206 protein-coding genes, 6 tRNA genes, 3 rRNA genes, 2 pseudogenes and 3 riboswitches (2 of these 220 running past the window's edge) are annotated in these 222,368 nt (G+C 67.5%); of the genes and pseudogenes, 100 read left to right on the forward strand and 117 right to left on the reverse strand.

The genetic code is table 11. The annotated features are described in order from the left end of the window. A protein-coding gene (locus tag ACNQFN_RS20795) for an enoyl-CoA hydratase/isomerase family protein (RefSeq protein WP_083953447.1) crosses the window boundary here: on the forward strand, positions 1-337 show its final stretch. Its footprint begins 848 nt before the window's first position; only the last 337 of its 1,185 coding nucleotides appear in the window; its start codon lies beyond the left edge, outside the window; the stop codon is at positions 335-337. A 171-nt stretch (positions 338-508) separates the two neighbouring features. Further along, positions 509-760 (forward strand): GlsB/YeaQ/YmgE family stress response membrane protein, encoded by a 252-nt coding sequence (locus ACNQFN_RS20800; protein ID WP_068635250.1) that lies wholly within the window; start codon positions 509-511, stop codon positions 758-760. Positions 761-844: 84 nt separating this feature from the next. Here the strand turns inward: ACNQFN_RS20800 and ACNQFN_RS20805 are convergent, their stop codons facing one another. The 4 genes from ACNQFN_RS20805 to ACNQFN_RS20820 all read right to left on the reverse strand — a co-directional run bounded on the left by ACNQFN_RS20805 (position 845) and on the right by ACNQFN_RS20820 (position 3,117). After that, positions 845-1,267 (reverse strand): type II toxin-antitoxin system VapC family toxin, encoded by a 423-nt coding sequence (locus tag ACNQFN_RS20805; RefSeq protein ID WP_068635249.1) that lies wholly within the window; start codon positions 1,265-1,267, stop codon positions 845-847. Beyond that, a complete protein-coding gene (locus ACNQFN_RS20810) occupies positions 1,242-1,508 on the reverse strand; it encodes a ribbon-helix-helix protein, CopG family (protein ID WP_068635248.1) in 267 nt (88 codons plus the stop codon). The genes ACNQFN_RS20805 and ACNQFN_RS20810 overlap by 26 nt, the downstream gene beginning before the upstream one ends. A 97-nt stretch (positions 1,509-1,605) precedes the next feature. After that, positions 1,606-2,595 carry a hypothetical protein gene (locus ACNQFN_RS20815; protein WP_418647436.1) on the reverse strand — a complete coding sequence of 330 codons (990 nt, stop codon included), beginning with the start codon at positions 2,593-2,595 and terminating at the stop codon, positions 1,606-1,608. 75 nt (positions 2,596-2,670) lie between these two features. Beyond that, on the reverse strand, positions 2,671-3,117 hold the full coding sequence (locus tag ACNQFN_RS20820; RefSeq protein WP_068635247.1) for a YaiI/YqxD family protein: 447 nt from the start codon (positions 3,115-3,117) through the stop codon (positions 2,671-2,673). Positions 3,118-3,333: 216 nt separating this feature from the next. Here ACNQFN_RS20820 and ACNQFN_RS20825 point away from each other — a divergent pair, with 216 nt between their 5' ends. From ACNQFN_RS20825 to ACNQFN_RS20840, 4 genes are all read left to right on the forward strand, one after another. Beyond that, positions 3,334-3,630: a formate dehydrogenase accessory sulfurtransferase FdhD gene (locus tag ACNQFN_RS20825; RefSeq protein WP_418647437.1), complete on the forward strand. Its 297-nt coding sequence runs from the start codon at positions 3,334-3,336 to the stop codon at positions 3,628-3,630. 97 nt (positions 3,631-3,727) lie between these two features. After that, positions 3,728-4,882, forward strand: coding sequence for an AI-2E family transporter (locus ACNQFN_RS20830; RefSeq protein ID WP_068635245.1), 1,155 nt, complete (start codon positions 3,728-3,730; stop codon positions 4,880-4,882). 62 nt (positions 4,883-4,944) lie between these two features. Then, complete coding sequence (locus tag ACNQFN_RS20835; RefSeq protein WP_418647438.1) at positions 4,945-6,243, forward strand: acetyl-CoA hydrolase/transferase family protein; 1,299 nt, start codon at positions 4,945-4,947, stop codon at positions 6,241-6,243. Between the two features lie 127 nt (positions 6,244-6,370). Beyond that, entirely contained in the window at positions 6,371-7,477 is a 1,107-nt protein-coding gene (locus ACNQFN_RS20840) for an HPP family protein (RefSeq protein ID WP_068635243.1), read from the forward strand. 23 nt (positions 7,478-7,500) lie between these two features. Here ACNQFN_RS20840 and ACNQFN_RS20845 read toward each other — a convergent pair whose 3' ends face one another. The 8 genes from ACNQFN_RS20845 to ACNQFN_RS20880 form a co-directional block, all read right to left on the reverse strand. Further along, complete coding sequence (locus ACNQFN_RS20845) at positions 7,501-7,935, reverse strand: CBS domain-containing protein (protein WP_068635242.1); 435 nt, start codon at positions 7,933-7,935, stop codon at positions 7,501-7,503. A gap of 247 nt (positions 7,936-8,182) precedes the next feature. Next, the gene (gene asd, locus ACNQFN_RS20850; RefSeq protein ID WP_068635241.1) at positions 8,183-9,037 is read right to left on the reverse strand and encodes an archaetidylserine decarboxylase; all 855 of its coding nucleotides are present in this window, start codon (positions 9,035-9,037) and stop codon (positions 8,183-8,185) included. 188 nt (positions 9,038-9,225) lie between these two features. Next, complete coding sequence (locus ACNQFN_RS20855) at positions 9,226-10,518, reverse strand: cobyrinate a,c-diamide synthase (RefSeq protein WP_418647439.1); 1,293 nt, start codon at positions 10,516-10,518, stop codon at positions 9,226-9,228. Continuing rightward, the gene (gene cobA, locus ACNQFN_RS20860; protein ID WP_068635239.1) at positions 10,518-11,369 is read right to left on the reverse strand and encodes a uroporphyrinogen-III C-methyltransferase; all 852 of its coding nucleotides are present in this window, start codon (positions 11,367-11,369) and stop codon (positions 10,518-10,520) included. The genes ACNQFN_RS20855 and cobA overlap by 1 nt, the downstream gene beginning before the upstream one ends. A gap of 23 nt (positions 11,370-11,392) precedes the next feature. Beyond that, a complete protein-coding gene (locus tag ACNQFN_RS20865; RefSeq protein ID WP_068635238.1) occupies positions 11,393-12,262 on the reverse strand; it encodes an ABC transporter ATP-binding protein in 870 nt (289 codons plus the stop codon). Then, positions 12,259-13,236, reverse strand: a complete 978-nt coding sequence (locus ACNQFN_RS20870; protein WP_068635237.1) for a FecCD family ABC transporter permease — start codon at positions 13,234-13,236, stop codon at positions 12,259-12,261. The genes ACNQFN_RS20865 and ACNQFN_RS20870 overlap by 4 nt, the downstream gene beginning before the upstream one ends. Positions 13,237-13,260: 24 nt before the next feature. Continuing rightward, on the reverse strand, positions 13,261-15,135 hold the full coding sequence (locus ACNQFN_RS20875; protein WP_068635265.1) for a TonB-dependent receptor domain-containing protein: 1,875 nt from the start codon (positions 15,133-15,135) through the stop codon (positions 13,261-13,263). A 13-nt stretch (positions 15,136-15,148) separates the two neighbouring features. Further along, positions 15,149-16,972 (reverse strand): TonB-dependent receptor domain-containing protein, encoded by a 1,824-nt coding sequence (locus ACNQFN_RS20880; RefSeq protein ID WP_068635264.1) that lies wholly within the window; start codon positions 16,970-16,972, stop codon positions 15,149-15,151. 135 nt (positions 16,973-17,107) lie between these two features. After that, a riboswitch (cobalamin riboswitch) is annotated at positions 17,108-17,346 on the reverse strand. Between the two features lie 91 nt (positions 17,347-17,437). Here ACNQFN_RS20880 and cobU point away from each other — a divergent pair. After that, positions 17,438-17,986, forward strand: a complete 549-nt coding sequence (cobU, locus tag ACNQFN_RS20885; protein ID WP_418647440.1) for a bifunctional adenosylcobinamide kinase/adenosylcobinamide-phosphate guanylyltransferase — start codon at positions 17,438-17,440, stop codon at positions 17,984-17,986. Positions 17,987-18,019: 33 nt separating this feature from the next. After that, positions 18,020-18,595, forward strand: a complete 576-nt coding sequence (locus ACNQFN_RS20890; protein ID WP_068635235.1) for a Uma2 family endonuclease — start codon at positions 18,020-18,022, stop codon at positions 18,593-18,595. A gap of 21 nt (positions 18,596-18,616) precedes the next feature. Here the strand turns inward: ACNQFN_RS20890 and ACNQFN_RS20895 are convergent, their stop codons facing one another. Further along, positions 18,617-18,793 (reverse strand): hypothetical protein, encoded by a 177-nt coding sequence (locus tag ACNQFN_RS20895; RefSeq protein WP_217999557.1) that lies wholly within the window; start codon positions 18,791-18,793, stop codon positions 18,617-18,619. A gap of 298 nt (positions 18,794-19,091) precedes the next feature. Here ACNQFN_RS20895 and cobT point away from each other — a divergent pair, with 298 nt between their 5' ends. The 14 genes from cobT (at position 19,092) to ACNQFN_RS20965 (ending at position 31,757) form a co-directional block, all read left to right on the forward strand. Continuing rightward, entirely contained in the window at positions 19,092-20,174 is a 1,083-nt protein-coding gene (cobT, locus tag ACNQFN_RS20900) for a nicotinate-nucleotide--dimethylbenzimidazole phosphoribosyltransferase (RefSeq protein ID WP_068635234.1), read from the forward strand. A gap of 7 nt (positions 20,175-20,181) precedes the next feature. After that, the gene (locus ACNQFN_RS20905; protein WP_418647441.1) at positions 20,182-20,991 is read left to right on the forward strand and encodes an adenosylcobinamide-GDP ribazoletransferase; all 810 of its coding nucleotides are present in this window, start codon (positions 20,182-20,184) and stop codon (positions 20,989-20,991) included. A gap of 23 nt (positions 20,992-21,014) precedes the next feature. Further along, positions 21,015-21,566, forward strand: a complete 552-nt coding sequence (gene cobC, locus ACNQFN_RS20910; RefSeq protein WP_418647442.1) for an alpha-ribazole phosphatase family protein — start codon at positions 21,015-21,017, stop codon at positions 21,564-21,566. Positions 21,567-21,656: 90 nt separating this feature from the next. Further along, positions 21,657-22,616, forward strand: coding sequence for a D-glycero-beta-D-manno-heptose-7-phosphate kinase (gene rfaE1, locus ACNQFN_RS20915; protein WP_418647443.1), 960 nt, complete (start codon positions 21,657-21,659; stop codon positions 22,614-22,616). 11 nt (positions 22,617-22,627) lie between these two features. Further along, a complete protein-coding gene (gene rfaD, locus ACNQFN_RS20920; RefSeq protein ID WP_068635230.1) occupies positions 22,628-23,590 on the forward strand; it encodes an ADP-glyceromanno-heptose 6-epimerase in 963 nt (320 codons plus the stop codon). Positions 23,591-23,606: 16 nt separating this feature from the next. Further along, a complete protein-coding gene (gene waaF / locus ACNQFN_RS20925; protein ID WP_418647444.1) occupies positions 23,607-24,686 on the forward strand; it encodes a lipopolysaccharide heptosyltransferase II in 1,080 nt (359 codons plus the stop codon). Positions 24,687-24,693: 7 nt separating this feature from the next. Further along, positions 24,694-25,989, forward strand: a complete 1,296-nt coding sequence (waaC, locus tag ACNQFN_RS20930; RefSeq protein WP_418647445.1) for a lipopolysaccharide heptosyltransferase I — start codon at positions 24,694-24,696, stop codon at positions 25,987-25,989. Then, entirely contained in the window at positions 25,989-27,125 is a 1,137-nt protein-coding gene (locus ACNQFN_RS20935) for a glycosyltransferase family 4 protein (protein WP_068635227.1), read from the forward strand. Before waaC ends, ACNQFN_RS20935 begins: the two co-directional genes overlap by 1 nt. A 79-nt stretch (positions 27,126-27,204) precedes the next feature. Continuing rightward, positions 27,205-28,029 (forward strand): lipopolysaccharide core heptose(I) kinase RfaP, encoded by an 825-nt coding sequence (gene rfaP / locus ACNQFN_RS20940; RefSeq protein ID WP_418647446.1) that lies wholly within the window; start codon positions 27,205-27,207, stop codon positions 28,027-28,029. Beyond that, positions 28,026-28,778: a lipopolysaccharide kinase InaA family protein gene (locus ACNQFN_RS20945; protein WP_068635225.1), complete on the forward strand. Its 753-nt coding sequence runs from the start codon at positions 28,026-28,028 to the stop codon at positions 28,776-28,778. Before rfaP ends, ACNQFN_RS20945 begins: the two co-directional genes overlap by 4 nt. Then, a complete protein-coding gene (locus ACNQFN_RS20950; RefSeq protein WP_418647447.1) occupies positions 28,775-30,220 on the forward strand; it encodes a lipopolysaccharide kinase InaA family protein in 1,446 nt (481 codons plus the stop codon). The genes ACNQFN_RS20945 and ACNQFN_RS20950 overlap by 4 nt, the downstream gene beginning before the upstream one ends. A 67-nt stretch (positions 30,221-30,287) precedes the next feature. Next, a complete protein-coding gene (locus ACNQFN_RS20955; protein WP_418647448.1) occupies positions 30,288-30,956 on the forward strand; it encodes a lipopolysaccharide kinase InaA family protein in 669 nt (222 codons plus the stop codon). 163 nt (positions 30,957-31,119) lie between these two features. Next, complete coding sequence (locus ACNQFN_RS20960; RefSeq protein ID WP_418647449.1) at positions 31,120-31,377, forward strand: type II toxin-antitoxin system Phd/YefM family antitoxin; 258 nt, start codon at positions 31,120-31,122, stop codon at positions 31,375-31,377. Continuing rightward, on the forward strand, positions 31,374-31,757 hold the full coding sequence (locus ACNQFN_RS20965) for a type II toxin-antitoxin system VapC family toxin (protein ID WP_418647450.1): 384 nt from the start codon (positions 31,374-31,376) through the stop codon (positions 31,755-31,757). The genes ACNQFN_RS20960 and ACNQFN_RS20965 overlap by 4 nt, the downstream gene beginning before the upstream one ends. Before the next feature lie 57 nt (positions 31,758-31,814). On the opposite strand, the gene msbA is transcribed toward ACNQFN_RS20965, so the two are convergent. Beyond that, a complete protein-coding gene (gene msbA / locus ACNQFN_RS20970) occupies positions 31,815-33,602 on the reverse strand; it encodes a lipid A export permease/ATP-binding protein MsbA (protein ID WP_418647451.1) in 1,788 nt (595 codons plus the stop codon). Positions 33,603-33,749: 147 nt separating this feature from the next. Here msbA and ACNQFN_RS20975 point away from each other — a divergent pair, with 147 nt between their 5' ends. After that, positions 33,750-34,976, forward strand: a complete 1,227-nt coding sequence (locus ACNQFN_RS20975; RefSeq protein WP_418647452.1) for an O-antigen ligase family protein — start codon at positions 33,750-33,752, stop codon at positions 34,974-34,976. Here ACNQFN_RS20975 and ACNQFN_RS20980 read toward each other — a convergent pair. The 3 genes from ACNQFN_RS20980 to ACNQFN_RS20990 are packed head-to-tail and all read right to left on the reverse strand — an operon-like array spanning position 34,915 to position 38,713. Continuing rightward, the gene (locus tag ACNQFN_RS20980) at positions 34,915-35,820 is read right to left on the reverse strand and encodes a DUF6625 family protein (protein ID WP_418647453.1); all 906 of its coding nucleotides are present in this window, start codon (positions 35,818-35,820) and stop codon (positions 34,915-34,917) included. The two genes, ACNQFN_RS20975 and ACNQFN_RS20980, sit on opposite strands and share 62 nt — an antisense overlap. Positions 35,821-35,874: 54 nt before the next feature. Beyond that, positions 35,875-36,960 carry a glycosyltransferase gene (locus ACNQFN_RS20985; RefSeq protein ID WP_418647454.1) on the reverse strand — a complete coding sequence of 362 codons (1,086 nt, stop codon included), beginning with the start codon at positions 36,958-36,960 and terminating at the stop codon, positions 35,875-35,877. Between the two features lies 1 nt (position 36,961). Continuing rightward, positions 36,962-38,713 (reverse strand): carbamoyltransferase, encoded by a 1,752-nt coding sequence (locus ACNQFN_RS20990; protein WP_418647455.1) that lies wholly within the window; start codon positions 38,711-38,713, stop codon positions 36,962-36,964. A 282-nt stretch (positions 38,714-38,995) separates the two neighbouring features. Here ACNQFN_RS20990 and ACNQFN_RS20995 point away from each other — a divergent pair, with 282 nt between their 5' ends. The 5 genes from ACNQFN_RS20995 (at position 38,996) to ACNQFN_RS21015 (ending at position 43,249) form a co-directional block, all read left to right on the forward strand. Further along, positions 38,996-39,286, forward strand: coding sequence for a nucleotidyltransferase family protein (locus ACNQFN_RS20995; protein WP_418647456.1), 291 nt, complete (start codon positions 38,996-38,998; stop codon positions 39,284-39,286). Further along, positions 39,283-39,669 carry a DUF86 domain-containing protein gene (locus tag ACNQFN_RS21000; protein ID WP_418647457.1) on the forward strand — a complete coding sequence of 129 codons (387 nt, stop codon included), beginning with the start codon at positions 39,283-39,285 and terminating at the stop codon, positions 39,667-39,669. The genes ACNQFN_RS20995 and ACNQFN_RS21000 overlap by 4 nt, the downstream gene beginning before the upstream one ends. A gap of 76 nt (positions 39,670-39,745) precedes the next feature. Beyond that, complete coding sequence (rfbA, locus tag ACNQFN_RS21005; protein ID WP_418647458.1) at positions 39,746-40,630, forward strand: glucose-1-phosphate thymidylyltransferase RfbA; 885 nt, start codon at positions 39,746-39,748, stop codon at positions 40,628-40,630. After that, positions 40,627-41,178, forward strand: a complete 552-nt coding sequence (gene rfbC, locus ACNQFN_RS21010) for a dTDP-4-dehydrorhamnose 3,5-epimerase (RefSeq protein ID WP_418647459.1) — start codon at positions 40,627-40,629, stop codon at positions 41,176-41,178. The genes rfbA and rfbC overlap by 4 nt, the downstream gene beginning before the upstream one ends. Then, complete coding sequence (locus tag ACNQFN_RS21015) at positions 41,138-43,249, forward strand: acyltransferase family protein (RefSeq protein ID WP_418647460.1); 2,112 nt, start codon at positions 41,138-41,140, stop codon at positions 43,247-43,249. Before rfbC ends, ACNQFN_RS21015 begins: the two co-directional genes overlap by 41 nt. Here the strand turns inward: ACNQFN_RS21015 and ACNQFN_RS21020 are convergent. Genes ACNQFN_RS21020 through ACNQFN_RS21035 form a run of 4 tightly spaced genes read right to left on the reverse strand, consistent with a single transcriptional unit; the run spans position 43,230 to position 49,856 of the window. Further along, positions 43,230-43,970, reverse strand: coding sequence for an SDR family oxidoreductase (locus tag ACNQFN_RS21020; protein ID WP_418647461.1), 741 nt, complete (start codon positions 43,968-43,970; stop codon positions 43,230-43,232). The genes ACNQFN_RS21015 and ACNQFN_RS21020 overlap by 20 nt on opposite strands. After that, positions 43,967-45,286, reverse strand: coding sequence for an FAD-binding oxidoreductase (locus tag ACNQFN_RS21025; protein WP_418647462.1), 1,320 nt, complete (start codon positions 45,284-45,286; stop codon positions 43,967-43,969). The genes ACNQFN_RS21020 and ACNQFN_RS21025 overlap by 4 nt, the downstream gene beginning before the upstream one ends. Next, positions 45,283-46,716 carry a UbiA family prenyltransferase gene (locus tag ACNQFN_RS21030; protein WP_418647463.1) on the reverse strand — a complete coding sequence of 478 codons (1,434 nt, stop codon included), beginning with the start codon at positions 46,714-46,716 and terminating at the stop codon, positions 45,283-45,285. Before ACNQFN_RS21030 ends, ACNQFN_RS21025 begins: the two co-directional genes overlap by 4 nt. 50 nt (positions 46,717-46,766) lie before the next feature. Further along, entirely contained in the window at positions 46,767-49,856 is a 3,090-nt protein-coding gene (locus ACNQFN_RS21035) for a glycosyltransferase (protein ID WP_418648942.1), read from the reverse strand. Between the two features lie 182 nt (positions 49,857-50,038). Here ACNQFN_RS21035 and ACNQFN_RS21040 point away from each other — a divergent pair, with 182 nt between their 5' ends. Next, on the forward strand, positions 50,039-52,483 hold the full coding sequence (locus ACNQFN_RS21040; protein WP_418647464.1) for a hypothetical protein: 2,445 nt from the start codon (positions 50,039-50,041) through the stop codon (positions 52,481-52,483). Positions 52,484-52,512: 29 nt separating this feature from the next. Here the strand turns inward: ACNQFN_RS21040 and ACNQFN_RS21045 are convergent, their stop codons facing one another. The 3 genes from ACNQFN_RS21045 to ACNQFN_RS21055 are packed head-to-tail and all read right to left on the reverse strand — an operon-like array spanning position 52,513 to position 55,303. Beyond that, positions 52,513-53,121 (reverse strand): hypothetical protein, encoded by a 609-nt coding sequence (locus ACNQFN_RS21045; RefSeq protein WP_418647465.1) that lies wholly within the window; start codon positions 53,119-53,121, stop codon positions 52,513-52,515. A 10-nt stretch (positions 53,122-53,131) separates the two neighbouring features. Beyond that, positions 53,132-54,034, reverse strand: coding sequence for a hypothetical protein (locus ACNQFN_RS21050; RefSeq protein ID WP_418647466.1), 903 nt, complete (start codon positions 54,032-54,034; stop codon positions 53,132-53,134). Positions 54,035-54,037: 3 nt separating this feature from the next. After that, positions 54,038-55,303: a class I SAM-dependent methyltransferase gene (locus ACNQFN_RS21055; protein WP_418647467.1), complete on the reverse strand. Its 1,266-nt coding sequence runs from the start codon at positions 55,301-55,303 to the stop codon at positions 54,038-54,040. A gap of 70 nt (positions 55,304-55,373) precedes the next feature. Between ACNQFN_RS21055 and ACNQFN_RS21060 the strand changes: the two genes are divergently transcribed. Further along, positions 55,374-56,240, forward strand: a complete 867-nt coding sequence (locus ACNQFN_RS21060) for an SAM-dependent methyltransferase (RefSeq protein WP_418647468.1) — start codon at positions 55,374-55,376, stop codon at positions 56,238-56,240. A gap of 204 nt (positions 56,241-56,444) precedes the next feature. Here the strand turns inward: ACNQFN_RS21060 and ACNQFN_RS21065 are convergent, their stop codons facing one another. The 5 genes from ACNQFN_RS21065 to ACNQFN_RS21085 form a co-directional block, all read right to left on the reverse strand. Further along, positions 56,445-58,262 carry an LTA synthase family protein gene (locus ACNQFN_RS21065; protein ID WP_418647469.1) on the reverse strand — a complete coding sequence of 606 codons (1,818 nt, stop codon included), beginning with the start codon at positions 58,260-58,262 and terminating at the stop codon, positions 56,445-56,447. A gap of 8 nt (positions 58,263-58,270) precedes the next feature. Next, positions 58,271-59,452, reverse strand: a complete 1,182-nt coding sequence (locus ACNQFN_RS21070) for an ABC transporter ATP-binding protein (RefSeq protein WP_418647470.1) — start codon at positions 59,450-59,452, stop codon at positions 58,271-58,273. Continuing rightward, positions 59,452-60,234 (reverse strand): ABC transporter permease, encoded by a 783-nt coding sequence (locus ACNQFN_RS21075; protein WP_418647471.1) that lies wholly within the window; start codon positions 60,232-60,234, stop codon positions 59,452-59,454. The genes ACNQFN_RS21070 and ACNQFN_RS21075 overlap by 1 nt, the downstream gene beginning before the upstream one ends. A 346-nt stretch (positions 60,235-60,580) precedes the next feature. Continuing rightward, positions 60,581-61,609 carry an Rpn family recombination-promoting nuclease/putative transposase gene (locus ACNQFN_RS21080; protein WP_418647472.1) on the reverse strand — a complete coding sequence of 343 codons (1,029 nt, stop codon included), beginning with the start codon at positions 61,607-61,609 and terminating at the stop codon, positions 60,581-60,583. 75 nt (positions 61,610-61,684) lie between these two features. Continuing rightward, positions 61,685-61,987 carry a hypothetical protein gene (locus ACNQFN_RS21085; RefSeq protein WP_418647473.1) on the reverse strand — a complete coding sequence of 101 codons (303 nt, stop codon included), beginning with the start codon at positions 61,985-61,987 and terminating at the stop codon, positions 61,685-61,687. Positions 61,988-62,245: 258 nt separating this feature from the next. Here ACNQFN_RS21085 and ACNQFN_RS21090 point away from each other — a divergent pair, with 258 nt between their 5' ends. Beyond that, a complete protein-coding gene (locus ACNQFN_RS21090) occupies positions 62,246-63,250 on the forward strand; it encodes an Rpn family recombination-promoting nuclease/putative transposase (RefSeq protein ID WP_418648943.1) in 1,005 nt (334 codons plus the stop codon). Between the two features lie 356 nt (positions 63,251-63,606). Here ACNQFN_RS21090 and ACNQFN_RS21095 read toward each other — a convergent pair whose 3' ends face one another. The 13 genes from ACNQFN_RS21095 to ACNQFN_RS21155 form a co-directional block, all read right to left on the reverse strand. Further along, positions 63,607-64,434: a peptidylprolyl isomerase gene (locus tag ACNQFN_RS21095; protein WP_418647474.1), complete on the reverse strand. Its 828-nt coding sequence runs from the start codon at positions 64,432-64,434 to the stop codon at positions 63,607-63,609. 194 nt (positions 64,435-64,628) lie between these two features. Further along, positions 64,629-66,308 (reverse strand): alpha/beta fold hydrolase, encoded by a 1,680-nt coding sequence (locus ACNQFN_RS21100; protein ID WP_418647475.1) that lies wholly within the window; start codon positions 66,306-66,308, stop codon positions 64,629-64,631. A 243-nt stretch (positions 66,309-66,551) separates the two neighbouring features. Next, the gene (locus tag ACNQFN_RS21105) at positions 66,552-66,980 is read right to left on the reverse strand and encodes a hypothetical protein (protein ID WP_418647476.1); all 429 of its coding nucleotides are present in this window, start codon (positions 66,978-66,980) and stop codon (positions 66,552-66,554) included. After that, positions 66,977-69,379, reverse strand: a complete 2,403-nt coding sequence (gspD, locus tag ACNQFN_RS21110) for a type II secretion system secretin GspD (protein WP_418647477.1) — start codon at positions 69,377-69,379, stop codon at positions 66,977-66,979. Before gspD ends, ACNQFN_RS21105 begins: the two co-directional genes overlap by 4 nt. A gap of 32 nt (positions 69,380-69,411) precedes the next feature. Further along, on the reverse strand, positions 69,412-69,987 hold the full coding sequence (locus ACNQFN_RS21115) for a hypothetical protein (protein ID WP_418647478.1): 576 nt from the start codon (positions 69,985-69,987) through the stop codon (positions 69,412-69,414). Next, entirely contained in the window at positions 69,984-70,586 is a 603-nt protein-coding gene (gene gspM / locus ACNQFN_RS21120) for a type II secretion system protein GspM (protein WP_418647479.1), read from the reverse strand. Before gspM ends, ACNQFN_RS21115 begins: the two co-directional genes overlap by 4 nt. Next, on the reverse strand, positions 70,583-71,680 hold the full coding sequence (locus ACNQFN_RS21125; protein ID WP_418647480.1) for a PilN domain-containing protein: 1,098 nt from the start codon (positions 71,678-71,680) through the stop codon (positions 70,583-70,585). The genes gspM and ACNQFN_RS21125 overlap by 4 nt, the downstream gene beginning before the upstream one ends. A gap of 5 nt (positions 71,681-71,685) precedes the next feature. After that, a complete protein-coding gene (locus ACNQFN_RS21130) occupies positions 71,686-72,585 on the reverse strand; it encodes a general secretion pathway protein GspK (protein ID WP_418647481.1) in 900 nt (299 codons plus the stop codon). Between the two features lie 513 nt (positions 72,586-73,098). Then, positions 73,099-73,752, reverse strand: coding sequence for a PulJ/GspJ family protein (locus ACNQFN_RS21135; protein ID WP_418647482.1), 654 nt, complete (start codon positions 73,750-73,752; stop codon positions 73,099-73,101). Further along, entirely contained in the window at positions 73,749-74,144 is a 396-nt protein-coding gene (locus ACNQFN_RS21140; RefSeq protein ID WP_418647483.1) for a PulJ/GspJ family protein, read from the reverse strand. The genes ACNQFN_RS21135 and ACNQFN_RS21140 overlap by 4 nt, the downstream gene beginning before the upstream one ends. Next, entirely contained in the window at positions 74,141-74,617 is a 477-nt protein-coding gene (locus tag ACNQFN_RS21145; protein ID WP_418647484.1) for a GspH/FimT family protein, read from the reverse strand. The genes ACNQFN_RS21140 and ACNQFN_RS21145 overlap by 4 nt, the downstream gene beginning before the upstream one ends. Beyond that, positions 74,617-75,048 (reverse strand): type II secretion system major pseudopilin GspG, encoded by a 432-nt coding sequence (gspG, locus tag ACNQFN_RS21150; protein ID WP_418647485.1) that lies wholly within the window; start codon positions 75,046-75,048, stop codon positions 74,617-74,619. Before gspG ends, ACNQFN_RS21145 begins: the two co-directional genes overlap by 1 nt. A 289-nt stretch (positions 75,049-75,337) precedes the next feature. After that, a complete protein-coding gene (locus ACNQFN_RS21155; protein WP_418647486.1) occupies positions 75,338-75,580 on the reverse strand; it encodes a hypothetical protein in 243 nt (80 codons plus the stop codon). A 357-nt stretch (positions 75,581-75,937) separates the two neighbouring features. Between ACNQFN_RS21155 and ACNQFN_RS21160 the strand changes: the two genes are divergently transcribed. Then, positions 75,938-76,468 carry an REP-associated tyrosine transposase gene (locus ACNQFN_RS21160; protein ID WP_418647487.1) on the forward strand — a complete coding sequence of 177 codons (531 nt, stop codon included), beginning with the start codon at positions 75,938-75,940 and terminating at the stop codon, positions 76,466-76,468. A gap of 165 nt (positions 76,469-76,633) precedes the next feature. Here ACNQFN_RS21160 and ACNQFN_RS21165 read toward each other — a convergent pair whose 3' ends face one another. From ACNQFN_RS21165 to ACNQFN_RS21205, 9 genes are all read right to left on the reverse strand, one after another. After that, positions 76,634-77,884: a type II secretion system F family protein gene (locus ACNQFN_RS21165; RefSeq protein WP_418647488.1), complete on the reverse strand. Its 1,251-nt coding sequence runs from the start codon at positions 77,882-77,884 to the stop codon at positions 76,634-76,636. After that, the gene (gene gspE, locus ACNQFN_RS21170) at positions 77,877-79,616 is read right to left on the reverse strand and encodes a type II secretion system ATPase GspE (RefSeq protein ID WP_418647489.1); all 1,740 of its coding nucleotides are present in this window, start codon (positions 79,614-79,616) and stop codon (positions 77,877-77,879) included. Before gspE ends, ACNQFN_RS21165 begins: the two co-directional genes overlap by 8 nt. 54 nt (positions 79,617-79,670) lie before the next feature. After that, a complete protein-coding gene (locus tag ACNQFN_RS21175; protein WP_418647490.1) occupies positions 79,671-81,668 on the reverse strand; it encodes a hypothetical protein in 1,998 nt (665 codons plus the stop codon). 233 nt (positions 81,669-81,901) lie between these two features. Then, complete coding sequence (locus tag ACNQFN_RS21180) at positions 81,902-83,725, reverse strand: hypothetical protein (RefSeq protein ID WP_418647491.1); 1,824 nt, start codon at positions 83,723-83,725, stop codon at positions 81,902-81,904. After that, complete coding sequence (locus tag ACNQFN_RS21185) at positions 83,722-85,662, reverse strand: hypothetical protein (protein WP_418647492.1); 1,941 nt, start codon at positions 85,660-85,662, stop codon at positions 83,722-83,724. Before ACNQFN_RS21185 ends, ACNQFN_RS21180 begins: the two co-directional genes overlap by 4 nt. Continuing rightward, positions 85,655-86,641, reverse strand: a complete 987-nt coding sequence (locus ACNQFN_RS21190) for a glycosyltransferase family 2 protein (RefSeq protein ID WP_418647493.1) — start codon at positions 86,639-86,641, stop codon at positions 85,655-85,657. Before ACNQFN_RS21190 ends, ACNQFN_RS21185 begins: the two co-directional genes overlap by 8 nt. 10 nt (positions 86,642-86,651) lie before the next feature. After that, entirely contained in the window at positions 86,652-87,002 is a 351-nt protein-coding gene (locus ACNQFN_RS21195) for an EamA family transporter (RefSeq protein ID WP_068635753.1), read from the reverse strand. 70 nt (positions 87,003-87,072) lie between these two features. Beyond that, the gene (locus tag ACNQFN_RS21200) at positions 87,073-87,291 is read right to left on the reverse strand and encodes a hypothetical protein (RefSeq protein ID WP_068635754.1); all 219 of its coding nucleotides are present in this window, start codon (positions 87,289-87,291) and stop codon (positions 87,073-87,075) included. Continuing rightward, positions 87,288-90,524 (reverse strand): glycosyltransferase, encoded by a 3,237-nt coding sequence (locus ACNQFN_RS21205; protein WP_418647494.1) that lies wholly within the window; start codon positions 90,522-90,524, stop codon positions 87,288-87,290. The genes ACNQFN_RS21200 and ACNQFN_RS21205 overlap by 4 nt, the downstream gene beginning before the upstream one ends. Before the next feature lie 143 nt (positions 90,525-90,667). Between ACNQFN_RS21205 and ACNQFN_RS21210 the strand changes: the two genes are divergently transcribed. The 5 genes from ACNQFN_RS21210 to ACNQFN_RS21230 all read left to right on the forward strand — a co-directional run bounded on the left by ACNQFN_RS21210 (position 90,668) and on the right by ACNQFN_RS21230 (position 96,088). Further along, positions 90,668-91,474, forward strand: coding sequence for a glycosyltransferase family 2 protein (locus ACNQFN_RS21210; RefSeq protein WP_418647495.1), 807 nt, complete (start codon positions 90,668-90,670; stop codon positions 91,472-91,474). A gap of 2 nt (positions 91,475-91,476) precedes the next feature. Continuing rightward, entirely contained in the window at positions 91,477-92,439 is a 963-nt protein-coding gene (locus ACNQFN_RS21215; RefSeq protein WP_418648944.1) for an NAD-dependent epimerase/dehydratase family protein, read from the forward strand. Further along, complete coding sequence (locus tag ACNQFN_RS21220; protein ID WP_418647496.1) at positions 92,436-93,458, forward strand: MraY family glycosyltransferase; 1,023 nt, start codon at positions 92,436-92,438, stop codon at positions 93,456-93,458. Before ACNQFN_RS21215 ends, ACNQFN_RS21220 begins: the two co-directional genes overlap by 4 nt. A gap of 53 nt (positions 93,459-93,511) precedes the next feature. Continuing rightward, a complete protein-coding gene (locus tag ACNQFN_RS21225) occupies positions 93,512-95,443 on the forward strand; it encodes a polysaccharide biosynthesis protein (RefSeq protein ID WP_418647497.1) in 1,932 nt (643 codons plus the stop codon). An 81-nt stretch (positions 95,444-95,524) separates the two neighbouring features. Further along, entirely contained in the window at positions 95,525-96,088 is a 564-nt protein-coding gene (locus tag ACNQFN_RS21230; RefSeq protein WP_418647498.1) for a Uma2 family endonuclease, read from the forward strand. 11 nt (positions 96,089-96,099) lie between these two features. Here the strand turns inward: ACNQFN_RS21230 and ACNQFN_RS21235 are convergent, their stop codons facing one another. The 4 genes and pseudogenes from ACNQFN_RS21235 to polA all read right to left on the reverse strand — a co-directional run bounded on the left by ACNQFN_RS21235 (position 96,100) and on the right by polA (position 100,948). Further along, positions 96,100-96,678 (reverse strand): Uma2 family endonuclease, encoded by a 579-nt coding sequence (locus tag ACNQFN_RS21235; protein WP_418647499.1) that lies wholly within the window; start codon positions 96,676-96,678, stop codon positions 96,100-96,102. A 100-nt stretch (positions 96,679-96,778) separates the two neighbouring features. Then, a complete protein-coding gene (gene rfaE2, locus ACNQFN_RS21240) occupies positions 96,779-97,243 on the reverse strand; it encodes a D-glycero-beta-D-manno-heptose 1-phosphate adenylyltransferase (RefSeq protein WP_418648945.1) in 465 nt (154 codons plus the stop codon). 36 nt (positions 97,244-97,279) lie between these two features. Then, a pseudogene (gmhA, locus tag ACNQFN_RS21245) lies at positions 97,280-97,834 on the reverse strand (D-sedoheptulose 7-phosphate isomerase); the annotation flags it as partial. A 363-nt stretch (positions 97,835-98,197) separates the two neighbouring features. Further along, positions 98,198-100,948: a DNA polymerase I gene (gene polA / locus ACNQFN_RS21250; protein WP_418647500.1), complete on the reverse strand. Its 2,751-nt coding sequence runs from the start codon at positions 100,946-100,948 to the stop codon at positions 98,198-98,200. A gap of 66 nt (positions 100,949-101,014) precedes the next feature. Between polA and ACNQFN_RS21255 the strand changes: the two genes are divergently transcribed. The 13 genes from ACNQFN_RS21255 to ACNQFN_RS21315 all read left to right on the forward strand — a co-directional run bounded on the left by ACNQFN_RS21255 (position 101,015) and on the right by ACNQFN_RS21315 (position 110,618). Beyond that, positions 101,015-101,755: a TIGR00730 family Rossman fold protein gene (locus ACNQFN_RS21255; protein ID WP_068635773.1), complete on the forward strand. Its 741-nt coding sequence runs from the start codon at positions 101,015-101,017 to the stop codon at positions 101,753-101,755. A gap of 58 nt (positions 101,756-101,813) precedes the next feature. Further along, entirely contained in the window at positions 101,814-102,134 is a 321-nt protein-coding gene (locus ACNQFN_RS21260; protein WP_068635763.1) for a DUF2782 domain-containing protein, read from the forward strand. A 2-nt stretch (positions 102,135-102,136) separates the two neighbouring features. Continuing rightward, positions 102,137-102,679, forward strand: a complete 543-nt coding sequence (locus ACNQFN_RS21265) for a DNA-deoxyinosine glycosylase (protein ID WP_068635764.1) — start codon at positions 102,137-102,139, stop codon at positions 102,677-102,679. A 37-nt stretch (positions 102,680-102,716) separates the two neighbouring features. Further along, complete coding sequence (locus ACNQFN_RS21270; protein WP_418647501.1) at positions 102,717-103,673, forward strand: homoserine kinase; 957 nt, start codon at positions 102,717-102,719, stop codon at positions 103,671-103,673. Beyond that, positions 103,670-104,488, forward strand: a complete 819-nt coding sequence (locus ACNQFN_RS21275) for a BPSS1780 family membrane protein (RefSeq protein ID WP_245650860.1) — start codon at positions 103,670-103,672, stop codon at positions 104,486-104,488. The genes ACNQFN_RS21270 and ACNQFN_RS21275 overlap by 4 nt, the downstream gene beginning before the upstream one ends. A 10-nt stretch (positions 104,489-104,498) precedes the next feature. Next, positions 104,499-105,266: a BPSS1780 family membrane protein gene (locus ACNQFN_RS21280; protein ID WP_068635766.1), complete on the forward strand. Its 768-nt coding sequence runs from the start codon at positions 104,499-104,501 to the stop codon at positions 105,264-105,266. Beyond that, complete coding sequence (gene nadD, locus ACNQFN_RS21285) at positions 105,263-105,988, forward strand: nicotinate-nucleotide adenylyltransferase (protein ID WP_068635767.1); 726 nt, start codon at positions 105,263-105,265, stop codon at positions 105,986-105,988. The genes ACNQFN_RS21280 and nadD overlap by 4 nt, the downstream gene beginning before the upstream one ends. Further along, positions 105,988-106,350, forward strand: a complete 363-nt coding sequence (rsfS, locus tag ACNQFN_RS21290; RefSeq protein WP_068635768.1) for a ribosome silencing factor — start codon at positions 105,988-105,990, stop codon at positions 106,348-106,350. The genes nadD and rsfS overlap by 1 nt, the downstream gene beginning before the upstream one ends. After that, positions 106,351-106,821, forward strand: coding sequence for a 23S rRNA (pseudouridine(1915)-N(3))-methyltransferase RlmH (gene rlmH, locus ACNQFN_RS21295; protein ID WP_068635769.1), 471 nt, complete (start codon positions 106,351-106,353; stop codon positions 106,819-106,821). Between the two features lie 19 nt (positions 106,822-106,840). Next, on the forward strand, positions 106,841-107,455 hold the full coding sequence (locus ACNQFN_RS21300) for a Maf family protein (protein ID WP_068635770.1): 615 nt from the start codon (positions 106,841-106,843) through the stop codon (positions 107,453-107,455). 81 nt (positions 107,456-107,536) lie between these two features. Next, positions 107,537-108,991, forward strand: coding sequence for a ribonuclease G (rng, locus tag ACNQFN_RS21305; protein ID WP_068635775.1), 1,455 nt, complete (start codon positions 107,537-107,539; stop codon positions 108,989-108,991). Further along, on the forward strand, positions 108,988-109,944 hold the full coding sequence (locus ACNQFN_RS21310; protein ID WP_418647502.1) for a prenyltransferase: 957 nt from the start codon (positions 108,988-108,990) through the stop codon (positions 109,942-109,944). Before rng ends, ACNQFN_RS21310 begins: the two co-directional genes overlap by 4 nt. 50 nt (positions 109,945-109,994) lie before the next feature. Then, on the forward strand, positions 109,995-110,618 hold the full coding sequence (locus ACNQFN_RS21315) for an REP-associated tyrosine transposase (protein ID WP_418647503.1): 624 nt from the start codon (positions 109,995-109,997) through the stop codon (positions 110,616-110,618). A gap of 145 nt (positions 110,619-110,763) precedes the next feature. Here the strand turns inward: ACNQFN_RS21315 and ACNQFN_RS21320 are convergent, their stop codons facing one another. The 5 genes from ACNQFN_RS21320 to ACNQFN_RS21340 form a co-directional block, all read right to left on the reverse strand. Further along, the gene (locus ACNQFN_RS21320; RefSeq protein ID WP_418647504.1) at positions 110,764-111,480 is read right to left on the reverse strand and encodes an ABC transporter ATP-binding protein; all 717 of its coding nucleotides are present in this window, start codon (positions 111,478-111,480) and stop codon (positions 110,764-110,766) included. Next, positions 111,477-112,226 carry an ABC transporter ATP-binding protein gene (locus ACNQFN_RS21325; protein WP_418647505.1) on the reverse strand — a complete coding sequence of 250 codons (750 nt, stop codon included), beginning with the start codon at positions 112,224-112,226 and terminating at the stop codon, positions 111,477-111,479. The genes ACNQFN_RS21320 and ACNQFN_RS21325 overlap by 4 nt, the downstream gene beginning before the upstream one ends. Continuing rightward, positions 112,223-113,170, reverse strand: a complete 948-nt coding sequence (locus tag ACNQFN_RS21330) for a branched-chain amino acid ABC transporter permease (RefSeq protein WP_418648946.1) — start codon at positions 113,168-113,170, stop codon at positions 112,223-112,225. Before ACNQFN_RS21330 ends, ACNQFN_RS21325 begins: the two co-directional genes overlap by 4 nt. Before the next feature lie 82 nt (positions 113,171-113,252). Next, positions 113,253-114,173, reverse strand: a complete 921-nt coding sequence (locus ACNQFN_RS21335; protein WP_418647506.1) for a branched-chain amino acid ABC transporter permease — start codon at positions 114,171-114,173, stop codon at positions 113,253-113,255. Positions 114,174-114,322: 149 nt separating this feature from the next. Continuing rightward, a complete protein-coding gene (locus ACNQFN_RS21340; protein WP_068635780.1) occupies positions 114,323-115,483 on the reverse strand; it encodes an ABC transporter substrate-binding protein in 1,161 nt (386 codons plus the stop codon). Positions 115,484-115,752: 269 nt separating this feature from the next. On the opposite strand from ACNQFN_RS21340, the gene ruvA reads away from it, so the two are divergent. From ruvA to ACNQFN_RS21355, 3 genes are read left to right on the forward strand one after another with little or no spacing between them, the layout of a single operon-like run. Continuing rightward, on the forward strand, positions 115,753-116,352 hold the full coding sequence (ruvA, locus tag ACNQFN_RS21345; protein WP_068635781.1) for a Holliday junction branch migration protein RuvA: 600 nt from the start codon (positions 115,753-115,755) through the stop codon (positions 116,350-116,352). A gap of 9 nt (positions 116,353-116,361) precedes the next feature. Further along, positions 116,362-117,417, forward strand: a complete 1,056-nt coding sequence (gene ruvB / locus ACNQFN_RS21350) for a Holliday junction branch migration DNA helicase RuvB (protein WP_068635782.1) — start codon at positions 116,362-116,364, stop codon at positions 117,415-117,417. 12 nt (positions 117,418-117,429) lie between these two features. After that, positions 117,430-117,789, forward strand: coding sequence for a hypothetical protein (locus ACNQFN_RS21355; protein ID WP_068635783.1), 360 nt, complete (start codon positions 117,430-117,432; stop codon positions 117,787-117,789). A 60-nt stretch (positions 117,790-117,849) separates the two neighbouring features. Here the strand turns inward: ACNQFN_RS21355 and ACNQFN_RS21360 are convergent, their stop codons facing one another. From ACNQFN_RS21360 to ACNQFN_RS21390, 7 genes are all read right to left on the reverse strand, one after another. Next, the gene (locus ACNQFN_RS21360; RefSeq protein WP_245650862.1) at positions 117,850-118,443 is read right to left on the reverse strand and encodes a hypothetical protein; all 594 of its coding nucleotides are present in this window, start codon (positions 118,441-118,443) and stop codon (positions 117,850-117,852) included. A 144-nt stretch (positions 118,444-118,587) separates the two neighbouring features. Then, entirely contained in the window at positions 118,588-119,529 is a 942-nt protein-coding gene (gene xerC / locus ACNQFN_RS21365) for a tyrosine recombinase XerC (protein ID WP_418647507.1), read from the reverse strand. 21 nt (positions 119,530-119,550) lie between these two features. Next, positions 119,551-120,186 (reverse strand): DUF484 family protein, encoded by a 636-nt coding sequence (locus ACNQFN_RS21370; protein WP_068635858.1) that lies wholly within the window; start codon positions 120,184-120,186, stop codon positions 119,551-119,553. 5 nt (positions 120,187-120,191) lie between these two features. Further along, positions 120,192-120,314 carry a hypothetical protein gene (locus tag ACNQFN_RS21375; RefSeq protein ID WP_281178411.1) on the reverse strand — a complete coding sequence of 41 codons (123 nt, stop codon included), beginning with the start codon at positions 120,312-120,314 and terminating at the stop codon, positions 120,192-120,194. Between the two features lie 97 nt (positions 120,315-120,411). Further along, positions 120,412-121,245 (reverse strand): diaminopimelate epimerase, encoded by an 834-nt coding sequence (gene dapF / locus ACNQFN_RS21380; RefSeq protein ID WP_068635784.1) that lies wholly within the window; start codon positions 121,243-121,245, stop codon positions 120,412-120,414. 92 nt (positions 121,246-121,337) lie between these two features. Further along, positions 121,338-122,210: a lysophospholipid acyltransferase family protein gene (locus ACNQFN_RS21385; RefSeq protein WP_418647508.1), complete on the reverse strand. Its 873-nt coding sequence runs from the start codon at positions 122,208-122,210 to the stop codon at positions 121,338-121,340. Then, a complete protein-coding gene (locus ACNQFN_RS21390) occupies positions 122,207-123,073 on the reverse strand; it encodes a lysophospholipid acyltransferase family protein (RefSeq protein WP_418647509.1) in 867 nt (288 codons plus the stop codon). Before ACNQFN_RS21390 ends, ACNQFN_RS21385 begins: the two co-directional genes overlap by 4 nt. Positions 123,074-123,388: 315 nt before the next feature. On the opposite strand from ACNQFN_RS21390, the gene metK reads away from it, so the two are divergent. Continuing rightward, positions 123,389-124,552 carry a methionine adenosyltransferase gene (gene metK, locus ACNQFN_RS21395; protein ID WP_068635787.1) on the forward strand — a complete coding sequence of 388 codons (1,164 nt, stop codon included), beginning with the start codon at positions 123,389-123,391 and terminating at the stop codon, positions 124,550-124,552. 67 nt (positions 124,553-124,619) lie between these two features. Here the strand turns inward: metK and ACNQFN_RS21400 are convergent, their stop codons facing one another. Further along, entirely contained in the window at positions 124,620-126,254 is a 1,635-nt protein-coding gene (locus ACNQFN_RS21400; RefSeq protein WP_068635788.1) for a methyl-accepting chemotaxis protein, read from the reverse strand. A gap of 263 nt (positions 126,255-126,517) precedes the next feature. Beyond that, positions 126,518-126,619, forward strand: a riboswitch (S-adenosyl-L-homocysteine riboswitch). A 112-nt stretch (positions 126,620-126,731) separates the two neighbouring features. On the opposite strand from ACNQFN_RS21400, the gene ahcY reads away from it, so the two are divergent. The 5 genes from ahcY (at position 126,732) to metF (ending at position 130,668) form a co-directional block, all read left to right on the forward strand. Continuing rightward, complete coding sequence (gene ahcY, locus ACNQFN_RS21405) at positions 126,732-128,141, forward strand: adenosylhomocysteinase (protein ID WP_068635789.1); 1,410 nt, start codon at positions 126,732-126,734, stop codon at positions 128,139-128,141. A 64-nt stretch (positions 128,142-128,205) separates the two neighbouring features. Then, the gene (locus tag ACNQFN_RS21410; RefSeq protein ID WP_083953498.1) at positions 128,206-128,544 is read left to right on the forward strand and encodes a FitA-like ribbon-helix-helix domain-containing protein; all 339 of its coding nucleotides are present in this window, start codon (positions 128,206-128,208) and stop codon (positions 128,542-128,544) included. After that, complete coding sequence (locus tag ACNQFN_RS21415; protein ID WP_418647510.1) at positions 128,541-128,987, forward strand: type II toxin-antitoxin system VapC family toxin; 447 nt, start codon at positions 128,541-128,543, stop codon at positions 128,985-128,987. The genes ACNQFN_RS21410 and ACNQFN_RS21415 overlap by 4 nt, the downstream gene beginning before the upstream one ends. Continuing rightward, positions 128,984-129,838 carry a TlyA family RNA methyltransferase gene (locus ACNQFN_RS21420; protein ID WP_068635792.1) on the forward strand — a complete coding sequence of 285 codons (855 nt, stop codon included), beginning with the start codon at positions 128,984-128,986 and terminating at the stop codon, positions 129,836-129,838. The genes ACNQFN_RS21415 and ACNQFN_RS21420 overlap by 4 nt, the downstream gene beginning before the upstream one ends. Further along, positions 129,835-130,668 (forward strand): methylenetetrahydrofolate reductase [NAD(P)H], encoded by an 834-nt coding sequence (gene metF, locus ACNQFN_RS21425; RefSeq protein ID WP_418647511.1) that lies wholly within the window; start codon positions 129,835-129,837, stop codon positions 130,666-130,668. Before ACNQFN_RS21420 ends, metF begins: the two co-directional genes overlap by 4 nt. Positions 130,669-130,672: 4 nt before the next feature. On the opposite strand, the gene ACNQFN_RS21430 is transcribed toward metF, so the two are convergent. The 3 genes from ACNQFN_RS21430 to ACNQFN_RS21440 form a co-directional block, all read right to left on the reverse strand. After that, entirely contained in the window at positions 130,673-131,356 is a 684-nt protein-coding gene (locus ACNQFN_RS21430; RefSeq protein WP_083953496.1) for a DNA-3-methyladenine glycosylase I, read from the reverse strand. Between the two features lie 142 nt (positions 131,357-131,498). Then, entirely contained in the window at positions 131,499-131,915 is a 417-nt protein-coding gene (locus ACNQFN_RS21435) for a hypothetical protein (RefSeq protein WP_418647512.1), read from the reverse strand. Positions 131,916-132,007: 92 nt separating this feature from the next. Then, positions 132,008-133,507, reverse strand: coding sequence for a helicase HerA-like C-terminal domain-containing protein (locus ACNQFN_RS21440; RefSeq protein WP_418647513.1), 1,500 nt, complete (start codon positions 133,505-133,507; stop codon positions 132,008-132,010). A 141-nt stretch (positions 133,508-133,648) separates the two neighbouring features. On the opposite strand from ACNQFN_RS21440, the gene ACNQFN_RS21445 reads away from it, so the two are divergent. After that, positions 133,649-134,374 (forward strand): YebC/PmpR family DNA-binding transcriptional regulator, encoded by a 726-nt coding sequence (locus ACNQFN_RS21445; protein WP_418647514.1) that lies wholly within the window; start codon positions 133,649-133,651, stop codon positions 134,372-134,374. 88 nt (positions 134,375-134,462) lie between these two features. Next, a complete protein-coding gene (locus ACNQFN_RS21450; protein WP_068635797.1) occupies positions 134,463-135,356 on the forward strand; it encodes a DMT family transporter in 894 nt (297 codons plus the stop codon). Positions 135,357-135,369: 13 nt separating this feature from the next. Here ACNQFN_RS21450 and ACNQFN_RS21455 read toward each other — a convergent pair whose 3' ends face one another. The 3 genes from ACNQFN_RS21455 to ACNQFN_RS21465 are packed head-to-tail and all read right to left on the reverse strand — an operon-like array spanning position 135,370 to position 138,072. Beyond that, a complete protein-coding gene (locus ACNQFN_RS21455) occupies positions 135,370-136,728 on the reverse strand; it encodes a sensor histidine kinase (protein WP_068635798.1) in 1,359 nt (452 codons plus the stop codon). Continuing rightward, positions 136,721-137,395: a response regulator transcription factor gene (locus tag ACNQFN_RS21460; protein ID WP_068635799.1), complete on the reverse strand. Its 675-nt coding sequence runs from the start codon at positions 137,393-137,395 to the stop codon at positions 136,721-136,723. Before ACNQFN_RS21460 ends, ACNQFN_RS21455 begins: the two co-directional genes overlap by 8 nt. Continuing rightward, positions 137,395-138,072 carry a PepSY domain-containing protein gene (locus ACNQFN_RS21465; protein WP_418647515.1) on the reverse strand — a complete coding sequence of 226 codons (678 nt, stop codon included), beginning with the start codon at positions 138,070-138,072 and terminating at the stop codon, positions 137,395-137,397. The genes ACNQFN_RS21460 and ACNQFN_RS21465 overlap by 1 nt, the downstream gene beginning before the upstream one ends. Before the next feature lie 183 nt (positions 138,073-138,255). On the opposite strand from ACNQFN_RS21465, the gene ACNQFN_RS21470 reads away from it, so the two are divergent. From ACNQFN_RS21470 to ACNQFN_RS21515, 10 genes are all read left to right on the forward strand, one after another. Further along, a complete protein-coding gene (locus ACNQFN_RS21470) occupies positions 138,256-138,918 on the forward strand; it encodes a PepSY domain-containing protein (RefSeq protein WP_068635801.1) in 663 nt (220 codons plus the stop codon). A 105-nt stretch (positions 138,919-139,023) separates the two neighbouring features. Beyond that, positions 139,024-139,341, forward strand: coding sequence for a heavy metal-binding domain-containing protein (locus ACNQFN_RS21475; protein WP_068635802.1), 318 nt, complete (start codon positions 139,024-139,026; stop codon positions 139,339-139,341). Beyond that, positions 139,338-139,892 carry a crossover junction endodeoxyribonuclease RuvC gene (gene ruvC, locus ACNQFN_RS21480; protein WP_068635803.1) on the forward strand — a complete coding sequence of 185 codons (555 nt, stop codon included), beginning with the start codon at positions 139,338-139,340 and terminating at the stop codon, positions 139,890-139,892. The genes ACNQFN_RS21475 and ruvC overlap by 4 nt, the downstream gene beginning before the upstream one ends. 96 nt (positions 139,893-139,988) lie before the next feature. Further along, positions 139,989-140,064, forward strand: a tRNA-Lys gene (locus ACNQFN_RS21485). A 77-nt stretch (positions 140,065-140,141) separates the two neighbouring features. After that, positions 140,142-140,216: transfer RNA gene (locus tag ACNQFN_RS21490), tRNA-Thr, on the forward strand. A 31-nt stretch (positions 140,217-140,247) separates the two neighbouring features. Continuing rightward, positions 140,248-140,323: transfer RNA gene (locus ACNQFN_RS21495), tRNA-Gly, on the forward strand. Positions 140,324-140,508: 185 nt separating this feature from the next. Further along, positions 140,509-140,883 carry an antitoxin Xre-like helix-turn-helix domain-containing protein gene (locus ACNQFN_RS21500; RefSeq protein ID WP_068635804.1) on the forward strand — a complete coding sequence of 125 codons (375 nt, stop codon included), beginning with the start codon at positions 140,509-140,511 and terminating at the stop codon, positions 140,881-140,883. Continuing rightward, positions 140,880-141,581, forward strand: coding sequence for an RES family NAD+ phosphorylase (locus tag ACNQFN_RS21505; RefSeq protein ID WP_418647516.1), 702 nt, complete (start codon positions 140,880-140,882; stop codon positions 141,579-141,581). Before ACNQFN_RS21500 ends, ACNQFN_RS21505 begins: the two co-directional genes overlap by 4 nt. Before the next feature lie 112 nt (positions 141,582-141,693). Further along, complete coding sequence (locus ACNQFN_RS21510) at positions 141,694-142,413, forward strand: glutamine amidotransferase (RefSeq protein WP_068635805.1); 720 nt, start codon at positions 141,694-141,696, stop codon at positions 142,411-142,413. 184 nt (positions 142,414-142,597) lie between these two features. Further along, positions 142,598-142,798 carry a hypothetical protein gene (locus tag ACNQFN_RS21515; protein ID WP_418647517.1) on the forward strand — a complete coding sequence of 67 codons (201 nt, stop codon included), beginning with the start codon at positions 142,598-142,600 and terminating at the stop codon, positions 142,796-142,798. A 7-nt stretch (positions 142,799-142,805) separates the two neighbouring features. On the opposite strand, the gene crcB is transcribed toward ACNQFN_RS21515, so the two are convergent. From crcB to ACNQFN_RS21535, 4 genes are all read right to left on the reverse strand, one after another. Continuing rightward, positions 142,806-143,189, reverse strand: a complete 384-nt coding sequence (crcB, locus tag ACNQFN_RS21520; RefSeq protein ID WP_068635807.1) for a fluoride efflux transporter CrcB — start codon at positions 143,187-143,189, stop codon at positions 142,806-142,808. A 68-nt stretch (positions 143,190-143,257) separates the two neighbouring features. After that, positions 143,258-143,324: riboswitch (Fluoride riboswitch) on the reverse strand. Positions 143,325-143,392: 68 nt separating this feature from the next. Beyond that, positions 143,393-144,052 (reverse strand): cysteine hydrolase, encoded by a 660-nt coding sequence (locus tag ACNQFN_RS21525; RefSeq protein WP_418647518.1) that lies wholly within the window; start codon positions 144,050-144,052, stop codon positions 143,393-143,395. A 202-nt stretch (positions 144,053-144,254) separates the two neighbouring features. After that, entirely contained in the window at positions 144,255-144,755 is a 501-nt protein-coding gene (locus tag ACNQFN_RS21530) for a MarR family winged helix-turn-helix transcriptional regulator (protein WP_418647519.1), read from the reverse strand. A 16-nt stretch (positions 144,756-144,771) separates the two neighbouring features. Then, positions 144,772-145,155, reverse strand: a complete 384-nt coding sequence (locus ACNQFN_RS21535) for a hypothetical protein (protein WP_157659109.1) — start codon at positions 145,153-145,155, stop codon at positions 144,772-144,774. A 93-nt stretch (positions 145,156-145,248) separates the two neighbouring features. On the opposite strand from ACNQFN_RS21535, the gene ACNQFN_RS21540 reads away from it, so the two are divergent. Continuing rightward, positions 145,249-145,325 (forward strand) — tRNA-Asp (locus ACNQFN_RS21540). Positions 145,326-145,397: 72 nt separating this feature from the next. Here the strand turns inward: ACNQFN_RS21540 and ACNQFN_RS21545 are convergent. The 6 genes from ACNQFN_RS21545 to ACNQFN_RS21570 form a co-directional block, all read right to left on the reverse strand. Continuing rightward, positions 145,398-146,210 carry a proteasome-type protease gene (locus tag ACNQFN_RS21545; protein ID WP_068635810.1) on the reverse strand — a complete coding sequence of 271 codons (813 nt, stop codon included), beginning with the start codon at positions 146,208-146,210 and terminating at the stop codon, positions 145,398-145,400. 73 nt (positions 146,211-146,283) lie between these two features. After that, entirely contained in the window at positions 146,284-147,231 is a 948-nt protein-coding gene (locus ACNQFN_RS21550; RefSeq protein ID WP_068635811.1) for an alpha-E domain-containing protein, read from the reverse strand. A 70-nt stretch (positions 147,232-147,301) separates the two neighbouring features. Further along, positions 147,302-148,732, reverse strand: coding sequence for a circularly permuted type 2 ATP-grasp protein (locus tag ACNQFN_RS21555; RefSeq protein ID WP_418648947.1), 1,431 nt, complete (start codon positions 148,730-148,732; stop codon positions 147,302-147,304). A 148-nt stretch (positions 148,733-148,880) separates the two neighbouring features. Beyond that, entirely contained in the window at positions 148,881-149,879 is a 999-nt protein-coding gene (locus ACNQFN_RS21560; protein WP_083953497.1) for a transglutaminase family protein, read from the reverse strand. Next, positions 149,860-152,562, reverse strand: a complete 2,703-nt coding sequence (locus ACNQFN_RS21565) for a circularly permuted type 2 ATP-grasp protein (protein WP_418647520.1) — start codon at positions 152,560-152,562, stop codon at positions 149,860-149,862. The genes ACNQFN_RS21560 and ACNQFN_RS21565 overlap by 20 nt, the downstream gene beginning before the upstream one ends. Positions 152,563-152,569: 7 nt before the next feature. Beyond that, positions 152,570-156,070 carry a DUF2126 domain-containing protein gene (locus ACNQFN_RS21570; protein ID WP_418647521.1) on the reverse strand — a complete coding sequence of 1,167 codons (3,501 nt, stop codon included), beginning with the start codon at positions 156,068-156,070 and terminating at the stop codon, positions 152,570-152,572. Positions 156,071-156,304: 234 nt separating this feature from the next. Here ACNQFN_RS21570 and ACNQFN_RS21575 point away from each other — a divergent pair, with 234 nt between their 5' ends. From ACNQFN_RS21575 to ACNQFN_RS21585, 3 genes are all read left to right on the forward strand, one after another. After that, positions 156,305-157,408 (forward strand): VanZ family protein, encoded by a 1,104-nt coding sequence (locus ACNQFN_RS21575; protein WP_418647522.1) that lies wholly within the window; start codon positions 156,305-156,307, stop codon positions 157,406-157,408. Between the two features lie 84 nt (positions 157,409-157,492). Then, positions 157,493-157,813 (forward strand): (2Fe-2S) ferredoxin domain-containing protein, encoded by a 321-nt coding sequence (locus tag ACNQFN_RS21580; RefSeq protein ID WP_068635815.1) that lies wholly within the window; start codon positions 157,493-157,495, stop codon positions 157,811-157,813. After that, positions 157,810-158,475, forward strand: a complete 666-nt coding sequence (locus ACNQFN_RS21585; protein ID WP_068635816.1) for an alpha/beta hydrolase — start codon at positions 157,810-157,812, stop codon at positions 158,473-158,475. The genes ACNQFN_RS21580 and ACNQFN_RS21585 overlap by 4 nt, the downstream gene beginning before the upstream one ends. 40 nt (positions 158,476-158,515) lie before the next feature. Here ACNQFN_RS21585 and ACNQFN_RS21590 read toward each other — a convergent pair whose 3' ends face one another. Beyond that, on the reverse strand, positions 158,516-159,943 hold the full coding sequence (locus tag ACNQFN_RS21590; RefSeq protein WP_418647523.1) for a sensor histidine kinase N-terminal domain-containing protein: 1,428 nt from the start codon (positions 159,941-159,943) through the stop codon (positions 158,516-158,518). Next, positions 159,940-160,617: a response regulator gene (locus tag ACNQFN_RS21595; protein WP_068635818.1), complete on the reverse strand. Its 678-nt coding sequence runs from the start codon at positions 160,615-160,617 to the stop codon at positions 159,940-159,942. The genes ACNQFN_RS21590 and ACNQFN_RS21595 overlap by 4 nt, the downstream gene beginning before the upstream one ends. Positions 160,618-160,698: 81 nt before the next feature. Between ACNQFN_RS21595 and ACNQFN_RS21600 the strand changes: the two genes are divergently transcribed. Both ACNQFN_RS21600 and ACNQFN_RS21605 read left to right on the forward strand, forming a co-directional pair. After that, a complete protein-coding gene (locus tag ACNQFN_RS21600; protein WP_418647524.1) occupies positions 160,699-161,772 on the forward strand; it encodes an ABC transporter substrate-binding protein in 1,074 nt (357 codons plus the stop codon). Between the two features lie 46 nt (positions 161,773-161,818). Next, the gene (locus ACNQFN_RS21605) at positions 161,819-162,886 is read left to right on the forward strand and encodes an AbrB family transcriptional regulator (RefSeq protein WP_418647525.1); all 1,068 of its coding nucleotides are present in this window, start codon (positions 161,819-161,821) and stop codon (positions 162,884-162,886) included. Positions 162,887-162,914: 28 nt separating this feature from the next. Here the strand turns inward: ACNQFN_RS21605 and ACNQFN_RS21610 are convergent, their stop codons facing one another. The 4 genes from ACNQFN_RS21610 to ACNQFN_RS21625 all read right to left on the reverse strand — a co-directional run bounded on the left by ACNQFN_RS21610 (position 162,915) and on the right by ACNQFN_RS21625 (position 168,829). Further along, positions 162,915-163,379 carry an acyl-CoA thioesterase gene (locus ACNQFN_RS21610; RefSeq protein ID WP_418647526.1) on the reverse strand — a complete coding sequence of 155 codons (465 nt, stop codon included), beginning with the start codon at positions 163,377-163,379 and terminating at the stop codon, positions 162,915-162,917. A 218-nt stretch (positions 163,380-163,597) separates the two neighbouring features. After that, complete coding sequence (locus ACNQFN_RS21615) at positions 163,598-166,300, reverse strand: CoA-binding protein (RefSeq protein WP_418647527.1); 2,703 nt, start codon at positions 166,298-166,300, stop codon at positions 163,598-163,600. 42 nt (positions 166,301-166,342) lie between these two features. Continuing rightward, a complete protein-coding gene (locus tag ACNQFN_RS21620; RefSeq protein WP_068635823.1) occupies positions 166,343-167,632 on the reverse strand; it encodes an ATP citrate lyase citrate-binding domain-containing protein in 1,290 nt (429 codons plus the stop codon). Positions 167,633-167,782: 150 nt separating this feature from the next. Continuing rightward, positions 167,783-168,829 carry a porin gene (locus ACNQFN_RS21625; RefSeq protein WP_068635863.1) on the reverse strand — a complete coding sequence of 349 codons (1,047 nt, stop codon included), beginning with the start codon at positions 168,827-168,829 and terminating at the stop codon, positions 167,783-167,785. 162 nt (positions 168,830-168,991) lie between these two features. Between ACNQFN_RS21625 and cutA the strand changes: the two genes are divergently transcribed. The 6 genes from cutA (at position 168,992) to nusB (ending at position 174,083) form a co-directional block, all read left to right on the forward strand. Continuing rightward, on the forward strand, positions 168,992-169,327 hold the full coding sequence (gene cutA, locus ACNQFN_RS21630; RefSeq protein WP_068635824.1) for a divalent-cation tolerance protein CutA: 336 nt from the start codon (positions 168,992-168,994) through the stop codon (positions 169,325-169,327). Between the two features lie 70 nt (positions 169,328-169,397). Continuing rightward, positions 169,398-171,236 carry a protein-disulfide reductase DsbD gene (gene dsbD / locus ACNQFN_RS21635; protein WP_418647528.1) on the forward strand — a complete coding sequence of 613 codons (1,839 nt, stop codon included), beginning with the start codon at positions 169,398-169,400 and terminating at the stop codon, positions 171,234-171,236. A 60-nt stretch (positions 171,237-171,296) separates the two neighbouring features. After that, positions 171,297-171,908, forward strand: a complete 612-nt coding sequence (locus ACNQFN_RS21640; protein ID WP_068635826.1) for a riboflavin synthase — start codon at positions 171,297-171,299, stop codon at positions 171,906-171,908. Positions 171,909-171,967: 59 nt separating this feature from the next. After that, positions 171,968-173,056, forward strand: coding sequence for a bifunctional 3,4-dihydroxy-2-butanone-4-phosphate synthase/GTP cyclohydrolase II (gene ribBA / locus ACNQFN_RS21645; RefSeq protein ID WP_418647529.1), 1,089 nt, complete (start codon positions 171,968-171,970; stop codon positions 173,054-173,056). Positions 173,057-173,079: 23 nt separating this feature from the next. After that, positions 173,080-173,583: a 6,7-dimethyl-8-ribityllumazine synthase gene (gene ribH, locus ACNQFN_RS21650; protein ID WP_068635828.1), complete on the forward strand. Its 504-nt coding sequence runs from the start codon at positions 173,080-173,082 to the stop codon at positions 173,581-173,583. Next, on the forward strand, positions 173,580-174,083 hold the full coding sequence (nusB, locus tag ACNQFN_RS21655; RefSeq protein ID WP_068635829.1) for a transcription antitermination factor NusB: 504 nt from the start codon (positions 173,580-173,582) through the stop codon (positions 174,081-174,083). The genes ribH and nusB overlap by 4 nt, the downstream gene beginning before the upstream one ends. 35 nt (positions 174,084-174,118) lie before the next feature. On the opposite strand, the gene ACNQFN_RS21660 is transcribed toward nusB, so the two are convergent. Further along, positions 174,119-175,114, reverse strand: a complete 996-nt coding sequence (locus tag ACNQFN_RS21660; RefSeq protein WP_418647530.1) for an META domain-containing protein — start codon at positions 175,112-175,114, stop codon at positions 174,119-174,121. A gap of 196 nt (positions 175,115-175,310) precedes the next feature. On the opposite strand from ACNQFN_RS21660, the gene ACNQFN_RS21665 reads away from it, so the two are divergent. The 5 genes from ACNQFN_RS21665 to ACNQFN_RS21685 all read left to right on the forward strand — a co-directional run bounded on the left by ACNQFN_RS21665 (position 175,311) and on the right by ACNQFN_RS21685 (position 179,546). Further along, complete coding sequence (locus ACNQFN_RS21665; RefSeq protein WP_418647531.1) at positions 175,311-175,904, forward strand: hypothetical protein; 594 nt, start codon at positions 175,311-175,313, stop codon at positions 175,902-175,904. A 139-nt stretch (positions 175,905-176,043) separates the two neighbouring features. Then, positions 176,044-176,844 (forward strand): amino acid ABC transporter substrate-binding protein, encoded by an 801-nt coding sequence (locus tag ACNQFN_RS21670; RefSeq protein WP_068635864.1) that lies wholly within the window; start codon positions 176,044-176,046, stop codon positions 176,842-176,844. Positions 176,845-176,919: 75 nt separating this feature from the next. Next, positions 176,920-177,570 carry an amino acid ABC transporter permease gene (locus tag ACNQFN_RS21675; RefSeq protein ID WP_068635832.1) on the forward strand — a complete coding sequence of 217 codons (651 nt, stop codon included), beginning with the start codon at positions 176,920-176,922 and terminating at the stop codon, positions 177,568-177,570. Positions 177,571-177,607: 37 nt separating this feature from the next. After that, positions 177,608-178,360 (forward strand): amino acid ABC transporter ATP-binding protein, encoded by a 753-nt coding sequence (locus ACNQFN_RS21680; protein ID WP_068635833.1) that lies wholly within the window; start codon positions 177,608-177,610, stop codon positions 178,358-178,360. A 136-nt stretch (positions 178,361-178,496) separates the two neighbouring features. Further along, the gene (locus ACNQFN_RS21685; RefSeq protein WP_068635834.1) at positions 178,497-179,546 is read left to right on the forward strand and encodes a patatin-like phospholipase family protein; all 1,050 of its coding nucleotides are present in this window, start codon (positions 178,497-178,499) and stop codon (positions 179,544-179,546) included. 53 nt (positions 179,547-179,599) lie between these two features. Here ACNQFN_RS21685 and ACNQFN_RS21690 read toward each other — a convergent pair whose 3' ends face one another. Further along, complete coding sequence (locus ACNQFN_RS21690) at positions 179,600-180,922, reverse strand: DEAD/DEAH box helicase (RefSeq protein ID WP_068635835.1); 1,323 nt, start codon at positions 180,920-180,922, stop codon at positions 179,600-179,602. A 520-nt stretch (positions 180,923-181,442) separates the two neighbouring features. Beyond that, positions 181,443-181,721: pseudogene (locus tag ACNQFN_RS21695) on the reverse strand (HU family DNA-binding protein); the annotation flags it as partial. A gap of 202 nt (positions 181,722-181,923) precedes the next feature. Here ACNQFN_RS21695 and ACNQFN_RS21700 point away from each other — a divergent pair. Next, on the forward strand, positions 181,924-183,132 hold the full coding sequence (locus ACNQFN_RS21700; protein WP_418647532.1) for a hypothetical protein: 1,209 nt from the start codon (positions 181,924-181,926) through the stop codon (positions 183,130-183,132). On the opposite strand, the gene ACNQFN_RS21705 is transcribed toward ACNQFN_RS21700, so the two are convergent. Further along, the gene (locus ACNQFN_RS21705; RefSeq protein WP_068635836.1) at positions 183,111-183,620 is read right to left on the reverse strand and encodes a flavin reductase family protein; all 510 of its coding nucleotides are present in this window, start codon (positions 183,618-183,620) and stop codon (positions 183,111-183,113) included. The genes ACNQFN_RS21700 and ACNQFN_RS21705 overlap by 22 nt on opposite strands. A gap of 130 nt (positions 183,621-183,750) precedes the next feature. Here ACNQFN_RS21705 and mutY point away from each other — a divergent pair, with 130 nt between their 5' ends. Next, the gene (gene mutY, locus ACNQFN_RS21710) at positions 183,751-184,827 is read left to right on the forward strand and encodes an A/G-specific adenine glycosylase (protein ID WP_068635837.1); all 1,077 of its coding nucleotides are present in this window, start codon (positions 183,751-183,753) and stop codon (positions 184,825-184,827) included. Between the two features lie 44 nt (positions 184,828-184,871). Here the strand turns inward: mutY and ACNQFN_RS21715 are convergent, their stop codons facing one another. The 6 genes from ACNQFN_RS21715 to ACNQFN_RS21740 all read right to left on the reverse strand — a co-directional run bounded on the left by ACNQFN_RS21715 (position 184,872) and on the right by ACNQFN_RS21740 (position 190,354). After that, the gene (locus ACNQFN_RS21715; RefSeq protein ID WP_418647533.1) at positions 184,872-185,480 is read right to left on the reverse strand and encodes an LON peptidase substrate-binding domain-containing protein; all 609 of its coding nucleotides are present in this window, start codon (positions 185,478-185,480) and stop codon (positions 184,872-184,874) included. Next, positions 185,477-186,136 (reverse strand): flavin prenyltransferase UbiX, encoded by a 660-nt coding sequence (locus tag ACNQFN_RS21720; protein WP_068635839.1) that lies wholly within the window; start codon positions 186,134-186,136, stop codon positions 185,477-185,479. Before ACNQFN_RS21720 ends, ACNQFN_RS21715 begins: the two co-directional genes overlap by 4 nt. A gap of 54 nt (positions 186,137-186,190) precedes the next feature. Beyond that, entirely contained in the window at positions 186,191-187,357 is a 1,167-nt protein-coding gene (locus ACNQFN_RS21725) for an ABC transporter substrate-binding protein (protein WP_418647534.1), read from the reverse strand. A 94-nt stretch (positions 187,358-187,451) separates the two neighbouring features. Further along, entirely contained in the window at positions 187,452-188,399 is a 948-nt protein-coding gene (locus ACNQFN_RS21730) for a branched-chain amino acid ABC transporter permease (RefSeq protein ID WP_418647535.1), read from the reverse strand. Further along, positions 188,396-189,271, reverse strand: coding sequence for a branched-chain amino acid ABC transporter permease (locus ACNQFN_RS21735; protein WP_068635842.1), 876 nt, complete (start codon positions 189,269-189,271; stop codon positions 188,396-188,398). The genes ACNQFN_RS21730 and ACNQFN_RS21735 overlap by 4 nt, the downstream gene beginning before the upstream one ends. Positions 189,272-189,379: 108 nt before the next feature. Further along, a complete protein-coding gene (locus ACNQFN_RS21740; RefSeq protein ID WP_418647536.1) occupies positions 189,380-190,354 on the reverse strand; it encodes an NAD(P)H-dependent flavin oxidoreductase in 975 nt (324 codons plus the stop codon). A 180-nt stretch (positions 190,355-190,534) separates the two neighbouring features. On the opposite strand from ACNQFN_RS21740, the gene ACNQFN_RS21745 reads away from it, so the two are divergent. Beyond that, positions 190,535-191,155, forward strand: a complete 621-nt coding sequence (locus ACNQFN_RS21745; protein ID WP_068635865.1) for a trimeric intracellular cation channel family protein — start codon at positions 190,535-190,537, stop codon at positions 191,153-191,155. A gap of 36 nt (positions 191,156-191,191) precedes the next feature. Here ACNQFN_RS21745 and ACNQFN_RS21750 read toward each other — a convergent pair whose 3' ends face one another. The 4 genes from ACNQFN_RS21750 to ACNQFN_RS21765 form a co-directional block, all read right to left on the reverse strand. After that, complete coding sequence (locus ACNQFN_RS21750) at positions 191,192-193,435, reverse strand: hypothetical protein (protein ID WP_068635844.1); 2,244 nt, start codon at positions 193,433-193,435, stop codon at positions 191,192-191,194. Between the two features lie 128 nt (positions 193,436-193,563). Continuing rightward, on the reverse strand, positions 193,564-194,205 hold the full coding sequence (locus tag ACNQFN_RS21755; protein WP_068635845.1) for an MBL fold metallo-hydrolase: 642 nt from the start codon (positions 194,203-194,205) through the stop codon (positions 193,564-193,566). A 151-nt stretch (positions 194,206-194,356) separates the two neighbouring features. Continuing rightward, positions 194,357-195,700 (reverse strand): NADP-specific glutamate dehydrogenase, encoded by a 1,344-nt coding sequence (gdhA, locus tag ACNQFN_RS21760; protein ID WP_068635846.1) that lies wholly within the window; start codon positions 195,698-195,700, stop codon positions 194,357-194,359. 305 nt (positions 195,701-196,005) lie between these two features. After that, a complete protein-coding gene (locus ACNQFN_RS21765) occupies positions 196,006-196,491 on the reverse strand; it encodes an OmpA family protein (RefSeq protein ID WP_418647537.1) in 486 nt (161 codons plus the stop codon). A gap of 203 nt (positions 196,492-196,694) precedes the next feature. Between ACNQFN_RS21765 and lysM the strand changes: the two genes are divergently transcribed. From lysM to ACNQFN_RS21795, 6 genes are all read left to right on the forward strand, one after another. Then, entirely contained in the window at positions 196,695-197,177 is a 483-nt protein-coding gene (gene lysM / locus ACNQFN_RS21770; RefSeq protein WP_418647538.1) for a peptidoglycan-binding protein LysM, read from the forward strand. A 95-nt stretch (positions 197,178-197,272) separates the two neighbouring features. After that, complete coding sequence (locus ACNQFN_RS21775) at positions 197,273-197,698, forward strand: acyl-CoA thioesterase (RefSeq protein WP_418647539.1); 426 nt, start codon at positions 197,273-197,275, stop codon at positions 197,696-197,698. Positions 197,699-197,736: 38 nt separating this feature from the next. Beyond that, the gene (locus ACNQFN_RS21780; protein ID WP_418647540.1) at positions 197,737-199,035 is read left to right on the forward strand and encodes a TIGR03862 family flavoprotein; all 1,299 of its coding nucleotides are present in this window, start codon (positions 197,737-197,739) and stop codon (positions 199,033-199,035) included. 123 nt (positions 199,036-199,158) lie between these two features. Continuing rightward, entirely contained in the window at positions 199,159-200,568 is a 1,410-nt protein-coding gene (gene yegQ / locus ACNQFN_RS21785; protein WP_418647541.1) for a tRNA 5-hydroxyuridine modification protein YegQ, read from the forward strand. Between the two features lie 63 nt (positions 200,569-200,631). Next, complete coding sequence (locus ACNQFN_RS21790) at positions 200,632-201,300, forward strand: DsbA family oxidoreductase (protein WP_418647542.1); 669 nt, start codon at positions 200,632-200,634, stop codon at positions 201,298-201,300. A 73-nt stretch (positions 201,301-201,373) separates the two neighbouring features. Next, positions 201,374-202,174 carry an EcsC family protein gene (locus ACNQFN_RS21795; protein WP_068635853.1) on the forward strand — a complete coding sequence of 267 codons (801 nt, stop codon included), beginning with the start codon at positions 201,374-201,376 and terminating at the stop codon, positions 202,172-202,174. On the opposite strand, the gene ACNQFN_RS21800 is transcribed toward ACNQFN_RS21795, so the two are convergent. After that, positions 202,117-204,717: an EAL domain-containing protein gene (locus ACNQFN_RS21800; protein ID WP_083953501.1), complete on the reverse strand. Its 2,601-nt coding sequence runs from the start codon at positions 204,715-204,717 to the stop codon at positions 202,117-202,119. The genes ACNQFN_RS21795 and ACNQFN_RS21800 overlap by 58 nt on opposite strands. Positions 204,718-205,000: 283 nt before the next feature. Between ACNQFN_RS21800 and ACNQFN_RS21805 the strand changes: the two genes are divergently transcribed. Further along, the gene (locus ACNQFN_RS21805; RefSeq protein ID WP_068635854.1) at positions 205,001-205,204 is read left to right on the forward strand and encodes a heavy-metal-associated domain-containing protein; all 204 of its coding nucleotides are present in this window, start codon (positions 205,001-205,003) and stop codon (positions 205,202-205,204) included. A 121-nt stretch (positions 205,205-205,325) separates the two neighbouring features. Here ACNQFN_RS21805 and rrf read toward each other — a convergent pair. The 8 genes from rrf to ACNQFN_RS21845 all read right to left on the reverse strand — a co-directional run bounded on the left by rrf (position 205,326) and on the right by ACNQFN_RS21845 (position 215,790). Next, positions 205,326-205,439: ribosomal RNA gene (rrf, locus tag ACNQFN_RS21810) — 5S ribosomal RNA — on the reverse strand. A 114-nt stretch (positions 205,440-205,553) separates the two neighbouring features. Then, a 23S ribosomal RNA gene (locus ACNQFN_RS21815) occupies positions 205,554-208,600 on the reverse strand. A gap of 250 nt (positions 208,601-208,850) precedes the next feature. After that, positions 208,851-208,926 (reverse strand) — tRNA-Ala (locus ACNQFN_RS21820). 41 nt (positions 208,927-208,967) lie between these two features. Beyond that, positions 208,968-209,044 (reverse strand) — tRNA-Ile (locus ACNQFN_RS21825). Positions 209,045-209,125: 81 nt separating this feature from the next. After that, a 16S ribosomal RNA gene (locus ACNQFN_RS21830) occupies positions 209,126-210,661 on the reverse strand. Together the 16S, 23S and 5S rRNA genes with 2 tRNA genes alongside form the textbook arrangement of a ribosomal RNA operon. Positions 210,662-211,105: 444 nt before the next feature. Next, on the reverse strand, positions 211,106-214,171 hold the full coding sequence (locus ACNQFN_RS21835) for an efflux RND transporter permease subunit (RefSeq protein ID WP_418647543.1): 3,066 nt from the start codon (positions 214,169-214,171) through the stop codon (positions 211,106-211,108). Then, positions 214,168-215,217 carry an efflux RND transporter periplasmic adaptor subunit gene (locus ACNQFN_RS21840; protein ID WP_418647544.1) on the reverse strand — a complete coding sequence of 350 codons (1,050 nt, stop codon included), beginning with the start codon at positions 215,215-215,217 and terminating at the stop codon, positions 214,168-214,170. Before ACNQFN_RS21840 ends, ACNQFN_RS21835 begins: the two co-directional genes overlap by 4 nt. 105 nt (positions 215,218-215,322) lie before the next feature. Further along, positions 215,323-215,790, reverse strand: coding sequence for a winged helix-turn-helix transcriptional regulator (locus tag ACNQFN_RS21845; protein WP_418647545.1), 468 nt, complete (start codon positions 215,788-215,790; stop codon positions 215,323-215,325). Between the two features lie 132 nt (positions 215,791-215,922). Here ACNQFN_RS21845 and ACNQFN_RS21850 point away from each other — a divergent pair, with 132 nt between their 5' ends. After that, positions 215,923-217,227 (forward strand): D-amino acid dehydrogenase, encoded by a 1,305-nt coding sequence (locus tag ACNQFN_RS21850; protein WP_418647546.1) that lies wholly within the window; start codon positions 215,923-215,925, stop codon positions 217,225-217,227. 82 nt (positions 217,228-217,309) lie between these two features. Then, positions 217,310-218,371 (forward strand): alanine racemase, encoded by a 1,062-nt coding sequence (gene alr / locus ACNQFN_RS21855; protein WP_418647547.1) that lies wholly within the window; start codon positions 217,310-217,312, stop codon positions 218,369-218,371. Positions 218,372-218,413: 42 nt separating this feature from the next. On the opposite strand, the gene ccmI is transcribed toward alr, so the two are convergent. The 4 genes in view from ccmI to ACNQFN_RS21875 are tightly spaced (at most 19 nt apart) and all read right to left on the reverse strand, a layout consistent with a single transcriptional unit that may run on beyond the window. Then, entirely contained in the window at positions 218,414-219,640 is a 1,227-nt protein-coding gene (gene ccmI / locus ACNQFN_RS21860) for a c-type cytochrome biogenesis protein CcmI (protein WP_418647548.1), read from the reverse strand. Then, complete coding sequence (locus ACNQFN_RS21865; protein WP_068638572.1) at positions 219,637-220,182, reverse strand: cytochrome c-type biogenesis protein; 546 nt, start codon at positions 220,180-220,182, stop codon at positions 219,637-219,639. Before ACNQFN_RS21865 ends, ccmI begins: the two co-directional genes overlap by 4 nt. 1 nt (position 220,183) lies before the next feature. Beyond that, positions 220,184-220,777 (reverse strand): DsbE family thiol:disulfide interchange protein, encoded by a 594-nt coding sequence (locus ACNQFN_RS21870; RefSeq protein WP_068638573.1) that lies wholly within the window; start codon positions 220,775-220,777, stop codon positions 220,184-220,186. A gap of 19 nt (positions 220,778-220,796) precedes the next feature. After that, positions 220,797-222,368, reverse strand: partial view of a heme lyase CcmF/NrfE family subunit gene (locus ACNQFN_RS21875; RefSeq protein ID WP_418647549.1) — the 3' portion only. 402 nt of this gene lie beyond the right edge of the window; only the last 1,572 of its 1,974 coding nucleotides appear in the window; its start codon lies beyond the right edge, outside the window; its stop codon occupies positions 220,797-220,799.

The raw sequence follows: 222,368 nt of genomic DNA on the forward strand, positions 1-222,368 counted from the left end.
CCTGGCCGCGCTGGTCGACGATGCCGACCCCTGGCTCGCCAACGCCGGCAAGACTTTCGCGCACGGCGCGCCGAGTTCGGCAAAGCTGTCGTGGGAACTGTGGCAAAGGACGCGCCACATGTCGCTGGCCGAGGTGTTCCGCACCGAATACCACGTCTCGGTCGCCGCCACCGCCCACCGCGACTTCGCCGAAGGCGTGCGTGCGCTGCTGATCGACAAGGACCGCAAGCCGCGCTGGCAATTCGCCAGCCTGGAAGCCGTCCCCGACGAGATCATCGCGGACCACTTCGAGCCTCGTTACAGCGGCCCGCATCCCCTCGCCGATCTCGGCGCCTGAGCCGATGCGCTTGCCTCGAACGCCTCCACCCGGCAGGCCCCGGGCCCGCGTAATGCTTTCTTTCCATTTCCGTCTGGGCGCCGCGAAGCGCTCCCGCATAATCCGGTTTGCGCCGCCATTGCAGCGGCAGCGGGCATTTCCACTGTTTCAACTGATCGGGAGGACGTGCAGATGAGCGACATGGGTATCGGCTGGCTGGCCGCGGTCATCATTGGCGGCATCGCGGGCTGGATTGCTTCGGGTTTGATGAAGAGCAATACCGGCGTCCTGATGAACATCGTGCTCGGCATCATCGGCGCCTCGGTGGCGAGCTTCCTGTTCGGAATCCTCGGCGTCTCCTTCGGCGGCTGGATCGGCTACCTGGTGGCCGGCGTCGTCGGCGCTTGCATCCTGATCGGCATCGTGAGGGCGGTCAGGAAATGAAGCAGCCTGAGGCGTGCCGGGCCGGCACGCCTCAGGCTCGCAAGGGTCGTGCTGCAGGACGGCCTCGATGTTCTTTCGGGTGTTTCAATCCTCGATCCACAGCCGCTTGAGCTTCTTGCCTCGCGGACTGCGATAGCGGTCGAAATCGCGGCGATCCACGGTAAGGATGTTGTGGATGCCGGTACGATCGGCAGCGAAAACAAGCGCCACATCGGCCAGATCAGCCCCACCGTCTGCATACCGCACCATGAAATCGGCCATGTCTCCCAAGCTGGCTGGTTCGCTCGCCAAGAGCGTCAAACGCCCGGCAGCAGCCCAGCGCATGAGATTGAGCTTGCCCACGTCATCCAGCAGATGCCCAGCTTCGGTCAGCACTTCCCAGACGGTGTACAGGCGGGCGCCGGCCAGTTTCGCCAGCATCTTCCTTGCGCTGGCGTGGTGAATGTCGCCATCGTTGAACAGGGCGACCAGAAAGCCGGTGTCAGTCAGCGTATCCGTGCTTTTCACGCAGGCGCTCCACGACGGCTCGTTTGCGGGGATCGGCCACGCTTTCCGGCTGTCGCAAGCCGCCCCCCTTACCGATATACAGATCGTCGATCTCGGCCACACTGCGTTCCGCCGGCACGACCTTGGCGGCATAGGCCGCGATGCTGCGCCGGATGAACTCCGACTTGCTCACGTGCAGCCGGCTGGCGGCACGCTCGAGCAGGGCTTCGTCTTCGGCGGGCAGACGTATCGAGATGGTCATGGCGGGCTCCGTCTGTATTTCCTTTTTGTAATACTACCTCGATCACCTGTACCGATAAAAGACAGGATTCATTCCGACGGCCTGCCTGGGCATGTCTCTAGCCTCCAGCGGAAGGAAAGCGCCCATCCGGCGGCGGCATGCGGCGATCGCCCCCCGGAGGCGGGCCGCCCGGCCCACCCATCGGCCCTCGTCCGCCCCAGCGAGCGCCGCTGGCCCTGCACAGCGGCTCGTCCATGGCCTGGCGGACCACCAGCGTCTTGTGGGCGAACATCACACCATCGTCCATGCGGCTGACCTCGAACAGATAAGGCGTCTTGTCCGCCTCCCCGCCGACCACGCCGTCAGTTTCCAGCGTGGTGTCCGGCTGGCCGAAGCGCTGGTACAGCGCGTGCTCTTCGAATATCCGGCCGTTCAGTTCGTCACTGAACAGCAACTGCGTGACGACGCTGCTGGGCGCACGGTCATCGGCCTGATAATCGCCGAGCTGCACGCGCACATGGACATGCACCGCGCGGCCGCGGTACCAGCCGGGATAGCAGGTGTCGAAGGCGACCACACCCCGCGCATCGGTGCACTGGTAACCGCGGAAGAACTGCCTTTCGCGGTCGTCCGGGTCGTTGTTGCACATGCGCATGATGTTTCCGGAATAACCTCCGGTGTAGTTGGTGTGCCAGATCTCGACGATCGCGTCCGGCACCGGACGGCAGGCCTCATCGACGACGCGCAGCGCCATGCGCAGCGGGATGCCGTCCCAGCCGTCGCTGATGTCGACGCGTTCCGGCGAGGCGGTATGACAGGGCCCGATGGTCGTCGAGCAGATCAGCCTGCACGCCGATTCGAGCGAATCCGTGAACGGGTCCGGAAAGCTCATTGCCTGGCCGATCCGGCGCGTGCCGCCGCTGGCCCATGCGCCGGGTGCGGCGCCCGTGCCGCCGGATGAAGTGGCAGCGGCTGCCGCCATCGGCCGCTGCCCGAATAGCGTGGTCAGCAGCAGCGAACCGGCCGCCAGGCGGAACAGGCTGCGCCGGCTGCTGCTTGGCGGGTCGGCTTGCCGGGACGGCTCCGGAACGGAATGTGCATTCTTCATGGCGGAACCTGCGGGTGGTTGGAGCGGGCCGGCACTGCCACCGATACGCGGCATCCTGTGCCCGAAGATGGGACCTCACCTGCGCTTTGCCAGCAAGCTGTCCAGTTGGTTCCCGAATGCCTGCCGGTCGGCATTGGAAAAGGCGCGGGGGCCGCCCGTTTCCACGCCGCTGCTGCGCAGACTCTCCATGAAGTCGCGCATGCTCAGGCGCTCCCGGATGTTGGCGGCGGTCAGGCGCTCGCCGCGCGGATCGATCACCGTGGCCCCCTTGGCGATGACCTGGGCGGCGAGCGGGATGTCCGCGGTGACAACGATGTCGCCGGCCTCGACCTCGCTGGCGATGCGCTGGTCGGCGACGTCGAAGCCGCCCGGCACCTGCACCGCCCTGATCCATGGCGACGGCGGCACCCGCAGCATCTGGTTGGCGACCAGGGTCAGCGGCGTTTCGGTGCGCCTGGCCGCGCGGTAGAGGATTTCCTTGACGACGGCCGGACAGGCGTCCGCATCGACCCAGATTTTCATGGCGTTGGTTGCTCCTGGTGAGCGCCGACGATAGCACCCGCCCGGCGGGAGTGGCAGGAATGGCGCATGCCCAGGCACCAGGCGAGCTGCCAGACTGGTTCCAGAGGGTGCTGTTGTCCTCGCCGCCTTTCCCGCCGTCCGCATGCCGCACATGCGTTTCCCGACTGCCACTCCTGTCGACCGCCATTCAGGCCGCCCCACGCCGTGGAGCAGACGATGAACCATCGGCAGCCCGCTGCCTGTCCGCTGCCCGGCGACGATGCCGCAGCCGGCTTCGACCGCGAGGTGTTCGCCCTGCCCACCGGGCTGGAAGTCCGCATCGAGATCGCCACCCGCCGCTTCGCCGAACTGAAGGCGCGCCGGCGCAGCCCACGCCGCGGCCTGGTCGCGATCTCGGCGCCCACGGCGATGGCATGCCGGCTGGCCGAACAGAGCGGGCTGGTGCTGGCGGGCTTCGCCCGCGACGACCGGCTGGTGGGCTACGCCCACGCGGAGCGCCTGCTGCCGGGCTGAGACGCCGGGCCGCCCTCCGGCTTCATCGACGGCGAGCGGACCGGAGGCAGCGCCCACTCGGGTATAGTCCCCCCGTTGGCCATCCGCCCCTTCCATCATGCCGCCCGTCCTGCAAGCTCCTCTCATCGTCCGCACGCTGCTGCTGCTGATCCTGGCCGCCGGGGCGTATTTCCTCAGCGGCTTCCTCGTGCCCGTGCTCGCCGCGCTGATCATCGGCTTCGCCAGTTGGCCGCTGTACCGCCGCGGCGTCACGCTGTGCAAGGGCAACACCACGCTGGCGGCCAGCGTGGCGATCGTCATCGTCATCTGTGCGCTGATCGTGCCGCTGACCATCGCACTGCACTATGCGCTGCAGGAGGCGGGCAACTTCATCGTCTGGCTGCTGGAAGCGAACCGCACCGGCGCGCCGGTGCCGGAATGGATACGGGCGCTGCCGCTGGTCGGCGAGCGGCTCGCCGAATACTGGCAGGACCACCTCGGCAGCCCCAGCGCACTCGGCGAATGGGTGCAGATCCTCAGCGGCGAACATCTCGGCAACATCTACCGCATGGTGCTGAGCGCCACCGGCGACCTGTTCCGGCTGGCGCTGACCACGCTGTTCATGCTGATCACGCTGTTCTTCATCTACAAGGACGGCAAGCGCCTCGCCGCGCAGCTCGACGTCGTCGGCGAGCGCATCCTGCCGGCACGCTGGCAGCGCTTCTCGCGCGTGGTGCCGGCCACCGTCAGCGCCACCGTCACCGGCATGGGGCTGATCGCGCTCGGCGAAGGCGTGGTGCTGGGCGTGGCCTACTGGATCGCCGGCGTGCCCTCGCCGGTGCTGCTGGGCGTCGCCACCGGCTTCATGGCGCTGATTCCGGGCGGCGCGCCGCTGTCGTTCACGCTGGTGTCGCTGTACCTGGTCGGCTCCGGCAACCTCGTCGCCGGGCTGGGGCTGTTCGCCTGGGGTTCGATCGAACTGTTCATCGTGGACAAGACCCTGCGCCCGCGCCTGGTCGGCGGCCCGGTCAAGCTGCCCTTCCTGCCGACTTTCTTCGGCCTCGTCGGCGGCGTGCAGACCATGGGCCTGGTCGGCCTGTTCGTCGGCCCGGTGCTGATGGCGCTGCTGGTGGCGATCTGGCGCGAATGGCTGCACAGCATCGAGGAGCCCGCCCCGCTCCCGACGAGCCTCCCTGCCCCCTACGGTCCCGCGGCCGGCAATCCGGTGGCCGGCAGGCCGGCTTCCAGCGGATCGCCCCCCCATACGCTCTAGTATGGAATGCCCTATAATCCGTCCTTTACACACACAGAACACCAAGGACAGGAGGGGAGCGAATGTCGGCAGCCCAGACCCTTTACGAACAGAAGCGCATGATGGCGACGGATGCGGTCGGCCTGGTCCGCGACGGCGACACCATCGTCGTGCCGACCGGCGTCGGCGAACCGCCTGCCTTGCTGCACGCGCTGTCCGAGCGGCGCCACATGCTGCATGACGTCACCGTCAGCCAGATCCTGCCGCTGCGCAAGTTCGCCTACCTCGATCCGGAGACGCGCGCCAACATCCGCCACGATGCCTATTTCTTCGGCGGCGCCACCCGCGCCGGCGGCCAGGCCGGCTGGGTGGACTACGTCCCGGCCTATTTCTCCGAGCTGCCGATGCTCATCGACCGCGGCCTGACGCCGGCCGACGTCGTCGTGTCGATGGCTTCGCCGATGGACGAGCACGGCTACTTCAGCCTGTCGCTGGCGCCCGACTACACCATGGCGGCGATCCGCCGCGCCCGCGTCGTGCTGCTGGAAGTCAATCCGAACGTGCCCTTCGCCAACGGCGACTGCCACATCCACGTCTCGCAGGTCGCCGGCCTGGTCGAAAGCGACGAGCCGCTGTTCGAAGTCGGCCTGCCGCAGATCGGCCCGGTGCAGGAAGCGATCGGCAAGTATGTCGCCGACCTCATCGACGACGGCTCGACGCTGCAGATCGGCTACGGCGGCATCCCCGACGCGGTGGTCATGCAGCTCCAGCACAAGCGCGACCTCGGCATCCACACCGAGATGATCGGCGACGGCATCCTGTCGCTGATCGAATCGGGCGCCGTCACCAACCGCCGCAAGACCTTCATGCCCGGCAAGCTGGTCGCCACCTTCGCACTCGGCTCGCAGCGCCTGTACCGCGCGCTGCATCGCAACCCGGCGATCGAGATGCATCCGGTCGATTTCACCAACGACCCGTATCTGGCCGCGCGCAACGACAAGCTGTGCGCCATCAACGCCACCTTGCAGATCGACCTGATCGGCCAGTGCGGCTCCGAATCGCTGGGCCACGTGCCCTATTCCGGTACCGGCGGCCAGGTGGATTTCGTCCGCGCCGCCAACCGCTCGAAGGGCGGCAAGGCTTTCATCGTGCTGCCGTCGACGGCGAAGGACGGCACCGTGTCGCGCATCGCGCCGGTGCTGTCGCCCGGCACCCACGTCACCACCAGCAAGAACGACATCAACTACGTCGTCACCGAATACGGTGTCGCCGAGCTGCGCGGCAAGACCGCCAGACAGCGCGCCGAGGCGCTGATCGGCATCGCCCACCCGGATTTCCGCGGCGAACTGCGCGAGGCGGCACGGCGGATGAACCTCGCCTGATCCTGCGCCGGAAGGGAGAGGGAAGAGTGCGCACCGGCTTGGTGCGCACGGCGGGCCTGCGCTAAGATCGCGGCCCCTTCCCTCTCCCGGCAGCGTGCCGGGCCGACGCCCCTGTCCGGAACGCTGCGTGCATTACCTGTCCTCCTGGCTGAAGGCCTTCTGGCCTGCCCCCCTCCCCGCGAGCCTGCGCGAACGCATGCTGGGCGGCATCGGCGCGTTCATCGGGCTGCTCGTCACCGAAATCGTCAGCCGCTACATGCTGGGCATCAGCGTGCCCTGGTTCGTCGCGCCGATGGGCGCATCCTCGGTGCTGTTGTTCGCGGTGCCGGCGAGCCCGCTCGCCCAGCCCTGGTCCATCGTCGGCGGCAACTTCGTCTCGGCGCTGGTCGGCATCGGCTGCGCCCACTGGATTCCCGACCCCGCGCTCGCCGCAACGCTGGCCGTCGGCCTGGCGATCATCGCCATGTTCCAGCTGCGCTGCCTGCATCCGCCCGGCGGCGCGATGGCACTGACGAGCGTGCTCGGCGGCCCCGAGGTCGAGCGCCTGGGCGTGCTGTTCGCGTTCACGCCGGTGGCGCTCAATTCGCTGCTGCTGCTGCTGACGGCGCTGCTGTTCAATACCGCGATGCGCCGGCGCTACCCGCATCGCCCGGCCGAGATTCCGGTTGCCGCCCAGCACCACACCGCAGATCCGAAACCCAGCGACCGCCTGGGCGTCCGCCCCGAAGACCTGCAGGCGGTGCTGCAGGAGCGGGGCGAAATGATCGACATCAGCAGCAGCGACCTCGAGGAAATCCTGCTCGCCGCCGAACAGCGCGCCTGGCGGCGGCGTTTCGGCGACCTGCGCTGCGCCGACGCGATGTCGCGCGACGTGGTCACGATCACCGCCGACGCGACGCTGGAGTCGGCCTGGGCACAACTGGCCCATCACCGCGTCAAGGCCTTGCCGGTGGTGGTGGATGAAGACCGGCTGATCGGCATCATCACGCTGCACGACTTCCTGCTCGCGCAGGAAATGCCCTGGGAAACCGTGGGCGAAGTGATGAGCGCCGAGGTGTTCACCGCCAGCCCGGATCAGAACATCGTGGACCTGGTGCCGGCCTTCTCCGATCGCGGCCGGCACCACGTGCCGATCGTCGATGCGGACAATCGCGTGGTCGGCATGCTGACGCAATCGGATCTCGTCGCCGCGCTGTTCCAGGCCGGCCTGGATCAGGCCCTGGTCGGCCGCTAGCGGACCAGGGCCGCCATTGCGGCTCAGAGGATGACGGTGATTTCCTCGCGCCGCACCAGTTCGGCGCCGAAATCGAGCGCGTCGAGTTCCAGCGCATCGCGCGCGGTGAGGACGCCCAGCGGGCATTTGACGGCGTCGATCACCGGCACATGGCGCACGCCGTTCTCGTACATCAGGTGAAGCGCATGGCCGAAAGGCTTGTCCTCGGTCAGCGTCAGCGGATTGTGGGTCATGACTTCGCCGACCGATGTGGCATCGGCGTCGAGGCCGGCAGCCAGCACGCGGAAAGTGGCGTCACGTTCGGTGAAGATGCCGGTGAGCACGCCATGTTCGACCACCAGCGCGGCGCTTCGGTGCTGCTCCTGCATCATGCGCGTCACGCTGCGCACGGGCGTGTCGACGGACACGCACAGGAAGGGACGATCGGAAAGTACCTGATGGATGGGACGGCTTGGCATGATCTGTCTCCTCGATGCATTTTATGGAAAGGCATGATTGCCTAGCGCCAATCGTGCCAGTTTGGACGCACGCTGCAAACGAAAATTTTCGGCTATCGTTTCTACGTCCAAGCCCTTGTTGTAGCGCAACTTTCTTACGGTTTGACGACAATGCCGCCATGCTGCAATGCAGCACGCCGGCATTGCGCACGCACCCTCATCGTGCATCCCCGCCATCCGCCGCCCAGGAATGGGGCGCGGCGCGGCCTCAGGCAGCCGGCGGGCGCTGTCCCATCGCTTCGCCCAGGCGTACCGGGCGCGCCGCCGCCCAGCCGGACTCGAAACGCATCGTGCCTTTCGGAAACAGCATCACCACCGTCGAGCCGAGCAGGAAGCGGCCCATTTCATCGCCCTTGCGCAGCTCCACTTCGCCCGGCGCATAGGCGTACTTCTCGATGTCGGGCCGGCGCGGCGGGTTTACCACGCCGTGCCAGGTGGTCGCCATGCTGCCGACGATGGTGGCGCCGACCAGCACCATCACGAAGGGGCCGGCCTCGCCTTCGAACACGCACACCACGCGCTCGTTGCGCGCGAACAGGCCGGGCACGCCGCGCGCGGTGGCCGGATTGACCGAGAACAGATCGCCCGGCACGTAGATCATCTGCTGCAGCCGGCCGTCGCAAGGCATGTGGATGCGGTGGTAATCGCGCGGACTGAGATAGATCGTGGCGAACTCGCCGTCCTCGAAATGCGCCGCCAGGCTGCGGTCGCCGCCGACCAGGGTGGTGGTGGTATAGAAATGGCCCTTGGCCTGGAAGATCTGGTCGCGCTCGATCGGACCGAACTGGCTGATCGCACCATCGACCGGACACAGATAGCAGGCTTCGGCGAACGGCCTCGCGCCTTCGCGCAGCGGACGGGTGAAGAACGCGTTGAAGCTCGCGTAGCTCGCCGGGTCGGGGTTCGCCGCTTCATCCATGTTCACGCCGTAGCGCTCGATGAACCAGCGGATCACCGCCGTCGTCGCCTTGCCGCCCTTCAGGCCGGCGAGCTTGCCGGCAAGCTGGGTCAGGGCGCGCTTGGGCAGGGCGTACTGGAAGGCAACGGAGAGGCGTTCGGACACGGCGGGATCCAGGATTCAGGTCGTCGGGCCGGCATTATACCGCCATGGTTTTTACCCCTCACTACCGTCCTCCGTACCGATTCACGGCCGATGCGGGAACAGGGCTGCAGAACGAAACCGAGGCCGCAGACGGTGCCGCGGCACGGCGAGGCCGAGCAGCGCCGCGCCGCTTCGAATGCAAGGCGGTTTCAGCCCAGCAGCGCCGCGACTGCTTCCGGGCAGGACGGGAACCAGAAATGCACGTAGGACGCGGTGATCGGGCCGTGGCGGTAGATCGGCTCGCCTTCGCCGCCATCCGGCCGTTGCGCGCGCAGCCAGGGTTCGAGCGGCGTTTCGGTTTTCGAGTAGTGGAACGTGTGCCCGGTCAGCCGCCCCTGCGGAAAGTCCGCCTGCTGCATGCCGAGCGCCGCCAGCCGCTTCTGCATCAGCGCGCGGCCCGGCAGCAGGCCGCCGAAGGCGTGGGCAGTGCCGGCGGTATCGACGATGGTTTCGAGCAGGCTCATCCAGCCACCGCATTCGGCCAGCACCGGTTTGCCGTCCGCCACATGGGCGCGCAGCCCGGCCCAGAAGCCGGTGTTGGCGGCGAGCGCGGCACCATGCAGTTCCGGATAGCCGCCCGGCAGCCACAGCGCATCGCAGCCGGCCGGCAGGCCGTCGCCCGCCAGCGGCGAGAAGAACACCGGCTCGGCGCCCAGCGCCCGCAGGGTGTCGATGTTGGCCGGGTAGATGAAGCCGTAGGCGGCGTCGCGGGCGATGGCGATGCGCTTGCCGGCCAGCAGCGGTACAACGGCAGGCGGCGGCGCCGCAGGAAAATCGACCGCCGGCGGCAGTTCGGCGGCACCGGTCTGCGCCAGATGTTCGGCCAGGCGGTCGAGGCGGCTGCCGAGGTCGTCGATCTCCTGCGCCTGCAGCAGGCCGAGATGGCGTTCCGGCAGGGCCGCAGCGGCGTCGCGCGTCACCGCGCCGAACCAGTGCATGCCCGCGGGCAGCGCCTCGCGCAGCAGCTCGGCATGGCGCGCGCTGCCGACGTGGTTGGCGAGCACACCGGCGAAGAGGATGCCGGGCTGGTAGTGCGCCAGGCCCCAGGCCACCGCGCCGAAAGTCTGTGCCATCGCCCGCGCGTCGATCACCGCCATCACCGGAATGCCGAAGCGGCGCGCGATGTCCGCGCCCGACGGCGCGCCGTCGTACAGGCCCATGACGCCTTCGACCAGGATCAGGTCGGCTTCGCAAGCAGCCGCGTGCAGCCGCCGGGCGATGTCGGCCTCGCCGCACATGCCGAGGTCGACGTTGTACACCGGCGCGCCGCTGGCCACCGCGTGGATCTGCGGGTCGAGGAAATCCGGCCCGCACTTGAACACCCGCACCCTGCGCCCCAGCCGGGCATGCAGGCGGGCGAGCGCGGCGGTGACGGTGGTCTTGCCCTGGCCCGAAGCGGGCGCGGCAACGAACAATGCCGGACAGCGCACGGCAGCGGCCATCAGCCCTGCTCGTCGGGATGCACGGCGGTACAGCCCGCATGCGGCGCCGGCGCGGACTGCGGCGGCTCGCTCGGCTGGAACCAGCTCAGGCGCGGGTACAGGCTGACGACGTCGCCCACCACCGTCAGCGACGGCGGCCGGATACCCTGCCGCTTCACCTCGTCGGCCAGCGTGGCGAGGTCCGCCCTGGCGACGCGCTGCGCATGGGTCGTGCCGCGCTCGATGACGGCCGCGGGCGTGCTCGCCGGCAGGCCGTGGGCAACGAGCTGGGCGCAGATCTCCGCCAGCCGCGACACCCCCATGTAGATCACCAGGGTCTGGCCGCGATGGGCCAGCAGCGGCCAGTCGAGATCGAGCGAGCCGTTCTTCAGATAGCCGGTGGTCAGCACCACCGACTGGGCGTGGTCGCGGTGCGTCAGCGGAATGCCGGCATAGGCGGCGATACCCGCCGCCGCGGTGACGCCCGGCACCACTTCGACGGTGATGCCGGCTTCGAGCAGTTCTTCCATCTCCTCGCCGCCGCGGCCGAAGATGAAGGGGTCGCCGCCCTTCAGCCGCACCACGCGCTTGCCGGCCTGCGCCAGGCGCACCAGCAGGGCGTTGATCTCGTGCTGCGGCAGGGTGTGGTCGGCCGCCTTCTTGCCGACGTAGATGCGCTCGGCCGCGGCCGGCGCGAGATCGATGATGGCCGGTGCGACCAGGTTGTCGTACACCACCACGTCCGCCGCGGCCACCAGGCGCGCGCCGCGCAGCGTCAGCAGCTCCGGGTCGCCCGGGCCGGCGCCCACCAGATAGACGTGGCCCGGCAGCGGGCCGGCGCGGAAGGCTGCGAGATCAGGGACTGGACTCATGGAACACGGGCTCGGACGGATATTCAATCAGGAACGAAGACGATGCGCCCTTCGCTTTCGAAGCGGCGTAGGGGGTGGCCGAAAGCCTGGCTCAGCAGTTCGGCGCGCATCACGCTGTCGCGGTCGCCGGCGATGACGCCGCCGCGACCGTCGAGCAGGATAACGTGATCCGCGTAGCGGGCGGCAAGATTGACGTCGTGAAGTACCAGCACCGCGCCGGATTTCCTGCCGCCGCCCCGTCCGCCAGGCGCCCCTGCGCCGGACAGGGGGGCCTCCAGCGCGGGAGAGCCCCTCTCGCCGCGGACGAGGCGGCGGAACAGTTCGAGCGTGGCGATCTGGTGGTGGAGATCGAGGTGATTCAAGGGCTCGTCGAGCAGGAACAGCCGCGGCGCCTGAGCCAGCAGGGCGGCGATGGCGACGCGCTGGCGCTCGCCGCCGGACAGGGTCAGGACGTCGCGGTTCTCGAAGCCCTGCAGGCCGACGTCGGCCAGCGCCCGGCGGGCGATGGCTTCGTCCCGTTCCGTTTCCCAGCCCCAGCGGCCGAGGTGCGGATGGCGGCCGATCAGCACCGTCTCCAGCACGGAGGCGGCGAACAGGTCGGGCTGCTGCTGCGTCAGCAGCCCGCGAAAGCGCGCCGCCTCGGTCGCCGACCAGCCGGCATAAGGCCGCCCGCCGATGCGCACCTCGCCCACCGACGGCACACGCAAACCAGCCAGGGTGTGCAGCAAGGTGGTCTTGCCCGCACCGTTCGGTCCCAGCAGGACCAGGCATTCGCCCGGCTTCAGGCTCATGCTGAAGGCGCAGCACAGCCAGCGCTCGCCCACCTGCAATGCGAGGCCGTCGGCTTCGAGCAGCGGCCCGGTCTCATTCATCACGCTGCCGGCCGTGCTCATCGCCGGTGCCTCGCCAGCAGGAACAGGAACACCGGCACGCCGATCAGCGCGGTCAGCACGCCCACCGGCAATTGCTGCGGCGCGATCACGGTGCGTGCGGCGGTATCGGCCACCGTCAGCAAGGCACCGCCGGCCAGCGCCGCCGCCGGAATCAGCGTCCGCTGGTCGTTGCCCAGCGCCAGCCGCACCAGATGCGGCACGATCAGGCCGACGAAGCCCACCGAGCCGATCAGCGTCACCGCAGTGGCCGTCAGCAGCGAAGCCAGCACGTACAGGCCCATGCGCAGGCGGCGCACTTCGACGCCGAGCGCCCGCGCATTCAGTTCGCCGCGCGCCAGCACGTTGAGGTCGCGCGCAAAGGGCATCACCGCCAGCAGTCCCAGCACCAGCACGGCCAGCCCGGGCCAGGGCCGCGCCGCACCGCTGGCGTCGCCCATCAGCCAGAACAGCATCGACTGCACGCGCACGTCGGACGCCAGCGCCAGCATCAGGGTCACCGCCGCGCCGCAGCCGGCGGCGACGATGACGCCGGTCAGCAGCAGCCGCGTCTGCGTCCAGCTGCCGTCGCCGTGCGCCAGGCCGAACACCAGCAGCATCGCCGTCAGCGCGCCGGCGAAAGCCAACGCATCGACCCACAGCGAAGCCGCCCCGAGCAGGATCGCCACCAGCGCGCCGACCGCCGCGCCGCCGGAAATGCCCAGGATGTAGGGGTCGGCCAGCGGATTGCGCAGCAGCACCTGCATCACTGCGCCGGCCATGGCGAGCAGGCCGCCGCAGACGAAGGTGGCGACCGCGCGCGGCAGGCGCAGCTCGCGCACGATGCCGGCGGCCATGCCGTCATCGCCGGCCAGCGCCGCCAGTACCTCGCCCGGCCCGATCGGCATCTCGCCCGCCATCAGCGCCCATGCGAAGGCCAGCACGCCGGCCGCCAGCAGCGCGGCGATCACCGACACGGCATGGGTACGCGGCTTCATCCGGATCGGCAGCCGGAGGCGCCGTCAGCGCGGCGCATAACGCAGCCCGACGAACACGCTGGCACCCGGCGTGCGATAGCCCCGCGCCAGTTCGTAGTCCGCATCGAGGAGATTGTTCGCCCTCGCCTCGATGCGCCATTGCGGCGACAGGCGGTAATGCAGATAGGCATCGAGCAGGCCGTAGCCGTGCAGATCCACGGTGTTGGCCGCATCGTCGTGGCGGCGGCCGGCACCGTTCCATTCCACGCCCCAGTCCAGCGGCCCGGCGGCATGGGCCAGCCGCAGGAAACCAGACTGCCGCGCCCGCCGCGGCAGCCGCCTGCCGTTCTGTTCGTCCTTCGCATCCAGCCAGTCCAGGCCCGCGCTGACGGTGAATGCGCCCAGCGACAGCATGTAGCCGAGTTCCGCGCCCTCGAGCCGCGCCTCGGCGACGTTGACCTGCTGTCCCCGCAACGCATACACCGGGTTGCCGGCGATCAGGTCCTTGACCCGGTTGTCGAAGTAGTTCAGTTCGACGCTGTGCGCCCCCTGGGCCCAGCGGATGCCGAGTTCGCGGTTCAGCGCCCGCTCCGGCTTCAGATCGGGATTGCCGTGGTAGCTGGTCGGCGACGACGCCATCGGCCAGTAGAGCTGGTTGAAGGTCGGCGCGTTGAAGGCGGTGGCGATGCTGCCGCGCAGGCGCAGCGAAGGCGTCAGGTCGTAGCCGTAGGCAAGCAGACCGGTGGTCTTGCCGCCGAACTGGGAGTTGTCGTCGTGGCGGGCGTTGAGCTGCAGGTGGTGGGCGTCGATCTGTGCCGACCAGCCGAGCAGCAGCGAATTCACCCGGCGGCTGTCCTTGTTGTACACCGTGGTGCTGTCGAGCCGGGTTTCGACGTATTCATAGGCCAGCAGCAGCCTGCCCAGCGGCAGATCGACGTCGTGCTGCCACATCAACTGATCCTGCTCGGTGTCGTGCCGGCTCGGCGCCGCGGCGCTCGCCCGGTTCAGCGACTCGTCGATGCTGCGGCCCAGGCGCAGGGTGCTGGTCCAGCCGGCACGCAGCTCGTTGCGCAGATGCAGGCTCAGCGTGCCGGCGGTCTTGTCCATCCAGGAGTCGAAATAGCTCGCCGCCGAGGCATCGTAGCGGCTGCGGCTGTCCGAGTACGTGAAACCCAGGCCGATCTCGTCCCTGTCGCGGAAGCCCAGCGTGACCGAGCCGCCGGCATGGGTGTTGCGGAAGCCGTCGTCGTCGGCCCAGTAGGACGTCCGCGGCGGCGTGCCCGCCCAGAAGGCCGGGTCGCGCTTCGAGTTGAAGCCGTCGGAGTGCTCGGCGCCCACGTTCAGGCTGTAGCGCAGCCGCCCGGCCCCGCCCGACAGCGCGGCCGATGCCTTGCGGGTGCGCTCGGAGCCGTAGCCGACGAAAAGCTCCGGCCTGAAGCCCGCCTCGCCCTTGCGGGTGAACACCTGGATCACGCCGCCGATGGCCTCCGAGCCGTACAGCGCGCTGGCCGGCCCGCGCAGCACTTCGATGCGCTCGATCAGACCGAGCGGAATGTTCTCCAGCGTCGGCGCCCCCGAACTGGCCGAGCCGGCCCGCAGGCCATCGATCAGCAGCAGCGTGTGCCGCGCCTCGGCGCCCCGGACGTAGACGTTCGCATTCGCCCCCGCGCCGCCGTTGGCGGTGACCCGGATGCCGGGCAGCGCCCGCAGCACCTCGATCAGCGAGGAATGCCCGGCGCGCTCGATGTCCTCGCGTTCGATCACCTCCACCGCGGCCAGGCTGTCCTCGATGCGCTGCTGCTGGCGGGAGGCGGTGACGACGACGGCTTCGAGGGCGCCGCCGCCCGGGGCGGGCGCCGCCAGCAGCGGACAAGGCAGCGCCAGAGCGGCGGCAAGCATGGAGAAACGGACGGCGGGCATGGGGAACGACGGTTCAGCGCGGCGCATAGCGCAGCGTGACGAAGGCATTGGCACCGGCGGTGGCGAAGTTGCGGGCAAGCTCGTAGTCCTTGTCGAAGACGTTGTTCGCCCGCAGCTCGAGCCGCAGTTCGGGCGTCAACTGGTGATGGACCCAGGCATTGACGATGCCGTAGCCGCCCAGCCGCGTGCCGGCGTCCTCGCGCTCGCTCTGCCCGCGCCATTCGGCCCCCCAGCTCCACTTGCCGACCGTGCGGTCGATGCCGAGCGAACCCGCGCGGCGCGCGCGGCGCACCAGGCGGGCGTCCGTATCCTCGTCCTTGGCATCGAGCAGGTCGATCGTTGCCCGCACGCGGTAGTCGGCCACGGTCGCGCTCACGCCCCATTCCAGCCCTTCCAGCCTGGCGCGGCCGACGTTGTCCGGGGTGCTGCCCCACTGGATCAGGTTCTTCACCCGGTTGTTGTAATAGGTGGCCGTCATCTGCAGCCCGCCCTGCTCCCAGACCAGGCCGATTTCGCGGTTCAGCGATTCCTCGGGCTTCAGGTCCGGGTTGCCGCCGAAGCAGCCGAAAGGCGGAAAGCAGGCGAGCGGGAAGTACAGATCGTTGAAGGTCGGCGCCTTGAAGGCCGTGCCGATGCTGCCGCGCAGCCGCCATTCGGGCAGGAACTGGTAGCCGTAGGCGAGCAGCCCGGTGGTCTTGCCGCCGAACTGCGAATCGTCGTCATGGCGGGCGTTGATCTGCAGATGATGCTTGTCGAACTGCCCGCCCCAGCCCAGCAGCACCGAATCCACCCGGCGCGTGTCGCGTTCGTAGGTGCCGGTGGTGTCGATGCTCTGCTCCAGATGCTCGACCGCCGCGAGCAACAGGCCGCCGCCCAGCGAGACGTCGTTCTGCCACGCGAACTGGGTCTGTTCGGTGTCGAAGCGGTCCGTCGGCGCCGTGCTCCATTTGCTGTGCGAACGGTCCTTGCTGTAGCCCAGGCGCAGCGTGCTCACCCAGCCGTCGGCGAGCTTGTTGCGCATGTGGATGCCGGCGGTGTCCAGGCCCTTGCTCACGCGGGCATCGTATTCGGTGTCGGAGTCGAACCAGTTGCGCCCTTCGGAATGGAACAGCGTCAGCCCGATCTCGTCATCGTCCCTGAATCCCAGCGAGGCGGAAGCACTCAGGTAGTCGTTGTGGAAGCCGTCGCGATCGCGGTCGGCCACGGTGGCAGGGTTCTTTCGCGCATTGAAGCCGTCGGTGCGCTCGCGCCCCGCCGACACGTTGTAGCGCAGGCGGTCCCGGCCGCCGGCCACCGTCGCGCCGAGTGCGTAGCTGTGCTCGGTACCGGCACCCATGCGCAGGCTGGGATGGAAGCCCGCCGTGCCCTTGCGCGTGAAGACCTGGATCACGCCGCCGATGGCGTCCGAGCCGTACAGCGCGCTCGCCGGCCCGCGCAGGATCTCGATGCGCTCGACCAACTCGGGCGGAATCGTCTCCAGCGCAGGCTGGCCGGACGTCGCCGAGCCCACCCGCATGCCATCGACGAGCACCAGCGTATGCCCGGAATTGGCGCCGCGGATGAAGATGCCGGTATTGGCGCCGGGGCCGCCGTTGCTGCTCACCTGGATGCCGGGCTGCGCCGCCAGCAGTTCGGTCAGCGTGCTGTGCCCGCCGCGTTCGATCTGCTCGCGCGTGATCACATCGACGCTGGACAAGGTCTCGTCGGCGCGCTGCTGCTGACGGGTGGCAGTGACGACGACTGCCTCGCCCAACCGGTCCTGCGCAAGCGCAGACGGCAGATACATCGGAAAAGCGCTGGCCACGGCGATCGCCGTGGTACAGAAGCGGATCTTCATCGTTTCGGTCTCCCTGCGCCAGAGCGCCGCGTCCCCGCGCGCCGTGGCGATACGCAACAGGACGGTCTCGGGAGGAAAAAGGAAACGAACGGCGCCACGGAACACGCCATGCCATCGCCGCCACCCCGCGACACATCCGCCAATTCGCGCTACGGCCGGTCTCCGGGCTCGTGTGTGTACCAGCCTGCCGGCCGGACGGATGGACCGCCTTCCCAGGTCATGAACCCAGTGGCTGCGTGGTCCACCTTGCGCACACCTACCGTTGCGGGGGCAGCACAGGCATTGCGGCCTCATGGCGAGATGGGCCGTGCACCTGTTTCCCGTTCAACCCCGGGCGAGAATCGCCCGCGGGCACCGATGACGCGCCGCCCCTTCCGGGGCAGTGGGGGCGGATGATACCGTACCGGCCAGTATCGTGCACTGCACCAGCACAAGGCCCCCGCAGCAAAAAAGGCAATCAGCACCATGACATGCGAACTGATCCTGGGCGGCGCCCGTTCCGGCAAGAGCCGCGAGGCCGAACGCCGCGCCGCCGCATCCGGCCTGGCCGTCACCGTGATCGCCACCGCCGAGGCGCTCGACGACGAAATGGCGGCACGCATCCGCCGCCACCAGGCCGACCGCCCGGCGGGCTGGCGCACGGTCGAAGCGCCGATCGCGCTCGCCGAAACCCTGCGCCGCGAAGCCGCGCCCGGGCGCTGCCTGCTGGTCGATTGCCTGACGCTGTGGCTCGCCAACCTGCTGATCGATGCCGACGGCCTGCCGCCCGGCGCCGACGCCGAAGCCCTGCCGCTGTTTCGCGCCGAGCGCGACGCCCTGCTCGCCACGCTGCCGGCCCTGCCCGGCCGTGTCATCCTGGTCGCCAACGAAGTCGGCCTCGGCCTGGTGCCGGAAACCCCGCTCGGCCGCCTGTTCCGCGACGAGGCCGGGCGACTGAACCAGGCCGTCGCCGCACTGTGCCCGCGCGTGCTGTTCGTCGCCGCCGGGCTGCCGCTGGTGCTGAAGGGCGGCTAAACTGCCAACTGACGAATGTTGCTGGAGACTGCCATGGGCCTGCCTGCGGAAAAGCATGCGATGACGCTGGATGAATTCCTCGCCTGGGAAGCGGATCAGCCCGAGCGCTGGGAATTCTTCGACGGCGAAGCCTTCATGATGGCCGGCGGGTCGGACGTGCACAATCTTGTTTCCGGCAACACCTACATGACCTTGCGCAATGCCCTGCGCGGCACATCCTGCACGGTCTTCATGTCCGACGTCCGCCTGCGTCTGGCAGCAACGGACGACCTGTTCTACCCCGACGTCTTCGTCACCTGCGCGGACGCCGACCGCGAGCGCCGCCAGGTCAAGGAAGAGCCGGTGCTGATCGCCGAGGTGCTGTCGCCCTCGACCGAAGCCTACGACCGCGGCGGCAAGTTCGCCGCCTACCGCCGCTTCCCCGGACTCAAGACGGTGCTGTTCCTGTCGCAGGACCGTGCCCACGTCGAATGCTATTCCCGTACCGCCGAAGGCGACTGGCTGCTGACCGAAGCCAGCGGCGAGGCTGCCAGCCTCGCCCTGCCCGCGTTCGGCTTCACGCTGGCGCTGGCCGAGCTGTATCAGGATCTGCCTGCTGCCCCAGCCTGAGCCCGCTGCCGGCGCCTGCGCTCAGTCGGCCTCGATGCCAGCTTCGCTCAGCCTGCGGATGCGTTCCGCCGTCGGCGGATGGGTGGAGAGATAGCGCCACCAGTCCTCGCCATGGCAGTCGCCGTGCGCTTCATCGGCCTCCTGCCCACAGCCTGCGGCGTGGTTCTTGTCCAGCGGCGCCAGCTGGTCGGTGAACACACCATCGTGCCCGACGGCGGCGCCAGCGCGTTCGGCCCCAGGGTGTCGGCGGCGTCGCGGAACGCCGCCCGCAATGCACACGCTTCGAGTCACGATGCGCCAGGAACAGGCATCGCCGAAAAATCCGGATGCGATGATGCATCAATGACCAACAAATCGCATGAATACCGATTCAGAATCTCACCCTGCCACACCCGGGCAAGCCGGAGGTGCCGCAATTATCACGATCTGCTACCTTTCGCCTCGTACCTGCGCCCCGCCACTACCGCAACCGAACGACAGTACCCGCGAGTCCCTCATGCAGACCCACATCATTCCCCCGAACCAGGCACTCGCCGCCGCGCTGCAGCAGAAGATCGACCGCAAGACCAAGCCGCTCGGCGCGCTTGGCCGCCTGGAGGCACTCGCCCTTCAGATCGGCCTCGTCCAGCAGACGCTCGAACCCGAACTGCGCCAGCCCCAGATCGTCATCTTCGCCGGCGACCACGGCGCGGCGCGGGCGGGCGTGTCGGCCTATCCGCAGGACGTCACCTGGCAGATGGTCGAGAACTTCCTCGCCGGCGGCGCCGCGATCAACGTCTTCTGCCGGCAGATGGAGCTGGGCCTCAGCGTGGTCGACGCCGGCGTCAACCATGACTTCGGCAAGCGCGACGGCCTGATCGACGCAAAGATCGCGCCCGGCACGGCGAACTACCTCGAACAGCCTGCCATGACCGCCGAGCAGCGCGACGCCGCGCTGCAGCGCGGACGCGAGATCGCCCACGCGCTGGCGGACAACGGCTGCAACTGTGTCGGCTTCGGCGAAATGGGCATCGGCAACACCGCCGCCGCCTCATTGCTGACGACCTGCCTGATCGGCGCCGAACACGGCGCCGACCTCTACACAGTGACCGGCCCCGGCACCGGACTCGACGACACCGGCCTGGCGCACAAGCGCGAACTGCTGAAGCAGGCCCTGCGCCGCGGCGGCTGGCCGACCGAGCCGCTGCAGGCCTTGTCCGAATACGGTGGCTTCGAGATCGCGATGATGGCCGGCGCCATGCTCGGCGCAGCGGAACGACGCATGCTGATCGTCATCGACGGCTTCATCGTCACCTCGGCGCTGCTGGTCGCCCACGCCCTCAACCCGAACCTGCTGCCTTACTGCGTGTTCGCCCATCACTCGCTCGAACCCGGCCACCGCGTGCAGCTGTCCTTCCTGATGTCCCAGCCGCTGGTCGAACTCGATCTGCGCCTCGGTGAAGGCACCGGCGCAGCACTGGCCTGGCCGCTGCTGCAGGCGGCGGTGAACTTCCTCAACCACATGGCGAGCTTCGAATCGGCCGGCGTCGATTCCGCCGGCGGCGAGCACGCGGTGGATGAGCCGAGCGCGCTGCGCTGACGCGCCGATGCGCCACCAGGCGGAACTGTTCTTCACCGCGCTCGGTTTCTTCACCCGCCTGCCGGTACCCGCCTGGGTGCCCTGGTCGCCCGAGCGCCTGCGCCACGCGGTACGCTACCTGGCACTGGTAGGCTGGGTGGTGGGCCTGGCCGGCGCGGCGGGCTATCTGGCCCTGTCGTGGCTGCTGCCGCCGGCACTGGCCGTCGTGCTGTCGATGGCGCTCACGATCCGGCTCACCGGCGCGCTGCACGAGGACGGCTTCGCCGACGCCTGCGACGGCCTCGGCGGCGGCTGGGACAAGGCCCAGGCGCTGGCGATCATGAAGGACTCGCACATCGGCAGCTACGGCGCCATCGGCATCGTGCTGATGCTGCTGGCGAAGGCCGCGGCGCTGGTGGAACTGGCTGCGATCGGCAGCTTCGGCGCACAAGGCATGCCGGCCGGCATCGTCGCCGCGCTGCTGGTCGCCCATCCGCTGTCGCGCCTGGCGGCAACCAGCCTGATCCAGCTGCTGCCCTATGCACGCGACGACGACAGCAGCAAGTCCCGGCCGCTGGCGCAGCGCCTGACGCCGGCCGGGCTCGCCATCGCCGGCCTCTGCGGCCTGCTGCCGCTGGCGCTGCTGACGCCGGCCGAAGCCGTGGCGGCCGTCACCGCCACGGCCCTCGTCACCGCCTGGTGCGCGCGCCTGTTCATGCGCCGGCTCGGCGGCCATACCGGCGACCTGCTCGGCGCCACCCAGCAACTGGCCGAACTCGCCTGCTACGCCGGCCTGCTGGCCGCGCCCCGGCTCGCCGCGCCGTTCGCCGCCGCATAGCAACCGACCCGGACTTTCCGACCATGGAACTCCACCTCATCCGCCATCCCCGCCCCGCCATCGAGCCGGGCACCTGCTACGGCCAGCTCGACGTCGGCATCGCCGAGTCCGCCGCCGAGGTCGCCGCGCGGCTTCGTCCGCTGCTGCCGGAGCGCTTCGAGCTGCATGCCAGCCCGCTCGCGCGCGCACGGATGCTCGCCGATGAACTCGGCACCCCCAGGCTGGACGAGCGCCTGAAGGAAATCCACTTCGGCGAATGGGAAGGGCTCGCCTTCGGCGACATCGGCACCGCGATCGACGACTGGGCCGCCGACCCGCTGGGCTTTCGCGCCCCGGGCGGCGAATCGGCGCGCGAGATGACGGCACGGGTGCTGCAGTGGCTGGACGAACTGCAGGCTGCGGCGCCGGGCACGCCGGTGGTGGTGGTCGCCCACGGCGGCCCGCTGCGCGTGCTCGCCGGCCACCTGCTCGGCCTGCCGCCCGAGCGCTGGCTGGGGCTGGACTTCGGCTGCGGCCAGGCGACGCGGCTGGACGTGGAAAGCTGGGGCGTGGCGCTGCGCTGGTTCAACCGCTGAACCGCCGCCCCCCTCTCTCGGTCCCTTTTCCCAGCATGGTGCGGCTTCGTGGGATAATTTCGCCCCCGCATCCCTGCGCCCAGCCGAGCCATGACGATTTCCCTGCCCGAGTTTTCCCGCGGTCGCCTCGTGATCGTCGGCGACGTCATGCTCGACCGCTACTGGCACGGCTCGACCAACCGCATCTCGCCCGAGGCGCCGGTGCCGGTGGTCAAGGTCGAGGGCGACGAATACCGCGCAGGCGGCGCCGGCAACGTCGCGCTCAACGCCGCCGTACTGGGCACCCGGACCGAACTGGTGGCGCTGGTCGGGCGCGACGAGGCGGCGCAGCGCCTGCGCGAAAAGCTCGAAGCCGGCCAGGTCGCCTGCCGCCTGCTCGAAGCGCCGCAGCACCCGACGATCACCAAGCTGCGCATCATCAGCCGCCACCAGCAGTTGATCCGGCTCGACTTCGAGGACAGCTTCGCGGTGCTGGAATCGGCCGGCATCGAACAGGCTTTCGAAACCGCGCTGCCCGGCGCCGGCGCGGTGGTGCTGTCGGACTACGGCAAGGGCACGCTGGCCCGGGTCGGCAGCCTGATCCGGGTCGCACGCGAACGAGGCGTGCCGGTGGTGGTCGACCCCAAGGGCACGGATTTCGGCCGCTACTGCGGCGCCACCGTGATCACGCCCAACATGAGCGAGTTCGAAGCGGTGGTGGGCCATTGCGCCGACGACGCCACGCTGCGCGAACGCGGCGAGGCCCTGCGCGCGGCGCTCGACCTCGACGCGGTGCTGATCACCCGCTCCGAGCGCGGCATGACGCTGCTGCAGGCCGGCCAGGCGCCACTCGACCTGCCGACCCGCGCGCGCGACGTGTTCGACGTCACCGGCGCCGGCGACACCGTGGTCGCGGTGCTGGGCGCCGGCCTGGCCTGCGGCCTGGCGCTGGCCGAGGCGACCGCGGTGGCCAACGTCGCCGCCGGCATCGTCGTCGGCAAGCTCGGCACCGCCACCGTCAGCCCCGAAGAACTCGCCGCCGCGCTGCGCGGCAACGGCACACCAGACTGAAGGAAACCAGCATGATCATCGTCACCGGCGGCGCCGGCTTCATCGGCAGCAACATCGTTCATGGCCTCAACGCCCGAGGCATCCGCGACATCCTGGTGGTCGACGACCTCACCGACGGGCGCAAATGCCTCAACCTGTCGGACGCCGACATCCTCGACTACATGGACAAGGACGACTTCCTCGCCCGCATCCAGGCCGGCGAGGGCTTCGGCCCCGTCGAGGCGGTGTTCCACGAAGGCGCCTGCTCGTCCACCACCGAGTGGGACGGCCGCTTCGTCATGAAGGTGAACTACGAATACACCAAGGCCGTGCTGGCCTGGTGCGTGGCCGGCAAGGTGCCGCTGATCTACGCCTCGTCGGCCTCGGTGTACGGCATGGGGCCGGTGTTCCGCGAAGCGCGCGAGTTCGAGCAGCCGCTCAACATGTACGCCTATTCCAAGTTCCAGTTCGACTGCCACCTGCGTACGAAACTGGCCGGCATCGGCAGCCAGGTCGTCGGCCTGCGCTACTTCAACGTCTACGGCCCGCGCGAACAGCACAAGGGCAACATGGCCAGCGTCGCCTTCCATTTCCACAAGCAGCTCGCGGAATCGGGCCGCGTGCGCCTGTTCGAAGGCAGCGACGGCTACGGCCCCGGCGAGCAGCGGCGCGACTTCATCCATGTGGACGACATCGTCGCGGTCAACCTGTGGCTGCTCGACAACCCGCAGGTGTCGGGCATCTTCAACCTCGGCACCGGTCGCGCGCAGAGCTTCAACGACGTCGCCCACGCCGCCACCCGCTGGCACCGCGCGCAGGGGCACGCAGGCGGCGGCATCGACTACATCGCCTTCCCCGAGCACCTGAAGGGCCGCTACCAGAGCTTCACCGAAGCCGACATGGGCGCGCTGCGCGCCGCCGGCTACGACCGCCCCTTCATGGACGTCGAGACAGGCGTGCCGGCCTACCTCGACTGGCTGGCCGCGCGCGCCTGAGCGGACCGCCGCAGGCATGACGTCCGCCTCCTCCCCCGCGCGCAAGGTCCTCGTCGTCGGCCCCTCGTGGGTCGGCGACATGGTGATGGCGCAGAGCCTGTTCAAGGCGCTCAAGCTGCGCGGCGCCTGCGACATCGACGTGCTCGCGCCGGGCTGGTCGCTGCCCATCCTCGAACGCATGCCCGAAGTGCGGCGCGGCGTGGTGATGCCGCTCGGCCACGGTGAATTCGGCCTCGGCAAGCGCCGCGCGCTGGGCAAGTCGCTGGCCGGCGAAGGCTACGACCAGGCGATCGTGCTGCCGGGTTCGCTGAAATCGGCCTTCGTGCCCTTCTTCGCCGGCATTCCGCAGCGCACCGGCTTCCGCGGCGAGATGCGCTACGGCCTGCTCAACGACCTGCGCCCGCTCGACAGGACCGCGCTGCCGATGACGGTGCAGCGTTTCACTGCCCTCGCCGCTCCGGCCGGCATGCCGCTGCCCGAACCTTTTCCAATGCCAGGGTTGGTCGCCCAGGCGGACAACCAGCCCCGCCTGCGCGAGAAGCACGGACTGCCCGCCGAAGTCCCGGCCGTCGCCTTCATGCCCGGCGCCGAATACGGCCCGGCCAAGCAGTGGCCGATCCCGCACTTCGCCGCATTGGCGCGTAGCCTGGCCGAACAGGGCTTCCAGGTCTGGGTGCTCGGCTCGAACAAGGACCGCGAAGCCGGCGAGGCCATCGCCGCCGGCAACCCGGCGGTGCATAACCTGGCCGGTCTCACCGCGCTCGGCGATGCGGTCGACCTGCTGGCGATGAGCGCCGCCGCCGTCACCAACGACTCCGGCCTGATGCACGTCGCCGCGGCGCTGGACGTGCCGCTGGTGGCGATCTACGGCTCGTCCAGCCCGGAACACACGCCGCCGCTGTCGCAGCGCGTCTCCATCCAGACCCTGCGGCTGGACTGTTCGCCCTGTTTCAAGCGCGTCTGCCCGCTGGGCCACACCCGCTGCCTGACCGACATCGCGCCGGAGCGCGTATTGGCTGCGCTGGGCGAGCTCGGCCTGCCCTGTACGGCCGCCGGCGGGACCGCACAGGCCATCCCGCTGGTTCGCGGAGCCTGACGCAGCGATGCGGGTTCTGATCGTCAAGACCTCCTCGCTCGGCGACGTCATCCACACCTTGCCCGCGCTGACCGACGCCGCCCACGCCATCCCTGGCATCCGCTTCGACTGGGTGGTCGAAGAAGCCTTCGCCGAGATCCCGCGCTGGCACCCGGCGGTCGACCGGGTGATTCCGGTCGCGGTGCGGCGCTGGCGCAAGCACCCCTTGCAAGCGTGGCGCAGCGGCGAATGGCAGGCCTTCCGCGCAACGGTCGGCCTGCACCGCTACGACGCCGTGATCGACGCCCAGGGCCTGTTCAAGAGCGCCTGGCTCGCCCGCCATGCCCACGGCCCGCTGCACGGGCTGGACAAACGCTCGGCACGCGAGCCGCTGGCGAGCCTGTTCTACCGCCACCGCCATACCGTGCCCTGGGGCCGGCACGCGGTGCTGCGGGTGCGCGAACTGTTCGCGCAGGCGCTGGGCTACACCCTGCCGGCCGATGCCGCGGCCAGCCTCGGCGACCAGGCACCCACGCACGATCCCTACGGCCTCGACCGCAGCCGCGTGCTGGCAGGCGCCGGCCAGACGGACAGCGACGGCGGCACGCCTTACGTCGTCTTCCTGCACGGCACGACCTGGGACACCAAGCACTGGCCGGAAGCCTACTGGCGCCAACTGGCCGAGCGCGCCTGCGCTGCCGGCTGGCGGGTACGCCTGCCCTGGGGCAATGCCGCCGAGCACGAGCGGGCCGAACGCATCGCCGCCAACCTGCCGGGCGTACAGGTGCTGCCCCGCCTGCCGCTTGCAGGTATCGCCGCCGAAATCGCCGGCGCCCGCGCCTGCGTCGCGGTCGACACCGGCCTGGGCCACCTCGCCGCCGCGCTGGCGGTGCCGACGGTGTCGCTGTACGGCCCGACCAATCCCGGCTTCACCGGCGCCTGGGGTTTCGGCCAGCGCCACCTGGCGGCGGACTTCCCCTGCGCGCCCTGCTTGAAGAAGCAGTGCACTTACGTGCCGACGGCGGAAGACAAGGAAAAAGCCCCTGCGCCCCTCAGCCGGGCGCCCCTCTCCCCCTGCGGGAGAGGGGCGGGGAGGAGCAACGACGGCAGTGCCACCACACGGGCCCCCTCGCCCCAGCCCTCTCCCGCGAGGGGAGAGGGAGACCGGCAAGAGCACCCGGCCGAGGCGGCCAGCTCGAGCGGCTTCCCCTATTGCTTCACCCGTTTGCCGCCCGACGATGTCTGGCAGGAGCTCGCCGTACTGCTCGACCGGCCGGACGCCGCCGCAACCGAAGCGCCCGCCATCTCCACCGAGGCCCGCTGATGCAGCTCGCCTTCTGCCTGTACAAGTTCTTCCCCTTCGGCGGCATGCAGCGCGACTTCCTGCGCATCGCCCAGGCCTGCCAGGCGCGCGGCCACGCGATCCGGGTGTATGTGCTGGCATGGCAGGGCGAGGTGCCGGCCGGTTTCGAGGTCGTGCATGTGCCGGTGCGTGCGCTGTCCAACCACCGCCGCTACCGCAAATACACCGACTGGGTGCAGGCCGACCTCGCCCGCCGGCCGGCGGACCGGGTGGTGGGCTTCAACAAGATGCCGGGGCTGGACGTGTATTACGCCGCCGATCCCTGCTTCGAGGACAAGGCCCGGACCCTGCGCAACCCGCTGTACCGGCTCGGCAGCCGCTACCGCCACTTCGCCGCCTGGGAGCGCGCGGTGTTCGGACCGGACAGCCGCACCGAGATCCTGATGATCTCCAGCGTGCAGCAGCCGCTGTTCGTCAGGCACTACGGCACGCCGGCCAGCCGCTTCCACCTGCTGCCGCCGGGCATCGCCGCCGACCGCCGCGCACCGCCGAACGCGGCAGCGATCCGGGCGGAATTCCGCAACGAGTTCAAGCTGGGCGATGAAGACCTGCTGCTGGTCCAGATCGGCTCCGGCTTCAAGACCAAGGGCGTGGACCGCAGCCTGAAGGCACTGGCCGCGCTGCCGGACGCGCTCAGGCGCCGCACCCGGCTGATGGTGATCGGCCAGGACGATCCCAAACCCTTCAAGCTGCAGGCCGCCACCCTCGGCCTCGGCGAGCGCGTCGACTTCCTGAAGGGCCGCAGCGACGTGCCGCGCTTCCTGCTCGGCGCCGAGCTGCTGATCCACCCGGCCTACAACGAGAACACCGGCACCGTGCTGCTGGAAGCGATCGTCGCCGGGCTGCCGGTGCTGGCGAGCGCGGTGTGCGGCTACGCCCACTACATCGAGGATGCCGACGCCGGCCGCGTCGTGCCCGAGCCCTTCGCGCAGGCACAGCTCGACCGCATGCTGGCGGAGATGCTGACCGACGACGGCGCACGCCGGCGCTGGCAGGCCAATGGCCTCGCCTTCGCCGGGCATGCCGATCTCTACAGCCTGCCCGAGCGCGCCGCCGACGTGATCCTGGGCCTGCCGGCGACAGGAGGGAGCGCATGAGCGCCGTCGCCCGGTCGCCCGAAGGCGGCGCTCTCCTCCCATGGGGAGGTGGTCGCACCAGCGACCGGAGGGTAGTCCAGTGAGCACGCTGTACCTCGACGAACCTTTCCGCAGCCTGTGGCAGGGCCGCGATGCCTTCGAAGCGGTCGAGGCCCTGCAGGGCGAAGTCTTCCGCGAACTCGAAGGCCGCCGCACGCTGCGCACCGAAGTGGCGGGCCAGGCTTTTTTCGTCAAGATCCACCGCGGCATCGGCTGGGGCGAGATCTTCAAGAACCTGCTGTCGCTACGCCTGCCGGTGCTCGGCGCACGCAACGAGTGGGAAGCCATCGCCCGGCTGGAGCAGGTCGGCGTCGCCACGATGCGCGCCGTGGCCTACGGCGAGCGCGGCGCCAACCCGGCGCGCCGGCACTCCTTCATCGTCACCGAAGCGCTCGCGCCGACGATCAGCCTGGAAGACTGGTGCCGCGACTGGCCCGCGCAAGCGCCGCCGCCCGCGCTCAAGCGCGCGCTGATCGCCCGCGTCGCCGACATGGCACGGCGCATGCACGAAGGCGGCATGAACCACCGCGACTTCTACCTCTGCCACTTCCTGCTGCACACCGAGCCGCCGCCCGCGCCGGACGCGCTGCGGCTGTCGCTGATCGACCTGCACCGCAGCCAGGTGCGCAGCGCCACGCCGCGGCGCTGGCGCGACAAGGATCTGGCCGGGCTGTATTTCTCGGCACTGAACATCGGCCTGAGCCGGCGCGACCTGCTGCGCTTCCTGCGTGGCTATTTTCCGCGTCCGCTGCGTGACACCCTGCGCGAAGAAGCCGCGCTGCTGCGCAAGCTGGCGCAGCGGGCGGAGAAGCTGCAGGCGCGCTACCTGCGCAAATACGCGCCGCCGCAGGACAGGCAGCCATGACGCAGCACTGGCGCCTCTGCCCCGGCTACGACACGCCCGCGCTGCGCGAGGCCTTCGGCTCGCTGGACGCCGTGTTCGCGCTCGAAGGCGAACGGATCACCGGCGATCCGCTCAGCGAAGTCCTGCGCGTCACCGTCGACGGCACACGCTACTACGTCAAGCGCTATCACCGCGCGGCCAAGAACCCGCTGCGCAGCTGGGTCGGCCGGCCGCGCATCCAGGCCGAATGGGAAAACCTGCTGACCTTCCAGGCCTGGGGCATCCGCACTGCGGACATCGCCGGCTACGGGCTCGAGCGCCGCGCCGGCACCTTCTTCCGCGGCGCCCTGATCACCAAGGAAATACCCGGCAGCATCGATCTCGCCCAACTGGCCAACGCACGCGATCCACGGCTGCACGATCGAAACTGGCTGATGCCGGTGATCCGGCAAGTCGCTGCGGCCACGCGCACGATGCACGAGCATCGTTTCGCCCACAACGACCTCAAGTGGCGCAACCTGCTGGTGGATGACGGCACGCCGCCGCTGGTGTATCTGATCGACTGCCCGGCCGGCGGAAGCTGGAGCGGCGCAATGCTGCGCCGGCGCGTGATGAAGGACCTGGCCTGCCTCGACAAGGTGGCGCACCACGTCCTGTCGCGCACCTGGCGCCTGCGCTTCTTCCTCGCCTACCGCGGCCGGGACCGGCTGACCGCCGACGACAAACCGCTGCTGCGGCAGGTGCTGGCCTATTTCGAGGGGCGCGAATGACGACGCCGGCCGCGCAGACCGCGGCCTCGCTGCGTGCCGCCGGACGCGCGCCGGCGCAGCCCTTCGCGGTCGCGCTCGGCGACGGCCGCGAACTCGTCCTGCATCGCATCCTGCGCCTCCTGCCCGGCAAGCGCATCGTCGGCGAAGCCGAGCTGGCCGACAGCCGCGTGCTGGCGAAACTCTTCATCGCCCCCGGCAGCGCGCGACACTGGCAGCGCGAGCGCGAAGGCATCGCGGCGCTGGCCGCCGCCGGCATTCCGACGCCTGCGCTGCTTCATGCGGGCGAACTCGCGGAGGGCGGCCATGCATTGCTGACGGATTTCCTCACCGACGCGGTGAGCCTGGCCGAACGCTGGCAGGCCGTCGCCCGGCTGCCGGCCGGCCACTCCGACGCGCTCGCGGTGCTGGCGCCCGCCTTCGCCATGCTCGGCCGCCTGCATATGAACGGACTGGTGCAGGACGATCTTCACCTGGGCAATTTTCTCGTCCGCGGCAGCAGGCTGATGGTCATCGACGGCGACGCGGTGCGGGCACTCACCCCCGGGCAGCCGCTGCAAGCCGATGCGGCCAGCGCCAACTTCGCCATCCTGGCGGCACAGCTGCCGGCCGGCTGGGACGAACACCTCGCCCCGCTCATCGACGCCTGGCGCCAGGGCGGCGAAGGCCTGCCCGCGCTCGATCCGGCTGCGCTGCGCGCGCCCATCGCCCACACCCGCGATGCGCGGCTCAAGGACTTCCTCGCCAAGACACGCCGCGACTGCACGCTGTTCAAGGCGGAAAAGACTTTCGAGCGGCTGACGATCGCGGTGCGTGCCGAAGCGGAGGCACTCGCCGAAATCCTGGCCGCCCCGGACGCCGCCATCGCCCGCGGCAGCCTGCTGAAGGACGGCGGCACCTGCACGGTGGCGAAGCTGGAGCATGCCGACCGGCCGCTGGTGATCAAGCGCTACAACCTCAAGAACGCCCGCCATGCGCTGTCGCGCGCCTGGCGGCCGAGCCGGGCCGCGCATTCGTGGGTGGAAGGCCACCGGCTCGCCTTCCTCGGCATCGCCACGCCGGCGCCGCTGGCGATCATCGAGGAACGCGCCGGGCCACTGCGCCGCCGGGCCTGGATCATCAACGCCTGGTGCCCCGGGCAGGACCTGGCCACCCACCTCGCTCCTTACATCGACAGCGGCCCGCCACCTGCGGAAGCCGAGGCCCTGCACACGCTGTTCGCCACCCTGCACCGCGAACGCATCTCGCACGGCGACATGAAAGCCACCAACCTGCTGTGGCACGACGGCCAGGTCGTGCTGATCGACCTCGACGCCATGCAGCAGCACCGCAGCGCAGCCTCCCACGCCCGCGCCTGGCGCCGCGACCGCGCCCGCCTGCTGCGCAACTGGCCGGCGGACAGCGCGCTGTGGCGCTGGCTCGACGCCAATCTGCCGCCGGCCTGAACCCCCCGAAAATGCCGCTGCGCCGGCATGGCGGTTAAGATGCGCCTGTAACATTCTGATAACAGACATGTCCGACAGCGCGATCGACTATCCCACCCTGCGCGGCGACGCCGAAATCATCGAGGCCGACGGCCACGGCGAGAAGGTGTTGCGGCTTGCCGACGGCAGCTATCTCAAGGTCTTCCGCCGCAAGCGGCTGCTGTCGTCCGCCGCGTGGTACCCCTATGCCCGCCGCTTCGCCGACAACGCCGAAGCCCTTGCCCGGCTGGGTATTCCCTGTCCACACGTGATCCGCGTCCACCGCTTCCCGATCATCCGCCGCGACGTCGTCCATTACCGCCCGCTACCCGGCCTCACGCTGCGCCAGATCATCCAGGGCGCGCAACCGGAGATCGACACGCGCGCGCTGCTCGGCCAGCTCGGCCGCTTCGTCGCGACATTGCACGACGCCGGCGTGTTCTTCCGCTCGATCCACCTCGGCAACATCGTCCTCGGCGACGACGGCCGGCTCGGCCTGATCGACATCGCCGACATGCAGGCCGGCCGCCGCCCGCTGCCGCGCTTCAAGCGCAAGCGCAATTTCGCCCACCTGCTGCGCTACCGCGAAGATCGCGCCTGGCTGATGGCCGACGGCGGCCAGGCCTTCGCCGAAGGCTACGCCGCGCAGGCCGGCAAGGGCTATGCAGTGGGGGATCTGCAGGCCTGGCTGAACGCCACGGCGGGGGCTGGGCGCTGAGCACCGGCATGCAAGGCGGAGAAGCCGCATGGCAAACGGCTCATGCCCTGTGCTGTCGTCGCACGGCTCGTCCCACAGAATCGTTGCATAGTCCTGGCCGCCACAGAAGACGACGCGATGACGCCATGTTAGACTGCCTGACGGTCCATCTCTGGAGAAAAAAATGCAGATTTCCGTAACGGAAGCCAAGGCTCAATTGACCGAGCTGGTCAGGCGTGCCGAGGCCGGGGATGAGGTGATCCTGACTCGCTACGGCCATGCTGCCGTTCGCTTGATACCGGTCAAAGCGGCGCCTGACAGGAAATCCCGCCGGGACTTGCTCCGCGCGGTTCGAGCATCGGCAGCGACAAAGGCACTCAACGGGCCTTCGGCAGCTCGCAGCCAGGACTTTCTGTATGACACGCTCGGCCTCCCGGAATGATCGCCGTCGATACATCGGCCCTGATGGCGATCGTGCTGAACGAGCCGGAAGCAGACGCATGTGTTGCGGCACTTGAGTCGGAAGATGACATCCTCATTTCAGCGGGCACCGCTGCCGAAGCCTTGATCGTCGCTGCACGCCGGAATGTCGGCGAAGAAATGGTCCAGATGATCGAGGGGCTGGGGCTGGAGATCATAAGCGTAACGCCCGCAGCGGCGCGCCGCATCGCCCAGGCTTATGCTCGGTGGGGCAAGGGCGTCCACCCAGCAGCCCTGAATTTCGGTGACTGCTTCTCGTACGAAGTGGCAAGGGAACACGGATGCCGTCTGCTGTTCGTGGGCGACGACTTCTCCCGCACCGACGTGGAAAGCGCGATCTGATCGACAAACCCCCATCGGCGGAACTGGCCGCTCAGGGCCGGCAGGAAACGACGCGGCTCACTCCACCTCCTTGAACTGATGCGCGTGCAGGCCGGCGTAGTGGCCGCCGGCGGCGAGCAGTTCGGCGTGGGTGCCGCGCTCGACGATGCGGCCGTGGTCCATCACCAGGATCAGGTCGGCCTTCTCGATGGTCGATAGCCGGTGGGCGATCACCAGCGTGGTGCGGCCGGAAGTGGCCCGGTCCAGCGCCGCCTGGATGTGGCGCTCGGATTCGGTATCCAGCGCGGAAGTGGCTTCGTCCAGGATCAGGATGGGCGCGTTCTTCAGCAGCGCACGCGCGATCGCCAGGCGCTGACGCTGGCCGCCGGACAGCGTCACGCCGTTTTCGCCGATCTCGGTATCGAGGCCTTGCGGCAGGCGGTCGATGAACTCCTTGGCGTAGGCCGCCTCGGACGCAGCTTCGATGGCCTCGCGCGGAGCGCCGGCGAGGTCGCCATAGGCGATGTTGTTGGCCACGCTGTCGTTGAACAGCGTCACCTGCTGGGTGACGAGGGCGATGTGGCGGCGCAGGTTGCGCAGGCGGTAGTCGCGTGCATCGACGCCGTCGATCAGGATCTGCCCTTCGCTGTAGTCGTAGAAGCGCGGAATCAGGTTGGCGAGCGTGGATTTGCCGCTGCCCGAACGGCCGACCAGCGCCACCATCCGGCCCGGCGGAATGTCGACATCGATGTCCTGCAGCACCGGCTGCTCCACACCGGGATAGCGGAAGCTCAGCCCCCTGATCTCGATATGCCCTTCCAGGCGCTCGCGTTCGACCGTGCCGGTATCCACTTCGGGCGCTTCGTCGAGCTGCTCGAAGATGCTCTCGGCGCCGGCAACGCCGCGCTGGATGGTGTTGCTGACTTCGGACAACTGGCGGATCGGCTTGGGCAGCAGGCCGGCGGCGGTGATGTAGGCCACCAGGTCGCCCGCGGTGGCATCGCCCCGCAACAGCAGCACCAGGAACAGCACCACCGCCATCGCGCCATAGGTGACGATCTGCAGGCTGGGCGTGAACACGGCGCTGGTCTTGACCATGCGCAGCTGCTTTCTAGTGTTGTCGACGCTGGCACGCAGGAAACGCTCGGACTCGTATGGCTCGCCGCCGAAGCTGCGCACCACCCGATAGCCCTGGATACTCTCCGACACCACGTGGGTCAGGTCGCCCATCGCCGCCTGGATGCGCTTGGCCTGCTTGCGGAACTTGCGGCTGGCGCGACTGACCAGGAAACCAATCACCGGCAGCACCGCGACCATGACGAAAGTCAGCTTCCAGTTCATCCACAGCAAGTAGCCGAAGAGGAAGATCACGGTCAGGCCTTCGCGGAACACGACCTTGATCGCATCCGTCGCCGCGCCGGTGACCATCGTCACGTTGAAGGTGATGCGCGAAATCAGGTGGCCGGAGTTGTTCTGGTCGAAATAGCGGTTCGGCAGATTCAGCAGGCTGTCGAACAGCTTGACCCGCAAATCGTGCACCAGCCCCAGGGAAACCCGCGCGAGGAAGAAATTGCCCAGGTAGGAGCCCACGCCCTGCCACAAGGCGATCAGCACGATCATCAGCGGCACGGCCTTCATCAGCGACACGCCGTCGAGCACATCCCAGCCCACGTCGAGCGCGGCCGCCGGGTCGTTGAGGCCATCGACGAAATACTTCATCACCGACGCCAGCATCGGCTGGGACGAGGCGAAGATGATGAAGCCGAGGATACTGACGGCGAACGTGCCGATGTAAGGCCGGACGTAGGCCAGCAGACGAAGGTAGATTTTCAGGGAAGAAGCCGAAGAAGTCTTGTCTTGCGACATGTGACGGCGGGCAGTGGTGCGATGCGGGAGTCTAGCATGCGAGGGGGAGCGGAAGTGGCTTGCACATATTGAGTGCTACACTCGACGCGTGGGGGTTCATGCCCTCCCGCACACGGCAACGAGCCCCCTCATCGCATTTTCGAGTATATGAATCCAGCAATGGCAGGACGGAGAACCCATCTTTCGGACAGAAGTGAGAACATCCTCTTCATCCTGTCCGCGATATGGTTATCAGGGTATTTTCTGCTGCCGTCCGACAAGATTCACCAGCAACTGTTCCACCTCGGTTTTACCCTGCCTGGCGTATGGATCCTGCTGAAAAACGGATTCGACACGGGAATTCGACCATCAGGAATTCTCCTGGCTTCCGCAGCATATGCCGCCTATTACATCGTCAGCCTCGCGTGGACACCGCATGAAAGCGCTGTCGATCATCTGAGTGAAATCAAGAGAGTCATATATTTGCTTTCATTCTGGATGATCCTGAACCACTGGATGAAGGCGTCTCCAGGGAAAACGGCATTACTGGCAAAAGCACTTACGGCAGCTGCATTGATCAGCATAGGGATCAATGGCGTACTGTTTTACGGCGTAAATGGATTCGGCCTCGCAGATCGATTCGCCGGTATCGGCAGGCTGTGGAATCCCCTGTGGTCCGGCGCGGCTTATGGCGCCTGTGCGGTGCTGATGTTCAGCCTGATGAACTGGAGAAATACCGCCCTCGAGAGCAAGGAAAAGATTCTTTACTCGCTGGCCTTCCTGGCCTTTGCAGCCGCGACAGTCCTCACTCACAGCAGAGGGCCGGTCGGCGCGATGCTCATCGTATGTTCAGGCATACTGCTGGCCAATAACCTGGGCATGAAAAAGAAGATCTCCATACTGACCGCGACATCCACCCTGCTCCTGGCCCTTCTGTATCTGATGGATGACTACTTCGGCGCCAGCATCGAAAGAGGGCAAAGTTACAGACTGGATTTATGGCAAGGCTTCATCGAACGGGCAAAGGAACATCCGGTTTTCGGCTTCGGGGCCGGGGCGCAGGTTCTCATCCATGCCCCGGGGGAGTTCGTCAATGACTGGACGCACTATCACAGCGTCTATGTCGGCTCCCTGGTCGAGCTGGGGGTCACAGGCTTGCTGCTGCATCTGGCCTTGTGCTTCATCGTCATCCGGACAGGATGGAAACACCGGCATCACCTTCATGCCCGCATTGCACTCGCACTGTTCATTTACACGATGATCATCGGCCTCACCTTCGGCCAGGGCATCATCACGAAACAGAACGTGCAATGGGCTCTTTTCTGGCTGCCGGTCATCGTTCTTGCCACCTTTCCCCGCGCGACGCAGACAGGGAATGAAAGCCCCGGGCACTGATGACCCAGCACGAACGTGCCGCCAGCTCCGGTTCCGCAACCCGTTCTCCGGGAGCCAGCCCTGCCCAGGGCTGCCCTTTCCAGACGAGAAAATGGAGATACGGAAAATCGCGCTCACCGTCGCGATCGGTATGAAGCCGCCCATCGCGCCACATCCACTGCGATGGAAAATCGAAACTGCCATCGGTCCACGGGATGCGCGCATAGGGTGTACTGAATGCTTCGACGAACTCGCAGCGCCTGAGCGTCGGGCTCAGCGCGCGACGGATGCGCCGCAGCGGCTCCGGCCAGTTCTTGTTCTTCACGAACAGCTTGCTGAACGCCTTTTCGTCGAAAGCCCGATGTGCCGGATCAGCCATCGCCGCCTGCCATCCAGGCACCCTCAAGAATGCCCTTAGCATTTTTTCATCATTGCGCAGCAAGCACAGATGCCCGGAAACCCGGGTCGAGTGGGTAGACAGCAGATCGTAGCGCCCCAGACGTTCGTCATCGAAATAGCGACGCAGATCCCCATACACCAGATCAATGTCGCCGAACCCCCAGAAATCAAAGCCATCCAGGCAGTCGGCATGAATGAAACCGAGCGCAGGCTTCAGATCGCACAGCTTGTATGGGCTCGGCGGAGCAAACTCGATGCCGAGCCGTCCGGAAACCAGTGCGCAATACTCAGCATAGCTCAGGGTACGAATCTCGACATTCGGCGGACAATCCTCCGGCACGCCGCAATCCGAGAAAAAAAACCACTCGATGCTCGGATTGTAGCGACAGCTCTGCAGGAAGAAGGGCATCCAGAAAGGCCATTTTCCGAAGTATGGAATGAGAAAACGAATTCGGGCCTGAGCCATCTTCATGCTCCGCAATGAGCGCTGTCATATGATTTTTTGCCGCTCACGCTCTGCTCATCCGAGCCAGGCGCGCAGGTAGCGGAACGCCATGAAGCGTTGCCGTCCGTGTTCGTCGGTAAACCGCTCCGGAACACGCACGCAACTGTCCGCCGTTTCCGCACACAGCGCATCCGCCAGCGCGGACGCGTCCCCCAGGGGGAAGACCCTGCCCACGCCCTCGACCACCTCGCGTCCGCCGCCGCAGTCGCTGCAGATCACCGGTACCCCGGCCGCCATCGCCTCCAGCAGCACCATGCCGAAGGGCTCGTGATCCGAAGTCAGCGCGAACACGTCGAAAGCCTTGAAGTAGCGCCGGCCCTGGGCCACCTGGCCGAGAAAGCGCACCTGCCCGGCAACCCCCAGCTCATCGGCCAGCTTGCGCAACGAAGCCTCCAGACGGCCGCTGCCCATGATCGCCAGCAGCCCGCCCGCCGGCAGCCGCGGCAGGGCCTCGGCGAAGCCGCGGATCAGCGTGGCCTGATCCTTGTCCGGGTGCAGGCGGCCGACGTTGCCCACCACCCAGGCATCCTGCGGCAAGCCCAGCGCCTCGCGGGCCGTCTCGCGCGACACCTGTTCGGCCTGCACGGCTTCGACGTCGACCCGGTTGTGCAAGGTCTGGATGCGTTCGGGATCCCAGGCCGGCAGGTAGCCGCGCATCTCGTCACGCACCGCATCGGACACGCCCAGCAACAGCAGGCGCGACTGGAAACGGCTGACGAACCAGCGCCGCATGGCGCGCTCGAAGACACCGAAAGCGTGGAGCACGCCGACCACCGGCAAGCGGGTCGCCAGCAGGGCGATGTAGATCGGCTTGAAGCGGTGGGCGATGCACAGGCGAAAATCCCGCCCGGCGACGATCTGCCGCAAGCGACGCATGGCGCCGAGCTTGAGGCCGCGCACCTCGCGGCTGTCGTGGCCGAGGAAGATCACCTCGTCCGAGGCCGAACCGCGCTCGGCCTCCGCATCCGGCTCGCCCGTCAGGTAGACGGTACACACCTTGTACGGCGTGCCCTCGAACAATGCCGCGTACTGGCGCGCGACGTCGAGGAAAGGGCCGTCATAGCCATGACAGAACTGCAGCACCCACGGCTGGCTGCTCATGTCAGGCAGCACCTTCCTTCACCACCAGCACATCCTCCATGATCAGATACTGCAGATCCGAACCGAAGAACATGTTCAAGGCATCCGTCGGCGAGCAGATCATCGGCTCGCCGCGGCGGTTGAGCGAGGTGTTCAGCACCACGCCGTTGCCGGTGAGCTTTTCCAGTTCTTTCATCAGGTCGTAGTAGCGCGGGTTGAACTCGCGCTTCAACACCTGGGCACGTGCGGTACCGTCTTCATGCACCACTTCCGGCACGCGCGTCTTCCACTCCTCGGCCACCTCGAAGGTGAAGGTCATGAAAGGCGCGGGGTGATCCGTCTGCAGCATCTGCGGGCCGACGGTGTCGAGCATGCTGGGGCAGAAGGGGCGCCAGCGTTCGCGGAACTTGATCTGCTCGTTGATGCGGTCGGCCACGCCGGCCGCGCTCGGGCAGCCGAGGATGGAACGCCCCCCCAGCGCGCGCGGACCGAACTCCATGCGGCCCTGGAACCAGGCCACCGGGTTGCCGTCGGCCAGGATCCGGGCAATGCGCTGCGGCACCGCGGTGTCGCCGTCCGCGATCAGCTCCCAGCGCGGCTGGGACGGATGCCTGGCGCAGGCGGCGATGACTTCTTCGTTGGTATAGCGCGGGCCGAGATAGACGTGATCCATCTTCTCGACCGGCACGCCGCGTTTCACCGACACGTACGACGCCGCGCCCACGGCGGTGCCGGAGTCGCCCGAAGCCGGCTGGACGAAGAGTTCCTTCACTTCGGGACGGGCGATGATCTTCTGGTTGAGCTTGACGTTGAGCGCGCCGCCGCCGGCGAAGGCCAGCCGGCCCGTCTCGCGCAGGATGCCGCCCAGGTAATGGTCCATCATCTGCAGCGCGAGATCCTCGAACAGCTTCTGCATGCTCGCCGCGTAATGGATGTAGGGGTCGTCGGCGATGTCACCGTGGCGCATCGGGCCGAGCCACTGGATCAGCTTGGGCGAGAAGTAGTAGCCCTTGCCCTTTTCCTTGTAGCGGCGAAAGCCGATCACGTTGGCGTAGTCGGTGTCGATGATCAGTTCGCCGTTCTCGAACCTGGCCAGGCGCGAGAAATCGTACTTCGTCGCATCACCATAGGGCGCCATGCCCATCACCTTGTACTCACCGTCGAGCATCTCGAAGCCAAGGTATTCGGTGATCGCGCCGTACAGGCCGCCGAGCGAGTCGGGATCGTAAAACTCCTTGATCTTGTGGATGCGGCCGTTCTCGCCGTAGCCGAAGAAGGTGGTCGCGTACTCGCCCTTGCCGTCAATGCCCATGATCGCGGTCTTCTCGGTGAAGCCGGAGCAGTGGTAGGCGCTGGACGCATGCGCGAGGTGGTGCTCGACCGGCTCGATCTTCACCTTCTTCAGGTCGAAGCCGAGCTGCTGCAGGCACCACTGGATGCGCTTCTTGTAACGGCGGAAACGACGGTTGCCGGCCAGGATCGCATCCAGCCCGCGATCCGGCGCGTACCAATAGCGCCTGGCGTAGTGCCAGCGCGCCTTGCCGAACAGGCTGACCGGCGCGAACGGAATCGCCACCACGTCCACATCGGCCGGCTCGATGCCGGCGAAGTCCAGGCAGAACTTCGCCGATTCGTAGGGCATGCGGTTCTTGGCGTGCTTGTCGCGGACGAAGCGTTCTTCTTCCGCCGCCGCGACGAGCTTGCCGTCGATGTAGAGCGCGGCGGACGGGTCATGGGTGAGGGCACCGGAAAGGCCGAGGATGGTAAGGGACAAGAATGCGCCTCCGGACGCTGGAAAAGAAGGGCAACCGGCGCAAGGCGCTGGCGGGTTGCGCGAAATTATAACGCGCAGCGCAGAAGCCCCCATCCCCACGCAGTACGCGGCATCCCTCCCGCCGACATGTGTTCCGGTCTAGAATGAAAGCGTTTCCAAGAAAGCAACGAACGTTCTTGATTTGAAAACACAAACCTCCGTCTCCGACCTGCTCTTCCCGAGTTTCCTGATCGAGCGCTCGAACCCGTCAGATCCCGTCATGCCCACCCCAGGAGACACGCCATGAGACCCTCTGCTGCATTGGAAGCAAACCGGGAACTGATCAGGAGAATCGTTTTGGCTCACCGAGCCAGCAACCCGCGCGTGTTCGGCTCCGTTCTCCATGGTGACGACTCGGAAGCAAGCGACCTCGACTTGCTCGTCGACCCGACGCAAGATACCTCCTTGCTCGATATCGCACACATCCAGGTCGAACTCGAGGCCCAACTCGGTGTATCGGTCGACGTTCTCACCCCTGCGGCCCTGCCAACCAAGTTCCGAAGCCAGGTGCTGCAGGAAGCACGTGCAGTATGAACAAGAAGGCGTTACGGCTGGATGATTACCTGTTGCACATGGAAGATGCGATCTCGCGGGTACAGCGCTATACGCACAGCAAGTCACAAACAGATTTCAACGCCGACGAACAATTGCAGGACGCCGTAATCCGCAACATCGAAATCATCGGAGAAGCAGCGCATAACGTTGCCATCCACGCCCCCGCTTTCACCCAGTTGCATCACGACATCCCTTGGGCAGCCTTGTACGCCATGCGCAACAGACTGAGCCATGGCTACTGGACCATCGATCTGGCAGTCGTCTGGCAAGTGATTCAGCGCGACCTGCCAACGCTAAAGGAACAACTCAAGCAATGTCGAGCTGCCTCCGCCCTCGGCGCCGATCTGGGAACGGACCGATAGGCTTCGCACAAGGCTTGCCGCTGCCAGCCTCCAGCAAGCACCATCGAACTCTCCGAACATCCGAGCGACAACCGAAATGAAAGGCATCATCCTCGCCGGCGGCTCCGGCACACGGCTGTACCCCATCACCCGCGGTGTGTCGAAGCAGCTGCTGCCGATCTACGACAAACCGATGATCTACTACCCCCTGTCGGTGCTGATGCTGGCCGGGATCCGGGACATCCTGGTCATTTCCACGCCGGACGACCTGCCCGGCTTCCAGCGCCTGCTCGGCAGCGGCGACGGCTTCGGCATCCGCCTCAGCTACGCCGAACAGCCCAGCCCGGACGGCCTTGCCCAGGCCTTCCTCATCGGCGAGGAGCACATCGGCCAGGACAGCGTCTGCCTGGTCCTCGGCGACAACATCTTCTATGGCCAGTCCTTCAGCGCGCAGTTGCGGACGGCGGCGAGCCGGGACAAGGGCGCCACGGTGTTCGGCTACCACGTATCGGACCCGGGACGCTTCGGCGTGGTCGAATTCGACGAACAGGGCAAGGCCGTCTCGATCGAGGAAAAACCGGTTCGGCCCAAATCCAGCTATGCCGTCACCGGACTCTATTTCTACGATAACGACGTCATCGACATCGCCCGCGCGGTACGCCCTTCCGCACGCGGCGAACTGGAGATCACCGACGTCAACAACGCCTATCTGCAACGCGGCGACCTTCATGTCGAACTGCTCGGACGCGGCTTCGCCTGGCTCGACACCGGTACCCACGATTCGCTGATGGATGCCGCGGCCTTCGTGCAGACCATCGAAAAGCGCCAGGGCATGAAGATCGCCTGCCTGGAAGAAATCGCCTTCCGCAACGGCTGGCTCAGTGCCGATCACGTGCTCGCCGAAGCGAAGAAGCTGGAAAAGACCGGCTATGGCCAGTATCTGGCCCAGGTCATCCGCGAAACCCGGTGGAGCAAACCATGAACATCATCCGCACCGCCATTCCGGACCTGCTCATCCTCGAACCCAGGGTGTTCGGCGACAGCCGCGGCTTCTTCATGGAAAGCTGGAACCAGCGCACCTTCGACGAAGCAGCCGGGCGCCACGTCGCCTTCGTGCAGGACAACCACAGCCGCAGCCGCAAGGGCGTGCTGCGCGGCCTGCACTACCAGCTCGAACACACCCAGGGCAAACTGGTGCGCGTCACCCAGGGCATGGTCTTCGACGTCGCGGTGGACCTGCGCAGGAACTCCCCCACCTTCGGGCAACATGCCACGGCGCTGCTCGGCGGCGACAACCACCGCCAGTTCTGGATTCCCGAAGGCTTCGCCCACGGCTTCCTCGTGCTCAGCGAATCCGCCGACTTCCTCTACAAGACCACCGACTACTACCACCCGGCCTCGGAATGCAGCCTGCTGTGGAACGACCCGGCGCTGGCCATCGACTGGCCGCTCGCCGAAATCGGCGGCGCCCCGGAGCTCTCCGCCAAGGATGCGGCGGGGACGGCACTGGCGGACGCGCCCACATTCTAGCCAGGCAGCAAGCCTCCCCTCCTTCGGCTACCCTGTCGCCCGCCCCTGTACACACACCACCACCCGCACCATGCAAGAAGGCCATCCCGGCAAGCTTTCCTACCGACCGGACATCGACGGCCTCAGGGCGATCGCGATCCTGCTCGTGGTGGTCTTCCATTTTTTCCCGGCACGGCTGGCCGGCGGCTTCATCGGCGTAGACATCTTCTTCGTCATTTCCGGCTTCCTGATCTCCCGGATCATCTTCAGAAAGCTCGAAACCGCCGAATTCAGCTTCATCGAGTTCTACACTCACCGCGCCCGCCGCATTCTCCCGGCCCTCGTCACCATCCTGCTCGCGACCCATGCCGCCGGCTGGTTCATGCTGCTCCCGGATGCGTTCGGCAAGCTCGGCAAGCATGTCGCCGGCAGCGCGGCCTTCGTCCAGAACATCGTCCTGCTGCGAGAAGACGGCTATTTCGACACCGCCTCCGAACTGAAGCCGCTGCTGCACCTCTGGTCGCTGGCCATCGAGGAGCAGTTCTACCTCCTCTACCCCCTGATCCTCTGGGCCGCATGGCGCCTCGGCATCAGCCTTCCAGCCACCATCGGCCTGCTCTTCCTGCTCTCTTTCGGCCTCAACATCGCCTGGGTGGAACACGCTCCGGCACAGGCATTCTTCCTGCCCCTGACGCGATTCTGGGAGCTGTTCGCCGGCGGCCTGCTGGCCTGGCTGGCCGGTACCGGGCAATCCGCACGCCGCGCATCCGCCCCCGGCCTGCTCGATACTCTTGCCTCCGCGGCAGGCCTGCTCCTGATCGCCGCGACGCTCGTGCTCGTCGATCAGGACACCCCGTTCCCCGGGTGGTGGGCACTTCCCCCCGTCCTCGGCGCCAGCCTGCTCATCCTTGCCAGCCCCCGGACATGGATCAACGAGCACGTCCTCGGCAATCGGCTGGCCGTATTCATCGGCCTGATCAGCTACCCCCTCTACTTGTGGCACTGGCCCATCATCAGCTTCATCCGCATCGCCACGCCCGATGCGCCATCGCTCGCGATCCGCTGCGCGGGGCTGGCACTCAGCATCGCTCTCGCCTTGCTGACCTACATGCTGATCGAACGCCCCATCCGTTTCGGGTCCCGCTCCCGCGCTCCGGTCCTGCTTCTTTGCCTTGCACTGCTCGTCACCGGCAGTTTCGGCTACCACGCCCACCTGCGTCACGGCTACCCCGAACGCTACCCCGCCCAGGTCCAGGCCCTGCTGCAACCGGACGACTACGACACCTGGTTCGCCGCCGTACGTACCGGCCAATGCCATCTGCAAACAGCCGAAGCCAGCAAGCGCGCGGAAAACTGCGTGGAAACCCGGCGTCCTCTGCTCATGCTGTGGGGCGACTCCCACGCGGCCTCGCTCTATCCCGGCCTGCACCACCTGCAAGCCAGCCTGGGCTTCGGTATCGCCCAGTTCACCCAGGCAGGCTGCGGCCCGGTGCTCGACCTGCCCGTGCTGCTCCACAAGAAGAACTGCAACGCCCTCAACCGGCAGGCCCTCGCAGCCGCCCATGAACTCCAGCCCGACATCCTCATCATCCACGGCGCGTGGATGCATCCGCACTGGCCGATCGACATTCCCACGCTGAGGACAAAGCTGCAGATCACGCTGGAAGCGGTCCGGACGGCCCTGCCGGACACCCGGATCATCGTCCTGGGGCCGGTTCCGCAATGGCGCATCTCGGTGAGCAAGCTCATGTACGAAACATGGCTGCTCGACCCCCTCCACCGCTACCCCGGCCAATACATGCGCCACGGCCTGCTCGAAGAAATCGCCGGCTACGAACGCGCGATCGCCGAGACGGCGCACGGCGCCGGCGTCGATTTCGTCTCCGCCCGCGAACCGCTGTGCTCCGCCGAGGGCTGCATGACGCGGACCGGAGCGGAGATCACCGCCCCTTCCATCTATGTCGACTTCGGCCACCTCACGACCGAAGGCTCGATCCATCTCATCGAGGCACTGCGCAGCCGGATCTTCCAGGGCATCGCACCCCGCCAGGCACCGGCGGACCGCCCCGCGCTCACAGCTTCAGGCGCTTGAACAGCCGCTCGGGCACGCTGCACACCGCCAGCATGATCCAGCGCCAGAAACCCGGCACGTAGAACGTATCCCGGCCGGCCGCGATTCCACGCACGATCCGCCCCGCCACCGCCTCCGGCGTGGCCACCAGCGGCCCCGGCAGCGGAAGTCCGCGCGTCATCGGCGTATCCACGAAGCCGGGTTTGATCGTCACCACCCTCACGCCGCGCCTGAACATCCGGGCCCGCAACCCCTGGCAATATGCGGACACCGCCGCCTTGGCGCTGCCATAGACATAGTTCGAGCCCCGCCCGCGATCCCCCGCCACCGACGAGATCACCGCGATCGTGCCATGTCCCTGCCGCTCGAAATGGAGTGCAAGCCACCCGAGCACGCTGATCACCGAACTGCAGTTGACCGCATGCTCGCGCAGCGCCAGGCCCACGTCGCGCTCGCATTCGGCCTGGTCCGGCAGCGAACCATGCCCGAGCAGGGCAAGATCCACCTGCCCCAGGGCCGCAAACGCCGCCTCCGCCATGCCCTCATGGGCAGCAAAATCGGTCGCCTCCATGCAGTGAATGGACACCTCCACGGCCCCCCGCGCCCGCAGGTCGTCCCCCACCGCCTTCAGGCGATCACCATTGCGCCCGACCAGAAAGAAGGCCGCTCCCTCGGCGGCCCACAGGCGCGCGCACGCAACGACGATTGCCGAAGTCGCGCCGACCAGCAAGATCTTCTTCATCCCAGCACCCGCCTCCAGAAACGGGACATCAATCCCGGATCGCGCAGCGCTTCCAGCTTTTCCCAGCCGGGATAGGCCGCACGAAAATCCGCACCGCTCATGTGCGCATCCTTGGCCGGATACAGCCGCCCGCCAGCCTCATGGACGATGCGGTCGAGACGTCCGAGCAGCCCCTCCAGCTCCGGATTCCGGGCAAAATCGAGCGCCAGCGACGTCCCCTGCATCGGGAAGGACAACCATCCCGGAGAGCGCATCCCGCCGCAGCGCTTCAGCACGGCAAGGAAGGATCCCGCGCGGGAGCGCCCCACCTCTTCCAGCACCGCCCCGACCGCCATTTCCGCACTGGCCTCAGGCACCACGCACTGGAACTGCTGGAAGCCCTTGCGCCCATATATCCGGTTCCAGCTCCCGATTCCGTCCAGCGGGAAGAAGAACGGTTCGACTCCGGTTTCGCTACGCTCCCGGCCGGCCGGATGCCGATGCCAGTAGGCGAGATTGAAAGCCGCCACGCTCCACCGATTCACCAGCGATACCGGGGGCGTCCAGGGCATTTCCCACGATGCCCCCCTCGCCGCGCCACCCGCGCGCGCGCGCCCGGCAGCGGCATGATCCCCCCAGAACGCCACCCCGCGCCCGACCCCGCCACGCCGCGCCACGCAATCGACCCAGGCCACCGCATACTCGTGCCGCTCATCGTATTCGGCAGACAGCGCAAAGAATTCCGACAGGCTGCCGAAGCGCTGAGTCAGGACTTCGATCCGGTCCGAACCCACCGGCATCAGGCGCAACTCGGCCCAGAGGATCACGCCGCTCAGGCCCAGCCCCCCTACCGTAGCCGCGAACAGTTCGGGCTCCCGCTCCGGCGAGCAGACCACTTCCTCGCCATTGCGCAACAGCCCCAGGGCCGTCACATGACAACCGAAAGTGCCCCGCCGGTGATGGTTCTTCCCATGCACATCGTTGGCGATCGCCCCCCCCAGCGTGACGAAGCGGGTACCGGGCACCACCGGCAGGAACCAGCCGCGCGGCAGCGCGCAGGCCAAAATGTCCGCCAGCAGGATGCCGCTCTCCGCCCGCAGCACACCCCGCTCCCAATCCACTGCGACGATCCGGTTCAAGCCCGTCATCGCCAAGACGTGGCCGCTGTCGGCCAGGCAGCTATCGCCGTAGCTGCGTCCGTTGCCATAGGGCAGGCTGCTTCCCTTCGATGCCCCGGCCTTTTCCAGCATGCCCGCCAACTCGTCGGGCCAGGCCGGACGGTGCGCCATCTGCGGACAATCCGGATAACGCCCCCACGAATACAGTCCCCCCTTCATACCGCGACTCCGAAAATCATCATGAAAGCCACGCCGATGGCAATGCTCGTCCTGTCGCGCAAGGCGAATACCATCGGGTCGTCATGCATTTCCCCGCGATGGGCCAGCATCCACATGCGCGTCACCCAGAACAGCAGCAGCGGGCACGCCATCCAGATCAGCTCCGGGCTTGCGTAGGCTGCCGCTGTCGCAGGATCGTGGATGTACAGCGCCAGCACCAGCACCGACAGGTAGCCCGCCGCCGCCCCCAATGGCGCAAGCATTTCCAGGTCGCCGGGCAGATAGCTCCGCCCCCTTTCCCCGACATCCGCTCCACTGGCCCGCGCATCGAACAGTTCGGCATAGCGCTTCAGCATCGCCAGGCTGAGGAACATGAACATCGAGAAAGCCAGTATCCAGAAGGACAACGGCACTTCCGCCGCCGCCGCGCCCGCCACGATGCGGAACGTATACAGCACGGCCAGCGCGATCACGTCCAGCCCCATCACGCGCTTCACACGCAGGGAATACGCCAGGGTCAGCAGGTAATACCCGCCCATCGCCACCACGAACTGCCATGGCAGCAGCCAGGCCGCCAGGGCAAAGGCCGGCAGCAGCAGTGCCGGCGACAGCACCAGCCCGGCCACCGCCGGAAGCCTTCCCGCAGCGAACGGCCTCTCCCGCTTGCGTGGATGGCGCCTGTCCTCCTCGAGGTCGAGCAAGTCGTTCAGCAGGTACACACTCGAGGCGCACAGACCGAACAATACGAAAGCGACGGCCACGGCCAGCACGCGCGCCGGATCGTCGAAGACATGGGCGGCCAGCAAGGGAATGAACAGCAGGACGTTCTTCGCCCACTGGTGCATGCGCAAGGCACCCGCCCAGTCCCGCCACCCGCGGCCATGCCGCTCCGCCGACGCGCCGAGCACGCCGGCCACCCTGCCCTGGGCACGCGCGCGGCGCAGCAGCGCCTCGTCCGCATTGACCACATAGGCCTTGCGTGCGACCGACCACACCGGCAGATCTGCGGACGAATTCCCGGCGTAGTCGAACCCCCCCGCGTCAAAACGCTCGACGAGGCGGTCACGCTTGCGCTCCGCGGCAAGATTCTCGGCCTCGGTCGAAGCGATGACCTCATCGAAGCACCCCAGATGCCTCGCCACCGCTTCGGCCAGCGACACATGGCTCGCCGTCGCCAGCACCACCCGCCGCCCGTCGCGCCTGGCCTCGTCGATGAGCGCCAGTACGGACGGTTCGTATGGCAAGGTCGTCACGTCCACCCCCCCGCGCTCGGCCAGCCTGGCTTTCAGTACCGCCTTCCCCCGCCCCAGCCATACGAGCGGCCGCATCGCCTCCAGCGGCGCACGCCGCACGAAACGCAGGCCGCTCTCCACCAGCAGATCGCTGCGGATCAGCGTTCCATCCAGATCAACGACAAGGGGACAAGTCACACCACGCCCTCACAATGATCGAACCGGCAAGCAAGCGGCATTCTCCCGCATCAAGCCTGCCCATCACAGCCATCCTCGGCCCCTTGCGCAAGCGTCGCCAGCAAGGCCTCCACATCATGCAGGCACGCCTCTCCGGCAGCATTCGCGACGAGCACCGGCAGTCCGCAAGCCGCGGCCTCGGCAACACCGCCATCCCGGCCATCCGGCCCCGGACAGCTGAAATACGCATCGGCGGCCAGCAGCCAGCGTTCGAAATCCCCCTTCTCGCGCATGAACAGATGACGCCCGGCCAGCGGCAGGCGCAGCACGTCGCCCGCGGCCTCGGCCCAGGCGGCATCCGGCACACCCAGCCACACGAAGACCACGCCATTGCGCACCGCCGCCACCGACTCCGCCGCGCGAGCAAAGTTCACGAGGCCTTCCTCCCCCTTGCCGCCGCCCATGCCGACCACCAGGCGGGCCGCATCCGGCACCCCCAGGGCATCGCGGCAGGCATGGCGCAGTTCGGCACGCCGCCGCCGGGCCGCCTCGCCACCGCCGAGCGCGCCGGCCCAACGCCCTTGCCAGTCGCCCACGGCGCCGCGTTCCGCGCGCGCCTCGCCCGCGACAGCACGCGCGGGCGGCGCATCCCCCTCGGCGCCGGCCCGCGCCGGCGCCGGGCCGCGCGCACGGCGCAAGGCTTCCGCCAGCGCACGCAGCGGTGTGGTCAGACGCCACGAAGTCGACGCCCGCAACGCCCTTGTCTCCTCCTCGGCCCGGTCCAGGCGCTGGCGCAAGGCCCCGGCTTCGGCACGCGCCGCGGCCAGTGCTCCCTCCAGGGTCTCGACGTGGCCGCGCACCCCGGCATCGGCGGCCTGCCATGTCCGGTGCACCTCATCCAGCTCCCGCACGCGGAAATCCAGCCAGGCGCGCGCCTCGCGCACCCCCGCGAATGCCTGCCACAACAAGGCCGGCGCCCCCCGCCCCCGCCCCCGCCCCGGCGCCGGGACCGGGATCGGCAGCAAGGCATGGTAGTCGGCCGCCATCTGCGCCGCCGTCCTCACCGGACGCCCGCGCAGCAGGGCCGCCGCGTCCGCCACGCGCTGCGGCTCGGCCGCCAGCGCACGCAGGGTTTCGAGCATCGCCGGCGCGCTCGGCGGCACCAGCCATCCGCTCACCCCGTCCTCGATGCGCTCGGCGAATGCGCCCAGCCCGGTCGCCACCGCCGGCACCGCCAGTGCCTGCATCTCGCTCAGGGTATAGCTGAAGGACTCCGGCAACACCGCCGGCAGCAAGGCGCAATCGGCGCCGAATGCCGCCACGTGCGCCGCCATCTGCATCGGCCCGTATTCGGTCACCACACGCACGTGCGGCAGATGGGCGAAAGCCGGCCCGGCGTCGCCGCTGCCCAGCAGCAGCACATCGGCAAAGCCCGCCAGCCCGGGCAGCAGCTCACGCACCAGGCCCAGGCCCTTGTGCGGCGACAGGCGCCCCGGTATCACCACCCTCAAGCGCCTCCCTGCCCCCCGCTCCGGCATGCTCCGTGGCACGAGCGGAGGCGGACACAGCGCCAGGCCATGCGGCACCAGGTGCCAGGGCTTGTCCGCCAGCTCGGGCAGCAGGGTCCGGTAACGTTCGAACACCGAGCGGGTCGGCGCGGCCACCGTCACGTTCTGCCCCGCCAGAGCCCGCGCAAAGGCCTCGCGCAGCGCCAGCCACGCCTGCGGCGAAGCCTGATGCCAGAACATGTTCAAGCGGTTGCCGTCGAAGCAGCGGGCCATGCGCGCACCATCGCATTCCACGCAGGCTCCGTCGTACCAGCCGAACAGGGCCGGGCAGAACGGAAACAGGTCGTGCATCACCAGCACCGCCGGCCTGCCGCCATCGAACGCTTCCAGCGAATGCCCGACCAGGGACGACACCACCACCACCTGCACCGCGCAGGCATCCAGCACCGCATCGAACACCGCCCGCCACCCGGCATGGCTCACGGCACAGAAAGCGATCGGCTCGTCGAGATCCCAGGCCAGCAGCGCGGCATCGGAAACCCCGGGTTCCAGCAGTTCCAGCCGCACCCCGGCCTCATTACGCCCGGTGCGCGAGCGCAGGCACAGATGCCGCGCCTGCGTATCCGCCGCCGCCATATCGCGCACCCAGCGCTCCGTGCCGCCCCCCCAGCCATGCAGCAGGTGCAGCCACACCGGCCTTTCATCCGCTGCCGGCAAGGGCGCCGCCCCCGCCGGGCAGCGCTCCATCCCCGCATAACTGCGCAGCACACGCGGCGCCATCGGCGGCAAGGCGCCGCGTACCGGCTCGGCGGCCCGCTCGGCGCGCAAGGCCGCTTCTTCCGCCCCGCCCAGCGCCACGCGCGCGGCATCCACCGCGTCGCGCAGCGGCCGCAGCGGGTCGGCGGCGATGAAGGCACGCACCAGCTCGTCATATTCCGGATGCAGGCGGCGCAAGGCCGCGGCACCCGCAGCCATCAGCGCCTCCCGCCCCGGGCCGAAACTCACGCCCCCCTTGTGGTAGACGAAGACATCCGCACACAGCAGATTGCGCCAGCCAGCCTTCACCGCGCGGCGGCACAGATCATTCTCCTCGCCGTAGCCCCTGCCGAAAGCCGCCTCGTCCAGCACCCCGACCCGGTCGAGGCAGGCACGCCGCAGGAACATGCAGAACCCCACCCCGGTCGGCAGGTCGGCTGCCACGCCCGGCAAAGTGCGGGCGAACAAGGCATCGAGCCCCGCCAGCCCCAGGGTGCCCGGCAGTTCCCCCGTCCAGCCCTCGAAAGGGTAGGAGCAAATCGTCGCGTTGTTGGAAAAAGGCGTGATCGTTCCCGCATCCGGATACGCCGCCGCGCAGCGCAGCAGGCGCGCCAGCCAGTCGCCCGCCACCTCGGTATCGCTGTTGAGCAGCACCACGTCACGCTCCGGGTGCATGGCCAGCGCCCGGTTCACCGAGCCGGTGAAACCCAGGTTGCGCCCGTTGCGCAGCAAGGTGATGCGTCCGGCAGCCGCCAATTCGTCCAGCCATGCGGACAGCGCCGGCTCCGGCGAGTGATCATCCACCACCACCAGCTCATGCGCGGCGCCGCCACCGGCGAACACCGCCTCCAGGCAACGCCGCACGAACGCCTCGCCGGCGTACACCGGGACAATCACATCGATCAAGATTCGCCTTCTCCCGCAGACCGCCCACCCCGCGACGCACGGTGACCGCCCGCGCTCCAGTGGCAAACCCGTAATGATACTCGCCCATGTCAGGCTGACGGCCCGCGGCTCCCTGATCGACAGCCCGGCGGGCCTTCTATACACTGCGCCGCACCTCCCGCCCTCGCCGTTTCATGCCATCCCGCCTCGCCCGCGCGCTCCTGCACCTCGCTCTGCTCCTGACCGCGGCCTGCATCTTCGTACCTTTCCTGCCCACACTGGCACGCGACGGGCTCGACGAATCGTGGATGCTCGGCATGAACACCGCCCTCGCCGAAGGGCTGGTCCCGGGGCGCGACATCGTATTCACCCTCGGCCCCTACGCTGCCATCTACACCCGGAACTACCACCCGGCCACCGACGCCGGCATGCTCTGGGGTTCGCTCTTCCTCGCCCTGTCCTTCGCCTTCGTGCTGCAGCAGCTATGCAGGCGGGCCACCTGGCCGCAATACCTGCTGGTGCTCGCCGTGTTCGCCGGCATCGCCTACTCGCGCGACGCCCTGCTGCTCTTCATCCCGCTGCTGGCGGGTGCCTACGCCTACGACCTCATCCGCCGCGGCACGCGCGACAGCCTGCAGGCGCCCGCCACACTCGCCGCGCTCACCCTGGCCTACGCTCCGTTCGGGCTGCTGATCCTCGTCAAAGGCTCGATGCTCGTCGCCTGCCTGGTCACGCAAGCGCTGAGCATCGCCCTCTTCCTCGCCCGGCGCCAGATGCGTGCCGCGCTGACCGTCCTGCTCGCCCCCTTGCTGAGCCTCGTGCTGTGCTGGAGCCTCGCCGGCCTGCCCGTGGCCGCCCTGCCCGACTACTTCACCACCCTCCTGCCCATCATCTCGGGCTACACCGAGGCCATGTCCTCATCGGGACCGCTGCCCGAGGCCGTGCTCTACCTTCTCATCGCCGGCGCACTGACCGCATGCCTGGCCATCAATGAAAGAAAACACGGCCTCGCCGCCGCCTGTTTCGTCCTGGCCTTCGCCGCCGCCGCCTTCCTTGCCTTCAAGGGCGGTTTCGTCCGCCATGACGGCCACGTCGGCCACGCCCTGCTCGCAGCCTGCCATCTCGTGCTCGCCGCGCTGCTGGTCTACCTTCTGACGCCTTCGCGCACGGCCCTCGCGCTCGTGCTCGCCAGCCTCCTGGCCTGGCTCGGCAGCAGCGTGCACCACGCCATCCCCCGCGCCAGCTTCGCACTCATCCCGCCCACTTTCGTCATGGCCGACAGGCTGCTGCTGCAAAAGCAGCTCGAAACCGGCGAATGGGCAGCCGCGGCCCGGCTCACCCTCGCGGCCGGTGCCCGTCATTTCGTCCACAGCGTCCGCGCCACCTACGGGGAAGCCGCGCATGGCCTCGCCCTCCGCCTCGGCAGCGGCCCGGGCCTCGCCGAACGCCACGCCGAACGCATCGCCGCCATCGCTGCCCACGCCAGCCTGCCACAGTTGCCCGGCAGCACCGACATCTATTCCTTCCGCCAGACCCGGCTGATCGCCTCCGGCAACCAATGGAACCCCCGCCCGGTCTTCCAGAGCTACACCGTCTACACGCCGGCACTCGCCGAACTCAACCGCCAACACCTCACCGGCGAACGGGCTCCGGACAATATCCTGCTGCGCCTCGAACCCATCGACGACCGCCTGCCCGCACTCGAAGACGGCCCGAGCTGGCCAGCCTTGCTCACGCACTACGCCCCGGCAGGATTCGACAACGGCTATCTGCTGCTGAAGAAGACACGGCAAGCCGCATCCACCCCCACCGCCCCGCCGCCTGCCGGGCATCACAGGCTGGGCCAGCGTATCGAACTGCCCGATGGCGGTGCGCCGCTGTTCGCACGGATCCACACCCGGCCCAAGCTCGCCGGGCGGATCATCGGCACGCTGTACAAGACGCCTCCACTGCGCATCACCCTCGAACTGCACAACGGCAGCACACGCGACTACCGCTTCGTCGCCGGCATGGCGCAGGCCGGTTTCCTGCTGTCCCCCTTCATCGGCAGCGCCGCCGACTTCGCCCGCCTCTACGACCGCAGGCAGCTACCCGCGGGTCTCGGCGTCAAGGCCATCACACTGAATGGCGACACGCGCCTGTGGCAGGAAAGCTTCGACATCGAACTCACGCCGCTGGCACTGCCGGCCACGGCAGCCATGCCGCAACTGCCCGGCCTGGCCATGCCGCAGCCGCTGCCGGCACATCTGCGCATCCAGGATGCCGCGCACTGCGACGGCAACCTCGGCCGCCTCAACGGCATGCGCCCGCATGCCGCACAGATCGTGGATGGCCTGCTGCACGCCTCCGGCTGGCTGGCCCGCTCGGCCCCGCTCGGCGAGCCGGCGCACGGCATCCAGCTCATCCTCACCGACGCATCCGGACAGCATCTTCGCCTGCCGACCCAGCCCGACCCCCGGCCCGACATCGCCGCCTATTTCGAGCATCCGCAACTCGCGGACAGCGGCTACATCGTCGCCGCCGATCTTCGCAGCCTGCGCGGCGACTACACCTTGCGCGTCGCGCATGAAGACGGCGGCCTGATCCAGCTCTGCCCTGCCCCGGCGATTCCCCTGCACCTCACCGGCACAGACGGCTGAAGGCAAGCGGGCGCCACCGGTGGCGCCCGCTAGAACGGACCGTACTCCACCACCCGCTGCAGCCAGTGCGCCTTGCCCGCATCATCCGGCTCGTTGCGCCAGATCACCATCACGTGCGGCACGCCGGTATGGCGGAAACCGACCCGCAGATCGACCTTCTCCGCCTGTTTGTTACCGACATAGCCCCAGATGCCGATCAGGTCCCGGGGCAGCAGCGCGATGCTGGCGCCCAGCAGCAGCTCCGCCACCCCGCCCCTGGCACGGATCACATCCCGGTCGGATGCCGGGACGCGCCTGTAGAGCCGCTCGTCGATGACCAGGCCGCCCCCCATCGCCTGCGCCTCCCAGATTTCGAAGTGCACATAGCCCAGCGGCAGCAGCCCGCCCGCGTCGTCCCTGTAGAAAGCGACGAAATGCTTCGGTGTGGAAGGAAACGAATCCGTTCCGAAGCGGCGCCGGAACAGGTCGCCGACCAGGAAATCGGCATCGGCCACTTCCACCACCCGGAACAGCGCATCGAGATCCCGTGCCGGCACGGCCGGCGAAGGTGCCGCCGCGGCAGGAAGGGGCTCGACGGCAGAAGCCGCCTCCTCCCGGGTTCCGGGCAGCAGCCTGCCCACGCGTGTCCACCAGTTCATCCTGTCCGCCTCATCTTTCCCCGCGCTCCACCGCATCCAGCAAGGCCGCGAATTCGGCCGGGGTGCGCCAGTGCCAGCCGCACACGAAGCGCGGAATGTCCCACAGCGGCGAAGCGGCATCCACCGCCGCGCCTCCGGTGCCGAAAGCCGCGCGCACCCCGACGCGCGCGCCATGCTCCGGCAGATACTCGTCGCGCACATAGGGCGGCACATGGCCGTAAGGATAGGCGAACAGCGGCAGGGCCCGCCCACCGCACAGGCGGTCGATCTCGGCCTGTGCTTCGGCGATCTGCCCCTCGGCGTCCCCGAAGGTATTCACATGGAAGAAGGAACCCTTGAGGTTGTCGCGCTGGCGCACGGTCTCCAGCGTGTCATGCACATGGTCCCAGCCATGATTGCCGATACCCAGCACCTTGCCCGCCGCACAGGGCGCCCACCAGTCGTCCTCCCACTCCCCCCGGCCCGAACCGCAGGCCGCGTCCAGCCCCTTGCGCGCCTCTGCCGATGCCAGCACGAAGGACACCGCCATCGGCCCCGTTCCCAGCACCTCGATCCGCGCCCGGTTCAGCACCGTATGCATCGACGGCACGAGCACACCGTCCGCACCCGGCAGGTCGCGGTAGTCATGGTCGCGCCCGTCGTCGAAGCTCAGCCCCACCAGCCTGCGGCCGGCCAGTTCGCTGCCCGGCCGCTCGCCGCGCAGCACCTCCACCAGCATGGGCAGGGGCAGCACGGCATACCCGTGCTGCGCAAGCCAGGCCAGGTCCGCCTCCAGCGCCACATGGTCGTTGCCCTGGTACTCGGCCCCTTCCATCGTCCAACTGTGATAGCACAGCACCGGCACCCGCCAGGCCGGGGGCACTTCCGGCTCCCGCCGCCTGCCGAGCATGCGGCGCATCAACGCATCCAGCATTCCTCACCCCGCTCCGCCCGTCTCCGCCGGCAATGGCTTGCGGAAACACAGCAACGCATTGTCATCCCAGGCCCAGGTCTGGTTGACCTCCCACAAGCGGCGCACCGCCTGCTCCAGCGCATCCACGCGCAAGCGCTCGGCCTGCAGCTCGCTCCGTGTCGCCAGCCCCAGCCTGGCCAGCAGCCGGCGTCGCCAGCCGGCGGGCGCCACCGGCTGCGGGGCGGCCCCGTCCAGCGGCGGCTCCAGGCTGAAGGGCACCACGCGGCGCCCCGGTACACGCTGGCCATCGTACTCCAGCACCAGCCCGCAAGCCGCGGCCATCACCGTAACCAGGTCAGGATGGTAGAAGCGCACATGCTCGGGATCGCGCCAGAAACCCAGCAACTGGCTGCGGATCGACTCCGGGTCGGGAAACACGAACACCGCCAGCCCGCCCGGGCGCAGGGCGGCGGCCGTGCGGCGCAGCAGCAGTTCCGCCGCCTGCACCGGCAGATGTTCGATGAAATGCGAGCAATACACCCCGTCCCAGCACGCATCCTGCCCGGCGAGGAAATCCAGTGCATCCGCCTCGACCACCTCGTGGCCCAGGCTGCGCGCAAAGCGCGCGCTCATCGCATTACGCTCCACGCCGGTCGCTGCCAGCCCCTGCCGCGCCAGCACCTCCAGAAACACGCCCGTCCCGCAGCCCAGATCCAGCACCCGCCCGCAGCCCGCGAAATGCGCCGCATAACGCTCCTGCATCGCCAGCAGCAGGGCATGGTCCCGGTTGCCGAACGCATAGGCCTCGTAGCCGAAACCCTCTGCGGGCAAGGGCGCGGCGGCGGATGATGCCTGTCCCGCCGGCGCGCTGCGCAGCGCCACGCAGGCGGGCAGGCCCGGCAGCAGGGCGCGCAAGGCTGCTTCGTCGGCATCGTTTAGAGGCGGCAGGCAACGCGACGCCGCCCCCAGCAGGCCGCCCAGCCAGCGCAGCGAAGCCGCGTCCCGCGCCACCCGTGCAAGCTCGGGCCAGCGCACCGCCACCTCGAACCCCAAGGCCAGCGCCACCCGCGCAAGCTCCGCCGACACGCCCGACAAGGCATCCACCTCCACGCCGCGCGGCCTCGCGCCCAGCAGGATGCCGACGAACTGGCGCAAGGGCTCGAACGGGGCGAAGCACGCGCGCAGCGCCACCTCGTCGCCGGTCAACGGAAAACGGCGCTCCTCGCCGCCGGGCAGATGCCAGCACATCACGCGGCCTTCCGCCACGACCTCTTCACACACCCGCAGCATTCGCACTCCCCGCACCATGGCCGGCAATGCTACTACAATCCCGCATTTGCCCTGCCGCGGCACCTCTCACATGACCACCGCCCAACTCCTCGACGCCGCCCGCACACTGCTCGCCGACGGCCAGCGCAGCCAGGCCGCCGCCTGTCTGCAAGCCGTCCAGCGGCTGGAACCCGGCAACCTGGATGCGCAGAACCTGCTCGAAGAACACAGGCTGGACGGCGCCCTCGGCCACGCCTTCGGCCTGGAAGGCCGCATCCACCCGGACGACGACATCTTCCGCTTCTTTGCCAGCCACCCAAGCTCGACCAACCCGGTGCGCGACTACCTCGCCGACGGCTGGCGCACCCTGGCCGAGCTGCGCGAGCTGCACGAAAGGCTCGATCGCAAGCTCGGCGCCACGCCGCGTTTTCTCGAATTCGCCAGCGGCCACGGCCGCTTCACCCGCCATCTGGTCAAGGCCCTCCCGCCCGGCAGCCTCGCCGTCTCGGACATCCTGCCCGGCAGCACCGAATTCCTGTGCCAGACCTTCGGCGTCCGGGGCTTCCCCTCCTGCGCCGAGCCCGAAGACCTCGACACCCAGGGCGAATACGACACCATCTTCGTGCTCTCGCTGTTCAGCCACCTGCCCGACGGCCTGTGGCAACGCTGGCTGGCACGCCTCCATCGCGCGCTCGCACCGGGCGGCATGCTCATCATCACCACGCACGGCGAATTCTGCGCCAACCTCGTCGGCCTCGAACTGCCGCCGGAGGGCTACCACTTCATCGGCAGCAGCGAATCCTCGCTGCTCGACCCCAGCCTGTATGGCAACACCTTCACCTCTCCGGCCTACGTCCGCGCCGCCATCGACGGCCTGGCGGAAAAGCCGGCCCGGGTGGAGCACGTTCCGGCGCTCTTCTGGAGCCGGCAGGACGCCTGGGTCATTCAGCGGAGGTGATGGGGGGTGATGGGTTTCGCTGACGCTCTACCCATCCTACCTCTGGCTACCCATCCTACCTCTGGCCGACGGGTAGGATGGGTAGAGCGGAGCGAAACCCATCACGCAAAACCTCGCGCCTGACCACGACAGCCATCCCCCTTGGCGCCATCCCCCCTCGCACCATCACCCCGCACCCGCCGCATCACCCGCCCTGGGCGGCCCTCACTCTCCTGCCCGGGCCGCCTGCCGCACCCACTCGTCCTGGTGGCGGTCGCTCAGGATGCGATAGCGATTGAGCGCATCGACCACCTCCCGCGAACGGGCCTGCCCCAGGCCCTCCGCGCTCTCCATGCCGGTCTCGTCGCCGCGCAGGCGTATCGTCCCTTCGCCATCGGGGCAGAACACATCCACCAGGTCGCGGGTATCGCCGCGGGCGTGGTACAGGCAGCGGGGCTGGCTCTGTTCCGGCACCAGCATGTCGCGCACGCCATGCCGGCCGCAGAACTCGTCGGCCGTCGCCCTGTCGAGCGTATCCAGCAGATCGGCCTGGTGGAAAGGCAGGCCCACCTCACCGGGCGTCACGCCCTTGCCCGCCCAGAAGGCCGGAATCCGCGACAACACCGCGCGGCCCAGCAACTGGCGCTCGGCCACGCCCACCGGCACCATCGCGCGATGGTCGCTGACCACCAGCAGGCTCCCGTGCTCGAAGTAACCCCGTGCCTGCAAGGCACGGTAGAAGGCCGCCGCCTGCGCGTCGGTGTAGCGGAACACGGATTCCGCATCGCGCGCACCGGTGTGGGGGTGGACATGCGGATGGTGGGACGACACCGTTTCGATCACCACCAGGTACGGCTGGCGCTCCGGCCCCTCTTCCAGCTCGTCCAGGTGCGCCAGCACCCGGCGGTACAAGGCCTCGTCCGGCGCGGCTTCGAAATGCAGCCTCGGCAAGCCGTCATAGGCCGGGTGGTCGTGGCCTTCCACATAGTGGAAGCCGACGTCGCGCGCCCACTCGCCCTTGCGCGTGAAAGCCAGGTTGCCGGTCGTCAGGAAGGACGCATGGTAACCGCGGGCACCCAGCAGGCGCGGCAGGGTGCGCTCCAGCCCCCAGGCCGTCTCGAATGGACCGGAATGGAAAAACGGTTTCACCGGCGAAACCAGCTCCTTCCCCGCCAGCAGCGCCATCAAGCCCTCGTTGGTGGTGAAGCCCGACGCCTGCATGCGTGAGAACCAGGCATTGTCGCGAGCGATCGCATCCAGTTCCGGCGTCCAGTCGTTGAGCCCGCCGAACAAGGCGCTCTGGTAAGGCGACCACGACTCCAGCACCAGCACGATAAGGTCGTCGCGCTCCCCGCGCCCCGGGCTGCACTGCAGCGCGGGCGCCGGCGCGGACAGCACCGCCCGCACCGTCTCCTCGCCATACGGCCGGGCAACGCCGGTATTCAGGTTCTCCGCCAGCACATTGCGCAAACCCCAGTCATGCACGTACTGGCCGGGAAAGACCACCTGCCCGGCGACCACACCCGCCACCGGCAGCGCCATCAGCGCCATGCCCACGCGGCCGCCCAGGCCGCGCAGCGACGGCCACGACAGCATCAGCAGCAGCAGCACCCCCGCGCTGCCCGCCGCCAGCCACACCGCCTTGCCGGCCAGGCCGGTGTTCTCCACATGCTTCTTCAGCAGCGCCGGGTCGGCGCCGAACTGCATGACGTCGCCAAAGCGCAGGCGGGCAAAAAACTCGCGGAACACGGCGATATCCACCGCATACACCAGCAGGCCGAACAGCGCCAGCAGGCGCAGCACCAGCGCCAGCGAGCGGTAGCGGAGGCGGAAACCCAGCAGCAGCAGCAGCAGCACGCCCGACAGATAGCTCATGTCGTGCACCACCAGGCTGCGATCGAAACAGCCGTTGCACCCCACCGCCCCGCCGAAGGCCTGGCCCACATGCTCCACACGCGCCGCAAGCAGCACGAACACCAGACCGACGGCGCCGCCCAGCAGCAGCCAGCCGACGATTTCCCGCAGCACGGGCCATGCACGCATCTTCAACCTCATTCTTCCAGCCACCTGTGCGGCAGGCGGCACAAACCCATCTCGCGCGTCTGCCCGGTCACCACCAGCGAGCGCGACACTTCGTCGAACAGGCGCAGGCCCTCGGCATCCATCGCATGGCCGCGCACGGTATAACGGCCGGGCAGCAAGGGCAGGTCGGGAATCTCGAGCGAGAACGCGAACAGATTGCCGCCCAGCGCGCGCAGCACGTGGCCGTCCATGTCGGACGACAGGCCGTAGATGGACGAACCGTCGGCACGCACGAAACCGACGGCCACCACCGGCGGACGGCCATCCGGGGCGAACACCGTGCCACTCACCACCAGGCGGCCATGCATGGGCAAGGCCAGTTCGGAGTCGTCGACGCCATTGAGCCGCAGCGAGCGCACCGCGTGCAGCCCCGCGGCCTGCATTCCCACGCCGGGCCGGGCCTGCGCCAGGCGCGCCTCGTGCCAGCACAGGTAATCGCGCGTCACGGCCTGGGCCTCGCCATAGGCACGGATCGCGCCCTCATGCACCCAGGCCGCCTTGCTGCACAGCTTGTCGATGTGGAACATGCTATGCGAACACAACAGCAAGGTGCCGCCCTCGCCCAGGTAATCCTCCATCCAGGCCGAGCACTTGCGCTGGAAGGACTCGTCGCCCACCGCCAGCACCTCGTCGGTGATCAGGATGTCGGGCCGCACGCAGGTCGCCACCGCGAACCCCAGGCGCACCACCATCCCGGACGAATAATGCTTGATCGGCTGATCGATGTGCTCGCCGATGTCGGCAAAGGCCAGCATGTCGTCCAGCCGCGCACGGATCTCGTCGTCCCCCAGCCCCATCAGCGACGCGGCCAGGAACACGTTCTGCCGCCCGGTGTATTCGGGGTGGAAGCCTGCACCCAGCTCCAGCAGGGCCGACACGCGGCCATTGATGTACACGCTGCCGCTGCTGGGGCGCACCACGCCGGCAATCGTCTTCAGCAGCGTCGACTTGCCTGCGCCATTGGCGCCCACCAGGCCCAGCGATTCGCCGCGCCGCACCTCCAGGTCGACGTCGCGCAGGGCGTGGAAAGGGTTGGCATAGGCGCGGCCGGCCAGCAGGCGCGCGATGGTGCGCAGGCGCCCGCTTCCGCCCGTCTCCATCGGATACTGCTTGCACACGCCGCGCAGGCGGATCAGCACCTCGTCCGCCATCACAGGAAATCCTCGAAGCGGGCGGACAGGCGGGTGAACACCCAGCGCCCGGCCCACAGCAGCAGCAGCGCCAGCAGCGCCATGCCGAGCAAGGAAGCGATCTGCCACTGGCCCTGCAACAGGGCCGCACGCAGCGGCTCCAGCGCATGCATCATCGGATTCAACCCCATCCACGGTGCGAAAGCCTCCGGCACCATGCTCATCGGATACAGCACCGGGGTGGCATAAAAGCCCAGCATGAACAACGGGCCGAGCATGTGATCGACGTCCTTCAGCACCACCTGCATGCCCGAAGTCAGCAGCGCCAGGGCCAGCGCCAGCACGGCCAGCACGGCCCAACCCGCCAGCACCAGCGGCAGCGTCGCCAAGTGCAGGTTCTCGCCCCACAGCGACAGCGCCGCCAGCACCACGCCGAAACCGGCCAGATGCACGGCGAAACTGCCCGCCACCGCCGCCATCACCAGCAATTCGCGCGGGAAAGCCACCTTGCGCACCAGGTCGGCATTGTTCACCACCGCCACCGTGCCGCGCTGCACCCCTTCCTGGAACGCCATCCACGGCCACAACGCGCAGGCCACAACGGTGACGTAGCTGTTGCCACCGAGGTCGGGCAGCTGCACGCGGAACACCAGGCGGAAGACGAAAGCGTAGATCGCCAGCAGCAGCACCGGCTGGATGAAAGCCCACAGCGCGCCGCCCATCGTGCCGGCATAGCGCGTACTCAGTTCGCGGCGCAGAAAACCCAGCAGCAGGCTGCGGCGGCGCCATACGGAACGGAACAAGGCGGTGCGCCCCCTAATCAGCGCGCCGTGCCGGCACAGGCGCCACTACGCAGGCCAGAGAAACTGGACACGGCGGTACGCACTCTTTGGAGACGGAACACGGGTACATGAGGGGGAATCCGGCGGGAAAGGCGGAATTGTACAAAAAACAGCCGGGTTTCGGCGCGGCAGGGCGATGGAAGCCGGCGTGATGGAGCCGGGGGCGCGCGATGGGTTTCGCCTTCGGCTCTACCCATCCTACGGGTTCCACGGGTTCCGTATTGGGTAGGATGGGCAGAGCGCAGCGAAACCCATCACCCCATGGCGGAGATGCCGCAGCGGCCCCTCCGCCCACCTGGCCACAGCCTCAGCCCTCCGGCCCGATCACCCCTTCCAGGCTCTCCACCGTCAGCACCGCCTCGATCCAGCCTTCCAACTGTTCCAGCGGTGCCGATGCCAGCCGTACCTCCGCCCAATCGGGCAATGCGCCAAAACGCAGCCGCAGCAGACGGCTCAACATCCGCGCAGCTTCGGTCTGCTTTCCTTCCTGACGCCCTTCCTGGCGTCCTTCCTCGCGCCCCTGCTGCCTCCCCTTGAGTGCGCTTTCCTGGCGGATGCCATCCAGCCATTCGTCGATGCGTTCAGCAAGCATGGTGTCGATCTCCCGCAAATCCTTGGGCATTTGGATAGTCTGGCCCGGATTCAGTTTCGACAGGATAGTGCGCTGGTAGAACACCGTAAAGGCGCGGCGCAGGCTGTCGAAGCCGGAGCCTTTGAGCAGCCGGATCAGCGCCCGGGTCGTCTCGAGGATGACTGGATCATCGGGCAGGTGGGTTTCCAGTTCGATCAGGCGCGCCATCAGATTGTCGGACAGGCGCTTCAACGCCTCTTCCGGCACTCGCCCTTCGTCGAGCAGGTGGTGGCGGAAGCGCGGACTCCAGCGCGCCAGGCTGCCGGGCGCGGCGATCAGGTCTGCGACTTCGACACTTGCTTGCCATCTGGCCTTGCCGTTGTAGATCACCACCGGAAAGACCGGCGGCAGCTTGCCGCCGGGTTCGACCTGTCCGCTCTTGATCAGATCCTGGTACAGCAGGCAGACGTAGGTCAGCAGGCGCAGCGCCATCCACGGGTCGGTCCTGCTCTGGAACTCGATCAGCAGGTACAGATAGAGCCATTCCTGCTGTCCGTCGGGCAAATTCAGGCGAACGCGCCACAGGATGTCGTCGCTGCGCTGCAGGAGCTCTTCGCTGACGTAGTGGCCGTTGGGTTTTTCTAGGGTAGCGAAGTCGATCTGTGCCACCCAGTCCTCATGCACGAAGCCACGCAACAGCGCTTCGACCATAGCTGGGTCCGAGAAGAGCTGCTTGTACAGGCCGTCGTAGGGGGTGGAAGACATTTTAGCGCATTGTCATTGGGTGGCTGAATTATGCCATTGAGAAAATCAGTCGCAAACCTGGATGCGAAATTCTTGTCATCGGGGAGATGAGCTTTGCGCATGATCAGGCGTGCCAATGATGCGCTCGGTGTAATCCTGGATGGCTTGATGGCACTGAATCAGCTCCGGAACCAAGGCGCGTGCTTTGGAAAGTGCAGTGGCCAGTTCTGCCAAATCTTCCACGTATTCATGCACGAGGCGGTTGCGCAGCATCCGCGTCGCCAGCCAGGCATTCGCGTCAGTGACGAGCCCCAGCTTTTCGGCTCTGTTCTCGGCTTGCCCAGAGCCGTGCCGCTTCGCTCGCCTGTCGCGCATGAAAGCTGGCAGCAGCTTGTCCATTGTGGTGTCCTGCAGGCCGAGGAAGGCTTCACCATCGACGAAGCCGCCCTCGCCGCCGCGCTGCAAAGACGCCGCAACGCCGACGCCCCCGCGAACCGATGGGTTTCGCCTTCGGCTCTACCCATCCTACGGGTTCCGTATTGGGTAGGATGGGTAGAGCGCAGCGAAACCCATCGGTTCGGCTTCATCCCGGCACACCTGATTTGCGTGGAGAATCACCAATGGCATAATCAGCCGATCTGATGACGCTGTTCTGCCATTCCCGCCACGCCCTATGACGGCCTGTACAAGCAGCTCTTTTCGCATCCGGCGATGGTCGAGGCGCTGCTGCGCGGCTTCGTGCACGAGGACTGGGTGGCCCATGTCGACTTCGCCACACTGGAAAAGCCCAACGGCCAGTACGTCAGCGAAGAACTGCTGCAGCGCAGTGACGACATCCTGTGGCGGGTGCGGCTGAACCTGCCCGATGGGCGGGGGGAATGGCTGTATCTGTTCCTGCTGATCGAGTTCCAGAGCAAGACCGACCCGTGGATGGCGCTGCGCCTGCTGACCTACGTCTGCCTGCTGTACCAGGATCTGATCAAGAGCGAACAGGTCGAACCCGGCGGCAAGCTGCCGCCGGTCTTTCCGGTGGTGATCTACAACGGCAAGGCCAGATGGCAAGCCAGTGTCGAAGTCGCAGACCTGATCGCCGCGCCCGGCAGCCTGGCGCGCTGGAGTCCGCGCTTCCGCCACCACCTGCTCGACGAAGGGCGAGTGCCGGAAGAGGCGTTGAAGCGCCTGTCCGACAATCTGATGGCGCGCCTGATCGAACTGGAAACCCACCTGCCCGATGATCCAGTCATCCTCGAGACGACCCGGGCGCTGATCCGGCTGCTCAAAGGCTCCGGCTTCGACAGCCTGCGCCGCGCCTTTACGGTGTTCTACCAGCGCACTATCCTGTCGAAACTGAATCAGGGCCAGACTATCCAAATGCCCAAGGATTTGCGGGAGATCGACACCATGCTTGCCGAACGCATCGATGAATGGATGGAAGGGCTGCGTCAGGAAGGGCGTCAGGAAGGACGGCAGGAAGGGCGGCAGGAAGGCAAACAGAGCGAAGCCGCCCGAATGCTGGGCCGCCTGTTGAAGTTGCGTTTCGGCGCCCTACCCGGCTGGGCGGAGGCGCGGTTGGCGCAGGCGCCGCTGGAACAACTGGAAGGCTGGATCGAGGCGGTGCTGACGGCGGAGAGCCTGGAAGGGGTGATCGGACCGGAGGCTTGAATCTGCCGCAGGGAGCAATGCGGGAGGCCGCGCAGTGAGCCGGGGAGAAGCCGGCTGATTGCGCGGCTTTTCATTTGAACGCAGACCGGCAATCGCGAGCCTCGCGGGATGTGCCGAATGGGCCGGGCCGCGCAGGCAGAGCGCAGCGACATCTGTCGGTGGGGCGCCATTCGCCATTCGTTGGAGTGATGGGTTTCGCCTGTGGCTCTATCCATCCTGCCCCGCTGGTTGATGGGTTTCGCCTACGGCTCTACCCATCCTACGCCGCTACCTCACTGGCTGATGGGTTTCGCCTGCGGCTCTACCCATCCTACCCATGGGGGTGGGGTAGGATGGGTAGAGCGTAGCGAAACCCATCAGTTTGCGGGCGCTTCGATGCTGCGGAGCTTTTCGAGGGCGGCGGCGAGGGCGGCCTCGTCGATGGTGAAGCCTTCCTCGGCATGCAGGGCAAGGACGTAGTCGTTGCGGGCCTTGTTCTTCAGACGAGCAGCGATACTGGCTTCGAGGGACTCACGGACTTCGTCGAAGGTACGCTGGCCTTCGTCGCGGCGGGCTTCGAGGCGGATGATGTGGTAGCCGAAGCGGGTTTCGACGAGGTCGGACAGTTCGCCCGGCTCCTTCAGCGCGAAGGCGGCGTCCTCGAATTCCTTGACCATGCGGCCACGGCCGAAGAAGCCGAGGTCACCGCCTTTTTCGGCGTTGGATTTGTCGATGGAAAACTCGGCGGCCAGCGCGGCGAAGTCCTCGCCGGCCTTCAGGCGGGCGAGCACGGCTTCGGCCTGGGCGCGGCCCTTGTCGTCGACGCAGGCACAGGACGGCAGCAGGATGTGGCGGGCATGGACTTCGTCGCCACGGCGGAAGCGTTCGGGGTAGGCACGGTATTCCTCACGCGCGAGTGCGGCAACGGCGGCGGGGTCGGCGGCGGCATCGGCGATGCGGGTCAGCCAGGCGTCGAGCAACACCATGTCAGCGGCCTGGCGGGCGCGGGCAGCCAACACCGGATCGGCATCGAGCTTGTCGGCGCGGGCGCGTTCGGCCAGCACGCGGCGGGTCAGCAGGTCGGTGGCGAAATTGCGCGCGGAGTCGGGCTTGTCCAGCACGGCGGCGCGCAGATTCGGCGCCATAGTGGCGAAAGCGGCCTCGAGTTCGACGGCATCGACATGCTGGTCATTGTAGGCGGCCACATCCGCGGCAGCGGCAGGCAGGGCCAGCACAAACAGGGAAGAGACAAACAGGCGTCTGAGAGCAAGCGGATACATGGGCAATCGTTCCGTGGAAATTTCTTCTTACGAGACGCAGAAAACAACAAAGGCGGGCAAGCCCGCCTTTGTTTTGCGAGAGCCGGCGGGCCGAAACCCGCCGAACTCACACTTTCAGCTTACTGCAGCACGCGCAGCGGCAGAACCTGGCCGTAGTTGGTACCGTTGGCACCAGCACCGGAGTTGAAGATGTTGATCGCGGTGAAGCCGATCACAGGCAGGCGATTACCCAGGACACCATCGTGACCGTCGAGCGTGCTGCCATCCGCAATCGTCTTGGCGGTGGCGCCGTTTTCCTGCGCCACGGTGCTCAGCACAGCCCAACCCGCGGTGTAGTTCTGGGCAAAGCTCCAGTCGACGTTGGTCAGACGGGCACCGACGGCACCGGTGGTGCCTGCGCCGTTCTTGATCGAAACAACCGAAGTTTCGCCTTCGAGGAAGAACTGAGCGGCAACGCTCGGCTCTTGCGGCGAAGCAACGATGTCGTCCGAAGAGACGAAGGTCTGCTCTTCACGATCGAAGAAGGTCGGCGCGCCGACTTGCACCCGGTTGGAAGGCGTCAGCTCGGCATACGGCGTCTCATTCTGACCGCCCACCAGATACCGCTCGGTATTGATGACGCGGTTGTAATGCTCGCCCTTAACCTGGCCGTCCGCCGGGGTAACAAGGGTGTAGTCGTAGAAGTAGCGGCGGACCGGCTGGCTCAGCACGACGTCGGTCGAAGCACCGATGCTGGCGGCGACGACGTAGTCGGTAGCGAGCGAAGCCTTTTGCAGCAAGACCGCGACGTCATCACGCCACTCTTCCGGCGTGCTACTACCATCGAACGGGGTGCTCAGGTCGGGCATATCGAACTGATAAACCGGATAGCCGGCACCCAGCTCCGTGGCAAAGGTGGCGCCCTTCGGCCAGAACAGACGGTCGGCCGTCACATCGTCAACAGCCACACCCCCGCCGAACTGAACGGTGGTGTTGGCCTGACGGAAATACTCAGCATCGGCGAAGTCACTGGCCAAGCCGCGAATGGCCGTACCGGCAACGGTGAAGGCCTTGGAATCCTGCACCGCGATCACGGTGGCGCTGGAGGTCAGGCTGCTCGTCGGAGCGACCATCCAGCCCCACTGACCCGAGACAGCAGTAGTAGGATCGGCAGGCGTGGCGGGACGCGATTCGAACGAGTTGTTTGCCACCAGCGAGGTACCCAGCACGTCGCAAGTCGGCACGCCATTGCTGGCATGCTTGATTGCCTTGTACAGCGGGTTGTTGGACTTGGCGGCGCTGTAGCCATCAGCAGCAATGTTGGTCACCGCAGACCCATCGGCGCCGACAGTGCTAGTGTCGTCGTTCAGGTGGAAGGGGATGTCGGCCATCGTGAGGATCTCGACATAGCCTTCCTTCAGGCGATTCACGTCACGGTCTTCGACACGGATGGTGGTGAACTGCTGGCCGTCCAGCTGGGCCGGCAGCGAGCACGACTTGTCCGAGGTCCTCAGCACCAGATTGCCGTTGTCCATGCCGAAGGCACCGGTCCACACGTCGCCCGGCGACAGGAAGATCTGGAAGTCCAGCGCGTCGTCCGACCACTCGGCGGCGCGGAAGCGGACCTTGACCGCCTTGCCGTTCTCGAGGTCGGTGTTGGTGATGGTCATCAGGGTGTTGTAGCTGTCTTGCACGCTGTAGTAGGGCAGGACGTTGATCTGGCCGACGCCATTGGTGTTGACTTCCAGCGCGGCGCTAGCGGCACCGGACAGCGAACCGAGCGCAAGGGCCAGGCTGGCGGCGAGAAGATTCTTCTTCATTAACAAAACTCCTTTTGTATCGAAACGAACAGCGTACCAAGTTAACTTAGCTCAACGTGCCCATAGCAGTATTACGCTGGCTGAGGCGAAACTTAGCACAGGAAGTAACGCAACACAATCGAACAGGATGGCATGACAGCCCATTTTCCGTTGCATTTGCACAACATTGTGCAATAAAAAAAGCGGGCGAGGAACCCTGTCACACCCGCCGGCGGAAAACCCCGCCGTTACACGGGATCGGGCTCACAGCGGGAGGTGAATGTACCACCGACCCTCTTCGAGAATCCAGCGCTCGGTCATGCGGGTCTTCATGCTCGGGAAACCGGGCTGAAGCGGCTGGTAGGCCAGCAGCAAGGTGGCGGTGCAACTGTCGGCCTGGGGACATTCGACGCCGGAGACCTCGATGCCCTGGCGGCGGATGACGGCGCTCTGCAGGCGGCCCTGGTAGGCCTCGAGCTTGTTGGCGGCGCGATAGCCGGGGGTGGCGTATTCGTAGGCGGCCTGCCAGTCGTTGGCGATGATGGCCTCCCAGCGCGCGGCGGCGCGTTCGGCGACGATCTGCTCGGGCGTTCTGGAATCGAGCGCGGCGCAGCCGCCGAGCGCGAGGACAGCGATCAGCGGGACGGCCGCCGCGGCGGCCCGGGTGGCATGGCGCGTGTTGGGGAATTTCATTCGGCAATTCTCTCCTGGATGATGGGTTCGACGATGACCTCGCCGGCGGCAGGCGCAGCCGGCGCGGCCGGCAGGTGGTGCAGCTTGCCACGCAGGTCGGGAGACTCGAGCAGGTCGCGCAAGCCGCGCATGCGTTCGCGGATTTCGGCGCCGGCCTCGCGCACGTCGAGCTCGGTGCGCACCACCCTGGGGGTGATCATGACCAGCAGCTCGGTGCGGGTGGTCTGGACCGTGGTGGAGCCGAAAAGGTTTCCGACCACCGGGATGTCGTGCAGCAGCGGAATGCCGCTGCGGGCGTCGGTCTTGTTGTCGCGGATCAGGCCGCCGAGGATGATGGTTTCGCCGCTGCGCACGGCGACTTCGGTGGAAAGCTGGCGCTCCATGAAGCTACGCTGCTTGGTCGCGTCATCGATCGGGCCGACGTCGGTGATGGACTGGTCGATCAGCAGGCTGACCATGTCGCCGGCATTGACCGTGGGCGTGACCGACAGCGACACGCCGGTGTCCTTGTACTGGAAGGATTCGGTGGCGAAGCTGCCGCCTTCGCTAATGGCGGTGCCGGTCCTGATCGGCTGCTGGTCGCCAACCTGGATGAAGGCGGTGCGGTTGTCCTGCACCATGACCGAGGGCGAGGACAGCACGTTGAGCAGCGACTTGCCAGCCAGCGCGTTGAGGACGGCGCGGATGGAACCGTCGGCGCCGAAGATGGAGTAGGAGAAGCCGGGCGCGATCGGGCCGATGACGCCGCTTTCGTCACCGGTGAGCTGGCCGATGCCGACGCGGCCACCACCATCGGCGCCGCCCTTGAAATACCACTGCAGGCCGTAGCGAAGCTCGTCGTTGAGGGTGACTTCGAGGATGCTGGCCTCGATGAGCACCTGGACCGGCGAAACGTCGAGCTTGCGCAGGGCTTCGGCCAGGCGGCGGTAGTCGTGGCCGCTGGCGTAGATCAGCAGGGCGTTGTTGCGGTCGTCGGCGACGACGCGGATGTTGGAGGCGAGGTCGACGCGGGTCAGCGCGGGGCCGCTGCCGGTGCTGCCCTGGCCGCCGGCGGTGCCGGTGTTGCGCTGGTTGCTGGTGCCCAGGCCGCTGCTGGCGCCCAGGCCGCTGCTGGAGCCGCGGGCGCTGCCGACGCGGCTGGTCTGGCCGAGGCCGGGGGCGACGCCGCTGTCCTGGCGAGTGGTGGTGGCGGTTTCTCCGCCCTCGCCGCCATAGAGCGCGCTGAGCAGGCTGGCGAGGTGCTGGGCGTTGCCGTTCTGCACCGGGTATACATATAGGCGGGTGTCGTTGCCGAAGCCGGCGGGACGGTCGAGACGCTCGATCCATTGCCGCGCCTGTTGCAGGTAGTGGGCGCGCGGGGTGATGACGAGCAGCGCGTTGAGGCGTTCGATGGGCAGGATGCGGACCAGGCCGGTGAGCGGGCCGAGGTTGCCGCCGCCCGGCGTGGGCGCGGCGCCGATGGCCGCCGCCGCTCCACCGCCACCACCCCGCGGTGCAGGCTGCGCGGCGGCGGCACCGCCGGGCGCAGCAGCGATGCCGGCGCCGGTGGCGACGCCCTGCTCGCCGAACATGGCGCGCAGCGTGGCATCGACGTCGACAGCCGAAACGTTGATCAGCGGGAACAGGCCGACCGACACACCCTTGAGGAAATCCACGTCGAAAGTGGCGACGAGTTCGAGCCAGCCTTCGATCTGGTTGCGCGAGCCGGTGAGCATGATGAGGTTGCGCACGGTATCGACACGGACGATGGCGGCGTCGCTGGCGACCGGGCGCAGGATCTCGGCCATTTCGGTGGCGCTGATGTATTGCAGCGGGACGATGACGCTGCCGCTGCCGGCCGGCAGGGCGGCAGGCCGGCTGGGCGGCGGGATGTCGCCGCTGACGACGTCGACACGGCCGATGCGGTAGCGCCCGGCGGCATCCTGGGCGATGCCGAAGCCGTTGGCCTTCAGCAGCGAGTCGAGCAGGTCGAGCACCTGGTCGCGGCCGACCGGGCGCTGGGTGTAGACGGTGATTTCGCCGGCCAGCGGCGTGACGATGGCGTAGTCGAGGCCGAGCATGTCGCCGAATACGGCGTGCACGACTTCTTCGATGGGCGCTTTCTCGAAACGCAGGCTGACTTTTTCACCCTTGCCGCTGATGACGCCGCGCGCGGATGGGGTCTTGATCATGATGTCGTTGCCGGCGAACAGCATCGGTTCGCCCTGCTCCGGCAGGTCTTCGGCGTCGAGGCCGGTGGCGCGGGAATCGGCACGGGCGATGGGCAGCAGTTCCTGCGCGCTGCCCACCGGCCGTTCGATGTGCCGGTTGCCGGCGCAGCCGGCGAGCAAGGTGGCGAGCAGGAACGCGGGGAGCACACCGTAGCGGGTGCGGGAGCGCGGGATGGGCTGATGGGTCATGGGCATTGGATTACCGGCGATGGTTGGGCCCGTCAGCGGCGTGGGCGCGGAGGCTTGCCGACGACGGCCTGCGGTATGCGGACGAAAGGCAGTTGGCGGGTTTCGGTGCGCGGCTCCTCGCGGTCGCCGATTTCGCGTTCGAAGGTCGCGCCACGGGTGTCGACGGCGGCCAGCTGCCAGCCATGCAGGGTCTGGCCGATGCGCAGGCGCTTGCTGCCTTCGGCCACATGCAGGATGGCGACGCTGTTGCTGCCGCTGCCGAGGACGCCGACGAGGCGGGCACCGTCGAGCAGGTCCGGGGTTTGTTGCTGTTCGGCCGCCTGCTCCGCGGCAAGGCCGGGCGGCGGCGGACGGCGGCTGGGCGCGAACAGCGGGCGGGCGGCGATGATGGCGGCGGCATCCGCCGGCACCGGCGGGGTTTCCAGGGCCCGGGGGGCGAGTGCGGACAGCTCGGGCAGCAGGGGATCGGGCGGCTGCCAGCGGCTGCCCGCCAGCCAGGCGGCCGCGATCAGCAGCAGCAGGATGAGGATGCCGGCGACGAGCAGGCGCTGCGCCGGCCAGGTGGCCGAAGGGGGGGACGACCGTGCGGAAGCAGAGCGGGCTTTCATTGCGTCACCCTGAAAGCATTGAGCCTGGCCTGGACGGTGAGGCGCTGGCCGTCCTCGCCTTCGGCATCGGCGGCGTTGCGGCCACGCCGCCCTCCCCGCACGGGCCGCAGGCTGAGGCTTTCGACATGGATGGCCGGGCGCTGCTGCTGCAGGGCGGACAGCATCTCCTGCAGCGCGGGCAGGTCGGCTTCGAGATTGATGGTGACGGCGATGCGCTCGAAGGGTTCGGCCGGCGTGCCGTCCCGTGCAGACGCGGGCGGCACGGTGGTGATCTGGCTGCCCTGGATGCTGAGGCCGGCTTGCTGGGCGACGGCGCGCAGGCGCTGCTGCAGGTCGGCGCCGGCGCGGTCGGTGTCCAGGCTGGCCGGATAGACCTGTTCCTGCAGCACGGCCTCGGCCTGTGCGCGGGCGCGTTCGATGCGCTCGGCCATTTCCTGCAGGCCGAGCAGGCGGGCGTAGCGTGGCTCGATGTCGTCGATGATGCCGTCGGCCCACAGCTTCTTGTCGACGATGTAGCCGAGGGGCAAGGCGAGCAGCAGCAGGACCAGGCCGAGGGCGAGGCCGAGGCAGAGCCGGGCGCGGAGCTGGCGGGGGTTCATTGGCCTTGCTCCGGCGCGGGTTCGGCGGCCCGGGCCGGCTCGGGTGCGGACTCGGGCACGCGGTAGTGGAGCTGGATGATGAAGGTTTCGCGCCCACTGACCTGGTTGCGGACGATGGCGGAGGCGGGGCGCACTTCGCTGATGCCCGGTTCGTTGCCGAGCAGTTCGATGAGGGCGCCGGCGTTGTCGGCGGTGCCGCGCATGGTGGCTTCGTTGCCCTTGATGTCGAGCTGGGTCAGGTGCACGCTGTCGGGCAGCCGCTCGGTGAGGCGAACGAGCAGCCAGCTCGGATCGGGCAGCCCGGCGAGTTGCCGGCCCAGGGCTTCGAGGCGGAGATTGGCGCGGCCGAGCGCCTCGCGGGCAGCCGCGGCGGGCGCGGTCTGGCCGGACAGCAGATGCCAGGCGTCCTGGGCATCGAAAGCCTGCTGGCGGCGGTGCAGCACCGGCACGGCGGCCAGCGCGACCAGCAGGGCCAGGAAGAGCACGGCCAGCGCGCCCGTCTTGAGCAGGCGCTGGCGGCGGAGGCGCTGGCGGCGGTGCTCGCCATGGCCCGGCAGCACCAGCGGCGCATCGCCGGCCCAGGCCCAGACTTCGACCGCGGCCGGCAGGGCGTGGACGGAACGCTGGGCCTCGAGATGGCGTTCGACGTGGCTGCGGGCGGCAAGGGCGTAGTGCACGAGCGTGGCGCCGCCGAGGGTGTCGACGCGGTGCCCCCAGACGGTGTCCTCCGGCGGGAACGGGCTTGCGCCCTGCACCGCCAGGGCGGCGGCCTGGGCGCATTCGTCCGGCGAGGCGCTGGCAGGCAGCCGCAGCGAGGCCGCAAGAACGACATCGTCCGGCAGGCGGACCGCAGCCGGGCTGGTGGGAGCGGCCCGGGCCGGCGCGGCACCGGCCGCCGCCCCTGCCACGGCCTGGCCAGTGGGCAGCACCAGGGTGACGCTGCCATCGGGCTGGTACAGCCTGACGGGTTCGGCGGGCAGCAGCCGCTGGAACAGGGGCCAGCGGGCGAGGTCGGCAAAGCCTTGCCGGCCCAGTTCATAGAGCCGGTAGAGGTCGAGGCCGAACAGGTTGAAGTTGCTGCGATCGAGTGCCATGTATGTCAGTTGGAAAGCGCGGGTGCGTAGCGGGCCGGTTCGGTTGCGGCGGATCGCCAGGGCGTGCCATCCTCCCCTGCCCTGACTTCCACCCAGCGGCTGCGCACGATGGACGCGCCGTCGTCCATGACGACCGTGGCCTGGACGTGGAACACTCCGGCACTGCCGGTGCCCAGGTAAGCGGGATTGAGCGTGCTGGTGTCGAACATGGCGCCATCATTTGCCCGCTGCCGGGCGATCGATTGCGCCAGACCGGGATCGCCTTCGGCCAGCACGGCCAGCACCCCTTCGGGTGCGGCCAGCGGATCGACGCCGCGATGGCTCCCCCACACGGTGATCAAAGGCTCGATTCTAGCAAAGAGATCGAGGCCGATACCGGCAACTTGCAACAGGTCTTCCTTGCTCAGAAAGGCGCCGTTGCGCGGGCGCACGGCGAGGCCGGCGGCGAGATAGGGTTCGAGCTCGCTGCCGCCGCCGTAGGCTTCCTCGTCGGTGTCGCGCCAATCGACGACGCGCCGGGCAAGGATCTCGGCGCTGCCGGCATCCAGCCCGCCGGCGACATGGAAAAGCTCCGCCAGCAATTCGGGCGGGGCGAAGTTGATGTTGATGTAGCCACTGGCCGGCGTCAGCTCGACCCGGACGCTGCGGCCATCGAACACATACTGCCCGCTGCTGCCGCCGAGGTTGTCAGGCAGGTGGCGCGATTCGGCGAGCGCGAGCTGGATGGCGGCATCGCCCGCGGCGGTGGCCTGAACCAGCGCGGCATGATTCTGGGCGCTCCGGGTGGTGGCACGGGACATCGTCAGCAGGCTGGCGACCAGCAGCGTGAGCGCGGCAACCATCCACAGCACGGCGACGAGGGCAAGGCCGCGCTGGGGTATGCGGTCAGCGGGCAGGCGGATCATTCTTCCTCCCCGGCGGCAGTGCAGTCGGTGGGCGGGGGTGATGGGTTTCGCTGCGCGCTACCCATCCTACCCTTGGTGTCGTCGTGGACCCGTAGGATGGGTAGAGCCGAAGGCGAAACCCATCGGGAGGCGTGGGACGGAGGCGATGGGTTGCGCTGCGCGCTACCCATCCTACCCTTGGTGCCGCCGTGGACCCGTAGGATGGGTAGAGCCGAAGGCGAAACCCATCAGGAGGCGCGGGACGGAGGCGATGGGTTGCGCTGCGCGCTACCCATCCTACCTTTGGTGCCGCCGTGGCCCCGTAGGATGGGTAGAGCCGAAGGCGAAACCCATCGGGAGGCGTGGGACGGAGGCGATGGGTTTCGCTGCGCTCTACCCATCCTACCTTTGGTGCCGTCGTGGACCCGTAGGATGGGTAGAGCCGAAGGCGAAACCCATCAGGAGGTGCGGGACGGGGGCGATGGGTTGCGCTGCGCGCTACCCATCCTGCTGCTGCGGCATGTTGCGGGGGGATCATTCTTCCTCCCCGGCGACGATGCGCTCGCCGACGCTGCGCCCGGCGGCGGCGTCGAGGGCGACGATGAGGGGTGGGCGGTGCTGCCCGGCGATGACGAGATCGATGCGCAGCCGTCCGGGAAGGTGCTGAAGATCGTCCCAGAACGAAAGCCACTCGGCTTCTTCGCCAGGCTGCTGCGGCCGGGTCTGGTAAGCGATCCGCAGCAGATCGAGATTCGGGCTCAGCAGATGCACGGCGGCAGTCGACCAGTCGGGCGGCTCGGTGTTGCCAGGATGCGGCAGGTACTGGAGCCAGAGGCCGCCTTCGCCAGCGAACAGCCGCATGTAGTGCATGCCGCCGGCGCCATGGCGGGCGGGGAGATTGCCGAGCCAGCGAAGTTCGCCGGCAGAACCGGAAAACGGCACGACGGGGCCGTCGTCGACGGTCTGCACGCGCGGCTGCGCCACGGCGCGGGCCAGGGTGGCGCGGAGAAAATCGGCCAGCAGCCGGGCCTCGGTGCTGTCGCCGCTGCGGGCATCGAGCGCGCTGGCGGTGTCGCCGAAGGTGCGCAGCGCACTGACCAGGCCGAGCATGATGAGCGCGACCAGGCTGAGGGCGACGATGACTTCGACGAGGGTGAAGCCATGCGCGGCGGAACGCGGCGTGCTCATCTGGGCAGGCGCAGGTCGTTGAGGTTGGCCGGCAGCAGCGTGGCAAGGCTGACCGAGCCGCCCTGCCCCCAGCCGACGGTGATGTGCACATGGTGCAGCGGCCAGCCGGGCGGTTGCTCGAAGGCGGTTGGATACGGCGTGCTGACGATCTGCCAGCGCAGGCCGGCTTCTTCTCCAGCGGCGTTCAGGCCACCGGGCGGCACGGTGCCGTAGGCGTCGAGCAGCGATTGGGCGAGCAGCAGCGCCTGGGTGCGCTGGTCGGCGCGCTGCACGCTGCGCACACTGCCGCCCGCGGCCTGGTAGAGCGCGCCGAGCGACAGCGCCATGATGCCGACGGCGACGAGGACTTCCAGCAGGGAGAAGCCGGCACTTCGACGGGCAGCCGTTTTCATCCGGACCAGGCTTCCTGGCTGATGCGGCCGAGCAGCCAGTCGACCCGCAGGCGCACGCCCTGGCCATTGGGCCGCGCCAGCACGATGCTGCCGCCCGTGGCGCCGCCGTCCGGGTAGAAACGCAGCCGTCCGTGGCCACGGGCATCGAGATCCTGCGCAGCGAGATGCAGTTCGACCTTCAGCGCGTCGGGGATGGTGCTGTCGCAGCGCCCGCCGAGGCCGAAGCAGCGGCGGCGGAGGTCGATGTCGAAGTGCACTTCCCTGCCCTGGCGCTGGGCGAGGTTGCGCGCGGCGTGGAGGCCGGCGGTCAGTTCCCTGAGCGTCGCGCGATAGCCGACACTGTCGCCGAGGCGGCTGTAGCTGGCGCCGAGGGCGCCCATCAGCAATGCTGCGAGCGCCAGCACGACGACCAGTTCGACGAGCGTGAAACCGCCTTGAGCGCCTGCCCGGGCATGCAGCTCAGGGCAGGACATCACTTCCAGTTGCCGATGTCCGCGCGATCGCCTTCGCCACCGGGGGCGTTGTCGGCACCGTAGCTGTAGATGTCGATGTCACCGTTGCGGCCCGGGCTTTCGTAGCGATAGGGGTTGCCCCAGGGGTCGGCAGGCAGCCCCTTGCGCAGGTAGGGGCCGTTCCAGCCCGGTACGTTGACCCTGTTGACCAGCGCGTCGAGGCCTTCGGCGGTGGTCGGGAAGCGGCCGACGTCGAGCTTGAAGAGTTCGGCAGCCTGCTCGAGATCCTTGATCTGCACTGCGGCGGTCTTGCTCTTGGCGCCATCGAGCTGGCCCAGCACCCGCGGGCCGACGAGGCCGGCCAGCAGGCCGAGGATGGCGAGCACGACGAGCAGCTCGACCAGCGTGAAACCAGCGGCGCGCCGCACGCGGGCGGCGGTTGATTGAATCATGTTGCGTACCTTCATGGTGTTGATGCGTCGGCGGGGATTCTACCCGCAAGCGGGGATGTTGAATTGCTACGGATGGTTGCGGGGGTATCAGATGTTTGATGGGTTTCGCTTGTGGCTCTATCTGCACGGCCCGACCAACCCTGCTTCATCTGTCTCTGCTGTTTTGGGGGTGATGGGTTTCGCTACGCTCTACCCATCCTACTTCTGCCCGTGGTTGATTCGTAGGATGGGTAGAGCGTAGCGAAACCCATCGACCATGCCGTGACACACTTTCCCGGCGAAAATGGCTTCAATGCTCGTCGAATACGTCCTGCAGCCTGCGGGCTTCGAGCATGTTGTCGGCCCAGCGTTCGAGCTCGACGCGGGCGGCGCGCTGCAGGCGTTCGGAGGTCTGGCGGTCGAGCGGGCCGAAGCGGCGGGAAAGCAGTTCGCGCTCTCCGTCCTCGCGGCCTTCTTCACGGCCTTGCAACAAGCCTTGCTGAATGCCTTGCTCCATTCCAGCGTGGCGAGCGCGTTCGCTCCAGGTCAGCATTTCCTCGTTCTCCTGCGGGTGGCGTTGTTCTTACCGCCGCCGTTCATTATCGTCAAGGGGACTGTAGATGTCGATAAAGCCCATGTATTCGATACGTTTTCGATGCTCGGCTCGAGTCCGATCAGGCCATGGATATCGCCTCGTGCATGCAGGGCGGCGGTGATGGGTTCGCCTTCGGCTCTACCCACGCGGCCCGACCCATTCCACTCGCTGTCTCTGGGGTGATGGGTTTCGCTTCGCTCTACCCATCCTACCCATGTGGATTGCGTAGGATGGGTAGAGCGAAGCGAAACCCATCGGCCATCTTCCCTTAATATCCATTCCGACTTTCTCCAACAGACACGAAACCGCGCCGCCATGACCGATTACCGCCGCGCTCGCCTGGCGGGCGGGACGTTCTTCTTCACCGTCAATCTCGCCATCCGCAAGGACAATGATCTGCTCGTGCGGCATGTCGATCTTTTACGGCACAGTATCCGGGCGGTTCAGCAACAGCATCCGTTCGACATCGTTGCAGCGGTCATCCTGCCGGAGCACCTGCACATGATCTGGCGGCTACCCCGGGAAGACGCCGATTTTTCGACGCGCTGGCGCCTCGTCAAGGGCAGCTTCTCCCGGGGCTTGCCAAAGGGGGAACAATGCAGCCCCAGCCGTATCGCCAAAGGGGAGCGTGGTATCTGGCAGAGGCGGTATTGGGAGCACCGGATCCGTGACGACGAAGACCTCCGCCGCCATGTCGAGTACATCCATTACAACCCAGTCAAACACGGCCATGTACCCAGGCCAATCGACTGGCCGTACAGCTCGTTTCATCGATATGTGAGGGATGGCATCTATCAGGCGAACTGGGCTGCTGACGATGGCATTCGGCGATGGGAGAAGGGGTGAGGGATGGCGTGTCGAGGTGATGGGTTGCGCCTTTGGCTCTGCCTGCGCGGCCCGATCCGTTCCACTCGCTGTTTCTGGGGTGATGGGTTTCGCTACGCTCTACCCATCCTACCCATGTGGATTGCGTAGGATGGGTAGAGCGTAGCGAAACCCATCGGGCCATGGTCAGCCGGCGAGATCGTTCACCGACAGGATGCCCATCAGGATGGAGACGATGATGGCGGCGATGATGCCGCCGAGGACGAGGATGAGCAGCGGTTCGAGCAGCGTCAGGCCACGCTTGACGCCGGCCTGGACGTCGCCGTCGTAGACGCGGGCGAGTTCGAGCAGCATGGCGTCGAGCCGGCCGGTTTCCTCGCCGAGGCGGACCATGTTGAGGGCGAGCGGGGTCATCAGCCCGGTGGCGGCGAGGGCGTCGGCCAGACGCACGCCCTGCTTGATGCCGGCCGGCACGGATTCGAAAGCCGAGCGCAGGATGCTGTTGCCGACGGTATCGGCGGCGATGCGCAGCGAGACGACGATGGGCACGCCGTTGCCGAGCAGAGTGCCCATGCTGCGGGCGAAGCGGGTGAGTTCGTACTTGCGCATGATCTGGCCGAACACCGGCAGGCGCAGCAGCAGCGCGTCGCGCCAGGCCGCACCGGCCGGCGTGCGCAGCCAGCGGCGCGCGAGCCAGACGATGAGCGCAATGGCGCCGGCAAGCAGCCACCACCAGCCGGAGACGAAGTGGCCGAGAGCGACGATCAGGCGGGTGGGCAGCGGCAGGGCCTCGCCCATGTCGTCGAACAGGGTTTCGAACTGGGGGACGACGAAGCCGAGCATCAGGAACACCGAGATGCAGGCGACGACGACGAGGATGGCAGGATAGATGAGCGCGGAGACGACCGATTCGCGCAGGTTCTTGACCCGTTCCAGATGCTCCGACAGCCGCACGAGCACGTCGGCGAGCTGGCCGCCGGCCTCGCCTGAACGCACCATGTTGATGTAGAAGTCGCCGAAGTGCTGCACATGGGGCTGCAAGGCCTGCGACAGGCCCTTGCCGCCCTTGACCGACTTGAGCACGTCCTGCAGCAGCGCGGCGACGGAGGGTTTTTCGGCCATGCCGCCGAGCACGCGCAGGGCGCGGTCGAGCGGCAGGCCGGCACGCAGCATGACCGCCAGTTCGTTGGTGAGGTTGTGGATGTCTTCGTGGCGGACGCCACGGTCGGTATTCAGGCCGAAACGCCGGGCGCCGCTGCGCTGGGCGTCGGCACGCGGAATACCTGCGCCGGCCTGCGGCGCGGCGGCGTCGATGCGGATCGGGGTGAGCCCGCGGGCGCGGAGCTGGCCGGCGGCGGCGGCGGCATCGGCGGCTTCGACGCGGCCTTCGGCGAAGCCGCCGCGCGCGTCGGCGGCACGGTAGGAGAACTCAGCCATTGCCCTGGTCCTGCGTCACGCGCAGCACTTCTTCGAGCGAGGTGATACCCGCCGCAACCTTGCGCAGGCCGTCCTCGTACAGCGTGAGCATGCCGCCCTGGCGGGCGACGTTGTGCAGCGTGGTGGCGTCGGCGCCAGCGAGAATGGCCTTGTGGGCAGCATCGTCCATGACGAAAAGCTCGTGCACCGAGGTGCGGCCGCGGTAGCCGGAGTGCTTGCAGTCGGGGCAGCCGACGGCAGTGTAGACGGTGCGCCGGCCCGCCGGCATGAAGCGCGCGAGGCCGCTGCGGGCCAGTGCCTCGTCGGGCAGTTCGGTGGCGGTGCGGCAGCTCGGGCACAGGGTGCGCAACAGGCGCTGCGACAGCACCCCGTTGACCGTCGAGGTGATGAGGTAGCGTTCCACGCCCATGTCTTCGAGGCGGACGATGGCCCCCGCCGCGGTGTTGGTGTGCAGGGTGGAGAGCACGAGGTGGCCGGTCAGCGAGGACTGCACGGCGATCTGCGCGGTTTCGGTGTCGCGCATCTCGCCGATCATGATGACGTCCGGGTCCTGACGGAGGATGGAGCGCAGCGCGTGGGCGAAGCTCATGCCGATCTGGGTGTGGACCTGGACCTGGTTGACGCCGCCGAGCTGGTACTCGACCGGGTCCTCGACGGTGATGATCTTGAGCGTTTCGGCATCGAGCTTGGCCAGCGCAGCGTAGAGCGTGGTGGTCTTGCCCGAGCCGGTGGGGCCGGTGACGAGCAGGATGCCGTGCGGGCGGTCGATGAGGCTGCGGAAACGCTGCAAGGTGTCGGGCGAGAAGCCCATGTCTTCGAGTTCGAGGCGGATGCTGGCGCGGTCGAGCACGCGCATGACGACGCTTTCGCCGTGGACGGTGGGCAGGGTGGAGACGCGCAGGTCGATTTCGTGGCCCTTGACGCGGGTCTTGATGCGGCCGTCCTGCGGCAGGCGGCGCTCGGCGATGTTGAGGTGCGCGAGCAGCTTGATGCGCGAGGTGATGGCGGCGGCGAGCGCGGCTTCGGCCACTTCGGCGCGGTGCAGCACACCATCGACGCGATAGCGGATATGGACGCCGTCTTCGTAGGGTTCGATGTGGATGTCGGAGGCGCGCAGGTCGATGACGCGGGAGATGATCTGGTTGACCAGCCGGATGACCGGCGCCTCGGTGGCGAGGTCCTTCAGGTGCTCGACGAACTCGCTGTCGCTGCCGAGGGGGCCGTCGAGCAGGCCTTCGGCATCATCGGCCTCGTCCTGCTGCACGTACAGGCGGTCGAGTGCGGCGCGCAGCTCGGATTCGAGCGCCAGCCGGGGTTCGACGCGCAAGCCGGTGGCGAGCGCCAGGGCCTTGAGCAGGAAGGTGTTCTGCGGTTCGGCCAGCGCGGCGGTGAGGGTGCCGTCGGCGACGGCCAGCGGCAGCACGCCATGGGCAACGAGATACTCCGCCGTCAGGCCCGGCACTTCCACCGCCTCCTGCGGAAAGGATGCGGCCGGCACGAAGACGAGGCCGAGCTGCTCGACCAGCGCCTCGGCGACGTCGTTCTCGGCGACGAGGCCGAGGCGGATCAGCACATGGCCGAGCAGCCCGCCCATTTCACCCTGGGCGGCGAGGGCCTGTTCGAGGTCGCGGGCGCCCAGCCGGTTGCGCCGCAGCAACAGCTCGCCGAGCCGTGGGCGGGCATCGCCCTGAGCGACGGGAGGAGCTTGAATGGCAAGGGCGGCTTGGGTCATGGCGGCGGGAGGGAAACAGGACAGCGCGGCTGAAAGGCTGTGGAACAGAAGAGTTTACCCGGGTTTCGGCTGCTCTGCCGGGGAGTGCGGGGCGAGGGGCGCAGGAGGGTACGTTCGTGCCGCAAAAAACGGCAACGGTATTCGCCCGGCCCGCTCCCTGCTCACGTAAAACAGCAGCACAGCCAGCAACAGCAACCACAGCAGCACCCGCGCCAGCGTGTGCCACGAGGCATGGCGGGGAAGATCGGCCAGCCTGCCGCGGGGCGGCAGGTCGAGCACGATTTCGCCAGTCTCGGGCGCACGGGTGTCGATGACGCGCGAAAGGCTGCCGTCGTCCACACGGACGCGGCCGCCGTCGGGGCCGGTGGCGAGGCGAAGCCTCACCGTCTGGTGCAGGTTCTCGATGCGGGTCTTCAAGGGCTGCACGAGCCCTTGCCCGGCCTTCGCGATCCGCGTGTCGCCGTCCTGCCGCCAGCCGGGCGCGTCGACCTGCCCTTCGATCTTCTTCCACATCCACGGTGGAATGGACGCGGTGCGCAGGTGGGTGACGGCGATGACGCCGCCGTCCAGCGGCGTGAGCACGATGTCGCGCTTTTCGAGCGGCAGCCTGAACGAACCGAAGACCAGCGCGATCATGACGGCAGTGATGGCGCAGACCGCCAGCCGGGACATGGAGGACAGTTGCCGTCGCTGCCGGCGAACCTCGCCCCTGCCCACCCAGGTTGCCACCAGCGTGAGCGCCAGTCCCAGCCAGGCGGCAAAGCTGCTCCAGTAGAAATAGCGGTATTCCGCCGAGACGTTGAACGGAAACCAGGTGAGCAGATAGATCGCGCCCGAGGCCTGTACTGCCAGGGCAAAAGCGCCGAGCCGGGTGGTGGCCAGGTGCTGCACGAGCAGCAGTGCGGTGCCGACACCGAGCACCAGGGCAAACATCCATGGCCTGCCGAAGCGATCGTAGTATTTCGACACCACATAGCCCTGGGTGAGCCAACTCGTCACCCGCAGCGGCCGGGCGATTTCCCAATTCACCCTATCCGTTTTCGGCGGCGCATAGAACATGGCCCGCGAGTTCGGATCGTGCATGCTCAGTTGGAAGGTCGCCGCCATCGCCGACCATGCCGACAGCGGATTCGCCACCAGTTCGCCCAGCCAGGTTCGGGTCATCGTGGCACTTCCCCACAGCCCCTGGCGCACCAGCCCCTGGTAGATGAAGGAGCATTCTCCCCAGGGTGCGGCCTTGTCCCACTGCAGCGGGGAATAGCAGGCGTCGACGACCGTGCGCGATTCTTCCTCGGTCCATTCCCCCGGGAACAGGTTCCGGCCTTCGAAATACGACATGGCCAGCAGATGATAGGTCTTGATGGAGTCCGTGGGGTGCTGGGAAACCACGCCGAGCAAACGATTCTGCACCGACTGCGTCAGCGGCATGAGCACCAGCAGGGCAAGCGCGAGCATCAGCCCGCGACGGCGGCCAAGGCGGTGATTGGTGTACAGCAGCAAGGGGATCAGGCCGAAAATGGCATTCGGCCGGGTCAGGAAGGCGGCCACCGCAAGCAGGTTCGCCAGCACCAGCAAGACCAGCCGGGCACGCGGGCCGATGGCGTCGTCGTTGCCCCGGAAGGCGCAGGCAAAGGCCGCCAGCATCCAGGCAACCAGCATCGCGTCCTTATGGACATGACCGAGGTAGTTGAACGCACCGGGCAACACCGGCACGGCCAGGATCGCCAGCCCCCACCAGCCGGCGACACGTGCCACGCCCATCGCCACCACGGCCAGCGCACTCCAGATCAGCAGATTGTCGAAGACGATGAAACCGACCGGCCCGGGGAACAGTCCGAGCAGCCCGGACCAGATCAGGGAAATGAAGGGGGCGTGCCAGTCGTCCCACCAGCCGTTGTAGATGTTGGTCAGTTGAGTGACCGAATCCGGATTCAAATAACCCGGATAACTGGCATGGAGCACGAAGGCGAAGCCCACCAGGGCCAGGATTGCCATCGTGAAGCGGGGTACTCTCGACGGACCGACATGCCGATGTCCAGTAATCTCTTTCACCACCTTCATCCTCATCCAGGAGGCACGCAAGGGCTGATCGATGGCTTTCGCCTCACGTCCCCGTCCTGCCAACATCCTTGTTCGACAACAGCCTCGACAGCGTCATGGACAGCTTGCCAAGGCCGCAATACAGGAATGCGACAAAACACGAAGTTCCGCAGGATGAGTGGGGCCGCATCGGTGGAGGCCACGCAGGCCGGGCCGCAGCATGTAAAACCGCAAACGAAACTCCGTCACGCCGTACCGCGAAGACGTTTCTTCGCCCCCCCGACAATCCGCCCTCTGTTCAGGATCAGGAACATGCCGAGCCGCGAATAAAGCAGTCGGTGCAGCAGCCTGAGCCAGGCGTTGCCGGACACATAGGCAGAACGCCAATAGGCGTTCCGGTAGCCGAGCAAGCTCTTCCTTTCTTCGGACAGCAGACTGCCATACTTCGAACCGCCGAAGCCTTCGGCATGGCCGATGCCATCGAAAACACGGATGAACTCCGCCGAAGGCCGCTTCAGGTGGGCGTTCAGGATCGGATCGAGATCCATCGCGCCGCCGCAGTCGCTCTTTTCCAGCATCGGCAGCAGGCCGGCGATGTCGGCGAAGAAGCGGCGCGCGCCGGCAGCCACCTGATGGCGAAGCGCGACCTGTGAATCCGGCTCGTCGGCGACGAACTCATGCTCGAAGCCTTCGCCCTGCCTGCTGCGGCGTATCCGCCGCAGCGTGTGGATCGGTTCGGTGAACAGGAATTCGAAGACCGGCAGCGCCTGGAAGACGGTCGCACAGCGCGCCAGCGGCCGGCCATTCTGGAAATAGAAGGCCCGGTGCTCGGCCGTATCGGTGATGCTGCCGAAATAATAGCCGTGGATGCGGCAGGCCTCGCCGCAGAGATCCTGCACGGCAGCCTGCAGACTGCCGCGCCAGCCAAGATCGACGAAACCGACCTGACCGGCAAAGCCATGCGCGCGCAGATAGTCCCGCATGATGGTGGCCTCTTCGTGCGCGGCGGCTTCGAAGCCGAGCCGCTTCAGGGCGTCGATGAAGGCCTGCCGGTAGCGGGCGGGATCGAGCACGGCAAGCTCGCCGGGGCACTCGAAGCCGAGCCTGGCGAAGAAGTCGGCGGCGCTCACCCGGCCTTCGAAGAAGCGCTCGTAATCGCCGTGAAGGGCGAAGCCGGCGACATAGAGCGCCCGCCGCGACAGGCGGACGTAAGCGCTGTCGATACCAGTGCCGAGGGCATCGAAGGCTTCCTTGAGCAGGTAGCCGTCGCGCGCGGCGAAGATCACCCGCGACAAGCCTCGCCGCCTGGCATCCTCGGCGATGAAGCGAGCAAGCGCGACGCTGCACGGACCGACGATCTCATAGCCGGCCTGGTGAAAGCCGCTCTCTTCTGCCTCACGCAGGCAGAACACATCGTAGAAGCTCCGCGGCCGGCCCGGCCGATTCAGGCCCGGCAGCAGCACGGTGTCGATGCCGAGGCGGCGCGGCACATCGCCGTCGGCACCGGGGTTGTCGCCGAAATGCTGGACCTCGGCAGGCGCGAGGCGGTAGCGATCGAGCATGCGGCGGAAAAGACCGCCCGAACGCTTGGTCAGCCCCTCGCGCGAGGAGACGAGAAAATCGACGGCGCCGACGTGCCTGCGGATGATCCTGCTGATCGTGGCGGGCGGCAGGTACATGTCGGAGATGATGCAGCAGCGCTTGCCCCGGGCGAGCAGGCCGGTCAGCACTTCGACGTTCGGGGCCATGGGCTGGAGCAGCGCCAGCTCGGCGGCCAGCTCGCGCCTGAGCTGCGCCGCGGGCGAACGGATGACCAGCGCAAGCACGCGGTAGATGTCGAACAGGTCGATGTCTTCGTGCCGGGACAGGCGGCGCGCCACCCTTTCGGCCAGCACGCGCCAGAACCGGAAGCCGAGCAGGCCGAGCAGCGGGAAGCGATAGTCCACGCCCAGCCTGTCGAGCAGGTAGAAGACCATGCCCGGGCGCTTGACCGGGCGGGCGACCAGGGTATCGAAGAGGTCGAAGCTGTAGAGCGCCTTGCCGGGCAGGACGCTGGCGGGCTCGATCATGGCGTGCGCTTCCGGCCGAGACGGAGCAACAGGCCGCCGAGCAGCAGCGTCCACAGCAGCACGCGGGCCGGTTCATGCCAGGAAGCATGGCGGGGGCGGTCTGCCAGTTTGCCGTGGGGCGGCAGATCGACCGCGATTTCTCCGGGCTTGGCCGCATGGGTGTCGACGAGGCGGGAGAAAGGACCGTCCTGGATCTGCACGCTGCCGCCGTCGGGGCCGGTCAGAAAGTGCAGCCTGATCGCATGATGCAGGGTGTCGATGCGGGCAACCAGCACGCCGGCGCCGGGCACGGTGCGCAACAGCGGCCCCTCCTGCCAATGCCAGCCGCCCGTCTCGATCTCGCCCTCGTGCCGCTCCATCCAGCGCGGAGTCGAGGCGGTGCCGAGGCGGGTCACGGCGACGACGCCGTCGCCCTGCGGCGTGAGCCGGACGACGCGGGTTTCGGTCGGCAGGCGGCCGGCACCGAAGACGAGGGCGAGCATCAGTGCCGGCAGCATGCACAGCACCAATCGCAAGGGCACGGAGAGCGCCTGCGGCAAAGGTGGCAGTTCCGCTCCCTGCCCTTCCGGCCGCCGCCGCGCCAGCCAGGCCAGCGGCACGAGCAGCAGGCCCAGATACGCGGCGAAGCCGCTCCAGTAGAAGTAGCGGTATTCGGCCGACACATTGATCGGGAAATAGCTGAGCAGATAGATCGTCCCCGACGCCTGCACGGCCAGCGCCAGGGCGCCGAGCGGCGTGCCGCCCAGGCGCAGGACGAGCAGCAATGCGCTGCCGCCGGCCAGTACGGCGGCGAAGGCCCAGGGCTTGCCGTACAGGAGATTGAATTCGGACTGGATGTAATCCCGCGCGAGCTGGGTGCTGCGGCGGAAAGGCTCGGCCACTTCCCAATTCACCAGCTCCGATTTCGGCGGAGGATAGAGCATCGTCAGCGAATTGGGATCGTGCATGCTCAGCTTGAACGTGGCGGCCATCGCCGACCAGGCGCCGAGCGGGTTGGACGCCAGCGCCCCCAGCCAGGCGCGGGTCATCTCCCCGCCGCCCCACAGTTCCTGGCGGCGAAGTTCGCGGTACAGCCCGGCGCAATGTCCCCATCTGGAAACCGTATCCCATTGCACCGGCGAATAGCAGCCTTCGACGATGGTGCGCGCATCGTGCTCGATCCATGTACCGGGAAAGAGGTTGCGATTTTCGAAATAGGACAGCGCGAGCAGATGGAAGGTCTTGAGGCTGTCGCCGTGGTGCTGCGGCTCTATCCCGAGCGCACGGCTCTGCAGGGTCTGGACTGCCGGCATCAGGCAGAGCATCGCCAGGGCCGCGAGCAGGTTCCGGCGCCAGCCGAAGCGCAGGTTGGCATAGAGCAGCAGGGGGACGAGGCCGAAAATGGCGTTCGAGCGGCTCAGGAAGACGGCCAGGGCCAGGAGATTGGCCAGCACCTGCCAGACCAGACGCGCACGCGGGCCCGTTTCCGCCTGATTGACCTTGAAGGCACAGGCAAAGGCCGCCAGCATCCAGGCGGCCACCAGCGTGTCCTTGTGGATGTGGCCGAGGAAGTTGAACAGCCCCGGCGCCAGCGGCACGGCCAGCACGAGCAAGCCCCAGGCGCCGGCACGGCGCATCACGCCGAGCGCGATGAGGGCCAGCCCGCCCCAGATCAGCAGGTTGTCGAGCACGAGGAAGCCCACCGGGCCCGGAAACACCCGCAGCAGGCAAGACCAGAGCAGGGTGATGAACGTGGGGTGCCAGTCGTCCAGCTCCCCGGTGATGGCCTGGGTGAGCTGCTGAAAAGAGTCTTCGTAAAGATAGCCTGGATAGCTGGCACGCAGCACGAAGGCGAAGCCGAGCACGGCCAGCGCGATGGCCGGGACCAGGGCCGCAGCCGGGAAGGCAGGTGTTTCCGGACCGGCGCACCCGTGGGCGGGCGTCTTGTCCTCAGGCATCCGCATCTTGCACATGCCCATCCAGCGACAGGCTCAAGGGCTCCGTGGGCAGGTTGTCGACGTCGTAATGCAGGAAGGCGATCAGGCACTGGATGCCGATGAAGATCGGCAGCGCAGCCAGCATCACCGTACCGCTGGTCGCAGGGCTGCCGGTACTCATGCTGACGAACCAGTGCCAGCCGCCGAACAGGCCGCCGGCAAGCAGCAGCAGGCTGCCGCTGATGCTGTAGAGCGTGCCGACGTTGAAGTCGCGCACCAGATAGCTGTAGATGTAGCGGCGCCACAGCCGGGCGCTGTGCTTGCGCAGGAATTCGGGCAGCACGCGGCTTATCTTGAGGTTGGATTTCTCGTCGGCGTACACCGCGTCCATCGGCACGTCCCTGACCACCGCGCGCACCGTGTTCAGGCGGAACAGCATGTCGGTTTCGAAGAAGTAGCGCCGTTCCAGTTTGTCCAGCGGCAATTCGGCCAGTACGCAGGTGCGCACGGCGGTATAGCCGTTGGTGGGGTCCATGACATTCCAGTAGCCGCAACTGAGCTTGGCCAGGAAGGACAGCACGGCGTTGCCGAACAGCCGCAGCGGCGGCATGCCCTGCACCGATTCGGGGCGGAAGAAACGGTTGCCCTTGGTGTAGTCGGCCTTGCCGCGCAGCAGCGGACGCACGAACTGCGGCAGCAGCGCGGGGTCCATCTGGCCGTCGCCGTCGATCTTGACGACGATGTCCATGCCATCGGCGATCGCCGCCTTGTAGGCAGTGACGACGGCGCCGCCGACGCCCTGGTTCTCGCTGTGGCGGAGCACGCGCACGCGCGGGTCGCGGCTGTGTTGTTCGATGAGCTTGCCGCTGCCATCGGGGCAGGCGTCATCGACCGCATAGATGGTGTCCACTTCGGGGCCGATGGCCTCGATCACGCCAAGGACGTGGCGGGTGACCTTGTAGCAGGGGATGGCGACGGCGATCTTCATGGCTGAGGACATGCGGTGAAGCTCAGGCTGCGCGCGAGGCGATGGTGATGCCGAGCAGGATCAGGGCACCGCCCGCCCACGTGGCCAGGCGCACCGGCTCACCCATGAACAGCCAGCCCAGGCAGGGCACGATCAGGAAGGCCAGCGCCATGAAGGGGTAGGCCAAATGCAATGGCGCGTGCCGCAGCACCCAGATCCACACCAGGGTGGTGATGCCGTACAGCGCCAGCGCCACGATCAGCCAGCCGTTGAAGACCCACTGCTGCCATTGGCTGGCGTCGACGATCGTCATCGCCGCCTTCTTGAACAGGATCTGCCCCAGCGAGATGCCGAGGACGCAGAGGATGGTGATGGTGGTGACGAGAGGGGTCATCGAGAAGCTATCGTGATCGTGGACGCAGGCGACCGGGGATTGTACCGGACAAGCCGTGCCGCCCATTTCGTCAACGGCGCGGCAGGCGCTGGCGCAGGCGGACGAGCCGATACTTGAAGCGCTCGTGGTCGAACAGCGCATGCCACAGGACTCGCCGCGTCCATGCGAGGCTGGCGCGCAAACCGGGGGCAAAGCCGGGGCCGCCGGGGCGGCCGAACCTGAAGGGCAAATGCATCAGGAACAATCTGAATGCGGACGGCAGGATGCGGGCCCGGCGTCGCTGGTTCATCCGGCTCTCCTCTTGAGTTGAAGCAGGTGCAGCGCACGCGCGGCAGCGGAGGCGAGCGGCGTGCGGAAACGGGCGAAGGGCGCATAGCGCCAGGGCAGCATGGCGAGCTTGCGTGCCAGCAGGCGGGGCCGCAGGAAGTCGCGCCAGCCGACGTCCCTGCCGGACAGGTCGAGCAGGTGATCGTGGCCGAAGTCCTCCGAATGCGCCAGCTTGCTGATCGCCGCCACTTCGGCGCGGGTCGGATAGACCACGGCACGTTCGGCCAGCGCCAGGGCGTAGGGCCGCACGGCATCGAAGCCGAAGCCGGTGAGGCGCTGGGCGGCGAGGTAGTGTTCGAAGCAGAGCATGACGCCTTGCTGCAAGGCCTCGATGTGCGGATTGCAGCGGAGCTCGGCCTGGCGGTCGGGTGCGGCATCGTCCTTGAGCACCGGCTCGACGCCGTCGGCGGTGCGCCGGTAGCCGATGGTGGTGGCGTGAAGGGCACGGGCCCCCTGCTCGAACAGTTCCTCGAAGTCGCTGGCGGCGCGCTCCTGCGGCTCGGCGCGGCGCACGTCGAGCATCAGGCCGTCGATGCCGCCGTGGGCGAGCGCGCCCTGGTGCATGCCGTTCATGAAGGCGAAATAGTAGCCATCGACCTGTGGATAGGCGGCATCGGCCTCGCCGGCGAAGGCGTCTTCGAGGAAGCGCTGGATGGTGGCGTTCCAGCCGATGTCGACCAGCGCCACCCGACGCGCGGCGAAGAAGCCGAGGCCGTCGAAGTAGTCGCGCAGCAGTTCGCGCGCCTGCTGGCCGGCCGGCCGGATGCGCTGCTGCACTTCGGCATCGTCGAGAAAGGCGAGCAGGCGGGCATCGTTCCAGTCGTCGAGCCGCTCGCCGATATGGGTGAAGCCATGGCGCCGGGCGAGATCGGCGAAATCGCCGGGATTCAGGCCGTAGGTCTTGAGGATGGATTCGAGGCCATGCTGCTTGGGGTTGTAGAGACCGACGACCGCCTTGGCGTGGTCCAGCCCCTCGGCGACCGCGGCGCCGGCGACGACCCGGCGGCTGGCATAGGCATAGCAGGCGGGCGGCAGGGTCTCGCCGAGCAGGGCGCCCGCTTCCTCGTACATGCGCATGAACAGCGCGCCGTCGCGGGCGAGGAAGAAGAGCTTTTCGGGGCGATCGCGGCGGACGCGCTCGATGAGGCCGTGCACGAAGGTGGAGAAGATCGGCCCGAGTACTTCCAGGCCATACTGGAAATACACTTCGTCGCGCTTGGCCCGGTCGTCGAGGTACAGGCGTTCGGCCAGCACTTCGGCCATCATGCGGCCCGGCCAGACGCCGCCCAGCACCGACAGCGCGGCGGAAGTCTGCTGCCGGCGGCGGCGGCGGCGCTCGTGGCGCTCGTCGAGGAAGACACCGGCCATGCCCAGCCGGCAGGGCGCCATCGCGTCGGAGAGGAAGTTGTCGCCGACGTGGAGCACATCCTCCGGGCGCAGCCCTTCCTGTTCGAGCACGTGGCCGAACAGGCGGCCGGAGTATTTTCCGGCGCGGTATTCGGACGAGACGTAGATGCGGTCGATCAGGCCGCGATAGCCGAGCTCGTCGAGCAGGCGACGAAGGTGGCGCTTGCCGAGATACATGTCCGACACGGCGATGATGCGGATGCCCTGGCCGCGCGCCCATTCGAGGAACAGCCGCGCATTGGGCTTGGCGCGCAGGGCCAGGCGCTCCAGATCGAACTCGCAGTCCTCCGCGAACCGCACCAGGGCGGCCTTCCGCACAGCGTCCGCCGCGGGCAGCAGGCCGGCGATCCAACGCTCGACGATTTCATCGTAATGGCATTCATGATCGTGCCCGGCGGCCAGCGCCTCTTCGCGCAGCGCCCGCTCGGCGATCTGGCGCTGGGCCAGCACCTGCTCCACGGGGAGTTCGAGGCGTTGCGCAAGCAGGGTGGCGACACGGTGGACGACCCGCTCGGGAGGCTCGATGCAGCGCGCCAGCAAAGTGTCGAAAATATCGAAGGACAGCGCGGCCACACGCCGCTCCCGCCGTTCGATGATGCGCCGCAGCCCGGAAAAGCCGCCTACGCGCCGCATCTGCGCACGCCCCGGCAGGGCCAGGCCGCGCCACTGGGCCCGGAGGCCACGCAGCCAGCCCATGCCGGCCCGGGCATGAATCCGGGCTGCGGCCTTCAGCGGCGCATGGCGGAAGGCCGCGATTTCGGCCCCGGCCTGTGCGAGCCGGGCATCCTGCTCGGCCACCCGCTGGTCCCGCTCGGCGATCCATCCATCGCGCTCCTCGATCCACCGATCACGATCCGCGATCCATCCATCGCGCTCGGCAATCCACTGGTCGCGCTCCGCGATCCAGTTGTCACGGTCATCGACCAGACGCCCCCATTCCTCGTCCTTGCGCACCAGCGCCTCGTGCTGCAAGGCTCGCAGGATCTCCACTTCGTAGCGCTCGATCCTGGCCCATTGCCTGTTCAGGCAGGCCGTGCGCATGGCGACGTCGCCCGGCACGGAAAGCAGCGCCGGCGCATGCTCCCTCAGCAGGGACGAAGCCTCCAGATTGGCGGCCAGCGGCTTCTCGGAAATCGTGTTGCTCGCGTGCAGCCTGTAGTCGAGCAGGGCTTCGTCGATCCAGGCGAGGCGGGCGCCCCCGGCCAGGGCGCGCAGCACGAAGTCGTAATCATGCACATAGCGATGCGTGCTGAATGGTGCGAGCCGCTGCCACAGCCGGCGCGTGAAGACGAAGTTCGAGGTCGTCATGAACACGTTCCCGGACAGCAGGGTCGCAGCCCAGTCCCCGGTTTCCCGCCAGACGGCCTTCAACTCGCCAAAGGCGTCGATCCACCAATGGGCGGCGACCGGCGCGCCCTCGCCATCGATCAGGCGGATGTCGCTGCCGACCAGATCGCAGTTGCCCTGTTCGAGAACCTGCAGGCAGCGCGCCAGGCGGCCGGGGGCATAGCGGTCGTCCGAATCGAGGATCGCGAGGTAGTCGCCCCGCGCATCGGCCAGGAGGCGCTGCAGGTTCTCGTGCGCCCCCAGATTGGATTCGTTGCGCCAGATGCGGACGCGCGGGTCGCGGATGCCCTGCAGCACGGCCCAGCTCCCATCGGTGGACGCGTCATCCCGAACCAGCACTTCGAGCTCGACCGGCTGCGCCAGCACGCTGTCGATCGTCTCGCCGATATAACGCGCATGGTTATAGGAGGGAATGACGACGCTGATCAGGGGCATGGGCATGCAGTGCTCCGGTGCAACACGGAAAAGAGGCGAAAAAACCGGGTATGATACCGCGCCTCGTGGACGAAACGTCCGCCCCCACCCAATCTCCCGAGGCGGCGGAACGGGGCGCTCATTGTGCCAGCCCATTGTCCGACCAGCCCGTGTCTTTCCTTTCAGTCTGTATCGTCACCTACAAGCCGGACCCCGCCGTGCTGGCGGCGACGTTCGCCTCCCTGGACAGGGCATTGTCATCGCTGCAGGCGGAGCGCGGCTGCACGGCATCGGTCTGCATCGTGGACAACTCCCCTGCCTTCGCGCTGCAACTGCCGCCGCGGCATTTCACCGGCCCGCTCCGATTCATCCACGGCCAGGGCAATGTGGGATTCGGGCGGGGCCACAACCTGTGCCTCGCCGAGCCGGAATGCGTCGGGGACCTGCACCTCGTCCTGAACCCCGATGTCGAGCTTGCCCCCGGCGCCTTGGTCGCCGCGGTCGACTTCATGCGCGCGCATACCGACTGCGTCCTTGCGAGCCCCGCGGCCGAATCGGGCGAAGGCGAGCGCCAGCATTTGTGCAAGCGCTACCCCTCGGTGCTGGACCTGGGACTGCGGGGCTTTGCACCGGCCTGGCTGAAGCGCCGTTTCGACGCCCGGCTGGCTCACTACGAGATGCGCGAAGCCCATGTCGAGCGCGAGTACTGGGACGTCCCCATCGTCAGCGGCTGCTTCATGCTGCTGCGGGGCGAGACCTTCCGCCGGCTGGGCGGCTTCGACCCGCGCTTCTTCCTGTATTTCGAGGATTTCGACCTGAGCCTGCGCGCCGCGGGCCTGGGCCGCATCGCCCATGTGCCGTCGATACGCATTGCCCACCATGGCGGGCATTCGGCACGCAAAGGCTGGAAACATCGCGCGATGTTCGTGCGGTCCGGCCTGCAGTTCTTCAACAAGCACGGCTGGAAACTGTGGTGACGATGCGGGGCCGCGTATTGGTGACCGGCGGCACGGGCTTCGTCGGCTCAGCCCTCCTCGCACGGCTGCGGCAGGACGGCCGCGACGCCCTGGGCATTGCCCGCTGCGGCCTGCCACCCGCCGGCTGCATCGGCGGACCGGCGCTGGAGGACCCCGCCGCCGACTGGTCCATGCTGCTGCGGGGCTGCGACACCCTCGTCCATACGGCGGCACGCGTGCATGTGATGCGCGACACCGCGGCCGATCCGCTGGCTGCTGCCCTGCTGGCCGAATATCGCGCAGTCAATGTCGACGGCACGCTGCGCCTGGCACGCCAGGCCGCGGCGGCCGGCGTGCGCCGCTTCGTGTTCCTGAGCTCGATCAAGGTGAATGGCGAAAGCACCGCGCCGGGACGGCCATTCACCGCCGACGACGCACCCGCCCCGCAGGACGCCTACGCCCTGTCCAAGGCAGAGGCCGAAACCGCCCTGCTGCAGCTGGCGGAACGCACGGGCATGGAAGCCGTCATCATCCGCCCGCCGCTGGTGTATGGCCCCGGCGTCAAGGCGAACTTCCTCGGCATGATGCGCTGGCTCCAGCGCGGCCTGCCGCTGCCCCTGGGCGCGGTGAGCGGCAACCGCCGCTCGCTGGTGGCGCTGGACAACCTCGTCGATCTGATCGCATGCAGCATCGACCACCCGGCCGCGGCCAATCGCATACTGCTGGTGCGCGACGGCGAAGACCTTTCGACCGCCGGCCTGCTGCGCCGCGCCGCCGCCGCACTGCAGGTGGATGCCCGCCTGGTCCCAGTGCCGCCATGGGCGCTGGCGGCCGGCGCGGCCCTGCTCGGCAAGCGCCCGCTCATGGCGCGGCTGTGCGGCAGCCTCCAGGTGGATGACTCGGCAAGCCGCCGCTTGCTCGGCTGGCAGCCACCGATCGGCGTCGACGAAGCCCTGCGCCGCACGGCGGCCGGACTGCGGCAATGACGGAAATCCTGGAGCACGCCTGGCTGCTGGCCGCGATCGCACTCGCGGCCGGGCTGATGACGGGTGGCCTGCGCCGCTATGCGCTGGCGCGCAGCCTGCTGGACCTGCCCAACGCCCGCAGTTCGCACGCGGTGCCGACGCCACGCGGCGGCGGGGTGGCCATCGTGCTGGGCTTTCTGGCGGCAACGGCCTGGCTGGCCGCCCACGGCGCCCTGCCGTGGACGTGGGCGTGGGCGCTGCTGGGCGCGGGCACGGCCGTCGCGCTGGTGGGCTTTCTCGACGACCATGGGCACGTCCCCGCACGCTGGCGCCTGCTGGCGCATTTCTGCGCGGCCGCATGGGTACTCGCCTGGCTGGGCGGTGCGCCGCCGCTCGCCCTTTCCGGCGCCGCACCGGGCTGGATCGGCAACGGCCTCGCGGCGATCTATCTGGCATGGATGCTGAATCTGTACAACTTCATGGACGGCATCGACGGCATCGCCGCCGTGGAGGCGATCTGCGCGGGCCTCGGCGGCGGCGCGCTCTACCTGCTGGCCGGCCAGCCGGCGCTCGCGCTGCTGCCGCTCGCACTGGCCGCCGCCGCGGCAGGTTTCCTGTACTGGAACTTCCCGCCAGCGCGCATCTTCATGGGCGATGCGGGCAGCGGCTTCGTCGGCGTGGCGCTCGGTGCGATGTCCTTGCAGGCGGGCTGGGTCTCGCCCGAATTGTTCTGGGGCTGGCTGATTCTGCTCGGCGTCTTCGTGGTGGACGCCACCTTCACCCTGCTGCGCCGCCTGCTGCGGGGGGAACGTGTCCACGAAGCACACCGGCGCCATGCCTACCAGTTCGCCGCGCGACGCTTCGGCAGCCACCGGCCGGTGACACTGGCCGTCGCCGCGCTGAACCTCGGCTGGCTGCTGCCGCTGGCCTTGTGGGTCGGCAGCGGCGGACTGGACGGCATCACCGGCGTGGCGATCGCCTGGCTGCCCCTGCTCGCGCTGGCCATCCGCTTCCGGGCCGGCGGAACCGAAGCCGAATGACCGTGGTGGCACGGCGCAGCGCGCCACGGGCACGCTGAGATCGCAAATTGTTGTTGCGGGACAACATCCGCGCGAACCAAGGGACTAGAATCGCCTCCGCACGGTATTCAGCGCAGCTGACCGGCATGCGACATTCGCCGAACAATGTGATCAATAACATCTCCGTCCGCTCCGCTTTCGTCTTCGCATTCGATCTGCTCGCCGCAGCGCTGGCCTGGGGCGGAGGCTTGCTGCTGCATTTCGACTTCGAGCCGCCAGCCGCTTATGCATCCAAGATGCTGGCGACCGGCGCCGCGCTGCTGCTGGTGCACGGTATCGCCTGCAGCCTGGCGGGGCTGTATCGCGGCATCTGGGTGTTCGCCAGCCTGCCCGACCTGAAGCGGGTGCTGAAGGCGGTCATTGCCTCCGCTGCCGCGCTGGTGGCGCTGATGGCGCTGGATCACGGCGAACCGCCGCTGCCGCGCTCCATGCTGGTGCTGTACCCGATGCTGCTGCTGCTGATCATGGGCGGCAGCCGCGCCGCCGGGCGCATGTGGAAGGAATACCGCACGTATGGCGACCTGATGGCGGCGGGCAAGCCCGTGGTCATCATCGGCGCGGGCACCGGCGGCGCGATGCTGGTGCGCGAACTCGAGCGCAGCCCGGACTGGCGAGTCGTGGCACTCGTCGACGACGACCCGGCGAAGTGGAAACGTGATCTCCGGGGCCGTCCGATTGCCGGCAGCGTCGACATGCTGCCCCAGGTGCTGAAGGAGCACAAAGCCCAGCACGTCATCCTGGCCATGCCCTCGGCCGCAAGCGGAACGCTGAAGCACGCCACCGACATCGCCATCCGCGCCGGAGCCCAGGTATTCACATTGCCGGGGCTGGACGACCTGATGAGCGGCAAGGTGGCCATCAATGCCATGCGACCGGTCAATATCGAGGATCTGCTCGGGCGCGAACCGGTGCAGATCGACTCCCTGCACGTGCAGGCGATGGTCACCGGGAAAACCGTGCTGATCACCGGCGCGGGCGGCTCCATCGGCAGCGAGCTCTGCCGCCAGCTCGCCCGCTTTTCTCCCACCCGCCTGGTGCTGGTCGAGAACTGCGAGTACGCGCTGTACAACATCGAGCAATGGTTCGGCGATCACCAGGGGGCGATCGAGATCGTCCCGCTCGCGGGCGACATCAGGGATGCCGCCCGCATGGACGAGATCTTCTCCAGCTGGAAGCCGCAGCTCGTTTTCCACGCCGCCGCCTACAAGCACGTCCCGCTGATGGAAGTCGGCAATGCCTGGCAGGCAGTGCTCAACAACGTCCTCGGCACGGTGCTGGTCGCCGCCTGTGCACGCCGCCATCGCGCCGAGCGCTTCGTCCTCATTTCCACCGACAAGGCGGTCAACCCGACCAATGTCATGGGCGCGACCAAGCGCCTGGCCGAAATGGTCTGCGAGGCCCTGCAATGCTCGGAGGACGGCACGACCCAGATGGAAATGGTGCGGTTCGGCAATGTGCTGGGCAGCACCGGCAGCGTGATTCCCCGTTTCGCCGAGCAGATCGCGCGCGGCGGGCCGGTGACGGTGACGCACCCCGAGATCAAACGCTATTTCATGTCGATTCCCGAGGCGGCGCAGCTCGTGCTCCAGGCCGCATCGATGGGCCAGGGCGGCGAGATCTTCGTGCTCGACATGGGCGAGCCGGTGAAGATCGTCGATCTGGCACACAACATGATCCGCCTGTCGGGCTATACCGAAGACGATATCCGCATCGAATTCACCGGCTTGCGCCAGGGCGAGAAGCTGTACGAAGAATTGCTCACCGACGCCGAAGCGACGCGCGAAACCCCTCACTCCAGGCTGCGCATCGCGCGTTCACGCCCCGTGCCCGCGAATTTCCTGGCCGAACTGGAGCAATGGCTGTCGCAGCCAGGGCCGGTTTCCGACGACGCGGTCCGTGACGGTCTGAGACGATGGGTGCCGGAATACGAACCAGCACGGCACTGACGAGTGCTTTCCGTGGCGGATAACCCCTCCGCGCATTTGGTCTTATCATTACCCAAGACTCAGCCCCCGACGGAGGCCAGTATGAGCAGCGTTCCCGCATACCGCACCAAGATCGGCATCGAAGACTATCTCGACGGCGAAACCCGCAGCGACATCAAGCACGAATACCTGGACGGCGAAGTCGTCGCCATGGGTGGAGCGAGTGCGAAACACGGTCTGGTCGTGACCGGACTCGGGCTCGCCATCGGCCCCCACGCGCGCCGCAAAGGCTGCCAGCTTTTCATGGCCGACATGAAAGTGCGCATCGAGCATTCGGGCCAAACCTATTTCTACTACCCCGACCTGCTGCTGGCCTGCGATCCGCAGGACCGCGACCCCTACTACCGCCGCTGCCCCTGCCTGATCGTCGAAGTGCTGTCGCCCAGCACCGAGCGCATCGACCACCGCGAGAAGCTGTTCGCCTACCAAGCCGCGCCATCGCTGCACGAATATCTGCTGGTCGACCCCGAAAAGCGCAGCGTGGAGGTGTACCGCTTCGGCGATCCTGTGCGCCATGAGACCTTCACCGAAGGCAGCATCCGGCTGGACTGCCTGGACGCGGAAATCACCCTGGACGAAATCTACATGGATGCGGAGGCCTTGTAAGGGCTGGCACCTCATGCCTGCTCAAGCTCGACATCCTCATACAAGCCTTCCAGCGCCAGTTCCACGCCGACGCTTTCCAGCCGGATGACACCGCCCGGCCCCGCCGGGTGCAGCACCCACAGGCCATCCTCGTTCTTGCGAAACAGGTCCGCATGCTTGCGGTCCTGCTCGATCAGAAGGTATTCCCGCAGCGTCTCGATCTGCTGGTAAAGCTCGAACTTGCGGCCGCGGTCGAAGGCGGCGGTGGAGCCAGACAGCACTTCGACGACCAGGCAGGGGTATTGCTTGGCGAGGCTGGCGTCGGGCTGGCGGTCGCGCGGATCGCAGGTGACGAAGACGTCGGGGTAGAACACCGCATCCACACGGTCGATGCGCAGCTTCATGCCCGAGATGAAGGCGCGGCATGGCTTGCCGACAAGGGCGGTCCGAAGTTCGGCAAAAACATTGCCAAGAATCGTGTAGTGCGCATCCGTTCCACCAGACATGGCGAACGTTTCGCCTGCCAGATACTCATGGCGTTCGGGTTGTTCGTCTTCCCACGCCATGTAGGCTTCGATGCCGAATTCGGGCTTGGTCTTGGGCAAGGGCATGTGGGGACTCCAGCGAATAGCATAAACCTCGAAATCAAACCTCGTAAACTTCGGAATCAAGCGCCGTGAAATCCGGAATCGAACCCCGTAAATCTCGGAATCAGCCGCCGTCGCGGATGCGTTCGATCAGCCCCGTCGTCGAATGCCCTTCGACGAAGCCCAGCACCTTGACCTCGCCGCCCGCGCGGCGCACGCAGTCGCCGCCAGCGATCTGGTCGGGCGTGTAGTCGCCGCCCTTGACCAGCAGGTCGGGCAGCACGGCGCAGATCAGGCGTTCGGGCGTGTCTTCGGCGAACGGCACCACCCAGTCGACGCAACCCAGCGCGGCGAGCATGCGCAGGCGGTGCGCCAGCGGGTTGACCGGCCGGCCGTCGCCCTTGAGACGGCGCACCGAGTCGTCGTCGTTGACGGCGACGATCAGCCGCTGGCCGAGCGCGCGGGCCTGTTCCAGGTATTCGATGTGGCCGGGGTGCAGGATGTCGAAGCAGCCGTTGGTCATCACCACGCGCTCGCCGGCCTGGCGCGCGGCACGGACGGTAGCGATGGCCTGGGCCTCGGTCAGCACGCCGTCCGCCGAGGCCTTGGCCGTATCCGGCGCGGCAAGATGGGCATCGACATGGGCGCACCACATGTGGCCGATCATGATGTGGCATTCCTGGATGTGCGCCGTCTCGGCGACGCCGATGACGACCGCCAGGTCCGCCAGCCCGCGCAGCTTGCCGCCGTCGCGGCCGAGCAGGCCGATGACTTCGACGCCGCGCCGGCGCGCCGCTTCGACTGCGGCGATGACGTTGGGGCTGTTGCCGCTGGTGGAAATGCCGACCAGCACGTCGCCCGGCTGGCCCAGCGCATCGACCTGGCGCGCGAAGACGTCGTCGAAGCCGTAGTCGTTGCCGACCGCGGTGAGGATGGATGTGTCGGTGGTGAGCGCGATGCCGGGCAGCGCGCGGCGTTCGGCGACGAAGCGGCCGACCAGTTCGGCAGCGATGTGCTGGGCATCGGCGGCGCTGCCGCCGTTGCCGCAGAACAGGATCTTGTTGCCGCGGTTGAGCGCCGCGCTGATGCGCCGCGCACCGGCTTCGACCACCGGTTCGATGGCGCGCAGGGCCTCGATGGCGGCCAGGTGCTTGTCGATGTATTGGCTGAAGAAGCTCATGGGGAGGTCTCGCGGTTCGGTCCCGGCGCGGAGCCGGAGAAAGCATTCTGGATGCCGGCGATGCTAGCACGCGGCTTTGCCGGGGACCGCTATCGGCACGATTGGCACCGGCGATTTTGCAGGATGGATAGTCTGTAGGATGGGTAGAGCCGCAGGCGAAACCCATCGATGCCCAGGAAAAACAACACACCGGGGACGATGGGTTTCGCTACGCTCTACCCATCCTACCCGACTAAAACACCGCGCCCCCGTAGGAGCGGCTTCAGCCGCGATGGGGCTGAGATACAGCTTCCACGGCCGTGTTCGCGGCTGAAGCCGCTCCTACAGAAAGACAGGCGGTGCGGCGAAAAAACGGTGGCGTACTCAGTGCGCCTCGTCCCAGTTGTCGCCCGCACCGACTTCGACCAGCAGCGGCACTTTCAGCTCCGCGACGCCACCCATCAGCCTGGGCAGTTCGCTGCGGATGGCCTCGAGTTCGGCCTTGGGCACTTCCAGCACCAGTTCGTCGTGCACCTGCAGCACCAGCTTCGACTTCAGCCCGGACGCGGCCAGCCAGTCGCGGGTGGCGATCATCGCCTTCTTGATCAGGTCGGCGGCGGTGCCCTGCATCGGCGCGTTGATCGCCGCACGCTCGGCACCCTGGCGGCGGCCGGCCTGGGCGGCGCGGATGTCGGGCAGGTAGAGGCGGCGGCCGAAGACGGTTTCGACGTAGCCTTGCTCGTGCGCCTCGATGCGGGTGCGCTCCATGTAGTCGGCGACACCGGGGTAGCGGGCGAAGTAGCGGTCGATCCAGCCCTGGGCGGCGGCGCGTTCGATGCCGAGGTTCCTGGCCAGGCCGTGCGCGCTCATGCCGTAGATGAGGCCGAAGTTGATGACCTTGGCGTAGCGGCGCTGTTCGCTGCTGACTTCGGCCGGCGGCACGCCGAACACTTCGCTGGCGGTGGCGCGGTGCACGTCCTCGCCGTGGGCGAAGGCTTCGAGCAGGCGGGCGTCGCCCGACAGGTGGGCCATGATGCGCAGCTCGATCTGCGAGTAGTCGGCGGAGACGATCAGGTGATCCTTGGGCGCGATGAAGGCGGCGCGGATGCGGCGGCCCTCGGGCGTGCGGATCGGGATGTTCTGCAGGTTGGGCTCGGAGCTGGACAGCCGGCCGGTGACCGCGGTGGCCTGCGAGAAGCTGGTGTGCACCCGGCCGGTGGCGGAGTTGACCATGCGCGGCAGCTTGTCGGCGTAGGTGCTCTTGAGCTTGGACAGGCTGCGGTGCTCGAGCAGCAGCTTGGGCAGCGGGTAGTCTTCGGCGAGCTTTTCCAGCACTTCCTCGTCGGTGGAGGGCTGGCCGGTGGCGGTCTTCTTGACCACCGGCAGGCCGAGCTTGCCGAACAGGATCTCGCCGAGCTGCTTGGGTGAACCGAGGTTGAAGGGCTGGCCGGCCAGTTCGTGCGCCTGCAGTTCGAGTTCGTGCAGGCGGCGACCGAGCTCTTCGGAGTGCTGGGCGAGCAGGAAGGGGTCGATCAGCACGCCGGTGCGCTCCATCTGCTGCAGCACCGACAGCACCGGCAGCTCGATGTCGCGGTAGAGCGCGGCGAGCCGGGGTTCGGCTTCGAGTTGCGGCCACAGGTGCTGGTGCAGGCGCAGCGTGACGTCGGCGTCCTCGGCGGCGTATTCGGTGGCGCGCTCGACCGCGACATCAAAGAAGCCGATCTGCTTGGCGCCCTTGCCGCAGACCTCGGCGTAGGGGATCGTCGTCAGGCCGAGATGGCGGCGGGCGAGCGAATCCATGTCGTGCGACTTGTCGCTTTCGAGCACGTAGGATTCGAGCAGGGTGTCGTGGGCGATGCCGCGCAGCGTGATGCCGTGGTTGGCGAGCACGTGGGCGTCGTATTTCAGGTTCTGCCCGAGCTTGGCGTGGGCGTCGGATTCCAGCCAGGGCCGCAGCTTGTCCAGCACCTCAGCCAGCGGCAACTGCTCGGGCGCTTCGGCGCCGCGGTGCGCCAGCGGCAGGTAGGCGGCTTCGCCCGCTTCGACGGCGAAGGAGATGCCGACCAGTTGCGCGGCCATCGGGTCGAGGCTGGTGGTTTCGGTGTCGAAGGCGGTCAGCTCAGAAGCGCTGATCCTGTCCAGCCAGGCATCGAAACTGTCCCAGTCGAGGATCGTGGCGTAGCTGCCGCGATGTGCGCCGGGTTCTGCCGGCTCCGCGCCCGTCCTGTCCCCCTCCGGGGCAAAGCGGCGCGCTTCGGTGGCGGCTTTCGACTCGGCGACGCTGGCGGCGCCGGCATCGAGATCCTTCAGCCACGAACGGAATTCGAAGCGCTCGTACAGCGCGCGCAGCGCCGCCTTGTCGTCGCCGCGCGCGGGCAGCTCGTCGAGCGTCACCGGCAGTTCGACGTCGGTCGCCACCGTCACCAGCCTGCGGCCCAGCGGCAGGAAGTCCAGGTGCTTGCGCAGGTTCTCGCCGACCTTGCCGCCGATCTTGTCGGCGTTGGCGATGAGCGTATCCAGGTCGCCATATTCGCCCAGCCATTTCAGCGCGGTCTTGGGGCCGCACTTTTCCACGCCGGGCACGTTGTCCACGGTGTCGCCGACCAGGGTCAGATAGTCGACGATGCGCTCGGGCGGCACGCCGAACTTGGCTTCGACGCCGGCCGCATCCAGCACTTCCTCGCTCATGGTATTCACCCACTGCACGCCGGGGCGCACGAGCTGGGTCAGATCCTTGTCGCCGGTGGAGATCACCACTTCCCAGCCGCGCTCCAGCGCCTGACGGGTCAGCGTGCCGATGACGTCGTCGGCCTCGACGCCCTCGACCGACAGCAGCGGCCAGCCTTCGGCCACCACCGCCTCGTGCAGCGGCTCGATCTGCGCGCGCAGGTCGTCGGGCATCGACGGGCGGTGGGCCTTGTACTCGGGATACCAGTCGTCGCGGAAGGTCTTGCCCTTGGCGTCGAACACGCAGGCACGAAATTCCGCCTTGTAGTCGCTTTCCAGCCGACGTAGCATCGACAGCACCCCCCGTATCGCCCCCGTCGGCTCGCCCTGCGAATTGCGCAGATCGGGCAGCGCATGGAAGGCGCGATAGAGATAGCTTGAGCCATCGACGAGCAGCAGGGTAGGCATTTCTGGAAATCCTCGGGAACGGGGTCCGGCCTGGTCCGGCCGATGAACATACATGAGAACAACAACATGACCGCGAAAGACAAACTCCCCCGCAGCCCCCAGGCCCATAGCGCTCCGGACGGCGGCACGCCGCGCTACAACGCGCGCGAGTCCTGGCGGATCTTCGGAATTATGGCAGAGTTCGTCGAGGCGACCGACCGCCTGGCCGCAATCCGCCCGGCGGTGTCGATCTTCGGCAGCGCACGCATACCGCCCGATCACATGTACTACATCCTGACCGAGCAGATCGCGCGCCTGCTGTCGGATTCGGGCTTCACCGTGATCTCCGGCGGCGGGCCGGGCATCATGGAAGCGGCCAACAAGGGCGCCTTCTTCGGCAAGAGCCCGTCGGTGGGCCTGAACATCCAGCTGCCGCTGGAACAGAGCGCCAACCCCTACCAGGACATCTCTCAGACCTTCCGCCACTTCTTCGCGCGCAAGTTCATGTTCGTGAAATTCGCCGCCGCCTACGTGGTGATGCCGGGCGGCTTCGGCACGCTGGACGAGTTGCTCGAGGCGATGACGCTGATCCAGACCAAGAAGAGCCAGAAGATTCCGATCATCCTGGTGCACGGCCCGTTCTGGCAGGGCCTGCTCGACTGGTTCCGCAACCGCCTCGTCGCCGACGGCATGATCAACCCCGAAGACCTCGACCTGGTGCAGGTCATCGATACGCCCGAAGAGGTCGTCGAGGCCATTTTCAAGCATTACGAACGGCGCGGCTTCCAGCCGGTGCCGGCCGAGCACGACATGATGCTGAACCTGTAGCCTCGGCAGCAGGCTTCGGCCCAAACAGCTAGAATCAAGGCATCTTCTGGAGAACACCATGCGCCGCACCCTGATCGCCCTGCTGCTCGCCGCCGCCATGCCGGCCTACGCCCAGCAGCCGCCCGGCCTCGAGCCGATTCCCGAACCGCCGCCGATGCCGATGGAGGGGGAGATCGACGAGCCGGAAGTCACCATCATCCAGCGCGGCGAGGACACCGTCGCCGAATACCGCATCCGCGGCCGGCTCTACATGGTCAAGGTGACGCCGCCGCACGGCGTGCCCTACTACCTGATCGACAAGGAAGGCAACGGCAAGATGGTGCGCGAGGACGCCCTGCCCGACCTGGCGGTGCCGATGTGGGTGATCAAGTCCTGGTAAGCATGCCCGCACGCCTGCACAGCTTCGCGCCGGCCGTGCGCGCCGACGCGCGGGTGCTGGTACTCGGCAGCATGCCGGGCCGGGCCTCGCTCGACGCCGCGCAGTACTATGCTCATCCGCGCAATGCCTTCTGGCCGATCATGGGCGCGCTGTTCGGCGCCGGGCCGGAGCTGCCCTACGCCGAGCGGCTGGCAAGGCTGAACATGGCCGGCGTGGCGCTGTGGGACGTGATCGCCGCCTGTGAGCGCAGCGGCAGCCTCGACAGCGCCATCACCCCTGGCAGCATCGAGCCGAACGACTTCGCCGGCCTGTTCCGGAGCTGTCCGCGGATCCGGCACGTTTTCTTCAACGGCACCACCGCCGAAACGGCTTTCCGCCGCCACGTGCGGAGCCGTGTCGCACTGCCGCCCGATCTGGCCTTCACCCGCCTGCCGTCGACCAGCCCGGCGCATGCCGCGCGTGGCTTCGACGCCAAGCTGGCCGCCTGGCAGGCCGTGCGCGCGGCCTCCGCCGCTGCCAACCCTGCCGCCGCGCAGGCGGCCTGAACCGCCACGTACACCAGCCCCCACTCCCGGAGCCCGCATGTCCGTCTTCACGCACGTCCCCGAATCCACGCTCGCCGAATGGCTGAAAGGCTATGCCGTCGGCCGGCTGGTGGAGCTGAAAGGCATTTCGGCCGGCGTGCAGAACAGCAACTTCTTCGTCACCACCACGCTCGGCCGCTACGTGCTGACGCTGTTCGAGGATCTGTCGCGCGCCGAGCTGCCCTACTACCTGCACCTGATGGCGCACCTGTCGCGCCACGGCCTGCCCGTGCCCGGGCCGATCGCCGACCGCGACAACGAATACCTCGGCACCCTGCAGGACCGGCCCGCCGCGCTGGTGGTGCGGCTGTCGGGTTCGTCCGAGATGAACCCTGGCCTCGCCCACTGCGAAAAGATCGGTGCCATGCTCGCCGGCCTGCATCTGGCCGGCCAGTCCTACGGCCGCCGCCAGGAGAACCCCCGCGGCGCCGCCTGGCGGGCGGACACCGCGCAGTTGGTGCGCCCCTTCCTGCCGGCCGGCGAGCAGGCGCTGCTCGATGCCGAAACGGCCTTCCAGGCCACCGTAGATGCCAGCGCCCTGCCCCAGGGCGCGATCCACGCCGACCTGTTCCGCGACAACGTGCTGTGGGACAGGGACGAGGACGGCACGCCGCACGTCGGCGGCTTGATCGACTTCTACTTCGCCGGCTACGACGCGCTGCTGTTCGACGTCGCGGTGACGGTCAACGACTGGTGCAGCCAGCCCGACGGCCAGCTCGACCCTGCCCGCACCCGGGCCCTGCTCGACGCCTACCATGCCGAGCGGCCGTTCACCGCCGAAGAGCGCGCCGCCTGGCCGGCGATGCTGCGCGCCGCGGCGCTGCGCTTCTGGCTGTCGCGTGCGGCCGACTTCCACCGCCCGCGCAGCGGCGAGATGGTGTCGGTCAAGAACCCCGACGAATATCGCGACATCCTGCGCCTGCGCGCCGCAGGCGTGCCGCCGCTGCCGCTATGACGAAGCAAGGACATATCCCCCCCGCTCCCGCCCCCGGCGACGTCGCCCCGGGCCATGCCCTGCAATGGCTGGCCGACGGCTGGCGGCTGTTCATGAAGTCTCCGGTGGTGTGGGCGATCCAGGCCTTCATCGTGTTCGTGATCCTCGCCGCGCTGGGCATGCTGCCCATCCTCGGCTGGGCGGCAGCGCCGATCGCGCTGCCGGTGCTGCTGGCGGGCATGCTGTCCGGCGCCCAGGCGCTCGACCGCGGCGAGGCGCTGCGCATCGACCACCTGTTCGACGGCATCCGCCAACACGCCGGCAACCTGCTGCTGGTCGGCACCTTCCACCTGCTGGGCGCGCTGCTGGCGGCGCTGGTGGCCATGGCGATCAGCGGCAGCGCGATGCTGACCGGCATGATCGTCGGCAGCGTGCCCGGCGCGGGCATGGCGGCCGGCGGCGTGATGGTCGGCGCCCTGGTGTTCACCGCGCTGTGGGTGCTGCTGCTGATGGCTCTGTGGTTCGCCCCCGCGCTGGTGATGCTGCACGGCGTCGCCCCGCTCGAGGCGATGATGCTGTCCGCCCGCGCCTGCTTCCACAACCTGCTGGCCTTCATCGTGCTCGCCGCGCTGCTGTACGTGCTGGCCTGGGTGGCGCTGATCCCGGCCGGACTGGGCATGCTGGCGCTGTTGCCGGTGACGGCCGGTGCGCTGTACGCCGCCTGGCGCGAAACCTTCGCCCCGCAGCTGCCTGCGCTGCCGGCGCCGGCCCAGCGGTCCGCCGGCGAGGACACCACCCGCGGAGGCGCTCCCGCCCCCGGCCCCGATTCCGACTGAAGATCCAACGATGCAAGCAAATACCCTTCGTTCCGCGCATGGCTGGAACTGGCTGCGCGAAGGCCTGCAGCTCTGGCGCAAGAACCCCGCGCTGCTCAGTTTCGCCGCCTTCGGCTACCTGCTGGCGCTGCTGGTCGTCAGTATCTTCCCCTTCGTCGGCCAGATCGCCGCCTCGCTGATCATGCCGGCGCTGTCGGTGGGCGTGCTCAACGCCTGCCGGGCGATCGACGCCGGCAGGAAGATCGGGCCGGACGTGCTGTTTTCCGGCTTTCGCAGCAACCTGCCGTCGCTGCTGGCCATCGGAGGCCTGTACCTGGCGGGCTCGGTACTGATCCTGCTGGTGGTGTCGATGGTCGATGACGGCACGCTGGCGGCGATCATGCGCGGCGACGGCGACCTCGACGAAGCCGCGCTGTCGAACTCCAACCTCGGCACCACGCTGCTGGTGGGGACGCTGCTGTCCACACCGCTGATGATGGCCTACTGGTTCGCGCCGATGCTGGCTTCGTGGTGGAAGCTGCCCGCCGCCAAGGCGATGTTCTTCAGCTTCTACGCCTGCCTGCGCAACTGGCGCCCCTTCCTTGCCTACGCGATCGGCGTGCTGCTGTTCGGCGCCCTGCTGCCTGGCCTGGTCATCGGCATCCTGGGCCTGGTTTCGCCCACGGTCGCCACACTGGCTTCCTTCCCGCTGCCGCTGATCCTGGTGCCGGTGCTGTTCGCCAGCTTCTACATCAATACCCGGGACGTGTTCGGCCTGCCCGGCGATCCCCGCCAATGAGCGCTGCAACGGACACCGCACGGGCAGACGCGCCGCTCGGCCTGCTCGGCGGCACTTTCGACCCGATCCACTTCGCCCACCTTCGCCTGGCCGAAGAAGCACGCGAGGCACTGGGCCTGCACGGCGTGCGCCTGATCCCCGCCGGCCAGCCGCCGCACCGCGGCGAACCCGGCAGCACGGCCCAGGACCGCCTGGCGATGGCGCGCCTGGCCACAGCCGGCAACGACGGCCTCGAAGTCGACGACGGCGAAGTGCTCGCCCCGCAGAAGAGCTACACCGTGCCGACGCTCGAGCGCCTGCGGGCCGAGCTCGGCCCGCAGCGTCCGCTGGTGCTGATCCTCGGCGCCGACGCTTTCGAAGGCCTGCCCCAGTGGCACCGCTGGCAGGAGCTGTTCTCGCTGGCCCACGTCGCCGTCGCCAACCGGCCCGGCCATGCACCCCACGCCCGCCGCTGGCCGGGGACACTGCCGTCCGCACGGCTGCCGGCCTTCGCTGCGCTGTGCGAAGGCCGCCACGTCTCCGACCCGGCCGAGCTGCGCGCTGCCCCCGCCGGACGCATCATTCCCTTCGACATGACGCCGCTGGCGATTTCGGCCACACTGATCCGCGACCTGATCGGCCACGGCCACAGCGCGCGCTATTTGCTGCCCGATTCCGTTCTCGACTATATTGGGGCGAATGGGCTCTACACCCGCAACCTGACTGGACACGCTTCCTCTTGATGGACATTTCCGCCCTGCAGCACATCGTCGTTTCCGCCCTCGAAGACATCAAGGCACGCGACATCGAAGTCATCGACACTTCGCACAACACCCCGCTGTTCGACCGCATCGTCGTCGCCAGCGCCGACTCCAGCCGCCAGACCCGCGCCCTGGCCCGCAACGTGCATGACAAGGTGCGCGAAGCCGGCGCCGACGTCCTCAGCATCGAAGGCGAGGACAGCGGCGAATGGGTGCTGGTGGACCTGGGCAGTATCGTGGTCCATGTCATGCAGCCCGCGATCCGCGCCCACTACCGCCTGGAAGAGCTGTGGAACACCGCACCCGCCTCGCGCAAGCCCGCACAGGCCGCGGCGGGAAAGTGAATGAAGCTCTTCGTCGTCGCCGTCGGCCATCGCATGCCCGCCTGGGTCGAGGCCGGCTTCGACGAGTTCGCCCGGCGCATGCCGCGCGAACTGCCGCTGCAACTGATCGAGGTCAAAGCCGAACCGCGCACCAGCGGCAAGACCGTGGACGCGATGATGGCGGCCGAAGCCGCGCGCATCGAAGCCGCGCTGCCGCCACGCTGCCGCCGCGTCATCCTCGACGAGCGCGGCGCCGACCTGGGCACGCAGGCGCTGTCGCGCCGGCTGGAAGCCTGGCAGGGCGAAGGCCAGGACGTGGCATTGATCGTCGGCGGCCCGGACGGACTGGCACCGGCCCTGAAGGCCGCCGCGCAGGAGGCCATCCGCCTTTCCAGCCTGACCTTGCCGCATGCCCTGGTGCGCCCGCTGCTGGCCGAGGCGCTGTACCGCGCCTGGACGGTGCTGCGCAACCACCCCTATCACCGCGAATGAGCCGTCTTCCCATCCACCGATGAACCCACGCATCTACCTCGCCTCGAAAAGCCCCCGCCGACGCGATCTGCTGCGGCAGATCGGCGTGCAGTTCGACGTGCTGACCTTCCGCGGCGGCGAACGCGGCGAGGATCCCGACGTCGACGAGACGGCCGTCTCCGGGGAGGGCGTCGAACGCTACGTCGAACGACTGGCACTGACCAAGGCCCAGGCCGGCGTACGCCGCATCCAGTGGCGCAAGCTGCTGCGCCATCCCGTACTGGCAGCCGACACCGCGCTGGAACTGAACGGCGACATCATCGGCAAGCCGACCGGCACGGCCGACGCCCATGCGATCCTGCGCCGCCTGTCCGGCCGCCGCCATCGGGTGCTGACGGCGCTGGCGATCAGCGACGGCGAGCGCACGCGCAGCAAGCTGTCGATCAGCACGGTGAAGTTCCGCGAACTGTCCGATCTCGAGATTCGCCACTACATCGCCACCGGCGAGCCGATGGACAAGGCCGGCGCCTACGGCATCCAGGGCAAGGCGGCGGTCTTCATCGAGGAAATCCACGGCAGCTACTCGGGCATCATGGGGCTGCCGCTGTTCGAAACCGCGCAACTGCTGGAGACCTTCGGCTATCCTCTGTATTAACCGCGCCAGATGAGCAATGCGCAAGGGCGGCCCGCGAGGAAACGGGCCGCCCTTGCGCATTTCCCATTGACGCAGGCTTTCATGAGCACGGAGTTCCTCATCAACTTCACCCCGCAGGAAACGCGGGTGGCAATCATCGAACAGGGCGTGGTGCAGGAGCTGCACATCGAGCGCACCGCCAGCCGGGGCATCGTCGGCAATGTCTATCTGGGCAAGGTCGTGCGGGTGCTGCCCGGCATGCAGTCGGCCTTCATCGACATCGGCCTGGAGCGCACCGCCTTCCTGCACGTGGCGGACATCTGGAGCGAGCGCCAGAACGGCGAACCCGCGCGCCCGATCGAGCGCATCCTGGCCGAAGGCCAGAGCCTGATGGTGCAGGTGCTGAAGGACCCGATCGGCACCAAGGGCGCCCGGCTGTCGACGCAGATCAGCCTGGCCGGCCGCCTGCTGGTCTATCTGCCGCAGGAAAAGCACATCGGCATTTCCCAGCGCATCGAGGACGAAGCCGAGCGCGAAGCCCTGCGCGAGCGTCTGGGTGCGCTGGTGCCCGCCGACGAACCCGGCGGCTTCATCGTGCGCACGATGGCCGAATCGGCCTCGGACGCCGAGCTGGCCGCCGACATCGCCTACCTGCGCAAACTGTGGGGCGAGATCCGCAACAGCACCACCGGCCTGTTCCCGCCCAGGCTGCTGCACGAGGATCTCGGCCTCGGCCAGCGCGCGCTGCGCGACCTCGCCAACGACGACACCGCGCGCATCCGCGTCGACTCGCGGGAGAACTTCCAGAAGCTGATCGCCTTCGCCGAGGAATACACGCCCAAGGTGCTGCCGCTGCTCGAACACTATGCCGGCGAGCGGCCGCTGTTCGAGCTGTACAACGTCGAAGATGAAATCCAGAAGGCGCTCGCCCGCCGGGTGGATCTGAAGTCCGGCGGCTACCTGATCATCGACCAGACCGAGGCGATGACCACCGTCGACGTCAATACCGGCGGCTTCGTCGGTGCGCGCAACTTCGACGACACCATCTTCAAGACCAACCTCGAAGCCACCCAGGCCATCGCCCGCCAGCTGCGGCTGCGCAACCTGGGCGGCATCATCATCATCGACTTCATCGACATGGAGAACACCGAGCACCGCGAGATGGTGCTCGACGAGTTCCGCAAGGCGCTGTCGCGCGACCACACCAAGATGAGCATCAACGGCTTCACCGCGCTCGGCCTGGTGGAGATGACGCGCAAGCGCACGCGCGAATCCCTCGCCCACCTGCTGTGCGAACCCTGCCCGACCTGCGACGGCCGCGGCGAAGTCAAGACCGCCCGCACCGTGGCCTACGAGATCCTGCGCGAGCTGCTGCGCGAAGCCCGCCAGTTCAATGCACGGGAATTCCGCGTGCTCGCCGCGCCGCAGGTGATCGACCTGTTCCTGGACGAGGAAAGCCAGTCGCTGGCGATGCTGTCGGATTTCATCGGCAAGAAGGTGTCGCTGCACGCCGAAGCCAGCTATACGCAGGAACAGTACGACATCGTGCTGCTATGAGCTCGCCGCAGCCCATTCCGAACCCGGCCGAACCGCAGCCCGGCCGCTTCGGCAACGCTTTCGCACGCTACTTCGCCGCGACCCGCCCCGCCTTCCTGTCGGTGACGCTGGTGGCCTGCCTGATCGGCCTGGCCAGCGCCTGGCGCAGCGGTGCCGGCATCGACGCCACTACGGCCGTGCTCACGGTGCTGTTCGCCCTCGTCGCCCATGCCGGCGTCAATGTCATCAACGACTACCACGACGCGCTGAGCGGCGCGGACGCGGCCAACAGCGAACGCCTGTTCCCCTTCACCGGCGGCAGCCGCTTCATCCAGAACGGCGTGCTGAGCGCCCGCCAGACCGGCCGCTTCGGCCACGCCCTGCTGGCGGCGGTGATTCCGGCCGGGCTGTGGCTGACCTGGCAAACAGGGCCGGGCCTGCTGCTGATCGGCGCCGGCGGGCTGTTCGCCGGCTGGGCCTATTCGGCGCCACCGCTGAAGCTGATGAGCCGCGGCCTCGGCGAACTGGCGATCGCCGCCGGCTGGCTGCTGGTGGTGGTCGGCACCGACTACGTGCAGCGCGGCAGTTTCGACGTGCTGCCCGCCACCGCCGGCCTGTCGTATGCGCTGCTGGTCGCCAACCTGCTGTTCATCAACCAGTTCCCCGACCGTACCGGTGATGCCGCAACGGGCAAGAACACCCTGGTGGTGAAGCTCGGCCCGCAGGCGGCGAAATGGGGCTATCTGCTGATTGCCATCGTCGCCTACGGCTGGCTGGTCGGCATGAGCAGCAACGGCACGCTGCCGCAGAAGACCGCCGCCGCCGCGATGACGCTGGTGCTGTCCTTCTCGGCCGGCCGCGAGTTGCTGCAGCACGCCGAAGACCCCGCCGAACTCGGCCCGGCGATCAAGCGCACCATTCTCGCGGCGAACCTGCACGGCCTGATTCTCGCCGGCGCGCTGGCTTTCGGCTGAGCTGCGACTGATGGCTTTGCCTCTGGTTCGGACAGGAAGACCGTATCCGTATGAGCGGCTTCAGCCGCGACACGATTCCGATATCCCTTACCGTGCTGTCCCCACTGCTGCTTTCGCGGCTGAAGCCGCTCCTACGGGGATGGGGGCGGGGGAGGGAGTGCCGACAGGGCGAGGCTGAATGCGGCAAGCATTATCGTGGCATCATCACCGCCATGACCAGCACTGTTCATGGACACCACCTGCACATCGGCCGGTTTTCCGAGCCGGAGCGGGGCTATCTACTCACCACTGTCACTCAGGAACGGCGGCGTGTGTTCGACGATTTGCGTCTGGCCCGGCTTGCCATTGGCGAGTTGCGTGCCTGTGACGAAGCCGGTTTGTGCGCCACGCTTGCATTCGTGCTGATGCCGAACCACCTGCATTGGCTGGTGCAATTGAGACACACCAGCCTCGCCGATCTGATGCGGCGTTTCAAATCGTGCAGCGCAGCGCGCGTCAATCGCGCCCGCAACATGCCAGGGGCCAGGCTCTGGCAGGCGGGCTTTCACGACCGAGCCATCCGCGACGGCGAGGACATCCGCGCCATCGCGCGCTACATCGTTGCCAATCCGATGCGCGCAGGGCTGGCAAGCACGGCACGCGATTACCCTCATTGGGATGCCACGTGGCTGTAATGTCTTGCCCCCGTAGGAGCGGGTCGTAGGAGCGGCTTCAGCCGCGAACAGGGGCTGGTGGTGGTTGCCCAAGCGTTGTTTTCGCGGCTGAAGCCGCTCCTACAGGGTGCCGCGAGACACCTGCGGGGGGTTGGCAGTGCACCGCTCAAACCCCCAGATAACGGCTCCACAGCTCCCGCTGCGCATCCAGCTCGGCCGAGTTGCCCTGCCAAACGATGCGCCCACGCTCCAGGATCAGGTTGCGGTCGGCGAGCGGCAGCAGCTTTTCCACGTATTTGTCGACCACCAGCGTGGTCTGGCCCTGGGCTTTCAGCAGGGCCAGACAGCGCCAGATTTCGTCGCGGATCACCGGCGCCAGGCCTTCGGTGGCTTCATCCAGGATCAGCAGCCGCGGATTGGTCGACAGCGCACGGGCGATCGCCAGCATCTGCTGCTCGCCGCCGGAAAGCTGGTTGCCCATGTGGCCGGCGCGCTCGGCCAGGCGCGGGAAGAGTGCGTAGAGGCGGTCCAGCGTCCAGGGCTCGGCTGCACCGTTGCGCCGGTCGGCGAAGGCAATCAGATGCTCACGCACGCTCAGGTTCGGAAAGCACTGCCGGCCTTCGGGCACGATCGCCACGCCGAGGCGGGCGATGTGGTCAGCGCGCGCGGCATGGATGGGCGTGCCGTCGAACAGGATCTCGCCCTGGCGTGGGCGCAGGCCGCCGACCAGGGTCTTGATCGTGGTGCTCTTGCCCATGCCGTTGCGGCCCATCAGGGCGACGACTTCACCCGGGCGGATGTCGAAGTCGAGCCCGAACAGCACCTGACTGGCGCCATAGCCAGCCTCCAGGCCGCGGCAACGCAGCAGCGGCGTCGTACTCATGCGTGCGCCTCCGTGCCCAGGTAGACCGACTGCACTTCGGCATGCCCTTTGACGTGGGCGGCGTCACCCGAGGTCAGCACCCGGCCATAGACCAGCACCGAGATGCGGTCGGCAAGGCGGAACACCGCGTCCATGTCGTGCTCGATCAGCAGGATGGCGGTTTCGCTGCGCAGCCGGCCGATCAGCTCGATCATCTGCACCGAATCCTCCGGCCCCATGCCGGCCATCGGCTCGTCGAGCAGCAGCAGCCGGGGGGCTGCAGCCAGCGCCAGGGCGAGATCGAGCCGCTTCTGCATGCCGTGCGGCAGCACGCCGGCGGGGCGGTCGAGCACCGCGCCGAGGCCGGTCCTGTCGGCCAGCGCCAGCGCCGCATCCGCCAGCGCGGTCTCGGCTTCGCGCCGCCGCAGGCAGCGGAAGCTGGAGCCGGCCTGGGCCTGCACCGCCAGCAGCAGGTTGTCGCGCACCGAGTCGTTGCGGAACACGCTGGTGATCTGGAAGCAGCGTGCCAGACCGTGGCGCACGCGCTGGTGCGGCGCCAGCGTGGCCAGGTCGACGCCGTCGAGCACGATACGGCCGGCGTCGGCCGGCAGCAGACCGGAGATCAGATTGACCAGAGTCGACTTGCCGGCGCCGTTGGGGCCGATCAGGGCGTGGATCTCGCCCCGTTCCACCGCCAGGTCGACATGGTCGGTGGCGAGCAGGCCGCCGAAACGCTTGACCAGACCTTCGGCCACGAACAGGCTCATCGGTTGGCCTCCCGGCGCTCGAACAGCGCCGCCAGGCCCTGCGGCGCATGGAACACGGCGAGCAGCAGCAGCACACCGAGCGGCCAGTGCCAGTAGTCGGTGTGCATCTTCAGCGCCTCTTCCAGCACCAGCCACAGCGCCACGCCGAGCGGCGCGCCCCAGCGCCGGCCGAGGCCGCCGAGCATCACCATCACCAGCAGCAGCGCCGACTGCGTCCAGTGCATGATCGCCGGGCTGACGAAAGCGTTGTGGCTGGCGAGCAGGCCGCCCGCCAGCCCGGCCACCGCGCCGGCGGCGACGAAGCCGGCGAGCTTGAGCCGATACACCGGGTAGCCGAGCGCGACCATGCGCGTCTCGTTGTCGCGGATGCCGCGCAGCGCATGGCCGTAGCGCGAATGGGCGACGCGGCTGAAGCCGGCGAACACCAGCGCGGCGATCGCCAGCACCACCCAATAGAAGACGTCCGGATGCACGCCGTCCAGCCAGGCACCCATCTCCAGCGGGGTATACAGTCCGTAGCCGTCGTCGCCGCCATAGGTACGCAGCGACACCGCCAGGTAGTACAGCATCTGGGCGAAGGCCAGCGTGATCATGATGAAATACACCCCGCGCGTGCGCAGCGACACCGCGCCGATGAGGGCGGCGGACAGACCGGCTACGACCAGGGCGCCGCCCCAGGCCAGCCAGGCGGACGAGAAGCCGGCCTCGACCAGCGCGACCACGGTGTAGGCGCCGACGCCGATGAAGCCGGCGTGCCCGAGCGCGGCCATGCCGCCGTAGCCGAGGATGAAGTTGAGGCTGCTGGCGGCGATGGCGACGATCAGCAGCCGGCGCACGAAGCCGACGTAGTATTCCAGCCCCAGTGCCGGCGCCAGCAGCGGGAACAGCGCCAGAATCGCCAGCACCAGCCACGGCAGGCGGCGGACGAAGCCCGGGAAGCGCACCGCGAAGGGCTGCCGCGGATGTTCGGCTGCGGCGGAAGCAACACGGGATGGAGCGAAAACGGGACGATTCACGCTGCGCACCTCAGGCCCGGGCCGGGAACAGGCCCGCCGGCTTCAAGGTCAGCACGGCCGCCATCAGCACGTACATGGCGATGCCGGCCAGCGCCGGCCCCAGGTCCGCCGCCACCGCAGGCGGCAGCACCGCGCGCAGCGCCGGCGGCAGGAAGGCGCGCCCGGCAGTATCGACCAGGCCGACCAGCAGCGCGGCGACGAAGGCGCCGCGGATCGAGCCGATGCCGCCGATGACGATGACCACCAGCGCCGGGATCAGGATCGCTTCGCCCATGCCGATCTGCACCGAGCTGATCGGCGCCATCAGCGCACCGGCCAGCGCCGCCAGCGCGGCGCCGAGCGCGAACACGAAGGCGAACACCGTGCCCACGCGCACCCCCATGAACTCCGCCATCTGGCGGTTCGAGGCGCCGGCGCGCACCAGCATGCCGATGCGCGTCCTGTTGACCAGCAGATAGAGCCCGAGCGCGACCAGCAGGCCGGCGCCGATCAGCAGCAGGCGGTAGGACGGATAGGGCAGGCCTTCGGCCAGTTGCACCGGCCCGGCCAGCACCGCCGGTGTCGAGGCCATCAAGGGCGCGACGCCCCAGATCGCCTTCACCACATCGTCGGCGATCAGGATGATGCCGAAGGTCGCCAGCACCTGCACCAGATGGTCGCGCCGGTACAGGCGGCGGATCACCAGCACTTCGAGCAGCGCCGCGACCGCCACGGTCACCAGCACCGCCGCCGCTACCGCAAGCACGAACATGCCGCTGGCCTCATGCACGCGCGCGGCGACATAGGCGCCGGCCATGTACAGCGAACCGTGGGCGAGGTTCATCGTGTCCATGATGCCGAACACCAGCGTCAGGCCGGCGGCGATCAGGAACAGCATCAGGCCGTAGCCGAGACCGTTGAGCAGTTGCTCGAAGACGAAGATGGCATCCATCTGAGGTGAACCGGGCTGAGATGCAGATCGCGGCCTGCGCCGTGGCCGCCCGGCATGCAGCGGGCGGGCGTGTTCGGAATGCGGGCCGGGCATGCTGCGGCGCCCGGCCAGGCGCGCCGCGGCACACGCAGCACGGCAGGCGGCGGAGCTTACATTCTGCAGGCGCCGACGTAGGCGTCCTGGTGCTTCTCCAGCGTGATGCCGACCAGCTTGTTGGTCAGCCGGCCTTCGGCGTCCTTGCCGACTTCGCGCAGGTAGTAGTTCTGCACCGGGTAGTTGTTGGCGCCATAGACGAAGTCGCCGCGCACCGATTTGAAGCTCGGTTTCTTCAGCGCCTTCAGCACCGCCTCGCGGTCGTCCACCTTGCCGCCGGCGTCGCGCACCGCGGCGTCCATCGCCATCAGCGTGTCGTAGGCCATCGCCGCATACACAGAAGGGTAGCGGCCGTCGTACTTCTTGCGGAAGGCGGCGACGAACTCGGCATTGGCCTCGCCCGGCAGGTCGTGCGTCCAGTGCGCGGTATTGAGCACGCCGACCATCGGCTCGCCGACGGCCTGGATCACGTCCTCGTCGGCGGAGAAGCCCGGCGCGATCAGCGGCACGTCCTTCAGGCCGCCGCCGACGAACTGCTTGACGAAGTTGATGCCCATCGCGCCGGGCAGGAAGAAGAACACCGCGTCCGGCTTGGCAGCGCGGATCTGCGCGATCTCGGCGGCGTAGTCGATCTGGCCGAGCCGGGTATAGATCTCGTCCTTCACCGCGCCCTCGTACAGGCGTTTGAAGCCGTTCAGATGGTCCTTGCCCGCCGGGTAGTTGGGCGCGATCAGCACGACGTTCCGGTAGCCCTTTTCGTTGGCGACCTTGCCGGCGGCCTCGTCGTAGGTGTCGTTCTGGTACTGGGCGAAGAAATAGGGATTGCACTTGTCGCCGGCGTAGGCGCTGGGGCCGGGGTTGCTCGACAGATAGGGCACCCTGGCCGCAAACAGTGCGGGGCCGACCGCCAGCGCGGCGTTCGAGCCGATCGGGCCGGTGAAGAAGTCGATCTTGTCGCGCTGCAGGTAGCGGGCGACGAGCTGGTTGGCCTGTTCGGGGCTGCCGCCGAAGTCGGTGCGCAGGAACTCCGCCGGCTGGCCGCCGAGTTTGCCGCCCAGCTTCTCGATCGCCAGCTCGAAACCGTCGCGCGCCTCGGCACCGAGCGCCGAGAACGGGCCGGAAATGTCCAGCGCGATGCCGACCTTGATGTCGGCGGCGTGGACGGTAGCGGCGGCACACAGCGCCAGGATGGCGGCCAGGTTCTTCATCTGCGGCATGCGGAAGTCTCCTCGATCGTTTCGACAGGGCGGCACCGCGCCAAGCCTGTGCGGGAAAACCGGCGCAGGCAGGGCACAATCGCGCGAACGGGCCAGATTCTAGCCCGAGCGCACTGGCCGGCAGAAGGAAAATGCCCGTGAAGGCGGCTGGACCCCGCGCCCGAGGCCAGCGTAACGGGCTGTATGAATTTTCACTCATGGCAGCGGGCACCGACAGGCGCCGCTGCTAGACTTGCGCATCCCCATCCGTCCCGCCCGGAACCACGATCATGATCGGACGCATCACCGGCATCCTGCTCGAAAAGAACCCGCCCCAGATCCTCGTCGACGTGCATGGCATCGGCTACGAGATCGACGTGCCGATGAGCACCTTCTACGGCCTGCCCGCCATTGGCGCCCAGCTCAGCCTGCATGCGCACCACGTGGTGCGCGAGGATGGCCACTTCCTGTTCGGCTTCGCCACCGATGAGGAACGCACCACCTTCCGCCAGTTGCTGAAAGTGTCCGGCGTCGGCGCGCGCATGGCGCTGGCGGTGCTGTCGGGGATGTCGGTGAACGACCTCGCGCAGGCGGTCGCACTGCAGGAAAGCGGCCGGCTGGTGAAGATACCCGGCATCGGCAAGAAGACCGCCGAACGCCTGTTGCTGGAACTGCGCGACAAGCTCGGCAAGGCGTTGCCGAACCTGGCCGGCACCAGGCTCACCGCCGCGCCGGGCGCCCTGCCCGATGCCCGCAGCGACATCCTCAACGCGCTGCTGGCGCTGGGCTACAACGAGCGCGAGGCGCTGGGCGCAATGAAGGGGCTGGATGATGGAAGCGGTGTTTCCGAAGGCATCCGCCAGGCGCTGAAACTGCTGTCCAAGGGCTAAACTACCGCCATGATCGAGACCGACAAGCTGCGCGCCGGCAGCCCCGAGCGCCTGATTTCCGCCCAGCCCGCCGACCGCCAGGAAGATGCGATCGAGCGCGCGCTGCGGCCCAAGCGGCTGGCCGAATACGTGGGCCAGGCCAAGATCCGCGAACAGCTCGAAATCTTCATCCAGGCCGCGCGCCGCCGCGGCGAGGCGCTGGACCACGTGCTGCTGTTCGGCCCGCCCGGCCTGGGCAAGACCACGCTGGCCCACATCGTCGCCGCCGAAATGGGCGTCAACCTGCGCCAGACGTCCGGCCCGGTGCTGGAACGCGCCGGCGACCTCGCCGCACTGCTGACCAACCTCGAGCCGCACGACGTGCTGTTCATCGACGAAATCCACCGCCTGTCGCCGGTCGTCGAGGAAATCCTCTACCCGGCGCTGGAAGACTTCCAGATCGACATCATGATCGGCGAAGGGCCGGCGGCACGCTCGGTCAAGCTCGATCTGCCGCCCTTCACACTGGTCGGCGCCACCACTCGTGCCGGCATGCTGACCAACCCGCTGCGCGACCGCTTCGGCATCGTGTCGCGGCTGGAGTTCTATACGGCGGAGGAGCTCGGTTTCATCGTCGGCCGCTCGGCACGGCTGCTCAACGTCGAGATCGACGATCCGGGCGCGCTGGAGATCGCCCGCCGCGCGCGCGGCACGCCGCGCATCGCCAATCGCCTGCTGCGCCGCGTGCGCGACTATGCCGAAGTGAAGGCAAACGGCCACATCAGCGCCGCAGTGGCCGACGCTGCGCTGGGCATGCTGGACGTCGACGCCCTCGGGCTGGACCTGATGGACCGCAAGCTGCTGTCGGCAATGCTGGAAAAGTTCGGCGGCGGCCCGGTCGGCCTCGACAACATCGCCGCCGCGATCGGGGAATCGACCGACACCATCGAGGACGTCATCGAACCCTACCTGATCCAGCAGGGCTACCTGCAGCGCACGCCGCGCGGGCGCATGGCGACGCATTCGATCTGGCAGCATTTCGGCCTGGCGCCGCCGCGCACCGGCGGCGATCTGTTCGACGCCTGAACGGCCTCCGGCATGCGCTCGCTGCAGATGGTGATGTTCATGCTGTGCCTGCTCGGCGGGCTGTTCCTGCTGGCGCAGGCGCCAGCCTTCTTCATGCCCGGCCGCGACCCCGCCATCGGCCTGCAGTTCGACGCAGCATCCTCGCGCCTGCTCGGCGCCGGCCTGCTGGCACTCGCTGCCGCGGGCGGGCAATACCTGCGGGCCATGTATTACCACGGCGAGAAACGCAGACTGGCCGGCACAGTTGCACAGCAGCGCCGCTATTCAGCCGTGCTGCTGCTTGCAGTGGCACTGATCGGCAGCGCGCTCTGGAATGCGGAACCCGGTGCAAATCCGGACTACCGGGTGCCTGCCGCCGTGACCGCACGGTGACCGAGGGGTGCCCGCGCGCACGCCGGCCGCGGCCACGAACACACCCCATCCCCAGCGGACTCAGGCATCGGCGCCGATGCCCTCCGCCTTTCCCTGCGCAGCCTTGCGTACCCCGCCGTATGCGGGCATCAGCTTGCGGGCGCGGTCGGCGGCATCCATCAGTTCGACCAGTTCGCGCGAACTGAGGAGCGAGCCGAAATGCTTGATGGCTGCCTTGGTGATGAACAGGTGGCCATTCTCCCGGCGTTCGATCCAGCCCAGTTCGACCAGGCGGCCAATCTTCCTTCTCACGGTCTCGCGCGGCAGATCGGTCGCCGCCGCGATGGAATAGGCATTGCACGGACGCAGACGGCAACCGTCGAACCAGGACGAGTCGAACGCAAGGTCCGAAGATGCCTCGAGCATGCCATCGACCCACTTGCTGTCGTGCTCCAATACCCCTATATTATGCAAGGCTATTTCGCCCAACAATATCGGCAGCAGGATGTCGCGATCGAATTCCTCGAACCAGCGACGCAAGTTGCGGATCTGATGACGGACGAGCAGCAACGCCACTGCGCGTGTTGCACAGAGCGACGCTCCAGGGGTCGGCTTCCCGGCATCGGCCACACCTTCCCGGATGAAGAACGCCCTGGGGACGGCTTTGTTTGACATGAACTCCTGAGCCAACAGGCTGCGCCGAATTGGCTATATACCGTTCTTATAGTAACCGATGGAGCATAACCCAGCGCTTTGCCAGCAACATATTCAAAAGTCCCCAACTTGGGTAAATGCGCGAAGACTGGTAGCTGCGCCCATTCATTTGCGCGCGCGCGGATGAGCTTTGTCGTAAACCTGTGCAAGATGCTGGAAGTCGAGATGAGCATAGACCTGCGTGCTCCGAATGCTGGCATGGCCGAGCAATTCCTGGACGGCCCGCAGGTCCCCGCTCGACTGCAGCAAGTGGCTGGCGAAGCTGTGCCGGAGCATGTGCGGATGGACATGCACGCCCAGCCCACCCTGCCTGGCCCGCGCTGAAAGGCGGCTGCGGATGCCACCCGGCGACAAGCGCGAGCCCGTGCGCGAAACGAAGACGGCAGGCTCGTGCCGCGGGGCGACGGAATCCCGCACCGCCAGCCAGGCGCGCAAGGCTTCCAGCGCCTTGCCGCCCACCGGCACGCTGCGCTGGCGCTGGCGTTTGCCGGTCACGGTAACCATGGCCTCGGCGAGATCCAGCCCGCCGCCGACATCGAGCGACGCCAGTTCGGCGAGCCGCAGGCCAGACGAGTAAAACAGCTCGAACATCGCCTGATCGCGGATGTCGAGCACGCCATCGCCCGCCTCGCCGTCGAGCAGGGCCTTCGCCTGGTCGGGAGACAGCACGCGCGGCAGGGTCACGGCAGATTTCGGTGCCTGGATGCCATCCACCGGATTGGCCGCCAATCCCCGACGGCGGACGAGCCAGCGATAGAAGCCGCGCCAGGCGCTGAGATGGCGCGCGATCGAGCGCCCCGTCAGCCCCTCGCCGTGCAGGCGGGCGACGAAGCGCCGGATGTCGTGCGGAGCAAGCGCGGTCGCTTCCCTGCCGTCGGCGAGGCGCAGCAAGGCCTGCAGATCGCGACGATAGGCCCGCAGCGTCAGCGGCGCCGCGCGGCGCTGGCTGGCAAGCCAGTCCAGCCAAGCTTCCACGGCGGGCGGCAGCGGCACGCAGACCTCCACTGGCCCGGCCTCCATGCCCGCATCTCGGCGCTCATCGGCCATGTTGCCGCCTTGCCGGCCTGGTCAGGCGCGCCCGGTCGACAAGGCGGCAGCGGCCAGATCGCCGAGACGGCTCAGGTAAAGCGTGCCCATGTCGGCATAGAAACGCTCGGCTTCGGCGCTGCCCAGTGCAAGCACGCCGAAAGCCGCGCCGCGCCGCAACGGGATCAGCGCGACCGAACGCACATGCGGCGCGACTTCGCCGAAGCAGGCCAGCAATTCCATGTTCTCGGGCGCACCGCAATAAGGATTGCGCAGGGCGTCGAGCTGGCGGCGCAGCGGCTCGCCGAGGCTCGAAGCATCGCCGTCCAGGCCCCAGGTCTCGAGTGCGACGTACGGCACCGAAAAGTCTTCCTGCAGGCTGCCGACCAGCACGCGGCGAACGGCATCGGTACTGCCGGCCTCCATCAGGGCAAGCGCAAGGCGATGCACCTTGGCGCTGATGTCGTCGTTTTCCTCGCCGAAACGGATCAGTTCGGCGAGCTTCTGTTCGAGCTGGCGGATCTTGTCGCGCAGCGCGTGCAGCTGGCGCTCGGCGAGCGAGATGGCCTGGCCGCCGTGCTGCGGATGCGGCACGGTGAGCCGGGTGAACAACTCGCCGTGCTGGGCGAGGAAATCGGGGTTGTCGCGCAGATAACGGGCGACATCGTCAGCATTCATGTCCATCACTCCGGCCGGGCGCGCAGATTGCCCGGCATCAACTGTTCGGCTGTTTCGGCAATCAAATGAGAGACACCGTTCGCCCTGAGCCCTTCGACTACGCTCAGGACAGGCTTGTCGAAGGACATTGGCACCAGCTGGGCTTCGACAAGCCCAACCCGAACGGTATTTGATTCCCAAGTCAATATCACTACTCGCCGTCCGGGCTCAGGGCGAACGGCAAAATCACTCAAGCTCCATCTCGCCTTCGAAAACGCTCACCGCCGGCCCGGTCATCAGCACCGGCGTATCCGGCCCTGCCCAGGCGATCTCCAGTTCGCCGCCCCGGGTCTCGACCCGTACCGGCGACTCCAGCAGGCCGCGCAGCATGCCGGCGACCACCGCCGCGCAGGCGCCCGTGCCGCAGGCCAGCGTCTCGCCGGCGCCGCGCTCGAACACGCGCAGGCGCACGCGATGCGGCTCGAGCACCTGCATGAAACCGGCATTGACCCGCGCCGGGAAGCGCTGGTGGCGCTCGATCAGCGCGCCCTGTTCGGCCACCGGCGCGGCATCGACGTCGGCGACGACCTGTACTGCGTGCGGGTTGCCCATCGACACCGCGGTGATCGCCACCGTGACCTCGCCCACCGGCAGCGGCTGCACGACCGCGTCGGAATCGGACAGGAAGGGGATCCGGGCCGGCGCCAGCTCGGGCACGCCCATGTCGACGGTGACCAGGCCGTCTTCGCGCAGGCGCGGGGCGATGACGCCCGAGCGCGTCTCGACGCGGATCTCGCGCTTGCCGCTGAGGCCCTTGTCGTGCACGAAACGGACGAAGCAGCGCGCGCCGTTGCCGCACTGCTCCACTTCGCCGCCGTCGGCATTGAAGATGCGGTAGCGGAAATCGACGCCCGGCTGGCTCGCGGGTTCGACCACCAGCAACTGGTCGCAGCCGACGCCGAAATGGCGGTCGGCAATCGCCCTGACGCGGGGCGGAGTCAGCTCGACCGGCGCATGCGTCGCGTCGATGACGACGAAATCGTTGCCAAGGCCGTGCATCTTGGTGAAACGCAGCTTCATCGCAGTCCAAAAGGAGAAAGGTAAGGAGGCGGCAGACGCCCATGACCGGCGATTGTCCTCCAGCCCGCCGCTCAGCGTCCACCGGCGATGTGTCAGTAGATGCGCGGCTCGCCTTCCGGCCGGGTCTTGAAGCGGCGATGGACCCAGTAGTACTGCTCCGGCATGGTGCGCACCACGCCTTCGAGCCAGGCGTTCATGCGCCGGGTATCGGCCTCGACGTCGCCCGAAGGGAAGTCCGCCCAGGGCTCGCCCAGCTCCAGCACGTAGCCGGCGCCGCCGGGCAGCATGCGCACCACGCTGGGCATCACGGCCGCACCGGCCAGCCGCGCCAGCCGCGGCAGGCCGGTGATGGTGGCTGCCGCCACGCCGAAGAAGGGTACGAAAATGGATTCCTTGCGGCCGTAGTCGAGGTCCGGCAGGTAGTACAGCGGCCGGCCGGATTTCATCGCCTTCACGGTGGCGCGCACGCCATCGCTGCGCGCGAGCAGCAACTGGTCGTTGAAGCGGCTGCGGCCGTGATGCAGCCAGTGGTCGAAGACCTTGTTCTTCTGCGGCGCATAGACGCTGACGAAGTCGCCCTCCATCGACAGCCGCGTGCCCGCCATGTCGAGGCCGACGAAATGCGGCGTCAGCAGAATCACTGGCCTGCCCGCGTCCTTCAGCGCCTGCAGGCGTTCCAGCCCGTCGATGCGCACCAGCCGGCGCAGGCGCTCGGGGCTGGCCCACCACGCCAGGCCGCGTTCGAGCACACTGCGGCCGTTGACGGCGAAGTGGCGCCGCGCCAGCGCGCGGCGTTCGCCGTCGGACAGTTCGGGAAAGCACAGCCGCAGATTGGTCAGCACCACCTTGCGCCGCGGCGCCACCACCACGTAGAGCAGCAGGCCGAAGGCTTCGCCGATGCGCGACAGCAGCGACAGCGGCAGCCAGTGCAGCAGCCAGAACAGGCCGATGGCGAGCCGGCTCATGCGCCCCCCCCGCCGGCTGCCATTTCCCCGCCGCGCGGCTGCTTGTAGCGGTTGTAGCCCCACAGGTACTGCTGCGGGCATTGCAGGATGATGCGCTCCACTTCGCGGTTGATGATCGCCACGTCCGTTTCCAGGTCGCCGGTCAGCGCCTCGGTCGGTGCCTGCAGGCGGAACAGGTAGCCCTCGCCGCGCGGCAGGCGCTCGGCCCAGGTGTAGATCACGCGCACGCCCTTCACCGCCGCCAGCCGCGCCGCCAGCGTCATCGTCCACGCCGGCTTGCCGAAGAAGGGCGCCCACACGCCTTCGCCCTCGCCCGGCACCTGGTCGGGCAGCATGCCGACCGCCTCGTGGCTGCGCAGCGTCTTCACCAGCTTGCGCACGCCCGACAGGTCGGCCGGCGCGGTGCGCATCTGGCCGCGCGCCCTGCCCGCCTCCATCAGCGGCTGCAGCGCGGGCTTGCGCGGCGGACGATAGAGCACGGTGATCGGAATCCTCGCCGCGATGCACTGCGCGGTGATCTCGAAGCAGCCCAGGTGCGGCGTGATGAAGAGGATGCCGGCGCCGTCCGCGCGCGCCTGCTCGACCAGTTCCCAGCCCTCGGTGCGCACCGCGCTGGCGACGACTTCCTCGGCCGGGCGCAGCCAGATCCACGGCAGTTCCATCGCCTGGCGGCCGGCTTCGGCGACGGCGGCGCGCAGCACCGCCTCGTCCTCGCGGCCGAGCGCATTGAACAAATTGGCACGCAGCCGCCGCGCATAGGATGGCGAGGCGCGATAGACCAGCCAGCCGGCCCAGCCGCCCAGGCGATGCAGCCAGGACAGCGGCAGGCGTGACAGAAGGCGAAACGAAAGATCGACCAGCACGTCGGAGTCGGGCCCGGAAACAGGGGAGAAGGAGCAGGCGCGAAGGCTTCGCGCCCAGGCGTGTGCATGCGGTCACACCGCGCACAGGGCCGAATGCTTACATACCCGGCGATCCCGGTCTATAATCGCGGCTCACCGCCGAGTTAAATCGACAACTTGCAGGGCGGGCGCGGCGACCGGGCAAACGGGCCCGAAACAGGTCGACCGTGCGGAAATACTGCTAAAGCGTCGGCTGCCCGACAAAAATCCCCGGAGCTGGCCGCAGACGCAAGTCATTGGCTGATCGGGGATTTTTTGTTTCTGGAGCAGTACGACATGGCTGAATTTCTGTTTACTTCCGAGTCCGTTTCCGAAGGCCATCCGGACAAGGTGGCGGACCAGGTGTCCGACGGCGTGCTCGATGCCATCCTGGCCGAAGACCCCAGGGCGCGCGTCGCCTGCGAAACCCTGGTGTCGACCGGCCTGGTGGTGATCTCGGGCGAGATCACCACCACCGCCCACCCCAACTACCGCGAGATCGCGCAGGACGTCATCCGCCGCATCGGCTACGACAACTCCGACATCGGCTTCGACTACAAGAGCTGCGCGGTGCTGGCGGCGATCAACCGCCAGTCGCCCGACATCGCCCAGGGCGTGGACAACGCCAACGACGACCCGCTCGACCAGGGCGCCGGCGACCAGGGCATCATGTTCGGCTACGCCACCACCGAAACCCCCAGCCTGATGCCGCTGCCGATCTACTACGCGCACCGCGTCATGCAGCGCCAGGCCGAAGTGCGCAAGGACGGCCGCCTGCCCTGGCTGCGCCCGGACGCCAAGAGCCAGATCACGGTGAAGTACGTCGACGGCAAGCCGGTGGCGATCGACACCGTGGTGGTATCGACCCAGCACGACCCGGACGTCACCCAGTCGCAGATCCACGAAGCGGTGGTCGAGCTCATCATCAAGCCGGTGCTGCCGCCCGAGTTGCTCCAGGGCACGGTGCGCTATCTGGTCAACCCCACCGGCCGCTTCGTGGTCGGCGGCCCGCACGGCGACTGCGGCCTGACCGGGCGCAAGATCATCGTCGACACCTACGGCGGCGCGGCCCGCCACGGCGGCGGCGCGTTCTCGGGCAAGGACCCCTCCAAGGTCGACCGCTCGGCCGCCTACGCCGGCCGCTACGTGGCGAAGAACATCGTCGCCGCCGGCCTGGCCGAGCGCTGCGAAGTGCAGATCGCCTACGCCATCGGCGTCGCCCGCCCGGTGTCGCTGATGGTCAACACCTTCGGCACCGGCAGGATCGCCGATGAAAAGATCGTCGAACTGGTCGGCAGGCACTTCGACCTGCGGCCGAAGGCGATCATCCAGACCCTCGACCTGCTGCGCCCGATCTACTCCCGCACCGCCGCCTACGGCCACTTCGGCCGCGACGAGCCGGAGTTCGGCTGGGAGCAGACCGACAAGGCCGCGGCGCTGAAGGCCGACGCCGGGCTGTAAGCCTCATCCTGACGACGAGGCCGCTTCCGGCTGCGAGGCCGGGGGCAGCCTCTCCTTCGTGGCACGATCAGGCCGGCACGCGGAAACGGCCCACCGCCTGTTCGAGCGTATCGGCCAACGCGGCCAGCTCTTCCGCGCGATTCAGCGAATCCCGCGTGGCGCCATGATTGGCCTCGCTCATGCGCGCGATCTGCTCGACGCTGCCGGCGATCTCCGTACTGGCCTGGCGCTGCTCTCCCAGCGCCACGTCGATCGAGCCGACGGCCGCGCGCACGCGCACGGCACCATCCTCGATTGCCGCCACGGCGGCCCGCGCCCGCTCGGCGCTTTCGGCCCCCTGGCCCGCCAGCTTGCACCCGTCCTCCATCGTGTGGACGGCCTGGCGCGCACTGGCCTGCACACGTTCGATCATGGCATTGATTTCATGTGTCGACTGCCGCGTCCGCTCGGCGAGCTTGCGCACCTCGTCCGCAACCACGGCAAAACCCCGCCCCTGCTCGCCCGCCCGCGCCGCTTCGATCGCGGCATTCAGCGCCAGCAGGTTGGTCTGCTCGGCGACCCCCTCGATGACCTGCGCGATGTTGGAAATGCTCTCGGCGCTGACGCCGAGGTCCGCCACGACCGCTGCGGAGTCGCTCATGCGCTGGGCAACCTGGCCGATCACTGTCACTGCCCCGTTGATGATCGCAACGCCGTCCCGCACCTGGCGCTCGGATTCTCCGCCCAGGCGGTCCGCATCGCCGGCGTGTTCCGCGACCACGGCAATGCTGGTGCTGAGTTGTTCGACCGCGGCGGCGATCGACTGCGCCGCATCGGTCTGGGCCAGCGACGCCGTGGCGACCTTCTCTTCGTTGTCGCGCAGCAGCGCCGTGGCACGCACGAGTTGCTCGGCATCGGCGCGGATGCCGCGTATGGTGGTCTGGAGTCCGGCCTGCATGTCCCGCATCGCAGCGAGCACGCTCCGTGCGTTGCCGCCCGCCACCGCGACCGGCTGCTGCAAGTCGCCATCGGCAATGCGGCGGGCGACCTGCGCCGCATAGACCGGCTCCCCGCCCAGGCGGCCAAGCAGGCTGCGCGTCACCAGCACCGACGCCAGGACGCACACCAGCAACGCGGCGCCGCCCAGCACTGCCACGGCCATCCGGCTGCGCTCCAGCGCCTGGACCGATTCGACGCGCATGCCGGCGGTCAATTGCTCCAGGTACGCGATCTGTTTCAACAGCCCGGCGCGGATCTCGCGCCAGGCCGGCGTCTCGCTGCGCACCAGCAGCTCGCGCGCACCGTGCGAATCGCCTGCGCGCACGCTTTCGATCACCTGTGCCTGCAAGGGCGCCCAGCGCTGGGCGGTCTTCTGCATCTCCGCCGCGGCCCCGGCGCCGCCATCGAGCACCCGAGCGTGCTGCACGGCGCGGCCGAAGGCCTCGTCGAACTGCCTCCTCGCGCCGTCGAAGTTCTCGTAGGCCTTCGGGTTGCCCGGATCGAGCACGATGTTGCGCAGCGCCTGCCCCATCTGGAGCCCGTTCGCGTATGCGCGCATGACGTCGCGCTCGACCGCAAGCTCGGTATCGATGAAGCCGGACAGACGCGCAGCCCCTGACTGCATCTGCCACAGTGCGGCGCCCAGGGCGAACAGCAGCAAGCCACAGGTTGCCGCTGCCAGCAGGATCAACTGCGAGCGGACGGAAAGTGTCTTCAATGTCATGTGCCTCCCCTCATGCCTCCATCGGCGGCGATCCGCCCCCACCACAGCGGGGCTGAAGAATGAAATAAGAAAATTCTGATGAAGAATATCGGCAATCCGATCGGAAGCTGTAGGCACGACTTCACGCCCGGCACCTGCCTCGCACTCCGCGAACTGCCAGCACGGGATCGGCGCACGCGAACCCCGTCATTGCCGGCATGAACGGCGACGCCGGACGAACTGCGCTACGCACTACCGCGCCAAGCGCCGTATAATGCTGACCTCGTTCCGAGGAGCGCTGCGAGGCGCCGGGCCCTGTGGCCCAGCCCCCAGGCTCGGAAACCCGCGGCTTGCCGCCGCGGAGGTTTGAACGGCGCTCGCCCGAAACACCTTCGTGTGTCGTCCGAAGGCGTTTCTCCCTCAACCCTGCCGGGTTCGGGATGCCGGGTGAGCCGCACGCCATGCCCCTTCCCTCCCGGCCATAGCACGGAGCATCACATGAACGCTGTGGCTGATTTCAAGGATTTCGTCGTCGCCGACCTGTCGCTCGCCGACTGGGGCCGCAAGGAAATCCGCATCGCCGAAACCGAAATGCCTGGCCTGATGGCGATCCGCGAGGAGTACGCCGCCCGCCAGCCCCTGAAGGGCGCGCGCATCACCGGTTCGCTGCACATGACCATCCAGACCGCGGTGCTGATCGAGACGCTGACCGCGCTCGGCGCCGAAGTGCGCTGGGCCTCGTGCAACATCTTTTCCACGCAGGACCACGCCGCCGCCGCCATCGCCGCCTCGGGCGTGCCGGTGTTCGCGGTCAAGGGCGAATCGCTCGCGGACTACTGGAACTACACCCACCGCATCTTCGAATGGGCTGACGGTGGTTTCTCGAACATGATCCTCGACGACGGCGGCGATGCCACGCTGCTGCTGCACCTGGGCGCACGCGCCGAGCAGGATCTGTCGGTGCTCGACAAACCGGACAGCGAAGAAGCCGAAGTGCTGTTCGCCAGCATCAAGGAAAAGCTGAAGACCGACCCGAGCTGGTATTCCACCCGCCTGGCACAGATCAAGGGCGTCACCGAGGAAACCACCACCGGCGTGCACCGCCTGTACCAGATGCACGCGCGCGGTGAACTGAAGTTCCCGGCGATCAACGTCAATGATTCGGTCACCAAGTCCAAGTTCGACAACCTGTACGGCTGCCGCGAGTCGCTGGTGGACGGCATCAAGCGCGCCACCGACGTGATGATCGCCGGCAAGATCGGCGTGGTGCTGGGCTACGGCGACGTCGGCAAGGGCTGCGCACAGTCGCTGCGCGGCCTCGGCGCCACCGTGTGGGTCACCGAGATCGACCCGATCTGCGCGCTGCAGGCGGCGATGGAAGGCTTCCGTGTCGTCACCATGGAAGAAGCTGCCGCGCTGGGCGACATCTTCGTCACCACCACCGGCAACGTCGGCGTGATCGCCCACGATCACATGAAGGCGATGAAGAACAACGCCATCGTCTGCAACATCGGCCACTTCGACTCCGAAATCGAAGTCGCCAGCCTGCGCCAGTACCAGTGGGAGAACATCAAGCCGCAGGTCGACCACATCATCTTCCCCGACGGCAAGCGCATCATCCTGCTGGCCGAAGGCCGCCTGGTGAACCTGGGCTGCGCCACCGGCCATCCCAGCTTCGTCATGAGCAACTCCTTCGCCAACCAGACGCTGGCACAGATCGAGCTGTTCGCCAAGACCGCCGAGTACCCGGTCGGCGTCTACGTGCTGCCCAAGCAACTCGACGAAATGGTCGCCCGCCTGCACCTGAAGAAGATCGGCGCCAGGCTGACCGTGCTGAGCCAGGCCCAGGCCGACTACATCGGCGTGCCGGTGGAAGGGCCGTACAAGCCCGAGCACTACCGCTATTGATTGACGGTCCTGCGCACAGGCTCCACAATGGCTCCATAATGGAGCCATTGTGGAGCCGAAAATCATGCCGAATCTCTCGATCAAGAACGTACCGGAAGCACTTGCCGAGCGCCTGCGCCAGCGCGCAGCGCTCAACCACCGTTCGCTGCAGGGCGAGTTGATGGCCATCATCCAGCAGGCGCTGGACACGCAAGTGGCGGAATCTCGGCCGACGGCCGCTGTTACGAACGCGGCGGCCGGCGGATACACGGCCGCTGGCCACGCCGCAGCGCGCATGCGGCCGGCAGCGGGCAGCAAGACCATCGCGCAGATCGCCGCGGAGCACCGCGCGCGCCATCCCGTACCGCTGGCCGCGAGCCCGCGCGCGGTGGACATCCTGCGCGCCGAGCGCGACAGCCGATGAGCACCGCGCTCAACCCGCTGATCGTCGCCGAAGCGCCGGCGCCCTACCCTGTCGCCCCGCCGCTGGTGGTCGATTGCAGTGTGCTCGCGGCACTGCTGTTCGACGAGCCGGAACGCGAACTCGCCGCCGAACACCTCGGCGGACGCATGCTGCATGCGCCCTGGCTGCTCGACGTCGAACTCGCCAGCGTGGCAAGCAAGAAGGCGGATGCCGGCGAGCTGGCCGCGGCCGAACAGGGGCTGGCGGATTACCAGGCGCTGGCGATCCATCGCCACCCGGTCGACCCGCCGGCCCTGCTCGATCTCGGGCGGCGCTATCGGATCACCGTCTACGATGCAGCCTACCTGTGGCTGGCGGAAAACCTGGGTGCTCCGCTGGCTACCTTCGACCGGCAACTGGGCCGCGCGGCCCAGCAGCATCTGCTGGGCCGGGGTACGGCATGAGCATGAACTCCTTCCACCGCCGCAGCCAACGGCCAGCCCCCGCAGCGAAGGCGGCTGCTCCCGTCCCGCGCAGCGGCAACCGCGCCGACCAGCATCTGGTGGAACAGGGGCTGGCGCCGTCGCGCACCGCGGCACGGGCGCTGATCGAAGCCGGGCGGGTGAGCTGGGACGGCCGGCCGGTGGCCAAGCCCGCGCAGGAGCTGCCCGCCTCCGCGCGGCTGCAGGTGGCGCCGGACGACAGCGACCGCTTCGTCTCGCGCGGCGCGCTCAAGCTCGAAGGCGCGCTCACGCACAGCGGGCTCGACGTACACGGCACGGCCTGCCTCGACATCGGCCAATCCACCGGCGGCTTCACCGACTGCCTGCTGCAGGCCGGCGCGGCGAAGGTGGTCGGCGTCGAAGTCGGCCACGGCCAGCTCCATCCGCGCCTGGCGGCCGACCCGCGCTGCGTCACGCTCGAAGGCATCAACGCCCGCCATCTGGACGCCGCTGCGCTGGGCGAGCATTTCCCGCCACAGGGCTTCGACCTGCTGGTGTGTGACGCCAGCTTCATCTCGCTGACGCTGCTGCTGCCGCAATGGCCCGCGCTGCTGTCTCCGGGTGGCCACGTGCTGGCGCTGGTCAAGCCGCAGTTCGAGGTCGGCCCGCAAGGCCTCGGCAAGGGCGGCATCGTGCGCGACGCTGCCTTGTACGCCGACGTCGAAGCCCGGCTGCGCGCCGCCGCGCATGCGGCCGGGCTCGCCATCCTCGATTGGTTCGACTCGCCGATCACCGGCGGCGACGGCAACCGCGAATTCTTCTTTCACGCCATCCGCAGACCGGACGGCGGCAATCATCCGAACACGCCATGAACCACACCGAAATCTCGATCGAATTCTTCCCGCCGACCACCGCCGAAGGTGCCGAAAAACTGCGCGCCACCCGCGACCGGCTGGCGGCGCTGAAGCCGTCCTTCTTCTCCGTCACCTACGGCGCCGGCGGCTCGACCCGCGAGCGCACCTTTGCCACCGTCAAGGAAATCGCCGCCGCCGGCTTCGAGGCCGCGCCGCACCTGTCCTGCGTCGGCTCGACCCGCGACAGCATCCGCGAAATCCTGCAGGAATACGCCGAGGCCGGCATCCGCCGCATCGTCGCGCTGCGTGGCGACCTGCCTTCGGGCGTGGGCGATGCGGGCGAGTTCCGCCACGCCAACGAGTTGGTCGAATTCATCCGCACGGAGACGGGCGAGCGCTTCATCATCGAAGTGGCCGCCTACCCGGAATGGCATCCGCAGGCACGCAGCCCGAAGGACGACCTGCTCGCCTTCAAGCGCAAGGTCGAAGCCGGCGCCAATTCGGCGATCACGCAGTATTTCTACAATCTCGACGCCTATCTGCACTTCGTCGACGCGGTACGCAAGCTGGGCATCGACATCCCCATCGTGCCCGGCATCATGCCGATCGGCAGCTTCAGCAAGCTGGCGCGCTTCTCGGACGCCTGCGGCGCCGAAATCCCGCGCTGGATGCGCCGCAAGTTCGAAGCCTACGGCGACGACACCGACTCGATCCGCGCCTTCGGCCTGGACGTGGTCAGCGAACTCTGCAGCAAGCTGATCGCCGCCGGCGCGCCCGGCCTGCATTTCTACAGCATGAACCAGGCCGGCCTCACCACCGACATCTGCAAGCGGCTGGGCCTGGCCTGAATTGCTAAAACCTCGGATTGATGCTCAAGGACATCATGGCCGACAGCTGGCACAAGAGCCTTCCCGAGCCCTGCTGCAATTCATTGAAAGCATCCTGCACGGCTTGCATATCGCGCTGACTGGTGGGCTCATGCTCGATGATGCCTGCGGCCCTCAGCCGTGCGACCACATCACTGGTCAATAGAAAAGTATCCTTCCCGACCAGACGCAAGAATCCGGCAGCCGAGCGCCCGCCCAAGCGCGCGCCGCGTTTGGCCAGCAAGCGCCACAAGCCGATGATGTCAGCACTCGGCCAACTGGCAATGAACTCGCCAAAACTGCTCCCCCGCTCCTGGCGAACGTCCAGGATGAACTGGGCGTTTCTAGGGATGGTCTGCAGTTTCGTCCGATCGCGAATGATCCGCTCATTCTTCATATAGCCGTCTATCTGTTCCGGACCGAGCAGCACCATTTTCTCCGGCACAAAACCCCAGAAGGCTTTCTCAAACTCGGGCCACTTGGCATCGACCACCGAGTGCTGCATGCCGGCCTGGAATACCCGCTGGCTCATGGCAGAAAGATAGCGGTCATCGCCCTTCTGCTTCAACTCTTCAGGCGCAAGCGCCCGGGGCAGAAAAGCCTCCATGGCCTCATCAGAGTCGAAACGCTGGCGTACCGTGCCGTAAAGCCATTCATAGTCAAGCATCATGCCTTGTTCGCTCCGTTTCATCATCTAATCCCCATCGAATGAGAGATTGCCAGGATCAACCATACTTGGGGCCTTTGACGAGCGGCTGTTTGCGATTGATATACAGGGCTAAAGTTCGGATCAGACGACGTCGAGCTCATTGCTATGCTTTTTTGACCTCGATAAACCACTTGGGCTGCATGGCATCGAAATCCTGGCGGATGTTGGATGGCAGGTAGCTGGCTGAATCCAGCACGAAAGATCGGCCACCTGCACGTTTGAAAACAACCCAATGCCAAAAGTCCCTGCCTTCTTCCCGATGATGCTTGATGGACAGCAATGCCAGATCGGGCAATGCCTCCCAGGATTCAAACGGGATTTCTTCGTCGGAAACCTCGACGCCTGCGCTCGACAGCATACGCCGGACATATTGCGTATCCGACCACAGCGATTCATCCGAAGCGTGGATACCCATAGCATTGGCTTCGGCCTTCATCTCCGAGTACGTCTTGCCCAGAATGTTGGCAACCGACGCGATTCCGCATCCGCTGGTTTCTTCCTGTACTACCGGTTTGAGCACCCGGCTCCCCTTTAATGCATAACGTTCGAGCTCACTGTCTTGCCACCTGAAATGCTCAGCACGCCACGATCCCGAGCCTGCCCGCCCCCCCCTCAACGCTTACCACCGAACAGCGACCCCAACAGGCCGCGCACGATCTGGCGGCCCAGGTTGCTGCCGATGGTGCGCGTCACCGTCTTGGCCGCGATCTGCACCAGGCCGTCGCGCTGGCCGCCGCGTGGGCCGGTGGAGCCGAACAGGATGTCGTTGAGCGCGCTGCCGCCATCGCCGCTGCCGGCGGCACCCGGTTTCGCCTGCGCGGCGGCGGACTTGCTGTCAGCCTGGGCGCGCAGGATTTCGTAGGCCGACTCGCGGTCGAGCGCTTTCTCGTAGTGGCCGTAGATGAGCGAGCCGGTGATCGCCGCCTGGCGTTCGGCCGCGCTCAGCGGCCCGAGGCGCGAATCCGGCGCGATGACGAAGCAGCGCTCGGTGATCTGCGGCCGGCCTTTTTCGTCGAGGAAGGACACCAGTGCCTCGCCCACGCCCAGTTCGGTGATTGCGGCCGCGGCGTCGAAGGCCGGGTTGGGGCGCATGGTGTCGGCGGCGGTCTTGACCGCCTTCTGGTCGCGCGGCGTGAAGGCGCGCAGCGCGTGCTGCACGCGGTTGCCGAGCTGGCCGAGCACGGTTTCGGGGACGTCGAGCGGGTTCTGGGTGACGAAATAGACGCCCACGCCCTTGGAGCGGATCAGGCGCACGACCTGCTCGATCTTCTCGACCAGCGCCTTGGGCGCGTCGTTGAACAGCAGGTGGGCTTCGTCGAAGAAGAACACCATTTTCGGCTTGTCCGGGTCGCCCACTTCCGGCAACTGCTCGAACAGTTCGGACAGCATCCACAGCAGGAAGGTGGAGTACAGCTTGGGCGAGTTGTACAGACGTTCGGCAGCGAGCACGTTGATGATGCCGCGGCCGTCGGCGTCGGTCTGCATCAGGTCGGCGATGTCGAGCATCGGCTCGCCGAAGAACACATCGCCGCCCTGTTGCTCCAGCGCCAGCAGGTTGCGCTGGATGGCGCCGATGGAGGCGGTGGAGATGTTGCCGTATTCGGTGGTGAAGGTCTTCGCGTTCTCGCCCACGTACTGCACCATCGCGCGCAGGTCCTTGAGGTCGAGCAGCAGCAGGCCGTTGTCGTCGGCGACCTTGAACACCAGCGTCAGCACGCCGGTCTGGGTGTCGTTGAGGTTGAGCAGGCGGGATATCAGCAGCGGCCCCATGTCGGAGATGGTGGCGCGCACCGGGTGGCCCTGCTCGCCGAACACGTCCCAGAACACCGTGGTGTTGGCGCGCGGCGTGTATTCGGTGATGCCGATCGCGGCCAGGCGCTGCATCAGCTTGTCGGATTTCGTCCCCGCCGCGCCGATGCCCGACAGGTCGCCCTTGACGTCGGCCAGGAACACCGGCACGCCGATGCTGGCGAAGGATTCGGCGAGCTTCTGCAGCGTCACCGTCTTGCCGGTGCCGGTCGCGCCGGTGATGAGGCCGTGGCGGTTGGCGAGGCGCGGCAGCAGGTGGATTTCGGCGTCGGCGGTCTTGGCAATCAGCAGCGCTTCGGTCATCGCATCACTCCGGGGGCATGTGTTCGTCGGGGGCTTTCGCATCGCGTCCGAGTTTATCAGGGCGCACGCGGCATGCGGCGTGCCGCCGCCGGGTTGTATACTGCGCAACTTTCAACCGCTTACGGCAGTATCGAGGGTCTTATGGCTGGTCATTCGAAGTGGGCCAATATTCAGCACCGCAAGGGGCGCCAGGACGAGAAGCGCGGCGCCGCGTTCTCCAAGCTGGCGAAGGAAATCACCGTCGCCGCCAAGATGGGCGGGGGCGACCCCGGCTTCAACCCGCGCCTGCGCCTGGCGGTGGACAAGGCCAAGGGCATCAACATGCCCAAGGACAAGATCGACAACGCGATCAAGAAGGGCACCGGTGAGCTCGAAGGCGTCAGCTACGAGGAAACCCGCTACGAGGGCTACGGCATCGGCGGCTCGGCGGTGATGGTCGATTGCCTGACCGACAACAAGACCCGCACCGTCGCCGACGTGCGCCACGCCTTCTCCAAGTACGGCGGCAACATGGGCACCGACGGCTGCGTGGCCTTCCAGTTCAAGCACTGCGGCCAGTTGCTGTTCGCCCCGGGCACCGACGAGGATGCATTGATGGAAGCGGCGCTCGACGCCGGCGCCGAGGACGTCGTCGCCAACGACGACGGTTCGATCGAAGTCATCACCGGCCCGTGGGAATTCACGGCGGTGAAGGAGGCGCTGGAGCAGGCCGGTTTCAGCGCCGAATTCGGTGAGGTGACGATGAAGCCGGAAAACACCATCGAACTGTCCGGCGACGAGGCCGTGCGCATGCAGAAGCTGCTGGATGCGCTGGAAAGCCTGGACGACGTGCAGGAGGTCTACACCTCGGCGGAGATCGGCGAGTAAGCTGGCGGCCATCGACCCGCAAACACCCGACAGCGGCGCCCAGCGCCGCTTTCTTTTTTCTCCGGCCCCTCTGCCCCCACTCCCGATCATGCCGTCTCCCGCCTCTGCCTCGCCCTGGGTTCAGCGCCTGATCCCGCTGCTGTTCGTGCTGCTGTGGAGCACCGGCTTCATCGGCGCCAAGTTCGGCCTGCCCTATGCCGAACCGCTGACCTTCCTCGCCTCCCGCTACGTGCTGGTGATCGCGCTGATGACGATGCTGGCGCTGGCGATGCGCGCACCCTGGCCGGCCAGCCCGCGCGAAGCCCTCCACATCGGCGTCACCGGCCTGCTGGTGCACGCGCTGTACCTGGGGGGCGTGTTCATGTCCATCGACCGCGGCCTGCCGGCCGGCGTGTCGGCACTGGTGGTCGGCATGCAGCCGCTGCTGACCGCGGCCTGCGCCGGCCTGCTGCTGGGCGAGCGCGTATCGCCGCGCCAATGGCTGGGGCTGGCGATGGGCTTTGCCGGCGTCGGCCTGGTGGTCGGCAGCAAGGCAACGGTGGACGGCGTCGCGGCCGACGCCCTGCTGCACATGCTGACGCCGGCACTGGCGGCACTGGTCGGCATCACCGCCGGCACGCTGTACCAGAAACGCTTCTGCCCGCGCTTCGACCTGCGCACCGGCTCTGTGGTGCAGTTCGTGCCGACGCTGGCGGTCACCGCGCTGCTCGCCAGCCAGACCGAAACGATGGCCATCGACTGGAGCGGCGAATTCGTCTTCGCCCTGCTGTGGCTGGTGCTGGTGCTGTCGCTGGGCGCGATCAGCCTGCTCAACCTGCTGATCCGCAGCGGCAGCGCGGTCAATGTCGCCAGTCTGTTCTACCTCACGCCGCCGACCACTGCGCTGATCGCCTGGGCGATGTTCGGTGAAACGCTGAGCGGCCTCGCGCTCGCAGGCATGGCCGTGGCAGTGGCCGGCGTCTGGCTGGCGCGCAAGGCCTGATGGCGGCCGCGCCTCAGACCGGCAGGCGCAGGCTGGCCTGCAAGCCCCCCAGCGCTGCACTGCGTTCGAGCGCAAGCGCGCCATCGTAGGTCGCGGCAATGTCGGCGGCGATGGCCAGCCCCAGCCCGCTGCCTTCCACCGCTTCGTCGAAGCGCTGCCCCCGGCGGGCCGCCCGGCCGATCTGCTCCTCGTCCAGGCCGGGGCCGTCGTCCTCCACCGTGATGACGAGCGTCCCCGCACCACCGCCCTTCGGCGCCTCGCGCCAGGCATTCAGCCTCACTCGGCTCGCCGCCCATTTTCCGGCGTTGTCGAGCAGATTGCCGAGCATTTCCTCGATGTCGGCACGGTCGCCACGCCAGGCCAGGCCATTGGCGACGTCCACTTGCCAGTCCAGCATCCTGTCCTGGTGCAGGGTCTGCATCAGCTTCACCAGCGGCACCAGCACACCCGCCACCTCCAGCTTGCCCTGCACACCCTCGGCCGCCGCCGCGCTGGCGGCACGAACCAGATGGCGGTCGATCAGCGCCGACATGCTGTCGACCTGGCGACGCACCATCTTGCTGCTCACCGTGGCGGAGCCGCCTGCTTCAGCCCCCAGCAGGGTCAGCGGCTTCTTCAGTGCATGGCTCAAGTCCGCGGCATGGGCCCGCGCCCGCATCACCAGCCGGCTGTTGCGCAACAGCATGTCGTCCAGTTCCTCGGCCAAGGGGTCGAGATCGGCGCCATAACCGCGCCCGATCATGCCGCCGCCGATCTCCACTTCGGCCACGCGCTGGCGCAGGCGCCGCAAGGGCCGCAGGCCGATGCGCACCTGCACCCAGGTGGCGGCCATCCAGCCCAGCATCAAGGCCAGCACCGCCACTGCCAGGCCGCGATCGAAGCGCATCAGATCGCGCACCACCGGCTCCTGCGGCCCATATACCTCCAGCACGAAAACCTGACCGCCCAGTTCAAGCGTGCGCACCAACCCGAGCAGGCGCTCGCCCCTCGGCCCCTCGGCCTCCAGCGCACCGGATGGCACGGCCTGCCCGTGCAGCACGCCGGCGTCCCACTGGGAGCGGGAACGCAGGACGACAGCCTCGCCCCCCCGCCTGCGCAATTGCCAGTACCAGCCGGAAAAAATCTGCTCGAATACGTCCGCCGCGCGCGAGCGTTCTTCACCCACGCCGCCGCCCGGCAAGATCCTCAGGCGGCTCTCGATCCGCTCGGCACGCGCTTCCAGGCTTTGCATGAAACCGCGCACCACGGTGTCGTGCACCATCCCGCGCAGAACCCATCCGCCGGCCCCCGCCACCAGCACCGCCGCCAGCATGCCGAGCACGCCCAGGCGCAGCGCCAGGCCGAACCCGGCCCATCGCCGCGCCTCAGTCACGGAACTCCGGCTCCGAGACGAGGCGGAAACCCAGCCCACGCTCGGTGACGAGCAAGCCCGGCGGCAGCTTGCGCCGGATGCGTCCGACCAGCACGTCCACGGTGTTGGAATCCGGCTCGAGGTCGCGCGCATAAACGTGCTCGCCGATCTCGGCGCGGCTCACCACTGCGCCCTTGCGGTGCATCAGGTAGGCGAGGATGCGATGCTCCTGCGCGGTCAGCGCCAGGGGCTCGCCATGCAGGCTGAAACGGCCGGCGAAGGTGTCGTAGCTCAAATCGCCCGCCTGCAGCACGGGGTCGGCATGCCCGCCCGCACGGCGCAGCAGCGCCTTGATGCGCAACACCACTTCCTCGTGCTGGAAGGGCTTGGTCAGGTAGTCGTCGGCACCGGCACCGAAGCCCGCCAGCTTGTCGCTCCAGCGCCCTCGCCCGGTGAGGATCAGCACCGGAAACACCCTCCCCGCCTCGCGCCAGTGGCGCAGCACCGAAATACCATCCAGTTGCGGCAGACCGAGATCGAGCACCGCCGCATCGTAGTCTTCGGTGCAACCGAGATAGGCCGCCTCGCGGCCGTCGCCGACGGTTTCCGCCACCAGGCCGGCTTCACCCAGCAGCGCGGCCAGCCTTTCCGCCAGCGCCGCATCGTCCTCTACGATCAGCACCCGCATCAGTCGGCCTCCTCCACGCGCAGCACGCGGCCATCCTCGGCATCGACCTCGAGCTCGACGACCCGGCCGCTGTGCAGGCGGATCTCGACCTCGTAGAAGTAGCGTCCGTTGCGGTCGTGCTCCAGCTCGGCCTCGAGCACGTGGCCGGGGTAGCGGGCCTGCAGCAGATCGAGCACCGAAGGCATGTCCATCAGGCGATGCAGGGCCGCGCCATGCTGTGCATCGTCGCCGAGCACCTCGCCGCTGCGCGCATCCACGGTCAGTTCGCGCATGCGCTCATCGGGCATGCGCAGCTTCACTTCGTAGACCAGCCTGCCATGCGTGTCGCGCTCCATCTCGACGTCGAGCACCATGCCGGGCCAGCGCGCCAGCACCTTGCGCAAAACCTCGCCCACCGGCGGCAAGGCCTCATCGACGGCAGGCGCTTCGGCCTGGACCACGGCACCGCTGACCGCATCGGCATGCAGTTCCAGCTTGCGTCCCGTACCGTCGATCAGCTTGATCTCGTAGTACGCGCGGCCATCACGGCCTTTCTCCAGTTCGACGTCCAGCACACGGCCGTCGTAACGCCTGGCCACCTCGGCAAGGATTTCCGTCAACGGACGATAGCGTCCAGCCTCGACCGCCTGGCGCACCACATCCTGCTCGGCCGCACGCGCGGGCAGGATCCCACACATCGCCGCCAGCATCAGGCACAGCAGGAGTCGACACGGTTTGTCACACATACCGGAATGTTTGGGTGCACGCCTTAAACGGAACATGAACGAAGGCTTCAGACGGCATTTAAGAAACCTTTGACATATTGATACCCAAGCCGATACAGCGCGGCTTGCACGATTTTCATCCCAAAGGAGTCCGTCATGTTCCCCGTCGCAAAAACCACTCTCTTCCGCCCCCTCGCCGCCGCCCTGTTCACTGCCGCATTGCTGGCGCCTACAGCCCATGCCGCCAGCAATGCCGGCGAAGCGCTGAGCCGCATCGAGGCCGACGGCTACGTCGCCACGCACGAACTGGCGCTGCGCCACGGCCTATGGACGGCTTCTGCGACGACACCGGACGGCAAGCTCATCTCGGTGATCCTCGACCCCGCCAACGATACCGTGACGCCAGTGAGCCGTGACGCCTTCGGCACCACCCTGCCCACTGCCCAGGCGGCCAAGGATGCGCTGCAGCTCGCAGGTTACCGCAACATTCGCGACATCGAATTCGACGACGGCTTCTGGGAAGCCGAAGCACGCAAGCTGAACGGCGAAAAAGTCGATCTCGTGCTGCACCCGGTCACGCTGGAAGTGCTCAGCGAAGTGGGCGAATACACTGCCAGCAACAGCACTGCGGGCGGCACCCGGCTGACGGCAAGCGAAGTCCGCGCAGCGCTCGAAGCCGCCGGCTATCGCGCCATCCGCGATCTCGACTTCGATGACGGCGTATGGGAAGCCGACGCCACCAACCCCGCCAACCGCCGCGTCGAACTCAAGATCGACCCGGTCAGCGGCCAGGTGCTGCGCGAAAAGCTCGACGACTGAGCTGGAGCGCATCCTGAAACACAGGCGCAGAAGGCCTGGAGGCCTTCTGCGCTTGCGCTGCCGTAGAATGGCCGCTCCAATCCAAGCACATCACGGAGCACGACCATGCTGATGACCACCACCGCTTCGCTCGACGGCCATCCGGTGCGCCAGTATCTCGGCGTCGTCAATGGCGAAGCCATCATCGGCGCGAACATCTTCAAGGACATGTTCGCGTCGATCCGCAACGTCGTCGGCGGCCGCGCCGGTGCCTACGAGCGCACGCTGTCCGACGCCCGCCGCATCGCGATGGACGAGATGCAGGCCGAAGCGAAGAAGCTCGGCGCCAACGCGGTCATCGGCATCGACGTCGACTACGAAGTGCTGGGCGCGGACAACGGCATGCTGATGGTGTGCGTCAGCGGCACCGCCGTGCAGGTTTGAGCGGCATTTCCGCCTCGCGCAGCGTCGCCACCCGCATCCTGGGGCTGGACCCCGGACTGCGCATCACCGGCTTCGGCCTGGTGGACCAGCTCGGCAGCCAGCTGCGCTACGTCGCCAGCGGCTGCATCAGGACCAAGGACGGCGAACTGCCCGGCCGCCTCAAGACCCTGCTCGACGGCGTGCGCGAAGTCATCGCCACCTATCAGCCCGACGTCGTCGCGGTCGAGAAGGTCTTCGTCAACGTCAACCCGCAGTCCACGCTGCTGCTGGGCCAGGCGCGCGGCGCGGTGATCTGCGGCGCGGTCTCCTGCGAACTGCCGGTGGCCGAATACACCGCGCTGCAGGTCAAACAGTCGGTGGTCGGCTACGGCAAGGCGGCCAAGGAGCAGGTACAGCACATGGTGCAGCGCCTGCTGGCGCTCGATGCCTGCCCCAGCCCCGACGCCGCCGACGCGCTCGCCTGCGCCATCTGCCATGCGCACGGCGCGCAGGGGCTCGGCGGCATCGCAGGCCTCGGCACGCGGCGGCGCGCGGGCCGCATCCTGGCCTGAGTAAAAAATATCTGCGCGGATATTGCGCCGGACGGCGAGCCTCTCTATAATTCGCGGCTCTTGATCGACGGAAACGCCGATCCGCCGCAAGGCACCGGGGGTATAGCTCAGTTGGTAGAGCAGTTGACTCTTAATCAATTGGTCCAAGGTTCGAGTCCTTGTGCCCCCACCAGACAGCATGAAAGGCCGATTCGAAAGGGTCGGCTTTTTCAATCCCGGCCCTGAACGGTCCGGGAGCAGGCAGGAACTGCCCATGTGGCTCAGTGGTAGAGCACTCCCTTGGTAAGGGAGAGGTCGGCAGTTCGATCCTGCCCATGGGCACCAGGTTGCAGTACCTGGCCAGCCAAGGTTTTACGCGGGAATAGCTCAGTTGGTAGAGCGCAACCTTGCCAAGGTTGAGGTCGCGAGTTCGAGACTCGTTTCCCGCTCCAGAACGGCGCAGCCACGCACGAGATCGGTGGACTGCAGGGAAAAAGGAGCTTCGGCTCCTTTTTTCGTTTCTGAACACTGCAAACTCCTCGCGCAAAGCACACTGACCACAGTTTTTACGTGAAAATATTCGACACCTGATCGATAATATTTCCGTGGAAACAATCCCACCCATCAGGGGAGCGCCATGAAGCAAGGTGCAGCAAGCAAAGCCAACCCCGGTGAAGTGCTGGCGAAGGCCACGGCCAGAGCGGGCCATCTGCTGGGGCTTTCAGGTGCGGCGATCGCACGTACCATCGGCGTCAGCGAGCCTACCGTCTCGCGCATCCTGAAAGGCGACAAGCGCATCGATCCTGAATCGAAAGAAGGCGAGTTGGCGCTGCTTCTGGTGCGCGTCTACCGGTCGCTGGATGCGCTGGTGGGCACGGACGACCGGAAGCGCCTCGCATGGATGAACAGCCCCAATGATGCGCTCGGCGGAGAGCCCCGCAAGCTTGTCCAGAAGGCCGAAGGGCTGGTCGCCACGCTGAACTACCTCGACGGCATGCGGGCACCCTCGTGACGGCCTGGGACTCGAGCTGGTTCGATGGCTCGATTTCCGTGCGCAGCATGGATGCGTGGCGCGGCGTCGAAGCGCAACATGTGGTTTCCACGATGCGCCTGGTGGATACACCGGAAGAACAGGGCCTGCTGGAATCGCTACTGGAAGGCAGCAAGCCGGCACTACCGCATACGGCCCGCCCCAAGCATTACCTGTTGATCACCCCGTTCCGCTACAACCCCACCCACGCGAGCCGCTTCCGCGCCCCCAGGTCGAAAGGCCAGTGGTACGGCGCCGAGAACATCTACGGCGCATGCGCCGAGGTCGCATATTGGCGGCACCGGTTCATCATCGACAGCGCGGGCCTGCAGGACGAAGTGTTGCTCACCGAGCACAGCTTCTTCCGGGCCAGCATCAAGGGACTGTCCATCGACCTGATGTCCAGGCCCTGGGTGCAGGCGCGCGCCGCATGGACACATGGCGGCGACTACAGCGCTACCCACGCCGTGGCCGTCGCTGCCCGGGAACGCGAGGTACAGTGGCTGAGCTACGAGTCGGCGCGTGCCCCGACGGAGCGCTGCGCCGTGGCATTCGACCCGGACAGCCTCTTCGAGCCCGGCCCATCCCTCGATCGGACGATCCAGCACTGGGCCTGCAAAGCCTCCCGGAGGTCGGTGATGTTCACCGGGAATGGCCAGAGCTTCGTCTGGAACTTCTGATGCCGGCCAACGAAGACTGGCATGCGTCCAGCAAACGCCGAGGAGCGCCGCCTGCCCGCCGGATCGCTAAACTTGCAGGCATTCCATTCCTTCTCCAATACAACCACGCTCCATGCAGAAGCCCATCCTCATCGCCGTCACCGGCGAACCTCATCCCGAAATCCGCCATTCCCGAGATTCGGCAGGCGATTTCAGCGACTGGATTGCCGCCGGATTGGGGCCATCCACCCCGCACCGTTGCCTGGATGCACGCACCAGCCCGGCCCTGCCGAATCCGGTGGACATCGCGGGCGTGGTCGTCACCGGCTCGCACGCGATGGTGAGCGAGCGCGCCGCCTGGAGCGAGCGGCTGGGGCAATGGCTCAAGCGCTGCGTGGATGCGGAGGTGCCGGTGCTCGGCATCTGCTACGGCCACCAGCTGCTCGCCCATGCGCTGGGCGGACGGGTCGGCGACCATCCGGCGGGATTGGAGATCGGCACCCACGCCGTGGAGTTGACACCTGCCGCCCGGCAGGACCCCTTGTTCGCGGCCTTGCCCGAAAGTTTCCCTGCCCAGTTCGTGCATCGGCAATCGGCGCTGGAGCTGCCGCCCGGCGCCACCCGGCTGGCACGCAATGCGCATGAGCCGCATCAGGCGTTTCGCATCGGCAAATGCGCCTGGGGCGTACAATTCCACCCCGAGTTTTCCGCTGCCGCGATGCAAGGCTATCTCGACCGGCTCACCCCGGCATCCGGCGCCACCGCCCATCCGACACCCGAAGCAGCCAGCCTGCTGGCGCGATTCGCCGTGCTGGCACTCGACGGCCCGCAAGGCAGCCGGGAAGGCACGTAGGCGGCCCATCACGGCACGACCCAGAAACACTGACCGACGAACACACGGCCACCATGGACGTCACCCCGACCTGCTGCCTGAGAAAACCCAGCGCGGCAACATCTGGCGGCTTGCCATCGCGCAGGCACTGGCCGGCGCGAACGCGGTGGTGCTGGAGAGCCACCGGCCAGAAGAGAAGACGCGGGTGCAGTCGTTCAACGACTTCATCGTGTTCGGCCTGATGGCGCTGGGTTCGTTCTCGTCGGGCGGACTGCTGCCGGCCTATGGCTGGAACACGGTGCTGTGGGTCTCCTTCGTGCCGCTCGTGCTCGCAGTGGTGGCACTTGCGCTGGCGGCGAGGCGGCAAATGCCCGACGCCGCCGGCACACCTTCCACGAATGGATGACGCCGCATCACGAAGACCGCAGCCACGCCACCGTAGCGATGCCCAGGAGCGTCATCACCACCGACCCCGCGACATGAATGGCGACCGCGCCCATCGCCCCTGCGTACAGGCCCCGCTGCAACAGATGAACGATCTCGGCCGAGAAGGTCGAGAAGGTGGACAGCCCACCGCAGAAACCGGTGATGACCAGCAGGCGCCATTCGGGCGACAGGCTGGGCATCTGGGCGAAAAAGGCCACGGCCAGGCCGACCAGGTAGCCCGCGATCAGATTGGCCGCCAGCGTGCCGGGCGGCATGGCGGGAAACAGGCTGTTGAGCTTGAGACCCAGGCCCCAGCGCAGGAGGCCGCCGAGCACCGAGCCCACGGCAATGGCGATGATGGGTTTCCACATTGCTGAATCGTCCTCATCATTCTTTTGTCATCGAGGACAGGCAGCGCATACCTACGCGGCCTGCCCGGCCAATCGTAGGCATCATCAGCCGCACGCTGCGGCGGTTAATGGAGGAATGCCATCTCCGCCCGCCAGTATAGCGCCTCACGACAAGCGCCAGCACCAGCATGAGCCGCAGTTCGGCCGTCACGTAGAAACCAGGTTCAAACATGGTCCAGGGTTTCGAGCAATTCTTCCGTCGTCATGCTGCGGCCAAAGTGATGCACGACCTGCCCGATGACGTGCGCCTGCTGCTGCGCAGTGAATGCGGGGGCGGCATCGCTGATCACGGTGACTTCATAGCCGAGATCGTGTGCGTGGCGCAGCGTCGATTCGACACAGACATGCAGGGCGAAGCCGAGCAGGTACAGATGGTCGATGCCGTTGTTGCGCAGGTAGGGATCCAGGTTGGAGTTGGTGATGACGCTGGCCCCCGAACGGCCCGCGACGACGAACTCTCCACGCCGGGGTGCGAAAGGCTCCGGAAAGCGCACGCGCTCGGCGTCGCGCCAGGTACCGGCAGCAGGTATGGCCCCCTTGAGGCCCGACTTGCCATTGCCCTTGCCGAAAACCAGGTAGCCGGGGTCTTCGGTCAGCATCAGGCCCGCATGCACGATGTTGGCATTCAAGGCCCTGGCACGCGCGATGATTCTTGCGGCATTTGCCACGGCGGTGTCGAACAGGGCCCGGTCCTGCATCATGCGCTTGAGCGGCCCGGTTGCGTCCAGCCATTCGTTCTGGAACTCGATGAACACGAAGGCACTGCGAGCAAGCCCGGACCTGCCGACGGGCGCCGGGGATTCGGTGGAATGAGTTGCGGTCATGCTTGATCTCCTTGGTGAAGGCACAAAGAACGGCCGGGGCGTCGCGGTTCCGCGCATTTCTGCTGATGGCATGTACGTGTTGGCGACAGGTATTCGGTGCGGCACGCATTCGAACACTGAAATACAGCCAGCTACATATTTACCGCAATGATGTGTCCTGTGTCTTGAAAGCTTCCTATCCAGCTGTCCGGATGTCCTGGAACTACTGCGTCACGCCTGCCTGATGCAGCCTGCCCATGAGATGCGTCAGCAGTTGCCGCTCCTCCGCGCTGAAATGGCGCATCAGGTTCGCCACCCACGCGTAATGCGCGGGCAAGGCCTTGCCCAGCAGCGCATCGCCCCGCTCCGCCAACCGCAGCAGCCAGGCGCGGCGGTCGCGCGGATCGGGTTCGCGCTGGCACAAGCGTTCGCCCTCCATGCGGTCGATGATGCGCGTCATGGTCTGCGAAGTGACGCCCACACCCTGCGCCAGCGCGCCCACGCTCAGGCCCGCGGGGTTGCGCTTGAGCAGGATCAGCACGAAGAACTGCGACTGCGACAGACCGCCATTGCGGGCGAGGTTGCTCTCGAAGGCAGACAACATCTCCTTGGTGGCAGAGGCCCAGAGCAGCCAGGTGTGCAGGCCATCGACGTCAGGGTTGCCATAGGCTTCCCCGAAGGCCGCGAGGGTGTCGTAGCTGGGCAAATCCTTGAGTTCGAACATGGAATTCATCCTTGGCTTAAATGTAGCTTACTACATGAATAGGCCAAAGCACGAATCCGATTTCCAGATCCGCTGAATGCCACGGGCGCAGCCCCCGGCGGCAGTCCTCTTCAGGCACAGGCGCCGAGGCCAGTTCCGAACCGGTAGCCGCACGCCACGCGCCAAGGAAACGAAACTGGCCCGGCTCGGGCGCACGGTGCGGGACGGCTGCCAGCGCTTCGCCGCCTGATACCAGCTTGTATTCAATAACCAAAGGATGTCCGGTCGGTGAGCGGGGCTGATCGGACAGTTTCCATGCTTTCGAACGCGGATCGGCATGAGCTGGAAGCCTTGCCGCCAAGTGTTGCCAGCCCTCGGGCATTCGTGGATAATGCGCCGCACTGATGTCGCGGAGCTTCATGAAGCTCCGCCAGATCAAACAGTTACAGATGGGCTCAGGCGTTCTGCCGGCCCTTTCGGTTTCAAGGTCGGGGCTCGAGCGGGCCTCGATTCAGGAGTGGTAGTTCAGTTGGTTAGAATACCGGCCTGTCACGCCGGGGGTCGCGGGTTCGAGCCCCGTCCACTCCGCCATGCTCATCCCGGGAAAGGGCTGCGATCACACGCAGCCCTTTTCTTTTTTCGTCCCACTGCATCCATCCTGCGTCATCCCTTCTTGCCGGCGGCTTCGCATACGGCCGTCTCGCCCATGTCCCGCACACGCGGACGCGGCACGGCTTCCTGCGGCCAGGTCGCCCAGTCGGGATCGGGCAGTTCGGCGAACACCCGGCGCAGATTGGCGCCCCACTGGTTGTGGATCATGTCGAAATAGGGGTTGTCGCCGTCGATGCTGACATGGCGCGTCACCTTCAGGCTGTCGCGCCTGTAGATCAGCAGGTCCAGCGGCAGGCCGACGGACAGGTTCGAGCGGATCGTCGAGTCCATCGAGATCAGCGCGCACTTGGCCGCCTCGTCGAGCGAGGTGCGGCAATTGACCACCCGGTCGACGATCGGCTTGCCGTACTTGGATTCGCCGATCTGGAAGTAGGGCGTGTCGCTGGAAGCCTCGATGAAGTTGCCTGCGGCATAGATGCTGAACAGCCGCGGCGGCTCGTCGGCGATCTGGCCGCAGAGGATGAAGGAGGCGTTGAATTCGACGCCGAACTGCTGCAAGGCCTCGGCATCGCGCTGATGCACGCGGCGAATGGTGTCGCCCACCAGGCGCGCGCATTCGAACATGGTCGGCGCGCTCCACAGGCTCTGCCGGTCCTGCACCGCCGCGTGCTCGCGCAGGATGTTGATGACCGCCTGGGTGATGGCGAGGTTGCCGGCGCTCATCAGCACCAGCACCCGGTCGCCGGCACGCTCGAAGACGGTCATCTTGCGGAAGGTGTTGATATGGTCGACGCCCGCGTTGGTGCGGGAATCGGACAGACAGACGAGTCCTTCGTCGAGGCACATCGCAACGCAATAGGTCATGCGGGCAGTCCTGTCGGGTCATTGTTCGGCGCCGCCGGCCCACGAGCAAACCAGGGGCGCCGCCAGGAAGCGTTCAGGCGGCGACCGGAACGAGAAAGTTGTCGCCGATGCGGTCGCCCAGCCGGTTGATGCGCTCCAGGAAGCGCTCGAGCCAGGGATGCAGGCCGGTGTCGAAGATATCGTCCATGCGGCCGTAGTGCAGCGTGGCGTGAAGCTCGCCGGCCTGGCGCGCGGCTTCGGCCGAGTGCAGGTTGGCGATCTCGCCGAGGATGTCGTTGACCTCGTCGACGCAGGCATGCAGCGAACGCGGCATGGCGTGGTTGAGGATCAGCAATTCGGCGACCTTGTAGGGGGTGATGACGTCGCGGTAGACGTGGCGGTAGGTCTCGAAGGCCGACACCGAGCGCAGCAGCGCGCCCCACTGGTAGTAGTCGGTGGTGCCGGTCGGACTCTCGGTCTGCGGCAACAGGTTGTGGTACTTCACGTCGAGCAGGCGCGCGGTGTTGTCGGCGCGTTCGAGGAAGGTGCCCAGGCGCACGAACTGGAAGGCATCGTCGTGCAGCATGGTGCCGAAGGTGACGCCGCGCAGCAGGTGGGAGCGGAACTTGACCCACTCGAAGAACTCGCCGAGGTCGGTCACCTGCAGCTTTTCCGGGGTCATGTCGCGGATTTCGAGCCAGGTGGCGTTGGTGGTTTCCCACATTTCCGCGGTCAGCGTGCCGCGCACCGCGTGCGCATTCTCGCGCGCCGCGCGCAGGCAGTTCCACACGCTCGACAGGTTGTCGCGGTCGAGCACGACGAACTCGATGACGTCGCGCGCCGTCAGCGGCCGTCCGCTGCGGGCGTAGGCGTCGGTCAGTTCGCTGATGGCGAGGATCGCGCCCCAGCCGTCGTCGCTGCTGCCGTTGTTGCGCGGCAGCAGCGACATCCGGTAAGAAACGTCGAGCATGCGCACGGTGTTCTCCGCACGTTCGGTATAGCGCGCCATCCAGTAGAGGTGATCGGCGGTACGGCTCAGCATGATCGTTCTCCCGGTTTCATCGGATATGGGGTACGGACGGGGACAAGCGGCTGAAGGCAGGTGAGCGGCCTCAGCCGACCACCCAGGTATCCTTGGTGCCGCCGCCCTGCGAGGAATTCACCACCAGCGAGCCGGCCTGCATCGCCACCCGCGTCAGGCCGCCGGGCACCATGCGGATCTCCTTGCCGCCCGACAGCACGAAGGGGCGCAGGTCGATGTGGCGCGGCGCGATGCCGGCATCGACGAAAGTCGGACAGGTCGACAGCGACAGCGTCGGCTGGGCGATGTATTTCTCCGGCGCGGCGATGATGAGCTGGCGGAAATGCTCGATCTCGGCCTTGGTCGCCGCCGGCCCGACCAGCATGCCGTAGCCGCCGGCGCCATGGACTTCCTTCACCACCAGCTCGGGCAGATGGGCGAGCGTGTAGGCGAGGTCCTCCTCGCTACGCAGCATGTAGGTGGGCACGTTGTTGAGGATGGGTTCCTCGCCCAGGTAGAAGCGCACCATCTCCGGCACGTAGGGGTAGATCGACTTGTCGTCGGCGACGCCGGTGCCGACCGCATTGGCCAGCGTCACCCGGCCGGCGCGGTAGGCCGACATCAGGCCGGGCACGCCGAGCATGGAGTCGGCGCGGAACACCTGCGGATCGAGAAAATCGTCGTCGATCCGGCGGTAAATGACGTCCACCCGGCGCGGCCCCTGGGTGGTGCGCATATACACCGTGTCGTCCTTGACGAACAGGTCCTGGCCTTCGACCAGTTCGACCCCCATCTGCTGGGCGAGGAAGCTGTGTTCGAAGTAGGCGCTGTTGTAGGCGCCCGGCGTCAGCAGCACCGCGGTGGGGTCGAGCACGCCCTCGGGCGCGACCGCGCGCAGCGTCTCCAGCAGCAGATCGGGATAGTGCTCCACCGGCTGCACGCGGTAGCGCGAGAACAGGTCGGGGAACAGCCGCATCATCATCTTGCGGTTTTCGATCAGGTAGCTGACGCCCGAGGGCACGCGCAGGTTGTCCTCCAGCACGTAGTACTCGCCCTTGCCGTCGGCGCCCGCCGCGCGCACCAGGTCGATGCCGGCGATCATCGCGTACAGCCCGCCAGGCACGTCCACACCCTTCATCTCGGTGCGGAACTGGGCGTTGTTCAGTACCAGTTCGGACGGCATGCGGCCGGCGCGGAGGATTTCCTGATCGTGATAGACGTCGCTCAGGAAGGCGTTGAGCGCCCTCACCCGCTGGCGCAGGCCGGCTTCGAGTGCCGTCCATTCGTCGCCCGGAATGATGCGCGGCAGCAGGTCGAACGGAATCAGCCGCTCCTTGCCGCCGTCGGCGCCATAGACGTTGAAGGTGATGCCGACGCGATGGAAGGCGACGTCGGCTTCGCCGCGCTTGCGCTCGATGCGTTCGCGCGGCATCCGTTCGAGCCAGTCGGCATAGCTGCGATAATGCGCGCGCACCGAGCCGTCGGCGGCATGCATTTCGTCATAGGGTTTCGCTACGGTCATCTTGATGTCTGCGATCATTGTCGGGCTCCCTTGCGCGCTACCACAGCAGAAAGCGTGCCAAGCGTCCTGACGCGCGCGGAATACCGCACATCGGCGCAATCGGCCGGCACGCCTCCGACTGGTGCGCACCAGCCTGGCATGCGATGCATCATGCTGGTGCATGGCGTTCGCCGGATGCCGGGAGCGGAACCGGCATCACCGTCACCGCGACGTCCACGGCATGGCTGGCACCGCCCAGGATCACGCCGCGCAGCGGGCAGACGTCGCCGTAGTCGCGCCCCCAGGCCAGCGTGACGTGGCCCTGTGCCGGCTGCACGGCGTTGGTGGGATCGAACTCCACCCAGCCGATGCCCGGGCACCACACCGCGACCCAGGCGTGCGAAGCGTCGGCGCCGATCAGCCGCGACTGCCCCGGCGGCGGCTCGGTGAGCAGGTAGCCGGACAGGTAGCGCGCCGCCAGCCCCAGCGCGCGCAAGCAGGCGATCATCAGATGGGAAAAGTCCTGGCACACGCCGTGGCGTTCGGCGAAGACCTCGGCCACCGGCGTGGCGACGCTGGTGGCCGCCGGATCGAAGCGGAATTCGGCATGGATCAGCGAGGACAGCGCCTGCGCCGCTTCCAGCAGCGGCCGGCCGGGCGTGAAGCAGCGCGCGGCATAGGCAGCATAGGTCGCGGTTTCCTCGCCGAGCTGCACGAAGGGCGAGGCGAAGCGGTACTGGCCGGCGTCGCGCGCATCGACCTGCAAGGGCGCGTGGCCCGACAGCGCATCGCGCAGATGGTCGCGCGCGGCTTCCCACGGCAGGCTCTGCGCCGGCTCGGGCCAGTCCTGCGTCTGCACGCCGACGACGCTCACCGCCTGCACGCTCAGCCGTTCGTGCGGCACATACAGGCCGAAGCGCGTCGTCGGGTTGCCGAAGAAGTCCAGGCGCTCGCTGCGCGTGGACGGCTCGGGCGAAATCGCCAGGCGATGCGCGAACAGGCGCTGGCGCGGCATCGCACGCGGGCTCAGATGGGCGATCTGCTGCGACAGCAGCACCGGGCTGGCGTAACGGTAGGTGGTGTCGTGGGTGATCTCGTAGCACTGCTCCGACGGCCCGGCAGCGGCCGGCGCGGAAGCGGAAGGCTTTTCAGCGCGAGGCGGTTGCATGGCTGCGCGCATCCAGATGGGTGAAATAGCGGTGGGAAATGCCGTCGGCCAGCGCATTGCCGGCGTCCCAGATGCGCCGCAGCAGCAGAGCAATGGTTTCCCGCGCCTCCGCCACGACTGGCTTGCGGGGATCGAGCGCCAGCCAGTCGAAGCAGTCGCTGTCGCGCTCGGCATCCAGTTCGGCCAGCAGCGCCTGCAAGGGCTCGCCGAGCAAGCTGCCGTCCGGCAGGCGGGCGACGTGCTCGATCAGCGACTCGATCTGGTAGCGCAGCGCGCGCGGATTGTCGGGGTCGAACATCACCAGTTCGGCGACCGGCCGTGGCGCAAGTCCGCGCGCGTTGCGGCTGCGATAGCGGATCTCGCCGTCGGTGACGGCCAGCAGCGCCTCCAGCGCGCCCTGCTCCGGCACCGTCAGCAGCGCTGCCAGCGCCGAAGTCAGGAACTGCAGACGCTCGATGCGGCGGCCGATGGACAGGAAGCGCCAGCCGGCATCGCGCGGCATGCTCTCGATGACGAAGCCCGACAGCGTCACCAGCGACAGCAGCGACTCGTCCAGGCGATGCATCGCTTCGCTCAGGCCTGGCGCGGCCGGCGCAGGCGTGGCGAATTCGGCCAGGCGCTTGTAGATGCGCCAGCTGTCCGGCGACAGCCGGTCGCGCAACTGGGCCGCCAAACGCAGCGCGCCACGCAGGCTGGTCACCACGCTGCCGCTCTGGCGCTCGTCGAACAATGCGCCCGCCAGCCGCTCGATGCCGCACTCCGCAGCAAGAGGGCCATCTTCGGGCGGCGGCACAGCGCCATCCTGCGCCGCCGCCTCTCCCCTGGCGGCCCTCTCCCGGGCGGCCCCTTCCTGGGCAGCCTCTTCGCCGGCGGACAGCCGCAGGCCGCAACACTCGCACAGGCTGGCCAGCGCGACCAGCGTCGGCGTCGCCCATGGCCCGGCGTCATCGTCGCGCGCCTTCGCCACGGGGCGATGATCGAACTCCACCAGGCCGCCGAGCCGCCTCAGGGTTTCCCGCCCCAGGCGTGCCGAACCGTCGGCACGCTCGCTGTAGCGGCCGAGCCAGAAGAAGTTCTCGGCGACCCGGCTCGCCAGGCCGGGCAGCGGCATGTCGAGCTCGCGCGGCGCGAGCTGGCCGGGGATGACTGGCATGGCGGACACCGGCCGGCGCACCGTCGATGCGGCGCCGCCCAGCACCCAGGCATCCTTGCTGCCGCCGCCGTGCTGCATCGACACCACGCGCATGTCGGTTTCAGGGGCGACGCGCACCAGGCCGCCCGGCATCACGCGGAAGCCGTCGGCCGAGGCGGCGACGAACACCCGCAGGCCGATGTTGCGCGCCACCAGCCCGCCGGCGGCCTCCTTCTCGTCGGCCAGCACCGGCGCCTGCGAGATATTCACCATTTCCTGCGCGACAAAGTCGAAAGGCCGCTCGGCGATGTGCCCGGCCAGCGCCGCCAGCTCCGCCGGCGGCAGGTCGCGGCAGAACACCGGCCCGCCGCGCATCGCCGGGTAGGCCGGCTTGACCACCAGTTCGTCCAGTCGCGACAGCGCATGGGCACAGGCCGCGGCCTCGCCGCACCACCAGGTCGCCACCGACGGCATCTTCAGCTTCTGCCCGAGCAGGTGCTCGGCCAACCGCGGCAGATAACCGAGCAGCGCGCCGGTTTCGAGAATGCCGCTGCCGAGCGCGTTCGCCACCGTCACGCCGCCGGCACGCACCGCCGCCACCAGCCCGGCCACGCCGAGCGCCGAGTCGTCGCGCAGTTCCAGCGGGTCGCACCAGATGTCGTCCACCCGGCGCAGGATCACATGCACCCGGCGCAGGCCGTCCAGCGTGCGCAGGAAGACCTGTTCGTCGCGCACCGTCAGGTCCTGGCCTTCGACCAGCGGAAAACCCATCTCGCGGGAGAGGAAGGCGTGCTCGAAGTAAGTCTCGTTGTACGGTCCGGGCGTCAGCACCACGATCAGCGGCGCCTCGTCTTCTCCCGCCCCCTGGGGTGCCAGCGCGGCGAGGCTGTCGCGGAAGTCCTCGAAGAAGGGCGCCAGCGGCTGCGCGCCGGCCGCGCGATAAAGCTCCGGCAAGGCGCGCGCCACCACGCCGCGGTTCTCCAGCGCATAGCCGGCACCGGATGGCGCCTGGGTGCGGTCGGCCACCACCCACCAGCGGCCGTCGGGCGAGCGCGCCAGATCCACCGCATACAGGTGCAGGAACAGGTCGCGCGGCTGCTTGGCGCCCACCAGCGGCCGCAGGAAGCCGCTGTGGCCGTAGATCAGCGCGGGCGGGATCAGGCCCTGCTGCAGCAGGCTCTGCTCGCCGTAGAGGTCGGCGAGGATCAGGTTGAACAGCGTGGCGCGCTGGATGACCGCGGCCTCGATCTGCGCCCATTCCGCCGCCGGCAGGATGTAGGGCAGCAGGTCGAGCTCCCACGGCCGCTCGAAGCCGCGCGGGTCGGCATACACGTTGTAAGTGATGCCGTTCTCGTGCACCAGGCGGCGCAGCGCCGTCCGCCGCGCTTCGGTCTCGGCCGGCGGCATCGCCGCCAGCCGGTGGAAGAAATCGCGCCAGTGCGGCCGCAGCACCACCACGCTGCCGATGCGCTGGCACAGTTCGTCGTAGCGGTCCGGCCGCGCAGCGTAATGGGCGAGCAGTTCGGGCGGGCTCTGCGGCTGAAGCTGCATGGCGTCCTCAGGCCTGGCGGCGCAGGTCGAGTGTGAAAGGGAAGTCGGCGTTGCGCAGCGCCGACGCAGGCACGATGCGGCCAGGCGTGTGGCTGGTGGTGGTGAAACGCGCCAGGCGCCGGCCTTCGGCCTCGTAGGGATTGACCGGGTAGACCTCGTAGTTGCGCCCGCCCGGATGGGCGACGTGATACATGCAGCCGCCCATCGAACGCTGCATCCAGCCATCGACCAGGTCGAACGCCAGCGGCGCATGCACGCCGATGGTCGGATGCAGGCAGGACGGCGGCTGCCAGGCGCGGTAGCGCACGCCGGCGACGAACTCGCCGACGATGCCGGTGGGCTGCAGCGGTATCGCGCGGCCGTTGCAGGTGAGCACGTGGCGGTCGTCGTTGAGACCGCTGACCTTGACCTGCAGGCGCTCCACCGAGGAATCGACGTAGCGCACCGTACCGCCGGCCGAGCCTTCCTCGCCCATCACGTTCCAGGGTTCGAGCGCCATGCGCAATTCGACCTGCACGCCGCGCGCGGCGAACTCGCCGTATTTCGGGAAGCGGAACTCGAAATGCGGCGCGAACCAGCCGAACTCCATCGGGTAGCCAAACTCGCGCAACTCGTCGATGACGTCGCGGAAGTCCTCCGCCACCCAGTGCGGCAGCAGGAAGCGGTCGTGCAGCTCGGTGCCCCAGCGCCGCAGGCGGTCCGGCGCGTAGGGCTGCTGCCAGAAGCGGGCGATCAGCGCGCGCAGCAGCAGTTGCTGCGCCAGGCTCATGCGCGCATGCGGCGGCATCTCGAAGGCGCGCAGTTCCAGCAGGCCGAGGCGGCCGGTGGGGCCGTCCGGGCTGTAGAGCTTGTCGATGCAGAACTCGGCGCGGTGGGTGTTGCCGGTGGTATCGATCAGCAGGTTGCGCAGCAGGCGGTCGATCAGCCAGGGCGGCACCTGCACGCCGGGATCGGGGAACTGCTGGAAGGCGACTTCCAGCTCATGCACCGAGTCGTGGCGCGCCTCGTCGACGCGCGGCGCCTGCGAAGTGGGGCCGATGAACAGGCCGGAAAACAGGTAGGACAGGCTGGGGTGGTTGTGCCAGTAGCTGACCAGGCTGCGCAGCAGGTCGGGCCGGCGCAGGAAGGGCGAATCCCCCGGCGTGGCGCCGCCGAGCACGAAGTGGTTGCCGCCGCCGGTGCCGGTGTGGCGGCCGTCGAGCATGAACTTCTCGGTCGACAGGCGCGACTGGTGGGCTTCCTCGTACAGCGTGGTGGTGCGCTCGACCAGTTCGTCCCAAGAGCCGGCCGGGTGGATGTTGACCTCGACCACGCCGGGGTCTGGGGTGATGCGGAAGTGCGACAGGCGCGGGTCGGACGGCGGCTCGTAGCCTTCGAGCACGACCGGCAAGGCGAATTCCTCGGCGGTGGCCTCGACCGCGGCGACGACTTCGAGATAATCCTCCAGCACCGTGGTGGGCGGCATGAAGATGTACAGCAGGCCGCCGCGCGGCTCGGCGCATATCGCGCTGCGGGTGATCCAGCCGGCGGACTCGAAGGGAGCGGGCCGGCGCGCCGGGTCGTAGCGCTCGTCGCGGCTGGCCAGCGCCGCGGTGTCGGCACCGGGCAGCGCCATCGACGCGCTCGCCGCCTCGCCGTCGACCTCATGCTGGCCGCCATGCTCGGCACGGCCGGGCGTCCAGGCACCGGAATGCGCCTCGAAGCCGAGGCCGCTGTCGGCACCGACCGCCACGCCCGCCGGACGCAGCTGATGGCGCAGTGCCGCGTGCGCCGGCAGCGCCGGGAAAGCCTGGTTGGGATCCGTCTGATGGACCCACGGATAGTCGCCCTCGCCGGCCCAGGGCTGGGAGTCCAGCGGCAGGCGGTAGCCGATCGGCGAATCGCCCGGGATCAGGTACAGGCGCTCGGCGCGCAGGAACCACGGCCCGCTCTGCCAGCACCGCGGGCCGGTGTGGCTGCGCACGATCGGCAGCACGTGGCCGATGACTTCCTTCAGGCCCTGGTCGAAGATCCTGGTCAGGCGGGCGCGCTCAAGCGGGTCGTCGACGCGCGAGTCGTGCGGATCGACGTTGGCCGGCAGCTTGCGCTCGCGCCACAGGTAGTACCAGGCGTCCTCGTAGGCCGGCATCATCCACTTGCCGGCGACGCCGAGGCGTTCGGCGACGCGGGCGAGAAAGTCGCGCGCGACCGCCTCGTCCGCCCGGGTGCCGGAGAGCTCGCGCGCGAACAGCTCCGGGTCGCGCCACAGCGGCTCGCCGTCCTTGCGCCAGTAGCAGTTCAGCGACCAGCGCGGCAGTTGCTCGCCCGGATACCATTTGCCCTGGCCGAAATGCAGCAGGCCCTGCGGCGCGTAGTGGTCCTTGAGGCGGAACATCAGGTTCTCGGCCAGCGTGCGCTTGCTGGGCCTGGAGACGTGGCTGGAATGAGGATCGCGCTCGAAGGGGTCGAGCGCATCGCCGTTCCAGGCCGCGCCGTCGCGGTCGTCGAGCGACACGAAGGTCGGCTCGCCACCCTGGGTCAGGCGCACGTCGTTGGCGTCCAGATCGCCATCGATGCGGTGGCCGAGCGTCTCGATCGCCGCCCACTGTTCCTCGGTGTAGGGCTTGGTGACGCGCGGCGCTTCCCACACCCGCTCGACCTTCATGTGGTGCTCGAACTCGCATTCGCACTCGTCGGTGAAGCCGGTGATCGGCGCCGCCGAGGACGGTTCGGGCGAGCAGGCGAGCGGAATGTGGCCTTCGCCGGCGAACAGGCCGGACGTCGGGTCCAGCCCGACCCAGCCGGCGCCGGGCAGGTAGACTTCGCACCAGGCGTGCAGGTCGGTGAAATCGACTTCGGTGCCGGACGGGCCGTCGAGCGATTTCACGTCGGGCGTGAGCTGGATCAGGTAGCCCGACACGAAGCGCGCTGCCAGCCCCAGATGGCGCAGCAACTGCACCAGCAGCCAGGCCGAGTCGCGGCAGGAGCCGCTCGCCAGCGTCAGGGTTTGTTGCGGCGTCTGCACGCCGGGCTCGAGCCGCACCAGATAGCGGATGTCCTGCTGCAGGCGCTGGTTGATCGCGACCAGGAAATCGACGCTGGGGAGTGGCTCCCGCGGAATCGACTCCAGATAGGCATGGAACTTCGGTCCCAGCACGTCGGCCGGTGCCTTGACCAGGTAGGGCTCGAGCTCGACGAGCTGCTCGTCCTCGTAGCTGAACGGAATCTTCTCGGCGTGGGGCTCGAGGAAGAAGTCGAAAGGGTTGATCACCGACATCTCGGCGACCAGATCGACCTCGACGCGGAACTCGGAGGTCTTTTCCGGGAAGACCAATCGCGCCAGGTAATTGGACTGCGGGTCCTGCTGCCAGTTGATGAAATGCTCCGCCGGCGCCACTTTCAGCGAGTAGGCGTGGATCGGCGTGCGGCAGTGGGGCGCCGGGCGCAGGCGAACGACCTGTGGCGACAGCGCCACCGGGCGGTCGTAGCGGTAATGGGTGATGTGGTTCAGCTTGACGTGGATGGACACGAGAGCCTCGCAGGACACGGTTGAGCGACAGCCTGCTTCACAGCAAGAACCATGCACATCCGCAAACCGTGGCCGCGCCCGCCCGATTCGCCGGCTGGCGGCGGCGGCCGCGCACCTGGAATGCACATCGCGCACCACGGCAGTGCATCGACCGCAGCCCTCGGGGAACTGGCAGAATCCCGGGGGTTCGGACATCGGGGCACCGCATGTGCAGGCTCCTCGTCCCTCTACGCCATGAACCGGAACACGTCCCCCGCCTCGCTGCCCCGCAACCTCGCCATCGCCTATGCGGCGCTGATGGCCTACGCCTGCCTGTATCCGCTGACGGGCTGGCGCGACAGCGGGCTGCCGCTGTTCGACTATCTGTGGGCGCCATGGCCGCGCTACTTCATCCTCGAAGACTTCCTGTTCAACATCCTCGGCTACCTGCCCTTCGGCTTCCTCGCCGCCGCCGCGCTGCCGGCGGGCAGATCGCCCTGGCGCGGCGTCGCACGGATCACCCTGCTGGCGGCGCTGCTGAGCCTGGGCCTGGAAACCCTGCAGAACCTGCTGCCCAGCCGCATCGCCAGCAACCTCGACGTCGGCGCCAACACCCTGGGCGGCCTGCTCGGCGCGATGCTGGGGATACGCTGGGGGCAGGACTGGTTCGGCCCCGGCGGCATCATCCATCGCTGGCGCACGGCCTGGATCATCGGCGGCCGCACCGGCGAAGCCGGCCTGGTCCTGCTCGGCCTGTGGCTGCTGAGCCAGCTCAGCGCCACCGACCTGCTGTTTTCCAGCGGCAATCTGCGCAGGCTGCTCGACATCACCGCGCCGCTGCCCTTCAGCCCCGAGCGCTTCATCGCCTTCGACACCGCGCTGACCGCAGCCTCGATCCTGGCCGTCGGTCTCTTCGCGCGCTGCATGATGCGCGCACGCAACCCGCTGCCCATCGTGCTGCTGCTGGCGCTGGGCATCGGTGCCAAGAGCCTGGCCACCGCCACCTTCTTCGAGCCCGGCGCACCGCTGGCCTGGCTGACGCCGGGCGCCGAGCGGGGACTGGCGATCGGCAGCGCGCTGCTGGCCGCCGCCTTGCTGCTGCCCCGCCTCGCCCAGCACGCACTGGCCGGCACCGCGCTGCTGGGCGCCACCGCCCTGGTCAACCTGATGCCCGACAACCCTTACCTGGCCTACAACCGGCAGCTCGCCCAGCTGAGCAACGTGCTGAACTTCCATGGCCTGACCGAATGGGTCGACAGCCTGTGGCCCTTCATGGCGCTGGCCTACCTGTCGGCGCTCGGCCTGTGGCGCGGCGAACATCTGACCGCAAAGGCAGGCGAACGGCGCCAGGGCCTATAATCGCCACTGCCTTTCCGCTTGGCCGGCCCGCTCCCGCGCCGGCCCGTCCCCGATCTGCGCCCCTTTGCGAAACCACCGGACACCATGAGCTATTTCAAGCACCACGTCTTCTTCTGCTGCAACCAGCGCGCCGGCGGCGAAACCTGTTGCAACGACCATCGCGCCAGCGAACTGCAGGCCTACGCCAAGGACCGCTGCACCTCGCTCGGCCTGCGCGGCAAGGGCAGCGTGCGGATCAACAAGGCCGGCTGCCTGGGCCGCTGCGACGACGGCCCGGTGCTGGTGGTCTACCCTGACAATGTCTGGTACACCTTCGTGGACGAGGAAGACATCGACGACATCATCGACAACCATCTGGTGCATGGCCGCATCGTCGAGCGCCTGCGCCTGCCGGAGGAAGCATGAGCCGCTCCCTGCCCACCGAGTCCGCGCTGCTGCGCGGCGCCGAAGGCCACATCGAAGTCCTGATCGACGCGCCGGAAACCGTGCGCGGCATCGCTCTGGTGTGCCACCCGCATCCGCTGTTCGGCGGCGCCAACACCAACAAGGTGGCGCACACCCTGGCGCGCTGCTACCGCGACCTCGGCTTCGCCGCGATCCGGCCGAACTTCCGCGGCGTGGGCCAAAGCGAAGGCAAGCACGACGAAGGCATCGGCGAGACCGATGACATGCTGTCGGTGATCAGCTGGGCGCAGTCGCGCTGGGGCAGCCTGCCGCTGGCGCTGGGCGGCTTCTCCTTCGGCGGCTACGTGCAGGTGCGTGTCGCCAACCACCTCGCCGACGGCATCGCGCCGCCGCGGCAACTGATCCTGGTCGGCACCGCCGCCGGCGACACCACCGGCAGCGGCCGCCGCTACCAGACGCCGACGGTGCCGAAGAACATTCCGACGCTGCTGATCCACGGCGAGAACGACGAAACCGTGGCACTGGCCAACGTACTCGAGTGGGCGCGGCCGCAGGAGCTGCCGGTGATCGTGGTGCCGGGCGCCGACCATTTCTTCCACGGCAAGCTGCACATCATCCGCGAGCTCATCGCCCGCAACGTAGCCCACGCCGACCACGGCTGAACGCACCCGCCGGCGGAATGCCCGGCCGGGCCACCGCCGCTCATCGCCTGGCGTCCGTGGACATCGCCGGCTTGCAGGCGAGTTCGACCTCGACGCACAGGCCACGCCCGCCGGGGCCGTCCTTCATGCTCACGCGGCCGCCGTGGGCATCGCAGATTTCGCGCACGATCGACAGCCCCAGGCCGCTGCCCTCGCTGTCCCCCTGGCCGAGGATGCGATAGAAGCGATGGAACACGTTCTCGCGCTCGGCCTCGGGAATGCCGGGCCCCTGGTCGCAGACGCTGATCATCGCCTGCCCGTCGAAGGCGGCCAGCGCCAGCGTGACCTGGCTCTCGGCCGGGCTGTAGCGGATCGCGTTGTCCAGCAGGTTGGCCACCATTTCGCGCAGCATCGGCCCGTTGCCCTCGATCGGAACGCTGCGGCCCAGCCCTTCGAAGGCGAGATCGATCCCCCTGGTCAGGGCCAGCGGCACCAGGTCCATCGCCACGTCCTTCACCAGCGCATCGAGATCGACGGTCGTGCGCTCGCCGATGAAACCGTCGTCGGACTCTGCGCGCGACATCGTCAGCATCTGGTTGACCAGCCGCCGGGCGCTGCGGATGCTCCTGTGCAGGCCGGCAAAGGTGTTCAGCATCTCTTCCGGGTCGGACAGCCGCAGGCCGTATTCGGTCTGGGTGCCGAGAACGGCGAGCGGGGTGCGGATCTGGTGCGCGGCATCGGCAAGGAAGCGGCGGCGGGCGACGAGCATGGCCGACAGCCGTTCCATGTGGTGGTTGATGGCGTCGATCAGCGGCGCGACTTCGCTCGGCACCTTGTCCGCCACCACCGGCATCAGATCCTCGGCATCGCGCCGGCGCATGGTATCGCGCAGTTCGAGCAGCGGACGGAAGGCCGAATCCAGCGCCAGCACCATGACGATACCGCCCACCAGGATCAGCGCGAGCTGGAAACGCATGCTGTCCAGGAACAGGTCGCGGGCGAGTGCATTGCGGGTGTCGGTGGTTTCCGCGAACAGGATCGTCACCCGGTCATCGACCGGCACCGCGGGGTCGTAGAGCCGCTTGCGCATCGCCGCCAGGCGCACCGCATAGCCGCGATAGGCGGCATCGGAAATACGGACTTCGCCGATGTCCGGCAACTCCTGCGGCGGCAGCAGGTCGTCGTAGCCGGTCAGCACCGTGCCGGCAGCGTCGATCACCGCGTGGTAGATGCGCTCCTGCGCGGCATCCTCGAACGCGGCATAGGGAATGTCGAGCTGTATTTCGCCGTCGAGCGAATGCACGCGCTCGGCCACGGCGCGGATCGAAGCAGTGAGTGCGCTGTCGTAAGCGCGGTTGACGCCTTCGTGCGCACTGCGGTAGGACAGCAGCGCATTGATGCCCAGCAGCACGGCCAGCGGCGGCAGCAGCCACAGCGCGATGCGCCGGCGCAGACTGCCACGGGCCGGATGGTCGGCGTGCGACCTCAATCCTTGCCCGCCTCGGTCAGCAGGTAGCCGAGTCCGCGCAAGGTGCTGATGGCGACGCCCGAGCCTTCGAGCTTCTTGCGCAGGCGGGAGATGTAGATCTCGATGGCCTCGACGCGGGCATCGGCATCGAAGTCGAACACCTTCTCGAACAGGGCCTCGCGCGCCACCGGGCGGCCGCTGCGCGACAGCAGGACCTCCAGTACCGCCAGTTCGCGCGGCGTCAGCGCCAGCGTCCTGCCGTCGACCCATGCCAGCCGGGCCGTGGTGTCGAACTTCAGCCGGCCGATGCGCACCATCGGCACGAGGTTGCCGCTGCGACGCAGCAGCGCCTTGATGCGGGCTTCCAGCTCGGCGAAATCGAAGGGCTTGGCCAGGTAGTCGTCGGCACCGAGGTTGAGGCCGCACACGCGGTCCTCGGTGGCGCCACGCGCCGTCAGCACCAGCACGGGGGTGGGTGGGCCCTGCTGGCGCTCGCGCAGGCGGCGCAGCACGTCCAGCCCATCCATGCCGGGCAGCGACAGATCGAGAATCACCAGATCATAGGACTGCGTGCGCAGCGCAAGGTCGGCGTGGTCGCCGCGTTCGAGCACGTCGACCACGTAGCCGGCCTGGCACAGGGTCCTGCGGACCCATTCGGCCAGTTCGGTATGGTCTTCGACGAGCAGCAGGCGCATGGGATTGAAAGTGAGCAGAAAGCCGGACGTGGGAATATTGACTCAAAACGGCAACAGGGCCAATCGACCCGGCGCACAAAAATGGACAAACCCCGGATACGCTGGACGCTTGCGATCCTGCTCGGCCTGGCGTGCGGCAGCACGCCTGCGCAGGAGCCGCTTTCGCGGGCGCAGCGCGAGGGCAAGGTCGTCATCTACGCCAATACCGACCAGAGCATCGTCCAGCCGCTGGTCGACGATTTCGAGGCCAGCCATCCGGGCATCCGGGTCGAATACCACGACATGAACTCGACCGAGCTGTATCAGCGCATCGTCGCCGAGACGGCCGCCGGCACGCCGCATGCCGACGTCGCCTGGAGTTCGGCGATGGACCTGCAACTGAAGCTGGTCAACGACGGCTACGCCCAGCCCTACCGTTCGGCGCAGACCGCGGCGCTGCCGGCCTGGGCCTCGTGGAAGAGCGAGGCCTTCGGCACCACCTACGAACCGGCTGTCATCGTCTACGACCGGCGCGCGCTCTCTGCCGATGAAGCGCCCGACACCCACAGCGCCCTGATCCGGCTGCTCGACGACCAGCCCGAACGCTTCCGCCACCGCATCGCCAGCTACGACCCGGAACGCTCCGGCCTCGGGCTGCTGCTGCATACGCAGGACGCGCAGGCGAATCCGACCGCCTTCTGGAGGCTGGCGGAGCAGATGGGCGCGCTGGGCCTGGAGCGCCACGTGTCGACCGAGGACATGCTCGACCGCATTGCCGCCGGCAAGGTGAGGATCGCCTACAACGTGCTCGGTTCCTATGCCAGCAAGCGCGCCCAGCAGGATTCCGCGCTGGGCGTGATCTGGCCGCGCGACTACACGCTGGTGCTGTCGCGCGTCGCCTTCATCATGCGCGACGCGCGCAATCCGCCGGCGGCCCGCCTGTGGCTGGACCACACGCTGTCCGTGCACGGCCAGGCCTTGCTGGTGAAGAACCTCGGGCTGTTCTCGATCCGTACCGACAACGACGCCGACACCGCGACGGCAATGCTGCGGGCAAGGCTGAGCCATGCCTTCCGGCCGATCGCGATCGGCCCCGGCCTGCTCGCCTATCAGGATCAGGCCAAGCAGCGGGCCTTCCTGCGCCAGTGGGCCGAAGCGACGCGCTCCCCGCTCTGAACACGCCACGACCGATCGCCACAGGCACATCCCCCCTCTCCTTTCCATGCCCCTGCCACTCCACCCGCTCGCTTCGACCTTCTCCGGCTGGCGCCGCATCGTCCCCACCCTCGTCATCGCCACCCTTGCCGGCTGGCTCGCCCAGACCGCGACGCTGCCGCTGCCGTGGATGATCGGCCCGCTGTTCGCCATCGCCGGCTTGCGCATGGGCGACCTGCCGCTACGCCCGTTGCCGGGCGGGCGCCAGGCCGGACAATGGGCCATCGGCACCGCGCTCGGCCTCTATTTCAGCCCCGCGGTCCTCGCCGAACTCACCGAGCATGCGATGCTGGTGACGACGGTGGCGTTCGCCGCGCTCGCAGTCGGGTTCGCCTGCGCGATGTTCACGCGGCGCTTTGCCGGCGTCGACACGCCGACCGCCTTCTTCGCCTCGCTGCCCGGCGGCGCCTCGGAAATGGCGACGCTGGCCGACCGCTTCGGCGGCGCAGTCGACCGCATCGCGGCCGCGCACGCGCTGCGCGTGATGATGGTGGTATCGGTGGTACCGATTGCGCTGAGCTTCTCCGGCGTCCACGGCACCGACCTGTATACCCCGCTGATACGCGAGGTGGACATGGCACGCCTGCCGCTGTTGGTCGCCGCCGGCCTGGCCGGCGTGGCGCTGTTCCGCGTGCTGCGCATCGCCAACGGCTGGGTGCTCGGATCGCTGCTCGGTGTCGCGCTCGCCACCGGTTCCGGCATCGAGTTGTCGGCCCTGCCGGCCTGGATGGTCAATGGCGGCCAGTTGCTGATCGGCTGTTCCCTCGGCTGCCGCTTCTCGCGCGAGTTCTTCCGCGCCGCGCCGCGCTTCATGGCGGTGGCCGCGCTGTCGGCAGTGCTGTCGATCGTGCTCTGCCTTGCGCTCGCCGCGCTGTTCGCTGCGGCCACGGAAGTTCCGCTGGCGACGCTCGCGCTCGCCGCCGCGCCGGGCGGCGTGGCCGAGATGTGCATCACCGCCAAGGTGCTGCAGCTCGGCGTGCCGCTGGTCACCGTCTGCCACGTGCTGCGCGTCGTCGTGCTGACGCTGGGGGCGCAATGGACCTTCGGCCTGTTCCGCCGCCTGGTCGCGGCCTGAGCATCGCCCGGGCCGCCACGGCGCGGGCCTAGCCGCGTTCGCCCGGCGCCGGGCCGCCGGCCGCCGGATCGCTGGCCGCCGGATCGCTGGCCGCGGGTGAAATCAGGCGCGGCCGCCCGCCCTGGTCGAGGGCAACGAAAACGAAGCTCGCGTCGGTGACCTTGACTTGCTCCTCGCCGTCGCGCGAACGCCGCCAGGCTTCGACCTCGATCGTCATCGAGCTGCGGCCGACGCGCACGATCTCGGCGTGCAGGCTGACCTCGTCGCCGATGAATACCGGACGCAGGAAAGTGATGCGGTCCACCGACACGGTGGCACAGCGGCTGCGCGCGCGGCGCGCGGCGACGTTGCCGGCGGCAAGGTCCATCTGCGCCATCAGCCAGCCGCCGAAGATGTCGCCGGCGGGATTGGCGTCGGCGGGCATGGCGATGGTCCGGATCGCGGGCTCGCCGCGGGGCCTGGAAAGCTCGGGGTTGGGGGAAACGTCGTTCATGTCGGCAATGGAAGGTCAGGGCGTGTAGCGCTGCCTGGGCAGGAAGGGCAGGTCATGGTGAAACACATGAGCGCGAATGTCGACCGCCGCCATGCGGCCCCCCACTGCGGGTGGTGGCCGCGCACACCATGAATCGCAGGGACGCGGGGGCTGCGCCGGGTTTCGGCAACAGCACCGTTCTCCCTGCCGGCTTCATGGCGTGCCTCCCGGCGGCGGGGTCAACTGACGAAGCGGCACTTCGACGCGGGCGTGCGCGTATCCATGTTGCGCCCGCGGTTCAAGTGGTCGTCGATCTCGGCGGCGCAGCCGAGCATGCGCGCATACAGGAACAGGGTGAACGCAGCCGATTCGAGCGCGGCTTCGCCGACTTCGCCGGCGCGCCACGGTTGCCAGGTCAGGCGCAGCAGCAGCGCGGCGATCACCGCGTCGATATTGACGCAGTACACCGTGCGCGACACCCCGGCCTCGTGCAGTGCGTGCACCAGCGCATGATAGAAGTCGTGGAAGACGTTGGCCTCGCCGCGCGCGGCCATCAACTCGCGGATGAAGACTTCGCGCGGGTCGAGGTTGACCGGCCGGTCCTTGAACACCGGGTGATTGACGCCGGGGATCTTGCGCAGTTCGGCGCTGCCCGCAGCGCGGCGCTCGGCCTTGTAGTTCGCGTAGTCTTCGGCGCAGCGCCGCGCCAGCGCCGCGACGTCGATGCCCTGCGCCTCTGCCGGGTCGTCGAGGCCGGTGTCGCGGAACTGCTCGATCAGGAACTGCACGCCCTCGAAGCCATTGCCGCCATGGGCGTAGCCGGTGTGGCTCAGAAAACCAACGAGCGCCTTGTTGAGCTGCACGCGCTGCGGCATTTCCGGCCCGTCGGCCGACACCGCGCCCTTGGCGCCCTGGGCGGAGATCGTGCCGGGGCCGTTGGTGAGCATGATGCCGATCAGGGTCTGGAGGGCGAACAGGTCGGCCTCCGCCGGCGCGCGCCCGAGCAGCGCGCGGCAGGCGAGTTCGGTCAGCGAGGTTTCGCCGAGCAGTTCGGCTTCGCCGACGCCGCAGAAGCTGCCCGGCTCGTGCGCAGCCGCCGGCGCCGAGGCGCCGATCATGGTGCCGATCAGTTGCATCCACCACGGCAGGCACTCGACGGTCAGGCGCGACACGCGCTTGCGCATCAGCGGTCCCCAGCCGAGCGTCGTCGTGATCGCGGCGAGTACCGCATCGGCGCTGACCGGCCCGTCTAGCTCCCGCAGGAAGCGCACGAACACCGACCGCGCGCCGCGCGCGGCCAGCCCGGCGAGCATCGCCTCGGCGCGCGGGTCGGCGGACGGCGCACGCAACAGTGCGGTGAATTCGGCGTCATTGGCGAGCGCGCTGCAGTCGAAGCCGGCGTCGAGCGCGTCGCGCAGGCCCGCGGCGGCGAAGCGCTCGACGAAGGCGGCGGCGATGTTGCGGGCCGCTTCGGCGCGGCGCGGACCGGCGATCGTGAGCGCAGCGGCGAGCACCGCGTTGGGCGCGCTGCCAGCGGCACGCGCCGCCTCGGCAGCGGCGAGCGCGGGATCGCCGTGCAGGTTCAGGCAAGCACCGACGGCAACGGCGACGAGCTTGCGGTCGTTGTCGCCGCCGGGCTCGTGCAGCAGCGCGAGGGCGACGTTCGCTTCCAGCGGCAGGCCTGCGGCATCGAGCACGCGCATGCCGTGCAGGCTGGCGACCTGGGTCGCCGGGTCGAGCTGCGAAGCAGCGGAAGTGTCCTTCATCGGCGCGCGCGGGAACACCGCGCCCACCTGCTTGGCGAGCGCGGCGATCTGGCTGCCGTAGGGCGCCATCGCCTCGACCACCGGCACGTCGAGCTGCGGCGGCAGGCTGAGGCCCATGTCGGAGCCAAACCAGGGCTTCAGCTCCATCGTGCCTTCCGGCTCGAAATCCGGCAGCGTGGCGTTGGCGCGCATCACCGCGGTGAGCGCGGCGGGGATGTGGGCGATGTTGGTGACCACCGCGCCCTTGGCCGAGAACACCGGCTGCTCGGGCGTGTAGATGCCGTCGACGCCGAACTTGTCCATGAACCAGCGCTCTTTCGCCGCGGCATCGTCCTCGCCGCCGGCCATCGCCCCGGCATGGCCGACGGCGCGCGTGAGCTTGCTCTTCCAGCGGCCGACGACGCAGGCCACCACCGGCTTCGTGAACATGGCATCGCGCTCGTAATAGCCGCCGGGTTCGCAATACAGCACGGCGGCCTTGCTGCGCGCATCGTTGGCGAGTGCGAAGGCGAACTCGGGCGCGGCATAGTGGATGTAGACATCCTTGCCGCTGGAGACCAGCGTCGTCGTGCCCCAGCCGGCCATGCGCAGGTACTGGGCAATGGTGGTGGTGAAGCCGCCCGAGTTCGACAGCACCGCGATCGAGCCGCGGCGCAGCGTGTCCGACGGATTGTCGCCGCCGAGCGCGCCGCCGATGCGCACCTGGTTCCAGGCGTCGGCCACGCCGAGGCAGTTGGCGCCGAAGATGTCGATGCCGTGCTGCTGGCCCATGGCGCGGATCTCGCGCGCATCGTGCACCGCGATCTTCTCGGTGATGATGAAGATCTTCTTCAGTTCGGGATTGACCCGGATCAGCTCGGCGACGCCGTCGCGCGCGGCCGCGGGCGGCAGATACACCACGCCGCAGTTGAAGCGATGGCCGTCGTCGAGGCCTTCGCGCACGCTGTTGTAGACCGGGATGTTGCCGATCGGCGTCTCCAGCACCTGGCCGCGCCGCCCGGGGGACGTGCCGAACACGACGTTGCCGCCCGACCACGCGTGGCCGACCGGCGTCACTTCGCTCGATTCGCCGCCGAGAATGTTGAGCACGCAGACGCGGTCGTGCTGCGTTGCGATCTGTGCCAGCGAGTTGACGCCGACGTAATACTTGAAATCACCTGCACCTTGCCGATACATGGCTGTCTCCTGTTTTCTTGTCCGTGCCGCGAATTGCCGCGCTCAGGCGGCCGTCGCCGCGGGGGCGATGCGCAGCCGCTGGGCGACGGCGTCGCGCCCGCCCGCCTTCATCCATTCGTTGGCCTCGCGCGCGTAGTCAACGACTTCGCTCATCGCCGAATCGAAGCCGAACAGCCGATAGGGCAGGCCGAGCGCTTCGCAGGTGTCGCGCAGCACGCCCAGGCCGCGCACGAGGTTGGGGCCGCCGCGCCCGGCAACGACGTAGAGCGGCGTCGGCCCGTGGCTGGCGAAGTGCTCGCGCAGCGCGTCGGACATCGCCCGGAAGGTCTCGAAGATGTCGGTGTTGTTGGATTTGCCGCCGATGATGAAGAGCACGTTGGACTGGCGCAGCCAGTGCTTGAAGCAGATCGAGGCCACCGTCTTCATCTTCTCGTAGGGCGGGTTGCCGCCGAAGTCCGAGGAGATGATGGCGTCGTCGCCGAGCATCTCGGTGACGAGCGAGTTGGCACCGCCGCCGAAGGTGGGCGCCAGGATGGTGCCGCCCTCGTTGATGACGTACACGTCGCTCTGGCCCTGGTGGGTGCGCAACTGGTTGATCTCCTGCTCGAAGTCCGAGTAGTCGGTGGCGAACAGATGGAGCGGCAGGTTCAGGCGGTGCCAGCGCGGGTCGTCGCGGTCGAAGCCGCATTTGAAGTCGCAGGCCACCGGCGTGAGCCGGCCGCGGCGGTCGGGGCGCATGCGGATCGGGTTGAGTTCGAGCGTCGTCATGCCGAAGTCGTGGAACAGTTCCCACAGGCGCGGCAGGTGCTGCACCAGCGGCGAGATGACCTGCTTGGGCGCACCGATGTCGGCGAGCGCGTTGGCGACGACGAAAGCCTTCAGGCCGGTGAGCGGATCGAAGGGGACGCGCGCGACCAGCGACTTGTCCAGTTCCTCGATGTCCATGCCGCCCATGTGGGTCAGCGTCATCGTCGGCGCGCGGAACTCGGTCGAATCGGTGATCGAGAAGTAGATCTCGTGCTCGGCCGGCACCGCGGCCTCGAAAGTGACGCCGTTGGACTTCGACACCTGGTTGCCGTGGCGATGCTCGACGAAATACAGGCGTTCCTTCTCGGCGAGCGCGGTCTTCAGATCCTTGGCACGGCCGATCAGGCCGGCCTTGCCCTTCTTGCCGACCCCGCCCTTGAACACGGGTTTCACGAACACTGCGCCGTGACGCTCGATGAGGTCGCGGATCTCTTCCTCGCTGGCATCGGAGCCCAGTATCTCCGGGGTGGGAAAGTCGGCGAAGCGCAGCAGGTGCGCGCCATACTTCATGCCGTTCACATTCATGGTGGCTGTCTCCTCTGTATGTGTTGTCTGCCAAAACTAGAACGAATGGCTTTCGGAACGCTTTCGCCTCGCCGAGCCCCTGCAATGGCGCGGCTGGATTGCCGCACCATGGCGGGGCTCGGGATCGGCGTGCTTGCCGCGGCTGCGGCGCTAGAAGCGGTGGCGCACGCCCGCCAGCAGCACGCGGTGCGAATCGCCCGCTTCCGGCCTGAGGTTGCCGATCGCGTAGCTGGCACCGCTTTCGTTGCTGAGGCGCGAGTAGCCGGCATACAGCGTCGTGCGCCTGGACAGGTCGTGCATGTAGTAGGCGGACCAGCCGTGCGCATCCTGCCCCACGGCGCCGTCCGATTCGTCGCGGTCGGCGTAGCTCAGCGCCACCGTGCCGCTGGCACCGGCCTTGATCTCGGCACCCACGTCGAAGGTGCGCGCCTTGCCCGAACCGACCGTGCCGCGCTCGCGATCCTGGGTCCAGGCAAAATAGGCCTTGACCGGCCCGAAGTCGTACGCCAGCCCGAAGCCGTTGGTTCGCACCTTGCCGCCGGTGGCGTCCTGCTGCACCGTCTGCGTGACCAGCGAGCCGGAGAACGGGCCGTTGGCGTAGAGCAGGGCGATGCCGTGGCCGTCGCCCTGCTTGCGCGCGCTGGAGTCCGAGCCTTCCTCCCTGCCGAACCAGTAGCCGGCATCGAGTTCGAAGCCGGCGAACTTGGGCGAGCGGTACTTGACCATGTTGTCGAAGCGCACTTCGTAGGCCGGTTTCACCGCACCTGCCTTGCGCGACAGCAGGCCGACGCTGCGGTCGGCGCTGCCGGTGGCATCGAAGGGATCGATCGCGACGAAGGCGGGCGAATACTGGCGGCCGAGCGTGAGCCGCCCCAGGCCGCCTTCGAGGCCGACGAAAGCCTGGCGGCCGAAATGCCGCCCTCCCTGCTCGCGCTCGCCGTTCGAGATGTCGAAGCCGCTTTCCAGCACGAACAGGGCCTTCATGCCGTTGCCCAGGTTCTCGGTGCCGCGAAAGCCGATGCGCGTGCCGTTGAGCTCGCCATGATCCACCCCCTTGTGGCGGAGATCGCCGGAGCGCTCATAGCCGAGGTTGACGTCGAGCAGGCCATAGATAGTGACGTTGGACTGGGCGGCACACGGGAAGGCGGCGGCCGAGGCGAGTGTGGCGAGTGTGGCCATCCGGATGAAGCGGTTCATGAATGTCTCCGTGATCTTGTCGAGTTGTTCGCGCCACGCGGGAATGGCACGCGGCGCATATTGCAATGCCATCCCTTTCAATCGGCTTTCGCTTGATCCCCGACAGCCCGAACAGCCACCGGCTCTGGGACAATCGCCTACTGCGACACGGAGCACCCCACCATGGCCGAAACCCCCGACACCCTCCTCGTCCTCACCAACCTGCCCGATGGCGACAGCGCCCGTGCGCTCGCCGCGGCGCTGGTCGAGCAGCGCCTGGCCGCCTGCGTGAATATCCTGGCGCCCTGCACCTCGGTGTATCGCTGGCAGAGCGAACTCGAGACGGCAGCCGAAGTGCCGCTGCTGATCAAGACCACGCGCACACGCTATGCCGCGCTGGAAGCGGCCATCCGCGCCCACCATCCCTACGAACTTCCCGAGATCGTGGCGGTCCCTGTGGTGCTGGGCCTGCCGGGCTACCTCGACTGGGTCGCAGCCGAAACCGTCCCCGGCACCTGAAATCCGTTCCGCCGCCACTCCGCCAGTTGCTTTCCCGGTCACCTTCCATCCGCCGCCCCAGAAGAACACGATGCACCGCCTGCTGACCCTGCTTTCGCTGCTTGCCGGCCTGTTGCTGTCCGGCCTGTTGTTGCCCAATCACGCCCAGGCCAACCCGATCGAACCCGAGAAGGCCTTCGCCCTGCGCGCCCAGGCGCTGGATGCACAGACGGTGGAAGTCGTGTTCCAGGTGGCGAAGGACTACTACCTGTACGGTGACAAGTTCCGTTTCGAGTCCGAGCCTGCCGGCGTCGAATTCGGTCCGCCGGTGAAGCCGACCGGCAAATGGCACAAGGACGATTTCTTCGGCAATGTCGAGACCCACCGCGGCGAGCTGCGCATCCTGCTGCCGGTGGCGGCGGTGCCCGAGGGCATGACGCGCTTCGAACTGGTCGCCACCAGCCAGGGCTGCTGGGACGGCGGCATCTGCTATCCGCCGACGACGCAGCTCGCGGCGATCGATCTCGATGCGCCACCGCAGAAGAGCGGCAGCGGCTTTCTCGGCAATGTGCTCAACGGCGGCTTCGGCAGCACCGCGGCATCGGCCGCCAGCGAACCGGCCACGGGTGCCGCCGTCTCCGGCGACGAAACCGGCGACATCGCCCGCCTGCTGTCGGGCGCCAGCGTGCCGCTGGTCCTGCTGAGCTTCTTCGGCTTCGGCCTGCTGCTGGCCTTCACGCCCTGCACCTTCCCGATGATTCCGATCCTGTCCGGCATCATCGTCGGCCAGGGCCACAAGGTTTCGCACGCGCGCGCCTTCGTGCTGTCGCTGGCCTACGTGCTGGGCATGGCGGTGACCTACGCGCTGGCGGGCGTCGCCGCCGGCCTGTCGGGCACGATGCTGACGGCGGCCTTGCAGAACGTCTGGGTGCTGTCGGCCTTCGCGCTGCTGTTCGTGCTGCTGTCGCTGTCGATGTTCGGCTTCTACGAACTGCAGTTGCCGACCGCCCTGCAGAGCCGGCTGGCCGACAGCGCGAGCCACAAGAAGGGTGGCAACCTCGGTGGCGTCACCATCATGGGCGCACTGTCGGCGCTGATCGTCGGCCCCTGCGTCGCCGCGCCGCTGGCCGGCGCCCTGCTCTACATCGCCCAGACCGGCGACGCGGTGCTGGGCGGCTGGGCGCTGTTCGTGATGGCGCTGGGCATGGGCGCGCCGCTGCTGCTGGTGGGCGTGGCCTCGCGCAGCCTGCTGCCCAAGGTCGGGCCGTGGATGGAAGGCGTCAAGAAGGCTTTCGGCGTGATGCTGCTGGCAGTGGCGCTGTGGATGCTGACGCCGGTGATCCCGCCGCTGGCGATGATGCTGGGCTGGGCGGCGCTGCTGCTGTTCTCGGCCATCTTCCTGCACGCGATCGACCCGCTGCCGCACAACGCCAGGGGCTGGCAGCGCTTCTGGAAAGGCGTCGGCGTGCTGCTGCTGCTGTCCGGCGCGGCGATGCTGATCGGCGCGCTGGCCGGCTCGCGCGACCCGCTGCAGCCGCTGGCGGTGCTGCGCGCCGCAACGGCGGCGCCAGTCACCCTGCCGCCTTTCGAGAAGGTGGATTCCATCGCCGAACTCGACGCCCGCCTGGCCGCCGCCGACCGCCCGGTGATGCTCGATTTCTATGCCGACTGGTGCGTGTCGTGCAAGGAGATGGAACGCTTCACCTTCACCGACGCCGCCGTCGCCGAGCGCATGGGCCGGATGCTGCTGCTGAAGGCCGACGTCACCGCCAACAGCGACGAGCACAAGGCGCTGCTGAAGCGCTTCGGCCTGTTCGGCCCGCCGGGCATCATCTTCTTCGACGCCGGGGGCCAGGAGCGCAAGGGCCTGCGCGTGGTCGGCTTCATGAAGGCGACCCCCTTCGCGACCGTGCTGGATCGGGCGCTGTAGCGGCAGGGGCGGGGTTTTTACCCTACAATCCCGCCTTTCCCCTTTCGCGTCAGACCTTTCATGTTCTCCGGCATCGTCGCGGCCATCGGCCGCATCGAACACATCGAGCCGCTCGCGGACGGTATCCGCCTCACCGTCGATACCGACGGCCTGGACCTGTCCGACGTCATCGTCGGCGACAGCATCGCGCACAGCGGCGTGTGCCTGACCGTGATCGAAATGGACGGCCCCAGGCTGAAGTACGACGTTTCGCGCGAGACGCTGAACTGCACCGTCGGCCTGGATGCGGTCGGCAACGAGGTGAACCTGGAAAAGGCGCTGCGCCTGGCGGACCGCCTCGGCGGCCACCTGGTCACCGGGCATGTGGACGGCGTCGGCGAGGTGCTGAAGTTCGAGCCGCTGGGCGAGAGCCACGAACTGGTGATCCGCGCACCCGCGGCGATCGCCGGCTACATTGCCAAGAAGGGCTCGATCACCGTCAACGGCGTCAGCCTGACGGTGAACCACGTCGAAGGGCGCGACTTCTCGATCAACCTGATCCCGCACACGGTGGCGATGACCAACCTGAAGCATCTGGCCGCGGGCAGCCGGGTCAACCTGGAAATCGACCTGATCGCACGCTACGTCGAGCGCATGCTCGCCTGGCGCGGCGAAGACGCCGCCCAGGGCTGAGCAACAACGAACACATGCGCCGCGCCAGACGCCGGCAAGGCAAAAACAAAGGAAACAGCATGAGCGCACTTGCGCCGATTACCGAGATCATCGCCGACATCAAGGCCGGCCGGATGGTCATCCTGGTCGACGAGGAAGATCGCGAAAACGAGGGCGACGTCGTCCTCGCCGCGGAGTTCGTCACCCCCGAAGCGATCAATTTCATGGTCACGCACTGCCGCGGCCTGGTGTGCCTGACGCTGACCGACGAACGCTGCCGCCAGCTCGGCCTGGAGCAGATGGTGCGCGACAACCGCACGCCGCACGGCACCGCCTTCACCGCCTCGATCGAAGCCGCCACCGGCGTCACCACCGGCATTTCGGCCCACGACCGCGCGCGCACCGTGCAGGTCGCGGTCGCCCGCCACGCCAGGCCCGAAGACATCGTGATGCCGGGCCACATCTTCCCGCTCACCGCGCAGAAGGGCGGCGTGCTGATCCGCGCCGGCCACACCGAGGCCGGCTGCGACCTCGCCCAGCTCGCCGGACTGGAGCCTGCCGCGGTGATCTGCGAGATCCTGAAGGACGACGGCACCATGGCCCGCCTGCCCGATCTCGTCGAGTTCGGCAAGACGCACGGCCTGAAGATCGGCGCCATCCGCGACCTGATCGAATACCGCGCCGCCACCGAACACCTGATCGAAAAAGTCTGCGAGAAGGAAGTCGATACCGCCCACGGCCGCTTCACGCTGTCCGCCTTCGAGGACAAGACCTCGGGCGACGTCCATTTCGCCCTGTCGCGCGGCGACATCGCACCGGAACGCGAAACCCTGGTGCGGGTGCACGAACCGATCTCGGTGGTGGACTTCATCGACTCCGGCAGCAGGCACCACAGCTTTCCGGTCAATGAGTCGCTCGCCGCGCTGGCGGCGGCCGATGCCGGCGTGATCGTGCTGCTCTACCGGCCGATGTCGGGCCGCGAACTGCTCGCCAACCTGAACGGCGCGGAAGACCGCCCGGCGAAATGGGATGCCCGCCTGTTCGGCGTCGGCGCCCAGATTCTGCGCGCGCTGAACGTCGGCAAGATGCGGCTGCTCGCCAGCCCGCGCAAGATCCCGAGCATGGCCGGCTTCGGGCTGGAAATCACCGGCTTCGTTGGCAAGAACTGACCGCCCCCCCAAGAGACTTCCGCATGCAACGCAACCAATCCGAAAACGCCCGCCAGGGCGCCCGCTACGACGGCATCGACGAAATCGACCCCGACCTCGACGGCGCCGGCGTGCGCGTCGGCATCGCCATGGCACGCTTCAACCTCGACATCTGCGAAGGCCTGCTGTCGGCCTGCACCGACGAACTGCTCCGGCTCGGCGTCGCGCGCAGCGACATTCGCATCGTCACCGTGCCCGGCGCGCTGGAAATCCCGCTGGTACTGCAGACGATGGCGAAGAGCGGCAAGTACGACGCACTGGTGGCGCTCGGCGCGGTGATCCGCGGCGAGACCTACCACTTCGAGCTGGTCTCCAACGAAATGGGCGCCGGCATCACCCGCGTCGGCCTCGACACCGGCCTGCCGATCGCCAACGGCGTGCTGACGACCGAGGACGACGACCAGGCCATCGCCCGCATGAGCGAGAAAGGCGCCGATTGCGCCCGCACCGCGGTGGAAATGGTCAAGCTGCTGAAGGTGGTGGGATGAGCGGCATCGACGACGCCAAGCCGGCCGCCGACGGCGCGGCCGCACCCAATCCGACGAGCAAGATGGCACGCCGCCGCGCGCGTGAGCTGGCCTTGCAGGGCGTCTATCAATGGCTGCTGTCGGGCAACACCGCAGCGACCGTGCAGCGCCACCTCGAAGCCGAAAGCGAAAACCTCGACAAGACCGACCGCGAGCTCTTCGTCAGCCTGCTGCGCGGCGCGATCGACAGCGCCGATGAATTGCGCGCCTGCTTCGAGCCGCTGCTGTCGCGCCCGGTGGCCGAGCTGTCGCCGATCGAGCACGCCATCCTGCTGCTCGGCACCCACGAGCTGCGCCACAACATCGAAACGCCCTATCGCGTGGTGATCAACGAAGCGATCGAACTGGCCAAGGGCTACGGCGGCACCGACGGCCACAAGTTCGTCAACGGCGTGCTGGACAAGACCGCCGCCCGGCTGCGCCCCGAGGAAGTCGAAGCCGCCCGCGCAAACCGCGGCTGAAACCGCCCGCGCGGGCGCTGCTTGCGCCGCTGCTTTCAGTCCCGCCGGGCGCGCACGATCGCGCGCTCGGCGGACTTGAGTTCCAGGCTGCCATCGGCGGCGATGCCGAAGCCATCCACGATGGCAAGCGCCGCATGGAAGCGCTGCTCCTCGTCCATCAGCGCCGGCGCGCAGGCCATTTTCGTCCCGGCCAGTTGCGACAGCTTCAGGCCTTCGCCCGACAGCGCGTAGCTGCCGCTATAGCGGTTGCAGGCAGCGATGCCGAAAACGCGGCCGTCGCCGCCGAACGCCAGCGTCACCCGCTGCGGATCGGCGACCCTGCGGCCATCGATCTCCACCACCTGCCAGGGCTCGCCCTGCAGCAGTTGCGCCGGATCGCCGCCGCATCCTTTCAAAGTCTGTCCCTGCCAGCCGACTTCGACCTCCGCCGGATGCGGCATGCCGCTCATGCTGTCCACGCACGGGCGATCGACCACGGTGGCCGACAGTTCGCCATCGAGCGTGTCGGCGCGGTAATGGCGCACCCCGCCCGCCTCCTCGACCAGCGGCCCCGGCGCGACCACGCGCGTCTCGCCCCAGTCGGTCAGCAGGATCAGGGCCCTGGTCGTCACGTCCAGGCGCCAGGAGGGTTCGTTGCCGACGGCGCGGAACAGGCGATCCTCGACGATCAGCCGGCACTCGGGCTGGCTCACGCCGGCCAGCTCCAGCATCGCGGCATCGCCCTTGCTCCAGAACACCGTGCGCTCGTCGTCCACCGCCACCAGCTTCACCCCCGACGCGGCGATTTCCTGGCGCAAGGCCCAGCTCCGGCCACCAGCGTTCAGGCTGGCGCCGTCGCCCAGGCGGCGCAATGTCACGACCGTGTCGCCGCAGCGCCAGCTCTCTTCCTGCGAAGTCGCCGCCGCCATGCGCTGGACCGCAGGCGCCGGCTCCGCCGGCCCGGCGGTTTCGGCCTTGCCGCCGAACAGACCGCAGGCGCTCACGGACAGCGAGGACAGCACGCAGACAGACACTTTTCGGACCAGACTCATCGGACATTCCTCATTCGGGTGAAAGCCGCCTTGCCGCGGCGGCAGGCGCCATTCTGATACAGGGCAGCCGGTACGCCGCCAAGCGAGCGGATACCTTACAACTGATTACCTTGCCGGCTGCGCCGGGTGCGGGATTTCTTCCACCGTCTGCCTGTCAATACTGCGCACACTCCAGCCCGGACGAAGGATGCCGACGATGAAACCCCGATGGCCCCCGCTACTGGCCGCCACGCTGATGCTGTTGCTGGCCGGCTGTACCGTCGCCCCCCATGAGCGCAGCTACGGCTACGGCGGCTACAGCTACAGCTACGGTTACGGCAGCCCTTACCACGGTCGCGGGCCCATCATCGTCATGCCCGCGCCGCGGATCGAGCACCGGGGCCCGCCGCCCGGCCCGGGCCATGTCTGGATCGGCGGCTACTGGAACCGCATCGGTGCCCGCCACGACTGGGTGCCCGGCTACTGGGCGCCGCCTGCCCGGCATCCACGGCCGCCGACGCATCCCCAATGGCAGCCCGGCCGGGACCGCATCGAGCACCATCGCGGTGACCGCGGCCGCGAGCCGCCGCGCCTGCGCCCGCCCCCCAAGCCGAGCATCGACCACGGTGCCCGCCCGGATCGTCCCCGCGCACCCGGTTTCGGCGAGAACCGCCGGCCATCCTTCGAAGCGCGCAAAGGCGAGCGCGGCACACGGGCACAGCCGGATTTCCGCCGCGGCAAGGACGTTCGTGACAGCCGCGGCAGGCCCGGCGACAGGCAGCGGCCTTCGCTCCACATCGACCGCCGCTGAGCCCGTGGGCGACATCCCTGCTTCAGCCGGTTGATCCCCCGCCGCATCACGGCGAAAATCACGCCTTCGGCGCCCGCGGGTGCCGAATCGCGGCGTGCAAGGCTTCTGTGCGCCCTCGATCACTCTTTCGGGCAAGACCATGAAGAAATTCTCCTCGCTGCTGATGCTCTCCCTCACTGCCGGTGCCCTGCTGGGCGGCTGTGGCAACAACGACGCCACCCCGGCCGCGCAATCCGGCGCGGCAGCCGCCGTACCGGCGAAGATCGTCGTCGGCCTCGACGACAACTTCCCGCCGATGGGCTTCCGCAACGAGAAGAACGAACTGGTCGGCTTCGACATCGATCTGGCGCGCGAGGCCGCCAAGCGCCTCGGCGTGGAAGTCGAGTTCAAGCCGATCGACTGGAGCGCCAAGGAGGCCGAGCTGAACGGCAAGCGCGTCGATGCGCTGTGGAACGGCCTGACGATCACCGAAGAGCGCCGCCAGAACATCGGCTTCACCACGCCCTACATGGAAAACCACCAGATCATCGTGGTGCCGGCCAACTCGCCGATCAAGGCCAAGGCCGAACTGGCCGGCAAGGTCATCGGCATCCAGGACGGCAGCAGCGCCATCGACGCCGTGCAGAAAGACCCGATCTCCGGCTCGTTCAAGGAACTGAAGCGCTTCGGCGACAACGTCACCGCGCTGATGGACCTGGCCACCGGCCGCCTCGACGCGGTGGTGCTGGACGAAGTCGTCGGCCGCTACTACACCGCCAAGAAGCCGGACGACTACGTGGTGCTGGACGAGCACTTCGGCACCGAGGAATTCGGCGTCGGCACGCGCAAGGACGATACCGAACTGCTGGCCCGGCTGCAGAAGGCCATGGACGAGATGAAGGCCGACGGCAGCGCCGCCCGCATCTCGAACGAATGGTTCGGCAAGGACATCATCAAGTAAGTCCCGGCCGCCCCGTCCCTTTCCTTCTTCGGTTCCGCCGGGCTGGCGACACGGCCCGGCGGACGGGCAGGCCGCATGGACTACATCCTCAGCATCATCGGACCGCTTGCCGAAGGCTCGCTGGTCACCCTCAAGCTGTTCTTCATCACGCTGGCGCTGGCGGTGCCGCTCGGGCTGGCGCTGGCGCTGGTCCGCATCTCTCGCTTCACCGTCGCCAGCCAGGCGGTCAATGGCTACATCTGGCTGATGCGCGGCACGCCGCTGATGCTGCAGCTGCTGTTCATCTACTTCGCACTGCCCTTCGTGCCGGTGGTCGGCATCCGCCTGCCCGACTTCCCGGCGGCGATCGTGGCCTTCGCGCTCAACTACGCCGCCTACTTCGCCGAAATCTTCCGCGCCGGCATCCAGTCCATCGACCGCGGCCAGTACGAAGGCGCCAAGGTGCTCGGCTTCTCCTACGGCCAGACCATGCGCCGCATCGTGCTGCCGCAGGTGGTCAAGCGCATCCTGCCGCCAATGAGCAACGAGACCATCACGCTGGTCAAGGACACCTCGCTGATCTACGTGCTCGCCCTCAACGACCTGCTGCGCGCCGCGCGCGGCATCGTGCAGCGCGACTTCACGATCACCCCCTTCGTGGTCGCCGCCGCCTTCTACCTGCTCATGACTCTGGTGCTGACCTGGTTCTTCCAGCGCCTGGAGAAACGCCATGCCGTCTATGACTGAGGCTGCATCCATCGCCAGTTCGGCAGCAACGAGCCCGATGATTCTCGCCGACGACATCCACAAGCGCTTCGGCAGCCACGAAGTGCTCAAGGGCGTGTCGCTGACGCTGGCCAAGGGCGAAGTGATCGCGGTGATCGGCCCGTCCGGCTCGGGCAAGAGCACCTTCCTGCGCTGCCTGAACCATCTCGAGACCATCGACGCCGGCCGCATCGACATCGAAGGCGACACCCTGGCCGCCAACGATGCGCAAGGCCGCGCCCGCTACGTCGCCGACGCCGAGGTGCGCCGCATCTGCGCGCGCATGGGCATGGTGTTCCAGCACTTCAACCTGTTCCCCCACCTGACCGTGCTGCAGAACGTGGTCGAAGCGCCGATCACCGTCAAGGGCATCAAGCGCGAGGCGATCCTGCCCAAGGCCGAGGAACTGCTGAGGAAAGTCGGCCTGCTCGACAAGCGCGACGCCTACCCCTCGCGCCTGTCCGGCGGCCAGAAGCAGCGCGTCGCCATCGCCCGCGCACTGGCGATGGAGCCCGACATCATGCTGTTCGACGAGCCGACCTCGGCACTCGACCCCGAACTGACCGGCGAAGTGCTGCGCACCATGCGCCAGCTCGCCGACGAGCACATGACCATGCTGGTGGTGACGCACGAAATGGGCTTCGCCCGCGAAGTCGCCAGCCGCGTGGCCTTCATGGACGGCGGCAAGCTGATCGAATCGCAGCCATCGGCAGCGTTCTTCGCCAATCCGCAGCATCCGCGCACACGGGCGTTTCTGGAGAGCATGCTGTGAGGGGCCGCAGCCGCCAATGAGCGGCAGCGCAGTCCGGGCATGCCGGGCAAAAGCCGCAGCAAGGGGTGTGATAGCATGAATTGTGCACCGCAACAATCACGATACCCCTCATCGACTCTAGCCCGGGAGAATGCCCATGTTCGGAAAACTTCTGCGCGCCGGACGCGACGATCCGGCGCCTCCCCTGAGCCTCGCCCTCCAGGGCGGCGGTGCGCACGGCGCCTATACCTGGGGCGTGCTCGACCGCTTGCTGGAAGACGGCTGGCGGCTGGACGGCGTCAGCGGCACCAGTGCCGGTGCGATGAATGCGGTGGCGCTGGCGCAGGGCTGGACCACGGGCGGCGCCGAAGGCGCGCGCGCCGCGCTGGACGCCTTCTGGACGGCGGTGGGCGACAGCACGCCCTTCCATCTCGACCTGATGCACAGCCTGAATCCGGCGCAGGACGGCGGGCTGCCGGCGCCGATGAACATGATGCTGGGACTGGCGCGGCTGTTCTCGCCCTACCAGCTCAACCCTTTCGAGCTCAATCCGCTGCGCGACGTGGTGCGCGCCCAGTTCGACTTCGAGCGCCTGCGGCGAAGCTGCCCACTCAAGCTCTTCATCGCCGCCACTCAGGTGCGCACCGGCAAGGTCCGCCTGTTCCGCACCCGCGAGTTGAGCGAGGATGCGCTGCTGGCTTCGGCCTGCCTGCCCACGCTGCACCACGCCGTCGAGATCGATGGCGAGCACTACTGGGACGGCGGCTTCACCGCCAACCCGGCAATCTACCCATTGATGTACGAGTGCACGACGCCGGACGTCCTGCTCGTGCTGCTGAATCCGCTGCTGCGCAACGACGCGCCGCGCAGCGCCGCGGACATCGCCGCGCGCAGCCTGGAGCTGGGTTTTTCCACCACCTTCCTGCGCGAGATGCGGATGATCGCGCACGCCCGCAGCTATGCCGGCGAAGCGAGCCGCTGGCTGCCGCGCGGACGGCTGGAACGCAAGCTGATGCGCCTGCGCTTCCATCTCATCGACGCCAGGGAACTGGGCGCCATCGGTAGCGACAGCAAGCTCAACGCCTCTACCCGCTTCCTGCTACACCTGCGCGAGCTCGGCCGCGCGCGGACCGGTGAGTGGCTGCGCCGCCACCGGCGAGACATCGGCCAGCGCGAGTCGGTGAACCTGGAGGCGCTGTTCGCCTGAAGCGCCGCGCCAGCTCGGGTCACCGGCGCTTCGAGTCACCCCAGGCGTAAACTTCAGCCACGCGAGCCACGGTCGAAACGGCCGCCGTGGCCGCGCTCGCTGCGCGAGGCCTGGCCTTCACCACGGCCATAACCGCCCGCACTGCGGCGGCTGTCGCCACCCGGACGGCCATAGCCGCCGCCATTGCCGAAACGACGGCCGCCATTGCCCCCCGGACGCGGGCTGGACGGCCGGCGCGGCGCCGGCTCCATGCCGGGGATGGTATGCACTTCCAAACGGCCGCCGGTAAAGCGCTCGATGGCACGGATCAGGCCGGTTTCGCGCGGCCCCGACAGCGTGATCGCGACGCCGTCGCGGCCGGCACGGCCGGTACGGCCGATGCGGTGGACGTAGTCCTCCGCCTGGCGCGGCGGGTCGAAGTTGATGACGTGGCTGATGCCGGCGACGTCGATGCCGCGCGCGGCGACGTCGGTCGCCACCAGCACGCCGATGCGGCCCTGGCGCAGGCGGTCGAGCGTGCGGTTGCGCTGGGTCTGGTGCATGTCGCCGTGCAGCGCGGCCGCGGCAATGCCTTTCTCCTGCAGCGACAGCGACAGTTCGTCGGCGCTTTTCTTGGTGGCGGTGAACACCACCGCCTGCTGCAGGCTGTCGTCGCCGAGCAGGGCTTCGAGCAGGCGGTTCTTGTGGCCGATGTCGTCGGCGAACATCAGGCGCTGCTCGATCTGGCCGCGGTCTTCCTTGGCGACTTCGATCTCGATGCGCTGCGGCTCGCGCGTCATGCGCGCGGCCATGCTGCCCACCACGCCGTCGAGCGTGGCCGAGAACAGCAGGGTCTGGCGTTTGGCCGGGGTGGCGGCGACGATGGCGTCGATGTCTTCGGCGAAGCCCATGTCGAGCATGCGGTCGGCTTCGTCGAGGATCAGCACTTCGACGTCGGAGAGCTTGAGCTTGCGGCGGTTCAGGTGGTCGAGCAGGCGCCCCGGCGTGGCGACGACGACGTCGCACTGGCGCTGCAGTTGCTTGACCTGCGCGAACATCGGCGCGCCGCCGACGAGGCAGGCGGTCCTGAGCCAGCGCAGCGCCTTGCCGTAGGTCTGCACCGCCTTCTCGACCTGCAGCGCGAGTTCGCGGGTCGGCGTCAGCACCAGTACGCGCGGGCCGCAGCCCTGCGCCGGCCGGCGGTCGACGATGCGGTGCAGCGCCGGCAGCGTGAAGGCGGCGGTCTTGCCGCTGCCGGTGTGGCTGGAAACCAGCAGGTCGCGGCCGGCGATGGCGGCGGGAATGGCCTGCATCTGCACCGGGGTCGGCGTCGTGTAGCCGGTCTGTTCGACAGCCTGGAGAAGTTCTGCGGCGAGGCCGAGGTCGTGGAAAGTCATGTTCTTGTCCTGTGTCTGGCGTGCCGGCCTCGATCTGGCGAAGGCCGCACGGATTCGAGCTTCCCTGCAGGGCAGCTCATGGCATCGCGCCGCACCGTGCCAGCCTGGCTGGAACGGGAGCGGAGTCGCAAGGGCAACGAACGCGCGATGGGCGTGGCTGGTCCTGACGGCCGGAGGCCGCAAGGACCGCGCATCGGCACCAACCGGTTGTCACGATGCCAGACGATCGGAAGAACGAATGGGAATTCGGCGGGAGGTCGGGGGCGATGGGGCTGTGGTTACAGTCCCTCGGGCCAGGTCGGCGGGCACCCTCGTCCGCGCCGAAAAACTCCATGGCCCTGCTGCTGCATTGCACAACGCGGCGGAGTATAGCGCTTTTCTTCGCCGCTGTCGCCCGGAAACGGCGAAAGTGCTTGACCATGGGTCGAGCGCGAGACAAGAAAAACGGGCCTGGCGCCCAGCGCTCAGACCCGTTCTGGCGGAGGTCTCCCCCCGCGGGCACAACTTTGCTTACTTGCGCTTACTTGTTGACCGCGGCCTTCAGCGTGGCGCCGGCAGTGAACTTGGGCACGCTGGATGCGGCGATTTCGATCGTCGCACCGGTCTGCGGGTTGCGGCCGGTACGGGCAGCGCGTTCGGAAACCTCGAACGAGCCAAAGCCGGTGAACGCGACTTTTTCACCCTTGCCGAGCTGCTCGGCGATGATGTCGAGCACGGCGGACAACGCACGATCGGCTTGCGCGCGAGAGACATCCAGACGGTCGGCCAGCGCTTCGACGAATTCACCTTTGTTCATGCTTTTCCTCGATTGGTGTGTGTGGAATTTGGGAAGTCCTGTCTACGCGGCGGATTCTAGCACCGTCGCGGCTTGTGGAGCATTTCCCGGCAAACATGCGTGACATCTTCCATGCACGCGGCACGCGCGGCGACACCCGCACGACTCGGACCGGGACTTCCGCGCTATCCTTGTGCCTCGAAGGAATACGCGCTCCGAGGGCCTCATGTCGCAGCACACGCCAGCCGACGGCGACCCGTTCATCCGCATCACCGCTCACCGCCGCGGCGGGTGCATCGTGTCGACCACGATCACCATGCCGGAACAGGTGCCGCCGGGCGCGCTGGCCATCGGGCTTGCTCCCGAAGCCGCCGCCGAAGCCCTCGGCCGGCATTTCTGCCACAGCAACCGGGCCCATGTCCACGCCGTCACCGCCGCCTCTGCCGCCGCGCTCGGCCTGCCTCCCGCGGACTCCGGCAGCCTGCTCGCGGGCGAACGCGAGCTTGCCGCCGAAGCGGCCGACGCTCATCTCCGGAGGCTGCTGATCGACTGGCCGCTGTGCCTGGGCATGGACGCCCGCCCCAGCCGCCATGCCGAATTTCACCGCCGGTTGTCTGCCGGGACCGATGCCGCCGCCTGCTTCGAGCTCGGCGGCGACATCCTCGACCTGGTCTCACGCGAGATGCTGGCCGGCTTCTTCAACAACATCCGCCTGCCGCACAGCATGGCCGAATTCGCCGAACGAGCCAACCGGGGCGGGATTCTGGGCACAGCGCTGCACGAGATGATCAATCTCGGCCCATCCCAGCCCAGCCAAGGGCGGACTGTGCCCATTCTGGGCAAACTGAGTGCCGCGGCCTGGGTTTCCGCCATGGGAGATTGGCCGGCCGCCGAGTTCGTCACCCATCCGACTTTCGCCGGCGAGCCCGCCGAAACCGGCCCCTTGGCACGCCATGCCGTATCGCCCCTGGTCCGGCTGCTGCTCGAACGTGGCCACCGCGTATCGGCGCGGCTGTTCGCCAAGGCGATCGACCTGGCCGATTGCGCCAGCCGGCTGCGCCATCCCTTCACCGACGACGTGCCACCGATGCTCGACGCCGTACAGGCATCACCCGGCATCGGTCTGGCGCGCGTCAGTACGGCGCGCGGCGTGCTGCTGTGCTGGGTGCGCATCGAAGCAGGCCTGGTCGCCGACTGCGCGATCGTCCCGGCCGAGGCCTGGAACTTCCACCCACAAGGGCCGTTTTGCCACGAAGCCTGCAGCGAGACGGCGGAAACACCCCAGGCAGCATTCCACCGCCTGTCACTGCTGGCACTGGCGCTCGATCCCGCTCGGCCCTGCAGCATCGACGTGGCCGACGAAGCACCCAAAAAACGTGGCCGCAGCGCAAACCCGCCGCGCCCCAGGACCGCTCAGGGCGCCAGGCGCCGGTAGCTGCCGCCGAAATACACCAGCGGCGCACGCTCGTCGCGATCGAAGCCGATCACCTCGCTGATGAAGACGACGTGGTCGCCCCCCGCATGGCGCACGGTGTTGCGGCAGATGAAGCGGGCGCAGCAGCCCTTGAGCAGCGGCACGCCGCCCGGCCCCTCGTCGATCTCCAGCCCGGCGAACTTTTCACCCATGCGGCCGGCAAAGCGCTGCGACAACTCGGCCTGGCCTTCGGCCAGCACGTTGATGGCGTAGTATTCGCACCCTTCGAACAGCTCGCGGCTGGGCAGGCTGTTCGCCAGGCTCCAGACGATCAGGGGCGGCTCGAGCGAAACCGAATTGAAGGAATTCACCGTGAGGCCGATCGGCTCGCCCGCCGATGTACGGGTGGTCACCACCGTGATCCCGGTGGCGAACATGCCGAGGGCGTTGCGGAAGCGGCGGGAGAAGTCCTCGCCGGAATCCGGCTGCGGGGCGATCTGCTGGGTCATGGACGAAACGTCGCGGTGCGATCCGCGCCTGTTGGAATGCTGGCGAAGCCGCGGATTATGGCCGCATGCGATCGGCGCGTCGAGGGCAGATGCCATGACGCATGACAAGAAACACAGGAAAAACCGTGACATGAACGATTTTGCCGAGCGCCTGATCAGTTGGCAGCGCAAGCACGGCCGGCACGACCTGCCCTGGCAGGGCGGGCATGATCCCTACCGGATCTGGTTGTCCGAAATCATGCTGCAGCAGACCCAGGTCGATACCGTGATTCCCTATTACACGCGCTTCCTGGCGCGCTTTCCCGACGTCGCCAGCCTGGCGGCGGCACCGGTGGAAGAAGTCATGGCGCTGTGGAGCGGGCTGGGCTACTACGCCCGCGCGCGCAACCTGCACCGTGCCGCACAGGCCATCGTGGCCGGGCACGGCGGCGAGTTTCCACGCAGCGCGGCGGAAATCGCCGGACTGCCGGGCATCGGCCGCTCGACCGCAGCGGCGATCGCCGCCTTCGCCTATGGCGAGCGCGCGGCGATCCTCGACGGCAACGTCAAGCGCGTGCTGTGCCGCATCTTCGGCGTCGAAGGCTTTCCGGGCGACAAGGCGGTGGAGAACCGGTTGTGGGCGCTGGCCGAATCGCTGTTGCCGGCGCGCGAGGTCGGCCGCTACATCCAGGCCCAGATGGATCTGGGCGCCACGCTCTGCACCCGCGGCAAGCCGGCTTGCGAGCGCTGCCCGTTCGCCGGCGACTGCATCGCGCGGCGCGGCAACCGGGTCGGCGAACTGCCGACGCCGCGGCCGAAGAAAACCGTGCCGCGACGCAGCGCCCGCTACGCGGTGGTCCTGCACCGGGAGGCGGTCATGCTGGAGCGCCGCCCGCCGGCGGGCATCTGGGGCGGGCTGTTGAGCCTGCCGGAGATTCCCGCCGAGGTTCCTGCGGAACTTGCCGGTACCAGCGCATGGGCACGCTCGCATTTCGGCTTCGACGCCGTCGAGGCCCGGGCGCTCGGCGCCCTGACCCACACTTTCACCCATTTCGTGCTGGAGATGCAGCCGGTGCTGCTGCGGCTCCGTACCGACACGCGACCCCGTGCCCGGGACGGCGACGCGCTGGCCTGGGTGCCACTGTCGGCGCTGGACGAGGCCGCCTTGCCGGCACCGGTGCGCAGGATTCTCGACGCGCTGGCGGCGCCCGACCTATTCACGGGCTGAGCGCCCCGTCGCCGGCCCGCAGGCTGGCCCGGCGACGGTCGTGCTCAGGCCATTCCCGGCAGCAGGCCGCGCTCCCTCAGGAAGCGCTGCACGATCTCCAGCCGGCTGATCGCATCGTCCAGTTCGAGCAGGCGCTGCCTGGCCAGCAGCGGGATCGGCAGCAGTTCGGCATAGCGTGCGCCGACCCAGGCTGCATCGTCGAAGCGGTGCGGCGGCGGCAGGCGCTCGCCGAGCTCGGCGACGATGCTCTGCAGCAGCGGCAGCAGCTCCTGCTGGGCGGCAGGCACGGCTTGCGACGGCGGCTCGGGCAGCCAGCCCACTTCGGCAACGAGCAGGCCATCGCGCTCGACTTCATGATCGAGCACGCGGAAACGCCGCCCGCCGCGCACCAGCAGCGCGAGCAGGCCGGCCTGCTCCATGTCCCAGCGCTCGATGTGCGCTTCGGTGCCGACCGGATATGGCACCGCGGCTTCGCCGACTTCTTCGCCGGCGGCGATCAGGCAGACGCCGAAAGCCGTGCCTTCGCGCATGCAGCGCGTCACCATGTCCATGTAGCGCGGCTCGAACACCCGCAGCGGCAGCATCCCTTCGGGAAACAGCACGGTCTTGAGCGGAAACAGCGGCAGCCGCTGGGTTTCGGCCTGGATGCTCATCCGCAGGCCTCGCCCGCGCGTGCCGCCGCCTCGCCCCAGCGCGCCATCAAGCGGTGCTCCACGCCCAGCTGGTCCAGGATGCGCGCGACGACGAAGTCCACCAGATCCTGCACGCTTTGCGGATGGTGGTAGAAGCCGGGATTCGGCGGCAGGATGCACACGCCCAGCCGCGCGAGCTTGAGCATGTTCTCGAGATGGATCGCCGAATACGGCGTTTCGCGCGGCACCAGCACCAGCTTGCGCGCTTCCTTGATGACGACGTCGGCAGCGCGCTCGATCAGGTTCTGGCTCAGGCCGCCGGCGATCGCCGCCAGCGTCGCCATCGTGCAGGGGCAGACCACCATCGCGTCCGGCGGATTGGAGCCGGAGGCCGGCGGCGCGAACCATTCCTCGCGGCCGAACACGCGCAACTGGCCGGGCGCGGCGCCGAAGCGGGCAGCCAGCTCGGCCTCGACCTCGGCCGGCCGCGCCGGCAGGTTCCAGTCCATTTCCTGGCGGGCGACGATCTGCGCCACCTGCGAATACAGCAGCCAGACCCGCTGGCCCGCCCGCAGCAGGCATTCGACCAGGCGCAGGCCGTAAGGCAGGCCGGACGCGCCGGTGAAGGCGACGGTGATGGTGCGGGGACTGGTGGCAGGGGAAGCAGAGGGGGCCATCGGCGCTCCTGGGTGAATGCGGGCTGCTGCCGGCTCGACCGGGCCGGACGCGAATCAGCGCAGGTAGTCCGTGATCAGCTCCCAGCGCCCGTTGCGGATCTGCGCCAGACGGCCATGGCGGTTGCCGAGATGATCGTCGGCGCTGAAGCGGTAGGCCGGACTGCCGAAATCGTCGCCGGCGAATTCGATGCGTTCGAGGGTGCGCGCGAACGCCGCGGGCGTCAAGTCGCGCCCGGTGGCCTCGGCGGTGCGCACGAACATGTCGGCCAGGGTGTAGCCCATCACGCTCCAGACGTTGGGCGCGACGCCGAAGCGGGCGCGGTAGCGTTCGATCCAGCCGGCGAGCCGGGGATTGGCGCCTTCGGCATAGGGATGCGGCAGCACGCTGACGCCGTACAGGCCTTCGACCGTGTCGCCGCCCAGTTCGTGGGTCTGGGCCGAATAGCCCGAGGCCGTCACCAGCATGTCGACCTGCCAGCCGATGCGGCGCGCCTCGGCCATCGCCGCGACCGTCTCGCGCACCACCGTCGCCAGCACGACCAGGTCGCAGTCGGCCACGCGCAGGCGCGCGATCTGGCTCGACAGGTCGGTGGCGCCGCGCTTGTAGCCGGTGCGCTCGACCAGCGGCCGCCCGAGCTTGCCCAGCCCGGCCTCGACGCCGCGCATCACTTCCTGGCCGTAGTCGTCGTCCTGGTACAGCAGGCAGCTGCGGCGGTAGTCGCCGCGCTCGACCATGTGCCGCGTCGCCGCTTCCATGTAGTCCTGGTAGGGAGCGAAATTCTGGAACTTGAGCGGGTGCAGCGGCTCGTAGGTGGCCTTGTGCGGCGAGAACGGGAACAGGTGCAGGCGGCCGGCGTCGAGCACCATCGGCATCGTCGCCATCACCACCGGCGTGCCCATGGTGGCGATGAAGGCGAAAGCCTTGTCGCGCTGCACCAGCTTGCGCGCCGCCAGCACGCCGCGCTTGGGATCGTAGCCGGCATCCTCCACCACCAGCCGCAGCATGCGGCCATGCACGCCGCCGGCGGCATTGGCCTCGTCGAAGCGCATCAGCATGCCATCGCGCACCGGCGTGCCGAGCATCGCGATCGGCCCCGACAGGTCGGAAACATGGCCGACGACGATCTCGCGCGCGCTGACGCCGGCCGCGTCGGCGGCATGGGCGGATGCGCCCGCCAGCACGGCGGACAGGGCAAGGGCGAGACGGCGGAGAGCTTTCATCACGGCATGTTTCCTGAGTGGCGCGGCACAGGCGGAGCCTGCCCCGAGGCGCGGATTCTCCGACGATCCATTTCCCCGGACAAGAGGCACGGCTTCAGCGCCCGCTGCCGCCTGCCAGCCCCTGCGGCCGCAGCAGCACCACGCCGACCACCACGGCGCCGAACAGCATCAGCTCCAGCCCGGCGGAGCGCGCCCAATCGCCAGGCAGGGCATCGCGCAGCACCGCGATCAACTGCGGCATCGCCACCACCACCAGCGCGCCCCATGCCGCCCCCGCCAGGCGGCGGGTGCCGCCGATGAACGCCAGCATCAGCAGCTCGAAGGAAAACACCAGGCCGAACTGCTCGGGGCTGATGAAGCCGATCCAGTGCGCATACAGGCCGCCCGCCAGCCCCGACAGCGCACCGCCGACGGCGAAGGCCCGCAGCTTGGCCGCAGCCGGGGCGATGCCGCAGGCGGCAGCGGCGGCTTCGTCCTCGCGCACCGCGCGCCAGGCGCGGCCGAGGCGCGAGGCCAGCAGGCGCGCGCACACGGCCAGCACCGCCAGCAGCACGGCAAGACTGATCGCGGCCTGCGCCGCCGGCGTGCCGGCGGTCCAGCCGGCAAGGCCGAAAGCCGGCACGACCAGGCCGGCTGCGCCATGGGTCAGCGACTCCCAACGCACCAGCAGCTCCTCGACGATCAATGCGAAAGCCAGCGTGCTCATGCCGAAGTACAGGCCGCCGAGCCGCCCGGCCGGCAGGCTCGCCAGCGCGCCGCCCAGCGCGCCGGCCGCGGCGGCAATCGGCAAGGCCGGCAGCGGCGCCACGCCCGCCTGCACCAGCAGCGCCTGGGCGTAGGCGCCGAGCGCGACGAAGGCGCCCTGGCCGAGCACGATCTGCCCCGCCTGGCCGACGATGATGACGACGCCGAGGCCGGCGATCGCGTAGGTCACCACCAGCGTCGCCTGGCCGAAAGCGAAATCGGCGCCCAGCGAGGCCACCGCAAGCGCCAGCAGCAGCGTCCAGGCCAGCAAGGGGCGCAGGACTGCCGCCCGCCTCATCGCCCGTCTCCGCCGCCACGCCCGCCGGCGAGGCCGGTCGGGAACAGCAGCAGAGCCGCCATCAGCAGCACGTAGGGCACGACGTCCTTGGCGCCTTCGGGCAGCGCCAGGCCCGCCAGCGCCTCGGCCACGCCGAGGAACACGCCGCCGGCCAGCGCGCCCGGCAGGCTGGTGAGGCCGCCCAGCACGGCGGCAGGGAATGCCTTCAGCGCGATGAAGCCCATGTTCAGATGCACGAAGGTGATCGGCGCCAGCAGCAGCCCGGCCACTGCCGCCAGACCGGCGCCCAGCGCCCAGGCCAGCGTGTGCATGCGCGCCACCGGCACGCCCATCAGCGCTGCGCTGCGCGCATCCTCGGCGCAGGCGCGCAGCGCGATCCCGGCACGGGTGTGGCGGAAGAAGGCGGCGAGCAGCAGCGCCAGCACCATGGTGGCACCGATCACCCAGAGATGGCTGGCAGCCAGCACCAGCGGGCCGAGTTCGAGCGTGTCGGCGGCGAACGGCAGGCGGTACATGTCCTGCGCGGCCGCCGGCACCGAGGCCACGCCGCCGCGCATCATCATGCCGAGGCCGAAGGTCAGCAGCACCGCGACGAGGTGCGGCTGACCGATGGTCCGGCGCAGCACGGCACGTTCCAGCCCGGCACCGAGCAAGGCAAGCGCAAGCACCGCCGCGAGCGCCGACAGCATCAATGGCCAGCCGGCCGCCAAGTGCAGCGCCAGTCCGGCGAAGCCGCCCAGCATCAGCAGGTCGCCCTGCATGAAGCTGACCGTCTGCGTCGCCTTGAAGATCAGCACGAAGGACAGCGCCACCAGGCCATATACACAGCCGATGGCGATTCCGCTGGACAGGACCTGTAGAAACGCGAGCATGGGGGCAGAGCATAGCCGATCCGCCTGGTACGCCGGCACCGGCAGGCAGACGCCTTGCCGCGGGGCACACGATGCCGATGGAAACTGCGTCTGCCGCGGAGGCGAAATTCAGGCAGGCGCCAGCACGGCACTCGGCGGCAAGGCGCAGGCGGCGCGATATTCGGCGGCGAGCCGTGCCACCAGTTCGGCCACCGCGGGCACGTCGTCGATGGTGGCGACGCCATGGCCCGCGCTCCAGACGTCGCGCCAGGCCTTGGCCTCTTCGGACAGGTCGTGCAGCTTGCCCTTGCCGAAGCCTGCGGCCAGTTCCTCGCGGCGGTAGCCGGCGCGCTCCAGGCTGGGCCACATGAAGTTGGCGTTGGCACCGGAAATGGCGTCGGTGTAGACGATGTCGGCCGGCGTGGATTCGACCACCATCTGCTTGTATTCCGGCTGCGCCATGGATTCGCGCGTGGCGATGAAGCGCGTGCCCATGTAGGCCAGGTCGGCACCCAGCACCTCGACCGCACGGATCGCCGCGCCGTCCGAGATCGACCCGGCGGCCACCAGCAGGCCGTCCCAGAATTCACGGATCTCGCGCACCAGGCTGATCGTGCTCTGGACGCCGGCATGGCCGCCGGCGCCGCCCGCCACCGCGATGATGCCGTCCACACCGGCCGCGATCGCCTTGCGCGCATGATAGGCATGCACCACGTCCGACAGCACCAGGCCGCCGTAGCCGTGCACCACGTCGGCCACTTCGGCGGGATTGCCCAGGCTGGTGATGACGATCGGCACGCGATGGCGCACCAGGGTGGCGAGATCTTCCTTCAAGCGCGCGTTCGACGCATGCAGGATCAGATTGACGCCGTGCGGCGCGCAGGGCGCGGCGGGATTGGCGGCGCGGAAGGCGGCCAGTTCGGTATCGATGCGGGTGAGCCATTCGTCGAGCTGCGCCGCGGGGCGTGCGTTCAGCGCCGGGAAGGTGCCGGCGACGCCGGCCTTGCAGGTCTCGATGACCAGTTCGGGGCCGGACACCAGGAACATCGGCGCGGCGATCACCGGCACGCTGAAACGGCCGTGAAGGCTGGCGGGAAGGCTCATCTGCAGTTCTCCTGTGCGTGTTCTCGCAAGTCGTGCGAGGATGGAAGAACCGACTGTAGCATCGCGGGAGCCGAATTCAAACGATCGTTTGAAATTCGCCCGATGCGCCTGCGGCGAGCCTTCATGCCGTGGCAGACGCGCCACTGCTCCGCGCTGCGGCCGATGCTATGCTCTCGCCGCATGCAAGGCATCGAATCCATCCTCTACGGCATCGGCATCGCCGGCGTCGCCGCCCAGGCGGCTGCCGGCGTGCTCGACGCCGGGCGCAAGCCTTTCGACATGTTCGGCATCGTCGTCGTGGCACTGGCGGCCTCGCTCGGCGGCGGCTCGCTGCGCGACGTACTGCTGGACCGCACGGTGTTCTGGATCGCCGACCAGAGCTACCTGATCGCGGCGATGATCGCCGGACTGGCGACTTTCCTGCTGGTGCGCCGCGTGCGGCTGCCGGCGCGGCTGTTCCTGCTGCCCGATGCGATCGGACTGGCGCTATTCACCGTGTCCGGCACCCAGGCCGCGCTGGCGATGGGCGCGCCATGGCTGGTGGCGAGCCTGATGGGCGTGATCACCGGGGTGTTCGGCGGCATCGTGCGCGACGTGCTGTGCAACGAAGTGCCGCTGGTGTTCAACGGCGAGCTGTACGCGACCGCTTCGTGGCTGGGCGCGCTGTTGCTGCTGGGCTTGATGGCCCATGGCCTCAGCCCCGGCTGGGCTGCACTGGCGGGCGGCATGACCACGCTGCTGCTGCGGCTGTGTGCGATACGCTTCCGCTGGCGCCTGCCGGTGTTCCGCGCGCGGGTTTGACGCGGGGCACCGAAGCGCCCCGCCAGGCCCCGTTCTTCACTCGCCCTCGGCCGGCGGTGCTGCGGGCGCTTCCCCGGCAGGCGCCGCCGCGCTTTCCTCCGCCACCGGCGCCTCGGCTTCGGGCTGGGTGAAGAAGCTGTCGTACACGCCCTGGCGCCACAGCACCAGCGCCGTGATCACCACGGCGAGCAGGAACAGCCAAGTGCCCCACGGCGTTTCCTTTTCCGCGTAGGGGTCGGCCATCGTGCGGGAAGCGCCGGCCGGCAGCTTCGCCACACCGGTCAGGGCGCCGCCGAACGGGATGTTGATGCGCGCGCGGGTGTTGACCGCCCAGCCGTTGGCGTCGAGCAGCGGGCCGAGGTTGCGCTGGCGCAGCTTGAGCCAGGCCAGCAGCATCGACGGCCCGGAAATCAGCAGCACGATGCCGACGACGACGAGCGGCATCTGCCAGGCCGGCAGCGACAGGAAACCGGTGACCACCGCCGCCAGCGCGGTGCCCAGCGCGCCCAGCGCGAGGCCGATGGCGGCGAAGATGCCGGCGAACTTGGCGATGTCGAAGGCCGGCGCGGCAGCGGGCGCCGGCGCCTCGGCCTTCGCGCCGGCATCGGCGACGCGCGCGGCGGCCTTGTCCTCGACCGCCTTGTCGCGCGATGCGGCGAATTTCTGGATCTGGTCGCCGATCATGCGGGCGATGCGCTTGTAGGGCGACCAGAAGGCCTGGCGCACGCTGATCGGCGCCTCGACCACCTGCACCACGCTGGCATGCCAGTCGCGTCCCAGGCGGTCGTAGAACACGCCATTGCGGCCGGGCACCATCATTTCGTCGGCATCGCCGCCGGTCATCGCCGCGACGATGTTCATCGGCGCCTCGCCCTGGCGCACGCATTCGCAATAGACGAGGTAGGTGCCCGAAAGGGGGGCGAGTGCGGCGTGGCGCGCCATGTCCGGCACGCGCAGGCAAAGCTCGCAACTGCGCTGGTCCAGATACAGCGTACCGGCCTGGAAGATGGCCTTGTCGCCAGCGCCGTAGAAATCGCTGAGGGTGACGAAGTTGCGCAGCAGGGTGACGAAGTCGCGCTTGTAGCGCACCAGGCGTTCGAGCGCATCGACCTGGGCGGCGGCGGTTTCGGCTGCCAGGTCGCGCTCGATCAGCGCCGCCAGCTCGGCTTGCGCCGTGCCGGCGAGCAGCTCGCGCAGTTGCCCGGCGTCCAGCGCCGCGACCGGTGTCGCCGGCCGGGCGGCGAGCCAGGCACGGTAGGCATCGAAGCGGGCGGCGATGTCCTGCCATTCGGCATGTGACAGTTCGCTGCGCTCGCCCAGGATAGGTTTCACGACCGTATCGCGCAGCGCCACGATGCGCGCCTGCCAGGCGGGGTTGAGCCCGTCTGCCAGCGGCAGCGCGCGGTCGGCACGGACCTGGGCCAGCGGCAGCGCGGCCACGCCTTCGGCGTCGGTGGCCAGCGCCTGCGGGCTCAGTTCGGCATAGGCCTCGTCGGCGGGGTTCAGCGCATCGGCGGCACGGCCGTCGAAAGCGGCGAGGCGGCAACGGGTGAAGAAATCCTCGATCTTTGCGCGCACCGCATCGAACACCGCGGCGGCATCGGCCGTTCCCTCGCCCAGCGGCAGCACGGTATCCGGGCTGGCTGCGGCCTGGTCGTGCCAGGCGACGGCGTCCTGCACCGCAGCAAAGAAGGCCGACACCTTGTCCAGATCGACGCCGGGCTGGCCGCTGCGGTCCTCGGCGGCACCGAAATGCTCGATGATCAGGCCGATCAGGGCGGCCTGGGCTGCGTTCGCGGCGAATTCGGCGGGCACGATGCCGTCGCCGTTGGCGTGCCCGGGCGCAAAGAGGCGCGAGGGTTCGGCGAAATCGGCCACCTCGATCGAATCGGCCTCCGGCTTGCCCATGTAGGCGAGCACTTTCCGGGCAGTCGCCAGCAGCCTGGCGCCCTCGGAGTGTTCGCCGGCGATCGCTTCCAGCAGCAGGCCGTCGCCGGCATGGAACAGCACCTCCGGTGTCTTGAGCACGGCGCAGAGCCAGTCCGCCGCAGCGATCACCTCCGGCGCGCGGATGCTGCCGTCGCCGTCGCTGTCGAGCAGTTGCAGCGTACGTGTGTCGAATTCCAGGCCGGACGTCGGGCAGGCAAGAACCGACCACAGCTTCTGATCGAGTTCGCCGAGGTGGCGCAGGTCATCCACGTTCTCGATCAGGACTTGGTCGAATCCGCCCGAGCGGAAGAAACGCCACTGGTGACTCTTGTTGTTTTCCTGCTTGCTCATCTGATACCTCTGCCGTGGTTATCTGCTCTCTGCCTGGAGCGCCGGATCGCGGAATACTGCGCTGGATCGGCAGGGCGGACAAGCGTCCGGTTACCCGAAGCGGCCGGCCGCCCCTTGCCGGCCGCACATCAGCCGTAGGCGCCGACGAAGGGATTGCTCTCGCGCTCCTCGCCGAAAGTCGAGGTGGGGCCGTGGCCCGGGATGAAGGTGATGTCGTCGCCCAGCGGGAACAACTTGTCGCGGATCGAGCGGATCAGGGTCTGGTGGTCGCCGCGCGGGAAATCGGTGCGGCCGATGGAGCCGGCGAACAGCACGTCGCCGACGACGGCCAGGCGCGCGCCCGGGTGTACGAACACGACGTGGCCGGGCGTATGGCCGGGCGTGTGGATGACGTCGAAGCGCTCGTCGCCGACGCTGACGGTGTCGCCGTCGTGCAGCCAGCGGTCGGGCTCGAAAGTCTCGACGTCCGGAAAGCCGAACATCCTGCTCTGCTGCGCCATGCCTTCGATCCAGAAGCGATCTTCCTCCTGCGGGCCCTCGATCGGCACCCCGAGTTCGCGCGCCAGCTTCGCCGCGCCGCCGGCATGGTCGATGTGGCCATGGGTGATCAGGATCTTGTCGACCGTCACGCCAAGTTCCTGCACCGCGGCGAGGATGCGCTCGATGTCGCCGCCGGGGTCCACGACGGCCGCCTTCTTCGTGCGCTCGCACCACAGGATGCTGCAATTCTGCTGGAAGGGGGTGACCGGGACGATGCTGGCCTGAACCATGGATGACACTCCTGAAAGCCTGAAATCGGCGGCAGTTTAACCGATCGGCCCGAACGGGCCGGTGAACGGAAAAACCCGCTGGCCGGCACCGGGCACGGCGAGCGGGTTTGCTGGCGCATGGGGCGCGGCAGGCCCCGTGCGGCTCAGGCGATCAGATCACGCCCTGGGCCTGCATCGCCTCGGCCACCTTGACGAAGCCGGCGACATTGGCGCCGTCGGCATAGCTGACGCTGCCGTCCTCGCGCTTGCCGTACTTGAGGCAGGCGGCGTGGATGCCGAGCATGATCTCCTTCAGGCGGGCGTCGACTTCCTCGCGGGTCCACGAGATGCGCATCGCGTTCTGGCTCATTTCCAGGCCGGACGTCGCCACGCCGCCGGCGTTCGACGCCTTGCCCGGCGCGTACAGCACGCCGTTGCTCTCGAAGATCTTCACGGCTTCGGCGGTGCTCGGCATGTTGGCGCCTTCGGCGACCGCGACCACGCCGTTCCTGACCAGCGTGGCAGCGTCGTTGGCATCGAGCTCGTTCTGGGTGGCGCAGGGCAGCGCAACCTCGACCGGCACGTGCCACGGGCGCACCTTGGGTTCGAAGCGGGCGCCGACCCGCCCGGCATAGTCGGACACGCGGCCGTAGAGGTGATTCTTGACTTCCATCAGCACCGCGAGCTTCTCGGCAGTGAAGCCTTCCTCGTCGATCACGGTGCCGCTCGAATCCGAGCAGGTGATCGGCTTGGCGCCGAGTTCGAGCAGCTTCTCGATCGCGTACTGGGCGACGTTGCCCGAACCGGACACCGCCACGCGCATGCCCTTGATGTCGCGGCCGGCGTGTTCGAGCATCGCGTTGGCGAAATAGACGGTGCCGTAGCCGGTCGATTCGGGACGGATCAGCGAGCCGCCGAAGGTCAGGCCCTTGCCGGTGAACACGCAGGCGGCGTTGTTCGACAGCTTCTTCATCATGCCGGCCATGAAGCCGACTTCGCGGCCGCCGACGCCGATGTCGCCGGCCGGCACGTCGGTGTCGGGCCCGACGTGGCGATACAGCTCGCTCATGAATGCCTGGCAGAAACGCATGACCTCGCCCGGGCTACGGCCCTTCGGATCGAAGTCGGAGCCGCCCTTGCCACCGCCCATCGGCAGCGTGGTCAGCGCATTCTTGAAGGTCTGCTCGAAAGCGAGGAACTTCAGGATCGACAGGTTCACCGAGGGATGGAAGCGCAGGCCGCCCTTGTAGGGGCCGATCGCCGAGCTGTGCTGGATGCGGTAGCCACGATTGACCTGGACGTCGCCCTTGTCATCCACCCAGGACACACGGAACATGATGACGCGCTCGGGTTCGATCAGACGGTCGAGGAGAGAATGCTCGGCATAGCGTTTGTTGGCGGAAATGAAGGGCCAGAGGCTCTCCATGACTTCACTGACCGCCTGCAGATATTCAGGTTGGCCGGGGTTACGCTGCTCAACGTATGCCAGGAACTCCTCGAGAGACTGATATTTCATGATGACGCTTCGCCTGTTAGTGGATGGACACGCGCACGCGACTGCCTCGGTTTTACCCGAGGCAGTCGCGTGGATTCCCCAATATTGTGCATCAAGATTCGCCAAAATGGTGCATTTTTTACGCAAAAGCGAGAAATTCAGGCGAGAAACGCCGCAATCGCACAGCATCGGTGCGTGCGCACCAGATCAGGGCAGGCAAATCCTTGCACGGTGATGGGCATCCGCGGTTCGGGCTGGTCCCGCAGCAGAAAGCAGAAAGCCGGGCAAGCGCCCGGCCTTCTTGCAGCAAATTTCGACTTTGCCGCTTACTGCACGCGCGCCTCGACCCGGCGCGCTTCGGCAGCATCGCTGCCCCCCAGGGTCACCGCCGGACGGCGCATCAGCACGCGGGCTTCGGGGACGCCTGCCGCGACCAGCGCATCACGTACCGACAGCGCACGCTGCCTGGCCACTTCGGCATTGACCGCTGCACCGCCGGTCTCGTCATGGTAGCCCGACAGCAGCACGTTCGCTTCAGGTGCGGCTTCCAGCGCGGCAAGCACGGTGGCGATCTGCTCGGGTGCGGTCGCCGGCAGCGCGATCTGGCCCAGATCGAAATAGATCTTCACCAGCGGCTCGCCGACTTCGGCCACGTCGACGAAAACCCCCTCGGCCACCGCAAGCGGCGCAGCCGCCTGCACCGACCGCTGCTGGTACACACCGAGGCCGATGACGAAGGCGATGACCAGCGCGATGATGCCGAACACCACGCCCATGACGACGCCCAGGTCGCTGTCTTCCTGATCGAACATGTGCTGCACTCTCCTGGCAAGAAAATGAAAAGACGGAATCAACCGCGCGATTCTACCTGAACGCCATCGCACTCTCCGCAACGGACTGCATCGACGCTCGGGACGGACCGCGTGTGCCCGCCGGGCGGTTGCGGCATGGACCGGCGGCAAAGGAATCGTCTATGCTGAACGCCTCGCGTCACAGCCAACCAGGAGGAAGTCACATGGGATTGTTCGATTTCATCAAGGAAGCCGGCGAAAAGCTCTTCGGCAGCGGTGAGGCCAAGGCAGCCGAAGCAGCGCCGGATGCGGCTGCCGCCAATGCCAAGGCCGCATCCGCGATCCACAACTACATCAGCTCCCTGCAACTGGCGCCGACCGATCTGGCGATCGAGTTCGACGGCGCGGCTTCGGTCGTCACCGTGTCGGGTACCGCGCCCGATCAGGCGACGCGCGAGAAGATCCTGCTCGCCGCGGGCAACGTCGCCGGCGTGTCCAAGGTCGAAGACCGCATGAGCGTCACCCGCAGCGAGCCGGAAGCGCAGTTCCACACCGTGGTGCGCGGCGACACGCTGTCGGCGATCGCCAAGAAGTTCTACGGCAACGCCAACAAGTATCCGGTGATCTTCGAGGCCAACAAGCCGATGCTGTCGCACCCGGACAAGATCTATCCGGGCCAGGTGCTGCGCATTCCGCCGCAGGCCTGACATGGCGGCGGCCGCCCGAGGCCGCACGCAAGCGCACGGCCCGGACGGCAACGCCCGGGCCGTCTCCCGTTCACATCCCGACGCCGAAACCACTCATGGCCCGCATCCGCATCGAACTGCCCGACGCCTTTCCTTTCCGCACCCGGATCCCGCTACTGATCACCCACATCAACCATGGCCGGCATCTCGACAATGCCCAGTTGCTCGGCCTGGTGTCCGAAGCCAGGGTCCGCTTCCTGAAGTCGATGGGCTATACCGAGCTGGACGTCGAAGGGCTGGGCATCATCGTCGCCGACGTCGCCGCACGCTACCGCTCGGAAGCCTTCCACGGCGAGACCATGGTGGTCGAGATGGCCGCGCACGACTTCCACGATTTCGGCTGCGACCTCGCATGGCGCATGACGGACGAGGACAGCGGGCGCGAGATCGCACATGGCAAGACCGGCATCGTCTTCTTCGACTACGGCAAGCGCAGCAAGGCCCCCGTACCGGACGGCTTCCGCCGCCGCTTTCCGGCGTGAAGCACGCCGCGGCATCGTCCCACGCGGCCGCCCCGTCCATGACGACACGTTCCGTGACCGCCATCCGTCCGCACTTGCCCCGCCACGTCGCCGTCATCGGCGGCGGGCCGGCCGGGCTGATGGCAGCGGAAGCGCTTGCGGCCGCCGGAATGGCGGTCACGGTCTTCGACGCGATGCCCTCGGTCGGCCGCAAGTTCCTGCTCGCCGGGCGCGGCGGCCTCAACCTGACCCACGGCGAAGCGCTCGACACCTTCCTGTCGCGCTACGGCGCCAGGCGCGGCGTGCTCGAACCGATGATCCGTGCCTTCGGGCCGCAGGCCTTGCGCGACTGGGCGCACGGCCTGGGCGTGGAGACCTTCGTCGGCAGTTCGGGCCGCGTGTTTCCGCAGGAAATGAAAGCCGCGCCGCTGCTGCGCGCCTGGCTGGCACGGCTGCGCAGCGCCGGCGTGCACTTCGAAGTCCGGCACCGCTGGCTGGGCTGGGCCGACGAGCCCGCCGGCACTCGCCAGTTGCTGCGCTTTTCCATCCCGGACGGCGAGCGACGTGTCGAAGCCGACGCCGTGCTGCTCGCGCTGGGCGGCGGCAGTTGGGCTAAGTTCGGCTCGGACGGGGCCTGGGTCCCCTGCCTGCGCGCACTCGGCGTCGAAGTCGCGGAGCTGCAGCCGGCGAACTGCGGCTTCGACGTCGCGGCCGGCTGGAGCACGCATTTCCTCACCCGTTTCAAGGGCCAGCCGCTCAAGAACGTGGTCGGCCGCCTTGCCGCAACCGACGGCCAGTGCCATGAACGCGCCGGTGAGTGCCTGGTCTCGGCGACCGGCATCGAAGGCGGGCTGATCTACGCACTGTCCACTGCCTTGCGCGACACGATCTCGGCACGATGTCAGGCCACGCTGGAACTCGATCTGGCCCCCGGCCGCAGCCAGCAGCGCCTGGCCGCCGAGCTCGCCCGCCCCCGCGGCAGCCGCTCGATGGCCAGCCACCTGCAGGGCCAGGCCGGCATCAAGGGCATCAAGGCCGCGCTGTTGCGCGAATGCCTGCCGCAGGACGCATTCGACAGCCCTGCCCGGCTCGCGGCCGGCATCAAGTCGCTGCCCTTGACGCTGACCGCAGCGCGGCCGCTCGACGAGGCCATCAGCAGCGCCGGCGGCGTCCGCTTCGAGGCAGTGGACGACAGGCTGATGCTGCGCGCGCGGCCGGGCGTGTTCGTCGCCGGCGAGATGCTGGACTGGGAAGCGCCCACCGGCGGCTACCTGCTGACCGCCTGCTTCGCCACCGGCCTGGCAGCCGCACGAGGGCTGGCCGACTGGATCGTGCAGACGCCGGCCGATACCGCCTGACGTCATTTGCCTGGCGCCATTTGCCCGAGGTCTTTCACCGGCCACGGCACGGCCGGCGCCGGCGCTGCCGGGCATTAGGGCTTACAATCCCGCCCTCACCGAACCTTCATAAAATTCAAATACATGCTTCACACTCCCCGCCGCCCGGAACTGCTCGCCCCTGCCGGCACGCTCGACATGATGCGCACCGCCTTTGCCTATGGCGCCGACGCCGTCTATGCCGGCCAGCCGCGCTATTCGCTGCGCGTGCGCAACAACAGCTTCGGCCAGCTCGACACCCTGGCCGCAGGCATGGCCGAGGCACGCGCGGCAGGCAAGCTGTTCTACCTCGTCGCCAACATCTACCCGCACAACGCCAAGATCCGCAGCTTCGCGGAAGACATGGCGCCGGTGATGGAACTGAAGCCCGACGCGCTGATCATGGCCGATCCCGGGCTGATGATGATGGTGCGCGAACGCTGGCCCGAGACGGACATCCACCTGTCGGTGCAGGCCAACACCACCAACTACGCCTCAGTGCGCTTCTGGCAGTCGGCCGGCATCAAGCGCATCATCCTGTCGCGCGAGCTGTCGCTCGACGAAGTCGCCGAGATCCGCGACGCCTGTCCGGACATGGAGCTGGAAGTCTTCGTCCATGGCGCGCTGTGCATCGCCTATTCGGGCCGCTGCCTGCTGTCGGGCTACTTCAACCACCGCGACCCCAACCAGGGCAGCTGCACCAACTCCTGCCGCTGGGACTACAAGCTGCACGCCGCCGACGAGAACGCCGCCGGCGACGTGCAGGCCTGCGGCGACACGCCGATCGGCAACCCGAAGGACTCGGGCGCCGTCGGCACCGCCACCCGCAGCCGGCTCGACACCGCGCAAGGCCTGGCACTCGGCGGCGGGCCGCGCCACATCGGCGGCAGCAAGGTCTGGCTGCTGGAGGAAGGCACCCGCCCCGGCGAGTTGATGCCGATCGAGGAGGACGAGCACGGCACCTACATCCTGAACTCCAGGGACCTGCGCGCGATCGAGCACGTGCAGCGGCTGGTGGAGATCGGCGTCGATTCGCTGAAGATCGAAGGCCGCACCAAGAGCCCCTACTACGTCGCCCGCGCCAGCCAGGGCTATCGCCGCGCGATCGACGATGCGGTCGCCGGCCGCCCCTTCGACCTCCGCCTGCTCGGCGAACTCGAGGGCCTCGCCAGCCGGGGCTACACCGACGGCTTCTACCAGCGCCACCATACGCCCGAGCATCAGAACTACCTGCGCGGCCACTCCGAATCCGGCCGCAGCCTGCTGGTCGCTGAAATGGTCGGCTACGATGCGGCGCGCGGCCTGGCCGAAGTCGAAGTCAAGAACGGCTTCGGTGTAGGCGACCGGCTGGAGTTCGTGCAGCCGGGCGGCAACCATGAGTTGAAGCTCGATCGCATCCTGACGGCCGATGGCAGCACCGTGGAACGCATCCCCGGCAGCGGCCGGCGCGTGTGGCTGCCGCTGCCCGCCGGCGCCGATCCGGCCCGGCCCTGTTTCATCGCGCGTTTTCTCTGATCCGGCACTGCCGGCCCCATCGCTTGATCCTCGCCCATTCCCGTCGCTCCAGCCCCCACTGCCATGATCCTGAACATCGACCTCGTTTCCGACTTCGTCTGCCCCTGGTGCTTTCTCGGCAAGGTACGGCTCGACCGCGCAATCGAAGAAGTGAAAGCCAGCCGGCCCGACCTCGACATCCGCATCAACTGGCTGCCCTTCTTCCTGAATCCCGACACGCCGGAAGCCGGCGAGCCTTATCGCGAATTCCTCGAAGCGAAGTTCGGCGGCCCGCTCAAGGCCGACGCCGTGCTCGCCAAGGTGAGTGAGGCGGCCGCCGAGGATGGCCTGACTTACGCCTTCGAACACATCCGTACCCGTCCCGACACGCTGCAAGCGCACCGCCTGATGTACCGTGCCCAAGCCGTCGGCCAGACGCCAGCGCGCATCCAGGCGCTGGCCGGCGCGCTGTTCGCCGCCCATTTCCAGGAAGGCCGCGACATCGGCGACAAGGACACGCTGGCCGACATCGCCGCCGCCAACGGCGAGCGGCGTGATACGGTGCGCGAATGGCTCGACGGCCGCGAAGACATCGACAAGGTCAGGCGCATGGCCGAAGGCGTGCGCAGGCAGGGCGTCGAGGGCGTGCCCTTTTTCATCTTCAACCGCAAGCTGGCAGCGTCGGGGGCGCAATCGGCGGCGGTGCTGGGCGCGGCGATCCTGCAGTCGCTGGAAGCCGGCAGGCCGTCCTAAGCCATCCGGCGCGGAACGCCCGCTGGCACACGGCGTCTGACGCAGCAGGAACACGTCCATAGCCTTGCGCCGCATGAGCACACTTCTGCTTTCTCCTGCCGACCTCGACGAACTGGCCCGCGCCCGCGTGCTGCTCGACCAGCCCAGCCTCGCCGCCCGATTGAGCAACCTGGTCGGCAGTCCGCTGGAAAAGGGCATTGCGCGCCTGCCGGCAAGCTGGCGCGGCCGCGTCGGCGCGCTTGCGCACGATGCCTTGCTGAAAGCGCTGGAAACCGCCGCCAGGACGCTGAAACCCGAAGCGCGCGATGCCTCGCCCCGGCTGCACAAGCTGCTCGGCTCGATCAGCGGCGGGGCGGGCGGAGCTTTCGGCTTGGCGGGGCTGGCGGTGGAGATTCCGGTGTCGACGGTGCTGATCATGCGCGCCATCCTCGACATCGCCCGTGCCGAAGGCGAGGACATCGGCAGCGCCCAGGCACGGCTGGCGGCACTGGAAGTCTTTGCCTTGGGCGGCACCAGCCGCAGCGACGATGCGACGGAATCCGGCTACTACGCCGTGCGCGCGGCGCTGGCAACCACGGTGGGCGAAGCGGCGCGTCATCTGGCGGAAAAAGGCCTGACCAGCGAGGGCGCACCGGCACTGGTACGGCTGATCACGATGGTCGCCGCGCGCTACAAGGTACAGCTGACACAGAAAGCCGCCGGCATGCTGGTGCCCGGCATCGGCGCGGCGGCCGGCGCCGGCATCAACCTGATGTTCATGAACCACTTCCAGGACGTCAGCCGCGGTCATTTCACCGTGCGCCGGCTGGAACGGGCCTACGGCGCAGAAGCCGTGCGTGCGGCCTGGCAGGCGCTCGACCCTGGCACGGCCTGAGCAGAAGCCTTACCGTACATCGCCACGAAGGTTTGCCACGGCAAGGGCTTGCTGAAATGGAAGCCCTGGGCCAGATCGCAGCCATGCCGCTGCAGCACGTCGAGATGGGCGCGGGTTTCGACGCCCTCGGCCACCACCCTCAAGCCCAGGCTGTGGCCGAGAGAAATGATCGCCGACGCCAGCGCAGCGTCGCGCATATTGCGGTCGATGCCGCGAACGAAAAGGCGGTCGATCTTCAGTTCGTCGATCGGGAAATCCTTCAGGTAGGCCAGCGACGAATAGCCGGTGCCAAAATCATCCAGAGCCAGACTGACCCCGAGTTCGCGCAGCTTCTGCATCCGCAGCACCGACGCTTCGGTGTCGTCCATCAGCATGCTTTCGGTCAGTTCGAGCGTCAGCAGCGAGGGCTCCATTTCCGTCTCGTGCAGTACGCGCCCGACCATCTCGACGAAGCCTTCCTGGCGGAACTGTCGTGCCGAGATATTCACCATCATGCGCAACGGCGCCCGCTCGTCCTCACGCCACCTGCCGTGGCAGAGACAGGCGTGGCGCAGCACCCATTCGCCGATCGGCACGATCAGGCCCGTTTCCTCGGCCAGGGAGATGAAATCCGCCGGCGACACCAGGCCCAGTTCGGGGTGCTGCCAGCGCAGCAAGGCCTCGACCGCAACCGGTTCGCCAGTATCCGCCCGCACCAGCGGCTGAAAGTGCAGCAGCAGCTGGTCGCGCTGCAACGCGCCGTGCAGTGCCGTCTCGAGCGCCAGATGTTCCAGGCTGCGGGCGTTCATCGCCGGCTGGTAGAGCTGGAAACTGTTGCGCCCCTCTTCCTTTGCCCGGTACATGGCGATGTCGGCATTCTTGATCAGCGTCGCCGAATCGGCTGAATCGTCCGGATAGATGCTGATGCCGATGCTGGTCGTCACCACCAGCTCGCGGCCATCGATGGCAATCGGCCTGCGCAAGGCCGCAACGATGCGGCGCGCCGTCGCCGCGGCGGCATCGGGCTGGGCGAGATTGCCGAGGACGACGATGAATTCGTCCCCGCCCATGCGCGCGACCGTGTCGTCATCCCTGAGACAGAGACGGATGCGACTGGCAACTTCCACCAATACGCGATCACCGATTTCATGCCCCAGGCTGTCGTTGATGCGCTTGAAACGATCGAGGTCGACGAACATCACTGCGAGCCGGCTGCACATCCGCGCCGCATGCGACAGTTCGACCTGCAGACGGTCTTCAAGCAAGCGCCGGTTCGGCAAGCCGGTCAATGGATCGTAGTAGGCAAGGTCGCGGATGCGGGCCTCGGTTTCCTTCAGCAGGCTGATGTCGGTGAACACGGCCGCATAGTGGGTCACCTGCCCCTTTTCGTCCTTGATCGCCGTGATGTGGAGCAGCTCCGGGTAGATCTCGCCCGATTTGCGCCTGTTCCAGATTTCTCCCTGCCACTTGCCTTCTGTCTGCAGGCATACCCACATGCGGGCATAGAAAGCCGGGCTCTGCCTGCCGGAAGACAATAGCGTGGGGCAGCGGCCGATGACTTCTTCGGCAGCATAGCCGGTGAGTCGGCTGAATGCGGGGTTGACCGAGATGATCAGGCCCTGGGCATCGGTGACCATGATGCCTTCGAGCGAGCTTTCGATGACCTGTTCTGCCAGATACAGGTTGCGCCGGGAATGGCTCAGGGCGCGGTCCGATTCATGCAATGCCTGATGCAGTTCGTCGACATAGGCAAGTTCCATGCTGCCCAGGATGTCGCGGAAGCTGATCACATCGGCCAGTGAGCCATCGCTGTGCAGCACGCCGATGTGGCGGATGCAGCGCTCGGTCATCATTGCCCGGGCGCGGTACAGGCTGTAGTGCTCATCGACCGTCAGCAGCGGACGGCTTGCCAGTTCGCCGATCGCAAGACCCAGCTCCTTCCTTGCCACCAGCCGCATGACATCACGTTCGGTCACGATCCCGTAGCGCCCTTGCCCTTTGGCAGCGAGGCCGGCACCAAAATCCACCACCACCGCATCGAGTGCAGCTTCGTGCATCAGGCGGGTGGCCTCGGTCATGGAGGTATCCGCAGGCAGCACTCGCAGGCCGCCTTTGATCAGCGAGTCGACCTTGCGCAGCTTGAGATAGTGCTCGACCCCCTGGTTGAGCACTACATCGGACAAGGACACGATGCCGCAGCGCCGCCCGCTTTCTTCATCCACCACCAGATAGTGGCGCATCTGCTCTTCGCGGAAGCGCTGGGTCAGTTCGTGCAGGCTCATGGCCGCCGGTACGGTACGTACCGGGGCACTCATGACGTCGGAAATCGGCCGCAAGAAGGCCGCCGGATCGGTAAAGTTGATCGCCAGAGCGTCCCGCTCTGTCCAGATACCGAGGATTTGCCCTTCTTCCACGACGACAATCGAACTGACGCGGCGTTCACTCATCAGGCGTGCCGCTTCGCACAGCGGCAAGGCAGGGGCACATTCGAGCAGATCGCCATGTGCGATCGCGCCTGCCGTCAAAGCATCGGCAGGGAGCAAGCGAAGCTTTCTTTCGAGCATGTCGCCAAAAGAATAATCAGGAAAGGTCATCGGTAGTTCGTGGGATCGGGAGAAGGGGTGTTCGAATCGGTTTGCGTACAGTGCCGATTCTCATGCCGGCATCCGCGCCTGGCTCCAGGCTTTCAGGATAAACGCTCTCTGTACGAGCCGGTGTTTCCCGGCCTCCCACAACATGGACATCTTTTTCCGCTCCCCCATATCGCCTCCAGTATCATCGGGCCTTACGGTCTGGTCGGCAAACATCGCACGACCGCTCATCGGATACTCAAGCGGGGCATTTTCCATGCAAACGACCACTCTGATCATCAGCGGCATGCAGGACGAGCAATGCCTGCGCCTGGTCACCAACGCCATCCAGGATCTTCCAGGCATCGGTTATCTGGAAATCCTGTTCGAAACCGGCGAAGCAACGATCGAACATGGCGATTTCGTTTCGTCGGCAGACATCTACCAAGCAATCGAGGACGCAGGTTTCGGGGTCCGCTGAGCCGCCCGGCGACACCCGTGCAGAAGATGCTGATCCATGTGCGTGGCCCCGTTTGATCGCGGGTCCACGCACGAACGCCCGAGAGACTGTTGAGTTCTCGGGCGTTGTTGCGCATGGATTAGTCTGACGATGACCTACTTTCACGAGGGCGTGCCTCACTATCATCGGCGCGTTTGCGTTTCACGGTCCTGTTCGGGATGGGCAGGGGTGGTTCCACAAAGCTCTGGTCGTCAGACTGTGACTTGTTGCCTGCGCGTGCTGTCGGGCAGCGTGAGCGCGGGCCAAAGTGAGAAGAAGTGCGTGTGAGTTGTGTGATGTGCAACGAGTTCTAGTGTGCATTCAAGGTTATAGGATCAAGCCACACGGGCAATTAGTATCGGTTAGCTCAACGTGTTGCCACGCTTCCACACCCGACCTATCAACGTTGTGGTCTTCAACGACCCTTCAGGGGGCTCGGGGCCCCGGGGAAGTCTCATCTTGAGGCGAGTTTCCCGCTTAGATGCTTTCAGCGGTTATCTCTTCCGCACATAGCTACCCGGCGATGCGACTGGCGTCACAACCGGTACACCAGGGGTGCGTCCACTCCGGTCCTCTCGTACTAGGAGCAGGCCCTCTCAAACTTCCAGCGCCCACGGCAGATAGGGACCAAACTGTCTCACGACGTTTTAAACCCAGCTCACGTACCACTTTAAATGGCGAACAGCCATACCCTTGGGACCGACTACAGCCCCAGGATGTGATGAGCCGACATCGAGGTGCCAAACTCCGCCGTCGATGTGAACTCTTGGGCGGAATCAGCCTGTTATCCCCAGAGTACCTTTTATCCGTTGAGCGATGGCCCTTCCATACAGAACCACCGGATCACTATGACCTGCTTTCGCACCTGCTCGACGTGTGGGTCTCGCAGTCAAGCCACCTTTTGCCATTGCACTATCAGTACGATGTCCGACCGTACCTAGGTGACCTTCGTACTCCTCCGTTACCTTTTGGGAGGAGACCGCCCCAGTCAAACTGCCCACCATGCACGGTCCCCGACCTGGATTCACAGGCCTGGGTTAGAACCTCGACGACACCAGGGTGGTATTTCAAGGATGGCTCCACCGGAACTGGCGTCCCGGTTTCATAGCCTCCCACCTATCCTACACAAGTCCCGTCAAAGTCCAATGCAAAGCTACAGTAAAGGTTCATGGGGTCTTTCCGTCTAGCCGCGGGGAGATTGCATCTTCACAAACATTTCAACTTCGCTGAGTCTCAGGAGGAGACAGTGTGGCCATCGTTACGCCATTCGTGCAGGTCGGAACTTACCCGACAAGGAATTTCGCTACCTTAGGACCGTTATAGTTACGGCCGCCGTTTACCGGGGCTTCGATCAAGAGCTTGCACCCCATCACTTAACCTTCCGGCACCGGGCAGGCGTCACACCGTATACGTCCACTTTCGTGTTTGCACAGTGCTGTGTTTTTAATAAACAGTCGCAGCCACCGATTCTCTGCGGCCCCTTCGCCCTTCGGATGTGCTCCTACAAGCTAACGGGGCATACCTTCTCCCGAAGTTACGGTATCAATTTGCCGAGTTCCTTCTCCTGAGTTCTCTCAAGCGCCTGGGTATTCTCTACCAGCCCACCTGTGTCGGTTTGCGGTACGGTCGATTCTAGACTGAAGCTTAGAGGCTTTTCCTGGAAGCAGGGTATCAGTTGCTTCGGCTCCTAAGAGCCTCGTTATCACGCCTGAGCTCAGCCCGGCGGATTTGCCTACCGGGCACGCCTACACGCTTGAACCACCTATTCCAACAGATGGCCAACCTAACCTTCTCCGTCCCCCCATCGCATCTAGAACCGGTACGGGAATATTGACCCGTTTCCCATCGACTACGCATTTCTGCCTCGCCTTAGGGGCCGACTCACCCTGCGCCGATGAACGTTGCGCAGGAAACCTTGGGCTTACGGCGAGGGTGCTTTTCACACCCTTTATCGCTACTCATGTCAGCATTCGCACTTCCGATACCTCCAGCATCCCTTACGAGACACCTTCGCAGGCCTACGGAACGCTCCCCTACCACGTGTCAAAGACACATCCGCAGCTTCGGTTCATGGCTTGAGCCCCGTTACATCTTCCGCGCAGGACGACTCGACTAGTGAGCTATTACGCTTTCTTTAAAGGGTGGCTGCTTCTAAGCCAACCTCCTAGCTGTCTATGCCTTCCCACCTCGTTTGCCACTTAGCCATGCATTTGGGACCTTAGCTGGCGGTCTGGGTTGTTTCCCTCTTGACACCGGACGTTAGCACCCGATGTCTGTCTGCCGTATATCACTTTGCGGTATTCGGAGTTTGCTATCGCGGGGTAGATCGCAGTGACCCCCCCAACGATTACAGTGCTCTACCCCCGCAAGTGTCCGTACGACGCACTACCTAAATAGTTTTCGGGGAGAACCAGCTATTTCCGGATTTGTTTAGCCTTTCACCCCTATCCACAGCTCATCCCCTAACTTTTCAACGTTAGTGGGTTCGGACCTCCAGTGCGTGTTACCGCACCTTCATCCTGGCCATGGATAGATCATCCGGTTTCGGGTCTACGCCCAGCAACTACGACGCCCTTATCAGACTCGCTTTCGCTACGCCTCCCCTATTCGGTTAAGCTCGCTACTGAACGTAAGTCGCTGACCCATTATACAAAAGGTACGCAGTCACCCCTGCACGATGGACTCTCGACGAGTCCATCGTGCAGGGGCGCCTTTCGTCTCGCTACGCGAGCCGAAGTCACCTTCTACACTGATGAACTCATCAGGATCTATTTCATCTTTGAGTTCTTTTGAGTCGCGCTGCGCGCGCCTCGAAAGAACCGAAAGCCCATTGTGCAGGGGCTCCCACTGTTTGTATGCATGCGGTTTCAGGATCTATTTCACTCCCCTCCCGGGGTTCTTTTCGCCTTTCCCTCACGGTACTGGTTCACTATCGGTCGATCACGAGTATTTAGCCTTGGAGGATGGTCCCCCCATCTTCAGACAGGATTTCTCGTGTCCCGCCCTACTTGTCGCACGCTCAGACCCGCCACCGGCTTTTCGCATACGGGACTATCACCCTGTATCGTCGGACTTTCCAGACCGTTTTGCTGAGCTGATGGTTTAGTCGTGCAGGCTACTCCGCGTTCGCTCGCCACTACTTGCGGAATCTCGGTTGATTTCTGTTCCTGCGGCTACTTAGATGTTTCAGTTCGCCGCGTTCGCCTCCTCTGGCCTATGTATTGAGCCAGGGATGACCCTTGCGGGCCGGGTTTCCCCATTCGGACATCGTGGGATCAAAGCTCTATTGCCAGCTCCCCCACGCTTTTCGCAGGCTTACACGTCCTTCATCGCCTGTGATCGCCAAGGCATCCACCACATGCACTTAGTCGCTTGATCCTATAACCTTGGTGCCTCCAAAGAAGCACCCCGTCACAGGTCGAACTCGTTTGTGCGGTCCAGACTGTGCTGACAACGCAGCCTGAACCAATGCAATCACACAACTGCAGTACGCACCGGCTACAGTACGCACTGCACTTCTTCCACTTTGTTAAAGAGCAAACCTCAAACCGGCTTCTCGCCGATCAAGAAGTCAGAGATGAGACCTGAGCCCAAACCCCATCTCTGACTTCCCGAAACACGCATGACCTGGTGGAGCTGGTCGGGATCGAACCGACGACCTACGGCTTGCAAAGCCGCCGCTCTCCCAGCTGAGCTACAGCCCCCTTGTCTTCATCAACCAAGCCATCAAGCAACCCTGACATCCTGGTGGGTCTGGTTGGGTTCGAACCAACGACCCCCGCCTTATCAAGACGGTGCTCTAACCAGCTGAGCTACAGACCCTCTTCTCATGCACCTTCGAGGCTCTTCGCCTGAACAACCGATAAGTTGTGGATACTTGGCCGCTGCGGCCCTCTTCTCTTGAAAGGAGGTGATCCAGCCGCACCTTCCGATACGGCTACCTTGTTACGACTTCACCCCAGTCATGAATCTCACCGTGGTAAGCGCCCTCCCGAAGGTTAAGCTACCTACTTCTGGTGAAACCCACTCCCATGGTGTGACGGGCGGTGTGTACAAGACCCGGGAACGTATTCACCGCAGCATGCTGATCTGCGATTACTAGCGATTCCGACTTCACGTAGTCGAGTTGCAGACTACGATCCGGACTACGATCGGCTTTTTGGGATTGGCTCCACCTCGCGGCTTGGCAACCCTCTGTACCGACCATTGTATGACGTGTGAAGCCCTACCCATAAGGGCCATGAGGACTTGACGTCATCCCCACCTTCCTCCGGTTTGTCACCGGCAGTCTCACTAGAGTGCCCAACCAAATGATGGCAACTAGTGACAAGGGTTGCGCTCGTTGCGGGACTTAACCCAACATCTCACGACACGAGCTGACGACAGCCATGCAGCACCTGTGTCCAGGCTCCCGAAGGCACGCTCGCCTCTCAGCAAGCTTCCTGGCATGTCAAGGGTAGGTAAGGTTTTTCGCGTTGCATCGAATTAATCCACATCATCCACCGCTTGTGCGGGTCCCCGTCAATTCCTTTGAGTTTTAACCTTGCGGCCGTACTCCCCAGGCGGTCGACTTCACGCGTTAGCTGCGTCACTCAGTGCATTGCTGCTCCGAACGACTAGTCGACATCGTTTAGGGCGTGGACTACCAGGGTATCTAATCCTGTTTGCTCCCCACGCTTTCGTGCATGAGCGTCAGTACAGGCCCAGGGGGCTGCCTTCGCCATCGGTGTTCCTCCACATCTCTACGCATTTCACTGCTACACGTGGAATTCCACCCCCCTCTGCCGTACTCTAGCCTGCCAGTCACAAGCGCAGTTCCCAGGTTAAGCCCGGGGATTTCACGCCTGTCTTGGCAAACCGCCTGCGCACGCTTTACGCCCAGTAATTCCGATTAACGCTCGCACCCTACGTATTACCGCGGCTGCTGGCACGTAGTTAGCCGGTGCTTCTTAGTCCGGTACCGTCATCCACATCCTATGTTAGAGAATGCGATTTCTTCCCGGCCGAAAGAGCTTTACAACCCGAAGGCCTTCTTCACTCACGCGGCATGGCTGGATCAGGGTTGCCCCCATTGTCCAAAATTCCCCACTGCTGCCTCCCGTAGGAGTCTGGGCCGTGTCTCAGTCCCAGTGTGGCGGATCATCCTCTCAGACCCGCTACAGATCGTCGCCTAGGTGGGCCTTTACCCCACCTACTAGCTAATCTGACATCGGCCGCTCCAATCGCGCGAGGCCCGAAGGTCCCCCGCTTTCTCCCTCAGGACGTATGCGGTATTAGCACATCTTTCGATGTGTTATCCCCCACGACTGGGTACGTTCCGATGCATTACTCACCCGTTCGCCACTCGCCGCCAGGCCGAAGCCCGCGCTGCCGTTCGACTTGCATGTGTAAAGCATGCCGCCAGCGTTCAATCTGAGCCAGGATCAAACTCTTAAGTTCAATCCTACAAAGTACTCAAAATACTGACTTGCAGTATGAGCACCCAATCATTGTGAAACCGTGGCACAACGCCACTGGACCACAACCACCAAGCACCCACACTTATCGGTTGTTCAAGTTGTTAAAGATTCGTGCCGTCAGCACAGAAGCGAAATTATGATCAACAAACAAAACCTTGTCAACCTCCCGAACCGCTTCCCAAAAAACACAATCACGGAAAACGCCGGAAAAACCTCACCCCCAATACCGCCGCAAACCCCGCCGCACCCGCCAAACAACCACCGGCGCCGCGAGAAAGATCGGCATTATAGACAACAAAAATAAACCGTCAAGGCAAAACTTCAACAGAAATACTGATCAGCCCATGAAACAGAAAACACACCAATCCATGAACAAGCAATCCGCTCGCCCGCCCCCCAGGCACGCAGGCCCGTCACGCCGCCACTACGCCGCAGACACCACCGCCAGCCTGAACCACAGCGCGTAAAGCGACGGCACGAACAACAGCGTGATCGCTGTTCCCACCGCCACTCCGCCGATCAGCACATAGGCCAGCGGACCCCAGAAGGTGTCCAGCGTCAGCGGAATGAAGGCGAAGGCTGCCGCCAGCGCGGTGAGGATGACCGGCCGGGCCCGCTGCACCGCGGCCTCGACGACGCTGTCGAACGCTTCCATGCCTGCCTCCAGATTGTCGGCAACCTGCTGGGTGAGGATCAGGGTGTTGCGCATCAGGATGCCGGCCAGCCCGGTCAGGCCGAGCAGGGCGACGAAGCCGAAGGGCTGGTTGAACAGCAGCAGCGCCAGCACCGCGCCGATCAGGCCCAGCGGCGCAGTGGCGACAACGATGAAAGTGCCGGAAAAGGATCTCATCTGCAGCATGATGAAGACCAGCATGAAGGCCACCATCACCGGCTGCAGCTTCTGGATGGACGCATTGGCCTTGCCCGACTGCTCGACCGCACCGGAAATATCCAGCCGATAGCCCTGCGGCAGTTCGGCGCGCAGCGGCGCCAGTGATTTCCACAATGCCTCGGTGACATCGTTCGGCTGCGCGCCCTCGATTTCGGCCTGCACCGTCAGCTCGAACTCGCGGTTGTAGCGCTTGATCACCGGCTCCTCGAACCGGACTTCGATGCTGCCCAGCTGCCCGGCAGGCAGCTTGCGCCCATCGGGCGTGAGGATCTCGAGTGCCTGCAGGCTATTAGCATCGAGCCGCTGTCCGCCGCTGGCGCCGCGCGCAACGACATCCACCGTGCGCACGTCCTGGCGGACCTGGGTCACGCGCAGGCCATCGAGCTGGAACTGCAGTTGCTGCGAGACGTCCTGCGGCGTCAGGCCGAGCAGCCTCAACCTCGCTTGGTCCATGGCGAGGTGCAGCACCGGGACTCTTTCATCCCATTCCAGATGCGGATCGACCACGTGCGGGTTGGACGCCATGACTTCGCGTACTTGATGGGCGATGCGGCGCAACGCCTGCGCCTCCGGCCCGACCACGCGGAACGCCACCGGCCAGACCACCGGCGGACCGAACAGCAGGCGGGACACCCGCACGCGCGCCTCGGGGAACTCGCCTTCTTCGATACGCTGCTGCAGTTCGGCCATCACCCGGGTCCGCGCCTCGACGCCTTGCGTCACCGCGATGATCTTGGCAAAGGCCGGATCCTGCGGCTCGGGGTTGGCAGACAGAAAGAAGCGCGGTGCCCCGCCACCGATGTAGCTCGACAGCGTTCGCACTTCGGGCATCGGCGCCAGGATCGCTTCCAGCTTGCGCACCGTCGCATCGGTGTTGCCGATGCTGCTGCCTTGCGGCAGATAGACGCTCACCAGCACCTCGGGCCGATCCGAACTGGGAAAGAACTGCTTCTGCACGAGCGTGATCATGCCGACGACCGCCGCCGCAAGCAGCAGGACGGTCGTGAACACCACCGTCCTGCGCCAGTTGACGCACCAGGCGATGAGGCGGCGCAAGCGCCGGAACATCGGCGTCTGGTATACGTTCGCATCGCCATGCGGGTGCTCGTGCGCCACCTCGGGCAGCATCTTCACGCCCAGATAAGGCGCGAACACCACCGCCACCAGCCACGACACCAGCAAGGACACCGCCAGCACCCAGAAGATGTTGCCGGCGTATTCGCCCACCGACGAGCGCGCGAAGCCGATCGGCAGAAAGCCCGCCACCGTGACCAGGGTGCCGAACAACATCGGCGCCGCGGTCACGTTCCAGGCATGCGCAGCCGCATGCATGCGGCTCCAGCCCTGCTCCATCTTCACCAGCATCATTTCGACGGCGATGATCGCATCGTCCACGAGCAGGCCCAGGCCGATGATCAAGGCACCGAGCGAAACCCGATCCAGATTGATGCCCATCAGCTTCATGATCAGGAAGGTGATGCCCAGCGTCACCGGCACCGCGATCCCGACCACCAGCCCTGCGCGCCAGCCGATGGCCAGCATGCTGACGGCCACGACCACGACCACCGCCACCAGGAACTTGAGCTGGAACAGATTGACCGCGCTGGCGATGGCTTCCGACTGGTTGGTCAGCACCTCCAGCGACAGCCCCAAAGGCAGGCGCGCACGTTCGGCTTCGATGAATTCGGCGAGATGCCTGCCCAGCACCAGGCCGTTCTCACCCTTGTTCATGACCGTGCCGAGCAACAGCGCATCCTCGCCCCGCGAGCGCACCAGATAGCTCGGTGGGTCCTCGTAGCCGCGCTGCACGCTGGCGATGTCGCCGAGCCGGAACACCCGATCGCCCACCCGCAGCGGCACGGCGGCAAGCTGCGCCGGATCGGACAGATCCGCATCGAGCCGAAGATTCAGGCGCGGCCCCTCGGTCTCCATGCTGCCCGCCGGCAGTAGCCGGTTGTGGGCCGAGATGGCATCGAATACCGCTTGTGGCGACAGGCCCAGATTGGCCAGCATCGCATTGTCGAACTCGAGGAACACACGCTCGGCACGCTCGCCCAGCACCAGCGCCTTGTGCACCCCGGGCACGTGCTGCAGGCGGTCGCGGATCGCCTCGGCCTCCCGCGTCAGTTCGCGCATCGGCATGCCGGGCGCAGTCAGGGCGATCAGGCTGAAATAGGTGTCGGCGAAATCCTCGTTGACGATCGGCCCGATGGCGCCCGCGGGCAGCCGGGCCGCCTCATCCTGCATGCGCTTGCGCACTTCGTACTTGAGATCGGGCACCTGCGCGGCCGGCGTGTAGTCGTGGAACTCGACCTGCAGGTTGGCCATGCCCGGGCGCACCGTGGTGATGATGCGATAGATGTTCTCGACCTCCTGGATGCGCTTTTCCAGCCGGTCGACCACCTGCTCCTGCATCTCCTGCGGCGTGGCGCCGGGCCAGACCGCATTGACCACCAGCACCCGCATGGTGAACGCCGGGTCCTCGGCGCGCCCCAGCGACAGGAAGGCATAGACCCCCGCCAGCACAGCCAGGATGAGAAAGAACAGCGTGACCGAGCGCTCGCGCACGGCGAGCGCGGACAGGTTGGGGAAGCTCATCGCGCCAGCTCCCGCACCTTCATGCCTTCGGTCAACAGATGGGTGCCCAGCGCCACCACGGAATCGCCCGTCGCCAGCACACCACGCACCTGCGCCAGCTCGCCGTCGATGCGCTGCACATCGACCGGCACGGCTTCGACGATGCCGTCGCGCACGCGCCAGACGCGCGCGCCTTCGCCACGCTCGTTGAGCGCCGCGAGCGGCACGACGAAGCCGCCTTCGGTCTGCTGTTCGACATGGAAGCGCGCACGCAGCACGGCGCCCAGCACCAACTCATTTCGCGCGCCCAGCACCGTGTAACGCGCCCGCAGCGTGCGGCCCTGGGGTTCGACCGCGCCGGCCGTTTCACGCAGGACCAGCGGCAAGCTCATGTCCCCGTCCAGCAGGGCAAGGCCTTCAGCCGGCGGCGCCACGCCTGCCGGAAAATGCACTTCGAGCTCCCGTTCGCCTGCCTGCGCCAGCAGTGCCACGCGCTGGCCGACGCCGACGACCTGGCCGGGCTCGCCAGCCACATCGACCAGCACACCCGCCGCCGGCGCCTGCAAGCGGGCATAACCCAGGGCGTTGCGCGCCTGCACCAGGCGTGCTGCAGCCGCCTCCCGCCGTGTCTGCGCTTCGCGCCGGGCCAGTTCGAAACGCTCGGTGGCCTGCTCGCTGGTGAAGCTGCGCTCCCTCAGCTGCCTTGCACGCGCCAGATCGGCAACAGCCGTGGTCAGCGCCGTCTCGGCCGCCGCCAGATCGGCTTCCGCCGCGCGTACGCCTTGTTCGAGATCATGGGTATCGAGCTGAAACAGCAGCTGTCCGGCCGTAACCTGCTCGCCCGCATCGACCGCACGGCGGACGATGCGCCCGCCGACCTGGAAAGCCAGCGGCGACTCCACCCGTGCCCGCACCGTGCCGGACAGACCGAGATCGGCCGCGGCCGCCGCCCCCACTCGCGCCGTCCTGACGAAGGGCGGCGCCTTCTCTGCCTCTGGCAAGGGCGCCTGGTCACAGGCAGGCAGCACCAATACACCAAGGAAGAACAAAAACGTCGAGCAGCGCATGGCAGTTCCGTATCCGGGGCGAATCGTCCGATCACATCGACCCAGGGCCGCCCTTCCCCTGGGAAGGGAAACATTATCCTTCTCTGATACAGCTTTCCACCCCGCTCACGGCTCGGGCGGCAGATAAAGGCTTTCCTTCACCTCTTCCATCACCACGTAGCTGCGCGACTCGGCCGCCGACGGCAGCTTGAGCAGGATGTTGCCGAGCAGGCGGCGATAGTCGCTCATTTCGGCGATACGCGCCTTGATCAGGTAGTCGAAATCACCCGACACCAGATGGCATTCCATCACCTCCGGCACATAGGCCAGTTGCTTCTTCACGCGGTCGAAAGTGTCGTTCGACTTCGCCGACAGCTTCAGTTCGACGAACACCAGCAAGGGCCTGCCGAGGGCGCGCGGATCGATACGGGCGTGATAGCCGGTGATGACGCCTTCGCGCTCGAGACGGCGCACACGTTCGGTGCACGGTGTCGCCGACAGGCCGACGCGCTGGGCCAGCTCGGTCATCGACAGCCGCCCTTCCTTCTGCAATAGATCGATGATCTTCCGGTCCACACGATCGAGCTCGCGCATTTCGCTGCCCTCGCCGAAAAACAGCTGGATGAACGATTGATTCCACCATTCATCACTTGTTTATAAGTGAAAAACACTGCTTAAACTTGCCTAGACTGCATACATCCAACGGCAATCGGGCAGGAGCCAGCCATGCATGTGATCGTACTCGGAAGCGGCGTCATCGGCACCACCACGGCGTGGTATCTCGCCCAGCGCGGGGTACGCGTGACCGTGCTGGAACGCCAGCCCGGCGCCGCGCTCGAAACCAGCTTCGCCAACGCCGGCCAGGTATCGCCCGGCTACTCGACGCCCTGGGCGGCGCCCGGCATTCCGCTGAAGGCGCTCAAATGGCTGTTCCAGCGCCACGCCCCGCTCGCCATCCGTGCCGACGGCAGCCTGTTCCAGTTGCGCTGGATGCTGCAGATGCTGGCCAATTGCAGCGCGGACCGCTATGCGCTCAACAAGGAACGCATGATGAGGCTGTCCGAGTACGCTCGCGACTGCCTGCGCACACTGCGCAGCGAAACCGGCCTCCACTACGAGGAACGCAGCCTCGGCACCCTGCAGTTGTTCCGCAGCCAGGCTCAACTGGACGCAGCCCAGCGCGACATTGCCGTGCTGCAGGAATGCGGCGTGCCTTTCGAGCTGCTGAGCGCCGCGGAGCTCATCGGCGCAGAACCGGCGCTCGCCCGCAGCCGCAGTCCGCTCGCAGGCGGTTTGCGGCTGCCGAACGACGAAACCGGTGACTGCCATCTATTCACCGCCCGGCTTGCCGACATGGCGCAAAAGGCCGGCGTGGAATTCCGCTTCGGCGTCGATATCCGCGAAATCCTGACCGGTGGCGGCGGCGTGATCGGCGTGCGCATCGGCGCGCACGGCCAGGTTCTGGCGGCAGACCGCTACGTGCTCGCACTGGGCAGTTATTCGCGCCAGATGGCGGCCGGCCTGGGCCTGGATCTGCCGGTCTATCCGGTCAAGGGCTACTCCCTGACCCTACCCTTGGCCGACCCCGACGCAGCCCCACGATCGACCGTGCTCGATGAAACCTACAAGGTCGCGGTGACGCGCTTCGACGAGCGCATCCGCGTCGGCGGCATGGCCGAGCTCGGCGGTTTCGACCTGCGCCTGAATCCGCGCCGCCGCGAAACGCTCGAAAAAGTGGTGACCGACCTGTTCCCGCACGGTGGCGACATCGCCAGCGCGCAGTTCTGGACCGGCCTGCGGCCGATGACGCCGGACTCGACCCCGATCATCGGCGCCACGCCCTACCCCGAGCTGTTCATCAACACCGGCCACGGCACCCTGGGGTGGACGATGTCCTGCGGTGCCGGCGCGCTCCTCGCCGACTTGATCACCAGCCGGCAGCCTGCAATCCGCCATGACGACCTCGGCCTGCGCCGCTATGGCCGCGAAGCCGTACGACGCGCACAAGGCCTGAGCCTGTCGCCGGCCTGAGGCAGGCATCGCAGACCATCCGCATTGCGGCGCGCTGCAGTTGGGCGCACCATGTGCGCCCCGCCTCCACTGGATTGAAACGATGCGCCCCGCCCGCGCCCTGATCGATCTCGCCGCTCTGCGCCACAACTACCGTCTCGCCCGCACGCGCCATGGCGCATCGGCGCTCGCCGTGGTCAAGGCCAATGCCTACGGCCATGGCGCAGTGCGCTGTGCCCGCGCACTGGCAGGAGAAGCCGACGGCTTCGCGGTGGCCTTCCTCGACGAGGCGCTGGAGCTGCGCGCAGCCGGCATCACCGCCCCGATCCTGTTGCTGGAAGGCGTGTTCGATGCGCTCGAACTGGCGGATGCCGTTCGCCACGAACTATGGGTGGTGGTCCACCACGAAGCCCAGCTGCGCATGATCGAGACCACCCCGCTGGCGATGCCGCTGCATATCTGGCTGAAGGTCAACAGCGGCATGAACCGCGCCGGCTTCGTCGGCGCCGACGTCGCCGCTGCCTGGCAACGGCTGCAGGCGAGCGGCAAGGTGCGGGAGATCACGCTGATGACGCACTTCGCCCGCGCCGACGAGCCGCAGGTCGTCTCCACCGCCGAGCAGCTCGAATGCTTCGAAGCCGCCACCCAGGGCCTGGCCGGCACCCGCAGCCTGGCCAACTCCGCAGCCATCCTGGGCTGGCCCCGGGCACACCGCGACTGGGCTCGCCCGGGCATCCTGCTCTACGGCGCCGACCCGATGCCCGGCGAAGCCAACGGTCTGCAGCCGGTGATGACGCTGGAAAGCGCGGTGATGGCGGTACGCGAGATCGAAGCCGGCGACGCGCTCGGCTATGGCGGCCGTTTCGTCGCCGAAAGGCGCACGCGCGTGGGGCTGGTGGCGATGGGCTATGCCGACGGCTATCCGCGCAGCGTGCCCGACGGCACGCCGGTCGCCATCGACGGCCAGCCGGGCCGCCTGATCGGCCGCGCGTCGATGGACATGCTGACGGTGGATCTCACCGATCTGCCCGCGGCAGGCATCGGCAGCCGGGTGGAACTGTGGGGCCGGCAGGTGCCGGTCAACCGCGTCGCCACCGCGGCGGGCACCATCGCCTACGAACTGCTGTGCAACGTCAAGCGGGTGCGCTTCAGCTACCAGGACTGAGAGACGCGCCGGTGGGCAGGTGCCGCTGCCCACCGGATCGCATCACGGCCGCACGCGGTCGATCTTCACGATGATTCCGCTGGCATCCGCGGCGACGGGCAGGGCCGCGCTTTCGAGATCGCCGCTGTCCGCGGTGGCATTGCCGTTCCTGGAAACGCGGGCACCGACGACGACCCGCTCGGCCAGCGGTCCATCATTGCCCATCATCATCGCCGCGCCGTCGAACGAGAAATCCCGCGGCAGTTCGCCAGCCTTGAAGCGCAGCGCCGCCAGCGGCGGACCGCCGCCTTCGTTGCGGGCGAACACGAACACCACGTCGTCCGGCTTCAACTGATCGAGCAGCGCCGCGTCCACTTCGAGGCGGCCGGACAGCGACAGCCGGCCACCATCCACCGCCGGCGCGGCTGCAGCTTCGGCCAGCGGCGGCATGCCCGCCTTGGCCCGCGCCTCGTTCACGCTGGCGCGGACGCCGCGGGCGACGTCCTCGCCCGGCGGAATCTGCTCCAGGATTTTCTCCCAGTGCGCGGCGGCAGCCATGTAATCGCCTTTCTGGTAAGCGGCCGTGCCGGCCAACGCCAGCGCCTTGGGATGTGCAGGCGCGATCGCCAGTGCCTTCGCCGCCAGCTCTTCGGGCTCGCCCACCACCGTGCCTTGCGTCGCGGCGACGACATCGGCCCAGTCGGCATACACATCCGGCTCGTTCGGCTCCAGTTTCGACAGCTTCTCGTAGGCCACGACCGCCTTCGGGAAGTCCTGCAGCACCGTATAGGTACGGGCCAGCATCATCCAGCCTTCGGCGTTGTCCGGCTCCTGCTGCAGGCGGGCTTCCAGCTTGCCCACCATGTCGGCGATCTGCTCCTTGGAGAAACCCTGCTGCTCAACCACATTGGCAGGATCCAGCCCCTCCGGCTCACCGAAAGCCAGGTAGCCGGCCACCGCCAGCACCGGCACGCTCAGCGCCAGGGCCACGGCCCAGCTGCGCTCGGCGCGGGTGTCGGCGCTCTGGGCCCGCTCGGCCGCAGCCTCGCCTTCTTCCAGCGCCCGCCGCTCGACTTCCTCCCGGCTCTTTGCGTGGGTGGCGGCATCGATCCGGCCGGCGGCGAGATCGGCATCCAGTTCGGCCAGTTGTTCGCGCAGCACGGCCAGCACCAGTTGGCTCTGCTCCGCCTGTTCGCGCTGTGCGCGGCCGCCGGCGCGGAACAGCGGCGGCAGGATCCAGAGCAGGGCACCGGCCACCAGCAGGCCGGCAAGAAGAATGAAGGCGGTCACGAACGGGACTCCGGAGATTCAGATGAGGACTGCTTCGCATCACCGGCAAGCAGTTCGCGGGCACGGCGGCGCTCGGCCTCGCTCAGGCCATGCACGGCGGCAAGTTCGCCCTGGCGCCGGCGCAGCCGCCAGGCCAGCCAGCCTGCACCGCCCACCAGCAGCAGTACCGGACCGCCCCACAGCAGCAGGGTCGTGGCCTTGAACGGCGGGTCGTAGAGCACGAAATCGCCATAGCGGGCCACCAGATAATCGACCACGTCGCTCTTGCTGTGGCCGGCGGCGAGTTGCTCGCGCACCTGGTCGCGCAGATCGACCGCGAGCGGCGCGTTGGATTCGGCGATCGACTGATTCTGGCACACCAGGCAGCGCAGCTTGTGCGACAGTTCCATCACGTCGGCTTCGAGCTGCGGATCGGCCGCCACGGTAGGCGCGGCACCCGGCCCGGCGCTTTGCGGCGGCATCGCAGCCTGCTGCGCGGCGGCGGGCAATGCCGCCGCCAGCAGCACGGCAACGGCCAGCCGGCGGAGAGGTTTCACGAACATTTCAGCCCGCACGGCGCACCTCCTCGATCTTGGGCATGATCACCTGCTGCAGGCTCTCCGGCGTGATCGGGCCGATGTGCTTGTAGCGGATGCGGCCTTCGCCGTCGATCAGGAAAGTCTCGGGCACGCCGTACACGCCGAAGTCGATGCCGACGCGGCCGTCTATGTCGAGCACCGACAGCACGTAGGGGTCGCCATGGTCGTCGAGCCAGCGCTGCGCACGCTCGATCGCCAGCGCGGTCTCGGCTTCCAGCGCCATGCCGCGTGCGTTGATCGCGCCGTCGCCGCGCACTTCCTTGTAGTTGAGGCCGACGACCGGGACGAGCTTCTGCTGCGCCATGCGCACCAGCACCGGGTGTTCCTGCCGGCAGGCGACGCACCACGACGCCCACACGTTCAGCAGCCACACCTGGCCCTTCATTTCCTCCAGCGCAAAGGGCCGGGCAGGGTCGTCGAGCCGGGCGAGGCTGAACGCCGGTGCTGGCTTGTCGATCAGCGGCGAAGGCACTTCGCGCGGATTCAGCGTGAGGCCGAAGGCGAGGAAACCCGCGAGGGCGAAGAACAGGATCAGGGGAACGAGGAATTTTGCTTTCATCGGGAGACTTCCGCGCCGCTCAGGCGAAGCGCTGGTTGGCCGCCACCGTCGCCTCGCGTGCGGCGAGGCGGCGATAACGGCGGTCGGCGGCGGCGAACACGCCACCCAGGCCCATCATGATGCAGCCCAGCCAGATCCAGCTGATGAAGGGCTTGTAGTACACGCTGACGATCCAGGAGCCGTCCTCGAGCTGTTCGCCGAGCGACACATAGACGTCGCGGAAGGGACCGATGTCGATCGAGGCCTCGGTCATCGGCATGCCCTGCGCCAGATACAGCCGCTTCTCCGGCGTCAGCGTGGCGATCGCGCGCTCGCCGCGGGTGACGTCGATGGTCGCGCGCGCCGCATCGTAGTTGGGGCCGTCGGCGTCCCGTACGCCGCGGAAGGTGAAGGTGTAGCCGGCAAGCTCGGCGTGCTGGCCGTTCTGCATCCTGACGTCGACGTGCGATTCCAGGCTGCCGACCAGGGTCACGCCGATGATGAACACGCCGACGCCCAGGTGCGCCAGCCACATACCCCACCACGCGGCGGTGATCGAACGCAGCCGTGCGCCCATCGCGGCACCGGCGCGCTCGGTGATACGCCCCGCCAGCAACTGGATGCTGGCCAGCACCACCCAGGCCGCCAGCGACAGGCCGAGCACGGTGCGCCAGGTGACGTGGTCGACGGCGTAGGCCGTGCCCAGGCCGATGAGCACGCTGGCGATGAAGGCAGGCGCCACCTTGCGCACCGCCTTGGCCAGGTCGTCATCCTTCCAGCGCAGGAAGGGGCCGAACATCATCAGCACCACGACCGGCGTCATCAGCGGAATGAACACCGACTCGAAGTACGGCGGCCCGACCGAGATCTTGCCCATGCCCAGGGCGTCGAGGAACAGCGGATACATCGTGCCCAGCAGCACCGAAGCCGAGGCCACCGACAGCAATACGTTGTTGCCCAGCAGCGAGGTCTCGCGCGACACCAGGCTGAAGCTGCCGCCGCCGCCGAGCCTCGGCGCCCGCCATGCGTACAGCAGCAGCGACACGCCGATGACGATGACCAGCAGCGCGAGGATGAACAGGCCGCGCTTCGGATCGGTGGCGAAGGCATGCACGCTGGTGATGACGCCCGAACGCACGATGAAGGTGCCGAGCAGCGACAGCGAGAACGCACTGATCGCCAGCAGCACCGTCCAGCTGCGGAAGGCGCCGCGCTTCTCGGTGACCGCCAGCGAGTGCATCAGCGCGGTGCCGAGCAGCCAGGGCATGAAGGAAGCGTTCTCGACCGGGTCCCAGAACCACCAGCCGCCCCAGCCCAGTTCGTAATAGGCCCAGCCCGAGCCGATCGCGATGCCGGCGGTCAGGAACACCCAGGCCACCGTCGTCCACGGCCGCGACCAGCGCGCCCAGGCGGCATCGAGCCGGCCGCTCAGCAGCGCGGCGATGGCGAAGGCGAAGGCCACCGAGAAGCCCACGTAGCCCATGTAGAGCAGCGGCGGGTGGATGATCATGCCCGGATCCTGCAGCAGCGGGTTCAGGTCGCGGCCCTCGCCCACCGCCGGCAGCAGGCGCTCGAAGGGGTTCGAGGTCACCAGCAGGAAGGACAGGAAGCC

Origin of the sequence: Thauera butanivorans, assembly GCF_048398245.1 — a bacterium.
Taxonomy (GTDB): domain Bacteria; phylum Pseudomonadota; class Gammaproteobacteria; order Burkholderiales; family Rhodocyclaceae; genus Thauera; species Thauera butanivorans.

What these genes read in the sequence shown, in the direction of transcription:
- nusB (WP_068635829.1), top strand. Translation starts at nt 173,580, where the DNA reads ATGAGCGGCATCGACGACGCCAAGCCGGCCGCCGACGGCGCGGCCGCA.
- ACNQFN_RS21130 (WP_418647481.1), bottom strand. Translation starts at nt 72,585, where the DNA reads ATGATCCGCCTGCCCGCTGACCGCATACCCCAGCGCGGCCTTGCCCTC.
- ACNQFN_RS21190 (WP_418647493.1), bottom strand. Translation starts at nt 86,641, where the DNA reads ATGTCCTCAGCCATGAAGATCGCCGTCGCCATCCCCTGCTACAAGGTC.
- ACNQFN_RS20870 (WP_068635237.1), bottom strand. Translation starts at nt 13,236, where the DNA reads ATGAAGCCGCGTACCCATGCCGTGTCGGTGATCGCCGCGCTGCTGGCG.
- ACNQFN_RS21620 (WP_068635823.1), bottom strand. Translation starts at nt 167,632, where the DNA reads ATGAATGTGAACGGCATGAAGTATGGCGCGCACCTGCTGCGCTTCGCC.
- ACNQFN_RS20975 (WP_418647452.1), top strand. Translation starts at nt 33,750, where the DNA reads ATGAATCCAGCAATGGCAGGACGGAGAACCCATCTTTCGGACAGAAGT.
- ACNQFN_RS21300 (WP_068635770.1), top strand. Translation starts at nt 106,841, where the DNA reads ATGAACCCACGCATCTACCTCGCCTCGAAAAGCCCCCGCCGACGCGAT.
- ACNQFN_RS21415 (WP_418647510.1), top strand. Translation starts at nt 128,541, where the DNA reads ATGAGCACCGCGCTCAACCCGCTGATCGTCGCCGAAGCGCCGGCGCCC.
- dsbD (WP_418647528.1), top strand. Translation starts at nt 169,398, where the DNA reads ATGCACCGCCTGCTGACCCTGCTTTCGCTGCTTGCCGGCCTGTTGCTG.
- ACNQFN_RS21840 (WP_418647544.1), bottom strand. Translation starts at nt 215,217, where the DNA reads ATGCGCTGCTCGACGTTTTTGTTCTTCCTTGGTGTATTGGTGCTGCCT.
- xerC (WP_418647507.1), bottom strand. Translation starts at nt 119,529, where the DNA reads ATGGCCGATGAGCGCCGAGATGCGGGCATGGAGGCCGGGCCAGTGGAG.
- gspG (WP_418647485.1), bottom strand. Translation starts at nt 75,048, where the DNA reads ATGATTCAATCAACCGCCGCCCGCGTGCGGCGCGCCGCTGGTTTCACG.
- polA (WP_418647500.1), bottom strand. Translation starts at nt 100,948, where the DNA reads ATGCCTACCCTGCTGCTCGTCGATGGCTCAAGCTATCTCTATCGCGCC.
- cobT (WP_068635234.1), top strand. Translation starts at nt 19,092, where the DNA reads ATGCAGACCCACATCATTCCCCCGAACCAGGCACTCGCCGCCGCGCTG.
- ACNQFN_RS20980 (WP_418647453.1), bottom strand. Translation starts at nt 35,820, where the DNA reads ATGGCTCAGGCCCGAATTCGTTTTCTCATTCCATACTTCGGAAAATGG.
- ACNQFN_RS21665 (WP_418647531.1), top strand. Translation starts at nt 175,311, where the DNA reads ATGAAACCCCGATGGCCCCCGCTACTGGCCGCCACGCTGATGCTGTTG.
- ACNQFN_RS21835 (WP_418647543.1), bottom strand. Translation starts at nt 214,171, where the DNA reads ATGAGCTTCCCCAACCTGTCCGCGCTCGCCGTGCGCGAGCGCTCGGTC.
- ACNQFN_RS21135 (WP_418647482.1), bottom strand. Translation starts at nt 73,752, where the DNA reads ATGAGCACGCCGCGTTCCGCCGCGCATGGCTTCACCCTCGTCGAAGTC.
- gspD (WP_418647477.1), bottom strand. Translation starts at nt 69,379, where the DNA reads ATGACCCATCAGCCCATCCCGCGCTCCCGCACCCGCTACGGTGTGCTC.
- ACNQFN_RS20830 (WP_068635245.1), top strand. Translation starts at nt 3,728, where the DNA reads ATGCCGCCCGTCCTGCAAGCTCCTCTCATCGTCCGCACGCTGCTGCTG.
- ACNQFN_RS21375 (WP_281178411.1), bottom strand. Translation starts at nt 120,314, where the DNA reads ATGTCCTTCGACAAGCCTGTCCTGAGCGTAGTCGAAGGGCTCAGGGCG.
- ACNQFN_RS21165 (WP_418647488.1), bottom strand. Translation starts at nt 77,884, where the DNA reads ATGGCTGAGTTCTCCTACCGTGCCGCCGACGCGCGCGGCGGCTTCGCC.
- ACNQFN_RS20825 (WP_418647437.1), top strand. Translation starts at nt 3,334, where the DNA reads ATGAACCATCGGCAGCCCGCTGCCTGTCCGCTGCCCGGCGACGATGCC.
- ACNQFN_RS21440 (WP_418647513.1), bottom strand. Translation starts at nt 133,507, where the DNA reads ATGACCGAAGCGCTGCTGATTGCCAAGACCGCCGACGCCGAAATCCAC.
- ACNQFN_RS21025 (WP_418647462.1), bottom strand. Translation starts at nt 45,286, where the DNA reads ATGAAGGGGGGACTGTATTCGTGGGGGCGTTATCCGGATTGTCCGCAG.
- ACNQFN_RS21800 (WP_083953501.1), bottom strand. Translation starts at nt 204,717, where the DNA reads ATGCTCGAAAGAAAGCTTCGCTTGCTCCCTGCCGATGCTTTGACGGCA.
- ACNQFN_RS21575 (WP_418647522.1), top strand. Translation starts at nt 156,305, where the DNA reads ATGAACCGGAACACGTCCCCCGCCTCGCTGCCCCGCAACCTCGCCATC.
- ACNQFN_RS21465 (WP_418647515.1), bottom strand. Translation starts at nt 138,072, where the DNA reads ATGTGTGGGATCCTGCCCGCGCGTGCGGCCGAGCAGGATGTGGTGCGC.
- ACNQFN_RS21715 (WP_418647533.1), bottom strand. Translation starts at nt 185,480, where the DNA reads ATGAGCATCCAGGCCGAAACCCAGCGGCTGCCGCTGTTTCCGCTCAAG.
- ACNQFN_RS21060 (WP_418647468.1), top strand. Translation starts at nt 55,374, where the DNA reads ATGACCACCGCCCAACTCCTCGACGCCGCCCGCACACTGCTCGCCGAC.
- ACNQFN_RS21775 (WP_418647539.1), top strand. Translation starts at nt 197,273, where the DNA reads ATGGCCCGCATCCGCATCGAACTGCCCGACGCCTTTCCTTTCCGCACC.
- ACNQFN_RS21765 (WP_418647537.1), bottom strand. Translation starts at nt 196,491, where the DNA reads ATGTTCGATCAGGAAGACAGCGACCTGGGCGTCGTCATGGGCGTGGTG.
- ACNQFN_RS20985 (WP_418647454.1), bottom strand. Translation starts at nt 36,960, where the DNA reads ATGAGCAGCCAGCCGTGGGTGCTGCAGTTCTGTCATGGCTATGACGGC.
- ACNQFN_RS21580 (WP_068635815.1), top strand. Translation starts at nt 157,493, where the DNA reads ATGAGCTATTTCAAGCACCACGTCTTCTTCTGCTGCAACCAGCGCGCC.
- ACNQFN_RS21065 (WP_418647469.1), bottom strand. Translation starts at nt 58,262, where the DNA reads ATGCGTGCATGGCCCGTGCTGCGGGAAATCGTCGGCTGGCTGCTGCTG.
- ACNQFN_RS21470 (WP_068635801.1), top strand. Translation starts at nt 138,256, where the DNA reads ATGTTCCCCGTCGCAAAAACCACTCTCTTCCGCCCCCTCGCCGCCGCC.
- ACNQFN_RS21100 (WP_418647475.1), bottom strand. Translation starts at nt 66,308, where the DNA reads ATGAAGAAGAATCTTCTCGCCGCCAGCCTGGCCCTTGCGCTCGGTTCG.
- ribBA (WP_418647529.1), top strand. Translation starts at nt 171,968, where the DNA reads ATGAGCGCACTTGCGCCGATTACCGAGATCATCGCCGACATCAAGGCC.
- ACNQFN_RS21105 (WP_418647476.1), bottom strand. Translation starts at nt 66,980, where the DNA reads ATGAAATTCCCCAACACGCGCCATGCCACCCGGGCCGCCGCGGCGGCC.
- ACNQFN_RS21230 (WP_418647498.1), top strand. Translation starts at nt 95,525, where the DNA reads ATGAGCAGCGTTCCCGCATACCGCACCAAGATCGGCATCGAAGACTAT.
- metF (WP_418647511.1), top strand. Translation starts at nt 129,835, where the DNA reads ATGAACCACACCGAAATCTCGATCGAATTCTTCCCGCCGACCACCGCC.
- ACNQFN_RS21685 (WP_068635834.1), top strand. Translation starts at nt 178,497, where the DNA reads ATGTTCGGAAAACTTCTGCGCGCCGGACGCGACGATCCGGCGCCTCCC.
- ACNQFN_RS21185 (WP_418647492.1), bottom strand. Translation starts at nt 85,662, where the DNA reads ATGCCTGAGGACAAGACGCCCGCCCACGGGTGCGCCGGTCCGGAAACA.
- metK (WP_068635787.1), top strand. Translation starts at nt 123,389, where the DNA reads ATGGCTGAATTTCTGTTTACTTCCGAGTCCGTTTCCGAAGGCCATCCG.
- ACNQFN_RS20890 (WP_068635235.1), top strand. Translation starts at nt 18,020, where the DNA reads ATGGGCCTGCCTGCGGAAAAGCATGCGATGACGCTGGATGAATTCCTC.
- ACNQFN_RS21850 (WP_418647546.1), top strand. Translation starts at nt 215,923, where the DNA reads ATGCATGTGATCGTACTCGGAAGCGGCGTCATCGGCACCACCACGGCG.
- ACNQFN_RS21735 (WP_068635842.1), bottom strand. Translation starts at nt 189,271, where the DNA reads ATGCTCGCGTTTCTACAGGTCCTGTCCAGCGGAATCGCCATCGGCTGT.
- ACNQFN_RS21260 (WP_068635763.1), top strand. Translation starts at nt 101,814, where the DNA reads ATGCGCCGCACCCTGATCGCCCTGCTGCTCGCCGCCGCCATGCCGGCC.
- ACNQFN_RS21660 (WP_418647530.1), bottom strand. Translation starts at nt 175,114, where the DNA reads ATGAGTCTGGTCCGAAAAGTGTCTGTCTGCGTGCTGTCCTCGCTGTCC.
- ACNQFN_RS21670 (WP_068635864.1), top strand. Translation starts at nt 176,044, where the DNA reads ATGAAGAAATTCTCCTCGCTGCTGATGCTCTCCCTCACTGCCGGTGCC.
- ACNQFN_RS21355 (WP_068635783.1), top strand. Translation starts at nt 117,430, where the DNA reads ATGCGCTCGCTGCAGATGGTGATGTTCATGCTGTGCCTGCTCGGCGGG.
- lysM (WP_418647538.1), top strand. Translation starts at nt 196,695, where the DNA reads ATGGGATTGTTCGATTTCATCAAGGAAGCCGGCGAAAAGCTCTTCGGC.
- ahcY (WP_068635789.1), top strand. Translation starts at nt 126,732, where the DNA reads ATGAACGCTGTGGCTGATTTCAAGGATTTCGTCGTCGCCGACCTGTCG.
- rfbC (WP_418647459.1), top strand. Translation starts at nt 40,627, where the DNA reads ATGAACATCATCCGCACCGCCATTCCGGACCTGCTCATCCTCGAACCC.
- ACNQFN_RS20880 (WP_068635264.1), bottom strand. Translation starts at nt 16,972, where the DNA reads ATGAAGATCCGCTTCTGTACCACGGCGATCGCCGTGGCCAGCGCTTTT.
- cobU (WP_418647440.1), top strand. Translation starts at nt 17,438, where the DNA reads ATGACATGCGAACTGATCCTGGGCGGCGCCCGTTCCGGCAAGAGCCGC.
- ACNQFN_RS21125 (WP_418647480.1), bottom strand. Translation starts at nt 71,680, where the DNA reads ATGGCACTCGATCGCAGCAACTTCAACCTGTTCGGCCTCGACCTCTAC.
- ACNQFN_RS21530 (WP_418647519.1), bottom strand. Translation starts at nt 144,755, where the DNA reads ATGTTCGAACTCAAGGATTTGCCCAGCTACGACACCCTCGCGGCCTTC.
- ACNQFN_RS21320 (WP_418647504.1), bottom strand. Translation starts at nt 111,480, where the DNA reads ATGAGTACGACGCCGCTGCTGCGTTGCCGCGGCCTGGAGGCTGGCTAT.
- ACNQFN_RS20875 (WP_068635265.1), bottom strand. Translation starts at nt 15,135, where the DNA reads ATGCCCGCCGTCCGTTTCTCCATGCTTGCCGCCGCTCTGGCGCTGCCT.
- ribH (WP_068635828.1), top strand. Translation starts at nt 173,080, where the DNA reads ATGCAACGCAACCAATCCGAAAACGCCCGCCAGGGCGCCCGCTACGAC.
- dapF (WP_068635784.1), bottom strand. Translation starts at nt 121,245, where the DNA reads ATGAAGCTGCGTTTCACCAAGATGCACGGCCTTGGCAACGATTTCGTC.
- ACNQFN_RS21160 (WP_418647487.1), top strand. Translation starts at nt 75,938, where the DNA reads ATGACCGATTACCGCCGCGCTCGCCTGGCGGGCGGGACGTTCTTCTTC.
- ACNQFN_RS20810 (WP_068635248.1), bottom strand. Translation starts at nt 1,508, where the DNA reads ATGACCATCTCGATACGTCTGCCCGCCGAAGACGAAGCCCTGCTCGAG.
- ACNQFN_RS21805 (WP_068635854.1), top strand. Translation starts at nt 205,001, where the DNA reads ATGCAAACGACCACTCTGATCATCAGCGGCATGCAGGACGAGCAATGC.
- ACNQFN_RS20855 (WP_418647439.1), bottom strand. Translation starts at nt 10,518, where the DNA reads ATGGCCGCTGCCGTGCGCTGTCCGGCATTGTTCGTTGCCGCGCCCGCT.
- nadD (WP_068635767.1), top strand. Translation starts at nt 105,263, where the DNA reads ATGAGCGCTGCAACGGACACCGCACGGGCAGACGCGCCGCTCGGCCTG.
- ACNQFN_RS21200 (WP_068635754.1), bottom strand. Translation starts at nt 87,291, where the DNA reads ATGAACCAGCGACGCCGGGCCCGCATCCTGCCGTCCGCATTCAGATTG.
- ACNQFN_RS21280 (WP_068635766.1), top strand. Translation starts at nt 104,499, where the DNA reads ATGCAAGCAAATACCCTTCGTTCCGCGCATGGCTGGAACTGGCTGCGC.
- ruvA (WP_068635781.1), top strand. Translation starts at nt 115,753, where the DNA reads ATGATCGGACGCATCACCGGCATCCTGCTCGAAAAGAACCCGCCCCAG.
- ACNQFN_RS21155 (WP_418647486.1), bottom strand. Translation starts at nt 75,580, where the DNA reads ATGCTGACCTGGAGCGAACGCGCTCGCCACGCTGGAATGGAGCAAGGC.
- ACNQFN_RS21385 (WP_418647508.1), bottom strand. Translation starts at nt 122,210, where the DNA reads ATGAGCCGGCTCGCCATCGGCCTGTTCTGGCTGCTGCACTGGCTGCCG.
- waaF (WP_418647444.1), top strand. Translation starts at nt 23,607, where the DNA reads ATGACGTCCGCCTCCTCCCCCGCGCGCAAGGTCCTCGTCGTCGGCCCC.
- ruvB (WP_068635782.1), top strand. Translation starts at nt 116,362, where the DNA reads ATGATCGAGACCGACAAGCTGCGCGCCGGCAGCCCCGAGCGCCTGATT.
- cutA (WP_068635824.1), top strand. Translation starts at nt 168,992, where the DNA reads ATGGCCGAAACCCCCGACACCCTCCTCGTCCTCACCAACCTGCCCGAT.
- rng (WP_068635775.1), top strand. Translation starts at nt 107,537, where the DNA reads ATGAGCACGGAGTTCCTCATCAACTTCACCCCGCAGGAAACGCGGGTG.
- ACNQFN_RS21085 (WP_418647473.1), bottom strand. Translation starts at nt 61,987, where the DNA reads ATGGACAAGCTGCTGCCAGCTTTCATGCGCGACAGGCGAGCGAAGCGG.
- ACNQFN_RS21445 (WP_418647514.1), top strand. Translation starts at nt 133,649, where the DNA reads ATGGCTGGTCATTCGAAGTGGGCCAATATTCAGCACCGCAAGGGGCGC.
- ACNQFN_RS21255 (WP_068635773.1), top strand. Translation starts at nt 101,015, where the DNA reads ATGACCGCGAAAGACAAACTCCCCCGCAGCCCCCAGGCCCATAGCGCT.
- ACNQFN_RS20835 (WP_418647438.1), top strand. Translation starts at nt 4,945, where the DNA reads ATGTCGGCAGCCCAGACCCTTTACGAACAGAAGCGCATGATGGCGACG.
- cobC (WP_418647442.1), top strand. Translation starts at nt 21,015, where the DNA reads ATGGAACTCCACCTCATCCGCCATCCCCGCCCCGCCATCGAGCCGGGC.
- mutY (WP_068635837.1), top strand. Translation starts at nt 183,751, where the DNA reads ATGAACGATTTTGCCGAGCGCCTGATCAGTTGGCAGCGCAAGCACGGC.
- ACNQFN_RS21720 (WP_068635839.1), bottom strand. Translation starts at nt 186,136, where the DNA reads ATGGCCCCCTCTGCTTCCCCTGCCACCAGTCCCCGCACCATCACCGTC.
- ACNQFN_RS21000 (WP_418647457.1), top strand. Translation starts at nt 39,283, where the DNA reads ATGAACAAGAAGGCGTTACGGCTGGATGATTACCTGTTGCACATGGAA.
- ACNQFN_RS21055 (WP_418647467.1), bottom strand. Translation starts at nt 55,303, where the DNA reads ATGCTGCGGGTGTGTGAAGAGGTCGTGGCGGAAGGCCGCGTGATGTGC.
- rlmH (WP_068635769.1), top strand. Translation starts at nt 106,351, where the DNA reads ATGAAGCTCTTCGTCGTCGCCGTCGGCCATCGCATGCCCGCCTGGGTC.
- ACNQFN_RS21205 (WP_418647494.1), bottom strand. Translation starts at nt 90,524, where the DNA reads ATGCCCATGCCCCTGATCAGCGTCGTCATTCCCTCCTATAACCATGCG.
- ACNQFN_RS21195 (WP_068635753.1), bottom strand. Translation starts at nt 87,002, where the DNA reads ATGACCCCTCTCGTCACCACCATCACCATCCTCTGCGTCCTCGGCATC.
- cobA (WP_068635239.1), bottom strand. Translation starts at nt 11,369, where the DNA reads ATGAGTCCAGTCCCTGATCTCGCAGCCTTCCGCGCCGGCCCGCTGCCG.
- ACNQFN_RS21740 (WP_418647536.1), bottom strand. Translation starts at nt 190,354, where the DNA reads ATGAGCCTTCCCGCCAGCCTTCACGGCCGTTTCAGCGTGCCGGTGATC.
- ACNQFN_RS21560 (WP_083953497.1), bottom strand. Translation starts at nt 149,879, where the DNA reads ATGCAACCGCCTCGCGCTGAAAAGCCTTCCGCTTCCGCGCCGGCCGCT.
- ACNQFN_RS21220 (WP_418647496.1), top strand. Translation starts at nt 92,436, where the DNA reads ATGACGGAAATCCTGGAGCACGCCTGGCTGCTGGCCGCGATCGCACTC.
- ACNQFN_RS21675 (WP_068635832.1), top strand. Translation starts at nt 176,920, where the DNA reads ATGGACTACATCCTCAGCATCATCGGACCGCTTGCCGAAGGCTCGCTG.
- ACNQFN_RS21420 (WP_068635792.1), top strand. Translation starts at nt 128,984, where the DNA reads ATGAGCATGAACTCCTTCCACCGCCGCAGCCAACGGCCAGCCCCCGCA.
- gspM (WP_418647479.1), bottom strand. Translation starts at nt 70,586, where the DNA reads ATGAACCCCCGCCAGCTCCGCGCCCGGCTCTGCCTCGGCCTCGCCCTC.
- ACNQFN_RS20950 (WP_418647447.1), top strand. Translation starts at nt 28,775, where the DNA reads ATGACGACGCCGGCCGCGCAGACCGCGGCCTCGCTGCGTGCCGCCGGA.
- ACNQFN_RS20800 (WP_068635250.1), top strand. Translation starts at nt 509, where the DNA reads ATGAGCGACATGGGTATCGGCTGGCTGGCCGCGGTCATCATTGGCGGC.
- ACNQFN_RS21215 (WP_418648944.1), top strand. Translation starts at nt 91,477, where the DNA reads ATGCGGGGCCGCGTATTGGTGACCGGCGGCACGGGCTTCGTCGGCTCA.
- ACNQFN_RS21870 (WP_068638573.1), bottom strand. Translation starts at nt 220,777, where the DNA reads ATGAAAGCAAAATTCCTCGTTCCCCTGATCCTGTTCTTCGCCCTCGCG.
- ACNQFN_RS21460 (WP_068635799.1), bottom strand. Translation starts at nt 137,395, where the DNA reads ATGCGGGTGCTGATCGTAGAGGACGATGCGGCGCTGGCGGAAAGGCTG.
- ACNQFN_RS20945 (WP_068635225.1), top strand. Translation starts at nt 28,026, where the DNA reads ATGACGCAGCACTGGCGCCTCTGCCCCGGCTACGACACGCCCGCGCTG.
- ACNQFN_RS21335 (WP_418647506.1), bottom strand. Translation starts at nt 114,173, where the DNA reads ATGGATGCCATCTTCGTCTTCGAGCAACTGCTCAACGGTCTCGGCTAC.
- ACNQFN_RS21845 (WP_418647545.1), bottom strand. Translation starts at nt 215,790, where the DNA reads ATGCGCGAGCTCGATCGTGTGGACCGGAAGATCATCGATCTATTGCAG.
- ACNQFN_RS20965 (WP_418647450.1), top strand. Translation starts at nt 31,374, where the DNA reads ATGATCGCCGTCGATACATCGGCCCTGATGGCGATCGTGCTGAACGAG.
- ACNQFN_RS21450 (WP_068635797.1), top strand. Translation starts at nt 134,463, where the DNA reads ATGCCGTCTCCCGCCTCTGCCTCGCCCTGGGTTCAGCGCCTGATCCCG.
- msbA (WP_418647451.1), bottom strand. Translation starts at nt 33,602, where the DNA reads ATGTCGCAAGACAAGACTTCTTCGGCTTCTTCCCTGAAAATCTACCTT.
- alr (WP_418647547.1), top strand. Translation starts at nt 217,310, where the DNA reads ATGCGCCCCGCCCGCGCCCTGATCGATCTCGCCGCTCTGCGCCACAAC.
- ACNQFN_RS21795 (WP_068635853.1), top strand. Translation starts at nt 201,374, where the DNA reads ATGAGCACACTTCTGCTTTCTCCTGCCGACCTCGACGAACTGGCCCGC.
- ACNQFN_RS21525 (WP_418647518.1), bottom strand. Translation starts at nt 144,052, where the DNA reads ATGACCGCAACTCATTCCACCGAATCCCCGGCGCCCGTCGGCAGGTCC.
- ACNQFN_RS21410 (WP_083953498.1), top strand. Translation starts at nt 128,206, where the DNA reads ATGCCGAATCTCTCGATCAAGAACGTACCGGAAGCACTTGCCGAGCGC.
- ACNQFN_RS21115 (WP_418647478.1), bottom strand. Translation starts at nt 69,987, where the DNA reads ATGAAAGCCCGCTCTGCTTCCGCACGGTCGTCCCCCCCTTCGGCCACC.
- ACNQFN_RS21545 (WP_068635810.1), bottom strand. Translation starts at nt 146,210, where the DNA reads ATGACCTATTGCGTTGCGATGTGCCTCGACGAAGGACTCGTCTGTCTG.
- ACNQFN_RS21705 (WP_068635836.1), bottom strand. Translation starts at nt 183,620, where the DNA reads ATGACCCAGCAGATCGCCCCGCAGCCGGATTCCGGCGAGGACTTCTCC.
- ACNQFN_RS21640 (WP_068635826.1), top strand. Translation starts at nt 171,297, where the DNA reads ATGTTCTCCGGCATCGTCGCGGCCATCGGCCGCATCGAACACATCGAG.
- ACNQFN_RS21725 (WP_418647534.1), bottom strand. Translation starts at nt 187,357, where the DNA reads ATGAAAGCTCTCCGCCGTCTCGCCCTTGCCCTGTCCGCCGTGCTGGCG.
- ACNQFN_RS21680 (WP_068635833.1), top strand. Translation starts at nt 177,608, where the DNA reads ATGATTCTCGCCGACGACATCCACAAGCGCTTCGGCAGCCACGAAGTG.
- ACNQFN_RS20995 (WP_418647456.1), top strand. Translation starts at nt 38,996, where the DNA reads ATGAGACCCTCTGCTGCATTGGAAGCAAACCGGGAACTGATCAGGAGA.
- rfaD (WP_068635230.1), top strand. Translation starts at nt 22,628, where the DNA reads ATGATCATCGTCACCGGCGGCGCCGGCTTCATCGGCAGCAACATCGTT.
- ACNQFN_RS20935 (WP_068635227.1), top strand. Translation starts at nt 25,989, where the DNA reads ATGCAGCTCGCCTTCTGCCTGTACAAGTTCTTCCCCTTCGGCGGCATG.
- ACNQFN_RS21565 (WP_418647520.1), bottom strand. Translation starts at nt 152,562, where the DNA reads ATGCAGCTTCAGCCGCAGAGCCCGCCCGAACTGCTCGCCCATTACGCT.
- ACNQFN_RS21325 (WP_418647505.1), bottom strand. Translation starts at nt 112,226, where the DNA reads ATGAGCCTGTTCGTGGCCGAAGGTCTGGTCAAGCGTTTCGGCGGCCTG.
- ACNQFN_RS21780 (WP_418647540.1), top strand. Translation starts at nt 197,737, where the DNA reads ATGACGACACGTTCCGTGACCGCCATCCGTCCGCACTTGCCCCGCCAC.
- ACNQFN_RS21615 (WP_418647527.1), bottom strand. Translation starts at nt 166,300, where the DNA reads ATGTATCGGCAAGGTGCAGGTGATTTCAAGTATTACGTCGGCGTCAAC.
- ACNQFN_RS20845 (WP_068635242.1), bottom strand. Translation starts at nt 7,935, where the DNA reads ATGCCAAGCCGTCCCATCCATCAGGTACTTTCCGATCGTCCCTTCCTG.
- ACNQFN_RS21500 (WP_068635804.1), top strand. Translation starts at nt 140,509, where the DNA reads ATGAAGCAAGGTGCAGCAAGCAAAGCCAACCCCGGTGAAGTGCTGGCG.
- ACNQFN_RS21040 (WP_418647464.1), top strand. Translation starts at nt 50,039, where the DNA reads ATGCCATCCCGCCTCGCCCGCGCGCTCCTGCACCTCGCTCTGCTCCTG.
- ACNQFN_RS21790 (WP_418647542.1), top strand. Translation starts at nt 200,632, where the DNA reads ATGATCCTGAACATCGACCTCGTTTCCGACTTCGTCTGCCCCTGGTGC.
- gdhA (WP_068635846.1), bottom strand. Translation starts at nt 195,700, where the DNA reads ATGAAATATCAGTCTCTCGAGGAGTTCCTGGCATACGTTGAGCAGCGT.
- ACNQFN_RS21605 (WP_418647525.1), top strand. Translation starts at nt 161,819, where the DNA reads ATGCCCCTGCCACTCCACCCGCTCGCTTCGACCTTCTCCGGCTGGCGC.
- ACNQFN_RS21585 (WP_068635816.1), top strand. Translation starts at nt 157,810, where the DNA reads ATGAGCCGCTCCCTGCCCACCGAGTCCGCGCTGCTGCGCGGCGCCGAA.
- ACNQFN_RS21475 (WP_068635802.1), top strand. Translation starts at nt 139,024, where the DNA reads ATGCTGATGACCACCACCGCTTCGCTCGACGGCCATCCGGTGCGCCAG.
- ACNQFN_RS20865 (WP_068635238.1), bottom strand. Translation starts at nt 12,262, where the DNA reads ATGAGCACGGCCGGCAGCGTGATGAATGAGACCGGGCCGCTGCTCGAA.
- rfbA (WP_418647458.1), top strand. Translation starts at nt 39,746, where the DNA reads ATGAAAGGCATCATCCTCGCCGGCGGCTCCGGCACACGGCTGTACCCC.
- ACNQFN_RS21745 (WP_068635865.1), top strand. Translation starts at nt 190,535, where the DNA reads ATGCAAGGCATCGAATCCATCCTCTACGGCATCGGCATCGCCGGCGTC.
- ACNQFN_RS21265 (WP_068635764.1), top strand. Translation starts at nt 102,137, where the DNA reads ATGCCCGCACGCCTGCACAGCTTCGCGCCGGCCGTGCGCGCCGACGCG.
- ACNQFN_RS20960 (WP_418647449.1), top strand. Translation starts at nt 31,120, where the DNA reads ATGCAGATTTCCGTAACGGAAGCCAAGGCTCAATTGACCGAGCTGGTC.
- ACNQFN_RS21510 (WP_068635805.1), top strand. Translation starts at nt 141,694, where the DNA reads ATGCAGAAGCCCATCCTCATCGCCGTCACCGGCGAACCTCATCCCGAA.
- ACNQFN_RS21315 (WP_418647503.1), top strand. Translation starts at nt 109,995, where the DNA reads ATGAGCGGCTTCAGCCGCGACACGATTCCGATATCCCTTACCGTGCTG.
- ACNQFN_RS21755 (WP_068635845.1), bottom strand. Translation starts at nt 194,205, where the DNA reads ATGGTTCAGGCCAGCATCGTCCCGGTCACCCCCTTCCAGCAGAATTGC.
- ACNQFN_RS21360 (WP_245650862.1), bottom strand. Translation starts at nt 118,443, where the DNA reads ATGTCAAACAAAGCCGTCCCCAGGGCGTTCTTCATCCGGGAAGGTGTG.
- crcB (WP_068635807.1), bottom strand. Translation starts at nt 143,189, where the DNA reads ATGTGGAAACCCATCATCGCCATTGCCGTGGGCTCGGTGCTCGGCGGC.
- ACNQFN_RS21180 (WP_418647491.1), bottom strand. Translation starts at nt 83,725, where the DNA reads ATGATCGAGCCCGCCAGCGTCCTGCCCGGCAAGGCGCTCTACAGCTTC.
- ACNQFN_RS21595 (WP_068635818.1), bottom strand. Translation starts at nt 160,617, where the DNA reads ATGCGCCTGCTGCTCGTCGAAGACCATACCGAACTGGCCGAATGGGTC.
- ACNQFN_RS21015 (WP_418647460.1), top strand. Translation starts at nt 41,138, where the DNA reads ATGCGGCGGGGACGGCACTGGCGGACGCGCCCACATTCTAGCCAGGCA.
- ACNQFN_RS21730 (WP_418647535.1), bottom strand. Translation starts at nt 188,399, where the DNA reads ATGAGGCGGGCGGCAGTCCTGCGCCCCTTGCTGGCCTGGACGCTGCTG.
- ACNQFN_RS21080 (WP_418647472.1), bottom strand. Translation starts at nt 61,609, where the DNA reads ATGTCTTCCACCCCCTACGACGGCCTGTACAAGCAGCTCTTCTCGGAC.
- ACNQFN_RS21270 (WP_418647501.1), top strand. Translation starts at nt 102,717, where the DNA reads ATGTCCGTCTTCACGCACGTCCCCGAATCCACGCTCGCCGAATGGCTG.
- ACNQFN_RS21535 (WP_157659109.1), bottom strand. Translation starts at nt 145,155, where the DNA reads ATGAAGCTCCGCGACATCAGTGCGGCGCATTATCCACGAATGCCCGAG.
- gspE (WP_418647489.1), bottom strand. Translation starts at nt 79,616, where the DNA reads ATGACCCAAGCCGCCCTTGCCATTCAAGCTCCTCCCGTCGCTCAGGGC.
- ACNQFN_RS21555 (WP_418648947.1), bottom strand. Translation starts at nt 148,732, where the DNA reads ATGACCGTAGCGAAACCCTATGACGAAATGCATGCCGCCGACGGCTCG.
- ACNQFN_RS21020 (WP_418647461.1), bottom strand. Translation starts at nt 43,970, where the DNA reads ATGAAGAAGATCTTGCTGGTCGGCGCGACTTCGGCAATCGTCGTTGCG.
- ACNQFN_RS21050 (WP_418647466.1), bottom strand. Translation starts at nt 54,034, where the DNA reads ATGCTGGATGCGTTGATGCGCCGCATGCTCGGCAGGCGGCGGGAGCCG.
- ACNQFN_RS21625 (WP_068635863.1), bottom strand. Translation starts at nt 168,829, where the DNA reads ATGAACCGCTTCATCCGGATGGCCACACTCGCCACACTCGCCTCGGCC.
- ACNQFN_RS21340 (WP_068635780.1), bottom strand. Translation starts at nt 115,483, where the DNA reads ATGCCGCAGATGAAGAACCTGGCCGCCATCCTGGCGCTGTGTGCCGCC.
- ACNQFN_RS20905 (WP_418647441.1), top strand. Translation starts at nt 20,182, where the DNA reads ATGCGCCACCAGGCGGAACTGTTCTTCACCGCGCTCGGTTTCTTCACC.
- ACNQFN_RS21310 (WP_418647502.1), top strand. Translation starts at nt 108,988, where the DNA reads ATGAGCTCGCCGCAGCCCATTCCGAACCCGGCCGAACCGCAGCCCGGC.
- ACNQFN_RS21550 (WP_068635811.1), bottom strand. Translation starts at nt 147,231, where the DNA reads ATGCTGAGCCGTACCGCCGATCACCTCTACTGGATGGCGCGCTATACC.
- rfaE1 (WP_418647443.1), top strand. Translation starts at nt 21,657, where the DNA reads ATGACGATTTCCCTGCCCGAGTTTTCCCGCGGTCGCCTCGTGATCGTC.
- ACNQFN_RS21045 (WP_418647465.1), bottom strand. Translation starts at nt 53,121, where the DNA reads ATGAACTGGTGGACACGCGTGGGCAGGCTGCTGCCCGGAACCCGGGAG.
- ACNQFN_RS21140 (WP_418647483.1), bottom strand. Translation starts at nt 74,144, where the DNA reads ATGAAAACGGCTGCCCGTCGAAGTGCCGGCTTCTCCCTGCTGGAAGTC.
- ACNQFN_RS21235 (WP_418647499.1), bottom strand. Translation starts at nt 96,678, where the DNA reads ATGCCCTTGCCCAAGACCAAGCCCGAATTCGGCATCGAAGCCTACATG.
- ACNQFN_RS20955 (WP_418647448.1), top strand. Translation starts at nt 30,288, where the DNA reads ATGTCCGACAGCGCGATCGACTATCCCACCCTGCGCGGCGACGCCGAA.
- ACNQFN_RS21070 (WP_418647470.1), bottom strand. Translation starts at nt 59,452, where the DNA reads ATGGCGGACGAGGTGCTGATCCGCCTGCGCGGCGTGTGCAAGCAGTAT.
- ACNQFN_RS21610 (WP_418647526.1), bottom strand. Translation starts at nt 163,379, where the DNA reads ATGAACGACGTTTCCCCCAACCCCGAGCTTTCCAGGCCCCGCGGCGAG.
- yegQ (WP_418647541.1), top strand. Translation starts at nt 199,159, where the DNA reads ATGCTTCACACTCCCCGCCGCCCGGAACTGCTCGCCCCTGCCGGCACG.
- ACNQFN_RS21275 (WP_245650860.1), top strand. Translation starts at nt 103,670, where the DNA reads ATGACGAAGCAAGGACATATCCCCCCCGCTCCCGCCCCCGGCGACGTC.
- ACNQFN_RS20820 (WP_068635247.1), bottom strand. Translation starts at nt 3,117, where the DNA reads ATGAAAATCTGGGTCGATGCGGACGCCTGTCCGGCCGTCGTCAAGGAA.
- ACNQFN_RS20815 (WP_418647436.1), bottom strand. Translation starts at nt 2,595, where the DNA reads ATGAAGAATGCACATTCCGTTCCGGAGCCGTCCCGGCAAGCCGACCCG.
- ACNQFN_RS21750 (WP_068635844.1), bottom strand. Translation starts at nt 193,435, where the DNA reads ATGAGCAAGCAGGAAAACAACAAGAGTCACCAGTGGCGTTTCTTCCGC.
- ACNQFN_RS21430 (WP_083953496.1), bottom strand. Translation starts at nt 131,356, where the DNA reads ATGATGCTTGACTATGAATGGCTTTACGGCACGGTACGCCAGCGTTTC.
- ACNQFN_RS21865 (WP_068638572.1), bottom strand. Translation starts at nt 220,182, where the DNA reads ATGTTCGTGAAACCTCTCCGCCGGCTGGCCGTTGCCGTGCTGCTGGCG.
- ACNQFN_RS21600 (WP_418647524.1), top strand. Translation starts at nt 160,699, where the DNA reads ATGGACAAACCCCGGATACGCTGGACGCTTGCGATCCTGCTCGGCCTG.
- ACNQFN_RS21370 (WP_068635858.1), bottom strand. Translation starts at nt 120,186, where the DNA reads ATGAATGCTGACGATGTCGCCCGTTATCTGCGCGACAACCCCGATTTC.
- ACNQFN_RS21700 (WP_418647532.1), top strand. Translation starts at nt 181,924, where the DNA reads ATGTCGCAGCACACGCCAGCCGACGGCGACCCGTTCATCCGCATCACC.
- ACNQFN_RS21690 (WP_068635835.1), bottom strand. Translation starts at nt 180,922, where the DNA reads ATGACTTTCCACGACCTCGGCCTCGCCGCAGAACTTCTCCAGGCTGTC.
- ACNQFN_RS21400 (WP_068635788.1), bottom strand. Translation starts at nt 126,254, where the DNA reads ATGACATTGAAGACACTTTCCGTCCGCTCGCAGTTGATCCTGCTGGCA.
- rsfS (WP_068635768.1), top strand. Translation starts at nt 105,988, where the DNA reads ATGGACATTTCCGCCCTGCAGCACATCGTCGTTTCCGCCCTCGAAGAC.
- waaC (WP_418647445.1), top strand. Translation starts at nt 24,694, where the DNA reads ATGCGGGTTCTGATCGTCAAGACCTCCTCGCTCGGCGACGTCATCCAC.
- ACNQFN_RS21145 (WP_418647484.1), bottom strand. Translation starts at nt 74,617, where the DNA reads ATGTCCTGCCCTGAGCTGCATGCCCGGGCAGGCGCTCAAGGCGGTTTC.